At 36.2% G+C, this 230686-nt stretch carries 198 protein-coding genes and 4 pseudogenes (1 of these 202 cut by a window edge); 37 read left to right on the top strand and 165 right to left on the bottom strand.

The genetic code is table 11. The features are described 5' to 3' along the window. On the top strand, window positions 1-739 hold the end of the coding sequence (locus JOC34_RS07465; RefSeq protein WP_205136127.1) for a glycoside hydrolase family 84 protein. The gene continues 1451 nt to the left of window position 1, outside the view; 739 of the gene's 2190 nt are visible here — the last part of the coding sequence; its start codon lies off the left edge, out of view; the stop codon is at window positions 737-739. 93 nt (window positions 740-832) lie between these two features. On the opposite strand, the gene JOC34_RS07460 is transcribed toward JOC34_RS07465, so the two are convergent. The 5 genes from JOC34_RS07460 to JOC34_RS07440 form a co-directional block, all read right to left on the bottom strand. After that, window positions 833-1285, bottom strand: a complete 453-nt coding sequence (locus JOC34_RS07460; protein WP_205136126.1) for a VanZ family protein — start codon at window positions 1283-1285, stop codon at window positions 833-835. Between the two features lie 828 nt (window positions 1286-2113). Continuing rightward, a complete protein-coding gene (gene yidA / locus JOC34_RS07455; protein WP_205136125.1) occupies window positions 2114-2941 on the bottom strand; it encodes a sugar-phosphatase in 828 nt (275 codons plus the stop codon). 236 nt (window positions 2942-3177) lie between these two features. Beyond that, window positions 3178-3576 (bottom strand): hypothetical protein, encoded by a 399-nt coding sequence (locus JOC34_RS07450; RefSeq protein WP_205136124.1) that lies wholly within the window; start codon window positions 3574-3576, stop codon window positions 3178-3180. Between the two features lie 79 nt (window positions 3577-3655). Further along, window positions 3656-3802 carry a hypothetical protein gene (locus JOC34_RS22295; protein WP_476756229.1) on the bottom strand — a complete coding sequence of 49 codons (147 nt, stop codon included), beginning with the start codon at window positions 3800-3802 and terminating at the stop codon, window positions 3656-3658. 41 nt (window positions 3803-3843) lie between these two features. Next, on the bottom strand, window positions 3844-5028 hold the full coding sequence (locus tag JOC34_RS07440) for a DUF4317 domain-containing protein (RefSeq protein ID WP_205136123.1): 1185 nt from the start codon (window positions 5026-5028) through the stop codon (window positions 3844-3846). Window positions 5029-5312: 284 nt separating this feature from the next. On the opposite strand from JOC34_RS07440, the gene JOC34_RS07435 reads away from it, so the two are divergent. Beyond that, on the top strand, window positions 5313-6152 hold the full coding sequence (locus tag JOC34_RS07435) for a hypothetical protein (RefSeq protein ID WP_205136122.1): 840 nt from the start codon (window positions 5313-5315) through the stop codon (window positions 6150-6152). Between the two features lie 88 nt (window positions 6153-6240). On the opposite strand, the gene JOC34_RS07430 is transcribed toward JOC34_RS07435, so the two are convergent. The 4 genes from JOC34_RS07430 to JOC34_RS07415 all read right to left on the bottom strand — a co-directional run bounded on the left by JOC34_RS07430 (window position 6241) and on the right by JOC34_RS07415 (window position 9460). Continuing rightward, window positions 6241-7038, bottom strand: coding sequence for a histidinol-phosphatase HisJ family protein (locus JOC34_RS07430; RefSeq protein WP_205136121.1), 798 nt, complete (start codon window positions 7036-7038; stop codon window positions 6241-6243). A gap of 76 nt (window positions 7039-7114) precedes the next feature. Next, window positions 7115-7378, bottom strand: coding sequence for a hypothetical protein (locus JOC34_RS07425; protein WP_205136120.1), 264 nt, complete (start codon window positions 7376-7378; stop codon window positions 7115-7117). A gap of 52 nt (window positions 7379-7430) precedes the next feature. After that, window positions 7431-7778, bottom strand: coding sequence for a DUF3139 domain-containing protein (locus JOC34_RS07420; protein ID WP_205136119.1), 348 nt, complete (start codon window positions 7776-7778; stop codon window positions 7431-7433). Window positions 7779-7975: 197 nt separating this feature from the next. Then, window positions 7976-9460, bottom strand: a complete 1485-nt coding sequence (locus JOC34_RS07415; protein ID WP_205136118.1) for a xylulokinase — start codon at window positions 9458-9460, stop codon at window positions 7976-7978. A 382-nt stretch (window positions 9461-9842) separates the two neighbouring features. On the opposite strand from JOC34_RS07415, the gene JOC34_RS07410 reads away from it, so the two are divergent. Next, window positions 9843-10820, top strand: coding sequence for an L-lactate dehydrogenase (locus JOC34_RS07410; RefSeq protein WP_205136117.1), 978 nt, complete (start codon window positions 9843-9845; stop codon window positions 10818-10820). A gap of 412 nt (window positions 10821-11232) precedes the next feature. On the opposite strand, the gene JOC34_RS07405 is transcribed toward JOC34_RS07410, so the two are convergent. The 10 genes from JOC34_RS07405 to JOC34_RS07360 all read right to left on the bottom strand — a co-directional run bounded on the left by JOC34_RS07405 (window position 11233) and on the right by JOC34_RS07360 (window position 26394). Beyond that, entirely contained in the window at window positions 11233-12009 is a 777-nt protein-coding gene (locus JOC34_RS07405; protein ID WP_205136116.1) for a 3-hydroxybutyrate dehydrogenase, read from the bottom strand. Between the two features lie 145 nt (window positions 12010-12154). Next, window positions 12155-13615: a CoA-acylating methylmalonate-semialdehyde dehydrogenase gene (locus JOC34_RS07400; protein WP_205136115.1), complete on the bottom strand. Its 1461-nt coding sequence runs from the start codon at window positions 13613-13615 to the stop codon at window positions 12155-12157. Between the two features lie 63 nt (window positions 13616-13678). Beyond that, window positions 13679-15031, bottom strand: coding sequence for a GntP family permease (locus tag JOC34_RS07395; protein ID WP_205136114.1), 1353 nt, complete (start codon window positions 15029-15031; stop codon window positions 13679-13681). A gap of 24 nt (window positions 15032-15055) precedes the next feature. After that, the gene (locus tag JOC34_RS07390) at window positions 15056-16252 is read right to left on the bottom strand and encodes an iron-containing alcohol dehydrogenase (protein WP_205136113.1); all 1197 of its coding nucleotides are present in this window, start codon (window positions 16250-16252) and stop codon (window positions 15056-15058) included. Window positions 16253-16386: 134 nt separating this feature from the next. After that, window positions 16387-18201: a sigma-54-dependent Fis family transcriptional regulator gene (locus JOC34_RS07385; RefSeq protein WP_205136112.1), complete on the bottom strand. Its 1815-nt coding sequence runs from the start codon at window positions 18199-18201 to the stop codon at window positions 16387-16389. A 509-nt stretch (window positions 18202-18710) separates the two neighbouring features. Further along, window positions 18711-19961 carry a nickel pincer cofactor-dependent isomerase, group 22 gene (locus tag JOC34_RS07380; RefSeq protein ID WP_205136111.1) on the bottom strand — a complete coding sequence of 417 codons (1251 nt, stop codon included), beginning with the start codon at window positions 19959-19961 and terminating at the stop codon, window positions 18711-18713. 188 nt (window positions 19962-20149) lie between these two features. Continuing rightward, window positions 20150-21154, bottom strand: coding sequence for a 4-hydroxythreonine-4-phosphate dehydrogenase PdxA (gene pdxA / locus JOC34_RS07375; protein WP_205136110.1), 1005 nt, complete (start codon window positions 21152-21154; stop codon window positions 20150-20152). Window positions 21155-21228: 74 nt separating this feature from the next. Further along, complete coding sequence (locus tag JOC34_RS07370; protein ID WP_205136109.1) at window positions 21229-22545, bottom strand: four-carbon acid sugar kinase family protein; 1317 nt, start codon at window positions 22543-22545, stop codon at window positions 21229-21231. A gap of 317 nt (window positions 22546-22862) precedes the next feature. Further along, window positions 22863-24635 (bottom strand): PrpR N-terminal domain-containing protein, encoded by a 1773-nt coding sequence (locus tag JOC34_RS07365; RefSeq protein ID WP_205136108.1) that lies wholly within the window; start codon window positions 24633-24635, stop codon window positions 22863-22865. 412 nt (window positions 24636-25047) lie between these two features. Continuing rightward, entirely contained in the window at window positions 25048-26394 is a 1347-nt protein-coding gene (locus JOC34_RS07360) for a gluconate:H+ symporter (protein WP_205136107.1), read from the bottom strand. Window positions 26395-27165: 771 nt separating this feature from the next. Between JOC34_RS07360 and JOC34_RS07355 the strand changes: the two genes are divergently transcribed. The 3 genes from JOC34_RS07355 (at window position 27166) to JOC34_RS07345 (ending at window position 28773) form a co-directional block, all read left to right on the top strand. Next, window positions 27166-27645 carry a DUF2975 domain-containing protein gene (locus JOC34_RS07355; RefSeq protein WP_205136106.1) on the top strand — a complete coding sequence of 160 codons (480 nt, stop codon included), beginning with the start codon at window positions 27166-27168 and terminating at the stop codon, window positions 27643-27645. Window positions 27646-27655: 10 nt separating this feature from the next. Further along, the gene (locus JOC34_RS07350; protein WP_205136105.1) at window positions 27656-27877 is read left to right on the top strand and encodes a helix-turn-helix domain-containing protein; all 222 of its coding nucleotides are present in this window, start codon (window positions 27656-27658) and stop codon (window positions 27875-27877) included. A 131-nt stretch (window positions 27878-28008) separates the two neighbouring features. Further along, window positions 28009-28773: a DUF817 domain-containing protein gene (locus tag JOC34_RS07345; protein WP_205136365.1), complete on the top strand. Its 765-nt coding sequence runs from the start codon at window positions 28009-28011 to the stop codon at window positions 28771-28773. 214 nt (window positions 28774-28987) lie between these two features. On the opposite strand, the gene JOC34_RS07340 is transcribed toward JOC34_RS07345, so the two are convergent. The 9 genes and pseudogenes from JOC34_RS07340 to JOC34_RS22195 all read right to left on the bottom strand — a co-directional run bounded on the left by JOC34_RS07340 (window position 28988) and on the right by JOC34_RS22195 (window position 37911). Beyond that, on the bottom strand, window positions 28988-29839 hold the full coding sequence (locus tag JOC34_RS07340; protein ID WP_205136104.1) for a glycerophosphodiester phosphodiesterase: 852 nt from the start codon (window positions 29837-29839) through the stop codon (window positions 28988-28990). 473 nt (window positions 29840-30312) lie between these two features. After that, window positions 30313-31608 (bottom strand): acetamidase/formamidase family protein, encoded by a 1296-nt coding sequence (locus JOC34_RS07335; protein WP_205136103.1) that lies wholly within the window; start codon window positions 31606-31608, stop codon window positions 30313-30315. A gap of 279 nt (window positions 31609-31887) precedes the next feature. Continuing rightward, window positions 31888-32328 (bottom strand): class D sortase, encoded by a 441-nt coding sequence (locus JOC34_RS07330; RefSeq protein ID WP_205136102.1) that lies wholly within the window; start codon window positions 32326-32328, stop codon window positions 31888-31890. Next, window positions 32285-32461, bottom strand: coding sequence for a hypothetical protein (locus JOC34_RS07325; RefSeq protein WP_205136101.1), 177 nt, complete (start codon window positions 32459-32461; stop codon window positions 32285-32287). The genes JOC34_RS07330 and JOC34_RS07325 overlap by 44 nt, the downstream gene beginning before the upstream one ends. A gap of 38 nt (window positions 32462-32499) precedes the next feature. Next, window positions 32500-34239, bottom strand: coding sequence for a glycoside hydrolase family 88 protein (locus JOC34_RS07320; protein WP_205136100.1), 1740 nt, complete (start codon window positions 34237-34239; stop codon window positions 32500-32502). Window positions 34240-34328: 89 nt separating this feature from the next. After that, window positions 34329-34754 carry an LPXTG cell wall anchor domain-containing protein gene (locus JOC34_RS22210; RefSeq protein ID WP_420856119.1) on the bottom strand — a complete coding sequence of 142 codons (426 nt, stop codon included), beginning with the start codon at window positions 34752-34754 and terminating at the stop codon, window positions 34329-34331. A 176-nt stretch (window positions 34755-34930) separates the two neighbouring features. Then, window positions 34931-36262 carry a hypothetical protein gene (locus JOC34_RS22205; RefSeq protein ID WP_420856121.1) on the bottom strand — a complete coding sequence of 444 codons (1332 nt, stop codon included), beginning with the start codon at window positions 36260-36262 and terminating at the stop codon, window positions 34931-34933. Window positions 36263-36293: 31 nt separating this feature from the next. Continuing rightward, window positions 36294-37220 (bottom strand): annotated as a pseudogene (locus JOC34_RS22200) (adhesive domain-containing protein); the annotation flags it as partial. A 565-nt stretch (window positions 37221-37785) separates the two neighbouring features. Then, the gene (locus tag JOC34_RS22195; protein ID WP_420856114.1) at window positions 37786-37911 is read right to left on the bottom strand and encodes a helix-turn-helix domain-containing protein; all 126 of its coding nucleotides are present in this window, start codon (window positions 37909-37911) and stop codon (window positions 37786-37788) included. Between JOC34_RS22195 and JOC34_RS07305 the strand changes: the two genes are divergently transcribed. Next, window positions 37878-38198: a hypothetical protein gene (locus JOC34_RS07305; RefSeq protein WP_205136382.1), complete on the top strand. Its 321-nt coding sequence runs from the start codon at window positions 37878-37880 to the stop codon at window positions 38196-38198. The genes JOC34_RS22195 and JOC34_RS07305 overlap by 34 nt on opposite strands. Before the next feature lie 347 nt (window positions 38199-38545). Here JOC34_RS07305 and JOC34_RS07300 read toward each other — a convergent pair whose 3' ends face one another. After that, entirely contained in the window at window positions 38546-39448 is a 903-nt protein-coding gene (locus tag JOC34_RS07300) for a glycine betaine ABC transporter substrate-binding protein (RefSeq protein ID WP_205136098.1), read from the bottom strand. Between the two features lie 702 nt (window positions 39449-40150). Between JOC34_RS07300 and JOC34_RS07295 the strand changes: the two genes are divergently transcribed. Then, the gene (locus tag JOC34_RS07295) at window positions 40151-40894 is read left to right on the top strand and encodes a sunset domain-containing protein (protein WP_205136097.1); all 744 of its coding nucleotides are present in this window, start codon (window positions 40151-40153) and stop codon (window positions 40892-40894) included. Between the two features lie 385 nt (window positions 40895-41279). Here JOC34_RS07295 and JOC34_RS07290 read toward each other — a convergent pair whose 3' ends face one another. Further along, window positions 41280-41522: a hypothetical protein gene (locus JOC34_RS07290; protein ID WP_205136096.1), complete on the bottom strand. Its 243-nt coding sequence runs from the start codon at window positions 41520-41522 to the stop codon at window positions 41280-41282. Window positions 41523-41784: 262 nt separating this feature from the next. Continuing rightward, window positions 41785-43674 (bottom strand): sigma 54-interacting transcriptional regulator, encoded by a 1890-nt coding sequence (locus tag JOC34_RS07285; protein ID WP_205136095.1) that lies wholly within the window; start codon window positions 43672-43674, stop codon window positions 41785-41787. Window positions 43675-43867: 193 nt separating this feature from the next. Here JOC34_RS07285 and JOC34_RS07280 point away from each other — a divergent pair, with 193 nt between their 5' ends. The 3 genes from JOC34_RS07280 to JOC34_RS07270 all read left to right on the top strand — a co-directional run bounded on the left by JOC34_RS07280 (window position 43868) and on the right by JOC34_RS07270 (window position 47314). Then, window positions 43868-44638, top strand: coding sequence for an enoyl-CoA hydratase/isomerase family protein (locus JOC34_RS07280; RefSeq protein ID WP_205136094.1), 771 nt, complete (start codon window positions 43868-43870; stop codon window positions 44636-44638). Window positions 44639-44722: 84 nt separating this feature from the next. Further along, complete coding sequence (locus tag JOC34_RS07275) at window positions 44723-46003, top strand: SLC13 family permease (protein WP_205136093.1); 1281 nt, start codon at window positions 44723-44725, stop codon at window positions 46001-46003. A gap of 96 nt (window positions 46004-46099) precedes the next feature. Further along, a complete protein-coding gene (locus JOC34_RS07270) occupies window positions 46100-47314 on the top strand; it encodes a CaiB/BaiF CoA transferase family protein (RefSeq protein ID WP_239544202.1) in 1215 nt (404 codons plus the stop codon). Window positions 47315-47663: 349 nt separating this feature from the next. Here JOC34_RS07270 and JOC34_RS07265 read toward each other — a convergent pair whose 3' ends face one another. From JOC34_RS07265 to JOC34_RS07235, 7 genes are all read right to left on the bottom strand, one after another. Beyond that, a complete protein-coding gene (locus JOC34_RS07265) occupies window positions 47664-48854 on the bottom strand; it encodes a YdcF family protein (RefSeq protein ID WP_205136092.1) in 1191 nt (396 codons plus the stop codon). A gap of 255 nt (window positions 48855-49109) precedes the next feature. Further along, the gene (locus JOC34_RS07260) at window positions 49110-50966 is read right to left on the bottom strand and encodes an LTA synthase family protein (protein ID WP_205136091.1); all 1857 of its coding nucleotides are present in this window, start codon (window positions 50964-50966) and stop codon (window positions 49110-49112) included. Between the two features lie 386 nt (window positions 50967-51352). Then, on the bottom strand, window positions 51353-52078 hold the full coding sequence (locus JOC34_RS07255; RefSeq protein ID WP_205136090.1) for a ZIP family metal transporter: 726 nt from the start codon (window positions 52076-52078) through the stop codon (window positions 51353-51355). A 271-nt stretch (window positions 52079-52349) separates the two neighbouring features. After that, a complete protein-coding gene (locus tag JOC34_RS07250; RefSeq protein WP_205136089.1) occupies window positions 52350-53729 on the bottom strand; it encodes an N-acetylmuramoyl-L-alanine amidase family protein in 1380 nt (459 codons plus the stop codon). Window positions 53730-53958: 229 nt separating this feature from the next. Further along, the gene (sstT, locus tag JOC34_RS07245) at window positions 53959-55197 is read right to left on the bottom strand and encodes a serine/threonine transporter SstT (protein WP_205136088.1); all 1239 of its coding nucleotides are present in this window, start codon (window positions 55195-55197) and stop codon (window positions 53959-53961) included. Between the two features lie 91 nt (window positions 55198-55288). Then, a complete protein-coding gene (locus JOC34_RS07240) occupies window positions 55289-55426 on the bottom strand; it encodes a hypothetical protein (RefSeq protein ID WP_205136087.1) in 138 nt (45 codons plus the stop codon). A gap of 472 nt (window positions 55427-55898) precedes the next feature. After that, window positions 55899-57239 (bottom strand): outer membrane protein assembly factor BamB family protein, encoded by a 1341-nt coding sequence (locus JOC34_RS07235; RefSeq protein WP_205136086.1) that lies wholly within the window; start codon window positions 57237-57239, stop codon window positions 55899-55901. Window positions 57240-57551: 312 nt separating this feature from the next. Here JOC34_RS07235 and JOC34_RS07230 point away from each other — a divergent pair, with 312 nt between their 5' ends. Continuing rightward, window positions 57552-57902, top strand: a complete 351-nt coding sequence (locus JOC34_RS07230; RefSeq protein WP_205136085.1) for a YxeA family protein — start codon at window positions 57552-57554, stop codon at window positions 57900-57902. Between the two features lie 63 nt (window positions 57903-57965). After that, window positions 57966-58268: a DUF4870 domain-containing protein gene (locus tag JOC34_RS07225; protein ID WP_205136084.1), complete on the top strand. Its 303-nt coding sequence runs from the start codon at window positions 57966-57968 to the stop codon at window positions 58266-58268. 125 nt (window positions 58269-58393) lie between these two features. Here the strand turns inward: JOC34_RS07225 and JOC34_RS07220 are convergent, their stop codons facing one another. Next, window positions 58394-59800, bottom strand: a complete 1407-nt coding sequence (locus JOC34_RS07220; protein WP_205136083.1) for an aspartate ammonia-lyase — start codon at window positions 59798-59800, stop codon at window positions 58394-58396. 302 nt (window positions 59801-60102) lie between these two features. Between JOC34_RS07220 and JOC34_RS22190 the strand changes: the two genes are divergently transcribed. Further along, window positions 60103-60282: an IS3 family transposase gene (locus JOC34_RS22190; RefSeq protein ID WP_205136082.1), complete on the top strand. Its 180-nt coding sequence runs from the start codon at window positions 60103-60105 to the stop codon at window positions 60280-60282. A gap of 2 nt (window positions 60283-60284) precedes the next feature. Here the strand turns inward: JOC34_RS22190 and bla are convergent, their stop codons facing one another. Continuing rightward, window positions 60285-61220, bottom strand: a complete 936-nt coding sequence (gene bla / locus JOC34_RS07210) for a class A beta-lactamase (protein ID WP_205136081.1) — start codon at window positions 61218-61220, stop codon at window positions 60285-60287. A gap of 361 nt (window positions 61221-61581) precedes the next feature. On the opposite strand from bla, the gene JOC34_RS07205 reads away from it, so the two are divergent. Further along, entirely contained in the window at window positions 61582-63351 is a 1770-nt protein-coding gene (locus JOC34_RS07205) for a BlaR1 family beta-lactam sensor/signal transducer (protein ID WP_205136080.1), read from the top strand. A 77-nt stretch (window positions 63352-63428) separates the two neighbouring features. Beyond that, window positions 63429-63806 carry a penicillinase repressor BlaI gene (gene blaI, locus JOC34_RS07200; protein WP_205136079.1) on the top strand — a complete coding sequence of 126 codons (378 nt, stop codon included), beginning with the start codon at window positions 63429-63431 and terminating at the stop codon, window positions 63804-63806. Between the two features lie 156 nt (window positions 63807-63962). On the opposite strand, the gene JOC34_RS07195 is transcribed toward blaI, so the two are convergent. From JOC34_RS07195 to JOC34_RS07065, 27 genes are all read right to left on the bottom strand, one after another. Then, window positions 63963-65420 (bottom strand): aldehyde dehydrogenase family protein, encoded by a 1458-nt coding sequence (locus JOC34_RS07195; protein ID WP_205136078.1) that lies wholly within the window; start codon window positions 65418-65420, stop codon window positions 63963-63965. A gap of 651 nt (window positions 65421-66071) precedes the next feature. Continuing rightward, the gene (locus JOC34_RS07190; RefSeq protein WP_205136077.1) at window positions 66072-66659 is read right to left on the bottom strand and encodes a nitroreductase family protein; all 588 of its coding nucleotides are present in this window, start codon (window positions 66657-66659) and stop codon (window positions 66072-66074) included. Continuing rightward, window positions 66656-67213 carry a nitroreductase family protein gene (locus JOC34_RS07185; protein WP_205136076.1) on the bottom strand — a complete coding sequence of 186 codons (558 nt, stop codon included), beginning with the start codon at window positions 67211-67213 and terminating at the stop codon, window positions 66656-66658. The genes JOC34_RS07190 and JOC34_RS07185 overlap by 4 nt, the downstream gene beginning before the upstream one ends. A 23-nt stretch (window positions 67214-67236) precedes the next feature. Beyond that, window positions 67237-68151 carry an aminopeptidase gene (locus JOC34_RS07180; RefSeq protein WP_205136075.1) on the bottom strand — a complete coding sequence of 305 codons (915 nt, stop codon included), beginning with the start codon at window positions 68149-68151 and terminating at the stop codon, window positions 67237-67239. 57 nt (window positions 68152-68208) lie between these two features. Beyond that, window positions 68209-68871 carry an AroM family protein gene (locus tag JOC34_RS07175; RefSeq protein WP_205136074.1) on the bottom strand — a complete coding sequence of 221 codons (663 nt, stop codon included), beginning with the start codon at window positions 68869-68871 and terminating at the stop codon, window positions 68209-68211. 1 nt (window position 68872) lies between these two features. Next, the gene (locus JOC34_RS07170) at window positions 68873-69808 is read right to left on the bottom strand and encodes a DUF1177 domain-containing protein (protein ID WP_205136073.1); all 936 of its coding nucleotides are present in this window, start codon (window positions 69806-69808) and stop codon (window positions 68873-68875) included. Next, complete coding sequence (locus JOC34_RS07165; RefSeq protein ID WP_205136072.1) at window positions 69805-70869, bottom strand: DUF917 domain-containing protein; 1065 nt, start codon at window positions 70867-70869, stop codon at window positions 69805-69807. Before JOC34_RS07165 ends, JOC34_RS07170 begins: the two co-directional genes overlap by 4 nt. Window positions 70870-70883: 14 nt before the next feature. After that, complete coding sequence (locus tag JOC34_RS07160) at window positions 70884-72449, bottom strand: OPT/YSL family transporter (RefSeq protein ID WP_205136071.1); 1566 nt, start codon at window positions 72447-72449, stop codon at window positions 70884-70886. A 2-nt stretch (window positions 72450-72451) separates the two neighbouring features. Continuing rightward, window positions 72452-73093, bottom strand: a complete 642-nt coding sequence (locus tag JOC34_RS07155) for an aspartate/glutamate racemase family protein (RefSeq protein WP_205136070.1) — start codon at window positions 73091-73093, stop codon at window positions 72452-72454. Window positions 73094-73273: 180 nt separating this feature from the next. Then, window positions 73274-74836 (bottom strand): PucR family transcriptional regulator, encoded by a 1563-nt coding sequence (locus tag JOC34_RS07150; RefSeq protein WP_205136069.1) that lies wholly within the window; start codon window positions 74834-74836, stop codon window positions 73274-73276. A gap of 949 nt (window positions 74837-75785) precedes the next feature. Further along, a complete protein-coding gene (locus JOC34_RS07145; RefSeq protein ID WP_205136068.1) occupies window positions 75786-76634 on the bottom strand; it encodes a creatininase family protein in 849 nt (282 codons plus the stop codon). Between the two features lie 31 nt (window positions 76635-76665). Beyond that, entirely contained in the window at window positions 76666-78039 is a 1374-nt protein-coding gene (locus JOC34_RS07140; RefSeq protein ID WP_205136067.1) for an MFS transporter, read from the bottom strand. 292 nt (window positions 78040-78331) lie between these two features. Next, a complete protein-coding gene (locus JOC34_RS22090; RefSeq protein ID WP_205136066.1) occupies window positions 78332-79081 on the bottom strand; it encodes a helix-turn-helix domain-containing protein in 750 nt (249 codons plus the stop codon). A 1095-nt stretch (window positions 79082-80176) separates the two neighbouring features. Beyond that, window positions 80177-81112, bottom strand: coding sequence for a sugar-binding transcriptional regulator (locus JOC34_RS07130; protein WP_205136065.1), 936 nt, complete (start codon window positions 81110-81112; stop codon window positions 80177-80179). 441 nt (window positions 81113-81553) lie between these two features. Then, complete coding sequence (locus tag JOC34_RS07125) at window positions 81554-83926, bottom strand: phosphoketolase family protein (protein ID WP_239544168.1); 2373 nt, start codon at window positions 83924-83926, stop codon at window positions 81554-81556. A gap of 47 nt (window positions 83927-83973) precedes the next feature. Next, complete coding sequence (locus JOC34_RS07120; RefSeq protein ID WP_205136064.1) at window positions 83974-84615, bottom strand: L-ribulose-5-phosphate 4-epimerase; 642 nt, start codon at window positions 84613-84615, stop codon at window positions 83974-83976. Then, window positions 84584-85636: a 2-keto-3-deoxygluconate permease gene (locus JOC34_RS07115; RefSeq protein ID WP_205136063.1), complete on the bottom strand. Its 1053-nt coding sequence runs from the start codon at window positions 85634-85636 to the stop codon at window positions 84584-84586. The genes JOC34_RS07120 and JOC34_RS07115 overlap by 32 nt, the downstream gene beginning before the upstream one ends. A gap of 313 nt (window positions 85637-85949) precedes the next feature. Further along, on the bottom strand, window positions 85950-86786 hold the full coding sequence (locus tag JOC34_RS07110; RefSeq protein WP_205136062.1) for an L-ribulose-5-phosphate 3-epimerase: 837 nt from the start codon (window positions 86784-86786) through the stop codon (window positions 85950-85952). Window positions 86787-87026: 240 nt separating this feature from the next. After that, window positions 87027-87995: a sugar kinase gene (locus JOC34_RS07105; protein ID WP_205136061.1), complete on the bottom strand. Its 969-nt coding sequence runs from the start codon at window positions 87993-87995 to the stop codon at window positions 87027-87029. A 148-nt stretch (window positions 87996-88143) separates the two neighbouring features. Continuing rightward, window positions 88144-88797 (bottom strand): orotidine 5'-phosphate decarboxylase / HUMPS family protein, encoded by a 654-nt coding sequence (locus JOC34_RS07100; protein WP_205136060.1) that lies wholly within the window; start codon window positions 88795-88797, stop codon window positions 88144-88146. A 10-nt stretch (window positions 88798-88807) separates the two neighbouring features. Beyond that, window positions 88808-89740, bottom strand: coding sequence for a phosphotriesterase family protein (locus JOC34_RS07095; RefSeq protein ID WP_205136059.1), 933 nt, complete (start codon window positions 89738-89740; stop codon window positions 88808-88810). Window positions 89741-90213: 473 nt separating this feature from the next. Then, entirely contained in the window at window positions 90214-90393 is a 180-nt protein-coding gene (locus JOC34_RS07090; RefSeq protein ID WP_205136058.1) for a hypothetical protein, read from the bottom strand. Window positions 90394-90898: 505 nt separating this feature from the next. Then, window positions 90899-92242 carry a sulfatase family protein gene (locus JOC34_RS07085; RefSeq protein WP_205136057.1) on the bottom strand — a complete coding sequence of 448 codons (1344 nt, stop codon included), beginning with the start codon at window positions 92240-92242 and terminating at the stop codon, window positions 90899-90901. Between the two features lie 16 nt (window positions 92243-92258). After that, complete coding sequence (locus JOC34_RS07080; RefSeq protein ID WP_205136362.1) at window positions 92259-93800, bottom strand: PTS transporter subunit EIIC; 1542 nt, start codon at window positions 93798-93800, stop codon at window positions 92259-92261. Window positions 93801-94355: 555 nt separating this feature from the next. Continuing rightward, window positions 94356-95186 (bottom strand): PRD domain-containing protein, encoded by an 831-nt coding sequence (locus tag JOC34_RS07075; RefSeq protein WP_205136361.1) that lies wholly within the window; start codon window positions 95184-95186, stop codon window positions 94356-94358. Between the two features lie 66 nt (window positions 95187-95252). Next, the gene (locus JOC34_RS07070; RefSeq protein WP_205136056.1) at window positions 95253-95750 is read right to left on the bottom strand and encodes a PTS sugar transporter subunit IIA; all 498 of its coding nucleotides are present in this window, start codon (window positions 95748-95750) and stop codon (window positions 95253-95255) included. Window positions 95751-95957: 207 nt separating this feature from the next. Next, entirely contained in the window at window positions 95958-96842 is an 885-nt protein-coding gene (locus JOC34_RS07065) for a LysR family transcriptional regulator (protein WP_205136055.1), read from the bottom strand. A gap of 145 nt (window positions 96843-96987) precedes the next feature. Here JOC34_RS07065 and JOC34_RS07060 point away from each other — a divergent pair, with 145 nt between their 5' ends. Next, on the top strand, window positions 96988-97797 hold the full coding sequence (locus JOC34_RS07060) for a sulfite exporter TauE/SafE family protein (protein ID WP_205136054.1): 810 nt from the start codon (window positions 96988-96990) through the stop codon (window positions 97795-97797). A gap of 378 nt (window positions 97798-98175) precedes the next feature. On the opposite strand, the gene JOC34_RS07055 is transcribed toward JOC34_RS07060, so the two are convergent. From JOC34_RS07055 to JOC34_RS06975, 17 genes are all read right to left on the bottom strand, one after another. Next, a complete protein-coding gene (locus tag JOC34_RS07055; RefSeq protein WP_205136053.1) occupies window positions 98176-99135 on the bottom strand; it encodes a formylglycine-generating enzyme family protein in 960 nt (319 codons plus the stop codon). A gap of 390 nt (window positions 99136-99525) precedes the next feature. After that, on the bottom strand, window positions 99526-100917 hold the full coding sequence (gene allB, locus JOC34_RS07050; RefSeq protein ID WP_205136052.1) for an allantoinase AllB: 1392 nt from the start codon (window positions 100915-100917) through the stop codon (window positions 99526-99528). Window positions 100918-100962: 45 nt separating this feature from the next. Continuing rightward, complete coding sequence (locus tag JOC34_RS07045; protein ID WP_205136051.1) at window positions 100963-101880, bottom strand: dihydroorotate dehydrogenase; 918 nt, start codon at window positions 101878-101880, stop codon at window positions 100963-100965. Next, window positions 101880-102665, bottom strand: a complete 786-nt coding sequence (locus JOC34_RS07040) for a dihydroorotate dehydrogenase electron transfer subunit (RefSeq protein WP_205136050.1) — start codon at window positions 102663-102665, stop codon at window positions 101880-101882. The genes JOC34_RS07045 and JOC34_RS07040 overlap by 1 nt, the downstream gene beginning before the upstream one ends. Before the next feature lie 5 nt (window positions 102666-102670). Next, window positions 102671-103918: a Zn-dependent hydrolase gene (locus JOC34_RS07035; protein ID WP_205136049.1), complete on the bottom strand. Its 1248-nt coding sequence runs from the start codon at window positions 103916-103918 to the stop codon at window positions 102671-102673. Window positions 103919-104021: 103 nt separating this feature from the next. After that, the gene (locus JOC34_RS07030; protein WP_205136048.1) at window positions 104022-105260 is read right to left on the bottom strand and encodes an MFS transporter; all 1239 of its coding nucleotides are present in this window, start codon (window positions 105258-105260) and stop codon (window positions 104022-104024) included. A 62-nt stretch (window positions 105261-105322) separates the two neighbouring features. Then, complete coding sequence (locus JOC34_RS07025) at window positions 105323-106063, bottom strand: nucleoside phosphorylase (RefSeq protein ID WP_205136047.1); 741 nt, start codon at window positions 106061-106063, stop codon at window positions 105323-105325. Window positions 106064-106260: 197 nt separating this feature from the next. Then, window positions 106261-107850, bottom strand: coding sequence for a PucR family transcriptional regulator (locus tag JOC34_RS07020; RefSeq protein WP_205136046.1), 1590 nt, complete (start codon window positions 107848-107850; stop codon window positions 106261-106263). A 741-nt stretch (window positions 107851-108591) separates the two neighbouring features. After that, window positions 108592-108999: a cytidine deaminase gene (locus tag JOC34_RS07015; RefSeq protein WP_205136045.1), complete on the bottom strand. Its 408-nt coding sequence runs from the start codon at window positions 108997-108999 to the stop codon at window positions 108592-108594. A gap of 168 nt (window positions 109000-109167) precedes the next feature. Beyond that, window positions 109168-110382 (bottom strand): NupC/NupG family nucleoside CNT transporter, encoded by a 1215-nt coding sequence (locus JOC34_RS07010; RefSeq protein WP_205136044.1) that lies wholly within the window; start codon window positions 110380-110382, stop codon window positions 109168-109170. A 60-nt stretch (window positions 110383-110442) separates the two neighbouring features. Next, a complete protein-coding gene (locus JOC34_RS07005; RefSeq protein WP_205136360.1) occupies window positions 110443-111390 on the bottom strand; it encodes a nucleoside hydrolase in 948 nt (315 codons plus the stop codon). 16 nt (window positions 111391-111406) lie between these two features. Beyond that, a complete protein-coding gene (locus JOC34_RS07000; protein ID WP_205136043.1) occupies window positions 111407-112339 on the bottom strand; it encodes a nucleoside hydrolase in 933 nt (310 codons plus the stop codon). Window positions 112340-112344: 5 nt separating this feature from the next. Next, on the bottom strand, window positions 112345-113304 hold the full coding sequence (gene rbsK, locus JOC34_RS06995; RefSeq protein ID WP_205136042.1) for a ribokinase: 960 nt from the start codon (window positions 113302-113304) through the stop codon (window positions 112345-112347). Between the two features lie 60 nt (window positions 113305-113364). Then, window positions 113365-114105, bottom strand: coding sequence for a GntR family transcriptional regulator (locus JOC34_RS06990; protein ID WP_205136041.1), 741 nt, complete (start codon window positions 114103-114105; stop codon window positions 113365-113367). A 98-nt stretch (window positions 114106-114203) separates the two neighbouring features. Continuing rightward, window positions 114204-114890: a deoxyribose-phosphate aldolase gene (gene deoC / locus JOC34_RS06985; protein WP_205136040.1), complete on the bottom strand. Its 687-nt coding sequence runs from the start codon at window positions 114888-114890 to the stop codon at window positions 114204-114206. A gap of 676 nt (window positions 114891-115566) precedes the next feature. Next, window positions 115567-117156, bottom strand: coding sequence for a sodium:solute symporter family transporter (locus JOC34_RS06980; protein WP_205136039.1), 1590 nt, complete (start codon window positions 117154-117156; stop codon window positions 115567-115569). 185 nt (window positions 117157-117341) lie between these two features. After that, a complete protein-coding gene (locus JOC34_RS06975) occupies window positions 117342-119303 on the bottom strand; it encodes an oxidoreductase (protein ID WP_205136038.1) in 1962 nt (653 codons plus the stop codon). 203 nt (window positions 119304-119506) lie between these two features. On the opposite strand from JOC34_RS06975, the gene JOC34_RS06970 reads away from it, so the two are divergent. After that, entirely contained in the window at window positions 119507-120076 is a 570-nt protein-coding gene (locus tag JOC34_RS06970) for a helix-turn-helix domain-containing protein (RefSeq protein WP_205136037.1), read from the top strand. A gap of 44 nt (window positions 120077-120120) precedes the next feature. Here JOC34_RS06970 and JOC34_RS21705 read toward each other — a convergent pair. Next, window positions 120121-120272 (bottom strand): annotated as a pseudogene (locus tag JOC34_RS21705) (IS256 family transposase); the annotation flags it as partial. A 111-nt stretch (window positions 120273-120383) separates the two neighbouring features. Between JOC34_RS21705 and JOC34_RS06965 the strand changes: the two are divergent. Both JOC34_RS06965 and JOC34_RS22185 read left to right on the top strand, forming a co-directional pair. Continuing rightward, window positions 120384-120626 carry a hypothetical protein gene (locus tag JOC34_RS06965; RefSeq protein ID WP_205136036.1) on the top strand — a complete coding sequence of 81 codons (243 nt, stop codon included), beginning with the start codon at window positions 120384-120386 and terminating at the stop codon, window positions 120624-120626. A 644-nt stretch (window positions 120627-121270) separates the two neighbouring features. Next, entirely contained in the window at window positions 121271-121426 is a 156-nt protein-coding gene (locus JOC34_RS22185) for an IS3 family transposase (protein WP_205136359.1), read from the top strand. A 34-nt stretch (window positions 121427-121460) separates the two neighbouring features. Here the strand turns inward: JOC34_RS22185 and JOC34_RS06955 are convergent. The 4 genes and pseudogenes from JOC34_RS06955 to JOC34_RS06940 all read right to left on the bottom strand — a co-directional run. Then, window positions 121461-121755 (bottom strand): annotated as a pseudogene (locus JOC34_RS06955) (transposase); the annotation flags it as partial. A 159-nt stretch (window positions 121756-121914) separates the two neighbouring features. Next, entirely contained in the window at window positions 121915-123510 is a 1596-nt protein-coding gene (locus JOC34_RS06950) for a BCCT family transporter (RefSeq protein WP_205136034.1), read from the bottom strand. 68 nt (window positions 123511-123578) lie between these two features. Continuing rightward, the gene (locus JOC34_RS06945) at window positions 123579-125213 is read right to left on the bottom strand and encodes an amidohydrolase (protein ID WP_205136033.1); all 1635 of its coding nucleotides are present in this window, start codon (window positions 125211-125213) and stop codon (window positions 123579-123581) included. 51 nt (window positions 125214-125264) lie between these two features. Beyond that, on the bottom strand, window positions 125265-126851 hold the full coding sequence (locus tag JOC34_RS06940) for a zinc-binding metallopeptidase family protein (protein ID WP_205136032.1): 1587 nt from the start codon (window positions 126849-126851) through the stop codon (window positions 125265-125267). Window positions 126852-127178: 327 nt separating this feature from the next. Between JOC34_RS06940 and JOC34_RS06935 the strand changes: the two genes are divergently transcribed. Further along, window positions 127179-128567 (top strand): sigma-54 interaction domain-containing protein, encoded by a 1389-nt coding sequence (locus JOC34_RS06935; protein WP_205136031.1) that lies wholly within the window; start codon window positions 127179-127181, stop codon window positions 128565-128567. A 516-nt stretch (window positions 128568-129083) separates the two neighbouring features. On the opposite strand, the gene gabR (JOC34_RS06930) is transcribed toward JOC34_RS06935, so the two are convergent. Further along, on the bottom strand, window positions 129084-130490 hold the full coding sequence (gene gabR / locus JOC34_RS06930; protein ID WP_205136030.1) for a MocR-like transcriptional regulator GabR: 1407 nt from the start codon (window positions 130488-130490) through the stop codon (window positions 129084-129086). Between the two features lie 129 nt (window positions 130491-130619). Here gabR (JOC34_RS06930) and gabT point away from each other — a divergent pair, with 129 nt between their 5' ends. Both gabT and JOC34_RS06920 read left to right on the top strand, forming a co-directional pair. Then, a complete protein-coding gene (gene gabT / locus JOC34_RS06925) occupies window positions 130620-131939 on the top strand; it encodes a 4-aminobutyrate--2-oxoglutarate transaminase (protein WP_205136029.1) in 1320 nt (439 codons plus the stop codon). Between the two features lie 107 nt (window positions 131940-132046). Next, window positions 132047-133438: an NAD-dependent succinate-semialdehyde dehydrogenase gene (locus JOC34_RS06920; protein ID WP_205136028.1), complete on the top strand. Its 1392-nt coding sequence runs from the start codon at window positions 132047-132049 to the stop codon at window positions 133436-133438. 148 nt (window positions 133439-133586) lie between these two features. On the opposite strand, the gene JOC34_RS06915 is transcribed toward JOC34_RS06920, so the two are convergent. The 6 genes from JOC34_RS06915 to JOC34_RS06890 all read right to left on the bottom strand — a co-directional run bounded on the left by JOC34_RS06915 (window position 133587) and on the right by JOC34_RS06890 (window position 140755). Next, complete coding sequence (locus JOC34_RS06915) at window positions 133587-134993, bottom strand: sodium:solute symporter family protein (protein ID WP_205136027.1); 1407 nt, start codon at window positions 134991-134993, stop codon at window positions 133587-133589. Window positions 134994-135369: 376 nt separating this feature from the next. Then, the gene (speB, locus tag JOC34_RS06910; protein ID WP_205136026.1) at window positions 135370-136323 is read right to left on the bottom strand and encodes an agmatinase; all 954 of its coding nucleotides are present in this window, start codon (window positions 136321-136323) and stop codon (window positions 135370-135372) included. A 146-nt stretch (window positions 136324-136469) separates the two neighbouring features. After that, window positions 136470-137879, bottom strand: coding sequence for a sigma 54-interacting transcriptional regulator (locus JOC34_RS06905; RefSeq protein ID WP_205136025.1), 1410 nt, complete (start codon window positions 137877-137879; stop codon window positions 136470-136472). Window positions 137880-138181: 302 nt separating this feature from the next. Beyond that, window positions 138182-139462 (bottom strand): aminotransferase class V-fold PLP-dependent enzyme, encoded by a 1281-nt coding sequence (locus JOC34_RS06900; protein WP_205136024.1) that lies wholly within the window; start codon window positions 139460-139462, stop codon window positions 138182-138184. Between the two features lie 29 nt (window positions 139463-139491). Continuing rightward, a complete protein-coding gene (locus JOC34_RS21980) occupies window positions 139492-139803 on the bottom strand; it encodes a cation:dicarboxylate symporter family transporter (RefSeq protein WP_338062654.1) in 312 nt (103 codons plus the stop codon). Beyond that, window positions 139691-140755 (bottom strand): cation:dicarboxylate symporter family transporter, encoded by a 1065-nt coding sequence (locus tag JOC34_RS06890; RefSeq protein ID WP_205136023.1) that lies wholly within the window; start codon window positions 140753-140755, stop codon window positions 139691-139693. The genes JOC34_RS21980 and JOC34_RS06890 overlap by 113 nt, the downstream gene beginning before the upstream one ends. A gap of 128 nt (window positions 140756-140883) precedes the next feature. Here JOC34_RS06890 and JOC34_RS06885 point away from each other — a divergent pair, with 128 nt between their 5' ends. Beyond that, the gene (locus tag JOC34_RS06885) at window positions 140884-141780 is read left to right on the top strand and encodes a LysR family transcriptional regulator (RefSeq protein ID WP_205136022.1); all 897 of its coding nucleotides are present in this window, start codon (window positions 140884-140886) and stop codon (window positions 141778-141780) included. Window positions 141781-143060: 1280 nt separating this feature from the next. Here the strand turns inward: JOC34_RS06885 and JOC34_RS06880 are convergent. The 5 genes from JOC34_RS06880 to JOC34_RS06860 all read right to left on the bottom strand — a co-directional run bounded on the left by JOC34_RS06880 (window position 143061) and on the right by JOC34_RS06860 (window position 150746). Then, complete coding sequence (locus JOC34_RS06880; protein WP_205136021.1) at window positions 143061-144488, bottom strand: cytosine permease; 1428 nt, start codon at window positions 144486-144488, stop codon at window positions 143061-143063. A 323-nt stretch (window positions 144489-144811) separates the two neighbouring features. After that, window positions 144812-145246, bottom strand: coding sequence for a hydantoinase B/oxoprolinase family protein (locus JOC34_RS22180; protein WP_420856111.1), 435 nt, complete (start codon window positions 145244-145246; stop codon window positions 144812-144814). A 305-nt stretch (window positions 145247-145551) separates the two neighbouring features. Beyond that, complete coding sequence (locus JOC34_RS06870) at window positions 145552-147681, bottom strand: hydantoinase/oxoprolinase family protein (protein ID WP_205136019.1); 2130 nt, start codon at window positions 147679-147681, stop codon at window positions 145552-145554. An 18-nt stretch (window positions 147682-147699) separates the two neighbouring features. Next, on the bottom strand, window positions 147700-149436 hold the full coding sequence (locus JOC34_RS06865; RefSeq protein WP_275577688.1) for a hydantoinase B/oxoprolinase family protein: 1737 nt from the start codon (window positions 149434-149436) through the stop codon (window positions 147700-147702). Between the two features lie 68 nt (window positions 149437-149504). Further along, window positions 149505-150746, bottom strand: coding sequence for a M20 family metallo-hydrolase (locus JOC34_RS06860; protein ID WP_205136017.1), 1242 nt, complete (start codon window positions 150744-150746; stop codon window positions 149505-149507). 297 nt (window positions 150747-151043) lie between these two features. On the opposite strand from JOC34_RS06860, the gene gabR (JOC34_RS06855) reads away from it, so the two are divergent. Next, window positions 151044-152465, top strand: a complete 1422-nt coding sequence (gene gabR / locus JOC34_RS06855; protein WP_205136016.1) for a MocR-like transcriptional regulator GabR — start codon at window positions 151044-151046, stop codon at window positions 152463-152465. Window positions 152466-152813: 348 nt separating this feature from the next. Here the strand turns inward: gabR (JOC34_RS06855) and JOC34_RS06850 are convergent, their stop codons facing one another. From JOC34_RS06850 to JOC34_RS06815, 9 genes are all read right to left on the bottom strand, one after another. Beyond that, on the bottom strand, window positions 152814-153314 hold the full coding sequence (locus tag JOC34_RS06850; protein ID WP_205136015.1) for a hypothetical protein: 501 nt from the start codon (window positions 153312-153314) through the stop codon (window positions 152814-152816). Window positions 153315-153493: 179 nt separating this feature from the next. Continuing rightward, window positions 153494-153721 carry a hypothetical protein gene (locus JOC34_RS06845; RefSeq protein WP_205136014.1) on the bottom strand — a complete coding sequence of 76 codons (228 nt, stop codon included), beginning with the start codon at window positions 153719-153721 and terminating at the stop codon, window positions 153494-153496. Between the two features lie 517 nt (window positions 153722-154238). Beyond that, complete coding sequence (locus tag JOC34_RS06840; protein ID WP_205136013.1) at window positions 154239-155579, bottom strand: M20 family metallopeptidase; 1341 nt, start codon at window positions 155577-155579, stop codon at window positions 154239-154241. Window positions 155580-155747: 168 nt separating this feature from the next. Then, window positions 155748-157154 (bottom strand): MFS transporter, encoded by a 1407-nt coding sequence (locus JOC34_RS06835; protein WP_205136012.1) that lies wholly within the window; start codon window positions 157152-157154, stop codon window positions 155748-155750. Window positions 157155-157439: 285 nt separating this feature from the next. Continuing rightward, the gene (locus tag JOC34_RS21975; RefSeq protein ID WP_275577683.1) at window positions 157440-157589 is read right to left on the bottom strand and encodes a 5-deoxy-glucuronate isomerase; all 150 of its coding nucleotides are present in this window, start codon (window positions 157587-157589) and stop codon (window positions 157440-157442) included. Beyond that, window positions 157528-158241: a 5-deoxy-glucuronate isomerase gene (iolB, locus tag JOC34_RS06830; protein WP_275577682.1), complete on the bottom strand. Its 714-nt coding sequence runs from the start codon at window positions 158239-158241 to the stop codon at window positions 157528-157530. Before iolB ends, JOC34_RS21975 begins: the two co-directional genes overlap by 62 nt. Before the next feature lie 50 nt (window positions 158242-158291). After that, the gene (locus tag JOC34_RS06825; protein ID WP_205136011.1) at window positions 158292-158636 is read right to left on the bottom strand and encodes a cupin domain-containing protein; all 345 of its coding nucleotides are present in this window, start codon (window positions 158634-158636) and stop codon (window positions 158292-158294) included. A 51-nt stretch (window positions 158637-158687) separates the two neighbouring features. Then, window positions 158688-158954, bottom strand: a complete 267-nt coding sequence (locus JOC34_RS06820) for a cupin domain-containing protein (protein WP_205136010.1) — start codon at window positions 158952-158954, stop codon at window positions 158688-158690. A 76-nt stretch (window positions 158955-159030) separates the two neighbouring features. Continuing rightward, entirely contained in the window at window positions 159031-160449 is a 1419-nt protein-coding gene (locus JOC34_RS06815; protein ID WP_205136009.1) for an amidase, read from the bottom strand. Between the two features lie 495 nt (window positions 160450-160944). Between JOC34_RS06815 and JOC34_RS06810 the strand changes: the two genes are divergently transcribed. Further along, window positions 160945-162090, top strand: coding sequence for an ROK family transcriptional regulator (locus tag JOC34_RS06810; protein ID WP_205136008.1), 1146 nt, complete (start codon window positions 160945-160947; stop codon window positions 162088-162090). A 275-nt stretch (window positions 162091-162365) separates the two neighbouring features. Here JOC34_RS06810 and JOC34_RS06805 read toward each other — a convergent pair whose 3' ends face one another. The 20 genes and pseudogenes from JOC34_RS06805 to JOC34_RS06715 form a co-directional block, all read right to left on the bottom strand. After that, window positions 162366-162923 (bottom strand): RNA polymerase sigma factor, encoded by a 558-nt coding sequence (locus JOC34_RS06805; protein ID WP_205136007.1) that lies wholly within the window; start codon window positions 162921-162923, stop codon window positions 162366-162368. A gap of 1551 nt (window positions 162924-164474) precedes the next feature. Next, the gene (locus JOC34_RS06800) at window positions 164475-165080 is read right to left on the bottom strand and encodes a class D sortase (RefSeq protein WP_205136006.1); all 606 of its coding nucleotides are present in this window, start codon (window positions 165078-165080) and stop codon (window positions 164475-164477) included. 60 nt (window positions 165081-165140) lie between these two features. Continuing rightward, window positions 165141-165632 (bottom strand): excalibur calcium-binding domain-containing protein, encoded by a 492-nt coding sequence (locus tag JOC34_RS06795; protein WP_205136005.1) that lies wholly within the window; start codon window positions 165630-165632, stop codon window positions 165141-165143. 352 nt (window positions 165633-165984) lie between these two features. Further along, window positions 165985-166338, bottom strand: a complete 354-nt coding sequence (locus tag JOC34_RS06790; protein ID WP_205136004.1) for a PTS glucitol/sorbitol transporter subunit IIA — start codon at window positions 166336-166338, stop codon at window positions 165985-165987. A 29-nt stretch (window positions 166339-166367) separates the two neighbouring features. After that, window positions 166368-167396: a PTS glucitol/sorbitol transporter subunit IIB gene (gene srlE / locus JOC34_RS06785; RefSeq protein WP_205136003.1), complete on the bottom strand. Its 1029-nt coding sequence runs from the start codon at window positions 167394-167396 to the stop codon at window positions 166368-166370. 9 nt (window positions 167397-167405) lie between these two features. Next, window positions 167406-167957, bottom strand: coding sequence for a PTS glucitol/sorbitol transporter subunit IIC (gene srlA, locus JOC34_RS06780; RefSeq protein WP_205136002.1), 552 nt, complete (start codon window positions 167955-167957; stop codon window positions 167406-167408). Next, window positions 167941-168414, bottom strand: a complete 474-nt coding sequence (locus JOC34_RS06775; protein ID WP_205136001.1) for a transcriptional regulator GutM — start codon at window positions 168412-168414, stop codon at window positions 167941-167943. The genes srlA and JOC34_RS06775 overlap by 17 nt, the downstream gene beginning before the upstream one ends. A gap of 3 nt (window positions 168415-168417) precedes the next feature. Beyond that, window positions 168418-170301 carry a BglG family transcription antiterminator gene (locus JOC34_RS06770; protein ID WP_205136000.1) on the bottom strand — a complete coding sequence of 628 codons (1884 nt, stop codon included), beginning with the start codon at window positions 170299-170301 and terminating at the stop codon, window positions 168418-168420. Between the two features lie 25 nt (window positions 170302-170326). Then, window positions 170327-171124 carry an SDR family oxidoreductase gene (locus JOC34_RS06765; RefSeq protein ID WP_205135999.1) on the bottom strand — a complete coding sequence of 266 codons (798 nt, stop codon included), beginning with the start codon at window positions 171122-171124 and terminating at the stop codon, window positions 170327-170329. Between the two features lie 745 nt (window positions 171125-171869). After that, window positions 171870-172131 (bottom strand): annotated as a pseudogene (locus JOC34_RS21700) (DegT/DnrJ/EryC1/StrS family aminotransferase); the annotation flags it as partial. Window positions 172132-172944: 813 nt separating this feature from the next. Continuing rightward, entirely contained in the window at window positions 172945-174054 is a 1110-nt protein-coding gene (locus tag JOC34_RS06760) for a DgaE family pyridoxal phosphate-dependent ammonia lyase (RefSeq protein ID WP_205135998.1), read from the bottom strand. A 23-nt stretch (window positions 174055-174077) separates the two neighbouring features. Continuing rightward, window positions 174078-174740 carry a DUF4310 family protein gene (locus tag JOC34_RS06755; protein ID WP_205135997.1) on the bottom strand — a complete coding sequence of 221 codons (663 nt, stop codon included), beginning with the start codon at window positions 174738-174740 and terminating at the stop codon, window positions 174078-174080. 1 nt (window position 174741) lies between these two features. Further along, the gene (locus JOC34_RS06750; RefSeq protein WP_205135996.1) at window positions 174742-175524 is read right to left on the bottom strand and encodes a DUF4311 domain-containing protein; all 783 of its coding nucleotides are present in this window, start codon (window positions 175522-175524) and stop codon (window positions 174742-174744) included. Beyond that, entirely contained in the window at window positions 175525-175830 is a 306-nt protein-coding gene (locus JOC34_RS06745; protein WP_205135995.1) for a DUF4312 family protein, read from the bottom strand. Beyond that, window positions 175823-176185 (bottom strand): SFCGS family glycine-rich protein, encoded by a 363-nt coding sequence (locus JOC34_RS06740; RefSeq protein ID WP_205135994.1) that lies wholly within the window; start codon window positions 176183-176185, stop codon window positions 175823-175825. The genes JOC34_RS06745 and JOC34_RS06740 overlap by 8 nt, the downstream gene beginning before the upstream one ends. Window positions 176186-176215: 30 nt before the next feature. Further along, window positions 176216-177346 (bottom strand): amidohydrolase/deacetylase family metallohydrolase, encoded by a 1131-nt coding sequence (locus JOC34_RS06735; RefSeq protein WP_205135993.1) that lies wholly within the window; start codon window positions 177344-177346, stop codon window positions 176216-176218. A 17-nt stretch (window positions 177347-177363) separates the two neighbouring features. Further along, window positions 177364-178104, bottom strand: a complete 741-nt coding sequence (gene dagF, locus JOC34_RS06730; protein ID WP_205136358.1) for a 2-dehydro-3-deoxy-phosphogluconate aldolase — start codon at window positions 178102-178104, stop codon at window positions 177364-177366. A gap of 4 nt (window positions 178105-178108) precedes the next feature. Continuing rightward, window positions 178109-179233, bottom strand: coding sequence for a DgaE family pyridoxal phosphate-dependent ammonia lyase (locus JOC34_RS06725; RefSeq protein ID WP_205135992.1), 1125 nt, complete (start codon window positions 179231-179233; stop codon window positions 178109-178111). 116 nt (window positions 179234-179349) lie between these two features. Further along, window positions 179350-179685: a PRD domain-containing protein gene (locus JOC34_RS06720; RefSeq protein WP_205135991.1), complete on the bottom strand. Its 336-nt coding sequence runs from the start codon at window positions 179683-179685 to the stop codon at window positions 179350-179352. A 118-nt stretch (window positions 179686-179803) separates the two neighbouring features. Continuing rightward, the gene (locus tag JOC34_RS06715; protein WP_205135990.1) at window positions 179804-181657 is read right to left on the bottom strand and encodes a BglG family transcription antiterminator; all 1854 of its coding nucleotides are present in this window, start codon (window positions 181655-181657) and stop codon (window positions 179804-179806) included. Here JOC34_RS06715 and JOC34_RS21695 point away from each other — a divergent pair. Further along, window positions 181657-181986, top strand: coding sequence for a LysR substrate-binding domain-containing protein (locus JOC34_RS21695; RefSeq protein WP_205136357.1), 330 nt, complete (start codon window positions 181657-181659; stop codon window positions 181984-181986). The two genes, JOC34_RS06715 and JOC34_RS21695, sit on opposite strands and share 1 nt — an antisense overlap. Window positions 181987-182489: 503 nt before the next feature. On the opposite strand, the gene JOC34_RS06705 is transcribed toward JOC34_RS21695, so the two are convergent. From JOC34_RS06705 to JOC34_RS06640, 14 genes are all read right to left on the bottom strand, one after another. After that, window positions 182490-183038 (bottom strand): HAD family hydrolase, encoded by a 549-nt coding sequence (locus JOC34_RS06705; RefSeq protein ID WP_205136356.1) that lies wholly within the window; start codon window positions 183036-183038, stop codon window positions 182490-182492. Window positions 183039-183445: 407 nt separating this feature from the next. Next, window positions 183446-186244 carry a sigma 54-interacting transcriptional regulator gene (locus tag JOC34_RS06700; RefSeq protein ID WP_205135989.1) on the bottom strand — a complete coding sequence of 933 codons (2799 nt, stop codon included), beginning with the start codon at window positions 186242-186244 and terminating at the stop codon, window positions 183446-183448. A 64-nt stretch (window positions 186245-186308) separates the two neighbouring features. Next, a complete protein-coding gene (locus JOC34_RS06695) occupies window positions 186309-187385 on the bottom strand; it encodes an SIS domain-containing protein (RefSeq protein ID WP_205135988.1) in 1077 nt (358 codons plus the stop codon). A gap of 40 nt (window positions 187386-187425) precedes the next feature. Then, window positions 187426-188286 (bottom strand): PTS system mannose/fructose/sorbose family transporter subunit IID, encoded by an 861-nt coding sequence (locus JOC34_RS06690; RefSeq protein WP_205135987.1) that lies wholly within the window; start codon window positions 188284-188286, stop codon window positions 187426-187428. Then, window positions 188270-189055: a PTS mannose/fructose/sorbose/N-acetylgalactosamine transporter subunit IIC gene (locus tag JOC34_RS06685; protein WP_338062648.1), complete on the bottom strand. Its 786-nt coding sequence runs from the start codon at window positions 189053-189055 to the stop codon at window positions 188270-188272. The genes JOC34_RS06690 and JOC34_RS06685 overlap by 17 nt, the downstream gene beginning before the upstream one ends. 15 nt (window positions 189056-189070) lie before the next feature. Next, on the bottom strand, window positions 189071-189550 hold the full coding sequence (locus JOC34_RS06680) for a PTS sugar transporter subunit IIB (RefSeq protein WP_205135986.1): 480 nt from the start codon (window positions 189548-189550) through the stop codon (window positions 189071-189073). A gap of 18 nt (window positions 189551-189568) precedes the next feature. Then, complete coding sequence (locus tag JOC34_RS06675) at window positions 189569-189985, bottom strand: PTS sugar transporter subunit IIA (protein ID WP_205135985.1); 417 nt, start codon at window positions 189983-189985, stop codon at window positions 189569-189571. A gap of 877 nt (window positions 189986-190862) precedes the next feature. Next, window positions 190863-191723: a class II fructose-1,6-bisphosphate aldolase gene (gene fba / locus JOC34_RS06670; protein WP_205135984.1), complete on the bottom strand. Its 861-nt coding sequence runs from the start codon at window positions 191721-191723 to the stop codon at window positions 190863-190865. Between the two features lie 39 nt (window positions 191724-191762). Further along, entirely contained in the window at window positions 191763-192272 is a 510-nt protein-coding gene (locus tag JOC34_RS06665; RefSeq protein WP_205135983.1) for a type 1 glutamine amidotransferase domain-containing protein, read from the bottom strand. 91 nt (window positions 192273-192363) lie between these two features. Further along, window positions 192364-193251 (bottom strand): 3-hydroxy-5-phosphonooxypentane-2,4-dione thiolase, encoded by an 888-nt coding sequence (lsrF, locus tag JOC34_RS06660; protein WP_205135982.1) that lies wholly within the window; start codon window positions 193249-193251, stop codon window positions 192364-192366. A 24-nt stretch (window positions 193252-193275) separates the two neighbouring features. Beyond that, on the bottom strand, window positions 193276-194364 hold the full coding sequence (gene lsrB / locus JOC34_RS06655) for an autoinducer 2 ABC transporter substrate-binding protein LsrB (protein ID WP_205135981.1): 1089 nt from the start codon (window positions 194362-194364) through the stop codon (window positions 193276-193278). 6 nt (window positions 194365-194370) lie between these two features. Continuing rightward, a complete protein-coding gene (locus JOC34_RS06650; protein WP_205135980.1) occupies window positions 194371-195372 on the bottom strand; it encodes an ABC transporter permease in 1002 nt (333 codons plus the stop codon). After that, complete coding sequence (locus tag JOC34_RS06645) at window positions 195356-196375, bottom strand: ABC transporter permease (protein WP_205135979.1); 1020 nt, start codon at window positions 196373-196375, stop codon at window positions 195356-195358. The genes JOC34_RS06650 and JOC34_RS06645 overlap by 17 nt, the downstream gene beginning before the upstream one ends. Further along, a complete protein-coding gene (locus JOC34_RS06640; protein WP_205135978.1) occupies window positions 196362-197879 on the bottom strand; it encodes a sugar ABC transporter ATP-binding protein in 1518 nt (505 codons plus the stop codon). The genes JOC34_RS06645 and JOC34_RS06640 overlap by 14 nt, the downstream gene beginning before the upstream one ends. 359 nt (window positions 197880-198238) lie before the next feature. Between JOC34_RS06640 and JOC34_RS06635 the strand changes: the two genes are divergently transcribed. From JOC34_RS06635 to JOC34_RS06625, 3 genes are read left to right on the top strand one after another with little or no spacing between them, the layout of a single operon-like run. Continuing rightward, on the top strand, window positions 198239-199162 hold the full coding sequence (locus JOC34_RS06635) for a sugar-binding transcriptional regulator (protein WP_205135977.1): 924 nt from the start codon (window positions 198239-198241) through the stop codon (window positions 199160-199162). Window positions 199163-199184: 22 nt separating this feature from the next. Continuing rightward, entirely contained in the window at window positions 199185-200744 is a 1560-nt protein-coding gene (gene lsrK, locus JOC34_RS06630) for an autoinducer-2 kinase (protein WP_205136354.1), read from the top strand. Between the two features lie 19 nt (window positions 200745-200763). After that, window positions 200764-201120, top strand: a complete 357-nt coding sequence (locus JOC34_RS06625) for a cupin domain-containing protein (RefSeq protein WP_205135976.1) — start codon at window positions 200764-200766, stop codon at window positions 201118-201120. A gap of 412 nt (window positions 201121-201532) precedes the next feature. Here the strand turns inward: JOC34_RS06625 and JOC34_RS06620 are convergent, their stop codons facing one another. The 11 genes from JOC34_RS06620 to JOC34_RS06570 all read right to left on the bottom strand — a co-directional run bounded on the left by JOC34_RS06620 (window position 201533) and on the right by JOC34_RS06570 (window position 210828). Beyond that, on the bottom strand, window positions 201533-201739 hold the full coding sequence (locus JOC34_RS06620; protein ID WP_205135975.1) for a hypothetical protein: 207 nt from the start codon (window positions 201737-201739) through the stop codon (window positions 201533-201535). Between the two features lie 146 nt (window positions 201740-201885). Then, entirely contained in the window at window positions 201886-203055 is a 1170-nt protein-coding gene (locus JOC34_RS06615) for a serine hydrolase domain-containing protein (protein WP_205135974.1), read from the bottom strand. Window positions 203056-203308: 253 nt separating this feature from the next. Continuing rightward, the gene (locus JOC34_RS06610; RefSeq protein WP_205135973.1) at window positions 203309-204082 is read right to left on the bottom strand and encodes an SDR family NAD(P)-dependent oxidoreductase; all 774 of its coding nucleotides are present in this window, start codon (window positions 204080-204082) and stop codon (window positions 203309-203311) included. Window positions 204083-204100: 18 nt separating this feature from the next. Then, a complete protein-coding gene (locus JOC34_RS06605; RefSeq protein ID WP_205135972.1) occupies window positions 204101-204853 on the bottom strand; it encodes an SDR family NAD(P)-dependent oxidoreductase in 753 nt (250 codons plus the stop codon). 231 nt (window positions 204854-205084) lie between these two features. Then, window positions 205085-206461, bottom strand: a complete 1377-nt coding sequence (locus tag JOC34_RS06600) for an MFS transporter (RefSeq protein WP_205135971.1) — start codon at window positions 206459-206461, stop codon at window positions 205085-205087. Between the two features lie 29 nt (window positions 206462-206490). Continuing rightward, window positions 206491-207336, bottom strand: a complete 846-nt coding sequence (locus JOC34_RS06595; RefSeq protein ID WP_205135970.1) for a polysaccharide deacetylase family protein — start codon at window positions 207334-207336, stop codon at window positions 206491-206493. Between the two features lie 100 nt (window positions 207337-207436). After that, a complete protein-coding gene (locus JOC34_RS06590) occupies window positions 207437-207751 on the bottom strand; it encodes a DMT family transporter (RefSeq protein WP_205135969.1) in 315 nt (104 codons plus the stop codon). After that, entirely contained in the window at window positions 207751-208113 is a 363-nt protein-coding gene (locus JOC34_RS06585; RefSeq protein ID WP_205135968.1) for a DMT family transporter, read from the bottom strand. Before JOC34_RS06585 ends, JOC34_RS06590 begins: the two co-directional genes overlap by 1 nt. Window positions 208114-208154: 41 nt before the next feature. Further along, entirely contained in the window at window positions 208155-208730 is a 576-nt protein-coding gene (locus tag JOC34_RS06580; protein WP_205135967.1) for a TetR/AcrR family transcriptional regulator, read from the bottom strand. Window positions 208731-209141: 411 nt separating this feature from the next. After that, the gene (locus JOC34_RS06575) at window positions 209142-209303 is read right to left on the bottom strand and encodes an integrase (RefSeq protein WP_205135966.1); all 162 of its coding nucleotides are present in this window, start codon (window positions 209301-209303) and stop codon (window positions 209142-209144) included. Window positions 209304-209676: 373 nt separating this feature from the next. Continuing rightward, window positions 209677-210828: a DegT/DnrJ/EryC1/StrS family aminotransferase gene (locus tag JOC34_RS06570; protein ID WP_205135965.1), complete on the bottom strand. Its 1152-nt coding sequence runs from the start codon at window positions 210826-210828 to the stop codon at window positions 209677-209679. Between the two features lie 280 nt (window positions 210829-211108). Here JOC34_RS06570 and JOC34_RS06565 point away from each other — a divergent pair, with 280 nt between their 5' ends. Beyond that, complete coding sequence (locus tag JOC34_RS06565) at window positions 211109-211525, top strand: hypothetical protein (protein WP_205135964.1); 417 nt, start codon at window positions 211109-211111, stop codon at window positions 211523-211525. A 462-nt stretch (window positions 211526-211987) separates the two neighbouring features. Here JOC34_RS06565 and dcuC read toward each other — a convergent pair whose 3' ends face one another. From dcuC to JOC34_RS06525, 8 genes are all read right to left on the bottom strand, one after another. Further along, window positions 211988-213409 (bottom strand): C4-dicarboxylate transporter DcuC, encoded by a 1422-nt coding sequence (dcuC, locus tag JOC34_RS06560; protein ID WP_205135963.1) that lies wholly within the window; start codon window positions 213407-213409, stop codon window positions 211988-211990. A gap of 33 nt (window positions 213410-213442) precedes the next feature. Next, window positions 213443-214363 carry a ribonucleoside hydrolase RihC gene (gene rihC, locus JOC34_RS06555; RefSeq protein WP_205135962.1) on the bottom strand — a complete coding sequence of 307 codons (921 nt, stop codon included), beginning with the start codon at window positions 214361-214363 and terminating at the stop codon, window positions 213443-213445. Between the two features lie 45 nt (window positions 214364-214408). Further along, complete coding sequence (rbsK, locus tag JOC34_RS06550; protein WP_205135961.1) at window positions 214409-215302, bottom strand: ribokinase; 894 nt, start codon at window positions 215300-215302, stop codon at window positions 214409-214411. Continuing rightward, complete coding sequence (locus JOC34_RS06545) at window positions 215299-216294, bottom strand: LacI family DNA-binding transcriptional regulator (RefSeq protein ID WP_205135960.1); 996 nt, start codon at window positions 216292-216294, stop codon at window positions 215299-215301. Before JOC34_RS06545 ends, rbsK (JOC34_RS06550) begins: the two co-directional genes overlap by 4 nt. Before the next feature lie 783 nt (window positions 216295-217077). After that, window positions 217078-218466 (bottom strand): sugar porter family MFS transporter, encoded by a 1389-nt coding sequence (locus tag JOC34_RS06540; protein ID WP_205135959.1) that lies wholly within the window; start codon window positions 218464-218466, stop codon window positions 217078-217080. Between the two features lie 186 nt (window positions 218467-218652). Then, window positions 218653-220077, bottom strand: a complete 1425-nt coding sequence (gene araA, locus JOC34_RS06535; protein ID WP_205135958.1) for an L-arabinose isomerase — start codon at window positions 220075-220077, stop codon at window positions 218653-218655. A gap of 47 nt (window positions 220078-220124) precedes the next feature. Further along, a complete protein-coding gene (locus JOC34_RS06530; RefSeq protein WP_205135957.1) occupies window positions 220125-220820 on the bottom strand; it encodes an L-ribulose-5-phosphate 4-epimerase in 696 nt (231 codons plus the stop codon). A 2-nt stretch (window positions 220821-220822) separates the two neighbouring features. After that, window positions 220823-222448, bottom strand: a complete 1626-nt coding sequence (locus JOC34_RS06525) for an FGGY-family carbohydrate kinase (protein ID WP_205135956.1) — start codon at window positions 222446-222448, stop codon at window positions 220823-220825. A gap of 289 nt (window positions 222449-222737) precedes the next feature. Here JOC34_RS06525 and JOC34_RS06520 point away from each other — a divergent pair, with 289 nt between their 5' ends. After that, window positions 222738-223865 (top strand): GntR family transcriptional regulator, encoded by a 1128-nt coding sequence (locus JOC34_RS06520; protein WP_205135955.1) that lies wholly within the window; start codon window positions 222738-222740, stop codon window positions 223863-223865. A gap of 578 nt (window positions 223866-224443) precedes the next feature. Here the strand turns inward: JOC34_RS06520 and JOC34_RS06515 are convergent. Continuing rightward, window positions 224444-224992 (bottom strand): DUF1643 domain-containing protein, encoded by a 549-nt coding sequence (locus JOC34_RS06515; RefSeq protein WP_205135954.1) that lies wholly within the window; start codon window positions 224990-224992, stop codon window positions 224444-224446. A gap of 549 nt (window positions 224993-225541) precedes the next feature. Between JOC34_RS06515 and JOC34_RS06510 the strand changes: the two genes are divergently transcribed. The 5 genes from JOC34_RS06510 to JOC34_RS21690 all read left to right on the top strand — a co-directional run bounded on the left by JOC34_RS06510 (window position 225542) and on the right by JOC34_RS21690 (window position 229785). Continuing rightward, window positions 225542-227875 (top strand): zinc-ribbon domain-containing protein, encoded by a 2334-nt coding sequence (locus tag JOC34_RS06510; protein WP_205135953.1) that lies wholly within the window; start codon window positions 225542-225544, stop codon window positions 227873-227875. A gap of 516 nt (window positions 227876-228391) precedes the next feature. Next, window positions 228392-228676 carry a transposase gene (locus JOC34_RS06505; protein ID WP_205135952.1) on the top strand — a complete coding sequence of 95 codons (285 nt, stop codon included), beginning with the start codon at window positions 228392-228394 and terminating at the stop codon, window positions 228674-228676. A 74-nt stretch (window positions 228677-228750) separates the two neighbouring features. Next, a complete protein-coding gene (locus tag JOC34_RS06500) occupies window positions 228751-228954 on the top strand; it encodes a hypothetical protein (protein ID WP_239544162.1) in 204 nt (67 codons plus the stop codon). After that, window positions 228918-229520 carry an IS3 family transposase gene (locus JOC34_RS06495; RefSeq protein ID WP_205135950.1) on the top strand — a complete coding sequence of 201 codons (603 nt, stop codon included), beginning with the start codon at window positions 228918-228920 and terminating at the stop codon, window positions 229518-229520. Before JOC34_RS06500 ends, JOC34_RS06495 begins: the two co-directional genes overlap by 37 nt. A 7-nt stretch (window positions 229521-229527) precedes the next feature. Further along, the gene (locus JOC34_RS21690; RefSeq protein WP_338062647.1) at window positions 229528-229785 is read left to right on the top strand and encodes an IS3 family transposase; all 258 of its coding nucleotides are present in this window, start codon (window positions 229528-229530) and stop codon (window positions 229783-229785) included. Window positions 229786-230083: 298 nt separating this feature from the next. Here the strand turns inward: JOC34_RS21690 and JOC34_RS06485 are convergent, their stop codons facing one another. Next, window positions 230084-230569, bottom strand: coding sequence for a hypothetical protein (locus JOC34_RS06485; RefSeq protein WP_205135948.1), 486 nt, complete (start codon window positions 230567-230569; stop codon window positions 230084-230086). Window positions 230570-230686 lie beyond the last annotated feature (117 nt).

Raw genomic sequence — 230686 nt, 5'->3', positions numbered from 1 at the left:
ATTGCATGAACTTGCTAAGCATATGTCTGATGCAGATCCCGATGGTTTAAAACTATCCGAAAGTGAAAATATAAAAGAACTTTTGGATTCAGTAACGGAAAAGCTAAATAACGACGAGTCATTAAAAGATATTTCTCCGGAGGCAATCGCTGAATTCCAAAAAATTGTTGACGCAGCGGATGGATTTCTTACTAAAACAAAGAATCAAAACCTGAAAGAAGAATTGGGGCCATTTGTTAAATCATTGCGTGATATGGTGCTTGCGGATATGGCATTCTTAAAGACAGCTGTTGCAATGGAAGAAGGAAATAAAGAAGAAGCACAGGAATCACTTTCCAAAGCATTATCCCTAAGGAAGCAAAGCTTGGATTATGACCGACCGTTAATTGACGGGACAATGAAAACAAATCCTGCCCAAAAGAGGTTGCAACCATTTACGGATAATCTAGAGGAAAAAGTAATACAAAACGCTGAATCGACTATCCAGTCAATGAATTCATTGGTGGATCTATATGCGGGTAGAGGTAATATAAAAAATCAAGATGATGCGCAGTTACTACAAACACATTTGACTTCCATAGATCACTATGTAAAGACGGATGCATTAGAAAAGGCAGTTAAACACATGAAGGACTTTAAACAATTGGTTAACCACTACCAAGAAAATGATGATATGGATAAAAAAGCTGCAAAAACATTGATACAACATGCCGATAACTTAATTAACAAATGGCAATAAATTCATAGCGGATTCCCTCTGGCAGCTTGTTGGAGGGAGTTCTTTTTTATTTCGGATAACAATCTAGAACAAATAATACGTTTACTGCAGGTCCTACCTCTTCTTTCTTTTTACAATCCTTCCAATCACCATCCAAATACCAAGCCCAATACTGGCTCCAGCGCTATCAATTAATACGTCCCTTACCTCCCCAGATCGTCCAGCAATAAATAACTGGTGAACCTCGTCTGAAATAGCATATAACACACAAATCAGTAAAGCTACGCTAGCAGCCCTCCGATATCCAGCTATATTACTGCTTCTTAACGCATTGAGCACTAGGATACCAAGCAGCAAATAAGCAAAGAAATGGGCGTTTTTTCTAACATAATGATGGAACGCCCCTACATTAAAGTCCTGATCCGGAGCAATGGTTTCGATTGTATGCATAATAACCTCTGATATTCCTGAACTGAGTTCACTAGAGGTTGTAGATGGCTGATGCGATAAATAGAAGATAGTTGCCATCCACATAACTGGTGCTACCCAAGATAGTAATTTATACATGCTTTTACGTTCTCCTTATCTTCACTTGAAAATACACATTCCATCATATCAAATGAATCCATTCCTTCATACCCGGAAATATGTAGTATTTTTTTGCATTTATTCTTTCAGTAACAAATGATAAAGGGGATAATTTTTTTGTGGAATATGGCAGTAGAAAAGGGGAGATTTAGTAAAAGTAAGGAGAATGTTACATTCACTAAAAATAGGATTTCTAGATTTACAAAAATGATGCCTCATAATTTTTATAAGGTTTTTTTCCATGCAAAAAAACACCAACCATTTTATGTGAGGTCGGTGTTTTTATTAAACTGATTTCTGTAATTCTTTACTTATTTCCAAAGCTTGTTTCTTCGCTTGTTTTACATTTATATCATAAACGGTAATTAGCTTATTTTCTAAAATGAAATTCCACTGTCTTGTCATATGATCTCACCTCCCTTAAATAATGGACCAAAAAGAACAAAGCCATCTTATTCGATAGAACAAGGTGGCTGGTTTTTCCTATTAAGCTGCAGCTATAGATTAAAACGAAATTGTTCCCTTGTCGATCCAGTACTTAAATATACCATATATTAAACAACAAGTCAAATCATAATTTTATACTAATGATGTTCACCAAGCATCTATAGAAATATCAAAGTTCTTGCTGGGATATTTTATCTCATAACGCTTGTTTTGATTTGAGCCGCTATTTGTCCTTCGGGTTGAAGATTTTGCACATGGTCATCTCCTCGAATAACATTTTTACTAAAAAAGCGAAGCAACCACAAGATTCTCCCTCAGGTTGTTTCGCTTTTTTCATTTTAACCTTATACATCAATAAACTCACTTCACCAATGCGTCTTCATTTAACACCAATTTTTCAATCGCATAAGCGACGCCATTTTCGTTATTTGACAACGTTTGAAAATCAGCGGCTTCTTTTACAGCGGGAATTGCGTTATCCATTGCCACGCCACAGCCAGCATATTCAATCATGCTCAAATCGTTTCCGCCATCCCCGATACAAATAATTTCTTCTCGCTTAATGGAAAGCTTTTCCGCAAGTTGCTTAACAACACTTCCCTTACTTACGAGTGGATGGAGAATTTCTAGGAAGTATGCCGCACTTTTAACCATCGTATATTTTTCCTTGAATGACTCGGGAATAGCATCAATGATTTTATTTAAACTTACTTCATCATCAATATACATCACTTTAGGCATTTGAATGTCCATTGGTGCTTCCTCAATCGGCTGATAATGAAGTGGTACTTGGTTAGTAAAGGATTCGTAAACTGTATATCTGCTGATTGCCTTGTTTGGCGTATATACATTATTTAAGTCAAAGTAATGCATTGGAGAATTAAGTTCTTGGCTTAATTCGTATAAACCTTCCAAGTCATTGTAAGTTAAGAAGTTTTGTAAAATCACTTCACCCGTATAAGTATTTTGAACAAATGCACCATTATACGTGATGACGAAATCTTCTTCTTCATTTAATCCTAGTTCTTCTACAAATGTTGTGACACCGCCAATTGGCCTTCCAGTAACAAGAACCACTTTGACACCTTTTTCTTGAACAGCTTGAATAGCAGCATTAACTTCTGGAGTGATTTCCCCATGCCCATTGATGAGCGTACCATCGATATCAATTGCGACTAATTTATACACATTCATTCCTCCTGGCTTGTATAATCCGTTTCCGAATAAATTATCTATGTTTATTAAAATAGAGTCCAAATAAAATAAAGGAAGAACTTCTCTTAAAATAAGAGAAGGACTTCCTTTATTCATTATAGGGTAATATCTATGATTTGGCGATTATTCCGATATTTTATTGGCTTCTTTATATTGTTTATCATTATTAATGCAATTATCAATTCTATCCCACATGTACTGTTCTCATCTTATTCAGTCGGAAAATCATCTCTATTCATCTTGTATAAAATTTCTCCTACAACATCTTCAAAGTCACTTGCATGGTTCGTTTGTTTTACGAGTTGCGCATTGTCTTCATCTTTTTTGTTTTCAAATATTACATAATGACTTGCTTCGTCAATTTCAACCCGATAATATCCGAGATTATTCTGAAACCCTGCAGCAGTTTGGTTAATCTCATATGTTTCCTCATTGCCATTTTCATCATTAATCGTCATTATCTTATCCTTTGAAAAATGGATTTCTACTTTTTCACCCGAATTCGAAAGCGCATACCAATCACCGGTATACTTATCTGACGGCTTACAGCTCACTAATAGTATAAGTCCAAATACAATGATCACCAATTTACTGAAGTTGTTTACCATATCTATGTAATTCCCCTCTTAACTACATTTTTAAGACTTTATGTATTTCAGCTGATCTACTTTACGAGTTCACGCTTAACTACAATGCTTTATAAAATACTTCAAACACTTCTTGATTGATTAAATAATCGCTATCTTTTGCCGAGTCTTTAGCAATCTCATAAACATTATCAAAGCCCGTATCAGCCCTTCTTGCATTCCCTGATCGACCTTTTTTCAGTAACATTCACCCCCTTCTTGCATCTGTCGTCGATAAATGATCAACAATCAATCCTCATTCTCTTTCCCTTTCTCAAATAAAGCTTCTGGAATCATTTCAAATCCTTCAATCACCGTGTTTTCTTCCACCTCAATCATAAGGCTGATTTTCCCGTTGAAATGCACTTGGCGTACATATCTTAAGTCTTGTGGACTCACTTTAATATCCGCTACTTTTGTCTTGATTTTGATTGACTTTGATGTATATTTCGGTACAATGCTACTTGCTTTTAACTCGTATTTTTCATCATCAATTACCGTCTTAAATGCATCTTCTACCTTTTCTTTATCGATATCTTGCACGCCACTGCTTGTCAATACTTTTTCTACATCATTGTAGTCAAACTTCGGTATTTCTTCTTCCTCATTTTCTTCTATGGTTCGTTGAATCTCATCGTATACATTAGAAAGTGTGGATGTATTGATTTGGTCTCCTGCTACTTTTTTCACTATTTCCTCAAAAACCACTTTATCATCTTCAGCAGTCATTGTTTCTTCGGCATTTAATACTTCTTCTATGAGGTGATAATCGAGTTCATACGCTTTCCCTGCGGAATAAAGCACATGATTGACATCTGCAGCATGATCCGTGAAACACGGAAATAAAAATCCGGACATCGGTGCTTTCAGATTGATAATTGGATCTACGACAACATGATATTTAAACTCCTTTTCCACATAATCAAACAGTAATTCCTTTTTAGGGTCTTGCGTTTTATTCATGCTGCACAGAATAAATGGATTGGAATAAACCGCATCTCGGGAACTTTCTTCTGCATTGCTACGTTTCATCGGCTTCCTATATTCTCCGCGAATAAAGGTGATAACAATGTCCATTTCATATTGCTTATCTTTAAGCATTTTTTCTACGAGGCGCAGCATCTGTCCATACCATTCTTCTGCATTGTTACTTAGCAGACCTTGGTGTAAAATCAGCTGACTGTTATCTTCTACATCACGCTGGAACTTTAATTCAAATATTTTCTCGTCCAATTGGCCTGTTAGTACTTTTTTAAAATTGGCCATAAATAGTTCTTTTTGCTCCTCTTCAAGTAATTCAAATGGGACACTTTGGTGATGATAGATCTCACTCGATTCCTTCATAATGTACACATTAAAGATGTCATGTATTTCTAATAGATCATTATTAATTTTAAATTGTTTACGAAAATTGGCTATGTCCTTTTTATTCAAGCTTGTTCCACCCCTAAGTCGGTTGTTGATATTTTTCCATGTATAGATTTTTTTACGATTCTACTATTTTATCATATATAAGCATTCCTTGCCCCGCCTGTACAGCAAACATCAGAAGGCCAACTAAAACCACACATGAGATATATCAACGGTTCTAACATATAAAACAAAGTTTGGGTTCTCTTTTCCATCTGTCTAGTCACGGCACACGTGATTCGCTATATAACAAACACTAGAAATTTGATATCATAAAGTGAAGCTTCATTAAAAGGGGATGGTAAATCTTGAACATATTACAGCACTTTATGGGCTTTTTTAACATTATTGTACCTTTATCTATTATTATTGGGATCATAAGCAAGGGATTCATCAAGGTATTTTATCAAACAGAGATGGATAGCATACTGTCTACCAAACAAAATAGAAAAAAGAATGAAATAGTTGGTGTATTAATAACCGCTTTATTATTTTCTGCCATAACAGGATACGGTTTAATAATGGACCTACCCTTTTTTCAACATACCATGTTCAAATTACCATTTGGAAAAACATTAATTTTAGCATCCATATACGGCATTTTATTCCTTATTGGAGGTTTCCTTTTTTATTTCCTTTTGATTACAGGGGCGTTCCCAGGCATACGGAAAATGTCTGTATTCAAAAAGCAAATTATGATGTTGCTTGCGAAGCTTACCTATTTTCTAATTTTTTTACCTGCTTTGTTGATCGCTTTTTCGATCAATTTAAATGTTGATGAATTTTCTATAGAACATATCTTACTGACATTAACTATTTTAACTGTACTTTATGCCCTTATACTTCTTTATTTGACCTATTTAGCCAATATACTATCGCACCAAAGGCTTGCATACAACGTACGTGCCGTTCCACAGTCAGAAGTGAATGATCAACTGAACAAGCTATATTTTGTATATACCTTGGATAAAGAAAGATTTATCCTGTCTGACAAACAGTATACGAATGCATATAACATGTTTACGCCTATCTACATCTACAATCATGCAGCAAATACATTAAACATCATCGACGAAATAAAAGGAAAGATGAATGATGAAAACACGCGACTAAAAACAAAATCGCGAAAACGTTTTTTAGCTAAATGAAGCGTAGATCGACTTCCCATTAGTTGGCTAGTCGATCTCTTACACACTGTACATTATGCATACGACACTTTAGCCATTTAAAATCAATTCAGGTTATTTTAACGCTCTTAGCCGCTCGCCTTTCAAATGTATAAATATATTGAAAACCAGCTTCCCTTGCTATAGAAAGTGCATCTTCCAACATAGATCCTACTGTTTCCGCACGATGAGAATCCGAACCAATCGTCAATATTTCCCCACCAAGTGATCTATACAGTTTTAAAACGTCCATTTTAGGAAAGGCTTCCTTCACTTTTACATTGGGTATGCCAGACGTATTGATCTCCAACCCAATTCCCCGTTCAATTGCCTTTTTCAAAATAAGCTCGATTATTCCCTGGAAATCTGCGAATTTGTAATTCCCAAGCGACTCCATTGCATAGCGTTTCATTAAGTCGAAATGTGCAATGACATCAATATCAGCATTTGATACCAGCTCATACACTGCTTCAAAATATCCTTGGTAAACAGCATGATTTTCTTTACCCGTCATATATTTTCTTAGTTTCTCTTCGTTGATATTATGAACAGAACCAAGAATGAAATCTAAATCCAAGTCTTTTAATGCCTGTTCATATTCCTTTATTAATAAGTAAGGTTCACAGAGTTCGATACCAGCTTTAATTACCAATTTCCCTTTATACGCTTCACGACACGCATTGATTTGTGAAAAGTATCGATCAAAATCCATATGTCCATAAGTAGGAACTTTTGGGTTAACCGAGAAATGCTCAGTAAAACAGATTTCATCTATTCCTTTACGTATGGCTTGTTCACAAACATCATACATGTTTGCCTTGGAATCAAACGAGTTATCTGTATGATGATGATATTCGGTAAGATACATGTTTTACATCTCCTTGTATATTAGACTTGTTTTAAATCTCTTATTCATAATGCTTCAAGATTAGCTGCGGGTTGTATTAACGCTGTTTATTAACGGAAAAGATTTTAATCAAGAATTTAAATACGAATAGAAAGATAAAATAAAAAAATGCAATATTAAATAGGAAACCTAAACCCATAAAGCTAAACCCTGCGTTACCGTAGAGACCTAACCATTCGGCCGGAAATCCGAAAAAATGGGATCCACCCTCCGTTCTAACACCAAAGTCAGGAATGAAAGAGAAACATAGAACTGCTATCACACTTAAAATTAGAATAGATATCTTTGTTATTCTGTTCATATTAACACCCTCTTCTAACTGTTCTTCCCTGAATATCTGTACCTTCACTTAATTATTTTGAATCTATAATATACTTCCCTTTGTTTTTATCTGTAATTTGCTCACCTTCATCATTATATCCTGTTACATCTACATTTGAGTTAGATTCAACATAAATTTCATAAAAATTTTCCGGTTCATCTTTAAAAGTAACCTTTGAATAAAACTCCCCTATTTTCCAATCATATAATAGTTTCTTTTCCTTTATATTAGTTTTAGAATTTTGTTCAACCAAATAATCATCAACTTTTTTAGACACATCTTTTTTTCCATTATAAAAATAAAGAAAAACGATTGAACAAGCTACGAGTACGGTTAAAAGCAAAATAATGAAGACCTTCAATAGTATCTTTCTTGACATATATCGGACTCCTTTTTGTTTAATTCAGAGAAAAGATCCTTTTTCCAGATCAATTGAATAGTTATCAATCCGATAATTAGAAAAGCCTCTTGGTAATCTAATACAATAGACATTGCATATAAATATTTTAAAATACGATCTAGAGGTCACTACTTTCATTTTCTGAATAATCTTATGTTGGTATTTAAACTATCCCCTTAACGATACATGCTTTTTAAACTGGGATACAATTTTAAAAAACGTTCAAAGATCTCGTTATATGTTCTGTGATTATCATAGTTAGGCTGATATACACTTGAAGTTGTTGATCTAATAAAGCGTTCGGCAAAATCCTTGTAATCTATCACCCAACCTAATTTAACGAATGCGGATGCTGAAGCTCCTATCGCAGGCATGAATTCACTTTCAGCAGGAACCCTTATCGTTCTTCCTATACAATCCGCTAAAATCTGGCACCATGTAGCACTTTTCGTTCCCCCGCCAATAAGGGTAATGGTTCCCGAAGCATCAGTGACAAATAGTTCGATTAACTGTTTTAAAGAAAAACAAATTCCCTCGATGACTGCTCTCACAAAATCACTTTTCTCTGTTTTGGGCCCAATACCCCAGAATGCACCTTTTGCCTCGGGATCATTTACAGGGCATCTCTCCCCATTTATATAAGGTAGAAATAGGATCCCATTACTACCTATGGAAGACTTACTTAATAGCGTTTCAAAATCATCAAATGCTTTTTCACCTGCAAATGTATCTACTGCCCAACGATGTACGTTTCCAACATTTAGAAGTGGAGATATGGAAATAATAGTCTCCCCTGGTAAATGCGCTAAATTAAAAACACCATCAAATGAATGATCCGTTTTGACTTCTTCTTGAATCATCGCTGCCCAGCCAGTTGTTCCAATATATAAATAGCTGTCCCCTTGGTTAACTGTCCCAGCTGCCATGGTGGAAGCACCAGCATCCCCAGCTCCACATAAAATAGGCGTATCCTTGGCAAAACCTGTTTCAGCAGAGGCACATGCAGATAGATAGCCAGCGATTGCTTCTGCATTTAGGAGTTTGGGTAGCTTCTTAGTATCAATTCCCAATGCTTCTACAGCGTCCATTTCCCACTGACGTTTTTTCAAGTTCATGATACCTGTTGTAGCCCCAGTGGTAGGATCGGTCACGAAGGCATGCGTCATTTTATAAATAATAAAGTCTTTCGCATTAAATACAAAACACGCTGTATCCTTATATAAATTAGGTTTGTTTTTTTCTAACCATAATAATTTTGCAATAGGGGTTGAAGCCCTAATGTCATTTCCTGTCTTCTCCCCAATCGCAGGAATCTTGCAATTAATGAAAGCTGCTTCTTCATGTGCACGTGTGTCAGAATATAAGATCGCCTTGTTTAATGGAGTCCCTTCATCTTTTGGTATGAAAATAACGTCTTCCATTTGACCGGAAAAGGTAATCATCACGACTTGTTTGGGATCAAAGCCCATTTCCTTCCACCACGTGTTTGAGATTTCTTTAACCCCATTCCACCAGTCCAATGGATCTTGCTCTACTTCATCGTTAGGACCGTTGTATGTTTCCAGCAAAACAGAACAAGCCCCCATCGTATTCGCTTCTTGATCAATCAATACGCCTTTAATCGACGTTGTACCAATATCAAAAACTGCAATATAATCCAATTTTATTCCCCCCTTACTCTTATTTGCAGCATAAAAGTGCAGCATTATGAAAGTTAAATTTACATAACACTGCACTTCCCTTCATCTACTAATCACCCGAAAGAACCTGTAACAATAGCGATTAAACCATTTTTGTTCCTCTTCCATACATTTCCTCTTATAGGCAATCTTACTATTCAAAAAGTGATAAATCAAAGTATCTGTAAGTTATAATCGTTTTGGCCAATTCTTCCACAACGGAAATACTATCATTCATATACAGAGGCTTAAAACACCTATTTTTGTGAAGTGAATATGGAAGTGTTAAAATAAAGATTATATATAAATTTAATTGATGGAATGTTTGCAACCAATAGATGCAGCATAAAACGGAGGTAATGAGATGAAGAAAAATAAATTAGTTATTGTCGGGACTGGTCATGTTGGTTCATATGTACTTGCAGATGCAATGAAAATAAACCTCTTTTCCGATATTGTCTTAATCGATAAAGATGAAAAAGTCGCAACTGGTGAAGCTTTAGACCAAGCACATGCTACCGCCCTAACCTATATGTCCAACACAGCTGTACGTGCAGGCGATTACGCAGAATGTGCTGATGCAGATGTCATTATTTGTGCTGCTGGTCCAAGTATCGTGACATCAGATAATGATAAAACACCGGATCGGGCGTTACTAGCTGAAGAAAATGCTATAATCGTTCGGGAAGTCATGGCCGGTATTACCAAATACACAATGGATGCCATTGTTATTCTCATTACAAACCCACTGGATGCAATGGTTTATATTGCCGAAAATGAGTTTGATTATCCTCAGGGTCGCATTTTTGGAACTGGAACGATGTTAGATTCTGCTCGTTTTCGCCAAATAATTGCTTCCAATTATAATATCGATCCTAAGAGTGTAACTGGATATATGATGGGTGAACATGGGTACACCGCTTTTCCTGTCTTTAGCCGGTTAAATGTACAAGGATTTGGAGAAAGTGAATTAGACAACGTTTTAGTAGGTAAAGAACCATTAAACAGAGAGAGAATGGGCCAACAAGTTGTCCAAGCAGCCTATGATGTCTTGAATGGGAAAGGCTGGACCAACGCTGGCGTAGCACAAGCCGCTGTAACCTTAGCAAAAGCCATTATGCTTGATGAACGCAGTGTATACCCAGTCTGTACAACATTAAGAGGGCAGTACGGATATGATAAGGATGTTGCTTTTAGTATGCCGTGCATCATCGGTCGGAATGGCGTCGAACAGCAATTAGAAATTGAGTTAGATCCGCAAGAAACCGAGTTAATGCACAAATCGGCTAAATATATTCAGAAAACAATGGAAGTAGCTCAAACGGGTAAACATTTTAAGTAGGAATAAGAGTCTGAAGGTTTCACGAAAATTTTACTTTGTGTACTGAATCAAGAGAGAAAACTTATCGCCAAGATCGTATAAAAGAATCTATTGCAGGAGTCCTTCTGGTACTAAATTCGAGGTCTGCACGATGACACCCTCTATCGTATCAGGAGGGCTCCTTTTTTGGATAATTCATTCTACGCCATTTTGCCTCAAATGACGAAAGCACCCTACTTACTTTGAAGCATAAGATCGCTTTTCCCCACGATCATGCAAGTTATTCTATCACCCTGGTCTCGTTCAGATTACACTTTTTCTCGTTTCTACGCTTTTTTTTAGTCTTATACTTCCTAAGCCGATACTCGGTATACACACTATTAGCTTCCAACAGCATCTTAATCGGCGATAAGGTTAGAACTTATAGAAATTACTATTGGGCTGTATATCCGCCATCTATAACAACTGCTTGACCAGTAACCCCTTTAGTCTTATCACTCGCTAAAAACAATGCATAATCAGAGATTTCTTGGATCGATAATAACCTTTTTTGCGGAACTAATGGGAATAGGACTTCTTCAAGAACCTTATCTACGGAAATATTTCTATTTCTGGCTAAATCTTCAAATTGATTTCGAACAAGTGGTGTATCGACATAGCCGGGACAAATAGCATTTACGGTAATACCATGATCCGCTCCCTCCAAAGCAGCCACTTTGGTTAATCCAATAACACCATGTTTAGCACTATTATAGGCTGCTTTTCCTGCAAATCCAATGAGGCCATTAATCGATGACATATTTAAGATACGACCTGTCCCTTGCCTTTTCATAATTGGAAACGCATGTTTTATTGCTATAAACGGTGCCACAAGCATCACTTTAGTGATAAGCTCAAATTTTTCTGTAGGAAAATCCTCCATGGACGAGACGTATTGTAATCCAGCATTATTGAAAAGAATATCAAGTCTTCCATATGTTTCAACCGTATAATCAATTGCTTTCCGCACTTCCTCTTCTTTCGTTACATCACACCCGATACCAATACAATCATACCCGGCTTGCCTTAAATTATTGGTAACTTCTTTTACCTTAGCTTGGTCAATATCCGAAAAAACTACTTTGGCACCATTTTTTACAAACTCCGCACCTATTCCATAACCAATACCGCTTGCTGCACCAGTAATAAACACAACTTTATTTTCTACCATTGTTATAAGCCTCCCGTTATGTAATTCCTATATCTAAATATACTTCTTTTTTCAATTTATAAAAGTGCTTATCATTTAAAAATACCATAAAAGGAATCAGAATATAAACTTCTGATTCCCTTTGACTTCATTTCTAATTAACAGCTTACACCCAACGGGAAGTAAGAACCTTTTGACGCGTATAGAAATTTAAACCATCTTTTCCGTTCGCATGGAGATCTCCATAGAAGGAATTTTTCCACCCTGAGAACGGGAAAAATGCCATGGGCGCTGGTACACCAATATTGACACCAAGCATACCCGCATCGATTGTTTCACGAAACTGACGTACACTTCCACCATCTTTTGTAAAAATACATGCACCGTTTGCAAAGGCTGATTTGTTTGTTAGCTCAACCGCATCATCTAGGTCTTTTACGCGGCTAATCGATAATACAGGTGCAAAGATTTCATCCTGCCAAATTTTCATTTCGCTTGTTACATTATCAAAAATCGTTGGTCCGACAAAATAACCACCATTTTGTTCTATATCATCTTTACGTCCATCACGAACAAGTTTCGCACCTTCGTTTTCACCTGTTTCAATATAATGGAGCGCACGGTCTTTTTGAGTCTCACGGATAACCGGCCCTAAAAATACGCCTTCATCCAAACCATTACCAATTTGTATCTCATTTGCTTTTTGCACGAGCATTTCAGTGAATACGTCAGCAATTGAATCTTCAATCGCAACAACGGAACAAGCCATACAACGCTCGCCAGCTGAACCGAACGCAGCGTTAATAATTTGAGTCACAGCGTTTTCCAAATTTGCATCATTCAATACGATCGAATGGTTTTTCGCTCCTGCAAGTGCTTGTACGCGCTTCAGATTATCTGTACCGCGTTTGTACACGTGCTCAGCAACTGGTTGAGAACCTACAAAAGAAATAGCAGCAACATCTTTATGGTCCAGTAGACCATTGACAACATCATGTGCACCATGAACGATGTTGAACACACCTTTAGGCAATCCAGCTTCTTCTAGCAATTCTGCTAGGCGGTTTGCAAGTATTGGTGTCCGCTCTGATGGTTTAAGAACGAATGTATTTCCTGTTACAATTGCCATCGGGAACATCCATGCCGGAACCATCATCGGGAAGTTAAATGGTGTTATACCACCGACCACTCCGATCGGATAACGATATACACCAGATTCAAGGCCTGAAGCGATGGATGGTAGTTGTTCACCCATCATTAAAGAAGGTGCTCCTGCTGCAAATTCCACATTTTCGATACCGCGAAGCACTTCACCTTGTGCTTCTTTAAGGTTTTTCCCGTTTTCAATTGTTAATAATTCCGCTAGCTCATCCCAATGCTCAACAAGTAATTGCTGATACTTGAACATAATACGCGCACGTTTCGGCACAGGCTCTTCCTTCCATGTTTTAAATGCTTCATTCGCTACTTCTACTGCGTGATCCACATCTTCATCATTTGAGATTGGAACATGCGCAATGACTTCCCCTGTAGCGGGATTGTACACGGCTTCTGTTTTATCCGATCTTGCTTCAATCCATTTGCCACCAATATAGTTTTGAAGTGTTTTTACTTTTGTTTGACTCATAATTAAAACCTCCTATGATTAATTAATACAAGATGACTTGCTAAACCTCTCCACTCTATTCAATTAAAAAATTGAATATAAGAGAACCGCTAAGAACAATACAACTGTTGGAACAACAACACTTAGCTTAAATATAGAACCATAAGCTCTCTTATGTGTTTCTCCAGAAATCGCTCGAATCGTCGTGACAACATATCCGTTATGTGGAAGGGAATCGATACCACCTGATGCTAACGCAGAAACACGATGCATATCGCCAGTTTCTAGTCCTTGTCCCAAATAAATAGGCGCTAAGATAGGTAAAGCAATTCCTAATCCACCAGAAGCAGATCCTGTTATACCACAAACAACTGTTACGCCGATTGCCAGTCCGAGTAGAGGAGGGCCAGGGATGTTTACTACTGCATTTACAACGCTATCAAAAGCTGATATTTGCGCAGCAACGCTCCCAAAGCCAACGACAGCACACGTATTTGCAAGTGCCACTAATGAATTCTGTGTACCGGTTGCAAGCGCCTCCCAAAAATCTTTAAGATATTTATTCATCAATACACATGCAAAGAAAATCCCGGTTGTCAGTGCGATCAACAAGGAAGCAGTAGGATTGATAAAGATGGAAAAGATATTTAACAAAACAATTACTATGACAAGTGGTAAGATTGACAAGATTATATTCGGTAAATCTTTTGCTGTTCCCGAATGTTGACCTTCTTGATCTTCAGCAGCTAAACCTGAAGCTAATTCATCTGCTGTTTCCGGTGAAGTCGTTGGCGGTGAGAACGTTTCCCCTTTTTCAACCGCTTTTCTCACTATCCTACCAAGCCACAATCCCCCAGCAACCATAATAAGTAGTGCGCTAAAAACACCAATAAAGCCTCCTGCTGCAGGTGTGGTACCAAAGAATTCAGTCGGTATAATATTTTGGATTTCAGGAGAACCCGGAGCCGTCATTGTAAAAGAAATGGAACCAAATACCAATGCAGCGGGGATAAATCGATGAGGCAAATTTGCCGCTCGAAACAGTGACCGCGCTATTGGATATACTGCGAAACCAACAACGAATAAGCTTACCCCGCCATAGGTCATTATTGCTGCTGCAGCAACGACTGCAAATACTGCGCGCTTTGTCCCTAAAGTCAGCTTAATCCAGTTTGCAATACTCTCAGCTGATTTGGTTTCATCCATGATTTTTCCAAAAATAGCACCAAATAAAAAGACTAGAAACCAGGATGCAAAATAATCTGTAAAGCCTGTCATGTAATCATCCATCAGCGCGGTCCCCAAGTTCAATCCACTCGTTATAGCAATAACAACAGAAGATATAATCGCACTAATAATAATGTTAATACCTTTCATTGTTAAATATATGAGGATTACCAGTGAAGCAATTAATCCAATCATACCTAATATATTCATGAACTTCCTCCCCTCAGTAATCCCTTACCTCACTTTGCTTTTCAAGGAAAAGTCATACGTATAACAAGTTTGATAAAGCCTTTCAATTTCACTTTGTGTTGGAACTCTTGGACTGTTTGCAGGACTACCACTTGCCAAGGCATCATTAGCCATTTTTCCCCTGGCCGTTATGAATTTTTGTTCATCAATCCCCCATGATTGTAGGTTCGGAATATTCAAATCAGCACAGAGCTGTTTCACAGCCTGAACAGCAGTACTAGCTGCCTTATCGTCTGAATAGCTTTTTGCCTCAGGATAAAATATCCTGCCTAAATCAGCTAAGCGCTCTATAGTTGAATCCATACTAAACTCTAAAACCGCAGGCAACAACATTGCATTGGAATATCCATGCGGAACATGAAACAAGGCGCCAATAGGCCTAGACATCCCATGTACTAAACACACAGAAGAATTTGAAAAAGCAATGCCAGCCTGTAAAGAGCCCAATGACATTGCTTCCCTTGCATCAAGGTTGTCGCCCTCCCTATAAGCTGTCGAGATATTTTCAGTGATCAATTTCATCGCAGAAAGTCCCATTGTATCTGTCATTGGATGTGATCTTTTGGAAATATAGCTCTCAATTGCGTGACTAAGTGCATCAACACCAGTGGCAGCTGTTACGTGTTTGGGCGATGACAAAGAAAGCATTGGATCAACGATGGCAACAACTGGCATAAATGCTGGCTGTTTTATCATCATTTTGACTTCGTTTGACGTATTGGTAATAATTGTTGCATCTGTTGCCTCCGATCCTGTTCCCGCCGTTGTTGGAATGGCAATATGCGGAACTGGCTCTTTGTTGGCTATCTTTTTTCCACCCATATAGTCCCCAATATAACCTCCGTTTGAAGCTAAAACAGCTACAGCTTTTGCTGTATCTATACAACTACCCCCACCTATTGATATAACCATATTACATTGTTCTTTTTTGAATTTTTCTAATGCCTCTGCCACATAGATGTCTGTCGGTTCAGACTCAACACCTAAATAAACCGAACTATCAATATTTTCTTCAGACAAATAGCCTTGGACAGCGTTTACATTTCCGAGTTCATCCATCATCTCATCGCTAATAATGAGGGCTCTTCCCCCCAGTTCAGCTCCTACCTTTCCAACTTCTTTAAATGCGTACCGACCATAATTGATCATTTTTGGCATGTGCATAACCGCATAATTCTTCATTTTATTCACCCCTTTTTTATTGTCACTACTTAATATTGCAAGAAGCATGCCAATATAAAAAGAGCTGCTAAGGTGGTTGTTTAACTTATAAACTGCATTTAACAACACTACACCTGTAGTTATTTAGCTACAGTTTAATACAAGTTATGTTTTTTCAACTTTTGATATAATGTCGTGCGGTGAATACCCAACTCTCGAGCTGCCTTCGATTTATTTCCTTCTGTTTTTTTTAATATTGCTTGAATTATTTCCTTTTCCCTCTCATCATTAAAGCTTTTCCGTCGATTGTTTAGTGTCACCTCTTCTACCCAAGTATTTCCACTGTTTATGTTTGTACCTGTCATAGCATCAGGTAAGTCCTGCGTATCAATGATTTCTCCATCCACTAACACAACGATTTTTTCAATTGTATTAACAAGTTCCCTAACATTTCCATACCAAGGATAATTTTTAAACACAGCCATCGCTTCCAGCGTAATTGACTTGACTGGCTGTCGATATTCGGTACAAATCGTATATAAGTAATGGGAAACGAGTGAAGCTATGTCTTCTTTTCGCTCACGAAGAGGCTTTATCGGTAATTCAATCACATTTATTCGATAAAAAAGATCTTCACGAAAATATCCGGACTTCACCATCTCTTTTAGATTACGATTAGTAGCTGCAATAATTCTGGTATTAATATCGTATTTCTGAGTACCCCCGACCCGTTCAAATTCCTTTTCTTGTAAAACGCGTAATAATTTCGTCTGCATTGTTAGCGGCATTTCTCCAATTTCGTCAAGAAAGAGTGTACCATTTTGAGCCAATTCGAATTTCCCTCGTTTACCACCCTTCCTCGCACCTGTAAAAGCACCTTCTTCATAACCAAATAACTCTGATTCAAATAAATGCTCAGGAATCGCTCCACAGTTTATACTGACAAAAGAACCAGATGATAGGTCACTATGATGATGAATCCCCTGGGCATATATTTCTTTTCCCGTACCGCTTTCTCCAGTAATTAAGATGGTCGCTTTGGTTTTGGCAATTTTTCGCGCCAAGCGCTTTGTCGCAGAAGTGCTTTCACTGACACCAATAATTTGGTCTAATGTGTTTCTTTTGCCTTGTCCTTTGCTTACAGGTAGCGGCTGTTGTTCAGGTTTATTTTCAAGTGTATTTTCCAAAAAGCGTTCATAGATACGATATAATTCTGTAATCCCTTCAAAGATGAGCATACCAATTGCCCCAACCACTTTATCTTCTTTCCAAATTGGAATACGGTGTACAATCATCGCCTGTCCTTGTATATATTGTACAGCTCCTCGCTCTGGTAGCCCCGTTTTAACTGTGTTATTTAAATTTGTATTATCGATGACTTCCTGCACATACTTTCCGATAGCATCTTTTTTATCTATACCTGTAAAGCGGCTGTATGCTTCATTAAACTCTCTAATAATCCCATCTTCATCTACAACAGCAATTCCTTCATAAGCACTTTCTAAAATGACATTAAGCACTTCTGCAGTATGTTCTGTATGAATAAGCTCTTTAATATACCATGAAATCCCTTTCAAAATTTCGCCCTTGGACATAATACCAACTAACCTTCGATCGTTATCCGTTACAAATAAGTACTTACTTTTTAATTGATAAATATCTAGTATGGAATCATTAGCATGAACAACGAAAGGAGTCTCTTTTTGTTCGCAGCATGAAACAGATTTGTCTTTATTTCCATGTAAAATGCTTTTTAATACATTTTTAGATGAAACCACACCCACTGGTTTCACTTCTTCATCAACAATCGGAAGGAAATCTATATCCAATTTTTCTAACAAATGCGCTGCTTCCGCTATTGTTTTATCAGTTGTAATAGAAACAGGCTTAGGGACCATCCAGTTTTCTACTTGAAGCATATTTTCCTTGGCAAAAGGTTTATCTAAACTTAAGATTAAATCCTTCATCATCGGACATCACCCCTGTATTATTATAGAAGCTTGATAAATATATTTGAGACTGATTCAATACTCACTCTACTTTCGGATATAAAAGCGCCCTTTTCTTTGTGATTATCTATTATATCATGTTTTTAAAAATTCAATTTCATTTGGTGTGGGTGTATTTACCTTATTTCATCTTTAACTCCTTTTTCGCCATAATCCGCATATCGTTACTCACAGTTTTTAAAAACCATGAAAAACATTATTATCCTGATGATCGAAAACAAGGTCATCGTAATAGGTAATCCCAACCATTTTTAGAATGAAACATAAATAAGCGTCTTTTATAAAAAGACGCTTCGACACTGCATATTTTATTGGACATCAACGAAACAAATCGGTTATAAACTCTGAACCAAATCCGCCAGCAACATACAACTTGTCTACTATCGTCAAATCAGAAGGAACTACTATTACTGTTGTAATACCTTCCAGCCCTTGATTCCATTTACTATTATTTAAAGCTTTCATACGTGTTACATCGGTAGGAAATAACCATCTACATCAAATTTCATTTCATGCAAATCCTCTAATACTTCAATGTTATCTTTAGCTTTTAACTCATTGAAAATGACTTCAGATACAAATAGCTCCCCGACATGAAGCGTGTTTGGGATCCGTACAATTCTTGCCTCAATAGATGCAACACCCCAATTAGCACGTAGGGCCGCTTCTAATGCTTCTTGATCGTTGTCAAGAACAATTGGAATCTTAGCTCTATCTAAAAACGTACTCGTTACAACGTTTTCATTCATTGTTTTTAAATCAATTTTTTCAAATAAACGCTTCGTTGTTAAATCGGCTAATCCAATTCCTAATGCATTACCGTGGCTAGCCTCACTTAAGTTTGAAGCAATTACATATTTCACACGAGGTTTTTTCGGTTCTTCTACTCCTAATACACGGATCCGACCAATGATATTCGTATCCATACCTGTCCCACTGTAGTTTTTACCAATTTCATCCACTACTAAAATATCCATTTCATCAACTGGAAGACTTGGCATCAAAACAAATGCTTGTTTCAATAATTCTCTTTCGCGTTCTTCAATTTGATCTGGATTGATTGCTTCAATGATTGTTGTTTCTTCATGAGCGTTTTCAACAATTGCTATACCAAACAATGTGTTTGAATTGCGAATGGCTACCTTACCAACTTCAGGCATCATATCACGAATTCCCTTAATACCATGCGTGTGTAAAGCTAATGCTTGTTTATGTTTTCCCATTCCAATGGAAGCCATTTTTAAGACGCCACTTTCAATATCTTTTTTAAAATCGGTATGTGGCTTAACACGGCCCATAACAATGATTCCATCAGCATTATAAGCGTGTTGATCAATATAAACCGGGATACCTGCTGACGTTTTACCAATTTCAACTACATCCATGGAAGAACGGATCTCACACCCTGTAGATTCTTCTGTTACACCTAGTCCATTGAGTACCTCGATTTGCCCTTCAGCAGTAGCACCGCCATGACTTCCCATTGCAGGAATAATAAACGGTATTGCGCCCCTTTTTTTAATTTCATTAGCTACACTTTTGACGATTAAAGGAATATTTGCAATCCCCCTGCTTCCAACAGTGATCGCAATTTCCATGCCAGGCTTTATTTTTTCATCAGCTTTTTCATGAGTAAATTGTTCTGAAATTGTTTCAGCAATATCCTTAATACTTTCTACTTGAAATTTTTGTTTTATTTTAGCGAATTTTGGTAAAGACATTCAATTGCACTCCTTTCATACTAAAAACATTCAATTCCGTTTATCCTTATTTAAGAAACATCCCTTTAAAATGATAACAATATACGGATGTAGTGAGTTCAAAGTAAATTCAAGATAACATCGTTCTTCAACAGAATTTTAATAATAAGGAAAGCAAGAGATCTACGGTACAATCTCTTGCTAAATAATTATGATTCATTCTCAGGAGCTAATTCAATCGCCATGCGAAGAGCTTCTTTTAGCGACAGTTCATCAGCAATATTTTTCCCAGCGATATCAAAAGCCGTCCCATGGTCAACGCTTGTACGGATCGTTGGAAGACCGACTGTAATATTTACTCCAGCCTCTAGACCTAACACTTTAATTGGCCCATGACCTTGATCATGATATTGTGCAACAACAATGTCAAAGTCACCGCGTTTTGCTCTAAAGAATAATGTATCCGCCGGAAGTGGTCCCTGTACATTAATACCTTCTTCCTGCGCCTTTTCTATAGCTGGAATAATTTTTTCTTCCTCTTCACCATTTCCAAAAAGTCCATTTTCCCCAGCATGGGGGTTAATCCCGCAAACTGCGATTCGAGGTGATTTAATTCCTGCTTTTTGTAATGTTTCATGCGCAAGTTTAATAACTGTATATTGACGATCAACATTGATTTTATTAATTGCATCCATAAGTCCAACATGGGTTGTCACATGAATCACTCGGAGTCCAGGAGCAGATAGCATCATTGCGAAATCTTTTGTATTTGTTAATTCCGCTAATATTTCAGTGTGTCCAGGGTAAATGTGACCTGCTTTATGAAGCGCCTCTTTATTTAAAGGTGCTGTACAAATCCCTTGAATTTTACCTTCATTCGCATAAGCAATCGCCTTTTCCAAATAACGAAATGCAGCATTTCCAGCTTCAGGAGAAACTTGTCCCCATGGTAAATCTTCAGAAACTAGATCTAAATCAATAATATCTATTGTGCCATATTGGTGCTTTGCATCTTCAGGTTTTGAAATGCTATTTAATTGAAGTTCAATATTTGTTACACCTAAAGCTCTTTTTATAATTTTAGCATCACCAACCACAAATGGACGGCAAGTTTCATAGATGTCTTTATCATTTAAAGATTTGACGATAATTTCAGGTCCAACTCCTGAGGGATCGCCCATAGTAATTGCAATACTTGGTTTATTCGTAACCATAATTATTCCTCCTATTATCTTATCCTATTTCGTATAAAATGCTTTCCATTTACATTTATATGATTTAAAAATCGTCACTCATTGTTTATATCATGTGCACTAACTTTAGTAATTGTTTGAAGGGCTTTCGAAAGTGCTTGCTCTGTACCAAATGCGCCCGCTTTTGTAACAATTGGAATACCATCAAAAAATCCACCGAATAACCTACCATAAGGAATACCAGCTTCTACTTCACCAATGACACGAATGCCTTCACCATTTAATTCTTTACATGTGGCTCCAGCAATATCTCCACCTGTTAAAACAGCACCACAAATGTCCTTGCTTTCAATTAACCGGCCTGCAATTACACCCATAGATTTAGCAATTGTATGACCTACTTCGAAGTTCGATAAATCAAGTTTAAGTTTAAGTTCCTTCACTCTATTCATTGCCTCTTGCTCACGATTTGTCGTTATTACTAAATCGCCTTTTTCCAGTAATGCTTGACCCGCTTTAACAATACGATCAATCTCAAGTTCTCTCTTATCTTCATAAAAGAATGCTTCAGGAGAGATAACAATTTCCTCTACATTGTTCCCTTTTTTCAAATCTTGAATCTGTCGATGCGTAATCGTATTCACACTACCTGCTACTACTAGTACCGGTGGTCGCTCATCCTCTAGTCTTTCAAGTAATACTTCTTCACGATGAGCAGTGTTTGAAAGATGATAAGCAATCCCAGCTGAACCAACCCACAGGAAATTATCTTGTAAAATTTCAGTAGCTTCGACAATCGTCTTTAGTTCTTCATCAGTAGTTGCATCAATGATAATAATTTTTGATGTTTCACCTGAGGACAACTCAATCATTTTTTCTGATAAATGACTTTTCCCTTTTCGCACATCAGAAATTGAAATTAATGCTACTTCCCGCATACTTTGCTCTTGCAACAATTTCGGAAGATAGCTTTCTTTTACTGGACAGGAGGGATCATTTGCAATTTCTGTTTCTGTTAATAGCACACGATTAACATAGTGTTTTCCATTTACTGTCGTTCGATTGCCTTTTGGAAAAGCCGGTACCACAAATGAAGTTTTATATTTAAATACATCCATTACTGCATCAATTTCTACACCAATATTTCCTCTCATGGTCGAATCTATTTTCTTAAATACTTTTGTAACATCTAATTTGTTCAATTCTGTTGATAGATTAAAAACAATATCATAGGCCTTTCGAGGATTTAGTGCACGACTATCTGAATTTAAAACAGTGGCATCTTCGCTTAAATGAGTTGGTTGTAATTGTGTATCAGAAAAGAGCACGGTCGTGCTTAAACCTTTTTTTGCAAATTGAACACCAGTATCATTTGCACCGGTTAAATCATCTGCTATAACTGCTAGTTTCATCTATTTCTGCCCCCCCTTTCTTCTACAATTTCGGCTTACACGTTTTGCTTATTTGATTCCGACTTATCTTGCCTATTTAATATTGCATTGTATTTTTTGATTTGTTTCTCATTTTAGGTTCTGCAATATACCTATTGTTTTTTTCCTTTGATCTCTATACATTCTTATTATTTCCAAACGCTTATAACGCTTTCAACAATAATAATAAACTAAAACGTTGCATTTAGCAATGTTTTTAAAGTTTAATTATATAATTTAATTAATTGTCTTATTTTGCATCAATAACATCTTGTTTTTTCACATGAAAAAGCAAGCTATTATTTTAGCTTGCGCCACAATGTGGATCGATTTATACCTAAGCGTTTAGCTGCTTTTGATTGATTCATTCCTTCATCTTCAAGAACTTTAGATAGCACTTGTTTTTCAATTTCATCTAATGTACCACTTATATCAATATGTGATAACGCATCATTCCTCTTTTCTTGCTGCTCTAATCTTTTAAAAACAATTTCAACTTCTTCCTTTTCGATATAATAAGATTTTGATTCTAAAAATAATTGTTCGATTACTTGTTTAAGTTGCCCTACATTTCCTGGCCAATCATAGCTGATAATCCTCTCCAAAGCATCCAGCCTAATCCCAACTACTTCATTTCCATATTTCGGATGCAATTCAGAAATAAATACATGGGCTAAATCCTCAATATCTGTTCTGCGTTCCCGAAGTGGTGGTATATGAATTTTCAACTGCGACAATATGTGAAATAACCCGCGATGAAATGTGTCATTTTTAACTTTTTCTTCAATATCATCCTCAGATGATACTAGCCATTGTGGCTTTTTATCATTTCCATTCTTGAGTATATGAAATAACTCCTTTTGCATATAGGAATTCAATTTATCGATATTTTTAAGGAAAATAACACCACTGGCGTATTTTTGAAAAAAGTCTTCATTAATTAAATCTTTCAGTTGTTCTGCACTTATTAAATCACAATGCAATGTAATCAATGGTTCATTCATTGTTTTTCTTTTTAAATAAATGGCGTGGGCAACCAATGCTTTTCCATTTCCCTCTTCCCCTGAAATCCAGACAGGTTCTTCACTTTTACTGTATTGATTTACTTGATTCAACACCTTCTGAATTTGATCACTTTTTCCTGAAATAGGTATACGGGAAGCGGATGTATACAATTCTATTGCGTTCAGGTTAATATTCTCACTTTGTACAATCGATCGGTTAGGATCTGTTTTTTCAAAAAACAATACAATAGCTCCTTCAGTAGGACATGTCATTACTTTCCATAATGAATGATTAATGTAAAGCGTTTTTGCTTGCTTTTCATGTGTTAAAGAAGTTTCTTGTATTAACTTTTTTACATCTGTCGTATTACCTGATTCCATCCAATAAAATTCCTTATTGAAACGTTCATTTCCATAAACCAATTTCTCTTCTTTATTGAAAACCCCTATTGCCTGTTCATTACAATCGAGAATAGATTGAAATAAAGAAATTCCTTTTTGTAGTCCCGAAAATAAGCGATATGATCTTCTTGCTTCTTCTAACGCATCAATAATAGCTTCCTTTCCGGATGTAATCAGAACCCCTGTCAGACCTAATTTTTTAGCTGCTTGAACCGTAATCACATCTCCGATTACCACTTCATAGCCATTTTCTTTTAAATACGTCAATTTCTCTTTAACTTCAATATCCTTTGTAATTGTTAATGTTTTAATGTCTAAATCAAGCAGCTTACATATGGTAGAAGCACCTTGTGTAATATTCGAGAACCCAACGATAGCGGCTTTACCTGAAAATCCTTTTACAAGTGTTAAAATACGTAACACATCATAACCAGACACTTGAATGTCAATCACTGGAATAGATACAGCCTCTTGAATCATTGAAGCTGTACCGCCACGGCTAATGATGACATGATAACCAGCATTTTCAGCATGCTTTGCAATAGCCACTCCTTCATATAAATTACCTAATTCGATTTGTAATTGAATATCTTCCACTTCTTCACTGATTTCTTTCATCATTTCAAACAATCCCTCATAAGGGACAATTACCAATGCTTTTATCATTTTTTCCTTCACCTTCTTTAACAAAAATCGAGATAAACATCCTTATTAAATTTTACTTTTTTAAAGAAATATATCATCCCACCTAGAACTAAGTAAGGGGATTTTTTATCTATTCTTTTTATTGGTTCAAGAAGCATTCTATGCATTTTGCAACACAATACAATTATAAGCCAATTTTCCCCAAAGTAAAAGCAGTTGGTAAAGCGATTTCAAGGTGTGTTTTCATATCTGTAAATATAATAGATATGAAATATCAGATTCTTACCTACTAAAAACCTATGACACTATTGTTGCATCAATATATTGTTTCATTTAATTTATCATATTTAACTTGCAAATGTTGTGGTTCACCTTAATAAATTGTAAGCAATATAAAAAGCGACCATTTTATAAAATGGTCGCTTCTGTTACTTTATAAAACCATATCTAATAATAAAGTACATATCAATCCTGATACAGCGACTATAGTGGATAGTACGGTATATGTCCCAAATGCTTCTTTTAGGGTCATACCTAAAGATTCCTTAACCATCCAGAAGCCAGCATCATTAACATGTGATGCAATTGCACTCCCAGCTCCTGTCGCAAGTGCGACTAACTCTAGGTTAACGTCAGGCATTCCAGCAAGCGACGGAATAACCAATCCTGCAGTTGTTAAAGTTGCAACAGTGCCAGATCCTAAGCATATACGTAATATTGCTGCGACCATCCATGCAAAGAAGATAGGCGACATAGAAGATCCTTCAAAAATATTAGCGACATAATCACCAACGCCACCATCAATAAGTACTTGTTTTAGTGCACCGCCGCCACCAATAATCAAAAGTAGCATCCCCAAGGCATTAATTGCCGAAGAACAAGATTCCATTAATTTATTAATAGGAATCTTCCTCCTCAATCCCATTGTATAGGTTGCCATCAATAAAGAAAGCAACATTGCAGTCGAAGAATTACCAACAAAACGAATAATTCTCACTAACATATTATCCGAAAACCCTAGAGCTGGTTGAATCATATCGACTACAGCACCTAAAGCCATTAACATAACAGGGAATAGTGCAGTAAATATACTAATACCAAAACCAGGTGTTTCCTCTATTTTGAATGTTTTTTGAACACCAAAAGACTCACTACCTTCCCTAGTAAATGCAGTTGGCACAATCTTTTTAGCAAGTTTAGGATACAGAATACCCGCTAAAACAACTGTTGGTGCAGCAACAATAATTCCGTAAATTAAAACCAAACCAATATTTGCACCATATTCTGCAGCCACTACTGTTGGTCCCGGATGCGGAGGTAAGAAAGCATGTGTTGCTAAAGCAGCAGTAACCATAGGTAGTCCTAATTTTACAATAGAAATTTTTAATTCCTTTGCAATCGAGAATATAATTGGAACTAATAAGACAATAGCAACTTCAAGGAATAATGCAATACCAACTATAAATGAGGCAAATAGAACAGCCCATTGAATTCTTTTTTCCCCAAATTTGTCAATTAGGGTAATAGCAATACGATTAGCTCCGCCAGAATCTGCAATTAATCTGCCGAGCATTGCGCCCATCCCGAATATTAATCCAATATGACCAAGGGTCCCGCCTAAACCGCTTTCAATCGAATCAACAATATCTTCCATGGGCATTCCAAGTGCTAAAGCTACAATGAATGAAACAATAATTAATGAAACAAATGTGTTTAATTTAAACTTCATAATTAAAATAAGTAATAGTAGTACCCCTATTGCAACAATGATTAATGGCATATTAACCCTCCTGATTTAAACTTTAGTAGTTTTATAGATGAAGATGTTGTAATTTATTTCTATCATGACGACGTATACAGATTGTTCCTACCTCCTATGTTATACGCTTTCAACAACTGACTACCCGGTTGAATTTGTCACCACAATTGATAGTGCTTACAAAAGGGGTTAAGTATTAAAATTTATTTTAAACTACTTATCCTTTATTCCTGGTTACTCATTTGCAAATTGAAAACGTACTAGAATTTCTATTACCTTAGCAACAATATCACCAATAACTCACATAGATCATTTACAACACACTTTCTATTTGTTGCTTAGAATAGTACAGACTCTATTAAAACTGTTGTTTTTCGCATCAAAAACATTTTATACTCTCCAGATAATCTTGTCAAGAGGATGAATAGAATATTATTGTTTCTTTTTTCAACAGTTACTTCATGAACTTATGGGACAATCTATTTCGCCTCACTCTTTTCTAATGCCCGATTCATGGCAATCAAAATAAAGGGGTCACCAGTGTTGTTCACCTAATGATTATTTCGTCAGCTATGGGAAAATTAAATTGCAGCATGATTTTCTCCTTGCGATTGATAACGAATATATTCTTCCTCGTTTCAAAGTGCTTTCGAATAATGAGTTTTTCAAACTTAAACCTTTAAGGACTTTTATAAAACAATAATAACGCAACGATTATCAATATTAATTTATTGTAAAACGATAAATATCGTGTTAAAATAAAATTTATAATAAATAGGTGAGGTGCGTTTTATGAAAAGAGAAACATTCTTTTTAAAGTTCGTTGTTGTTCTTATGGGACTCCCTATCCTTGCTTTGTGTATATTTTTATTGCCAGGGATAGCTGAATATTTCGCGGAATTAAACCCAAAGTTAGCTTATTTGCAATATCCTTTTTTAATCGGATTATATGTAACAGCGATCGCATTTTTTGCTGCATTGTATCAGACTTTAAAACTTTTAAGCTATATTGATAACAACAAAGCTTTCTCGGAATCATCTGTAAAGTCTTTAAAAAATATCAAAAACTGTGCCATCGTCATCGGTGCCTTGTATGTGGTATTTATGCCGCTCTTATATCTTATAGCAGAGGTAGACGATGCCCCAGGTATTATACTGATAGGGATGGTCATTATTTTTGGTTGCATGGTGATTGCAGTCTTTGCCGCTGTTCTTCAAAAGCTATTAAAAAATGCGATCGATATAAAGTCAGAAAATGAATTAACGGTCTGAGGTGAATAACGTGGCGATTATAATCAATATTGATGTGATGCTGGCTAAACGAAAAATGAGCGTGACAGAACTTTCGGAGAGGGTTGGAATAACAATGGCTAACCTTTCTATATTGAAAAACGGAAAGGCAAAAGCGATTCGATTATCCACTTTAGAGGCGATTTGCAAGGCTTTAGAATGTCAGCCCGGAGATGTTTTAGAATACCGATGTGATGAAAACTCACAAAATTAATACTGAGGAAATATTTAACATTGAAAGTAAAAAAATCCATTATTCAATGAATCAAATGTATAGAAGGGGAGTTATTCATGAATAAAACCATTCAAATTGATTCACAGAAGAAAACGTTGAAGGCACAAATCATGAGGGCACTAAAACGACTCGTTCTTTTTGGTTGGGAGGAGGCCCTATCATGTTTGTTTCCTGTCGTTATTTTTGTTTCTTTAGCTTTCACACAAATCGTGACACTCCCCTTCCTACCACGGTATGACTGGCTACTCATCATCTTTCTTCTGATGCAGTGGTGGATGGTACGTTCTGGACTTGAAACACGTGATGAACTAAAGGTTATCACATTGTTCCACCTTATTGGACTATCACTTGAAATTTTCAAGGTACATATGGGCTCTTGGTCTTATCCAGAGGAAGGATATTTCAAACTTTTTGGAGTGCCTTTATATAGCGGGTTCATGTATGCAAGTGTGGCAAGTTACCTTTGCCAGGCTTGGAGAAGATTAAAGGTTGAACTCGTTAAGTGGCCACCGTTTTGGGTCGTTTTTATGCTTGCAGCTGCGATATATTTAAATTTTTTCACGCATCATTATTGGATTGATGTTCGTTGGTGGTTATCTGGACTTATAATTATTATTTTTTGGAAGTCATGGATCACATACGAGGTTGATGGCACCCGTTTCCGTATGCCACTCGCACTTTCTTTTGTGCTCATTGGATTTTTTATATGGATAGCTGAAAACTTCGCAACGTTCTTTGGCGCTTGGGAATACCCAAACCAAACTGATGCTTGGAGTCTCGTTCATCTAGGAAAGGTGAGTTCCTGGGTCTTATTAGTGATTGTTAGCTTTCTTATAGTAGCGATGTTAAAACAGGTTAAAGTAAAACTTCACTAGATTAGATGATATTTACCCTATTGATACCAAAACAAACACAACAAAGGCCTAACATTAATAAGCGCCTTTTATGAAAAGGCGCTTCGACACTGCATATTTTATTCGATATCAGGGAAACAAATCGGTTATAAATTCTGAACCAGATCCAGCCCCCTCCTATGATGAAACCGGGTTAAATCGCTGAAAAAATAGATTACTAATCTACCATCATTCCTTACTTCTTCACAGGATGCTTATAAACATATTCAGGAAAGTCAGTTATGATACCATCAACACCTAGCTCAAATAAGTTGTCTGCTTGTTCCTGGGTTCGTACAGTATAGGGATACATCTTCAGCCCCTTATCTTGAACTCTCTCAACAAGCTCATGTGTGACGATATTCATATTTGGGTTATAAAAATCGGCATATGCTGCAAACTCTGCTAGCTGTTCATCTGTAACGTCTGCCCACGATGAGTCGGTAAGAACACCATGGGGTATGTTAGGTACAAGTTCCTTTGATTTTTTTACTGATTCATGATTGAATGACTGGATAATAACTTTTTGGTTATTAGGCCTGTGCATATTACGCTCGATTAAGGCATCGATAACCTTTTCCTCCACACCTGGATACAGTTCAGGTGACTTTAATTCTATTAATATCCCGATCTTTCCACGATACCTGTCCAATATTTCCTCAAATGTAGGTATCTGTTCACCGATAAAGTCCTTACCAAACCAAGTCCCCGCATCGAGTTGTCTAAGCTCCTCAAGTGTGTAATCACTAACGGATCCCGTTCCATTTGTAGTACGATCTATTGTTGTGTCATGGATGACTACTAACCTTCCATCCCTTGTCTGTTGTACATCTATTTCAATATAATCCGCCTTCATTTCAAATGCTTTATCAAAGGCAGCTATTGTATTTTCTGGTGCATGACCGGAGGCACCACGATGTGCAATATTAACCATTTTCTGCTGTTGTTTAATTGCCGGTGTTTCACTACTGGATGCGAGTACCGGAATTGTAAACATGGACATTAAAAACATTGTTGTCATAGATAAAATCGTGAATTTACGGAACATAATTTTAACCTCTCCCTTTTCAGTATTTATTTATTATTATAAAGCAAGACTATTAATTGAAGATTAAGGGGAGGTAAAGAATTGTAAATAAAATCAAAAGACTAGTAGTACTAACTCAGATAAAAAATACTTTAGACAATTTCCATCTCAAGTAGTGCACTGCTCAATGTTTTTCCGTGTGTATCCACTTTTATGTTAATCATTTTTATATAAGACTTGCCATTTCAATTTTGTCATTCCATCTTAATTCTAAACAAATATATCCTACTTCTGCTTTATAATGTAAACCTATAACATAATTTTGAGCCATCACCTAATAGGCAATGGCTCATTTTAAAGGACTGTAAGAATCACGAATACATATCTAAATATAATGTTTCCAAACACTTTCTGGATAAATGCGTTCGTGCATTCTTCTCTAAGATTTACCTATCATTCAATCTGTAAGCGTATCTTCTCTAATCCGTCTAATGCTATAACGCATACTGCTCTTTAACTAACTCTATCAAACCCTTATTCTTTAAATACGTTTCAGGAACTAGGAATGTAACTGTTACTACTCCTGGATGACGCCCGATCTCGATGGAGCCATTAATAGTTGCACGGTTCATTACTTCTGGAACAGTAATATCAAAAAAACTCGCAGCTCTTTCCATTCCATTATTCGTTGCTTCATTGAGATCTGCGCCGGATCCGACAAAAGAGATTGGATAAGATTCCTCGATTTCTTTGACGCCCCACTGTTCACCCAATTTAAGTGCTTGTTGTTTTTCTTCTTCACTAAATGGTTTTGCCAAGTGAGGCAAATCTTCATAAACTGGAAGTAGTAACGGCCCATCTATTTGCATATCTTTTAATACGTTGACCTGTAGATTCACAATCCCGGATACATCTGCAGTATGGCCTGCAATCTCTCCATCACCTTGCATTGCGTGCATGTCCCCCAGGTAAACACCGCCACCTTGAACTTTCACAGGACATATCAGAACCGCTCCTGTTCGTACCCGATTGATATCCATGTGGCCATCCGTCCTGTCCCCGAGCTGTTCCTGAGTAATTCCATAATCATGCGGAGCTCCTATCAAAAATTGTCCAAAGTCACCTGCATTATGTGAATCTGGCAATGCCCGAGCAGGGGTTGTACCTAACTGACCTAAAAATGGTCTAAGTCGTGCAATCGTTCCTGGCATCCCATTTGGAGCGAAGGTAACGATTGGATTTTGAATTGAGTTTTCTGGTGTATTCATATATTTCTTTCCATCTTTTGCAACTATTTCGGCTGCTTCTTTATTTAAAGTGAGGCCTACAGATTTTTTATCGTTAAAAGCAATTGTGTAGGCGTGTGTGAAAGCAAACGGGGTAATATCCGCATCACAGTTTTTGCAATGAATGGCCTTTTCGCCGATTCCCTTTATAACCGTTTCCGGGTTCAATGTACCACATTCCGGACACTTAGCAGCTACAAATGGATCTCCGTTGAAACGTCCCTCAACTGGTTTATCATTTCCCGATGCAGTGACCATTGATGTGACTTCTATTGATTTAATGTGAATGGCAATCGCATCTCCGATTTCCGCACCTTCCACATAAACAGGATTAGTAACTTCATGACCACCTTTTAAGGCTGGTGTAATCATTGGCCCCCAACATCCTGGAGCTGTATTGGCCACAATATGCCCGCCATCTTTTACGACATATTCCATTTCCCTCTCCGGATCAAGAATACCGTCTGTAAATGTATTGACATAAACTGTTTGTTTTGTGCTCAAGGTCCCTCTCCCCTTTCTTCTATCTATCTCTATTTAACTCTACTTTGATAGCGTTTTCAAATATTTGATATATAGAGTTGTATTGAGTGAGGACTGAATAGAGATAACAATATAGTTGTTCTGGTTACAAAATTGTCGTGCCTTTATATACATAGCATGCGATAATTCATCCCAAAACTACGTATATCTGATACATCTTGTAAAACCCTAAACGAATATATTATAAATATAAACGAAACAGCGCTATATACGATCGATTAATGTACACAGCACTGTTTATTATTTTGCATAAACGATATATCGATCCGGAGCGTTTCCGATGTATGAAAAAGGATAACAAGTTGATAAAGTTAACACTTCGTCCGGAGCTGTCGGTTGAATGATCGATCTATCATCCGCATCAACAATTTCCGTATCATAAATCTCGTAAACAAATGTTTCGCTTTCCATCTTCACCTGAATTTCATCACCATTTTCCAGCTCTCCAAATTGGCGAAAAACAGTATCCCGGTGACCAGATAACAAAATTTGATCTTTTTGCCCCGGCAATGCAGTACTGGAATAATGCCCAACTCCTTTAGCCAGCTCATCTTCATCGGTACCGGAAATAATCGGTATTTCACGATCAAGGCGCGGGATATACAGAAGGCCAATTGTATCTCCCTCTTTCATCTCACTATATTGGGTTCCTAAATCTATCTTCCTTTTCTGTACCATCATGTTCAGAACTAATCTGCTTTGCTTCCTTTAATGCTTTTTCTTGTTGAAAGTGTGTTAGCACCAGCCTACCTGCACCGAAAACAAGCATGATCATTCCGGCGATAATCAATAGTTTAGAAATCATTTTCAACATAAATATATACCCCTTATTGGATTACTATTCGTGCTATCCTAAACCCCTATAATCGTTTTATCCAGTTCACCCTGTAAGTGCGGAATTCGAAATTGAAGGTATTGGCAATACCCTGATAAATAGTGCTCCACGTCATCAATTCGTACACGGAAGGAATGATGACGAATAAAAAATCCATTTAATATAAGACTTGGATCCTTTGTATACATCGCCATTTCAGGATAGAAAAATCCTACCCGCTGATATTCAGCACGTTTATCAATTGTTTTTTCCAGAAAATCCTCATCAATATATTCTAGTAAGTATAACTTATCAAGTTTCTTTATCTTATCTATTATCTTATAAGCAGCCATCGTCAGTTCTAAAAATGTTGGATAAGTCGTTTCTCGATGATATATGAAGTTGAGCCTATTATTACAATTCTTTAATCCAAAAATAAAATATATATCTTCTGGTATGTAGTCAGTTAACTCATTCGCTGCATAACTTAGCCAATGGTCATGATGTTTCCAATAATCATTAGCTATAAAGTAATCAAATGATTTTTTCACTTCATTCAGCCATAAATCGTTTTTATCTATCTCATACAAGCGTAACAATGAAAAGATGGCTTCCCCTTCATAATAAATGATTCTATAAAGGTCTTTAATTTCGAACGTTGGATAGCTTAAAACATGCACAAAACCACCACTCGGGGTCTTCATTTGAATAATCCCTCGTGCCAGTGCTTGAGCAACCTTAAGGAATTTATCAGACTTTGTCATTTCCATATATTTTGTCATTGCCAAAATAGCAGTTGCACTTGAACCTAATTTGATTTCCTGGTGATTCGCATTATCCACAACAAAGGCTGTTTCCTCATCGGCATCGGCTTTATATACGATCGCTTCACGGATTAAATAGTCTAACCCTTTTTCAACCGTATCGATAATTTGTTTATCCTGTAAAACCTCGTAAGCTTCCGCCATCGAATACAGCGAACTGGAATGACGTAATATGTTGTACGTCCCAATTTTTTTGGCAAATGGGGAGAAATATCCATATTCAAATTGACCATCTGCTTTAACCTGATCAACTAGATAGTAAGCAGAATGCTCTATTAGCAACCTAGCCTCATCTTTGATATTATCTATTTTTCTAATGCCATTTGTAAGTGCTCCATTATATAAATCATAAAATTGTTGATCATCTCTATTTTTAAAGATGCTTATTGTATTAAAGAGGTAGACAGATTTATTTTGATACATTTTTTTCATGAAAGGCAGGCGATTATTATGCTTGTTATTAAAGTTTAAATAGTGATTAATATTTTTTTCATTTAATTGCAGCGATGTATTTTTCCCATCTCTAATCATGGCATTCCCATTTATTTCTTGTTCTAAAAAAGCCATGCGAAATCCTGCATCAAAAGCTATGCCTGAACGAAAGTAATTTTTCCTAGTTTTTGCTATCTCTTTTTGCAAATCTTCAAAAGGCAATTGGCTTACACTGTTTACTACGTCAATTTTAATCCATTGTGGATCGATTTGATTTTTACGAACGAGATCGATTGCTTTTTCTCGAATATTGTTAAATGCCTTTGAATAATTCGTTGCAGCAGTTTTATAAACACGTGCCCGAATAGAGGGATTTCCCACAGATAAAAATAGGATATATCTTGACTCTTCATCTACTTTCACTATTCCCAATGTACCATTTTCTATTTTCTTATTAAACTGTTCTTCAAACCCATCGATCATTTTATGTACGTAACCTAATTGTGTCTTTTCCTCACTCACATCAATCAGCTCTCCTTTAACAATGAAAATAATCAGCCTATATCCATGTTAGAATATAGGCTAATTATTATCCTTTCTATTTGTGTCGCTTAATGTTTCTTAACTATTTTATCTTTCTTTCTACGGGTAAACAGTCCAGCTGCTCCAGCCATCATCGCCAGCAAACCAGCGAATAACCAGTTATACGTTGATGTAGCAGTATCCGGAAGTTTATTCCCTTCTCCGTAACCATCGGTATTACTTCCATCAACAGTATTTGTGTTTCCAGTTAAACCACTGTGTTCAGGGGATCCACCAGCTCCACCACCTGTGCTTCCAATACCTCCAATAATACCAGTATCAGCACCGTTGTCTTCGCTAGATCCGTTATCCTTGTCTGCATCAGCGTCAGCATCGGCGTCGGCATCGCCGTCCCCATCTTCATCTTCGCTTGCTAGAACAGTCACATAAGCTGGATCACTTTCGACAGTTTCACCATCTTCATCTTCTTGAGATTGGGTTACTTCAAGCTCCATTCCTTCTTCTAATGGCGATTCTAATTCAACTGTGAAGTTTCCGTCTGCATCAACTTCTCCTGTACCTAATTCATTTCCTGCTTCGTCTTTAACATGAACAGTCGATCCTGACTCACCTGTTCCTATAACTTCAGTCTCACCATCATATGCATCTTCAACAGTTGGAATATCTAAAATTAAGCCATCATCTCCGTCTCCATCAGCGTCCGAATCGGAGTCAGCGTCGGCATCGGCATCAGCATCGGCATCAGCATCAGCATCGGCGTCAGCGTCAGCATCGGCGTCAGCGTCGGCATCAGCGTCGGCATCAGCGTCGGCGTCGGCATCAGCATCGGCATCAGCATCAGCATCGGCATCGGCGTCAGCATCGGCATCGGCGTCAGCATCGGCGTCAGCGTCAGCATCGGCATCGGCATCAGCGTCAGCATCAGCGTCGGCATCAGCGTCGGCATCAGCGTCGGCATCAGCATCAGCATCAGCATCGGCATCGGCGTCAGCATCGGCGTCAGCGTCAGCATCGGCATCGGCATCAGCATCGGCATCAGCGTCGGCGTCAGCATCAGCGTCAGCGTCAGCATCAGCGTCAGCATCGGCGTCAGCATCGGCGTCAGCATCGGCATCGGCGTCAGCATCAGCATCGGCATCAGCATCGGCGTCAGCATCAGCGTCAGCGTCAGCATCAGCGTCAGCATCGGCGTCAGCATCGGCATCGGCGTCAGCATCGGCGTCAGCATCAGCATCGGCATCAGCATCGGCGTCAGCATCAGCGTCAGCATCGGCATCAGCGTCAGCATCAGCGTCAGCATCGGCGTCGGCATCAGCGTCGGCATCAGCGTCGGCGTCAGCATCAGCGTCAGCATCGGCATCGGCGTCAGCATCGGCATCAGCATCGGCATCAGCGTCGGCGTCAGCATCAGCATCAGCATCGGCATCAGCGTCGGCGTCAGCATCAGCATCAGCGTCGGCGTCAGCATCGGCATCAGCATCGGCGTCAGCGTCAGCATCGGCGTCAGCGTCGGCATCAGCGTCGGCATCAGCGTCGGCATCAGCATCGGCATCAGCATCAGCATCAGCATCGGCATCGGCGTCGGCGTCAGCGTCAGCATCGGCATCGGCATCAGCGTCAGCATCGGCATCAGCGTCGGCGTCAGCGTCAGCGTCAGCGTCAGCGTCAGCGTCAGCATCAGCGTCAGCATCGGCGTCAGCATCGGCATCGGCGTCAGCATCGGCATCGGCGTCAGCATCAGCGTCAGCATCAGCGTCGGCATCGGCATCAGCGTCAGCATCGGCGTCGGCATCAGCGTCGGCATCAGCGTCGGCGTCAGCATCAGCGTCAGCATCGGCATCGGCGTCAGCATCAGCATCGGCATCAGCATCAGCATCGGCATCAGCATCGGCATCAGCATCGGCATCAGCATCAGCGTCGGCGTCAGCATCAGCGTCAGCATCAGCGTCGGCGTCAGCATCAGCATCAGCATCAGCGTCGGCGTCAGCATCTCCGTCGCCATCATCCTGTTCATCAAATTCTACTATTGCAGAATCTTGAAGGCTACTTAACAATTCAGCATCAATCACACCTGTGTTTACTCCGGCACCTTCAATCTCGACCTGGCCTTCAACTTCAGCCGGCTTATCAACCAAAACATTAGCATTTACAGTAGTTTCACCAATCACTTGCAATCCAGCTAAATCATTTGTTAAATCAATTGTTCCATTTGTTAATTGATCTGTAAGATTTGTTAGCTCATTGGTTACATTTCCTACAAGCGGCAATAAAAGATCGTTCGTAAGACTGCCAAGTAAATCTCCTACAATTGGTAAATCGCTTAATATATTTATTTCAAGATTATTAACAGCAGCAGAAACATCATCAAGCGCACTCTGAACAACATCTCTGACAGCTGTTTCTAAATGATTTCCAAGACCGTCTGAGAATTCTACAACGACTGATCCATCATCATTTACGACAACATCAACTTGGTCTTCATACGCTAAAACATCTGCTAAAGCTGTATTTAGATTATTGAGGTTATCAATAGCCGCATTTAATTCGTCCAGTCCATTGATCTCTACAAGTGAAGGAGGAATTATTGCGGGCAACGCAGCATCAATCCCACTTATTAAACCAGTTACTAAGCCACTCAATGTCCCTTGTAGGCCCTCTAAAGCAGTATTCAATGCTGGAAGATCGTCCATCGTCACGGGAAGAATCTCCACACGTACATTCGCCTGTCCATCCGCCTGCATTTTTCCCGCTAAGTCCGGTGCATAGAAAACGGCAACTTTTTCTGGGTTAAGCACACCCGCATCAGCAACACCTTGTCCTGTCATTGACAAAGCTAAATTATAAGGACCGTCACCTTCAACATTTGATACATCTGCCCCGATGCTTACATCTTGTAAAAGTTGTACGTCTGCTAACGATGCAGCTTGAACCACACCTGTTTCAAACCCTGGAATTTGCATATTTTTAGGCATGCTTATCGGAGCAGTAACCAATACTATTGTGGTTGCAACCGCAGCAGTTCTTTTCATATGTACCTTCCGTATTGCATTCATTCGTTTTTTGTAATCAAATTTAGATTTAGCCAAACAATTCCCTCCCACAGTTTTTGTAATTTAGTTAAAGATCATTAACACCTAATTATAAAATTAATTTTTCCAATAACTTTCTATAAATAATATCTACTATAATAGTATTCTTTCATTCTATAAAAATTAGGTACTAATGACACAAAGCATTTTATTGCTAAGCTTCACCTCCTACTAAACGAAGAAATACTAGAATTTACTAGAATATTTCTTTTTTTGTCGAAAATTACACTTTCTTGTAAAATTACATATTAGTCCTAAATTATCATATAGCAAAATTTGCGTCAACTTTTCAACAATTTGATTACATATTAATTACAGTAGAATATGTATTAAGTAAACACTTATTGCTATTTCCAAAGTATTTCTGTGTTTTATAAATGTAAGCCTTTAATAAGCCCACACCCAGATGTTACATGTGGGGTTATTTGACGCTATATTAATGCTTCATCATCTCGATTAAAAATTGATATACTTGCTCCCGATTTTTAATATGAATTCGTTTATACGCCATACTTACATAATCCCCAATTGTCTTTTCTGTTAAATCAAGTATTTTCGCCATCTCTTGGTTCGTTTTCTGTCTCAAGATTAGATATAAAACATTTAAAGGATATTGAAGATAAAAAGGATGAAGAAGACACATCTGTTATTGACAATAAAAATGAACAAGAAACAGCTTCAAAAGAGGTAGATGAAAAACACCCTAAGCAAGATTCCAAAACTGCGGAAAATGGTGATGAACTCAGCAAAGACAAAGACGTAAAAACATTTACGAATAAAAACATAAATGAAATAAAACAACCTTTAACGTCACCGACAGAAAATCAGCAAAAGCTGTATCACCATTAGTCTCATCAGATGGACATAGACTTGGTGAATATGCACTCGTATTTATTCAAGATGGTAAGGAGCAATCTTTAAAAGATAATGTCCTTATACAGGAAGGCGTTAAGGAAGATAAGCAGGAAACGAATATAAAATGGGATAAGAACGAAGGAATATTAATTAAATTAAATCCTATCGAATCCGATGTTCAAACGAATACAGAATACTCTACGACAATTGAGTGGACCTTAACGGATGCACCATGATGTTTCACACATGCGAAATAAGCCCACCTAATTGAGATGGATTTTTAAAAATATAATTATAAGCGTAAATGACTTTCAATTTAATTGTGCGCAATAGAACAACTATTATTCTTTTGGTTGTAAATCTTCAATGGAATCGATGTCCATATAAGACGGTACGGCTAATCCAATCTTGGCACCTTCTATATTTGCTCCCAGGTCTTCCAAATCATCCTCGTACTCAGCATATAATGCGCCATGTGAAGTTGGCATTGATGCCGCTAAAGATGCATCAGCATCACCTGTTGCCATTGACTTAAACATAACTGCCGGGTCAACTGGTGTAAGGGTGACACTAAAACCCTGTTGTTCCAATGCGACTTTTGCTACATTGGATATAAATTCTTCTGCAACCCAAGGAGAAAAAACTAATTCTATTGGCGTACCATCCACAGAATCTACTCCTTCTGTCCATTTTGCAACTGTATCTTGATTTTCATCTACCCACGCTTGAGCTACTTTTTCAACTTCCCCTTCATCCACATTTAACAAGGCTTCTTCCACCTCTGACAGTTTCCATTGCAGGCGATCAAGGACTGTATAAGCCTCAGGCATTTCATCCTTTAAGTCTTTTCTTACAATTGTTGACAAAGTTTCTTCTTCCCCGAAGATACCTTTAGGATCTTCTAGATACTTTATATCCCATTTGGCAAACATATAATGAGGAGACCATGCTGTTACAACAATTGGTTCTTCATTATCGATAGCTTCATCTAATTCGGTTAACATTGCACCTGTTGAAGACAGTTCCTGTTCCCACCCCTCAAGGTTATCGTAAGTAGATATCGCTTTTTCATTTTTTTCCGTTTGTCCGGCCCCAGGCTCAATACCAGTAATTGTATAGTCCATTTCTTCACTAACATTCGTCTCACTTTGCGAATTAGCGTCATTCGATCCACAGCCTGCAGCAATAAGGGATAAAGATAAACCGGCAATTATTCCCAACCTTTGCCATTTGAAGTTAAACATGTTGTATAGCACTCCTTCGTTTTACAAATTGCTATTCCTTCACCTTTCACAAATGGTGTCAATCATTTTTATTAATAACAACATATTAACGATATAGCTTTTATGTGTATGAAGCAAACGTTAAAAATAGTTATTTCTGTACAAATAATACGTACAGTTTTAGATAAATCGCGACTTTTGTGAATAATATGCTCATTTCGTTTGTTTTTCTCTGTATTAAGCGAAATTACGGGTAGGAAAATCTTTGAAAATTAAAATCCCAATATTGGCGCACCTAAACTTGGCAATGTTTCAGATAGGAAATGAAGGTCCGTTAATTTGTATATTTTAGCATGACCCCTCCCCAATATTATTTACGTTTAAATATACCAGCATCACTTTTGCTCAAGCTAGGAAGTGGTATTTTTTATTATAGGAAGCTTCACACCCGTTACTAATTACCTACTATAAATGATTTATCTATAGTCTATCCTGAATATACTAAAAGGTAATACGAAATAGTATAAAAGTAAATAGTATCCATTTTATACCCAGAGAAAAGCTTCAAACTATATTGACTTCACTAGAAACATAGGTATAATGTAATTAACAGTTTTTTGAATTTTTTCACATAGTAACCATACATTCAAATTAATACCGCCGCTTGTATATTTTTTTGTGTATTATGTAGTTCTAAATAACTATGACAAAAGGAGTGTTTTAATGTTGTTACCTATGCTTATCTTTCTTGTGCTGATTGCCGCTATTGGTTATTGGACATTCAAATCAAAAAAGAAAAAGGTACCCAAGAAAGTTAGTATCCCATTTTTGATTATTGCTTTGATTCTTTTAATGTTCAGTGTGAATACGGAGGACTCTTTAGCAGCTACAAACTATAATAAAGAAGTAGAAAAAAATGAACAATTAACAGATGATATTTCTGAACTACAGAAAAGTAATGATGTTCTCCAGGAGAAATTCGATGAATTAGAAACTGCAAGAGATGATACAGACGAAAAAATCAAAATGCTTGAAAAAGAAAATGATAAAACTCAAGAAGAACATGCATCCATACAATCAGAAAATGAAAGCTTATCTGAGGAAAACGATTCCTTAAAGAGCGATAACAAAAAGCTACAAAAAGAACTAGAGAAAAGTGAAAAGAATACGAAGACCAGTAAGGAAAGCAATAATAAAGGCGAGAAGAATACCGAAGCAAACAAAAGCAAAGCAGAGAATAAAGAAAATACAAGTGCCGATAGTTCAGATAATGATTCGAAGGAAAAGAGTGAAGCAGCCCCCGAAGATTCCACACAAGCAACAGGAGATTGTGAGATTAAAGGAAGCGTAAATGGGATCTATCACACGCCAGGTAGTACATATTACAGTCGAACCACGAATGTGGAACAATGGTTTTGTTCCGAAGAAGAAGCAGTGAATGCCGGATATAGAGCACCAGAGCGATAGAAAAATAAAAATAAATCACATCAAATAAAAGTGTTCAATTTCGTTACTCGGATGTAACGGGCTTGAGCACTTCCTATGCGAAAAAGTCCCTTCTCCAAACATCAATCGTTCCCGGATGAGCAATCCATGATTGTAATTGGATTCAAAAATACATAAAGTTTGGCGCTCTATAGAACTTATTTAACGCCTTAATTATAAATCTAATGTTGTCGCGAAGGCAGATTAATTGTGATAAGCAAAAGCACCTCCAAACCAAGAAGGCGCTCTCATTATTTCATACATTTACCTTTTCGGCACTACTGTCAACCGTTCCTGATGCCAGTCAATTCATGTCGTCAAACCTTGGACCGAATAAATTCAAGTCTTTACCTAAATATCAAGCATCCTATGATTCTGTTTCCTTTCGCATCCGTTTAATCAGCCGTTCTTGGATTGCATAATTGAAGTAAGTGGAGAGTACACCATCATGAGGTTTATACTTCTTGTAGGCATACCACTTTGCAAAAAGCCCATTATGGTGAAACTTCTGACAAAGATCATTCTGCCGTAATTTATGTACCTGATATTGCCACTTTCGTTCATTTTGTTTAACCAATTCATCAAAATTTATTCTCGTTTTTACAGCCATTTCTTTTCCATCCCCCTATAAACTTTTATATTCCTCCTATATACCAAAATTGGGTGACCTGACCATTGATGTTATTTTCTTCTTTAGATATATGTTACCAATAGATTTATTGTAGTTCATTATGCCTATTAAAACAATGTACAAATACGAAATAGTGTCAATAATTCGACCGACAAAAGACGACAAATTTTTCATTAGCTTTTTTTGAATGAAACATAAATAAACGCCTTTTATTAAAAGTCGCACCTGCACTGTATACTTTCTATTCATCATTTAACTTCCTCCATAATGTAGCCCTGCTTATACCTAGATCCTTAGCTGCTAAATCTTTCCTTCCATTATGTTTCAACAGGGCAGATTCAATCAATAAATGCTCATGTTCCTTTAAATTTAAGTTTTCCGTTAAAGGACTTTTATGATTAAAGGATTTATTTCTTCCTGGTGACAGGGCTTGTATCATAAAACTATGGATCGTGCTTTCATTTAATTTCTCGTCTGTACAAAACACTTTAAATCTTGCTAAGACATTTTCAAGTTCGCGTATATTCCCTGGGAATGGGTATTTCTGCAAGAGTTCTAGAACGGGTCGAGTAAGTAACGATACTGATTCTTCCAGTTTAGAAAAGCTTTTCTTAGCTATTTCCTCAATATCCTCCTTTCTTTCTCTAAGAGGGGGGATCACTAATTGTAATACACTAATTCTATAGTACAGATCTTCGCGGAATTTGTTGTCCTGAACTGTTTCCATTAAATCCTTATTTGTTGCGGAAATGATTCGGATATCAATTGGAATGACCTCGTTCCCACCAATCCGCATTATTTCTCTTTCTTGAAGTACCCGTAACAATTTCGATTGTAAGTGAAGTGGGACGGAGTCAATTTCATCAAGAAAGATAGTCCCCTTATGGGCTAGTTCAAACAAGCCCTTTTTCCCACCTTTTTTCGCTCCAGTAAATGCGCCTTCTTCATAGCCAAATAGCTCACTATCAAGAAGATTCTCCGGAATAGCCGCGCAATTAATGGCTACAAATGAATTTTCACAACGGTCACTTGCATTATGGATGCTTTGGGCAAATAGTTCCTTACCTGTTCCAGATTCCCCCTGAATCAAAATAGGATCCATCACACGACTAAATTTTTTAGCTGTTTTCTTAACCAATTCAATATTTTTACTAGAACCGATTATTTCTGTAAAATGGTATTGTGCTTTAAACGTGCTTTTATTAATTCTACTTCGAATATTTAATTCTTTTTTCTGAATTTCTTTAACATCGTCAACAACCAAAATGGCTCCAAATTTTTCACTAGCAACATACACTGGTGATAATGTAGCAGCAAATGTTAGATTGTTAACCTTAAAGATAATCGGCTGTTGACCGTCCACTACATGAACTAAATGTTTCTTATCTATCCACTCCTCAATGCTTTTCCCCAAAATAATTTCCTTAGACAAACCAAATAGTTCTTCTCCAATCTTATTTATTGAAGTAATTTGATGAAGCCCATTAATACTTATAATACCGCTCTTATTGACACTAGCAACGGTTTTAAAAAGCGCTGCTTGTTCCATTTCATTACGATAAATCTCAAGAAATTTAACCGCAGTTTTAATTGCTTCACGTAATGAGCCTTCTGAATATAGAAATTCACTCTCTATTCCATAGGCATCCGCTATTTCACAGGCATAGCTTCCTCCAATTATTTTATTTATGTTCTTTCTTTTAATTCCATCGAAGACCTCGCGAATTCCTTTCAAACTCTGGAAGCTATATTGAGAGATGTTTAAGTTCAACTGATTTGAAATATAATCGATACTTTCAAACCTTGCCCTGTAATTGATAATCGCTATATGTTTTTCCGGAGCATTCTTAGTTAAAGATACTAACACATCATTTTCATTTATCTTTACTGGAACAACAATCATATTTAATTTTTTTTCAAGATTTTTTGCACTTTGTTCGCCACTAATAATTATCGTAGCTGGTTCAAACTGAATTTGTTCCAGCTTCAGTTCATCTTCTTCTAATAGTGATTCAATTGGTTGTTCATTAACTTCAAGCTGAACCCATTCCGGGATTTTCAAATTACTCATAGCCTCATTTGCCAGTAAGGAGAATCTCCTTGATCCTGTAATAACAATTTTGAGATACAACTTTATCCTTCCTTTCTTTGTCTTGGATTTCATTGTGCATCATCTATATGTTTCGTTATGAAACATTGTACGCACAAAAACAAAAATGTAAAGCGCTTTCAACGTTAAAAAGATTACCTCATCATCATTTTACTGCCTAAGAAGTTCTTGGCACAATACTTGCAACTAATAATGTGCAAGGGAGGAGATTTAATTGAGTGAACAAACAATATTACTTAATAAAGCAGAAGGTATCGCTACAATTTATTTAAACCGACCAGAGAAGAAGAATGCTATGACATTAGAGATGTGGAAACAAATTCCGAAGATATTAGCTGAACTTGAGAATGATAAAAAAGTAAAATCTGTAATCATTCGCGGGGTTAACAGGCAAGTTTTTTGTGCTGGAGCAGATATAGAGGAGTTTTCTATAGAGCGTGTCAACGCGTCCCGTTCGCAGTATTATGATAATCAACTTACTGCAGCGGGAGATGCGCTTGAGAATTTCCCGAAACCCGTCATCGCAATGATTGAAGGACCATGTATTGGCGGTGGCTCTGAAATTGCACTTGCTTGTGATATTCGCTTCAGTTCAGAATCAGGAATATTTGGTATCACACCTGCAAAGATCGGACTTATATATGGGGTCCCTCAAACAAAACGCCTCATTGATGCAGTTGGTCCTTCCCGTGCAAAGGATATATTGTTTTCCGGACGATTCCTAGATACAGCCGAAGCTTACCAATTCGGACTGATTGATCATGTGTATCCTACAGAATCCATTGTAGAAGAAACTTATAACTATGCTAAATTGCTTGGAATACGATCGCAATCTACCATAAAAGCCGCAAAAGAAATCTCACAGGCAATACTGGCAGGGACAGTCGATAATGAATTCGATCATAATGCAGCTTATTTTTCAAATGATATTCATGAGGGAATTAAAGCTTTTAAAGAAAAGAGAAAACCTCAATTTTCAGAGTAAAATTGTATCCAAGCTTTTTATACAGTATGATCAATCTAACTTTAAAATGAAAGCGCAATCAAATTAATGTAAAGGGGGTAAATTATGGGACTAGAAGCGGTTACTATTATATTACTATTACTAATGTTTGTAGTGAGCACTTTTTTATCGGTTAACATTGGTATTTTAGCTTTTGTTACTGCTTTTGTTTTAATGTCTTTTACAGGAACAGTTACCATTGACGATATTTATGCTAGTTTTCCAGCGGACCTATTTATTTTGTTATTTGGTGTAACATATCTTTTCGCCGTTATTCAAAAAAATGGAACACTAGATCTAATTACCGGATGGGGGCTTGGAATGGTGAAGGGGAATATCGGTTTGATTCCCTGGGTTATATTTTTTCTTGGAATGGTTCTAACTTCTATAGGTACTTCAGCAATTGCTGTCGCGTCTATACTTGCAGGTATTGGCTTTAGAATCGCCTATAAACAAAAGATCAATCCCTTATTAATTGCCATTATGATACAAGCAGGTTGTATGGCAGGTAGTTTCTCACCACTTAATATCTTTGGAATTATCATCAAGGGTGTAATGAATTCAGAAGGGCTTCCTTTCTCGGAAGTAGCTCTTTATATGAACACTTTTGCCTTTTATACTTTCCTAGCTTTAATCGCGTTTGTTTCATTAGGTGGAATTCGACTTTACAAGGAATCGATCCCCCAACCTTTAGGTATTATTAATCAGCCAGTATATGAAGAGTCCAAAAACCAGCCTAAGCCAAAGGTGAATATTTATAACACACTTTCTATCATAGGTATAGTTCTTCTGATAATTTTCGTCATTGGGTTCGATGGCGATATTGGTTTTGCAGCATTATCTTTAGGTCTTCTGCTTGCTTGTTTAACGCCCAAAATACAAGGAGAAATCTTTAAAATCATGCCATGGTCGGCTATCATTATGGTTTCAGGAATAGTCACTTTTATCGGTATAATGGAGCAAGTTGGTGCCATGATTTTAATGCAGAATTTAATCGGTATGATCGGTAACCCGGTGATCGCATCTCTTATAGCTTCATATGTAGGGGGGATTATATCTGCCTTTGCTTCTACAACCGGATTTCTTGCAGCGATTATACCTTTAGGGGTGCCTATCCTTAGTGATCCATCTATATCGACTATGGGTGTTGTGTCCGCTATTTCTATCTCAGCAAGTATCGTAGACCTAAGTCCCTTTTCAACTGTTGGCGCATTGTTCTTATCGAACGTTCAAGGGATGGGAGAGCGTAAATTCTTTATACAGCTACTGGCAACAGCAGGAATTTTTGTTTTAATTGGTCCATTTATCTCATGGTTAATATTCGTCGTCATTGGGGGGGCCTTCTAATAATCACTAATCTCATTTAACAGTGATCTATTGCTATAGTTATAAACTATTTACGTATTATGATTCAATAATAGGTTGATTAAATAAGAAATGGAGATGTTTATTTTGCCTTTAAGTAATATTAAAATTATTGATTTATCACGTTTATTAAGTGGACCATACGCTACAATGATGTTTTCTGATTTAGGGGCTGAAGTTATAAAAGTAGAAACACCTAATGGAGATGACACCCGTCATCTTGGACCGCCTTTTATAAAGGATTGGAGTACTTATTTTTTAAGTATTAACCGCAATAAAAAAAGTATTAGCCTTAATTTAAAAACGAAGGCAGGAAAAGAAATTCTACTAAAATTAATCGAAGATGCGGACGTAGTGATAGAAAACTTTAGACCTGGCACACTTGAAAAGTTAGGCCTGTCTTATGAAGTGATGAAAGAACGGAATCAGGGTATCATTCTAGCTTCCATTTCCGGCTTCGGACAAAAAGGAAAATATGCCCATAAACCTGGCTATGATGTATTAGCGCAAGCAATGGGAGGTCTAATGTCTGTAACAGGAGAAAAAGGGGGCGAACCAGTTAAAGCTGGATACTCTTTTGCAGACCTTGGAACTGGAATGTGGGCTGCATTTGGCATTCTTGTAGCCCTTCAAGAACGTCAACAATCTGGCGAAGGACAGTGGATTGATGCCGCCTTACTCGACACAATAATATCATGGCAAACATATCTAGCAAGTAGCTATTTTGAAACGGGAGAGAATCCTGAACCTCTTGGTACAGAACATCCGAACATCGTACCTTATCAAGTCTTTCAAGCATCTGATGGCAGTTTTGTTGTCGCTATGGCTAATGATAAGATGTGGTTAGCATTTATAGACAAGATTGATGTAGATAGTTTGAAAGATCCAATGTATGAAAAAAATAAAGGTAGGGTGATCCATCGAAAAACGTTAATCCCATTACTTGAGGATATATTCATCCAGCGCACCAGACAGGAATGGGATGATTTCTTCGAAGATATTAAAATTCCTGCTGGACCTGTGAACAAACTGTCTGAAGCCTTGAAGGATCCTCATGTCATCGAACGTGGAATGGTTCAGGAAAAGGAGAGTGCAGAAATTGGCAAATATAAAACACTTGGTCTTCCACTACACTTTTCCAGAACCCCTGGACATATTCGCACCTTTCCGCCAAAATTGGGAGAACACACTGTAAGCATTTTGGAAAGTCTAGGATATATGGAAAATGAGATTAATAAATTCTTAGAACAAGGTGTCGTAAAGTCGAGTCGAGATCACCTTTCTGTTAAGTAACAATAGTTATGATCCCTCTTTAGCATGTTTATTCATGTTAGAGGGGGCAATAGTAAGCGTCTAATAATTTTTATTCGCTCTATAGCACAGATTTTTTATTCCTACCATACGCCGACGCCCCTACAACAGCAATCTCATCATTCCCAAATCTTTACCAACCTTGATATTTCAGGTATGTTAACACTAAATAACGCATGGTCCTTTTCTAAAAAAGTCCTTACATATCCCAGATACATAAATTCATAGTTGTTACAATTTCAAAAAGGTTAAGCATATAAAACAGCTTAACCTCTCATCATAGTCAAAACTTCACTGACTCAAAGATTCCATTTTTATAGTATTATTAGTTCTATCGTTGCATCCCCGGGAACTGCCAAATACCGCTTGCTCGGACCAGGTCACGATAAATAACTAACTCCTCATCCTGTGAAACTTCCTTTACTTCGTCTTCATCGTCAAAATCCATATACACGATATTGTTAATATCACGCTCTGTATCGTCGCCCTGTTTCTCTAACAAATGATTCATCTCATTAAAGACAACTAGCGCTCTTCTCATATGCGATGCACTTGTGATCAGTGTAACGTCCTTTAATTGCTTTTCTTTCACTATATTCATGGAAAAGAGGCCGGTTTCGATTGTGTCTGTTGCCATGTCCTCTTTAATAATACGCTCTTTGGCAATGCCGTTTTCAACGAGCCAGTCAAACATGACATCTGCCTCGGTGATGCCTTTTTTCGGCACACCACCAGTGACAATAATTTTTGAATCTGGATACGCTTCCGCTGCTTCTTTAGCAACTTTTAATCTTTCAATCAGTGTATCCTCCATTTTACCGTCTTCAGAGAGCGCATAGCCAAGTACGATGAAAGCATGGTCTTCCTCTTTCAAATCATCTGGTACTTCAGTCTCCAGCGTAACCCCTTTCATTTCATCCACTAAATCAACGCGATCACGGTATTCCTTTGCTTTAGTTTCGTCAATTTTATCCAATTGATCGAAGTCTGCCTTATAGCGTTGATCATCGCCTTCTACCATAGAATAAATGCCGTGCATCAATGTTGCATCAAAGTGATTTTCATCCTCATTCATCATTTCTTCATATGTGTTTAATGCTTCCGGGACTTCCTTTTGCAAAATCTGTGTGGAGGCTAGCGCATATTTCAAATCTACATCATGAGGTTCAATGACAGCTGCCTGTTTAAATGCCTCTTCAACAACATCATAGTCTCCGTGTAACGTAATTCCCTTGAAAACTTCTTCTTCAGCTACCTTCAAATCCCCTCCATACCAATAAAAATGCATGGCGATATCTTTTAGAGCCTGAATTCGTTCGCTCGTGGGAGAATTATTTTTCACTTTATTAAATAAATCGTCTACATCCTGTTCCTCATCGCTTTCTTCTACACTTTCCGTGTTGTGGTCACCTTTAGATGCTGTTTGTCCGTCTTCACTTGACCCTGGATTAACATTATCGCAAGCTGCAAGGCCTGCCATTAAAAATAAAACAAGCAATAAATGTAAAATTTTAGTCTTCATTATTTTCCCTCCATAAAATCAACTTTTTAAGCAAAGATCTATATTTCTTCATATTCACCTCCATACCTTATTAACCACTGTCTTTTGGCACTAAAAAAGGCAAAGTGAGTACACGGCTTCCGCAAGCCCTTGTTCTCACCATGCCTAATCGTATCAGTCACATGATTTCATTATTAAATTAATGTTAAATTCATACTATCATTAATTTTCTGTTGTGGTCAAGTTTTTTTCTAGTATTTTAAAAACCCAACTCCTCTACTTATTCATTTCTGTATAAAAGTCATCGGATAGCCAGTTATGCCCAAAGAGCGCATCGTATTGAACAATCCGATAGTCGTGAATCATCGCCAACAAATCTTTTGGCAACGCATTGTCGTATACTTTGCCTTCCTCTGTCACCACATAATTTTTACCGATTCGTTTTACGCCTTGTGTTAATAGCTCATCCATTAATCCTTGATACGGTGATACGTAGTAATTCCCTTCTTTCAACAGTACTGGAACAAAGAAAGCGGGAGATAATCCATCAAGTTGAACACCTTTCTCACTTCTGCCATGGTTCATCATCATAAACCATGGCGTTTCATGGAGCTGATCCCCTTTAAATTGATCTTCAGTTCCTCTGAAAACGCTAGGGAAATGATCCCCATAAAATAGAAGATTAACTTCCTTATCGGATTTTTCAAGTTGAGTAACCAATGCTTCAGCCGCTTTATCCGAGGCATGAATTCCCTGCAAATAATTAAATAGCTCTTTCTCTTTGTCTTTTGGATAAACATCCAAGTTGATTTTCGGTTTGTAATCCATGTCAGGAATTTCCGCTTTATAAGGAGAATGGTTTTGCATCGATAAGACATGTATGAGCCCCACATCTTTTTGGTTTGCAACTTCTAAAATATCTTTATTCAAAGCTTCATCCGAAACCCTTTTATGAGTTCCTAATTTATCAGTATGCTTAATGCCATGGTCCAGGTAGTGAAATTCATCAAAACCTATCGCATCATAGATCGTTCTCCTTTTGTAAAGATGTGCAGTATATGGGTGAACGGCAACCTTATCTTTCGTATAGAAATCTAATATAGTATGGTGATTTTTTGATTGTGAATAAAAATCCGAATAAGGAGTTACCACCATTGGTTCACGGAAAACCTCTAAGCTAAAGGATGTTAAAATAGACCACTCTATATTAGCGGTTCCCCCACCTATATATTGACTGTACATTGTCCCGCCAATATTGTTTTTAGCCATCTTAGATATAAACGGAATGGGTGAATCATTTAATAAAAGGTTGGGTAACTGTTCTGGATCCATTAATGATTCGCTTAAATAAAGCAGTGTTTGAGAATCATTGACCGACTTATCTCGTTTTTCGTTAATTTGCCGTGAAATCTTACTATATTTCTCCGAGATTTCTAATACCTTTTCCTTCTTATATCCAGCTGGTTTATCCATATAAGTTGGTTTTACGGTATGCATAAAACTTGGTAAAAAGCCATCTTGACGAGCCCTTTTTAAAGGGTTCCAATTGTGCACATCGGATGCTTCATACTTCAAAACATGCTCATTATAATAGTTTGGCTTTGCAAATATTGCTACTATAATGGTTAATGACACGACAAATAGAACAATCCGTATCCTTCTATCAATACGAAAATTTACTTTCTTTGAAACCTTCTTTATCAAAAATTGTAACGCAACCAAAATGAAGATCGTTACGATTAATAGGAACACTACGGAACCAGGTGAAACGCTTACAAAAGTTAAAAGCTCCTTTGGAGAAGTAACGGTTTGAAGTTCCGAGAATGTAATAAATTCATTTCGTTCTACGACTTTAACATTATTTGCGAAAACCATGCCAAGCATGAGTAAATCTACAATTAAAAGACTTACAATGGAAGATCCTAGAATGGCATATAAAAAAACTGTAATGGCAAATATTAAAGAGACGCCATTATAAAAAGAATCATTGATTGCTTGTGCATGGTCCATTGTGTAATCAACAAACATGCTTTTATCTAACCATTCAACTACTGCTATGGCATTCATTCTAATTATGAAAAATAATAATAAAAAATAAACGATGAATAGCAAACGCTTTTTTGCTTTAGACATGCCAAAACCCCACTCTATCATCAATTTTCATTCTATATAAAGACGATGTTCTAATAGTCTTACTTTATCACAAAGACGGGTAATATTTAAGAAGTTTTAAAGTATCATCATATAATAAAAAAAGACCCGTCAAAGTGTTAAACCTAGAATTGATTATTTCGACAATGGATTTAAGCGTCATTTATCACGAAATCAATTAAAAATCACCTTTAGATGCACCAGCAGAACGGCATGTGAATACCAAATAATCCCCACCTATTTTCTAGTGGGGATTATTTGGCGCTTGCATCGTTTCATAGATAATAATCGGACAACTCGCGACGATGTTTTACGTTTGTATACAAGCACCTCAGCACTCGATATATGCAACAGGATGTAACAGTCTATTATTTAAACCATTCAGTTAAGATGATCATTGTCAGAAAGCCAAAGATAAATGCCAATGTGGACGCTCTTTCATTCCCGTCGCCATGACTTTCCGGAATTAATTCCTTATAAATAACAAAGAGCATGGAACCTGCCGCGAAAGCAAGACCATAAGGAATGATGAATGCAAAGGATTCGCCAAAAAACATCCCTATTAATCCAGCACACAATTCAAAGATTCCTGTTAACACTGCTAACAGAATTGCATAAAGTCGGCTAACATTTTGTGTAACTAAAAATAATGCTACTAAAAATCCTTCTGGAACATTTTGAAGACCGATAGCAAAAGAAACAAGTGGTCCTATATCCTGGACTGCGCTTGTGTTACTTATCCCGACTGACAAACCTTCAGGAAGATTATGTAGTGACATCGCAATTAAAAATAAAATAATAACCTTAGAATTACGTGGTGAACGATTAGCATGGTCTATATCAGTATGCGGAATGAAACTTTCCAACAATGTCAAAACCAACGTACCAATCAAAATCCCAATTACCAAAACAGTAAGATTGGATAGCTTAATAGCAGATGGAATCAATCCATAAGCTGAGGCGGCGACCATGATACCAGCAGTATAGGCTAGCAAACCATCCTTCCCTTTATGGGAAACATTTTTTATTAATAAAATAGGCAATGCTCCTAAGCCTGTACATAAAGAAGAAAAAATTAAAGGCAATAAAGACATAGAAATCCTCCAGCATATTATTAGTTAATCATATGCTTAAATTCTATGAACATTCATTCCTCACTGGAACTTCTTTACAACTTCTACTTATTGAAAGATGTTTATCGCTTTTAACGACGCCAGTAGCACACTGAACCAAAAGGGGGTTTATAGCGACAGGCACTAACTAGATTAACCCCCTTCGCTTCTTTCTTTACTTTTAAAAGGAATACCTTAGGTTGGTCAAAAAGTTAAAATCCAGACAATATGTTGATCGTCCCTAAACTCAAGACTATTTATAATAGTCTTCCAATCCAGCAACAATACCCTTTGCGGCTTTTTCCTGAAAGCTATCGTTTTGGACAATCTTCTGTTCCTCTGGATTACTAATGAAACCAAGTTCAATGAGTAAAGCTGGTTGTTTATTATCTTTTAACACTTGATAATCCGCTTGTTTCGTTCCACGATCAGTAAAGTTTACATAGTTGATCAGTGATTTCTGAACGGAATTGGCAAGCTTCTCATTCTCAACACCATTATAATAAAAGGTATAGATTCCACGTACAGATTGATCTTCAAATGCATTATAGTGCAGACTAATAAATACATCTGTGTCAGTGGAATTACTTATTTGCACCCGTTCGTCCAAGGGAATAAACGTGTCATCCGTCCGAGTTAATGTAACGGTAGCCCCTTTATCATGTAATTGTTGTTCGACTTGTTTCGCTGTAGCTAGTGTTAATGTTTTTTCATATACATTGGATCCAATCGCACCGGTATCTTTACCACCGTGACCAGCGTCAATAACAAAATGATAACCAGACAATGTCTTTTCTCCACCTTTTTTCGTTTGAACATTCTCGTTTTTTTCCTTATCCTTGGTTTCGACAGTCATCTTTTCTTTTTCGTCATCTTTTTTATTTTTTTGACTAGGTTCTGCTTCTGACTTTTTTTCGTCTTCTTTTTGACTAGGTTCTATCACTAATTCTTTTTCGTCTTTTGGAACAGATTCTGTTTCTGACGCCTCTTTTTCAGTCGCTTCTGTTTGTTGTGGATCTGCTTCTTCGTTTACCTCTGACATCATGCTTTTTGTTGATTCACTTTTTTTATCAAGTAAATATAAAGCGATCCACACTTCTTGCCCATTATAAAATGTTTTTCCCCAACCAAATGATTCTTGGAAAATAGTAACTGCCTCGCCATTGTTTAATTTAGTCATGATAGTTGCATTCTCATCAGGGGCATTACGTAATCTTGCGACAGGTACGTTAACCTCGTACAGTTGTCCACTTTCTACAGATTCACCAGACTCCGTATTTATATCCGAAGAAGCAGTAGTTTGAATTTGCTGTTCTTTTGCATCCGGTTGTTCGGCATCTACCTGCTCGGTCTCCGTCTCTGGACCATTCACTGCTGCAAGGTGATGTAATGCGGACCACGCTTCTTTCCCGTTATAAAAAGTTTTTCCCCAACCAAATGATTCTTGAAAAATGGTAACCTCTTCACCGTTTTTCAGTTCAGCCAGAACGGTTGCATTCTCGTCTGGTGCATCCCGTAACGCTACAGTTGCAGAATCAACTTTGTACGGTTTACCACTACCTGCATGAACCGTTGGTAAAAAAATAAATAGGCAAACAAGCATGCCAATGCCTATCATAATACTGTTTTTCATAGTGAATGCCTCCAATTAGTAGTTTGCTATATTGACAGGTTTGCCAATAAATTCTACTAATATACATCCCGATCACAATCACTAGATTGGAAGTTTGAGCGTGTGGGGGAGAAACAATCGTTCATGATTTAAAAAAGGCCATGAAAGCCACTCTTTTGGGTAAGTCAGAAGTACTGACAAATACCTTAAGAAATGATTTTCATGACCAGTTTTACTTTAGCAGGGTCACTTATAATACATGATTGATTTCAATTTTCCCCTCTTTTTTTCTTCTCTCCCTAAATTCAGCAGCAGCTGTGAAGAGTGCGTCCGTTGACGAGTTAAGTGCCGTTTCACAAGAATCTTGTAAAACGCCTACGATAAAGCCTACGCCAACAACCTGCATCGCAATTTCATTTGGAATTCCAAACAGGCTGGCTGCCAAAGGGATGAGCAATAAAGATCCGCCTGCAACACCAGAGGCACCGCAAGCACATACTGCTGACAGCACACTAAGCATGATCGCTGTCGGAATATCCACTGTAATTCCCAATGTATGAACCGCTGCGAGTGTTAAAACGGAAATTGTCACAGCCGCGCCGGCCATGTTAATGGTTCCACCTAGCGGGATGGATACAGAATAAGTATCTTTATTCAAGCCAAGCTTTTCACATAATCTCATATTAACCGGTATGTTCGCAGCAGAACTGCGTGTGAAAAATCCTGTGATTCCACTTTCTCTTAAACATGTAAATACAAGCGGATATGGATTTTGGCGAATACATACATACACGATAATTGGATTGACTACAAGCGCTACAAACAACATACAGCCCACCAAAACGGCAAGTAATTTCCCATAACCAAGCAAAGCGCTCAGCCCACTTGAAGTAATAGCCTCAATCACCAGCCCCATAATACCAAACGGTGCAAGTTTGATTACCCATGTAACGATTTTCGTAACTGCATCTGAAACATTAGAAATCGCTGTTTTCGTCGTATCTGGAGCACTTTTTAACGCTAAACCAAGCAGCACCGCCCAAGCTAATATACCAATATAGTTCGCATCGGCAATGGCCGATACTGGGTTGTCAACAACGCTCATCAGCAATGTTTTAAGAACCTCTACCACACCGCCGGGAGCCGATAAATCTTCTGTTCCCGCTGCAAGTGTCAGGGTCACTGGGAACATAAAACTCGCAATGACAGCTATAAATCCTGCTAAAAAAGTTCCCATCAGATATAGAACAAGAATAGATTTTATATTCGTCTTATGACCACTCTTATGCTGAGCGATGGCAGCCATAACCAGGAAAAACACCAGTACTGGCGCGATTGCTTTCAAAGCCCCAACAAATAAAGAACCCAATATAACGAAAGATTTCGCTACACTTGGAATAGCTATTGCCAAAATAATACCTACAACCAAACCAATACAGATTTGTTTGACCAAACCTAAGCGGTCCCATGTATGCCATAACTTCTTCATAAAATTCCCCCCTTAAAATGCGTGTCCAAAATAGGATAAAAAGGACCGCGTCGGCTACATTCACAACGTCCCGGGACTGCGATTACTCCTCTCAACCAAAAATCATTGCTGCACCGCCGATACTAGCACGTCCTTGAAAATGAAAGGCAATTTTCTGCGTGCGATGTTTTCCTGGGTCGCTTTCCTTATCCTGTTTGTCGAAAGTTCGAATCGGCGCAACTTTGAGCAACAAAAAAGCTTCCCCAACGCTGCTTCATACGCAGAAAAAACAGTTTTTTCCAAGAAACAGAACGTATACAGTTAATATGTAATAGCGCAAAAGCAAGCCAACGAGCTGTGCGTGTTGTGCTAACTTCAACATTACTCACAGAACATGGGCAGATGTAGTAGAAATTCCTATCTCTACATGTCATTTTCACGAGACACTTTGAACACTATTCCATAGCTCATTGAAAAATGACTACAAGAACTTGCTCTCATGATTTACATTTTGTATATTTCTCAATATTATTGTACCCGGGTGCAGTTGTCAACCCAACTTTCACGGAGTTACACCACCTGAATCCTTCATTGAAAAACCATAGCTATTATTATCAATAAAGCGACTATGGTGTGTAGTTTATATGAAGGTTTGATTTATTCCAATGAAAATCGACAAATCATTTCCCGGGAAATGATTTGTCGATTAATGATGTATTGCCTTATTGAATTTCTGTTAAAAATGATTCTCTTTCATCACTACTTTTATCTTCTACATCTGGATTAACAATGAATTCACTGCCATATTTGTTTTCTGGTAAACTAGCAGTGATTTCCCCATCGATCAAAGAGCCATCATTAATTTCACCGGTAATGGGATCAATCGTAAGCAAAAAGTCTTTTAAATCTTCACCGTTTTGGTGATTGATGGTACCGGAAACCGCAACGGTTCCTGTATCAGATACACGCACATCGACATCCATTAAATCATCATTGATTTCAATACCGTCTGCTTCCAGACCATTTTCACCAGTCAGAGCCCAGTCTATTGTTTTCTCTTTCATATTGTATCCAAGTACCGATTGTTCCAGATCGATGAACATCATGTCACCAATGGATTGGATCTCCGGATAATCCTGATTGGTAAGGGAGAAAGTTTTTGGTAAATCCAGCGAATTTAATTCTTCCCCTGTTTCTTGATCAAGCTCCGTGAGCGTGTATTCGCCAACAGTTCCGTTACCGGTAAACATAAGCGCATATAAGGAATCACCAGCTGGAGTTACCGTGAAGTAACCATTGTCATTATTCCAGATTTCCTCACCCGTTTCCTTATCAAGCGCCTTTGTAAAATCATTTGTTTTGTAAATCAACATATCATCCGCCACTACCACATTGGTCATGCCAGCACCCATCATTCCTGTCTCAACGGGATCTGTCGCCCATTGCTCTTTCCCATCACTGTCAATCGCATGGACAACGGTATTGTCATAATCATCATCATTTGTAATATAATAGATCAGTTCTGTATCTTCGTCTGCCTCTATAATCAACCAAACCGGATCCTTCGCTATTTGTTCTATGTCGCGTTTATCCTCATTGATTTTAAAAATACCTTCTTCAAGACCGACATAGTAAAAGCCATTCGCATATGTAGCTGGTGCCTGATTCGTATCTAAATCATCAGGATACTCCAGTTTAACGCCCTCCCCTTTATCATCGACAAGCATTTCACTATCCGCAAGAATCGAATGCGCTCCACTCGTAAAATCAAACACGTCTTCACTGATAAAATAATTGGGGCTAGCTTCCCTATAATCACCATTATCATTCTCTTCATTGGAAAAAAATACGGTTTGATCTAAATCCGCTTCTGTCTCGTTAAAATTAAAATCATGGATATTAATCATTGCTGTTTCCTTTTTATCTTCCTTTTGCTTCTCATCCTTCGCTTTGTCACGCTGCTCTGAATCAGCATTGTCCGCTTCCACTGTTTCATCATCAGAACACCCCACCATAAAAAAAGATAACGCAGTTACCAGGCCAAACAACTTCATCCATTTCATATGCATCTTCCCTTCTGTTTTAGATATATGATTCCATCTATTAATATATCATAATAATTCAACAATAGAATGATCTTCTTTCATTTAGTGGCATGATTAAAAGGTTAAACTAATAACATTGCAAAATTGTAAGATGCTACACGAGATTTGTAAGGAAAATCGATGTACGTTTGCGTGTTTTTCTTTCATAATAAAATTATCGTTAGATCAGAAAGCAGCGTCAGTAAATATCTTTGCCATTTGCCGACCCTTTTGATTCCAAAAATCGTACACTACTGCTCTAGCAATCAATCATAAAAAAAGGATGATATTATGCTAAAAAAACCATTTCTAATCGTATGCATGGTGCTCACTTTAGGTCTATTAACAGCCTGTGGACAACAAATTCAAACAATCGGTTCGAGTAAATATTATGTGGAAATCCAAAATGAAGGGGAAGAATATTCGGAACAAGGTTATACGAGATATAAATATGAACTGAAAGGGTATAACGAAGATGGCGAAGATAAAAAACTTACGTTCACGAGTAATCATCCATTAAGAAAAGACGCCTATTTAGAAGTTTATTATAAAAAGGGCGATGTCATTACCTATAAAGAGATTGAACGTGATGACATACCCCAAAAGCCACAACAGTTGTTGGAGAACGACAACGATGCTTAAGGTAGGTAGCGGGCATTTGGCCTATTAAAAAATTATTATTTTATGCATCAAGGAGGTAATCATATGAAAGCAGATAAGCTTTTATCGTCATTATGCTATTTTAGTGTCTTTTTTGCGCCATTTTTATTCCCAATCATTATGTACTTTTTGGCATCTGGGGATGTGAAACACCACGCAGGTAAATCATTATGGACACACTTCGTCCCCTACCTTTCTTGCTTCATTGGATTGGGCACAGGAATCTTATTAGCAGATACCGGTAACCAAACCATAAGACTGATCATCATGTGTATTTTTATAGCGATTGGGGTCTACTATATTATCTTGAACTTTGTAAGAGGAATAAGCGTATTAATAAAGAATTGAACCGAGAAAAGGTATGCCTCGTTTATGATTTTAGAACACATTCTTTTCTATGCTTAATCGAGGAGGAGGGAATGATTAATTCCCGTCCCCTCACACTCAGAAAGCAAATGAACCGCCCCCGTACTTCAAAGAAATTGACTACCGGCGATACCCGGGGTGGTCATTTCAGCAGGATCCAAAATTGTATTTAATTCTTCCTCTGTCAACAGCTGATGCGCTTTGCAAATTTCAATGATGGTAAGTCCGGTTTCTCTAGCCTGTTTAACTACTCTTGCAGCCGTTTCATATCCTAAGTGAGGATTTAAAGCGGTGATGATACCATAGCTTTCTTCCACGTATTCACGGCATCTCTGCACATTGGCTTCCATTCCGCTAATAGCGTAACGTGTAAATACATCCAGGCCATTTTTCATTATTTTTAACGACTGAAGCAAGTTGAAGACAATGACTGGTTCCATCACATTTAACTCAAATTGTCCTGCTTCAGACGCCATACAGATAGACTGATCATTACCCACAACCTGGAACGCAACTTGATTGACTACCTCAACCATGACGGGGTTCACTTTACCCGGCATAATAGACGATCCAGGCTGTCTCACCGGGAGGCTGATTTCCTGCAGACCGGTCATCGGACCTGAAGCCATTAATCTAAGATCATTGCATATTTTTGACAAATTGATTGTCGACACTTTCAACGCCCCTGATAAAGTCGTGTATGCATCAGTATTCTGCGTTCCATCCACAAGACTTTTGGCCAGACGCAACTTCATTCCGAGTTGTGACGCAAGCTGTACCACAACCTTTTCGATATATTCAGGTTTGGCGTTGAGCCCTGTCCCTACAGCCGTGGCACCTAAATTAATGGTCAACATTTCCTGTGCGGCCTCTGTGACCCTTTTAATATCTCTGGCGACCATCTCGGAATAAGCTCCGAATTCCTGTCCTAATCGGATGGGGACTGCATCTTGAAGATGGGTCCGCCCCATTTTTAATACATCGTGGAATTCATTTTCCTTGTTCATGAATTCTTTTTTCAAAGCGGTCATGGTTTCTGTCAATTCCCCTGCCATTCGGAAAGAAGCAATTTTTAAAGCTGTCGGAATCGTGTCATTTGTGGACTGAGACATGTTCACGTGTGTATTGGGAGAACAATAATTGTAATCACCTTTTTCCCTTCCCAACATCTCTAAAGCCCGGTTGGCTAGGACTTCATTCATATTCATATTAATGGAAGTACCTGCGCCACCTTGAATGGAATCCACGATGAAGTCCTGTAAATGTTCCCCCTGGATTACTTCATCCGCAGCTTTCACAATAGCCTTGCCAATTGGTTCAGCTAACATATCTGTTTGCATGTTGGCTAAAGCTGCTGCCTTTTTCACCTCTGCTAGGGCAAAGATCAACTCTTTATGCACAGGTATTCCGGTAATCGGAAAGTTTTCTTGGGCACGTACTGTTTGTACACCATAATAAGCGTTTGCAGGAACCTCTTTCGTTCCCAAACTGTCATTTTCTATCCTAGTATGCATATGATAATACTCCTTTTTTTACGAGACTCATTTATTCATAAGACTTTGCTGGAAATTTGCTCTCCTGAAAGCCCAAAAAGTAAAATGATATATATGTATTAGACATTGAAAAACTAACGAAAAAGCATTATAAAATCAACAGACACAGAAAAATCCCGCATAAAAGAATCATGCAGGACCTTTTCAAACAACGGCTTTAACCTGTTGATCTTGCGTCATACTTCATTATAACATTGATTGTTTGTTTTTCCAGGTGTTTTAAAGCGTGTTCTGTAAAGTATCCCTTGCATACAAATGCTTCCATGGAGAATCGCTTTAGCTTATTAAAACAAGAAATGTATGATGGCGAAGCATTCGTAAGTTACGAGAGGTTAAAAAAACGAATGGAAGCATATATTTACTCGTATAACCATGAACGGACAAAAGAAACCCTCAGAAGGCGACTTAACGCCCTCCTTAGAGTTTTTCAATTTACGCCATGATATTATGATGCATGCTCAACACCCAAGATATCAATGACTTCTTTTGTTGCTTCTTCAATTAGTTCATCATTGGTCTCCGCATCCTTTTGATCATGACTAGAAAGAATGGCTAAAACAATCGGTTCTCCTTCTGGTGGCCAAATAATAGCAATGTCATTTCGTGTTCCATAAGAAGCTGAACCCGATTTATCTGCCACCTCCCAATCATCTGGTACGCCAGCGCGAATTAATGTATCTCCAGTTGCGTTTCCTTTCAACCAATCGGTTAAAAGTTCGCGTTTCTCTACTGGGAGCGCGTCGCCTAACGTGAAGGCTTGAAGGCTAGTGGTAAGCGCTCTAGGTGTGCTCGTATCATGGGTTTCTCCTGGTTCAACATCGTTTAACTCTGGCTCAAAACGCACTGGATTCGTAACATCATCACCAATTTCTCTTAACGCTTTTTTTAGTTCACTAGGTCCACCAATGTACGCCATGATGAGATTATCTGCAGTATTGTCACTGTATCGAAGAGAAGCTTCGCTAAGTTCTTCCAGGGTCATCCCTGTATCAACATGTTTTTCGGTAACCGGGTTGTAATTAACAAGATCATCATTAGTATAGGTGATTCTTTCGCTAAGGTCCGCTATGGCATTTTGTTGTAACAATGCTCCTACAGTAAATACTTTATGAGTAGATGCATATGCAAAGCGCTCATCTGGACGATAAGTTACCGTTTGGTTTGTATTCGTGTCTAATGCAAAAATACCAAGCCTCGCATCATATTTATCCTCTAGCTTATCAAAAACCTCCTCCACTGCAGTTATTTCATCTTGTTCTTTAGCCTGGGAAGCATTGTCGTTCTTCTCAGAACAACCTATCAGCATGACAAAAGAGAGCAGAAGTACAGACACAACTTTCTTCCATTTAAATGTATGACGAATCGTGTTTTGTAAGATCATTTAAAATCCAACCTTTTTATTTAAATTTTTATCATTCTTGCCCAAGTTCAATAGAAATACCTTGGCAATATTTCGCGCTTATAAAGATCATTAAACCAGCATAAACTGCCACCCCTTTACAACACCTTAGACTACACATGTAATACTGTACTACAAGTGTAGTCCTGGTGTCAAACTTCTTTTTAGATATGCTTTTTCATCATTTCGTTTGCAAATAAGCCGATGAATTCTTTCGACACAGCAGATTAACCCGTGATAAACTACTAAAAGATAGACTTTGCTAGATACGTTAAATGGAAAAATAATTGATTGCTGAAGAAATAATTACCATGATGGTATTTTAGAAATGGGGGCGAATAACATGTTTTTTACTCATTTTCTCGTCTGTCTGCTCGTTTCCGCTTTTACTTTTGGAGGCATTATATTAACCAAGAAAATATTTCACAAGCAATTATCAGCAAAATGGCAGTATAATCTATGGTTTCTTTTGTTCATTGCGTTGACGTTTCCATTGATACCAAACCATTTATTTCATTTCGGAGACGCCTTTACATTTAATATGAATCAAAGTAATGAAACTGGTCAAGCTACTGCTTCTACTGGTGATCGTTCCCTACAAGGGGGAAATTGGATGCAGGATTTTACAGATTCAGTAAACCGTTTCGACTTTGCGCCCCTGAGTAAACTTTTAGCCACCATATGGATAATCGGTATGGTCGTGATGACTGTCCTGACCGTACACGCTTGGTTAAAAGTAAAGAAAATAAAAAGTACGACATCACCTATCGAAAATAAAGCAGTCTTAAGCCTATTTAACCGTTGCAAGCAACGTCTCCATATATCGAGACATTTAAGCCTAGGAGAATCACCATGCATCAAAACGCCACTAACGTTTGGTCTATTTAAAACCTATATTGTGCTTCCCAGTGATTTCGAAGAATGGTTGTCACTGGAAGAGATTGAGTACATCCTTTTACACGAACTAAATCATTATAAATACAAAGACATCGCAACAAATTACCTGATTGTCTTATATCAAATGCTCTATTGGTTTAACCCTTTGGTTTGGATTGCCTTTAGAGAAATGAGACTGGATCGTGAAATCGCCTGTGATACTGCAGTCTTAAAAGCTTTGGATAAGAACTGTTATACAGCATATGGAAACACCATTATCCATTTCGTTGACAACACGTCCCGGTCAACGTATTTCCACTTGGTGAATCCATTAAGTGGTGCCAAGCAGCAAATAAAAAAGCGAATAGAAAGTATTGCATCTTTTACGCCTGAATCAAAACTGCTGAAATGGAAAAGCAGGCTTATCTTTATGATTGTAGGTGTATTCGTTGCCATCCAGTTTCCGATTATTTCGGTCATGGCATACGATGATGACCAATATACATTTGAAAATGAAAATGCAGTATATGAAGATTTGAGCAAGTACTTTTCCGGCTATGAAGGTAGTTTTGTACTATATGATTTGCAAGCTGATCAATACAGTATCTATAATAAAGATAAAAGCACGACAAGAATTTCGCCGGATTCTACTTATAAGATTTACAGTGCATTGTTTGCATTAGAATCAAATGTCATCACAAGTCAAGCGTCCACCATAAAATGGAATGGTAAACAATACCCTTATGATGCGTGGAATAAGGACCAGAATTTATCGGACGCGATGAGGAATTCAGTAACCTGGTATTTTCAGGAATTGGATAAAAGCGTTCAAAGTGATCATATCCAAGCCTACCTCAAACAAATAGGCTATGGTAATTACAATATATCTGGTGGATTATCACAATATTGGTTGGAATCATCATTAAAGATTTCTCCGGTAGAGCAAGTGAAATCCCTCAAAGCCTTGTATACCAACGATTTTAAATTTGAAGATAAACATATCCAAACTGTAAAAGATATGATTAAATTAGAGGAAAAAGACGATGCCATGCTATCTGGGAAAACCGGCACAGGGAATGTTAATGGGAAAAATAGGAATGGTTGGTTTATTGGGTATGTAGAATCCAATGATGACACCTATTTCTTCGCGACGAACATTCAACAAGGTAATAATCCTTATGGAAGTAAAGCAGCCGAAATAACAAAGTCCATTTTGCGGGATAAAGGCATCTATTAATTTTCCATAACAAGTACCGTATTTCGAATAAAATATACTGTGATCCATGTATTGCGATAGGAAGGAGGTGGGACTGTATGCCAAAAAGCTTACCTAATATATCAGAAGCAGAATGGGAAGTGATGAATGTACTTTGGAAAAGCGCTCCACAAACGGCCAGCGATGTCATTTCCTCATTGAAACAAACGAACTGGAAGCCCAAGACGGTCCGCACGCTGTTAGATCGTCTTGTACAAAAAGAGGTAGTCGGTGTGAATAAAGATCAGAAAGTCTATACTTTTTTCCCACTTTATTCCCAGGAGGATTATCAGCACGCCGAGACAAAATCCTTTATTAAACGGATTTATGGTGGTACTTTACAGTCGATGCTCGTTCAATTCATCCAAGATGATTCTTTATCTGAAGCGGATATTAAAGAATTACGTAACATTTTAGATAAAAAACCAAAAAAGTGAAATGGCTAGCCATTTCACTTTTTGCTTATTAACTGAAGCCGTTAAGCATCTTATGCAATGATAGATTCTATTGCTATCCGCATCTTATTCCGTTCGAAAATCATCTTTGTTCATCTAATATAAAATTTCTTCTCCAGTAAAAAAACTACTCCAGCATTAAAACGGAAACTCTCGGTATTCTTCTTGCACGGATACCCACTTGGTTGTCGTAAATTCCTCAACGATCCATGGATGACTAAATCGTCCAAGGCCACTCGCCTTATTGCCCCCAAACGCAACATGTGCTTCGTTGTTTACGGTTTGGTCATTCACGTGGGTCATACCCGCATCTACTTGCAACGCGAAGCGCTGTCCTTTCTCGAGATCACTGGTAAAGACTGTAGAGGATAAGCCATATTCCGTATCATTCGCGAAGGCAAGTGCTTCGTCATCACTTTTCGCCCGAATAATCGTAGCAATTGGGCCAAAAATTTCAGACTGTGCCAGCTTAGAATCATTTGGCACATCCGCAAAAACGATAGGAGAAATCACATTACCACTTCTATCCCCGTCCAATACAACACGCAAACCATCTTTCTTCGCTTCTGCTGCAATACCCATAATCTTATCCGCCTGTTCCTTATTGATAATCGGACCAACTACTGTTTCAGGATTTTTCGGATCACCTGCTTGAAGTCCCTTTGCCTTCGCGACGAATTGCTCTACAAAATCATCATAAACATCCTGATGCACAATAATGCGGTTTGTTGCCATGCAAATTTGCCCATTGTGCACGAATTTGCCAAATATAGCCGCATCGACTGCGCGATCCACTACGGCATCACCTAGAACAACAAATGGTGCATTTCCGCCTAATTCCAGTGCAACCTTCTTCAAGTTCTCTCCTGCAACTTTACCGATATGGCGGCCAACAGGCGTAGAACCAGTAAAGCTAATCAAGCGAGGTACCGGGTTATCAATCATGCCATCGCCTACTTCATTAATATCCGTTAAAATGGACTGAAATACACCCTTAGGAAGTCCAGCATGTGCAAATGCCTTTGCAATAATCTGCCCACCGGACAACCCTACTTGTACATCCGGTTTATGCACAACTGCATTCCCCAATGCAATCGCAGGCGCAATCGTACGCATGCTCAAGTTCATCGGAAAATTAAATGGTGAAATACAGGAAATAACGCCTAGCGGCAGACGATGCACCTTGTTCACCTTACCCTCAATGCCAGAGGAGAGCACTTTGACCTTGTACAGCTCATCCGCTGAATTAATGGCTTCCTTCAGCTCTGCAAGTGATAAATCAATTTCCAAATTCGCCTTCAGGATGGTACTACCACTCTCCCGATTCATCAGTTGAACGATATCTTCACGATTTTCATTCAGGTAATCATGTGCTCCTTGAAGTACGCGTCTTCTTTCTTCTACAGAAGATTGAGCCCATTCTTTCTGTGCTTTTTCAGCTACCTGGAACGCATCCTCCAGTTGACCAGCCGTTGCCAAATTCACGGATGTAACAACCGAATTATCATACGGATCACGGATATCATAAAGATTACCGCTTTCACCATCGACCCATTCTCCATTCATATAGCTCTTATTAATCTCTTCTATACGCATTTTATAGAACCTCCATCATTATTTATACTTAAAATTGACTTCATGGTCTGTAATTGCTTCGAATCTTAAACGCTTGATTCATCAGAAAAATTCTCTAATTTATTAAATGAGAATTGCCCATTTTTGTAATACGCAACTAGATAGGGTAGGTATAAACAGCTTTAAAGCAGATTTTTACCCTACAATACTATTGTAGCAATTTGCAAAGGATCTATCGAAGGAATCGCTTGTGTGAAATTTCACGTAGGATAGGCAGCAACAAATACTAATGGAATTTTTTATTACATTTGTGTGTGCCTAAAAAAGGATTCGTACCTATCGATACAAATCCTTTAACTACTTGTACTATTTATTTAAAACCTCATATTAATAACTCTTTCCTGTTCTCCCACGCTCATATTCGATCCACTCGGCAAGCATAAACCTTACTCAAACAAATAGTTCGAAACACTGTTCCCTTCTTCATGGCGTAATACTTAAACACTAACAAAGGCTGCAAATGCTGAGTTTCCACACGTGACACGCTTCGATATTCTCTTCTATCAATCTATCAATAATGTCGTGGTTCGCTCCCCCTCCCGATTTATCAGTTGAACTATTCCTTCTATCACTAAAACTAATTCTAAAAACAAAAAATAAGCACGTAGTAATTTACTCGTTGCTTATTTTTGTATCTAGATAATAGGCATTATTATATTCATCAGCATGTGTAATCCATTTAGGATCCATCTTATATTTATACGATACATTTTCTTTTGGGTATCCTATTGGAAGTAAGCCAATCGGGTTTACATAGCTTGGTATATTAAAAAATCGCTTAATTAATTTCTCTTTAATTCCTCCAACCCAACAACTACCAATTCCATATTCTGTCGCAGTGAGAATCATATTCTGAACAGCATTCGCTGTATCGATCAGTGTCCACTTATCCCCTAGTTCAGCATATCTTGATTTAGTTCGTTTCGTATTAATACATATAATAATAATTTTTGGCGCTAAACCAATCCACTTTTGATGTGGCGCCCATTCAGAATAAAAACCGCTAAAAGTAGCTGAAACAACCTTCTCTTTTCTTTCTTCATCTGAAACAACAATAAATTCCCATGGTTGCATGTTACCACTAGATGGCGCTTGGGTTCCCGCTTTTAAAATTTCATATATTATTTCTTCAGGTATTTCCTTTTTTAAAAAGGCCCTTGTGCTTACTCGATTGTAAATGGCATCTATCGGCTTACTCATGCCCATCTATCCTTATTAACAATATCACCAATAGATAAACGTGGACCTTTTACCGTTGTCTCAATTGTATATCCAGCAGCAATAATCGCAGTTGGTTCTACATACCATGGTAATTTCAGCTCTTTTTTTAATACGTCGACATCAAATTCACGAACGACTGTTGTTGCAATATTTAAAGAACCCCCAATCAATCTGGCATTTTGCAAAGCACCCTCAGCCTCTCTTTCAGCAATAACTGAACCAATTTCACCAACACGCGCAATGGCCCTCCGCTTTTCGATTAACACAATACCGAGAAATGGTACGTTTTCTAACCATTCTTGATTTTTAGATGCCTTAATCATATACGGGTTTAACGTACACTTGACAATTTTTTTTCTTAATTGGCTAGCTTCGATGACGAGTAATTCTCGTGCTTGATTACCTACTGAACTATGTCCCAATGAAAATGCCTTGTAGAGCTTTTCTAAATCCTCTTTCTCAACAAGACGATCCGCATATCTCCGGACATTTGTTATATCTTCCATTAATTCAATTAGTAAATTAGTATTCAAGTAAAATGCCTCCCCATGTAGGATTACTTCGTCCAATAAATCTCAGGAGATTTTGTTACACAATCAATATGAACATTCGTCTTAACCACACCTCCAAATGTATGGTTTGATCCGAATGCAACATGAATGGTATCATGTGCTTTTTCATCCTCTAAAATATTGCCTGTAATTCGGGCTGCGTAATTCGTTCCAATACCTAACTCCGCTAAAATTCTGCCGTCATCAGGACCTAATATACTTAATAATTGTTCTCCTTGCTTACCAGTAGCAGAAATTAAGCGACCTGATTGAATTTCTAAAACAACGGGAGTATTGACTAGTCCTATTCCAGCGATTGATCCATTAATCTCAATTTTTCCTTCTGCTTTATATTCTATCGGGGCAATATATGCCTCTCCAGAAGGTAAATTACCTGAATCACCTTGTTTTTCAAATACACCTGTACTTGGAATTCCCTCACGATTTCCAATTGGAATGACTAATTCCAAATCATCCCCAGTTTTAATCATTACTTTTTCATGATTTGATAGCTTCGTAGTCATTTCTAATGTCGCAGTTTCTACTATCGAATAATCAGCATTGATTGCTCCATTTAAAAACATATCTTCCGTAATTCCTGGCATTGTAATAACACTTACACCATGTTGATTTGCTTCACGACGAGCCACTGTATGAGTTAATGAGTGTTTTGTTAAACAAAATACTAACGGATATTTCGTCATAGCGCTCGCAATCTCTCCATCCGGTTCTTCACCAGACTTTTTTCGGTCTATCATAACTTTTAATTCAGTTTTCCAACCTAATTCATTCAAAGTACGGTAGAAATCAGTTCCTAATTTCTCTGTTGAACGGTCCGTAATAACTAAAACAGCGACATCCGTATCAAAACTAAAATTTTTATCCATAATAGATTTAACAATTTCTTTTATTTGACTCATTTTATCCTCCTTATTAATAATAACTACCTTCCCATTAATGAAAAGGTAGTCATTTATTCAGACTAGATATTCCTTAGCAATTCGAGAAACAAGTGATCGAGATAATATAGTCGGTAATCCACTTGCGTTTGCCACTTCGGCCTTTTGTGTTTCATTATACCCCATACAATCTAAAACAATTACTTCTGCACCTAGGCTTTTCATATTCATTCCCGCTGTTTTAAAGTCACTTTTTGTATAAGGCGATGCTACTTCAATTACAATATTAATATCTAACCCTGACCATTTCTCAAGTAAACTATCTTTTTGCTCTTTAAGTGGAATAATTAATCCCAGTATTCCTTTTGATAAAATAGCTTCAATAACCTTTACCAAAATTCGATCAGGATAAAGTATTGGTTTTGTTGTTAAAATGGAAGGAAAATCACCCGTACATAATATTACAGTCATATCTGTTTTTTTTTCTAGTTCTGTTAATTCCATTTGTAATAATGGCAGTAATTTTGATTTACTTATTTTTGCAGATTGTTTAGTTTTTAGACGAGTAATATAAGTAATATCACCCTTTGCAGGTTCCATATCTTTTATTTCTTGTCCTGACAAGGAATCTAAAGCTCCACGTTCAACAATTTCGATTGAATCACCTAATATCGTACGAAATGTGGGGGTTACATCTGTTCTAGGGGATTGACCGATTGTTAAAATACCTAACTTTTTCACTTTAAGCTTTCCCTAACGTTTGTAAATGTTTCATTGAACCATAAAGGTTTTGCATATGTTCAAATTCTGGTGCATCGTAGAAGTCAATTTTACCAGCGCCAAATTCCTTCGCCACTTCAATGCTAAATCTAACAGCTTGAGCAATATCTACCTCATGGCTTGCTCCAGTCCCACTTCCTGGAACAGCGCTTTTTGTTGTAATTGCAATTCCTACTACTGGTGCATTAGTTGCAACTGCAGGTTGTAGAATACTATTAATGTGATATAAATCATTACCATATGGTGTGATATCTTGCGTCGATACCGCAAATGTTACAGGTAATTCTCCAGTTGTCATTTCCTTAATCCGAATTAAGTCGTTAGAGAATTTTAATATATAACCTTCCTTAACCGTTTGAGATATTGCAATACCTCGGTGGTTAAACACTTTATTTCCTTTTGTCGTATCAATGGAAATAATCGCATCCATTTCTGGAAACACTTCATATTGGTTCATTGTTAGAATATCAACAGGTGATCCCATAAATTCAACGGGTTCATGTGGTTCAGTCGGTGCAACTGGACAAATATGTGTTGTTACATACACATCCCCGGCTAAACGATCTCCACGTTCACTCATTTCTGCTAACTTTACAGCCGTTGATACAGCTGCAGCTGCCCCGTCACCATCGGAAACAAATCCAATTCGTTGTGGACGTGCACCAATTCCGCCAAGACGTCCGACAACACCTAATGAAGGTGCGTCACCTCCAGACTGCTTGCCATTTGTTCCTTTAATTAAAATTTTAACGAAGTCTGTAGACCCCTTACTTCCTTTTACTGTTTCAAAGGAAGCTTCGACAAATTCATAGTCTGCAAATATATTAATAATGGTTCCCCCGTTTACAGTAGGGTGATCTAATATATCTAGTACTTCCAGCGTTTGTTTTAAAGTCATCTTTTAACGTCCTTTCTAATAATCTTTTTATTTATGATTGGTTCAATTACTTGCAATAGCTTTTTATTAGACATTGTTGAACTTAACGTTAATTCTGATTTAGGGACTGAAATGACTGCAATTTTTTGGCCTTTTTCAATTTCAGCACTTACTATCGGCATCCCTGTCCTCGCATCAAATGTCATGATTAAATCTGGAAATGTCCCAAGACGTTGTTCATTCATTTCAGCGGTCATGTATTCATTCCAAAAGGTCAGTTCCAAATCATCAATGATAACTTCACCTACATCAAAACCACCTGTTTCTTCTAAACTAAATTCTGTTACTTCACCCGTATGGACAATTTCACCATTCAGATATTTAACAACCGCCTTTATTCGCTCAGATCCTTCTAGTGAACTTAATAAAATTTCACCTAATTCAATCGCTTGTGTAATACCACCTATTGCAGCATGTTTTTTAACATATTTTACGTTAATTGGATTACGACAAACACCGATCATCCCACCAGCTTTCACCGATAACTCACGCATTGTGTCAGAAACATTTCTAAGCGATCCCGTCACTATTCCGGAGACTGCCTTTTCATCTTTTCCACCCGCAAATGCTTGAATGGAATGATAGTCTTCTACCTCGGAAAGATTTAACGCTCCCATTGAACCAGTTGGGTGTGCTCTTCCGTTACATGGAGCATCTAAAAATGGAAGATTTAATGCCGCTGCTTGTAACCAACCATTAGTGGTTGTCGCAGCACCATTTTCGTTTGTCATAAGTGCCTTAATTGGCTGTTTATATTCACCTTGCATACGTTGTACCGTATCAATTAATTGATTTTCACTCAAATACATTTCTTTTGCAGATGGGGCGCCTACTAATGAAACGCAAACAACCGAATCATTTTCTTCTAATTCTTCAGCTGTGATAAGTTGTGGAGCACCATATTGGAAAGCTTGTTCAACCTTCTCAAGCCCCTCACTGATCATACCACCGCCCCCACCACCCAGTATGCATCCTCCATAAACCGCATGTTTACCATCTTCAATACTTAAATTCTTTGTCAAAGATAACCCACCTTTTATTTAGCTTTCCAAATCGATGTGAAGAAACTATATAGTGCATCCCCAGCAATGAATCCCGCTGCTGTTGTGTACATGGTATTTTCTGCCTCTGGACCTTTTAATTTCAAAATAGTAACCCGGATAATAATACCGGCTATAACTGCCCAGCCAGCAATTGGATTAACAATTAATAAACCAGTAGCTAACATAATTCCCATCTGCTTACTTGAACCACCAATTAATTGAATTAATGCACCTGGTATAGCCCATAAAAATAACAACATTGCTACATTACCAGACAAGCCAGATTCAATCGTAGTTGCATAAACATGGTTTACTGGTGGAACTAAATTCTGTGAAAAAAAGGAATCATAAAACAGTGTTACCATAATTATTGCTATGATAAAGCCTATTGCCGCACTCTTTAACTGCTGGCGGCGCCCGTACAGTTCCTGTGCTTTTGTCATACCTGCTCTTAATATTGCACCTGTTTTAAAGTCGTATCCTAAGTCAGCAAACGCTGGGCCTGTTGCAGCAGTATAGCCAGTTAAGATCGCTAAAGCAACTGGAGGGAAACCGAATAACAAACCAATAATTAAAGAAATTAATGTAACTGCAAAAGCTGGAAACCATCCTGAATGCATTGCCGCAATCCCGACAATGATTTCACTGATTAACGCAGCCGCTGCTGCAAATAAAATAAATAAGATTAATTGTGGAATTGACATCGCTGCATACAACCCTGCTAAAATCGCAACTAAAATGGCACCACCAACATATAATAAATATCCTAAGCTAAATCCTTTTTTAACATCTTCTTCCGTGCGGGTATTATTATTATTATTATTATCGTCATTCGCATTTCCTTTTTTCTTAGGGCGCCTAATCATCATAATAAACTGTACTAGGGCAATCATTCCTGCACCAATCATCATTCCATGGGGAACATAATACGCATCTAAATCTATACCAAATAATGGCGCAGAATAACCTCTTAACAACAAACCGATTCCAAACATCGTTAATGCCCAGATGTTTCCAATAAATGCAACTCCAAATGCTGACATCGAAATACCTAAATGTGAACCAAGTACTCCACCAGCAATACCCAAGCCTAAAAACTTCGCCTTGGAACCACCTTCATCACCTGCTTTCAAGGCTTCCGCAGTTGCAACACCTGGTGGCCAAACTTCATCAGCACTAAATATTTTAGAATCAAATACTCGATATAATATAAAAACATCAATGCAAAGGGCCACACCTGCTCCAATTAGCATTGGAATAATAAGTTCAGGCATTCCAAGTACAAAGGGTAATCCTATCGGAATTAATAAACTATTAGCTGCACCGAAAGTTGCTGCAGATATTGACGTTTGAATTAAATTTTGATTTTCTAATGAACGATACTTATAAAACATTTGCATTGGAATTCGAGCAATTAACATTGCAATTAACGCACCGATAATAGATGTATTAGGTGTTATCCCTAATGATGTAATAAGTTGCATTCCAATAATTGCACCCAAAACTGAAATTAAAGCCGAAAATAATATAAACGTAAAATCGAAAGTTTTCTTTTGCAAAGCTAAACCTCCTTATTAATTAATTTAAAAGCAATAGCTTGTGCCTCAACTAAATCTATTACTGGTATATTAATGTATTTATTTAAATAATGTTTAAGACTAATTGTCGAAAAACCAGTACATGCAAACAAAATAACATCTGCCCCACCACTTACCATACCTTTTATAGTTGTAAGTAGTTTTTCTTTAGCATCCTCGGCAAATAAATCGGTCGTTTTTCGCAATGAATGTTCATATGCATATGAATGATACTTTTCACCTAATATTCTCGTTATTGATAAAGGTGCTTCTTCAGTAATACCAATAATTCCAACATTATTTCCAACCATACTCGCTGCATAAGCACCAGATTCTCCAGCTCCGAATACCGGTAATTGTATATTTTTTCTTACTAGGTTTAACGCTGGATCTGCAGCACAACTAATTGTGAGGGCTGTGTATTTCCTTTGAGATTCCATTTCTTTTGCAAGTTTTATGATTTTAGATTCCGCGATAGATTCTGTTTTTTCATCGTAAATTCCGTTCCATTGACCAGGTATACATCTTGTCTCACTTGCAATGTTTAAGTGAGTTTTCATAAGTAAACTATGTTCATTTAAAACATCATTATCCTCCGTTGTTAATACTCTAATTATCCCCAACATATTACACCCTCCTCATTTAACATAGAATAGTCTGAATTTTTTATGCAAAAAAAAAAATAAAAAAAACAGAAAGAGAAAATCCCTTTCTATAAATATAATAGCTAGCTATAGCAATGTATATAACCAACATGAGTATATTTAGGCCCATTAATATCGGAATATTGCTCACATTGGTAAATTTTATTTTAAATCATTTATTTTTAAACAAAATTGTAAAATAAAAACTGTTTCAGCATCATCTAAATCAATTTCACAGAGCTCTCTAATCTTTTTCAAACGGTAGGTAACCGTTCGTCTATTTAAATAAAGTTTTTCAGCAGTCCGTGATGCATTCCCATTCTCTTTTAAATACATCATTAACGTATCAATTAACTCCGGATCGACTTCTATTAATGGCCATAGAATACTATCGACATAATCAATAACTTGTCGATCATTACTCAGCCTTAATAAAAATTCATAAATACCAAGTTTGTTAAATGAAAATACTTGCAACTCAGGATGTAATTGCTTACCTATATCAACTATTTTAGCTACATAATCTAATTTTTCATTTACCTCCGATAAATTAAAAAAGGGTGTGCTTATTGCGATTAAACAATTGTTAATGGCCGATTTTTTTAAGCGTCGATTTAAGAATTTCCTGATCGACGCAGTACTTGATATACGTTTACTTGTAAAAGCAAGCAGCATATACAGTTTATTATTTTGTTCAAATACAAATGACTTTGTTAAATCCTCAAGGGGGTGGACTAATTTTTCCAGTTGATTAAAAACTAATAAATTATAGTCAATTAAAGGCTTTTCTTCTAATCTCGTAGAAGTTACTGATAATCGCACATGAAGTAGTACTTTATAAATAGTATCTGTTTTTTTCTGTTTCAATTCGCTTAATTCCAACTTTTGAGATAGCTGTTTATTTTGCAAACTAATCAGCTCACTCATTAAACTAATATGAACTTTGTCGGCTACTTTAGAGATAAATGGTTGTATTAATATTTTTCTTTCCTTCTCTTTTTTATAAACAAAATGTAATAATCCGTATCGTTTTCCTTTCGAAAATAAAGGAACGATAATGCGTTTTAACTTCTCTATTCTTAAAAAGCCTTCTTTTATATATATAGGAAATTCCCTTTTTATCTTTTCTATATATTTATGTGAATCTTCGTAAGCGGGCTTAGAGAATAACGATTTGTTATTACGCCATTGGTCATTTATTTGATAATTACCGCAGTACATTAACTCCCCATGAAAATTTTCTATATAAGTTACTAAACCAAAAGATTCAAAGATATCATCAAAGACCTCAATAACGCTCTCATATGATTTATCCTCCATTTTTTCCATTAATAAAGCATCTTCTGATAAATTTAATCTTTGATATAATGGGGTTAATATTTTTATATAAGGTACCTCACTCGGTAATTCTATAATGGGGAAATTATGTTTTTCAGCTAGCCTAATTGCTTCTTCAGGTAGTTTATCTATAAATCTACCTAACTTAACAATTAAACCTGCTGCTTTCTTTTTTATCAAGATTTTAATTAATTCCAGCTGGGCTTCTGTATCGTCTTTTACTGTGTAGAATGTGGTAATTATTAATGTATCTTTAGCGACCCACTCTTCTACTTGAGGAACTTCCATAACCTCAACAGCCGTTACGGTATGATTTATTCCATTTATACCATATGCAAGCTTTGCGCCATGGGGTTCAACAAGTTTTAATACTTCACTAATATCCATATTATTTCCCCACCTTTATTCAATACCTTTATATCCGATGTTGATAGCTTCGTATTATAACATAATTAGTTTCTTCTAGATTAGTAGGGCTAGTAGTGCCTATGTCAAGATTTTATCGGTGCCTCTTTAACACCAATCTTTCCATCATTTTGCTTTTGTACACTTTTGTCTGGTGCAGCGGGGCATCCGTCGCTGGCCAAGCAGTAAGAGCAAATAATGTGGATATTTATACCGATGCTTCAGACTCAAACCCGTTTATAGTTTAATTCTATAGTTTTTGTGTATAAATCCGGATAAATATAAACTATCTTCCTCGTACATGTACCAAGTCTGTAAAATTGTGTGCACCATTCCGCGTGTTGTTAATCATTATCGAGTTATCAACTGGCATGTAGTATTCTATCAATCGCTTCTCTATCGTCGTTAAATTATTCTGTTTTTATTCGTCCTATTTATTACCTAATAGGTTATTAAACATGTAATTATTGTACGTCCCCCTATCAAATACAGTTTCCTTAACAGTCCTATTATACTATTAAATATTTTTATTGTTAATTATTCGATACTTTAGTATGATAGATGGAATTAGTATGTTTGACTTATATATTGATCGATAAAATCGATCAATATATAAGTCAAAAACTCACATCTAGAGTTGAAATGTGAGTTAGAAGGGCAAGCACCGAATAAAACTGATTGGTTCTTGTAAATCTCCACATTATCTTTTCCAAATAAGCTTAGTTTGGTCAAATTACTCTGAGGCGCCTGGCTTACTTCCCTAATCATTTTATACTACTCTTGAATTGGGATCGAGAAACATGCCTCTTTATAAATTGACTGAATGTTATTCAGAGTTACATTAAGTGTCATACTCATAAGAACCATCATCAAAAAAGCTGCCATCACAGCACTCACGCTGTAAAGACAACTTCATTTTATCCTATCTTACTCAATTCAACCAATCCCCATATTTTTCAAGACTGTTTTTCTGTGTAAAGTCATCCACTTCCCGAATTGATTTGACAACACGATTCATATCGAGTTTTTCAACAATCTCTTGAATCGCCGCAATCCCTGACTTTGCATACGTTGCACGTTCCTCTGGTGTTTTCAGTAATGGTGTGTACATATGGTCAGATGGTTTGTCAAAATAATAACCAACTGCACCAGATTGATAGGCTAATTTTCCAAGCGGGTTTGCTGGATGGGTCCTATTTGCTTCCATCACTTTATTAGGATCATAGCTCACGGAGGTGGATTCCGGGACATTTAAGGGAACATCCTCTATTCTTCCTAAAATGTCATAAGCACCGATTGCCATATCATTAAATTTTTCCATTGAATGAAATGAAAGATCGTTTAAGGATTCTATTGCTTTAATAATATCCATATACAAAATTGGCGTTTTTGTTTCATCAAAAAAGTCCCGCACCATTCCACTCACCGTTATATATGCTGGCCCGTGAAATGTAATATAAATTTGCCGCTTAAAACCTTGTTTTAATAAGGATTTGGCAATTTTGTCTAAATAATTCATACCATCTTTAACACTCATTTGTACAGTTCCCCTACCCACTGGTGTAGCCCCAGCGAAGAAGTATGGAAGATTATGAAGGACTAATCCATCCGTTACTTCCGCCATTTTCAAAGCGATCGCCTCTGCTAAAACTGTTTCAGAATCGAGTGGAAGTGCACCGTGTGTTTCTGTCACTCCTACTGGAACAAAAATGATATCATTACTATCTAAATAGTCTTCTACTTCCCCATTTGTAAGTTTTGTTAAAAATCGTGTCCGCATCGTAATTCCTCCTGTTAATCTTATATGTTATTTAAGCTTGTGCTCTCTTTTCCTCCAATTTCTCATACATCTCGGATGTTTTATGCTTATCTAAATGAAAGATAATACCTACGCCGATTAACATGAGTAGAAAGGCAATAATCGGTAAACCAGTATATAATTTCAAAATACCTTCAGCAACTTCCCTTGTTTGCGAAGCAGCACCAGAAACAAATCCAACCCAGCCTAAAGCGTAACTGCCGATTCCTGAACCAATCCCCATTCCTAATTTTCTTGAAAAAGAATAAATAGAATACAATGTACCATCATACCGCTTCCCTGTTTTCAACTCTGTAAAATCCAAACAGTCTGTTACAAGAGCCCAGACAATCATAATAAATACTGATAAGCCAATTACAGCAATGTTATATATCCCAATAAATAGGTATACGTTTTCAATCGTAAATAAGGTTATGAATATCGTTGCAATAAAGCTAAATCCAGAACTTGCAATGACCAGATTGCGCTTACCAAATACTTCTACTAACTTCGGAACACTGAAAAAGAGTAAAATAGTGATCGCTATATTAACAAATGAATTAATTGTAAATGCACTTGGCATATGATAAAATTCTGCAAACACTACCGCTGCTAATTGGTTCACACCATTAATAATAATGAGCGATCCAATGGAAGCGATCATCATACCGATTAGAGGCCGATTGGTAAATGCTGCTTTTAAAGCGTCCTTAAACTTATAATCCGACTTTTTTCCAATAGGCTGTTCATCACGGACACGTTCTGTTGTTAATTTGACCAAACCTGTATAAGACAGGAGCGATAAGATACTAAATACAATGGCAACATGAAAGAATCCTTCAGGAATAACGTTTCCTGCCTTATCATAAATAAACATAGGAACCACAGATAAAGCACCCAATCCGACAACCAATCCACCGATCGCACGTGCCCGTGATAATTTTGTACGCTCAACAGGATCTTGGGTAATCACGGCAGCAAGTGAACCATAAGGAATTGAGTCTGCAGTGTAAGCAATACCGTAAAATAGATAAACAGCTACGACCCAAATATGAATGGCAGTAGATGAAAAGCTCGATACATCAGCAAAAGATAATAAGAGCGATGCCGCTAGAAACCATTTAGCAATACTAATATAAGGTAAAAACCTGTTACCACTTTTTCCAATCCGATAACGGTCTGGTATGGATCCCATAACAATGTCCGTGAACGCATCAAAAACGCGCGCAACTAAAAATAACGTCCCCATGAAGTAAGGACTTACACCTAATACATACGTTGCAAATATGAGAAAAAAGCTCCCAATATATAAATTAACAAAGCTCCCTCCAACATCGCCTAACATATAACCGAATTGGTCTCGAATCCCAAATTTTCTCTGTTCCATTTTAAATCACTCCAATTTATTTAAACTTATCGTGTAAAAGGTTATAAACAATTGAATATGTATTCGCTTTCAAAATGCATTTAATTTGTTGAGAAAACAAATTAAATAACAACATTTCAATTTCTCAACTAGCAAGTCCCTTATGTTATAAGGGACATTCAGCCATTCATATTCCCTACTTTTCATTATATAGGAAAACCCTTTCATTCAATTGTTTTATTGTTGCATGTTTTTACACTAAAATTGCATCGTTTTTATAAATGGAGGTCAGAGAAAGTACAACTTTGGCATTCTAAGATTGAGACTTACTTTTCCTGTACACTTTTGGCGAAATACCAGCTACTTCTTTAAAGACTTTCGAAAAATATTGAGAGTTATTAAACCCTACCATGATGGCTATATCTGTTAAGGAAAGATTGGAATAACTTAACAGTTTTTTAGCTTCTGCCACTCGTTTTCTATTACGATAAAGGCTAACAGTGATTCCTTTTTCATTTTTAAATGCGCGCATTAAATGGGACGGATGCACATGCAGCTTCCGAGAGATTTCTTCTACTGTATAATTTTCCGAAAAGTTAATTTCAATGAACACCTCCACCTTTTCTACAATGGTGGAGCTTTCGGGCTTGTGAAAACGAAGCGTTGGATCACTATATTCATCAACCATCAGCGTATGAATGTGGTGCAGATCAGAAATTGTATCGGTATGTTCGATCATAATGGAATACTTTTCAGAAATATAATGAGATTTGGCAGCATTTAATCCGCCTTTTTCAGCACTATAACTGTAAAGGGTATTATGTGACAAAAGAAAGTTTTTAAGAGAACGTAATTTATTGCCTGGCGTCCGCTTGAAAATATCCAGTGAATCTTCTTTTAAAAAGTGATTCATGGTCATTTTATAATTTTCTAGCTTTTCCCTATCACAATTTTGAATAGCACAAAGGAAATCCTCTCTAAATTGATGACTTTCCTCCAGCAGTTCCTGTTTTGTAATTCCAGTATGATTATTAATTAGCCTGTTATGGTTATCATCTTTCACCTAGTATCACCTTTATTAAAATTATTATATAGATCATTTTAATTCTTTATATCATAACATGATAAATATAAACTTTAGCTGATGTTGTATACTCAACTAACTGTTATCGAAAGTAGAATATCATTTCAATCCATGCCCACAGTTTCAAGCGTGACCTATCTATTATCCTGAATTATGACAGTTGGAAATGCCATTCACAAAAAATAGTCGAAAAATGCTACTGAATTTTTGGTAGCTGTTACTGAAGGAAAAAAAGGAAAAGATATACTCAAATATAAAATAGATGAACCCATTTTCGATCCATACAGCACATTGCCCTTCCTCCATAAAAGTAGAAGTTAGCAATGCCATCTTCAATAGGGACTTCGAGCATGTTCTTTCTGCAGATCGGGTTCCTTTACATGTCTTATTCTCATACCAATCATCTTCACAATACCATACAAGATAACAAACAAAAGTATCCCCGCTGCATCCGCCAGCAAGTCAATTGCCTCTGCACCCCTGCTAAAGAATGACTGTATTATTTCTGTCACCATACCAACATTGAAGATAAGGCTAGCAGAATAATATACAACGAGTGAAGAGTATCTACTATGTCCAGAAAAAGATAGAACATTTACAACCGATTTAAAAAGTAGGTTGTTGCTTTGTATGAGGGTAAGAAAATCCACAAGAAATTTTTGTGAATATGAATTGACTGCTTCTGCCTTAGACAAATGGATTGCGCAATTTCAACAGTCTGGTTATCTGGTTCTTTCAAAGAGAAAGACAATCGAAGTCCTGAAGAACAAGAGTTATCTGAGATAGGAAAGAGAAACAGTCAACTTGAAATGGAAGTTGACTGTTTCTCTTTACAAGTATAAATGCGGCTAAGCATATAAAATGCTAGACCTTACTAAAAGGCAAGCCGCACTGATCAGGGAAATATAGAAGTAATTGAAAAAAACGGCATATCTATTCGGTATCAGCAATGTGCGAAGTCCTTGGCCTAGAGAGCAAATCATAAAATTTAATATTGCAATTTATGTTCGAAATTATTTGACGTCTCCACCATGGTTTAGTTTTAACATGTTTTTAGACTGCGCTCAGCAATTCCTATTGAAGCAACTTATTTGCTAGTAAACGATTAATTATAAGGCAATTAACATATCCTCCATTAATCGCAGCTATTACAGCCTTATATTTAATTGAATTCGTAGCGACTCCAATGGACCATTCTAAATTTTTTAATAAATCGAGTGGGGCGCCAATGGTATGGTAATCCTGTTCTTTTATAATGTTCCCGTCAATATCAATCATATGTCCGAGTACATGCCCCACGGCTCCGGCCTTTGCGTATTTTTCTCTTTGTTGTTCGTCTATATATCCAGATCTCTGCATACTTGAATTCTCTTCATCTAAACTACCAATCCCGTGTATCGCAATATTACATTGGTTTATTAAACTAAAGGTTTGTTTAATTTGTGGTTGCTCAAGCAGTGCTTTCTTAATATTCTCATCACTTACAACAGCAGGAGAATTAATATACTTATATTTTGCATGTAAAGTATTGGCGAGTTTAATTGCTAGCACAGGGCCATCAACATTGGAATCACCACTACCCAATGCTCCTACAAGTTGAACAACTTCTATGTTCTCCAGTTCATTTTCAGGCATGGCATCTACAACATGTTTTATGTGCTTTCCAAAAGAAATACCAACGACCATTCCGTTTTTTAGTAAAGCCATTACAAAACTAGCAGCAACAGTCCCAACTTGCGACAGCGTAATTGTTTCATCCTCGTCTTCTATGTTAACAACTAAAGCATCCTTTAATTTAAATCTTTCTTTTATTTTAGTTGAGAGGTTATAATCAATAGTGTAAGGTGTATTAATATAAATTTTAACAATTCCTTTATTCTTAGACTCATTGATCAGGCGAGAAACTGTAGTTCGTGATATTCCTAGTATATTAGCAATAGATTGCTGGCTATATCCTTGTTTGAAATATAATTCAGCGACTCTTATAATTCGGTATTCTTTATCGTCCATGATATCATCCTCACTCCTTTCTATATATATTTTTACCAATAAAACTACATTGAATTCAACAGTTGCTATGGCATTGATTGTAAAACTAATTATGACATAAAATGAACATGCCATGAGATACTACTAGATATTCTTCATTTATAAGTACTGAGTAAAGATAGGATATCAGATATGACTGCTCCTTCTTTCAAAATTAATCTAGTGTTCATAGAAGGATGCTATGTATATATTATTTTCACCATATGTTTTTCCAAGTCTCTCAAAATCATAGTAACATGCTTAACATATATTGATCTAGAGGTAATTCTCGATTCTTCCATCTATATCTTGGTTTCATACACGTCTAATTCTCTAAAAAATTTTTAGATCCTAAATTAGATTATAACCAATAAACTCACATTTTAGCTAGATGAAATTTGTGAGCTTATTGGTAAAATAACGCTAATTATTTAGTTTAGCCCACATCCAATTTTCCACTTCCGGAATATCAGAGCCATTTACTCCTATATATTCATGATGGTAACATAATGTTCGATTCATTTTTTGTACGAAATCGGAAGCTTTTTGTCCATAAACCAGTTCTGCTACCTCTTTTGCCATATGAAAGCGATCCATTTGACTAAAAACGCGCATATCGAATGGAGTGGTAATACCTCCTTCTTCACGATAACCATGAATGTATAAGTTTCTGTTTGAGCGACGGTAAAATATATCGCGAATTAATCCTTCGTACGCGTGGAAAGCAAATATAATCGGTTTATCTGTTGTGAAAATAGAATCAAACTCTTTATCAGTAATTCCCCTAGGGTCTACTTTAGGATGGCGTAATTTAAATAAATCAACAACATTTACAAAACGAATTTTTAGCCCTGGAAAAGTTTTATTTAAGATACTAATCGTGGCGAGTGCTTCCAAGTTGGGCTCTGTACCTGACGCAGCGATTACTACATCTGGTTCTTCATCATTTTTTACCGTCGAAGCCCAATCGATTATTTTAAATCCCTTTTCAACAAGCTCTTCAGCTTCATCTACAGAATAAAACTGTGGTCTCACCTGTTTAGAAGCGACCGCTAAATTAATTAGGTGCTCAGACTTAAACATTTTATCCATTACTGCTAATAACGTATTCGTATCAGCAGGTAGATAGGCTCGGATATATTCTGGCGATTTCTCTGCTAAATGGGTGATTAATCCAGGATCTTGGTGAGTGTAACCATTGTGATCTTGTTGAAATACTGTTGATGAAGCAATTAAGTTCAATGATTGAACGGGCTTTCTCCATTTGAAGTCGTCTGTTTTCTTAATCCATTTAAAGTGCTGTGTTAACATCGAGTCTGTTATTCTAAAGAATGATTCATAACTAGCATAGAAACCATATCTTCCAGTTAATACATATCCTTCTAAAAAGCCTTGAGCTTGATGTTCAGATAGTTGACTGTCTATTACTCGCCCAACCGGTGATACAAACTCATCAGTATTAGAATCTACCGGCTCTAACCATTGACGATCCGTTGCTTCAAATATTTTTTGCAAGCGATTCGATGCTGTCTCATCCGGACCAAAAACTCTAAAAGTGTCTAGGTTTTCTTTAATAATATCACGGGTGAATTTTCCAAATTCAATCATATCTTGTGCATTTATTAAACCTGGTTTTTCAATATCTAAAGTATAATTTTTCCAACTGGGTATTTTTATTGATGGAACATCTTTTCCACCATTTGTTACTGGATTTAATGACATAAGTTTATCATGTTTAGGTGCAATTTCTTGTAATTCATCCACAAGTTTACCCTCTTCAGTAAACAATTCCTCGGGGCGGTATGACTTTAACCACTTTTCTAGTACTTTTACGTCCTTCATATTATATTGAGTAACTGGTATTGGAATTTGATGTGATCTGAAACTTCCCTCAATTTTCTTTCCATCATATTCTTTAGGTCCAGTCCAACCTTTTAGTGTTCTTAATAAAATTACTGGCCATTTTTCGAGTTTAGCTTCTTTTGCGCTCTTTTGACGAGCTTTTTCCTGAATGCTTTTTATCTTTTTTATAGCATAATCAAACTTTTCTGCTGCAAACCTGTGCATTTCCATCGGCTCTTCGCCTTCAATAAAAATCGGATCCCAGCCCATTCCTTTAAAATAGTTTGTTAAATCTTCATCGGATTTACGTGCTAAAATTGTTGGATTGGATATTTTAGCTCCATTTAAATTAATTATCGGCAATACTGCTCCATCATTAACTGGATTGATAAAGACATTTGCAAACCATCCGGCTGCAAGAGGCCCTGTTTCGGTTTCTCCATCTCCTATAAATGGAACCGCTATTAAATTGGGATTATCTAATATTGCTCCTGTAGCATGTGCCAATGAATAACCCAATTCTCCGCCTTCATGAATCGAACCAGGAGTTTCAGGTGCTGCGTGTGAACCAATTCCGCCAGGAAATGAAAACTGTTGAAAAAATTTCTTCATACCTTCCTCATCCTGAGTAATATCAGGATATAGTTCTGTGTAGCTTCCATCTAGATATGAAAAAGTGTTCATGACTGGACCTCCATGTCCAGATCCTACTATATAAAACATATTTAAATCATGCTTATTAATGAGGCGATTTAAATGAGCATAAACAAAATTTCCTGCTGGAATAGTACCCCAATGACCGATTGGTTTACGTTTAATATCTTCAGCAACTATATCGCGCCGAAGTAATGGATTATTCTTCATAAACGTTTGTCCAACAGAAATATAATTAGCAGCTCGCCACCAACCATCAACTTTTTTCAAATACTCCTCTGAGTTAAAATCTATTGTCATAAATAAACTCCTTTCATCTGGTATAGAACTTTTATTATTTAACAAAACTACTGACCATATGTTTTTTTATAAATATCAAATCCTTTTTCTATTACGTCACTCGGTAATGGTTTTATATTTCCTCGTAGTAAACTTAGATGAACTACTTGCGCAGTTTCTTCTAAAACAACAGCATACTTTACAGCACTCAATGCGTCCTTCGCTACAGTAAAAATCCCATGACTACGTAATAGTATGGCCGGTGAATCACCTATTTTCTCAACGATTTGTTGACCTATCTCTTCCTCGCCAATATAGGCAAAATCTGATACTGGAATTTCTTTACCGAATACCGCTGCAGATGTGGTTGTATAAATAGGTAATGGTTCACCTCTTACTGCAAAACTCGTAGCATAAGGAGAATGAGTATGCACAATGCCATTTACATCTTTTTTATATTTATAAACATATAAATGGGAGGCTGTATCTACTGATGGCTTTAAAGTTCCTTCTATAACTTCTCCTTCTAAATTTACGACAACCATTTTGTCAGGAGTTAGTTCATCGAATAACACTCCACTAGGTTTTATAACGATAAGCCCTGTTTGTGGATCACGCGCACTAACATTACCACTTGTCCACATAACTAATTGATTTTTCACTAATTGTTTATTTAATTCACAAACTTCCTTTTTTAATTTCTCGAGCACCTAGATCACCCTCCATTTCATTTTTATTATTATTTATTAAATCTTTAGGGTCACCCCCCTTTACTAACTTTCCTTTTTTCTCCAATCGCTTAGCTAAAAAGGTGATAAAAATAGGTAATAATACTAGTGATGTCACCACGCAAGCAGCTATTTGAACAGTTGCAATTTCTACTTGAGCAGCAAAAGCTGGGTTCGCAGCTGCTAATACTGCAGGAGTGGCAATTGCGTTACCTGCTGTCGAACCTTCAGATGCTCCAACTATTGGATTCCAACCGATTTTTGAATAAACAAAATATGCTAGGCCACCTGTTATAAATACAGTCATGACACCTAATAATATTCCAACAAGTCCACCGTCTATAATAGATGAGAGATCAATCCCCATACCAATTGCAAAAGAGAAAAATGGAATAATCATATCGCTCCCTTTTGAAAGGAAAGTACGCATCTCTTCATCTAGATTACCAAGTATTGCACCAACTAGGATTGGAATAAGAACTGATAAGAAGTCTGTAAATCCGAATATCCCATCCACAAATCCCATAAAACCAAATATAGAAAGGGCTATCATCGATAAAAATGGTCCATCATTGAGAGCTAAAATCGGATATGCAGCTAAATCTTCTTCACTTCCGAATTCACCTGAAATAGCTAAATACATGCCACCCGATGAATTTGACATTGCCGCAATTATTGCAATTGGGGCTAAACCTAGAAACAACGAATTTTCATCCATAAAAATAAAGGCAATCATTGATATAACAGCTGCTACGCCCCATTTTAGTAATAGTAAAGTTGTTCCCTTTTTGACAGCTCTTCCAATTTTAGTTATTTTAAGTTGTGCACCGATACAAACAAGAAATAGGGCTATTAATACTAATGTTCCATCAACAAATAATGCTTCAGAAAAACCACCGATCCTTAGGAAACTCGGAAAAAAAGTATTAAGAACCATGGCCGTGAATAACGGAACAACTACCATACCCCCCGGTATTTTTTCGATTGTCTTTTTAATTTCCATAGCAACTTACTCTCCTTTTAAGCAAGTTTGTATTATTTTAAAATCCAATTTAATCGCATTATGGATGTTAAATTTACTTCCAGCTCATACTACAATAGACTATTTATTCGCTAAACTATTAAGTCAAAAGTATATATTTTCCTGAAAGTAAACTTTATAAACAAACTTCGCATAAATATAGTTATTGGGAACACCTGACGTGAACAAGCACCCTCTTTCTTCTTTTTTTGCTAAGAGTAATGCGCGATACGGAGACCATCGAATGACTTTAATTTACTTTTCTGTAATGTTCAGTTCACTGCTTAGTTAACTGTTACTTTTGAAATCTCATTTTATTTTCAAGAAAGTTAAGTGTTTCTTCTAAAATTTTCAGTGAGTTCTTATCCCCATCATTCCACATTTCCACCGTGTAGTTCCCACGGTATCCTTGTTTACGAAGCAAGTCCCCTGCTAATTCAAAATCCACCTCTCCATCACCAAATGGAACTCTTCTGAACTCATCTCTTCGAGTATCCTTAAGGTGAATACATAATGTACGACCTACAATATTCTTAAGTTCCTCTGTTAAAGACAATCCGTTCGCAACTAGATTCCCAATATCAGGGTATAACTGAAGCCATGGTGATTTTACATCCTCTATAATATTTATAGAGTCCTTTATAGATAAAATATCTTTGCCATCCATATTTTCAAGTCCCAACATAACCCCATTCCATGCTGCGTAGTCACTAACCTCCTTAAGTCCTTCTATAAATCGGTCCCTCTCATTCCCATCTCGAGAATCTGAAAAGAATGTATAATAACCAGCTAGTTGAATAACAGGAATATTAAGGTCAAAAGCGAATGTAATTGCTTTTTGTATAATTTCTTTGCCTCTACTTCTTATGTTAGGGTCTTTGCTTCCGAGAGGAAATGAACGGTTCGCACTTAAAACAATAGAATAGATATACAGCTCTTTTTCACTCATATAAACTTTTAATTTTTCTCTCTCACACTTAGACATTTCTAATCTTGACAATCTATCTGAGGAGTCATCAATAGAAATTTCCAAGTAATCAAATCTTGTTTCCTCAACTGCTTTCAATAGTTGGTATAAATCAGTATCATCAGAAAGGGCTTTTTCATAAACACCAATTTTTATATTTGTCATGAACTTTTCTCAACGCCTTCCCCAAGATTGCGGAGTTGCTTCAATAATTGTTCCCCCACCAATCCTTTTGAAATCCTTACACATTCCAATAGCTTTATCTACACTAGTTAAATGATGGTTTCACCCTCGCCCTGTGAGTTTGTTAATAAGTGCTCATGTCCCATTATGAATGCCATCTCTTTGTAACAATATCTCCCAAAAAAGTACATACTTTAACCTTCTAATATTTTTCCTGTTATTTTATCGAACAATGTCATCTGGTTTTTTTTCACCTAGTAACTGATTTAATTCTTCCACATTTGTATTTACTATTTCACCATATTGACTTAATGCTAAAGCTGAAGTGACCATTCCATATTTCAACCCTTTGGCAAAATCTCCTTGTAACCAACCATGTAAAACGCCAGCAGCAAGCCCGTCGCCAGCTCCAATTCTATCAATAATAACTACATCACGGGCTTGCTCTGAGTAAATTTTCCCGTTTTCCAAGCCCATCGCTCCCTCAGAACCTCTAGACATAACCACTTTATTGGCATTCGATAAGATTTGAAGCTCTTTTATAATTTCTTCATCCGTTCCACTGCAATTAAATACAGTTTGTGCATCTCTCTTATTACAAAATAGAATTTCTACATTTTGGATCATTGGTAGTAAAGTGTTGCATGCTTTTTCCTTGGACGACCACAGATTATTACGATAATTAACATCAAAACTCACTTTAACATCATTTCTATGAGCTTTTTCAATGGCTTCTCTAGCAATCTGTAATGTGTTTTCTGATAACGGAACTGTTATACCAGTTAAATGTATAATTTTAGAGTCTAATAAGTATTCCCAATTAACTTGTTCAGAAGTTATTTTTGTAAAACAAGTGTTTTCTCTATCAAAAATAACCTTTGTTGACCTAGGTTGCTTTGCATATTCTACGAACAATGTAGCAACTCTTGAACCTTGTGACCAGTATATTCCTTCCACATTAATTCCGTGGGAGCGATATTCATTTCTAATACGTTTTCCAACAGGTGTTTCAGGCAAAGAACTTATCCAGCTTGTTTTCCAACCTAATCGAGATAATCCTCCAACCACATTCGCTTCAGCTCCAGAAATACCAACTTGAAATTCACTAGCAGTGTTTAAACGACGTCCTTCTCCAACGGATAAACGGATGCTTCCTTCACCAATAGTAGTAACATCAAATCGCTTTTCCAACATCTCGGCCTCCTTTTCTTGGCATATTTTCACTTTAATAATCATTTATTCATAATTTAACCTTGTAATGAAAACGCTTTAAAAGTAAATAACAGTAACGCCTTTTCATAGATTCCTAATTGCATTGTTTGCATCAGTAGTACTTTCATCATCCAAACACACGAATGATTTCTTCTTTATACTCTTTCGCCGCCTGAAAAGGATCAGAGGAATTAGCGATTCTCCTTCCGGCAATAAAGCAATAAACCGGAACATCTTTAAATAGTTTAATTTCGTCAACAGATAATCCTCCGGTTATACTCAATTGAAACCCTATATCTGCTAAATTCTTTAGTTCGTTGATGACTTCTGGGCTCCACTTTACTTCTTTCTCTACCACCTCATTAGAACGATGATAAATTAACTGAGTAATCCCCAAAGATCGCCAGTATTCGGTTTGTTCGCTTGTAAAGGATTGATTTATTTCTATCTGAACATCTTTGTTTCCATGCAATTTTAATTCCTTAACTACTGCTTCAATCGTTTCATTTGAAGCGTCACTCATGACCGTTACCCAATCAGCGCCGGATTCGAAGGCCAATTTCGCCAATTTCCCTCCGGCTTTAATAATGCGAATATCCGCTAACACGATATGGTCTGGGAATAGACTTTTCATAATATGAACCGCATTGATTCCATTTTCTACAGCCAGAATCGTGCCCACTTCCATCACATCGACTTGTAATTGGGCTTTTTGAGCAGCAGCTAAAGAACTCGACAAATCATGATTATCTAAAGCTAATTGTAATTTTGGTCTGCTCATTTTGGCACCTCTATTTTTTCATTTGATAAACTCTTGCAGGGTTATGAATCATAAACTTATCAAGCACTTCTTGACTAAGTCCTTCATCAAGTAACCTTGGTAAGAAACGTTCTTTAATCCAGTTAAATCCTGGCCCATATCCATATACTTTATGGTGGGATCTTCTTCCCATATCATTGGAAAGCATAATCTGATCTTCGTAACCGTCTTCAACTAATTGTTTTAATAAATCAACACGTAATTGGTCTGGATAATATTTAGCTTTACCTGGTCCATCATAAATAAGATTAGCACCTTTTTCTAGCAATTTACGGTGATACCATAGGTCAGGGAATCTATCAATATGAGCAAGAATCATGCGACTTAGATCAAAGTTTTCCTCTTCTAGTATTTCTAAAATCTCAATGCCCATTGTTCCCGAAGTAGTATGAGAATGCATGCAAGCACCTGTTTCAGTAGCAACTCTTGCACCAGCTCTCATTACCTTTTCTTCGTTTGGAGTAATATGATTGTATGATGCACCACATTTAACCCAACCTGCTTTAATTGACGTTCCATCCATTCCTTTTGTTACATCGTTGTACATCCTGTCGGCAATATCATCAATGGTTAGGTGGTCTTCTTTTTCTGTCATACCACTATCTTGGTTCATGTACCCAGTACAAGCAACCACATTTACACCAGTCTCTTTCGAAGCGAGATACATTCCGGGTGTGTCGCGCCCCCAAGATTCTGGCGTTGCTTCGATAATAGCTCCACCACCAATTTCTTTAAATTCTTCCAACATTTGTATTGCTTTAGGGAAATCGTCTAAAATGTGATCCTTATTGTCTTTTTCTCCTCCACCATAAGGTTTCGTTAGGATATGCTCATGAGCCATTGTAAATCCCAAATCTTTTGCGTCAATATCACCTAATACTGTTCTTATTTTTCCTTTTGCCATTAGATAATCCCTCCTGTTTTTTTTGAACATATGTGCATCTTAGTGGACATATGTTAACAATATATTCACTATAACATAAAAACAGCGTTTACAAAACACTTTTTTCAAAAAAGTTATATTTTTTCTAAGATTAAATGTTATGGATGTTTAATCTTTAGAAATTTATTATTCCTAAGCATCTGGATCTGGCTATTGTTCTTTGTATAGCTTTTCCAAAAGATGTGTGGTGGTAAACAGTTGTCATTTATGATCATTCTCGAATGATCTCTGCCACTTTTTACCTTCAGCTCGCTTCCTTTAGATTCCACGTCGCCATGGACACTCTTGCGTTAAGCTAGTTCTTACTTCTACCTTCACAGTTCGGGACTCACGACGCCCATGCTAGGCACAACAATGAGACAAACCGTGCCAATTATTTTGGCACGGTTTTCTCTTATGTTTCAATATTTGAAGTTTGCTATTCAGATAGTTTTTTATCCCAAAATGAATTGAAATTGTTTTAATACTTTATCTATGTCCTGTCTTGAAACTTGGTAGTGAGTCACCATACGTACCTTTTTCAAACCAATTTTCTTTACGTAAACGTCATTTGCCTTCAGTTTTTCTATTAATTGGTCAGCATTCCATCCTTCTTTTACAACTTCAATAGACATAATATTACTCTGACACTGTTCTGAGTTCATCTTAATACCGGGAATTCTATTTAGACCATTATAAAGTTAGTTCGCCAACTGGTTGTCTCTGTTCATTTTGTTAGTCATTAAAACAGGTACTGTTCGAGCTTTAACTTGGGAAAGCGTGGCTAATTCCGCTACTACTTCAAGATTGAATAGATGAGATCCCTGTCCATGATTGTTTCTTGCCCTCTATTTATCATTCCCATTACTGCAATTTGGTTTGCCAACGTTCTTGAAATAACCAATATCGCACCTCTTAACCATAAAATCTGCATAAAAATGATTAAAATAAATACTTTGATCACTTACCAAGTGTAGCTGATCTAACCATAAAAGGATAACTAACTAAAGCACATTTTCAGCTAAAAAAGGAGTAAAGAAGGTATCTTTATTATAGAATAAATCTTAGAAAAACCGTACGGAAATGTATATGCTGCACGGTTACTGATAAACACATCGTATCGTCTCACTAGTCCCTTCACTACTTATTTTTCATTGCTTCATATGTGTTTCCTTTACGTGTTTCTTCTGCCCATTTTTTGGATTCAATGCCTGGTATCTTATCTTCACCTAGTAACGGATCTTCCGTATTTTTCATCCAGTTACTTACTTTTTCCCGTAATTGTTTTGCCATTTCTTGATAGGCAGGATGATCAATAACATTATTATACTCCATGGGATCTTTCTTCAAATCGTACAGTTCTTCAGGTTGGTTTGGAACGTAAAAGTCTTCTCTCACGTCTGGTCCGGATAAACTTCTATGGATGTCTACTGGCATATAGACGGCTGGACCCTCTTCAAAGTTTTTTACATACTTGTAATCATTTGTTCGAATCCCCCGCATCGGATGATATTTATCATGCCAAGTTAGTTCACAAAAGAATTCATCACGAATCACAGTAGACTCACCTCGCAATAATGATGCAAAACTTTTCCCATCTATGCCCTCCGGGATAGGAGTATTTGTTAACTCTAAAATCGTTGGCATCATATCAATGTTACATAACATATCATTGATGATACGACCACTTCCCAATAATTTAGGACTATAGAACATAAGTGCTGTTTCCAGACCCGCATCCTTCAATGATCCCTTCGCTCTTGGAAAGGCAATTCCGTGATCCGTAGTAAACACAACGATTGTATTATCTTCTAGTCCTGTTTCTTTCAGCGTCTTTATAATTCTACCTACAGCTTTATCAAGCACTTTTACAGACCCATGAAATTGGGAGAGATCTTTACGAATGTTTGGTGTATCAGGTAGATATTCTAATACGTCAATATCATTTATGTCATCTGCATAGGGTTCATACTCGTCAAATGATCGATGGGTTTCCCAAAAACCAACGTTAACAAAGAAGGGTTGATGATCATCACTATCAGCTTTTTCATTTAAAAATTCAATTGTTTTATCTGCTACTTGTGGAGCACGTGACCCCTCTACCGGTTCATATCGTTGATAGCCTAATTTATTTGTTGAGCTATATAGACCAAGTGCTTCTTCACCAATTGTCTCATGGCTAAAACCAATTAAAGTAGTTTCATATCCATTTTTGCCCAATTCACCTGGCATTGTTTTGGTTCCTTCACTTATATGAAAATTAAGATGTGCTAGGCCAATCAAACCATTATTATGCGGGTAAGCACCAGTTAAGATACTCCCGCGGCTTGGACTACATTGTGGTGCAGGGCAGAAATACTGGTCAAACTTAACCCCATGTTCAGCTAACTTATCTAACTCAGGTGAATCTACTTCATGCCCATATGCCCCTAAATATCTTCCTGTATCATGCGTAATCATAAAAATAATATTTGGTTTCTTCATATCTAGTCTCCTCCTATTATTCATGTGATTCTAATTCCTCTTCTATTTCTGTTTTAATAATCGTTACATGTGGACCATAAATCACTTGAACGCCTCTACCTTTGACAAATACACCTTTAGCTCCAGATTTCGTTAAGCCATCTTTGGAAACAACTTCACCATTTTTAACGGTAACACGTAAGCGAGTCGCACAATTATCTACATCCTGAATGTTTGCTTTACCGCCGAGCGCAGTAATAATGGCATCTGCCCTATCTGAACCAGCGACATTAACTTCTTCCACAGTCTCTTCTTCACGGCCAGGTGTTTTAAAATTAAACTTTTTTATTAAAAATCTAAACACGACATAGTATGCTACGAAAAACGCAATTCCAACTAACGGAACTAAAATCCAATTTGTCTTATCATTTCCTTGCATAATTCCAAACAATGTAAAGTCTATCAGCCCTGCTGAGAATGTCATTCCAATTGTTATATTTAGGATATGGGCGATCATATATGAAATACCCCAGAATACAGCATGAACAAAAAATAGAAGTGGCGCAACAAATAAGAAAGTAAATTCAAGTGGTTCGGTAATTCCAGTTAAAAATGATGTCAATGCACCAGTAAATAAAAGCCCGCCTACGACTTTCTTATTTTCAGGTTTTGCAGTATGATACATCGCAAGTGCTGCTCCTAATAAACCAAACATCATTGGAAAGTATTTACCGCTCATAAATCTTGATGTGCCAACATAGTAATGTTCTACATTGGGGTCAGAGAGTTGGGCAAAGAAAATATTTTGGGCGCCTTGAATAACATCTCCGCCAACGGTCATAACACCGCCCAATCCGGTCTGCCAAAATGGTAAGTAAAAAACATGATGTAAACCAAGTGGTCCTAGTAACTTTACGATAAAGCCAAATAGGAATGTACCAAAATAGCCTGTTTTGTCTACTAAATCAGCCATACTAGCAATTCCTGACTGAATCGGTGGCCATATAACAAACATGGCCATTCCCAGAAAAATGGAAACTGCTGCAGTTATAATCGGGATAAAACGTGATCCACTAAAAAATCCTAAAAACTGCGGTAATTGTACTTTTCCAAACTTATTGTGTAAAAACGCTGTTAATAAACCCGCAAGAACCCCACCAAATACCCCGGATTCTAACGTTTGAATTCCTACCGCCATCCCTTGACCAGCTGACGATATATCTTCTGTAGCAAGCTTACCCGTAATTTCAAGCATTGCATTAATGGAAGCATTCATTACAAAATACGATAGTACGGCAGCTAATCCAGCGACACCTTTATCGGATCTAGCTAAACCGACAGCAATACCTATCGCAAATATGATTGGAAGGTTTGAGAAAACGATTTGGCCTGCTGATGACATGATGACAAACAAAGCCTGTAACCAGCTAACATCAAGGAATGGGTAATTTTCGACCGTTGCCGGATTTGAAAAAGCACCTCCGATTCCTAGTAATAGACCTGCTGCTGGAAGCACAGCAATGGGTAACATAATGGATTTCCCGAATGTCTGAAACTTACTGAACATTTTATCGAACATTTTGCTTTTCTCCTTTTCGTTTTGAGATGTATTTTTTGGGGACGGTTGATTGATTTCTTGTTCAAGCTGCTTATAAACTTGAAAAGAAGCCTTTTTGCCTAATATCAGTTCTACTTCATCTGACTGGTTCACTACACCATAGACAGATTCCGATCGTTTTAGTGAGTCAATATCTACCACATCGTTATCCGCTACTTTTATCGATATTCTTGAACCGTCAAGTGAAACGTCGCGGATATTCTTTATCCCGCCAACCCCGTCAATCATTTGTTTTGATAAGTCTTGGTGCAACTGAATCATCCCCTTTCCTTTAGAAAACAAAAAAGACCTAAAATGACTAAAGTAGTATAATATCCTTAGCGATTTTAGGTCTTGCCCATTACAGTCACAATCCCACGATATTTAATTGTAAAAACATAAATAACCTAAAAGGAACAAAGACATTATGATCGGCCTCATTCATTTTAGGTCTTGCCTGCTTTACCAGTAACAATCCTTCTTCTATTTAACTTTTTGCTATTATAGTAAGCGTTTTTACAATGGATGTCAAATACCTTATTTTTTATCTTCAATTAATCTTTGAATGTGTAAAGCAATATAGGCTACTTCAGAATCTGGAAAGTTCATATCATATTCCGCTTGAACGAACTGCGCAGCATGATGTGCACATAAGAAAGCCTTGTCATGTTTTCGCTTTATCATTATCATCATTTCCTCATCAAGTTGATGAAACGGCTCATCACTATAAAAACGGTTAATGGCAAATTCAAGGTGTGTAATCAACCGTTGGTAAGATAAACTTTTTTTATCTATTTCTATTTCCAGGTAACTGGAGATAATATCTACCATATCTAGTACAATAACCGTTTTATTAATTGTTTCCTCCACATTTGTGGACTGCATTTTTGCCGTATGAATATGAACAGCTATATGTGCGGCTTCGTCAATAGAAAGTTCAATTCCCATTTTTTCCTTCACGCGATAAATAGCCCATAATCCAATTTGAAATTCATCATCATATAATAATCTAATTTCATTCGTTAATTTATTTTTGACAACAATTCCTTTTTCAGTTCTTTCAATTGCAAAAGATAAATGATCCGTTAAGGAAATGTGGATATGGTGATTAAGGTCAACTCCCAGTTTTTCTTCCGCATAACTAATAATTTCTTCTCCTAGTAATATATGCGCTTCAGGTACGTTTTTTAATAGCTCTTCAAATTTTTTATTTCCCTCTTTTAAAATGAATACCTTTTCAACTTTACTTTCACTAATGATATCATTCTTGCCCTTCTGAAAAGCAATGCCTGGGCCCAATATAATTTTTTCAGTATCGCCGGCTTTAATGACGACAGCATTATTATTTAGAACACGATTTATTCTCATCATCCTTCCAACCTCCTTTGCAAATAAACTACTTGAAATAATAATGATTATTTTAAGATTAAAAAGTTAATCCACATCATAGCTAACAACTTCTGTTTTACCGGAAACCGCTTGGATCTCTTTCTCCGTTTTCAGGTTTCTAACATGGGTACTATCTGTAATAATAACAGGAGAAATGACACTTTTCACTTTCTTTTTAACCTCCTGGTAATCAAACGTTATTAATAAGTCACCCGCTTGTACATGATCACCTGCTTGTACATGTCTCTCAAAATGTTCCCCTTTTAATTCAACAGTTTCCAAGCCAACATGAATAAGTATTTCTACTCCGCCTTTTGATTTTATTCCAACGGCATGTTTGGTAGGGAACACTTGAATAATTTCTCCTTCGACCGGTGAAACCACATTGCCATCAAGTGGGTCAATTGCTATCCCATCTCCTAACATTTTTTCGGCAAACATGGGATCAGGTACCTTTTCGATAGAAATTACTTTACCTGATAATGGAGAGACCCACGTTTCGCCCGTATTTTTGTCTTCTTTGCCAAATAATTTCTTGAACATTTACTTATCCCCTTCTTCTCAAAAATAAAAAGACCTGCCCCCAGATAAATGCCGTTTATCTGAAAGTAGGTCTTGCCTGGGTTTCCCAGTCACAATCCTCATTATTTATTTTTTAAAGACTCTAAATTAGATAGTACCTCATCATCTCAAATTTGTAAATGAAAAAAACTTCAATCGTGGAATCTTCCATCGCATTCGTCATAATTGCTATTTACTTCTCATAAAAGCTACAAAATGGGTTAAAACTTCCTTACTGAAGCGTTGTGGTTTTCTCACCATCCACAAATCACGGGTGATGCTAAGATCAGCAATGCTAACCTTCGTTAATATTCCGTATTGAAGCTCCCTTTCAACTGTTAGCTTAGGTAAAATGCTTATACCTAAATTGGCCTCAACAGCACTTTTAATGGATTGTATACTACCAAGTTCCATGGATGTTTTAATTTTTTCCGACACTCCCATTTCTTTCAATGCATTTTCAACGATCAACCGTGTACCCGATTCTGCTTCTCTCCATATCATTCTTTCTCCCATTAGTTTGTTAACTGTTACCGCTTCTTTATCTTGCCAAGGGTGGTTTGAAGGCAATACAACCAATAATTCATCTTCAGCAAATCGTTCAACAAGCAATTCACTATTATTGACAGCACTTTCAACTAACGCGATGTCTATTTCCTTACTATCTAATTTCGACAAGATGTTAGGCGTATTTTCGATCGTCAAATTAAATTTATATTTAGGAAAGTTTTCCTGAAAGTCCCTCATTAATTTAGGTAACAAATAGTCGCCAATAGTATAACTTGCTCCTACATATAAAACGACTTCCCCATTCCCAGTTACCTCTTTAATTGCTTCTTGCGATTGTCCAAAGGTTTCGATAATGTTTCTTGCAAACGGATATAATGTCTTTCCCGCTTTTGTTGGAATGAGCTTTCCATCTGTACGTTCGAATAACAAAACATCATATCGTGCTTCCAACTGATGAATTTGCTTCGTAACGGCTGGCTGTGTGACATATCCTAGCCGCGCTGCCTTACTAATACTACCTTCATCTATTACGCGACAAAACATTCGTAAACTTTCTATATTCAAAGCGATATTCACTTCCTTATTTTTTTTCATGTATATGAAACGAAGTCATTACTTTTAATTATACCCTATAATAAAATAGACTTTTACTTTTCCGTTCTTTCTTGATAGTTTTAAATATATACACCATCATGAAGGAGACAGCGTAATGGACATCACTATCATATTTTTCCTTTTAATTATAGGAATTATTGCAGGCGGATATGGAACAATTGTCGGGGCAGGAGGTGGCTTCATCTTTGTGCCGGCTCTTCTATTGCTTTTAAAAGTGGAACCTGCAGTTGCAGCTGGATCAGGTTTGGTCATCGTGTTAATTAATTCTTTGTCAGGTGTTGTCGGATACACAAAACAAAACAAAATTAATTACCGCGTAGGAATACTCATTGGAATTGGGGCTTTACCCGGTTCTTTTTTAGGCGTTTGGTTATTACAAGTTTATGCTTCCGATTATTTTTATATCGTTTTTGCAACGGTTCTGATGCTTTTGGGCATTTTTCTATTTGCAAAAAATCTGCCTTTTAGCCAACGAATAAAAGAAACAGAAAATCAAATAGGCGCAACACATTCAGATCTTATATATGACGATCATGAAGACAAAATACGTATTAAAGCACAGTGGCTCATTCCACTCGGTTTTCTGATGGGGGTGTTATCTAGTTACCTTGGTATTGGCGGAGGATGGCTACTCGTCCCCATTCTCATCTATTTGTTCAAAATGCCTACCCATTTTGCAACAGCAACTTCTATTTTTTCCCTATGCATATACTCTTCCTTTGGTGTTATATCGCAAATTTTCTACAGTAACATCGATTGGACACTTGTAGCATGGGGTGGAGTTGGTATTATTATTGGTTCTCAACTTGGTGTCTTGCTAGCACAAAAGATTCCCGGAAAAATCATTATGCAAATGCTTTCATTCTTATTAATCATCATAGGATTTCGCATGTACTTTGGTTGAAACTTCGTCGCTCTTTTTTTATGAATTTAAGCCCAGGTGAGTCAGAAACCAAGTGTTATTAAGGACAACAAACATTACTAAATTAACTCTTTGGATCTTGTTCTATCAAGAAACTAATTCAAGCAATAAAAAACTCCATCGGTACCAACCCCGAAAGTCAGAATAGAAAATCTAACTTTCGGGGCTGTTTTAATGACCAAATGTAGTAAGTGAAGCATTTAAAATACAGCTTGTCACCTAGTATTTGTATGAGGATCCTGGATGTTCATCGCTGACGGAAAAAACAATCTGCCCAGTTCTACCCCATTTAAAAATTGGGTAAGATCTTATAAAGTGAGGTCATGAAGGGGGTGAAACGAGAGCCTGAGTAATAAACTGTCAAGCGTTTTTTGCACATCTAAATCCAAGATTCCCGGTTGAACTGTCCGGCGTATTGGAACTACGTGCAGCAACGCGATATCGATTACAGTAAGATTTGTGACAAAGATAGGATCCCCCACGCATTACTTTAGAATCCCCCTTATCGGGGCCCTTCGGATTTACTTGTACTGATTTATGATGTGAATTAGTAAACCAATCCGAACACCACTCCCAGATATTCCCGGAAACATTGTATAATCCATAATTATTTGGAGGAAAGGATTTTGCAGGTGCAGTTCCAACATATCCGTCTTCTTTTGTATTTTTCTTAGGAAATTCACCTTGCCATATATTACAAAGATGTATTCCATTAGGAGTTAAATCGTTACCCCATGGGTAAATATTCTGTATTAAACCACCTCTTGCGGCATATTCCCATTCAGCTTCTGTTGGTAGTCGTTTCCCAGCCCAATTTGAAAAAGCTATTGCATCATTCCACGATACATGTATTACTGGATGATCCATTCTATTTACAATACTGGACCCTTCCCCTTCTGGTTGATACCAGTTAACACTTTTAACTGCATACCACCAGGGGGTTCCCGGCAGTTGTTGGATAATACTGGACTTATTAAGGGGTAAAAAATGTTCAAAAACAAACGACCAACCAAATGCCTCAGCCTCGGTTATATAACCAGTATCATTAACAAATTGTTTGAATTCCTCGTTTGTTACGGCATAACTATCCATTTGGAATGGATTAATTCTCACATTACGTCTTGGTCCTTCACCATCTAATGGGAATCCTTCATCACTATCTGTCCCCATAATAAAATCTCCACCAGTCAAAAATACCATTTTATCCTCAAATTTAATTGAATCAACTGCAGTAACTTCTTTTACCCTAGAAGATGATGTTTGATTTATTAAGGATCTACTAACACTGCAACAATTACTTTTTTTATCTGAGTACATCATGACACTCCTATTCAACTATTATTAATATATCCAAAAAACATTTGAATTAGTTCGATTATTACAAGGACATATATATATAGCCTATTATACTGTCTATACTTTCTAATTGAAACGATAATAAAACGCTGCTTTGCTAAATCAAGACAAACCACCGATCTGTTAGCATTTTTTGATGATCCCATTTTATGAAGCTTTTCCCATAAGCGTCTGAAACATTAAAATCAGCCTGATTAGATGGTAGATCTGATGCTAAATATCCTACATCTTTCCAACCATAGGTGTCATTATCGCTTCAGGTGTAATTTCCTTTACACCTATGCCATATTACCCGTTTTCTATTGCAAAATATCTTAGATAATGCCGATATATTCTTAATCTGATAATCTTGTTTTATTTAGGAGTAATTAAACTTCCAATTGGTTCAGCATAAATTTGTCCATCTTTCATCACTATTGTACCTCTTACTATGGTCATAACAGGCATCCCTTTTATTTGTACCCCGTCATAAGCTGTTACTTTGCTTTTGCTATGCAGTTTTTCCTTTTTAATGATTGCTTGCTTGTTCATATCTACTATTGTTAGGTCAGCATCGGAGCCAACCTGAAGTGCTCCTTTTTGTGGATAAACCCCAAATTGCTTAGCTGGATTAGTTGAAAGCAACGAAACAAGTTTTTGAAATGTAATCTTTTTATCTGATACAGCATTTAGCATTAAAGGTGCAAGCGTCTCAACGCCGCACATGCCTGCAGGAACATTCCATAAATCCCCTTCTTTTTCCTCCGGCGTGTGTGGTGCGTGATCCGAACAGACAAAAGAAAGTGTGCCTTCCTTGATCCCTTCCCACAATCTATCTTGATCTTTTTTATATTTCACAAGCGGATATACTTTCATTGCAGGGCCTATTTTATCGTAATCTTCATTTGTTAAAAATAAATAATGTGGACAGGTTTCGGCCGTAATTGGATAGCCTTCTTCTTGTGCACGTTTAATTAAGTCAACACCTTCTGCTGTACTGACATGAAGTATGTGCAACCTTAATCCGGTCTTTTTCGCCATTGCAATTCCAGTTTGGATTGTTAATTCCTCAGCTAAATTAGGTCTAGACGCTAAAATAGTCTCATAATCACTTTTACCTTTTTTCTTCACTTTTGTAGTTAAATAGTTTATTAAATCACTATTCTCCGCATGAATAGCAAATGTTTTCCCTGTTTTCGCTACTTCTTCCATCATCTGATAAACTTCTCCATCATTACTAGGTGGAATAACATCCTTCATTCCCTTTACATAGTTGTAAATTAAACCATATGTATTTTTATTAACTGCATAGCCCCAAAAATATTTAAAACCGATAACACCTAATTCATTCAAATCTTGAAGTTCATTTATATTTAAATCACCTAAACAAATTCCCCATAATCCAAAATCGACATGGGCTTTCTTCTTTAAATTTTCTACTTGTTTATTAAAGTTTTCTGCGTTATTTATAGGTGGATTTGTATTTGGCATTTCAAACAACGTTGTAATGCCACCCGCTGCAGCTGCTTGGGTTGAATGATAAAAATCCTCTTTATAAGTTGCCCCGCCGTCTCTCGAGTGAACGTGCGTATCAATTAATCCAGGTAATATATATAAACCTTTAGCATCTGTTATTTCTTTTGCTTCTCCATCTAGTTTATCAGCTGATATAGAAGCAATTTTCCCCGCTTTAATGTATATATTTGCTTGATAAATAGCCTCTTCCGTTACAATCTCTCCATTTTCAATTACATGATCCCATTTCATTGGACAGTCCCCCTTATGTAATACCCATTTAGAAACTACTGTTCTTTAAACAGGTATATCGGTCTTACCGACCAGATCATTTATGTCTTCAATCTGATAAGTAGTCATATATCTCTTTATTCCTTCCAATATCTCCATCATAGACAATGGGTTAATGAAGTTCGCTGTTCCGACTTGTATGGCATTCGCACCGGCTAATATCATTTCAATAGCATCCTCCCAATTCATGACACCACCACATCCGATGATCGGAATTTCCGTTACTTTTCGTACCTGGTGGATCAACCGAACGATAATGGGTTTGATAGCTGGACCGGAAATACCACCTAAGACATTCCCTATTTTTGGCTTCCGTGTATGAATATCAATTGCCATTGCCAACATGGTATTGGCAACATTTAATCCATCTGCCCCTCCATTCTCACATGCAAGCGCAATTTCCTGAATGCTAGTTACATTTGGTGTAAGTTTAGCAATAATAGATTGATTTGTTACTGCTTTTACTTTTTTGATAAGCTGATAGGATAATTCGGCATCCATCCCAAACGCTTTGCCATCACCTTCTAGATTAGGACATGAGATGTTCAATTCGATGCCGGATACACATTTTTCTTTACTTATGATCTCTGACATCTCAGCAAACTCGTCCACAGAATCTGCTGAGATGCTAGCAATAAGTGGCGTATTATATTGTTCATATTGAGGCAAAATGTTTTTCAGATAATAAGGTAAACCCTTACTTTGAATACCAATTGAATTCAGCATGCCACCAGTTACTTCGCATACTCTTGGAGTAGCATTTCCTCCTCGCGGGTACTTTGTTATACTTTTAGGAACAATCGCACCTAATTGATTAAAATCAAATAATGATTCCATTTCAAAACCAAATGCGCCTGATGCTGGCATGATAGGGTTCTTTAATTTTAGTTCACCGATTTTAACATCCAGTTTCAAGCTCTCCATTATCCTAATACCACCTTCTCCAAGTTAAACACTGGCCCTTCTTTGCACACCCGGACAGAATTAATGCCATTTTCCTCTTTAATATCACATACACAGGCATAACAAACTCCCATCGCACATCCCATGTGTTCTTCTAAAGCAATTTGGCCTGGAAGACCATGATTCTTTGAGATTTTTTGTAATAACTTCGATAGACGTTTTGATCCACAAGTAAACGTAGCCTTAATATCATTTTCAATCAAGAGTTGTTCAATTAATCGATGTACGTTGCTTACATCACTCGTCCCATCTTCTTCAGTGACTTTAATCACTTGTACCCCAAGTCCTTGCAGCATCTCCGCAGCAAGTAGGTCATTATTGGTTCTAGCACTTAGTATGGCAATACATTTCACATGCTTCTCCACTGCTTCTTGGGCAAGTGCCGCCAATGTCGCAATTCCTACGCCCCTTGCAAGTAACAATACTGTGTCCCATGTTTTACCCAGTGTGAATCCCTCTCCCAATGGCCCAAGCATATCAACCTTTTCTCCAGCAACAACATCGGTTAATTTAAATGTACCTTGACCTTTCATAAGATATAGAAATTCAATGGTCTTTTCTGCTTTATTCATGCGATAAATACTGAAAGGGCGTCTTAAAAAAGGTGAATCAGCTTCAGCACATTTTATATTAAAAAATTGGCCCGGTTTGACTGGCTCCAAAATTGAAGATGCTTCCAATTTCATATGCCAATATCGTTCACTGACTTGAACATTTGACAGTACTTCTAATTTATTTACTTTCATGACGTTCACCTCACCAATTTTTGGCTCACTTTAGCATGTTTTAAAATTTCCTCTTTTAGTAAGAAAGCACCCATAGCTATGTGTTCAAGTGACGTATACTCTTCTGGATTATGACTTAAACCATTGCGTGATGGAATGAAAAATAATACGGATGGACTCAACTGCGCCATATTCATTACATCATGCCCAGCTCCGCTCGGCATCAGTGTATAGGTATTTCCATACTGCTCGCAGGTTTCTTTTATGCTATCAATCATGTTTTCATCCATTTTTACTGGTGCCTCATCATTTAATTTTATAATGCTCATTTTTAATTCACGTTGTTTTTCAATGCGCTGCATCGCATGATATAGTTCTTTTATGACAACTTCTCTTGATTCTATTGAAATACCTCGAATGTCGATCCCCATTTCTACCATTCCTGGAACAATATTCATTGCACCCGGATTTACATCACATACACCAACTGTTGCAACTGTCCCTCTTGATGCTTCCGATTGCGCTGCTTCTTCCAGTGTAAGTGCAATTTCAGCTGCACCTAAGAAAGCATCTTTACGGTAATTCATAGGAGTGGAACCTGAATGTGATGCCTGCCCTTGTATTTGTAATTTAAATCTGGTAGGTCCAGCAATTCCAGTTACAATACCAATTTGTTTTCCTTCCTTTTCTAAAACAGGACCTTGTTCAATATGAAGTTCCAAAAACACTTTAAATACTTCTTTACTACGTTCCGCTTCCTTTATTTCATTCACGTTTAATCCATATTTAGAAAATTCACGTTGGATGGATATACCCTGTTTATCTTTTAGATTAGTAATGTCTTCTTTCTTCAAAAGTCCAGCCATCGCCTTGCTTCCAAGCGTTGAAAACCCAAATCGCGCGGACTCTTCACATGCAAATACAATCATTTCTATTGGGTGTTCCGTCCGTATATTATCATCATTTAAACTACGAATTACTTCTAATGCCGCTACAACGCCCACAGTACCATCATACTTCCCAGCTTCATATACGCTATCAATATGGGATCCGCAAGCAACTGCTGGAAGTGCAGAGTTCGTTCCTTTTCGTCGTGCAATTACATTCCCTACAGTATCTACATTGACCTCCATTCCTTCCTTTTCACAAAGGTCAATTATATATTGTGTCGCTTGTCGTTCTTCATCTGTATAAGCTAGTCGATTTATGCCTTGACCTTGTTTACTAAACGTATTAAGCTTTCCCAGTGTATGTTCTAAACGTTTGAAGTTCATGATACACACCAACTTTCCTTTATTATCCCATCCTGATGATATTACAAGTCGGTTAACCTTCTTTATATCTAAACATACAAAATAGCCCTCCTTGACATATGTTTTATTCTTCCGCTATTTCACCATGTTTCATACCTTTTAATGGGTTTCCTTTTAACGTCATAATGATGACTAACGAGATTATATATAGTATAGACAGAAAAGTCATCGCAGCTGTAATACTGTACTTATCAAGTAAAAAGCCAATAACAATAGGTGATAATCCACCTAGCGCTCTTCCAGTATTAAAAATCGTATTGTTCGCAGTACTCCTGACTTCCGTTGGGTAAAAACTACTGATAAGAGCACCATAACCCGCATTCATACCATTAGCAAAAAATCCTACAATAGCCCCACCAATCAAGATAGCAATTGCACTTTGGGCAAATACATACAAAAATACTGATGCGGCCGAGGCAATAAGAAAAATACCATATGATGTTTTGGCACCAAATCTGTCCAATATTTGGCCAAACAACAACATACCAGCGCACATTCCAATGATCGTGCTAATCATCCAAAGAGAAGAACCCGATACACTTAAACCAAGTCGGTCTTGCAAGATCGAGGGAAGCCAGTTCATCAATCCAAAATAACCTGCCACTTGTACAGTTGACATAATTGTAAGTGCTATCGTTACATAGGTAGTCTTGCGTGAATTGAATAGCTGAGCAAGAGAACTTTTCCTTTTTTCGTTCTTTTTAATTTTCTTTTGTGCCTGTTTCCATTCCTCTGTTTCGTCCAAATTTCTTCGAACAAAGAATGCCAATAAAACTGGTACAATTCCAGCAAAAAATAATGCTCTCCAACCAAATATAGGTATGATGATAGCCGCTAGAACGGCAGCAAGAACAGCCCCCATTTGTCCGCCAATTGTCACCCACGAAGTCATCCTACCACGTTTTTCTTTTGAAAAGACTTCAGCAACTAAAGCCATTCCAATTCCAAATTCCCCACCGCCACCAACGCCTGCCAAAAACCGTAAGAAATAGATGACATAGATATTGTTTGCAAATCCAATTAATACAGTCGCGATAGAAAAAAGGAATATCGTGTAAGTGAACACACGTATTCTTCCATATTTATCTGCAAGAATCCCGAATGTAACACCCCCGACAAGCATTCCTATATTAGTGATGGAAGCTATTAAGCCCCCAGCGGCTGATGAAATACCAAACTCTGTAATAATCGTACTTAAAACAAATGATAGAAACATAATATCCATACCTTCTAACCCCAAACCAAGCATAGAGGAGGCTAGTACTTTCTTTTTGTAGCTATTCTTTTCCAATGTGTGCGCCATGTCATAATCCCCTTTATTTAATAATGAGTGACAATCAAAATTTATCTGCATCTAATATTTTTTTAAGCTTGGCAGGCGTTTAGTACCATCTCAGCTGCCCTTTGATGAAGTTCTTTATAATCTTCATCAGAAACCCATTGTTCATTTATACGATTTACATGCACAACGAGACAGTTAGCAGCCGGTATTTGATATAAAGATGCAAGCAAGAACAATACTGCTGTCTCCATTTCACAATTGATAACATGTCTTTCTTTCCAGTAAGTCATAAATGCGTTATCTGGTTGAGGGCCGTTTTTCATCCCATGTTCACGTCCCTGACCAAGATAATAACTTTGTGTTGTCATTCCAATTCCAGTATGAACTCGAAATCCACTGGTCTCCGCTTGGGTTTTAATTTTATACAGTAAATTCGGATCAGCTGCTGCTGGGTATACATCACTTACATACTGCGCTAGCATACCCGGATCACGAACCATCGCGTGATTTAGCATCAACTCACCTGGTGCCAACTCCTCTTTCCATGCACCGCAACCGCCTAACCGAACCAGTTGCTTTGCACCACTCTGGATTAATTCTATAATTGCAATTTCAGTGGAACCAACCCCAATACCGGTTGAGCAAATAGATACTTTTCTATTATTCCATAAGCCAGAAACCAAAATAAACTCACGGTTCTCTACAATTAACTTTGTGTTATCCCAATTACTAGAAATCAATTCAACTCTTGCGGGATCACCAACTAATAACGTAATTTCTCCCAAATCAGATGATTTTATCTTTTTTAAATGAATATTATCCATGACACTTGTATCTCCCTCTAGATAGCAGTTTTTATTGTATCGGCTAATCTATACCTCACCAATGTAAGCGATTAATTAACATTATACCTTCCATTTTTGTAATTGAAATATACACAACCAACAAAAAAGAAGCGTTATATTTGTCTATGTCAACAAATATAACGCTTACCATAGAACGTGAAACCTCCAAGCAATATTTATCTTTTATTATAAAAAAGTAATTCATATATCTTTAAGCCAAAATAGAGATTCATTTTCCCTTCAGAACGCTTCATATCAAATCCTGTTATTTCTTCTATTTTTTTGATTCGGTATTTCAATGTATTTACATGAATGTACATATTATTAGCAGTATCTTTCAAAATCTCGTCATGATAAAAGTACGTTTTTAATGTTTTTAAAAGTTCATGATTTTTATCTTGTTCAACTAATTGTCCAATTGTTTCTTGATAAAAATCAAAAAGCTCTTCCTGATCTTTTAACTGATTAATTAAACGAAACAAGCCTAGGTCATCATAATATGTGATTCCTTTAGCGTCTTTGATTGAATCGCTTAAATATAATGCTTGATCAGCTTGAATATAGCTCTTTTGAATACCTGCTGGTCCTGTTCCTACTCTACCAATACCTAGATATAATTTGATCATAGAACCGATATACTGTGTAAGTCGATCGTAAAATTCATGATAAATTTGCGCCATATCTTGATGTACAGACAAAATAATACAAATGTTACCGCTTATATGACCTACCAATACACCAGGTATTACATTTTGAATGATTGAATTAATCTGATCATGATTTAAAGTTATATTATGTTTTGTTTTAGCGTTTTCACTTCTTGTAGTGAATAATAAACACACATATTTATCCTGTTTGTTTATTCCATATTTCTCTCCCCACTCAATAACGTTTTTTTCTTTTATATTTTCACTAAATAATAATTCTCGTATAAATTCATTTTTATATTGTTGTTCAACATCATATTTTACTTTTAACCGCAAGAATTCCAATGATAATAAACTCGAAGCTTTTTCAATAATAGCAAGATCTGTAGCTAAATGTTCGTTATTCACTTCCCAACATGTAATGTTCCCATAATATTTCCTGTCAACCATAATAGGCGCTACAATACACGATAAAATTTCTTCACCATACTTACGACTATATTGAATTGGCCTTTGAATGATGGTCAGATCATCTATTTGATCTTTGTCCAAAGGTGAAAGCGACTTTTCAGATGTTGGAACTTTAATAAATGAAAGTTCACTTTCAATCGTAATCATATTTCTTGTAAGGTAACTAACATGTTCAACAAGTTCATCAACACCTTGACTATTTAATGAGATTTCATCCAATATTTTTGTTGCTTGTTCAACATCCTCTTGCAACACTACTTTTTCATTAAATATATGGTTCATGACCGGTGAGAGAATATCTAGATATTTAACATCATCTGGGATTTTAATAATTGGAAACCCTAATTTATTTGCACTATTTATTATTCCCTTTGGAATTGTTTTGATGAATTGAGATGGTTTGATAGCAAGACCCGATGCTCCCGCATTATGCAAATTCTGGACTAGCATATTTTGGGCATCTAAATCATCTTTAATAGCAAAGAGAGATGTTAAAATCAGTTCTCTCCCTTTTAACCATTGAACAATTTCAGGTACTTCCATAACCGTAATATTTTCAATAACTCTTGCCATACCCTTTTGCCCGGCTACTACTTCACACGCACTAAATTTGCCCAACTTCATTGCATTACTTAAAGAAATACTCATCCCCTTACCTCCCTAGATTCCAAAGTAGAACCTTCATATTTTCAATAGCCAAATATATTACGCTTCTAAACCTTTGTTAGATTATTAACCCTACTATAAATCATTGGAATGATTATAGGTAAAGTCATTCAATATCTTTAACCGTCAATTTGGAAAGTTGCTTAAAAAGATATTGGATGTTGCCAGTATTTTTATATGAAAATTACAGCAACTTCTAATAAATTTTATAGAATCAAATAAACTAACAAGCTATTTCTAAACAAGTATAGCTCATTTAGAAATGGTTTGTTAATATGATATCCTTGAAATTACTGTTCAGTATAGTCCACATCAACAAAGGTAGTTGTAACATTAACAATACTCATATCATCATTTGTCAAAAGCAGGAATAGTATGCCCCCCAAAGACCACATTCAAAAACAGTCCAATCAACCGATTGGACTGTTTTTACTTTCACTACCTATATAATCAAACACTGTTCTCCTCTCCACCTGTAACTAAGAACAAGCCCTCCAACAAATCGCCTATCCTTTTCCGATTACCTTTTACCCCATAGCATCATTTAGAATATTGATTAGATCCTTGTTGAAACATTGTATTTCATTTTGCCATTTGAATGATCTTATCGTGCGCAGGTTATAGATCACCCACATCATATTGGCTTAAAAATTCTCTCACAGCATCGACATAAGATAAACGAACACCTAACTAATTGAGATTTTTTTAATGTTAGAATAGAAACTAATTTTCTTTCTTATCTAAATCGCTTAGTTTAAAAGAAAATGGAAGTAATTCTTCCATTGTAATTGTTTTTGTGTCCGCATTAAGATTAGATAAATGTATATTCACTGACCCATCAAAAAACTCACTCATCACTTGACGACAAGATCCACAAGGTGGTACTGGTCTTTTTGTATCAGCAGCAACAGCGATTTCCTTGAATTCAGTATCTCCAGCAGAAATAGCTTTAAATATTGCTACCCGTTCTGCACAACAACTGACAGAATATGCAGCATTTTCAATATTACACCCTTTATATACCTTTCCAGACTTTGTCAATAATGCTGCACCTACACGAAATTTTGAATATGGAACATGCGCATTTTCTCTTATTTGTTTAGCCTCTTCTATAAGTTGATCTTTCATCATTTTATGTCCTCCTCATATCTCTAACTGTAAAGACTAATGACCCTAAAGCATCCTTTTCCTATTTTCCCAGTTTCCTATAAACAAGTGTGAAGATTTTAAGCTAATATATGGAAAAAGGCGTGATTATTTTAAATTAAAAATACAACCTATAAACCTAATATCATCAAGTTACAACAACATGCCAGCAATTGCCGCACTCAATAAGTTCGCTAGTGTTCCACCGATAATAGCCAAAAGTCCATATTTAGCTAATTCACCTTTTCGGGATGGTGCTAGTTCACCTATACCGCCGATAAACATGGCAAGTGCGCCCAAGTTCGCGAATCCACATAATGCAAAACTGATCACTGCAATAGTTTTGTCTGAAAAAGTATCCATTTCAGCTGAAAATGAACTATAGGCAACAAATTCATTGAGGACGAATTTTTGTCCTATAAATGAACCAGCTCGTACAGCCTCTTCCCATGGTATCCCGATCACAAATGCTAACGGCGCAAAAACAAAGCCAAGAATCATTTCAAGTGTGATCGCTTCAAAGCCAAACAAATTTCCAGCCCAACCAAGACCAAGATTTATCAATGCGATAAGTGAGATAAATGCTAATAGTATTGCACCAATACTCAATGCTAAATTAAGACCTACCGTTGCCCCTTTGGCTGCTGCGTCAATAACATTAGCTGTTTCAGTATCTTTTACAAAACTAATCTTTTCCTCTTCAGCTGATACTTCTGTTTCCGGTATAATAATTTTTGCCATTAAGATTCCAGCAGGTGCTGCCATAAATGCCGCTGCAAGTAAATACTCTAAAGGAACGCCCAAAAGTGAATATCCAACTAAAACAGAACCTGAAACAGAAGCTGCACCACCTGTCATGACTACAAACAGCTCGGACTTTGTCATTTTCTCCAAAAAAGGCTTGATAATTAATGGAGCCTCTGTTAAACCAACAAATATATTAGCTGCGGCAGAAATTGATTCAGATTTTGATGTTTGCAAAATCTTTGACAAAAATCCACCAATTATTTTAGTAATGAACTGCATTACCCCAATATAGAATAAAACTGATACCAGGGATGAGAAGAAAATAATTACCGTTAACACTTGGAATGCAAAAACGAACCCCATTCCTTCTGCTTCAAACAGACCGCCAAATATGAAGTTAATACCTTCATTAGATGTATCTATAATACTTTGGATCACACCAGTAACTGCTTCAAATATCTTTTGACCAGTTTCCCATTTTAATACGATAAATCCGAAGAGAATCTGGATGAATAAAGCGCCGCCAATTGTTCGATAATTAATTGACTTCTTATCCTTTGAGAGTAAAAATGCCAAGAATAATATTGTTATTATTCCAAAAATTCCCCATAAATATTGCATAAACACCCTCCTTAATGAGGGTGTTTGAAAAATAACTCTATTCTTCAAACACCACTCTGATTATTTAACAGAATCTAGCACGTGTAAAAGTATCTCTTTATACTTCGCCCGATCAACCACTTCACAAACACGGACATTCGGTTGTTTTCCACTACGGTTATTAATATCAACCATACTGTATCCTCTTGTCAGCTCTCCCTTTGTTTCAATATCTACATAATACATATTGGATGTCGTCATAATTTCTTCATTAGCTGCAATAGCAACTAAAATCGTATCTGGGTGTGTTGTTCCATTAAGTCTATGCACTTTTTCGTTAAATTTCTTAACCACTTGGTTAATTTTTATAAAGAATTCTGATCCACTCGTAGCCAATTTATTGATTTCTTTATGATCCTCATTATCCATAAGCGAATATTTTGTACATATGTCCCAACCAACCATCGTAATAGGAATACCTGAATGTAAGATAATTTTTGCTGCTTCAGGATCTACCCAAAAATTATACTCAGCTGCTGCTGTAATATTTCCTAATGTGTTATTCGTCCCGCCCATGATATAAATATGTGGAATATCTTTTACGATTGTTGGATCTTTTTTAATAGCCATGGCAATATTCGTCATTGGTGCAATAGCCAATAATGATATTTCTCCTGGATTTCCCTTAACTTTCTCAATGATAAAGTCAATTGCATGCTTTTTCTCAGGTTGTTGCTTCGCTTTTTCAAAAAACGCATCACCCATACCATCTTGACCATGAACATCTTCAACCGTTCGATGTTCATCATTTACAGCCGCTAATATCGGACCTTCTAATCCTTTAAATACAGGTACATAATAATCTGGGTTTGCGACTTGAATGGTGTATAGTGCATTTTCTACCTGTTGATCAAATGCCACATTTCCGCCAGTAATCGTCACACCTTCAACCTTAAAATAATGAAGCGCTGTCAATAACGCAATAGTATCATCGCCTGCTGTATCTGTATCTATAATTATTCGACGCATCATGTCCACCTCATTTTTATTGTCTGGATAATTCTGTAATATACTCAAAAAATTGATCTCGATCTACTTCATACACCAAGTTAACAGGTCTTCCATCTTCTGAAACCTCAGTTCTCCCTTGACTTGCTCCTTCTGTATGAACAATACTTTTCACTACCTTTTGTTTTACGAGTGCTTGTTTACCAATAGTTGCTGTTGTAAGTACATCCCACAGGAAATAGGATGAGTTCGTCTGAAAGTGCACAAGTGGTGGTACCATCGCGTAACATTGTCCCAGAAAATCAATCCCAATATTGGCTCTTTTTTTCGCCCACATATTTCTTACATCTACCGTTAGAGGAACCATATTTGTACTTTCTAAGGCAATTAAATCGATTTCAATATTACTATCCCATACTCTCTTAACTGCATCGGGGTCCCAGAAAGCGTTCCATTCCGCGGTACCGTTATGTTCTGGCTCTTCAACATTTCCTGTTTCCAAGAATGTGCCACCCATCCAGACTAACTTTTCAATATTACTCTCGATATCTGGCGCCTCATCTAATGCACGTGCTAAATCTGTTAGTGGTCCAATAAATAATAAAGTAACAGTTTCTTTGCTCTTACGAATCGTCTCTACCATATGTTGATGGGCTGGGAGCTCTGCAACTTTCGTTTTTATAGAACCCGACTCATTCAATAGTGGTAACGCATCAATAAAAAATGCATGCATCCGCCAATCTTTCGGAAATGGATGTTTTCCACGCGAATCGGAAGCTGCTACTTCTATTTCTTCTTTCCCGAATCTATCAATAATTTTTCTACTTGCATATAGTGCAGGCTCTAAATAGCAATCAGCTGGAATTACACCAACACCAAGTAGATCAACATCATCCATCTGTAATAAAAGAAATAGAGAAGTTAAATCATCTACCCCTCCATCATGATTTAAATAAACCTTTTTTTTCACTGTTATTAGCCTCCTGATGTGCAATAATTTGTCTGCTGAAATTGATTTAATTGATCTTTAGTAGGTAATCCTGGAATAACTTCTTCCTTTGTGACACAGTATGCACCAGTTAAACTAGCAAATTGAACAGCATCCAATATAGACTTTTCTTCTGACAATGCTACTGCTAATGCTCCAGTGAATGCATCTCCTGCACCAGTAGTATCCACCACATCAACCTTCACAGATTGAATATTTCTAGTTTCATCAGCTGTAACAATTAATGAACCTTTTTCACCTCTTGTGACGATGACTACTTCCGGCCCTTTCTCTAGCAAATTGCGCGCTAATTGTACGCATTCTTGCTCAGTAATATTAGCATTTGGATGTTGACCATTAAGTAACAATAGCTCAGACTCATTTGGATTGATGATTGTTGCTAAAGATAATAATTCCACTGCCTCGATATTAGCGGGGGCTGGATTTAAAATAACCAACTTTCCTAACCGTTTGGCAATTCCCATACCACATTTTACAGTTTCAATTGGCGTTTCTAGTTGAAATACAACAATATCCGAATCAGCTATTACATGTTCTAAAGCTTCTAGATGTGCTGGAGCTAGCTTATTATTTGCACCTAAATCAACAATGATACAGTTGTCATTATCATCATTTAGTAAAATAATACCGACACCAGTACTCACATTATCCATTCGAATAATATGTGACGTATTAATGCCTGCTTCAGCCATCATTGTTAGACCATCATCACCGTACTTATCACTTCCTAAACTACCTACAAAAGTGACGTCCCCACCCAGTTTCGCTGCGGATACGGCTTGATTTGCACCTTTCCCACCATAACCTTCTGAAAAGTCGCTACCAATTAGTGTTTCGCCCCATGCAGGAATCCTTCCTGTTCTACAAGTTAAACCGACATTATAACTTCCTATAGAAAGAATCTTTTTTTGTTTCTTTGCAACCATTATTCTTTACCCCCTCATTTGCAAGCGCTATCAATGATTCAATAAAAAGAGATTACCTTTTTATCTAGTTAATATTGAAGTAATCTCATATTTATCTGTTCTTAACAATACTACTGAACATTCTAGTGGTACTTTTTCATTACTAAATGTAATTTGATCAAGATATAAAACAGGATCTTTTTCTGCAAGATCTAGTAGTTTTGCTTGATTCTCTTCTAAAATTTTCGCTGAAAAGTTCCTAATGCCAAAATTAATAGTCGCTTCAGTGTGTTTTTCAATGGCTTTAAACAAACTAATGACTTCAAAATTTTCAAGTTCAATACCTGGACAACGATTTAGTGAAATCCAGTTTTCAAGTAAAGTTGCTGGTTGATTTTGAATAAACCTTACCCTTTTTAAATACAGAACTTTGTCAGACTCATCTAATGCTAACTTTTTCTTTATATCTGGACTTGGTTGAATCACTTTTTTCTCTAGAACCTTCGTTATAAACTTAATCCCTCTTGTCTCCATAGATTCCGCAAAGGAAATTAATTCTTGAGCAAAGGGATATGATAATTTATCTTTTTCTACAAATGTCCCTTTGCCCTGAACTTGAATTAATAGCTCTTGCTTAATCAACGTGGCAATTGCATTACGTAAAGTACCTCTACTAATATTAATTTGTTTTGCCAAATCTTCTTCTGCGGGTAATTTATGGCCCTTTTCCCAATTTCCAGTCCTTATATTTTCAAGCATCCAATCAGCCACTTGCTGATAAAGTGGCTTCGGACTATTCTCTTTTATAAAAGGTAATTCCATCGTACAACTTCCTTTCCTAACTTCACTTATCAGGCTATTATACCATCTTTTATTATGCACTGTAGTTGCATAAGGGAAGTCAGAAAAATCAATGCGTTTTAATAGTCACTTAACGCCTCACCAGTACCGCCAACAATTTGTGCACCAGCACTTGTACCTAATAATACAGCACCTGCATTTAAAATTTCATTTGCTTTGTCAATATCTCTAATTCCACCTGATGCTTTAACAAGCACTTTATCCCCAGCAATTTTCTTTAATAATTGGATATCTTCAATAGTGGCATGTCCACCTTTACCCCACCCACTAGAATTTTTAAGGTACGTAACACCTGCACTTAATGCAAGTTCAGCTGCTTTAACTTTCTCATCTTGAGTTAACATGCCAAATTCAAGCATTATTTTAGTTACGTTACCATCAGCCGCTTTAACAATCGCCGCTATTTCATCATGATACTCTTGGTGCATTCCGCTTTTCAAAAAGCCAATATTAGCCATAAAGTCAACCTGCTCAGCACCTAAAGCAATCACATTTTCCATCTCATAAACTTTAGATTTCGTTGTAGCACCACCCATTGGATATCCTAGTGCTGTACATATTTTCACATCTGAACCTGCAAGGTGTTTCTTCGCATCTTCTATCCAACATGGCTGAATCATTACGCCATCAAAGCCATATTCTAAACAATCATTCGTTAAACCTTTAATATCTTCTTTTGTAACATCTGGGTTAACATTCGTATGCTGTATTTTCTTTGCAATTTCTGAAGCTGTAAAATTAGTCATTATTTTTCCTCCTTTTATTATACGTATATATACGTCTATATGACTAATATAAATGTATTGATCATTTTTGTCAATCGGAAATGTGAATTAGTTTATTGAATAATTGAATGAATAATTGAATGAATCATTTATAATTTCCATTTTAAAGTTACAAATATTGTGAAATTATTGCAGAAAACCCTGTGCTACAATTTCCCTGAGCCATCGTGAATTGCCTCCCGTGTGTTTTACTAATTTTGGTCGACTTTAATACTCACGGTTTCACGGCGGCTTACTATTTTATTTAACTGTTGCATTTGATTTTACAATGAACCAAATTCATTTGATTTATGATAGCTCCGAACCATGGAAAAGCTCAATGATCGTGTTATCAATGCGCTTTTCTCCTTGGACATGCTTCCATACTTATGTATTTGATAAAATTCCAAATTATAATAGCTCTAGTTCTTTCAAAAATATGCGAAATCTATAAAATAAAATCTCTATTTGCTCCAACAATTAATAACCACAACTTTTCTCAAATACCCTTAATCTCTCACGGATAAATTAAAAGCCAACTAACATATCGATTTTTTCCAATCTATCCTAAGAGATAGAGCTGTGAGTAAGATCAATCTTTGATCTTACTCACAGCTCTTTAACAAACCTATTTAAAAATGTTCCTACAGTTAAGCTTTCATTCCATATACAAAGGTAAGTAGTAAAAAACAAATGTAATAATGATTAAAGTAACCCCACTTCCAATCAATATTTTCGGATATCTCTTTGTTATAGACATATCTTTCTCATTATCAAAATCCTCAGGACGTTTCAATAACTCTTTTCTAAATAACACCTCTTTTTCCGTAACTGTGCCTAATCGTGATCCAACGACTAATGATATAATCGACAGAACAACCCCTATAATTGCCGGGTTTAAATACACTGGTAATGAGACCCCTACTTTTTGAATCAACTCACCCGCAATAACACCTAAAAACCCCATGACTATTGACCAGAATGCTCCTTCACTATTTATGCGTTTAGAATAAATGCTTGTAAATGCCACCGGTCCCCACGAAGCAGCAAATAGTGTTGCTGCAAAATAACCTACCCACATAATTGCTGGTGGTTGCCATAAAGTGATAATAAATATAACAATACTGGCTCCAATCATAGATAGCCTGCTAAATTTCAAGGCCGATTTATCACTCTTTTTCTTAAATGATAAATCATGTGCAACACTATTTCCTATCAGTTGCAAGAATGTAGAACACGATGACAGTGCCGCAGCCATAATTCCTGTTAAAGCCAAAACGCCTATCGATGTAGGCAAAATATTGATTGCAGACCATATAAACACTTGTTCTGTTGGATTAATATCTGGATTTATTGAGGATACTGCTGCCATACCGATGTGTAAAAAAAGGTAAATAAATAATAAAGCAATCATAGCAAACACTCCTGACCGTATTGCCACATGCTCGTTTTTAGCCATAAGATAGCGACTAGTTTGCCAGGGGCTTACAGATACAACCGTACCCCAAACTAATCCCATAATAATTGCCCATCCTAACGCTTCCATTGGTGTTCCCATTGAAGCATTCTTCCCGGTGAGGCCATGCCAGCTTAAAATATCTGGTCTTGAATTTAAAGTAGATGTATTAATAAGTGCCTCTGGCCAACCGCCAGAAGCGTAAATAATATAGGGTACAGCAACAAATACTGCAACTAAAAATATGATAAACATGAGAGTATCGTTGACAAGCACTCCTTTAGCTCCAGATAAAAATGTAAAAGATGTATATGCTATCCACATAATTACTAAGGCAACAGTGTATGGTACATCTAAAATAGAACTTAACAGAAGCGCCCCCCCCTGAGTAACAGCTACAAGATATGCTGCAATTCCGATAATAGTAGTAATTCCGGCAGCTCTACGCACCTTTGTGGAATTAAACCTCCTTCCAAAATATTCGGGTACTGTCAGAGACTCACTTCTTCGCAAATACCTTCCGAATAAAACTACTCCTAAAATATATCCGCTACCATTAAAAATTGTTAAAATTAACAACAAAATGGGGTATCCCTCATAAGAAAAACCCGCTTCCCCCATAAACGAAACAGTACTTAAAAATGATGCAACTAATGATCCTGTAATTAATAATGTTGAAGCGTTTCGACCTGACACAAAATAATCCTCGACATTTGATATTTTCTTAGACAAAAATATCCCAATAACAATATATACTAAAAACGAGAATAGAACTCCTATTGCATATACCACCTATATAACCTCCTCTTTTTCGGAGTGTGTTTTTAAAGTAGTCTCTTTCCTCTGGGTACTCTGTATTGCAAACTTTACCACAACCCCCATTATTATCAGTGCACCGCCATAACATATAGTGAAAATAAACTCTCCCATTATACGCTCCCCCATTTCAAAGTAGAATAAAGATATTAAGAACATCTTTAAACTTTTAATCCTGTTTTAAAAGCTTCTTCTACTGCTTCATCAAGTGACCTAGGACTGTAAGCATCTCCTATTCGATATATTTTCTTCCCTGTTCCTTTTAAGCTACGATAAAGTTGTAACGATTCTGAAGCATCCGTACCGATTGCAAGAACAATTGCTTGAGGACTACGTTTTTCACTTCTTCCACTAAATATATTTTTTATAGTAATTTCATTTTCTTCTATCTCTTTCAATTTGAAATGTGGCGTTAATTTAACGTTTGCTTCATCCAATCTTTTTAATGTTCTATTTCGTATATATTGTTGTAACGATTCTCCAATGCCATAAGATGCTGAGATTATTTCAACCTCTTTTTCATTTAGTGCTAATCGCTCCGCTGCTTTAACACCTATCCAGTCCCCTTTCCAGTCAAGAACAACAACAGACTTTTCTCTCACATTCACCCCACCAAGAATATCCCATGCAGTATAAACACCATATGAAGTTTTTCCAATATCAAATGGAACATACGGCTTTGCCCCTGTAGCTAATATTACTGAATCAACAGGTTTGCTTTCAACTTCCCTCTTTTGAAAGCGCTTACCTTTATGCGTTGGAATATCTAACCTTTCTATTTCATTTAGCAGATAGTTATACCAATTAGTCACCTGCTCACTATTCAATGCACCAGACATTATATTTAATTGTCCGCCTAAGGAATTCCTTTTTTCATAAAGCTCAACAATATGTCCTCTTTGCTTAGCAGTTATTGCTGCCGTCATACCAGCAGGTCCACCACCAACCACTATAACATGTTGCTGTTTTTCCGCTTTTAGTATATTTTGATAATGATTCTCTTGTCCAGTTCTTGGATTCACTGTACAACGTATAGGAAGATGTTCTTGATACCTGCCAATACATCCTTGATTACAAGCAATACAAGGGATAACTTGTTTTTCTATATTCTGGAAAACTTTATTAGGCATATGGGGATCGGCAATCAGCGCACGTGTCATGCCAATTACGTTACCAGAACCCTTTTGCAGCATCTCTTCAGCAATTTTCGGTGTATACATTCTTGAAGTAATTATTAACGGCGTATGTGCTATAATTTCTCTTACTTCTTGCGTCCTTGCAAATAACTCCTGTGCAGATTCAGAAGATGGCGGAACAATGAAAGAACTACCTTTCTGGGTGGCAGAGGAACCCACAACCAAACTCCAGTAATCTAAAATCCCCAAAGCCTGTAGATGCTTTATAATTTGCAGTGTTTCATCAATTGACGTTCCTTTATCGTCCATCGATTCCAGTGAAATACGCATACCCAGCACCATGTCATCTCCGACAGCTTCTCTAACACGTTTAATAACTTCTCTTGAAAATCTTAACCTATTTTCGAAGGAACCTCCCCACTTATCCTGTCTGATATTCATTTCCTCACTCCAGAACTGTTCAAATAGGTATGCGTGAGATCCAACGAATTCTAGTCCATCTAATCCAGCTTTTTGTAAATGTACTGCTGACGTTACAAATCCCTCAATAATCTCTTCTATTTCTTCCTCTTCCAGTTCTCTTGGTACAATCTGAAACCGTTCTGTCGGAATCGCAGATGGTGCTACTACTGACGTGTTGTTGTCACTTAAATAAGCCTCCCTGCCGTTATGGATCAACTGTGCAAAAATCCTTGAACCATGATCGTGTACTTTTTTCGTTAAAAGTGTATGAATGTCAATAATTTTGGGATCAGATGCATCAATAGCATATGGCGTATTCAGTCCCGTTTTATGTACCCCATGTGCCTCCATCACTATTAGACCAACCCCACCTTTTGCTCTTTCTACATGGTAAGCACTAAAATCTTCTGTAGGCAGATGATTTTCAACCAATGTAGTCTGGTGACCACTTGTCATTATTCGATTTCTTAACTTCACATTGCCAATCATAAAACTTGAGAATAATGTTGGGTATTTCATTTCCATTCATTCTCCTTCCTTCGTTATAATTAAGTATAACTTAATTAACTCAGACTTAATTATAATCGTTCTAATCCACTTAGTCAAATTATTTTTAATATTAATTTATTTAGATGACCTTGACCGTTTAATGATACTATTGCGGTAACAGCACTTTATAATCTGACTAATTCTACAAGTGGCTAATAAAATGAAATAGGAGTGGAAGTATGGACGAGCATTCAAAATCAATTGGAGAGAGGTTACGTTCTATTCGTTTACAGAAAGGAGTAACGATTAACAAAATTGCTAAAGAAACTAGTCTGACACCTAGTTTTATCAGCCAGTTCGAGCGAGGATTAACAAATGCATCGGTTGCTTCCATGCAAAAAATAACGCAGGCATTAGATACGCCAATGGGGTCACTGTTTGGGAATGGAGATGATGAAATCACAAATAATGAAATTACATATATAAAAAGGGGTGAACGGCGCAAGTTAGCATTTCCGGAACCAGAGAACACTGTTGATCAATTATTGACCGGTCCCAGTGGTCACTTACAAGTGATCTATTCTACGATTGAACCAGGTGGCGGCAGTGGCAAACCCTACGCTCATGACAGTGATGAAGAATGTGTTGTCATCTTATCTGGAACAATGAAGATGAGTATTGATGGTGAAGAATTTATTCTTCATGAAGGGGATTCTATTACTTTTTGCAGCAGAAAAGCACACGGTTGGAAAAATATCGGCGCAACTACAGTAGAAGCAATGTGGATTACAACACCGCCAACATTTTAATGCTATCGAAAAGGGCTTGTCAGATAAAATGTGTAAGTTAAAACTTATTCAATGTATTTGAAAGCCCTCTTTTTTAAATTTTCATGAAGAAGTAGTTGGTTCATAATCATTGCCCAGTTTTGGATATGGCCACCTCCCATTTTGTTTCGAGTTCTTTTACTCGCAAATGTAACACCTTTAATAGAGCGGTCACGTTGATATGCTCCCTTTAAGGTAGACAGATTAAAAATAAAAGTCTATTTTATCTTAGGGGAGTTTTTTTATATCCAATAGATCTCATTCAAGAGAATTTAAATATGAAGTAATAATGGTCTACAAAAATGAAGAGTATACACTAAAGGAATTATGTTCACAATATCAAATTAATGATACACCCTTTCATAGATGGATCGAGACATTTAAAAAGGAAGGAATAAGTGGGTTAGAGGAATCAAAATCATGGGAAAGGTATTCTAAAGAATCAAAGAAAGCAGCTGTACTTAATTATTTATCGGGAGAATATTCCTATAAAGAAGTTGTTCGAAAGTATCATATTTCAAGTGATTCCTAACTCAATAGATGGATAAATAAGTATAATGGTCATATAGAATTAAAAGATACGGGAAAAGCGAGAACACGTTCTATGACTAATGGGAGAAAAACCACTTGAGGAGAAAGAATTGAGATAGCTGTTTACTGCTTGGAGAACAGAAAAGATTATCAAGGAACCGGATGAGATAGGTCCTCTTCTACACGTGAACTACAAAACCGGAAAATTATGAAGGAAATGATAACGCTTCATGAGAAAGTGGAAGGTATTTATGGATACCGTCAAATGAAGACAAACATGAATCGTATATTTAAAAAGAAACTTCAACAAAAACTCAATCATAAAAAACTTATAGATTGATGAAAATCGCTGAATTACAATCTGTCATACGCAAAAAGAACAAATGTTCTAAACGTTCTATTACCAACATGTTGCGGAGAATATCTTATATCGTAATTTCAAAGCAGACATCGAAACAATAATCGGTTTGTTTTTTAAATATTGGCCCTGGCAACAGCCACATTGAACGATGAAGAACGTCTACTTATTCATCGTGATCAGGGTTTTCAATATACTTCCCATGGATTTAAACGTCGGATAGATAAGAAAGAGATGACACACAGTATGTCTCGAGTCGGAAAGCGCATTGATAACGGACCAATTGAATCTTTTTAAGGAACTCTCAATGCGAAAAATATTATTTACATAAGTACGGGACATTTCAGGAACTATCTAAAGCTATAGACGAATACATTCATTTTTATAATCTCGATAAATTAAACGACCACAGCCCCATGGGATACAGGACTATGGCCGCCTAAATCATTTTTATTGTCTACTTGACAGGGGGCAGTTCACATCCGAATCGCTTAGTTTGGTCACCAAGCGGGAATAAGTTGCTTTCGGATGGGATATGATCTGGAACAAAAAATCCGCAATTCATTTTGAATACAAAGTTTTCATTTAGACGCTTAATTAAATCCTTGGTCGCGGGGATGTGCTCAACAATTCGAACAAAATAGGAAATAATCATCGCAGCATAATTCAGTTCAACTTGCGCGTCAAGTCGTTTTCTTTTGTTGATTTCATGGTATATTGCATCCAGATCAATAGTGGAAATAAGCGCTTCATATCGATGGGTAGGTTCCATTTCGTATAATTCCTAGATGTCAAATATTTCCTTAGATATAAAAAGGTTTCCTCTTGATCTTTAAAAACTCAATCAGAGAAAACCCTTTCTTTTTCGTCTTCAAACTCATTAAAATATTCACACTCTAACTGTTTGATTTAATAAAACTTTTGATACTGCTTACTTGGAGCCTTCTGATATTTCTACTTCTATTTCCTTTTCTGTTTCTGATTTTGAATCATTTTGGTTGTACTTAGAAACTAATGAAGGAATACTTTCTTGTTTTAAATTCTCTTTTTCAATGTATTCCTCTCTCAGTGATTTAAAGAAGGAAACACACATAGCTAAAATCACGATCGAAAATGGCAATCCTGCAACAGCTGATACAGTTTGTAAAGGAATTAAACCACCACTTAAAAGTAAGGAAATAGCTACCCCTGCAATAACGATTCCCCATAATATTTTACTTTTATTTGTGGGGGCCATCGTCTCTTCGCTATACATGCCTAATACATATACAGTCGAATCGGCAGATGTTACGAAAAAGATAATCAAAGAAACTAGGGTCATCCCTATAAGAAGGGGGCTGAAAGGAAATAGTTCAAGGAAATAGAATAAAGCAGTATCCATATCTTCTAATATCCGATTTGCTAACTCATTATTACCTAGGTTTAAAATATTAAAAAGTGCACTTCCACCAAGTGTAGAATACCAAATCATCGTAGCTAATGAAGGAATAAGCACTGCACCGAAAATAAATTCCCTGATTGTTCTTCCTTTCGATATCCTTGCTATAAAGATACCAACAAACACACCAAAACTTATCGCCCAGCCCCAATAAAAGAAGTCCCAACCTGCTTGCCATGTGTAATCATTAAGAAAAGGCTCCAAATGAAAACTCATATCTATGAAGTTTTTTATATATCCACCTGTTGTACTTACAAAAATTTCGAGAATATTTCTTGTAGGTCCTAATATGAATATTAAGAGCATAATTGATAAAGCAAGCACAATGTTAATATTAGACAACCACTTTATACCTCGTTCAATCCCCGTACTAGCAGAAAGGATGAACAGGGCCGTTAAAAATAAAATGAGAAAAATTTGATTAATAGGGGTATTACTTATTCCCCATGCATATTCAAATCCTGCTCCCATTTGTTTAACTCCCAGTCCAAGTGAAGTTGTTATTCCACTTATGATAGCAAAAATTGCTATCATATTAACAACCTTTCCTATCGGACCAAAAGCCTTTTCACCTAACAAAGGTTTTAAAGTATGATTTATTAAAGGTGGAGTACCTTTTCTATACTGGAAATATGCCATCATTAATCCTATGATTGCGTATGTCGCCCAACTATGCAATCCCCAATGAAAAAATGTATACTGCATAGCAGTTTTAGCTGATTCCATTGTTTCACCTTCACCAAAGGGTGGTTCAATATACATCAATACTGGTTCAGCAACTCCCCAAAAGAAAAGACTAATAGCAAGACCAGTGCTATACAACATGGCTATCCAGGAAAACCTACTAAATTCTGGTCTATCAGTGTCTTTACCTAACCTGATTTTCCCATATTTTGAAAAAGCAACATATAAACAAATCGCTACAAAAGTAAAGGATATGAGCATATAATACCAGCCAAAGTTTTCACTTATAAAGGTATAAAGTATATATTCTGACATCACCCCAAGAGTACCTGGTGCTATAATACCAAAACTTACAAATAAAGCGACGACAATCAGCGCTCCTATTACTACTATGTTTTTCTTCATTAAGGTCTCCTTTTCATCACAACTTAGAAATAGTTACCAGATAAACTAATTAAAGCCATTTGTAAAAATTAAATGGTTACGCTAGAAACAGAAAATACATTCTTACCATCAATCCATGTTTCTGTTACTTTTATATTTTTAATATCCTCATCTTTCACAGTAAAAGGGTCAATATCCAGAATGACAAAGTCAGCGAACTTATCTACTTCAATAGAACCAATGCAATGCTCTTTGTGCATAGCCTTTGCAGCTTCAATCGTATATCCTTTCAATGCCTCTTCGATTGTGATTTTATGTTCTTCACCAATAATATTTCCTTGTGCGGTGTCTCGAGTTACTGCTGCATAAATTGCTTCAAATGCATTTGGAAATGCCACCGGCGTATCAGATGACAAGACAATTGGAAGCCCATATTGCTTGAACCATCCATATGGTGAATAGTTTTCTCCTGGATCACCAATTGATTTTAAAACACTGTTACCATATAAATAGACATGCTGCGGTTGTGGTACAGGGTAAATATTTAACTCGGCCATACGTTTCACTTGGTCTTTAGTAGGTAGTCCACAATGTTCAACTCGATGTCTCATGTCAACCCTAAACCTTTTTTTCTGAGCCTCTTCCACTCCCTGAATTACCAGTTCAATAGCTCCATCCCCCTGGGCATGGGTAAGCGTTTGTAAACCGTATTCATGCGCGTCGATAAGTATTTGCTTAAACTCCTCAGGTTTGTGAAATAAATAGCCTTCTTTATTTGTATCACTATAAGCCTTATTTAAATAGGCCGTTCCTGAGATAAGTGAACCATCAGCATATAACTTTAAAGATCCCATTGTAAGCGTATCATTACCGAATCTCGAAGAAATGCCCATTTCCTTTATAGTTTCCAAATAATTCGATAGATAGGATAACTCGATTCGCAATTTCAATAAGCCACTATCTCGCGCCTCAAGATATGATTCCATTTCCTGCCGGGTAACTTGCACATCATTAACACTTGTAAAACCTGCAGATATTAATAAGTTTTGTCCAATCTCAATGTTTCGTTGTAGATTATCTGTTCTATCAGGCATATGAATATTCGGGCCATGCTCTCCTGGTCTTACTCCTTTATCTCCTGCTAAGTAATCATTCGCACTATCAAATAATGGACCATTTGGAAAACCATTTTTATCTCTTCCAAAAGATCCTCCAATTGGATCCTTTGTTTCGGGTGTTATTCCGCTACGTTCAAGCAGACAATTATTAATAACATTACAATGACCACTACTATTCATAATTTGCACAGGGCGGGTATTTGAAACTTGATCTAATTCTTCTGCAGTTGGATATCTTCTCTCTTTTAATTTACGTTGATCAAAGCCAAATCCCCGGATCGGAACATCCTCAGGTAGTTGCTCAGAAAACTCTTTAAGCTGCTTCACGATATCATCAATACTTTTTACATTCGGATAACTAAGATCAGCCCATGTATGACACATTCCTAACATCATTACATGTACATGGGGATCTACAAAACCAGGCATGAGACATTGACCCTCAAGATCAATTTCCTTGCTTTTTCCATTTGCAAATTCTCTACATTGTTCGAGAGAACCTTTAAATTCAATTTTTTTACCTATTACTACAATAGCTTCTACTATTTTTTCTTCTGTCATTGTTAAGATAGTACCATTTTTAAAAATAATAGTATTGTTATTCAAAATAATACACTCCGTTTCTATTTTAAAAGTTTGATAGAAATAACTTCTTTATTATTCATCAGATTGAACAGGAATTACCCATTGATCCTTACCGCGTTCAGTCGTTACATATTCCGGCCAACGAAAGTTAATTGGTGGTTCGTAATCACACAGTGGTGGTAACCAATTTTCTCCACTTTTGCCTCCTCCAGTGCGATGGTTAAACTCCTCTTTGGCTGCTTCTAGTAATCCCGGTTCCTTTAGCAGGTCAATGATCGTCATCCCAATCGTTTTTGATGCTGAATAAATCATTGGATCAATACATTCACGTATTCCACCAAGCGCATTCATTACCCAATCAGGATATTGAAAACCTGCTTTAGGCGACTTCAATGCAGGTCTTCCAATATATAATCTAACCGTAGGAGCATGCCAACAATATTCCGTATAATCGTCAGATGTAAAGTGCTCTTGCCAGGAAGGTAATGTTTTTCGCATTTCCTTTTCGGCTTCCTTTGGCTCTATTAATGTTTCTATTTCTTCTAAAAATGGTTTAGACATCGGTTCTAAACCTAATTTTTTTTGTATTTCTTGTGCAATGTCTATCGCCTTTTCTCCAAACCTTGGTGCTCCCGCTATCTCCAAATTTCGATACGTCAAGTCAGCCATTGTATGATTAGCAAGCCCTGGCCTTGATTTCGTTATCCAATCACGTTTCCAATTACAATTAGCTGCTTTAGCAGCACTTTCGGCATTCTGATCAAGCACCTTCATTACAGTCTCAGCCATGTCTATATCCGGAACCCGAATAAAGTAATAGATCTGACCCATTTTTGCTGGATTATTATCAGCCGTAGCCTGTCCAATATTTAAAATGGTTTCATTTACGGACCACCCCATATTATAGGAAAGCATATGCTCCTTATACATTTTGGATAAGGTGTACATCGTAATAACTGCATCAGTTGCACCTGGACTACGTGCTGCTGCATGCGATGCGGGAATAGGTGAATTCCCAGAAGAAGTATTCCAGCTTCCAGATTCGCCACATGTAAACGTGTACATCGCAGAATAAGCAACTGCACAATGCGTGTCCCATCTTGTGGTATTACTTAAAGGCAACATGTAAAAGGGATGAAAACTAATTGCTGCATCCAGATTATCGTAGTATCCTTTGCTGGCATGTATTGGTTTGGAACCTCTCAACTTTTCAGCTGGTTCTCCAAAAAATTTCAATGTTCCTTTTATATCATTCTTCTCCATTACTTCTTTTGCCGCAAGAAATCCACCTAACGAACCTATTCCGAGGGCTGAATGCGGATCAGTATGACCGCCTGCATATTTGCTTAAGCCTTCACGAGGCATCTCAACAGTATCAGCAGCCTGACAGTTATCGGGAACTGCATCATATTCCGCATAACCACCAATCGTTGGCCCATCCCCATTTTTCCAAGTCGCACAAAAAGCTGTTGGCATGTCTCCACTGGCTTCTTCTACAGAAAACCCCTCTTTTCTTAATCTTTGAACATACCATTTTGATGATTTATACTCTCTCCATGCAGTCTCCGCATAGTTCCATATTTCTTGATTCCAATCAGATAAATCATCTTTACTTTGATTAACCCAATCGGCAATAGATTGTTTTTCTTTTTCCACCATGATTAATCCACTCCTTCCTCTACTTCGGGTTATATTTGCAACAAAGTACTTCTCATATTACTGCGCTTTTGAGCTTTAATACTTCCCCACATCCAAGCTTCGTGGTCGTTTATAATTTAATGCAAGTTATATGCCAATGTCCTTCGTGAGGCAGTTCAAAACGTTTTCTATAAAGCATGTGAAAACAATTTATTCAAACTTGTATAAACAATCGTATGATTACACTAATAATCGAGTACCAATAAGCTTATACATATATGTATAAGCTTATTCATTTCTGTATAACTAATTTTATTATGATAAACTATAAAAAAGGGGGTAGTGAAAATGAAATTTATAGATTTGGGAGATTGGGAGCAAATCATAAATACAGTTTATACTGATGTTATTATCACAAATACGCAAGGTATTATTGTATATGCGAACGATTCATCTGAGTATTGGTTTGACATGAAGAAGGAAAAAATGATTGGAGAATCAGTATACGACCTTGAAGAGCAAAAGGTATTTAGTCCATCTATTGCAAGAAGGGTTATAGAAACAGGGAAAAAACAAACTTTAGTCCAAGAAACACGAGCTGGTAAAATACTACTTGTTACAGGAAACTTTATTATTGGGCAAAATCAAAACGTCAAACACATCGTTTGTTATGCCCAAGATATAACCGAGTTGGAAAAGCTAAAAGCCTATGTGAAAAAGGTAGAAGAAGAATTACGAAATACAAAACAAGAATTAAGGGATTTCCAACATGCCAAGGATAAACAATCGGTCATCATTGCAAGAAGCGAATCAATGAAACTCATTTTATCTTCCCTTAATAAGGTAGCCACAACAGAAGCCTCCGTTTTATTTACGGGAGAATCAGGTGTTGGTAAAAGTTTTTTAGCCGAATATCTGCATGAACAAAGTGGTAGAAAAGGAAAGTTAATTAAAATTAATTGTGGTAGTATTCCAGAAGCATTACTCGAATCTGAGTTATTTGGATATAGGTCCGGTGCTTTTACTGGGGCGAATCCAAAAGGTAAAAAGGGATTAATTGAGGAAGCACAAAATGGAACATTATTTTTAGATGAGATTGGAGAACTCCCCTTCAATCTTCAAGCAAAACTATTAGCCTTGATTCAGGATAAAAAGTTTTATAGTGTAGGGGACACAAAGTTAAAATCTGTCAATTTCCGATTAATTACAGCTACTAACGCAAATATTGAAGATATGATGGTAGAAGGAAAGTTCAGGGAGGATCTTTATTTCCGTCTCTCCGTCATTCATATCCCCATTCCACCTTTACGAGAACGTGAAGAGGATTTAATTGCAATGATTATGGATCTTATGAAGAAGTTTAATCACCAATATAAACAAAACAAAGAGCTATCACATGAAACAATTGATTGTCTTCTCAATTATCAATGGCCTGGTAATGTTCGAGAACTGGCAAATATTATTGAGAGACTTATTTTAACTGTGGACAATAATCTTATTATTCCGGAACATTTACCTGCAAAAATTTCAATAACTACTCCTAGCTTTCCTATGGTTAATGTTAATAGGAGAACACTTCCGGAAGCATTAAGAATGACAGAGATTTATGTGCTCACGGAAGCTTACCAACATTGCAAAAGCACCACTAAAATGGCTAAATATTTGGGTGTCAGTCAGCCAACTATAGTTAGAAAGTTAAAGAAATATTCAGGGCTGATTAAAAAAGAGGATAATTAATAATTTAAAACGGTTCTATTAATAGATTAAATATATCTCTTTCAGTTGAGTATTAAAGCATATTGAAAACCTTTCAGTTTATTTCATAAAATTAAAGTGCATCTTAAACGAAAAACGGCGAAATAAGGGCGACAGAACAACTAAAAACACCAATTTCTGAGGTTATGGGATTACATTTAGACCTAGCGCCTTTCCATTATTATAATGTTCTTGGATTCGATGTGGATCCGATTGACTACACCAATCATGGAGATGATTCGATCGTGTTGATAGGAAAAACCGTTTAATACGGACAGTGCCCATCCACTAAAGATCTAAGAGCATATTTCCAGGTGCATTATCTATACTTTACATTCCTAAAGTCATCGCCTATCGGCAAGTGTGTACTCATTTAGTAAGTCCCTAAAACCTAACTCGGCATCATCAGCCCTTCATAGCTCATGCCAGCCTTTACTCACTTAAGCAGCTTTAACTAAGTTAATTAATTCATTTGACCCAACGAAGAAGCAATAAATATCAAATAATTCGATACAGCTTATCCAAAGCCTCAGGGATTTCACTTTCATGAATATTCGCAAACCCAATGACAAGTTCAATCCATTCATTTGCTTGGTTTTGATTTTTCAGCATAAAGCGACGCAAGGTATATATTTCTAGCCTTTCTTCTTTAGCACAGGCTTCGACTTCATCATACGTTTTATTAGATTTGAATTGAACTAGTAAATGAAGACCCGCTGGTATGTCCTGAATACACACCTGGTGGTTAAATTTCGTACGCAACTGTTCAATAAGAACTCTACGTTTCATTTCATAATGATGATTCATTCGTTTGATATGTCTTGAATACCCCCCATTTTCAATGAAATAATGCAATGTGTAAAGACCGAGCGAGTTGCTGAATTGCATCAAATCTGAATGGTGCTTGCGGTATTCTCTAAGTAAATCAGGGGGTAAAACCATATAGCTGATCCGGGTGCCAGGCAATAATGTTTTGGAAAAAGTGCCAGTGTAAATGACACTATGATTACGATCGAGACTCTGTAAGGAAGGAATATTATTTGTTTCATACTTGAACTCACTGTCATAATCATCTTCTATAATATATCTATTATCAGCCTCTGCTGCCCAATTTAATAGCTCGATCCTTCTTGTGATCGGCATAATTTTACCAGTAGGAAATTGGTGTGATGGTGTAACAAATATAAAATTTGCATGTGACGATTCAACTTCCTTAATGTCGATACCTTTATCATCAAGCTGTATCGGGTTAACAGAAAATCCCATCTTGTTTAGTAATCTATAAAACCGAAAATAACCTGGATCCTCAATAGCAATGATGCTCTTTTTATTTTGGATTCCCATTATTTGTTGGATCAGTAATTGTGTACCTGCACCGATTACGATTTGTTCCGGTTCACAAACAACTCCACGCGTTAAGGCAATCATCCGACTAATGGTATTTCTTGTAAGATAAGGGCCTTGAGGATGTCCAAGCTCGGAAAGCTCCTTTTTTTGTTTATCAACCGCCTTGTTCTCACACTTCATCCATTCTTTAAAGGGAAACAATGAAATATCCGCTGACATATGAGACAAAGAGAGCCAGTCTTCCTCACTAGCATCATCCTCTTTTAAATCAGCCGGTAATTTATTTATGCCCTCTTCTTGATCGGAAAACTTAGTAATATTTTCAATAAAATATCCTTTTCGCTCAATCGTGTAAATATAACCTTCTGCAAGTAGCTGCTCATACGCATTCGCAATTGTATTGACGCTTACCTTTAATTCATCTGCCAATTGACGTTTCGAAGGTAGCTTTTCACGAGCCTTTAATTTTCCTTTCAAGACCTTTTCCTTAATCCCATCATAAATTTGCTGATACTTGAAATTTACTTCATTGCTGTCGCCTAAGGCCAAATAATCCATTTGATTCACCTCATCTGGTACCAATTTATTTTATTATCTGGTGCTTTTCATTATACCAGATAATTGCCATACTATTAACATAATTAAATTGAAAAATAGTTCTTCCAGTTAAAAATTTAAATTAAGGAGATGAATATAATGACGACATCACTTATTACAAGCACTGAATTACAAAACAAAAGAGAAAAGTTTATTCCAAGGGGCGTCAGCAATGGGAATTTGAATATTGCCCACAAAGCATCTGGAGCAACTGTTAAAGATATCGACGGAAATGAATGGATTGACTTTGCGGGTGCAATTGGAACACTTAATGTAGGACACAGCCATCCAAAAGTAACTGAAGCTGTCAATCATCAAACAGAAAAGTTTTTACACACTGGATTTAATGTGTTGATGTATAAAGGCTACATCGAACTTGCTGAAAAGTTATGTGAAATTACACCAGGCAACTTTGATAAACAAGCCCTTTTACTAAATTCTGGAGCCGAGGCAGTTGAAAATGCAGTCAAAGTCTCGCGCCGTTATACCAATAGACAAGCAGTTGTTTCGTTTACTCGCGGATTTCACGGAAGGACTAACATGACAATGGGTATGACAAGCAAAGTAAAACCATATAAATTTGGGTTTGGTCCATTTACACCAGAAGTATACCAAGCACCATATCCTTACACTTACCATAAGCAAGAAGGAATGTCCGAAGAGGCTTATATCGATCAGGTAATTGAAGAATTTAAGGATTTTTTCATTTCCACCGTTGCTCCGGAAAACGTTGCCTGTGTTGTTATGGAACCAGTTCAAGGTGAAGGCGGATTTGTTATTCCACCGAAAAAATTTGTTCAGGCTGTCAGTGCATTTTGTAAAGAGCATGGTATTGTGTTTGTTGCTGATGAAATTCAAACGGGTTTCGGACGCACAGGAACATTATTTGCTATGGAACAATTTGACGTAGTACCAGATCTTGTGACCGTATCAAAATCATTAGCTGCTGGCTTGCCGTTAAGCGGTGTTGTAGGAAAAAAGGAAATCATGGATGCTGCAAATCCTGGAGAGCTAGGAGGAACCTATGCAGGTAGTCCTGTCGCTTGTGCTGCTGCATTAGCTGTTATCGATATTATTGAAGAGGAAAACCTGCTACAAAAGTCGGAGATTAAGGGAAAAAAAATAGAAACGAAATTACATGACTTGGCAGGAAAATATGCATTTGTGGGTGAAATTCGCCGCCTCGGATCCATGGTTGCCGTTGAAATTGTCCAAGATCGCATCAGTAAAAAACCAGATAAAGTAAAAACAGGTGGCATCATTAAATACGCCAATGAAAATGGATTACTACTTCTTTCCGCTGGTATTAAAAGCAACGTTGTCCGTTTTTTAGCACCACTAGTTATTACAGATGAAGAACTGGAGAAAGGATTAGCTATTCTTGAAAATGCCTTTGCTAATTTTTCATAACAACATTTCTGAAATGTGGTAGATAAATAATTGATGGAGTGCTGATAGACAATTTGATACCAGTTTTCTGAAAATACTAAGAAAAATAATGAAAGGGGCTTATGTACATGACAAATTATTTTAATGTAAATAATCCTGCAACAGGAGAATTGATCCAGAAAGTAAAAATTAATACGGAAGATGAAATCAATCTGTCCCTTAAGAATGGACATGAAAGTTTTAAAGAATGGTCAAAAATTAATGCGCATGAACGATCCCGATTAATTCAAAAATGGTCAAAAAAAGTAAATGAGAACAAAGAAGAATTAGCAGAAATTATGACTAAAGAAAATGGTAAACCATTAAGTGAATCATTGGGTGAAATTGATTATTCATTGGCCTATCTCGATTGGTATGCTGAAGAGGCCAAACGGATTTACGGACGGACCATTCCAGCTAATACGGAATCAAAACGAATTGTTGTTACAAAAGAGCCGATTGGGCTCGTTGCAGCTATCACACCATGGAATTTTCCAGCTGCAATGATGGCGAGAAAAGCGGCTCCAGCTTTAGCAGCTGGGTGTACATTTATTGTTAAACCCGCATCCGAAACACCATTGACAGGCATGAAATTCATTGATTTGGCCCATGAAGCAGGTATCCCAAAAGATGCTATTCAATACGTAAATGGGAGAGGAAGTGTTGTTGGCGACCTATTCACCGATAGTGACTATGTACGCAAGATCACGTTTACAGGTTCAACACCTGTTGGGAAAAACTTGATCAAAAACAGTGCTGATACAATTAAACATGTGACAATGGAACTAGGCGGACATGCACCACTAATTATCGCCGAGGATGCGGATCTTGATTATGCAGCTAAGCAAACTGTCGGTACTAAATTTAGAAATGCAGGGCAAACTTGTGTCTGTGCCAACCGAATTCTTGTCCATGAAAACATCATCGATGAGTTTACGGATAAATTTGTTGCTGAAGTAAAGAAACTTAAGATTGGAAATGGACTGGAAGATGGAATAGATGTCGGGCCGATTATCAACAAGAAAGGCTATGACAAAATCGTTGATCAAATCAACAATGCGAAAAAAAACGGAGCAGAAGTTATGGTTGGTGATAAATATGATGCCGATAAAGAAAATGGCTATTTCTTCATTCATCCAACCGTTTTAAAAAATGTGAACACAGATATGACAATTATGCATGAAGAAACATTCGGTCCAGTTGCTCCGATCACAAGCTTCAAAACTATTGAAAAAGCTGTCGAACTAGCAAATAGCACTCCATATGGTCTCGCAGCCTATTTCTTTACAAATGACTACCGCACTGGAAACTACCTACACGATCATTTACAATTTGGAATCGTCGGCTGGAATGATGGTGGTCCATCAGCCGCCCATGCACCATTTGGCGGAATGAAAGAAAGTGGTCTTGGACGCGAAGGTGGTATTGAAGGAATTGAACCGTATTTAGAAACAAAATATATGTCTATTGGTGGTTTTTAATTATTCACCTTAAACCATCTTCCGAAACTTTATAAAAGAGGACAAATCCAGTAAATAGGATTTGTCCCTTTTTTCCTCGATGATAACTATGATCGGCTTAAATAACATGGAATGTTGCTAAATATGTCTATTTAATCTTGATATACTATCACACATCCATTGTTCTACTTTCTTGTACTTTGGTTTTGTTAGATCTATCAGTCAGAGAAACAACGATCATAACAAATATATTGACAACGATTCCATATAAGATCGGGTTACTTGAAGAGAGTCCCTCAATGGCTAAGCCACCCAATATAACCAATGCACTGGACAAGATAGCATAAAACGCAGCTTTCGCTGTAGCCCTTTTCCAGAATAAACCAAAGATGATCGGAATAAAGATAGAACCTGCCAATAAGGCGTAGGCCACATCAATAGCGACTAGAAGCTCCTGAATCCATAGAGCAATAACAATAGCGATGATTCCAATAACCAAAGTTGTCATTCGTGAGAGACGCAAAAATTGTTTGTCAGTGATATCTCTAAAAAAGTGATCCTTAAGAATATCTTTTGTAATTAATGTTGAAGAGGCCAATAATGTTCCAGATGCGGTCGACATGATTGCTGCAGCCACAGCTGCAAAAACGATACCAAGAAGACCTGAAGGCAATGTTTCAAAAGCCATACTTGTAAATACGTTTTGTGTATTTTCGATATTTGGAAGGATTACAAGCGCGCACATTCCGATTATAATCATAGCTAAGGAATAAAAGAAACTGTAGACGCCGACCAATATACCACCTGTTTGTGCGGTCTTGACATTTTTAGCTGTAAAATAACGCTGCCAAATATCTTGACCCACCATCATACCAAGTGTAAATGTCAATAAGTATTGAAAAATTTCATGAAAACCTATAGCAGAAAAATCAAAGTAGGAACTTGGCAACTGTGCTGTTAGTGCACCAAACCCGCCTGCTTTTGACAAACTAATTGGTAGCATGATTAAAAATATACCAACTGTCATAATTAAAAATTGAATAATATCTGTCATTGATACAGACCACATGCCTCCAAGAATAGTGTAGAAAAACACAATCCCACCACCGATTAACATAGAAAAAATCAGATTCCAGTCAAATACAGCGCTTAAAAGCGAACCAATTGCAATTACTTGTGTAACACTTACCATTAAAGCATAAATTGATGCGATGACCGCTCCTATCAATTTTGATTCGACATTAAATAGCTTTCCCAATAATTCACTTATAGTCATTAGTTTAAATCCTGTGACTTTTTTAAGTAGTAAAAGACCAAAAAGAGTTATCCCCAGGCCCATAGAAAACACAAACCAAACCCCCGAGAATCCAATCTCATAACCTAGCTGAGCTGAGCCAATCGTCGAAGAGCCGCCAAGAAAAACAGCCGTCAGACAACCAAATAGCATAAAGACTCCAAGATTCCGTCCCGCCAGAATATAGATTTCTGACGTTTTTGCCTTTCTTGAACCAATAACACCGACAACAACTAGTACTGCAAAATAAATAATGATAATAAACATATCAAGTGATGTCATTTTCCCCCCGCCTTTCATTGAATATCCTTTAATATACGAGCGGTCGAATAGTTAAAAATCGAATTGATAGTAAAGCGTTTTTATTTCTCATGTCCAACCTTGTTTCATGATTAAAAAACTTTATTATCCTTTATTGCTTACTGTCTAAGCTGAAGCATTCTTCACATCTAAAAATAATTCGATAGACTTTAATACGTCTTTTGATTTATCAATGTTTTTCCGATTGCATCTACTGCTTGTTTTGTTTGCTAAGCGTCATTTCTTTGATGGCGTCATCCTTTGATGTACTTATAACCATATATGTAGTTAAAATTTTCTGTCTTGAAGTAAGTAAGGGAACTCCGCAAACGAAGGTTCCCACCTCATAATATCCTTTCTATTTACTTACTTGCTTTGCCCGTTTTTTCATAGCGATCAAAGTGATCATTTCAAAAATAACTGAAGATGCTGCAACAGCAGTTATCTCACCACTGTCATAGCTCGGTAAAACTTCAACCAAATCAAAGCCTTTAATATCAAGGCCATCTAATCCTCTAACATATTCAAGTCCTTCATAACTTGTAGGACCACCAACTTCTGGAGTCCCTGTTCCTGGTGCATAAGCAGGGTCAAGAAAATCAATGTCATAAGTAACAAATACCGGTCTATCGTCTGTACGTGTATGGATTCGTTCCATTACCTTTTCATAGCCGATTTCTCTGACTTCTTTCATTGGGATAACCTCATACCCAAGGTCTCTGGCATCCTCAATATCCTCCGGTCCATAAAGTGGCCCACGCATACCAACCTGAATAGAGTGGTCGACATCAATTAACCCTTCTTCAACTGCACGGCGAAATGGTGTTCCATGTACATATTTTTCTCCAAAATAGTTATCCCATGTATCGCCATGTGAATCAAAATGAACAAGTGCGATCGGTCCGTATTTTTTCGCAAACGCTCGCAAATGACCTAATGTAATAGAATGGTCACCACCCATCATAACCGGAATAATTTCTTTATCTAGAACCGGTTCAAGCGCGTTGACAATATTATCGTAAGTTCTGTGAATGTTACCTGGAATTACATCAACATCCCCGTAATCCACTCCTGAACAATAATCAAAAATATTAATACCCTGATCGGGGTTATATGGGCGAAGCAATACGGAAAAATCCCGAATATGTTGCGGCCCATATCGTTGCCCTGTCCGGTTAGATGCAGCCGTGTCAAAAGGAACTCCCATAACCACAAAATCGACATTGGCTGTTGTCTCAACGTGTTCCAACCTCATAAATGTACGTGGACCCGTAAACCGCGGTGATTTTGATGAATCTTTTGGTTGATACATAGTTATCCTCCTCAAATAATTATTCAGGAAAATATAATGCAACTTTCATGCCAACCTTTAATTGCTGATTTCACCCCAGATTAACTAAAGGTTAATTCAATTTCGAATTAAAACAAACTATATCAATTCAAAATGAATCAATTGATTCATTTTGAATTGATATTATATTTTTTCAAGCGACGAACTACTGTCGACTGGCTCACTCCAAGATAACCGGCCATTTCATAAGTTGTTTTATATTGTCTATAGGCACGTTTTAACCAGCCTTTTTCCACTTCCTGCAAAACTTCCTGCAATGAAAGCCCCTGCTGTTCAAAGTTTTCCAGTGACCATTCTTCTGTATGTAATTCTAACGCATCCATCTCCTTAGCAAATGGCAGACTTGATGGATAAATCATAGTTGTAGCAGTTGTCACAACTAAACGTTCTATCATGTTTTCAAGCTCACGGACATTACCAGGCCATTCATAGTGATGAAAAGCATCAATCGTAGTAGAATTGAAAACTTTATTTGTTTCGTACTTTTGGTTAAAAAACGATAAATAATACTGGGCTAGTTGATTAATATCGTCTTTTCTATCGCGCAATGGTGGAATCGTAATCGGAATGACATTCAGTCTGTAAAACAAATCTTTTCTGAATTTACCTTGAGCCACCATTTCCTCCAAGTTTTGATTAGTTGCAGCAACTAGCCTAAAATTTACGTTTTTAACTTCATGACTCCCAATTCGGGAAACCTTTTTTTCTTGTAAAACTTTTAAAAGCTTTACTTGAATCGCCAAAGGAAGTTCAGCAATTTCATCAAGGAATAAGGTCCCTTGATCAGCCAGTTCGACCATTCCAGCCTTGCCTCTTTTATCCGCACCTGTAAAAGCACCAGATTCATAACCAAATATTTCAGATTCAAATAAGGTATCAGGAATTGCCCCACAGTTGACTTCTATAAATGGTTCCTCCTTCCGTTCACTTCCATCATGTAACTTTCGTGCAAATACGTTTTTGCCAACCCCGGATTCACCAAGCAACACAACCGTTGCATCAGATACGGCGACACGTTGTACCAACTGGTTGATTTCTTTCATTGCTTTACTATTCATCACTACACGGGCTGTCATCATGTCTTTTTCTCTCAATTCTTCAATTTCGTATTCATATCGTAACATTTTCGTCCGAAGTTGTTCATAATCCTCTTTCAACTGCTGAATTTCCGTTAAATCATGGGAAAAGCTGATAATCCTAACGATTATTCCTTTTTCATCAAATACTGGAATACCAGTAGCCATAATAATCTTGTTAGTGGGCGTTTTCTGCATGACTTGAACTTCTTTTTTCTCCTTTAGAACTTTCAATGTTACAGAGGGATAAAATATATGATCTCTCTCCAATTGGGAAACTGTAGTACCAACCAAATCACTCCGTTCTCTTCCGTATATAATAGAACAGTTAGAACTGACTCTTAACACCTCTCCCTTTCCATCCGTTACAACAATATTATCGTTAGAGGCATTAAGAATCCCATCTAATTCAATTTTTAATAGCTCTAATTCTGATTTCACTATCATCACCTTCATATGTTTCTATTTTAAACAGTATTGAAGATACTTTATCACATTTATTGGTCGAATACTAAATACTTCGATTTCTTAATGAAGTATTTAGTGAGAAGAGTAATATTGGCTTTTTATTTATCATTAATAAAAGCTACCTCGATCCCCCCCGCCCTGCTATTATTGCGCATCAACGCATACCACAAGTTTAGTTGGTTATAAAAAATTGATTCATTAATTTAAATAAGGTGCCATTCCTCCGATGTTCTACCAGTTGGAGGAATGGTACCTTTTTTGATGTTAAACAGTATTTAAACATTTCCCTCTGCAATCAATCGTGTTACTTCAAGGAATTTATCAACATCCTCAGGTGTATGACAGTGAATAGGTGACACTCGAACAATAGCATTTAGATTTACGGCTTCTAGAATTCTTTTCGAATAATGGCTGCTGGATTCTCTAGCATAAACTAAAATATTATTTTCCCCATATTTTTGTACAACATCTGCACAAGAAATATTATCAAAAGTCAATGCTAATATAAGGTCTTGATTCACACCATTAACTTCTTCAAAATGAACAGTGACATTTGAAATATCTTTAGTTCCATTCATCTCAGAAGTTCCGTTAACCAATCGATTGAGAATTGCCTGTTCTTGTAAGTGAATTCGATTTATTCCTTCAACAATTAATTTTCTACGATCATCCGTTGGATTGAAATAATGTCCGATTTCACAAATATAATCGATTACTTTAGTGAAACTAGCAAAATCGGCAGGTGTTGGACTACCTACATTCCAATTGTCTTTGTCTGTTGCCAATAAACGGTGATGTGGAAGGGAGGCTATGCGATCGGAAAGATACGCAAAACCAACACCACGGTTACCAAACATTTTATATGGTGCAATATTTAGTGCATCTATTTTCCAATCATCAACATCTATTACCCCGTGGGGTGCCCCTTGTACACCATCAACCATGATAATTGTTTGCGAGTTTTTTTGTTTTATCTCTGCTGCATATTTTTGAATGTCATGCATTGCCCCAGTAATGTTTGAAGTGAGTATGACAGATACTAATACTGTTTGATCATCGACTAATTCTAGTATGTTACTAATTGGAATATTACCTGATGTCGGATCTGCTTTTGCAACACGCAGTTCATGATTGTATTGTTCAGCTGCGAATTGACATGCATCATAAGAAGAAGGATGCTCAATTGCTGTTGTTACAATATTTCCATGTTGAGAGGCTGCTGCAACTGTAGTTACCATTTCAAACATTAACTTTGAAGCCGTAAGTGACGTAGCAACAGATCCGGCTTTCGCATTTAAAAAGAGCCTAATATCTTTTGTTCCCTGTTCAATTACTTTCCGGATGCCTAATGCAATATCATGTGTACGTTCGGGACAGTCTGGTAGTGCACTCAAACGGGATTGAGCTTCTACAACAGATTTTAATCGTAGCGCACCACCAGCGTTTTCAAAGAAAATACGATTGTTTTCATATGGATCTTGATCCAAGTATAAAAAACTTGATGTAATAAACTCTTGTAATTGTTTTGGAAAGAATTCTGTATTACGGTCTGACATAAAAAACACAACCTTTTCTTTAAGTATTATTAAAAGACATCTTTAATTTCTGTGTTCAATTTAATATTCTTAGTATTGAATATTTTATCATCTAAATCATTCGTTCTCTTTGCAACAATTGTTGTACCATTTAAATCTCCTGCGATATTAACCGTTGTATGCCCTGTATCAATTACTGGCCAAATTGCTGCTAATATCGGGATGATTAATAAAGGCATACCTAGAGCCTCAAAAAGCACAATGGACATGACTATGCCAGCTCCTCGAACCCCAGCTGCTCCAATGGATAAAACTAAACCTAATAAAACAAATTTCAAAATTAACCCCAATGTAATATCTATCCCATATAAATTTGCTGCAAAAACAGAAATGACACCAATCGCTACCGCGAAACCATCCATAATTGACTGTTGCGCCAAACGGAATGGTAAAACCTGCTGTTTTCTCAGAAATACCTAAGTTCTTTTTAGAAACTTGGAGGGATATTGGAATTGTTGCTGAACTAGTTGAAGTAGTAAATGCAAATAACATAGATGGATAAATATTTTTATAAAATTGTATCGGATTTAATCCCGTTGTTAGTTTTAATAAGATAGGATAAACCAACAGTAGTATAATTGCTAATGCAATAGAATCAGCAATTACAAAATTGAAAACAGCAGTTAGCATATCCGATCCAAATGTGCCAATTAGGTTTGCCAGTAATGCCAGGATTCCATATGGTGCTAACTTGATGATATATTCTGTTAGTTTCAACATAATATTGGCAGATTCGTTAATGATATTTGTGGTCATTGGGACTTTTTCTACTCCAAGGGATATCATAACGAGACCAATAATTACTGTGAATATAATAATTGGGAGCATATCCATATTACCTAAGGCCTCGAATATATTGCTGGGCACCCACGAGAGAAAATGATCCACAAAATTAAATTCTTCAGATTCAACGGTTTCACCATGATCTAAAATGGATTCCATACCTTTACCAGGTTTAAGAATAAGTGCAATGATTACACCTATAGTTGATGCAATTAGGCTAGTAATAACTAGATAAAATAAAAAGCCTCCTCCAACTTTACCAACAGATTTGGCGTCCTTCATCTTTAATATACCAGCCAAAATAGAAGTAATTACCAATGGAATAATTAACATTTGTAGTAAACGGATGAATAGTGTCCCAAATGGCTCAAGGTATTTTGCGTTATCACCTAAAATAATTCCTAAAATGATACCAAGCAATCCCCCGATAGCAATTTGTGTGTATAACGGTAGTTTTAACCAACGCTTCATTTCATTTTTCCCCTCCCCTTTATTGTAATCGCTTCCATTAATAAGAATTGTACCAAATGCATTAATTATAGTAAAATTAAATTTATAACTACTAATTATCGAAAAAATGGATATTTAAGGTGGATTTTATGAATCATAATCAAATCGAAGCTTTTTTAACAACTATTAGACTTGGAAGCCTTTCAAAAGCAGCTAATTACTTGTACGTATCTCAATCAACTATTAGCCAGCGCTTGCATTCTATAGAAGAGGAGTATGGATTGGTATTACTGAATCGAGATAGGGGAGTAAAAGGTATATCTTTAACGAATGAGGGAGAGAGGTTTTATCAGATCGCATTAGAATATGAATCATTATTGTTCGAAGCGAAAAATGTAAAAAAGAGAAGTGGAGAAATAACAATTACTATTGGCGCTGTTGATAGTGTCCATAATTATATTTTTAAAAACATGTACAAAATAATTACACAAGAAATCCCGAATATTCGATTGGCAATTCGTACATACCAATCGAATGAAATATATTCCTTAATAGAACAAAGAAAAATTGATATTGGTTTATCATTGCAAGAAAGGGTATTACGTAACATTAGTGTGAAACAATTATTTTCAGAACAGATGGTTCTTATTAAAGATAGAAAAAGAAAACAGCAGAAGGGAGTTATCACCAATGATAAACTTCCTGCAGAAAATCAACTTTATATTAACTGGGGAAAAGAGTATCAAATTTGGCATGAAAAACATTGGGGTTCACCAACAAACACATATATTCAGATTGATACTGCGAAGATGCTGCATGACCTTTTAATTGATTCTAATTTGTGGGCGATTGTTCCTGTTTCTATTGCTAGAAACTTTTATGAGAAAGACTTAGTTGATATATTCATACCAAAGGATCCACCACCAAATAGAGTATGCTATCTTGTTGAAAAAGAAGGGTTTAATAAATATTCACAAGAGGTAAATGATATTTTTTCCCGCTCCATGCCAAAAATTGAGGAAATTGTTAGACCATGGGAAGATTGAGGTAACTAATGAATAATTTGTTTTCGATAAAAACGGGGAAGAGCTAAAAATTGAAAGGTTAAGCGTTTTATAAGCGTTAAAAAAATTAGTTCCTAAATTAGAATGTGTACATAACTTATTTGAATATTTTTAAGCATTGTTGTTAGTGAAGTACATTTAATGCACCAAATGTTATCGCCAGGAATGGAAAATGGTGTCCTTAATCCGTATGCCATGAAAGCATCTGACTTTAGATCTGGGTCAGCAATGCAGGGTAACATATAACCAATTGCAGCTACATCATACGCGGTCCCGTTTTTAATAAGTATAGAGTGAGAAAAGTAATTAATGAATTTAGGTCCCACTTGCCAATTATTTCAAGTCCAAAAACACCTGTATTTTAATGCTACAGGTGTTTTTAAAAGGAAGTCGTGTTCTTTGTCTCAGTGAAGGTCGTGAAAAGAAAGAAATCACCATGGATGAGCTTAAAGAAAACAAGTTCTTACACGACCTAAACAAACTGAAAACTCTTCCGTGTAAAAAGGTAATTCAAGTTAGTTGACAAAGTGGGAGAACGGATTGGAAGATTAAAAGAACGCTATTCTGCCATCCCCAAATATTATGAAGTCCAATTAGAGTTAGATGAAAATGAAAAAAGATTACAGTGATAACGTATGAGAAAAAGCCAACGCGTTCAGAACGTTCTGTATTAACAGGATGTTATGTGATAGAAACAAGTGATGAAGCATTAACTGCCAATGAAATAGGCAATTATATATCACATTAACGAAAATTGAGGAGGCATTTTTAGGGCGTTAAAAACGGGTTTGGGAATAAGACCTGTCTACCATCAATTAACTGGTCGAACAAGGGAAGGGGGCACCTATTTATTTCCGTATTTGCGTATCATCTTTTAATAAGCATGGAATATCAATTAAGAGAACAAGGCGCCCATCGCAACTGGTCAACCATAAAAAAACAACTTTCTACTCATCAACGAATTACAGTCATCGTTACAGATGAAGAAGATCAAATTCACCATATTAGAATATCAGGAATAACGGAGAACAGCCATAAAGAGGTATACGAACTCCTAAAGATAACAGATCCATTGAAAAGGGAAGCAGAATTATCAGAAAAAGGTTGTAGTGACCAAATAAAAAATAGAAATCCCGGTATGACAGGATTTCTCGGCATTCTAATCGATAGTCGGGCTAGTATTCACGTTAAATTTCTTATTACCATATCTCCGCTCTATATCTTATAGCGCTTTCATTTCTTGCTAAAAACAACTTTTAAATTTATAAAACCGCGCCTTTTTCTGAATCCATTGATGAACTATCGTTTTTTTCAGTCAGCATAACTGGATATTTCTTTTTGAATATTTTACCGACTAGATAATATAAACATGCTGCTAAGATTGTTGCGACAAAAAAAGATATATCTTGGAAAAGTAAACCCATCAAACTTGTTACTACATAAATAACCAAACCCAAAATGTTTACTCCTTTAAAGTAACGGTATTTTCCTTCAGAATTATAAATCTCATTTAGGTTTAAAGTCCTTCTTTTAAATACATAATAATCCACTCCTACAATGGCCATCGCTGGTCCCGTTGTAGCACTAAATAAAGAGAGAATCGTATTTGCACTCCCTCCTATTGCCAATGGTATAACCAAAAATGACAAAGCAGCAAAAACAAAAAGCGCTAACTTATAACTAACTTTCTTTGGTAGGAGAGCTGAGACAGCATATGCTGAAGGCATCAAATTAGCAGGAGCATTCGTAGCCATTTGTGCCAACACAATAAATAATTGCAGAACTATAGCCAAGAATATTGATCTCTCTTGAACTAATTCAGAAATAACAACTAAAGCATCCATACGTCCAGATAAAGCAATGGTGACTGCCCCTACAACAGCTACAAATGTATAAGCTGGTACAAGACCAATTAAAGCCGCTATACTATATTTATAATTGCCTTGAAACCATTTATTGCTATTGTTAACGTTTTTGCACTCATTAGTAAAATCATTCATACCTAAAGTAACACTAGTAAAGCCTCCTGCTGCTGCTGCAAAACCAAAAAGCCACATTGTTATTGGAGCATTTTCACCTTTCAATTTCCCCATGCTAAAAATCTCAACAAAAGATACATCGTAAGCGGATAGAACTACATAAAGCATATAAATACTAACTGCAACTAATATTGGAGCAATAAAGAAAAGCACTTTTTCGATGATCTTCAGTTTTTTCAGGGTAATGGCAACTGTGACAACAACATTCAAAATCAGACTTAGAATTAAATTTTCAAAACCAAAAGCCATTTTAAAAATTTCATTTAAAGCAACAGCTCCTATATACGCAGCTAAACCAAAGAAAAACAAACTCGGTAATATCCGCACCAGATTGATAATCTTACCACCTAAATATCCATAAGTAGCTGAAACCGAAACTGCAAAACTTATTCCATACTTTACTCCAATATCTTGAGCAATAAAAGAAAGGAATCCTAGTAAAGTGGAACCAATCACTAGCACTAAAATAAATTGCCCGATAGTAAAATAATTAACCATTGGAGAAAGACTAACAAAACATGATAATTGTACTGCCATACCAAACCAAACCACCCCATATCCTGATGGTTTAATTGTTTTTTCGTCTTCTGTTTTAGGTTTCAAGTCTGAATTATAAAGATTGTGTTCTGATGAAGGTTTAAAGTTTTCCATCAATATCCACCTTTCATATTTGGTGTTTTTGAATACTACCAAAACATAAGTTATTAGTCATTAACTCAGCTTCTGCATTGTAAGTAAAGTAAATTTTCCTTTAGCTCTTTTACTTACATTTTCAATTTTACCAATACGATGCTGAATGCTTTTTGTAACATTTCCCTATATTGATTAATTAAACTTTCTAATATACCGCCGTCGTAAAGTCCATAAGCACCCCATATTGAAGTATTAAATCAAACTTCTTTATTTCCCCCCTTTGATATTTTTCATAAACTGTTTTGATATTTTCCGCCCATTTTTTAGAATATAGCGTCTAACTAATTTTTGTTATTATATGCTTTATGTTTATCCCGACCTCCAACTAGAAAAAACCCCATATTAAAATAGCAATCTATAGCTTGTTCAGGTACAAGATTAGACCAAAGTTCAAAAATAGCATTCATAATTTTTTCATAGGCATCAGAACAAAAGCCACTAAAAGCGATTGGATATAAAGCAGCATTAACGACGGAGCTTTCGGGGAGTCTTGTTTCTAACACACTATAACAGACTGAATTTAGTGTAATCCTCGAAAAAGGCGCCTTAGTTCCTCCCACCATAGTAGAAAAAGATGTACCTGAACTTACGTTTAAAAAACAGCCGATATAAGAATAAGAACCACTAAGATCATATAGTATTTTATCTCCCTGGATTGTCATCTTAATCTTTATAGGAATTAATTCCTCTCCTTGTGTAATGTGCCCGCTTGTCAAGACACAAAAATTAACTTTTTAAGATAAAGATCCTCCTCTCTAAAAAGGGCTAATTACTCGGCATTTTAAGACTGCATTCTTCCAAGTCTTAACCCACGCTTCGGATAGAGTGCTTATAAAGCCATGTATATCAGTAGTTTCATTTTTTAATTTAGTCACCACAATTGAAAATAAAAGTCCTTTATTATAAACGTTTATATGGTATTACCACATTGTAGTTATTAAAAATACAAAAAAACGGGCTAGATAATTTCCTAGTTTTTTAATTTAAGGGAATATTTTTTGAATTGCTCTACTAGTTAGTACTATACATTGCCAAGCATTTTTGCTTTATGGGTATTAAATGTTTTTTCTGTTTTCTTATTACTGTTTATCTTTAATAGATAGTTTTTATACTTTGTTATCGTAGCGGAGCTATTTGGAAAAATAACTAAATTTGTATTTAAACCTTCAATAATGGCTGGCCCATAAACAATATTACCAGGTCTTAGTTTTTCACCATTATAAATAGGTGTTTTAATAATTCCTAAATCTCTGAAATACACATCTCTGTCTTCCTTTTTTGCTCCTTTGGAAGGAGTGTTTGTTTCTATTGGTTCCGCTTCTATTTTAATTTCAGGGATAAGACCTTTGGCTTGAACTTTCCATATTGTAAATTCAACATGTTGTTCTGAATCTCTTGATCCCCTCGCTTTTTCATGTGTATCATGGAACTTTTCTTTCGTTTTCTGTAAAGCTTCTTCATCCCCAAAATGATCTGTATCAAGAGTAAATGAAAGATCTTTTTCCTGGAATGGATATCTAGACTCTACAGAGAATTCGAACACCTGGTTTTCAGACGGAATGCCTGCTTTATTTAAAAAATCTACAGCTTCATTTTTTAATTCTAAAAGACATTTATTTACTTCTTCATAATTAAAGTCACTTGTCGTCGTAAAATAACTACGTTCAAAATCTTTTACTAAAACTGCTATAACACCACCATAAGCACTTAAGGTTGAAGAAGCTTCTGGAATAATTACATTTTCTATTCCTAACTCTTCTACGATTGGAACTATATGCATACCAATTGCTCCTCCGCCTCCAACCATAGTGTATTCAGTAGGATCAATCCCTTCCCATATAGTTATATCTCTGACGGCTTCTGTCATTATAGAAGTTGCAGTATTCCATATAGTGAGAGCAGCCTCCACTAAATCTAAATTTAAAGGTTCCCCTACACTTTTCATAATTGCTTCTTCCGCAGCCTTTGTATTTAAGGTCATGAGTCCTCCTAGGAAATAATTAGGATCAAGATATCCCAATACTAAAGCCGCATCAGTTACTGTTGCTCTTTTTCCTCCTCTCATGTAACAAGCGGGACCCGGTTCAGATCCAGCCCCTTCAGGCCCAATACGTATTAAACCACCAGCATCAACCCAGGCTATGCTTCCGCCTCCCGCACCAATTGTTTTAACATCCACTTTAGGAATGCTTAAGCGCTCATCAGCTATTTCAACATTATTTGTAACTGCTATTTTATGATCAGTTACTCTACTTAAATCAAAACTTGTTCCTCCCATATCACAAGTGATAACATTGCCATCTCCTAGCTCTTTATCCGCATAAAACTTACCTGCAACAGGTGCAAGTGCCGGACCTGAATCTAAACTATATAGAGGTTTTTCCATCATCTCTTCTGGTAATGTTAGTCCTCCTGAAGAGGTGAATAGATAAGGATCCTTTTTATAATTTACTTTATCTAAACTATCCTTAAATCTACCTAAATAATTATGAATTAAAGGTCCTAAAGAAGCATTAATAGCTGTACTCACAGTACGGCCATACTCTCGTATACGAGGGTTTACTAAATGGCTTAATGTATATCTTGCTTCAGGCCATTCTTCTTTTATTATTTCTGCAATACGTTTTTCATGTGCTGGATTTGCGAAAGACCACAATAAAGAGACTGCAATAATTTCCACGTTTTTTTCTTTAAACTTATTAATTGCTTCCCGTACATCTGATTCATTTAATTCAACAATAATTTTTCCCTCATGATTTATTCTCTCTTCTACTGAATACGTTAAATGACGAGGTACATATGGTTCAGGGTTATCAAAATACCATTTATAAGGATGATCTTTTCCGGCTTCTCTAAATACCAATACATCTCTATGTCCTTTAGTACATAGCAAGCCCACTTTAGCAGTATTACCTGTGATAATAGCATTGGTAGTAATGGTTGATCCATGACAAAAGAAATTACATCTATCCATGAAAGAAGGCAAATCTAAATTATAGTGCTTTGCCGCTAACTGTAATCCATTCATAATTCCTTCTATATGATTATTTGGGGTTGTTGATGATTTAAATAGATTAACATTCCCTATTTCATCTGTTACCACGATATCTGTAAACGTTCCTCCAATATCAGTTGCTATTCTAAGATTCATTAGTAGTTTCCCCACTTTCTAAATTTTTCTTAATTCTTTTGTTTTGTCATAATTGACGTAAATTTGCTTTTCAATTGGATCCATTTCTAACACAACACCATAAATATCTCTTGCTTTTTTATTAGAGATCCATTTTTCTATAACTTTTTCTTTTACCTTTTCAGGATCACGTTTTAATGGATCACCATAGCCGCCACCTGAGCTTATTTTCGAAACTAATGCTTCTTTTGGCTTTAGTTTAAGTTGATGGAACATCGGGAGTTCTTGTAAAGAAGATTCTCCTTCATCTAAATTATAAATAGCGGCGTAAGATGGTGTTCCATTATAACCTCCCTCAGCTCCTTTAGGAGGATTAAATTTCCCATCAGATAAATATATAAATGTGATTTCATCTTCAGTAGGTGTTATAACAGCCTTAGTAGCTGGCGCCCCATCCCATTCTCCGGCACCACCTGTATCAGAAATCAGTTCTTGTTCTAAATATAAAATAGGGTATTTTTGTTCTAACTGCTCTATCGAACTCCAACCACTCATTCCTCCTGAACTGCAATGGTATTTTACATAACCATCGTGACCCTTAACACCCATACCACCAGTATGTCCATTTGTCAGTTGTGTCACAAAATCACGTCCATATCTAGCATCATGTCCAGAAATAACTGCTGTATGAGCTGGATGCGATAATGCTCCTTCTGCCATACCTTTATCTTCTGTTATCCCATTTAATGCAGATTGAACAGCTAATACGGCTCTATCCGCCACATTTGTAGTAGCAACCGAAGAAGAATAAGGTAAAGTCGCCTTTCCAACTACTCCTTTTTCTCTCATCTTAACTTTAATTTGGCTTAATGCCCCCTCACATAGAGGTAGATCCATACCTAAAAAGTTAAGAAAACCTGATCTTCCTGAAGCTATTACTGTAGCTTCGCATAGATTTAAACCGCAGGGCACTGGATCTCCACTCTCAGTGTAATCCACTATCACTTGACCCTCTTCTGAGTCTATCGTAACTTTCACTTTAACCGGTATACCCTCAGGGACCATATCAGGGATCGGGTCATGCACTGATTCATTTGACCATGTACCAGATGGTAACTTTCTTATTTCCTCTATCATTCTTTTCTTTCCATATTCCTGCCATTGTCCGCAAAATTCTTTGACAGTTTCCTTTCCATACTTTTCTATAACCTTTTTCAATTCTCTTTCGCCTATTCTCGCTGCCCCGATCATAGCTAAATAGTCTCCATACCAAACATCTGAAACCCTAATTCTTGTTTTGGCCATTCGAATAATATCTTCAATATCTTTATAATCTTCCTGTATCTTTACACAAGGGAATACAGGGGCCCCTTCTTCATATATATCTCTTGCTTTATAATTGTAAGTAGTTGGAATACTGTTTCCAACATCAGCTTGATGGCCTCGTATTGTACAATAAAACATTAATTCTTCTTCATAAAAAACAGGAATACATATCGTGTAATCAGCCGTATGGGTGTTGCCATGATAAGGTGAATTATTTAAATAGGCATCTCCTTCTTTAAAGTTTTCACCATGATATTGAATAAAAGATTTTGTAGTTACACTCATGTTTGTAACATGCACCGGCAATCCATCAGGCAAGGAAATTACGTCCCCTATACCATCACAAACAGCTGTAGAAAAGTCACGGGAGCCACTCATAATACTAGAGCGCGCACTACTTTGTAGCACATATGTCATATGTTTGGCTATCCCTGCAATTCGACTAGACATGATTGCTAATTGTTCAGATGAAATTATAGTTTTATCCATTAAACATTCTTCCTTTCATTTATAATTAATTAAAAAGTCACTTTACTCTCTGCTTTTGCTATTTTTTTAACCACATAAATTAATACTTCTGCACTCTTCTCTATATCTTCCCACTCTGTTTTTTCTGCGGGACTATGACTTATTCCATTAATGCTTGGAACAAAAATCATAGTTGTTGGGCATATATTATTCATATAGGTAGAAATATGTCCTGCTCCGCTAACCATTTCTTTACTAGGATACTCATAATAATCAACTGCATTCCTTACCGCTTCATTAAGCTCCGACGAAAATATCGTTGAGTTTAATTCCCAGTCTATTTCAAATGATATTTTTACTTTAGAATCCACAGCTATTTCTCTCAGTTTTTCTTTTAATTCTTTAACGGCATCAATTCTTAATTCATCATTAATTTCTCTAATATCTAATGTGAGTTTTGTTAGTCCTGGTACCGCGTTAATATTATTTGGTTCATTAATGATTTGACCTACAGTTATAATGCCATGCTCACTTATTTCTGAAGCAAATTCTTCAGCAAATGTTATCATTTTTGCTGCCGTGGTTAGTGTGTCTTGTCTTGCATACATCGGAGTGGGGCCCGAATTGTCTGTCCTTCCCTCAAGAGTGACTGTAAGCCACGTAAGTCCTAAAATTCCCTCTACCACGCCAATAGGTGTTTTCTTTAGATCGAGAATTGGCCCCTGTTCTTGATGGAGTTCAATAAAAGCTTCGGCTTTATCCAAACGATTTTCTCTAGCACCTAAATAACCAATTTTCTCAAGCTCTTCCTTAAAGCTCTTACCATCACTATCTCGCTCTTTATATACTGACTCTATATCAAAATCACCAGATAAAACTCCACTTCCTGACATTAATGGTTTGAAACGAAAACCTTCTTCATTAGTAAAATTGCCCACGATAATTGGCTTTTCGGGTATAAGTGATTTTTCTTTAAAAACTCTTATAATTTCTAAAGGAATTAATATCCCAAGTATGCCGTCATATATGCCAGAGTTTTCTAGTGAGTCCAGATGAGAACCTAATACTAGTGGATTTGCATCTGGGTTTTTCCCTTCCATTCTTCCATAAATATTCCCAACATCATCGATGCTAACTAATAAATCAAGTTCTTTCATCCACGAAACTAATAGGTCTCTAGCTTGTTTATCTGCTTCAGACAAGGCTAAACGACTAATACCACCATCAAGTGTACCGCCAACCTTAGCCATTAAATTTAATTTCTTAATAACATTGTTAATGTCAACTACCAAACAACTTCCTCCTCCTTAAATCCATTATGATATCGCTTACATACAGAATGCTTAGATAAAATAATACACCTTTGTGATATAATATAAAGTACCAAAACGAATAAATAGATGGTATCAGATTGGTGATCGCTATTTTATTAATGAATTTTATAACGCGTCTTTTATCCCACATCACTATAACATGCAGTTTATAGAGTAGTCATTAACTACATGTCGTAGAGCTGTTTTCAAATTTTGGCATAAAATCCATTTGTATCACTGAATATTCTAATACGTGAAAAGAGGGGGGGGAAATAAATGATTAATATTTATTTAGATAAAAGCAAGGGATCAGATTATCTTTATAAGCAAATTTATAATCACCTTAAACAAAGTATCTTAGAAAAAAAACTTTCCTTTGGAGATAAACTACCTCCAAAAAGGCGACTTTCAGCTCAGTTAAATATAAGTGTTAATTCTGTTACTAATGCCTACAATCAACTCTATGCCGAGGGGTATATTTATTCTATAGAAAAAAGAGGATATTTTGTTGAAGATATTGCATTTCTTGATAATAATATTAAAAAAAGTAATATACCTAAACATCTTAAGGAAGACCTAACTCCTAAAGATGATTGGCTCACATTGTCGCACATAAAATCGAACAATTCTAAATTCCCTTTTCTACAATGGATAAAATATCAACAAAAAGCAATTAGAGAACATGGCACTGAACTAGCTGATATTTCTCATCCTCAAGGACCGTATGTTGTAAGAAAAAAAGTTGCTAGTATGATCGCATTAACCCGTGGTGTAAAATGTGAACCAGAACAAATTGTTTTTGGTTCAAGTACTCAAACTTTAGTTACCCAATTATCTATAATAGCTATGAATCTGTCTGCTACTAAAGTGGCTGTTGAAAATCCTGGTTATCCTAGAATATTCAAATTGCTAAAGAATTTGAATATGAATATAATTCCTCTAGATATAGATAACCAAGGTGTTGTTATTGATGAAGTCAAGGAAGCAGACCCTAATTTTTTATTTATTACTCCATCTCATCAGTTTCCTACTGGGACAATAATGCCTATATCAAGAAGGATTCAATTATTAAATTGGGTTACTAATATAGATGAAAATCATTATATTGTCGAAGATGATTATGATAGTGAATTCATATATAACTCAGATAACATCCCTTCTTTATATAGCTTAAGTGATAATGAAAAAGTAATTTATTTAGGAAGCTTTTCGAAAACACTCCTTCCAAGTTTTCGAATTAGCTATATGGTTTTACCACCTATTTTGTTAGAAAAATATAAACATTTTTTTTCTGATTGGACACAAGAATGTAATTTATTACAGTTATATACGCTATATCACTTCATCGAAAGTGGTGAATATCAAAAACATATAAAAAGGATGAGTAAATATTACAATTATAAAAGAGTGCGAATGATAAATGCTCTTAGCTCTTTTTTTAAAGAGAAAGTATTTATACATGATATACCTGCAGGTTTACACTTCTTAGCAACTTTTCACACTGATAAAACTTATAAAACAGTGAAACAAAAAGCAAAGGAAGAAAAACTAGAAATCTACACTCTAGAACACTACTTAATTAGCAAGAGTAAAGATTTTGAAAAAGGGAAAATCCAACTTATTATTGGATTTTCTAGTATAAAGGAGGGTGTTATACCCCAAACACTAGAACGTCTATATAATGTACTTTATAAATAAAATTTAAATAGACTATAATTAATCACAAACCACCCTATAAGGGCACATTAATTGCTACGGCTAAAGGCATGATTTCGCAACCATTTGTTATCCATTAATTGTTTACTTCGTCTATGATTAATGCCAACAAAATGTACCACCAAATGAAACTTTTTACCAGTTTTAATAAAACACTTTTATGGAATGGAATAGAATCAAATCCGCAACGAAGCAGCCTGCCATTGACTGTATCGCTCGATTTTTTTGCAGATGCTTGGAGGGGTAGGCGCCGTACCAACAAATGCCTAGAAACGGATTGTCTGTGTTATCATATTTATTGCGGGTGAGCCGTTCAAGCTTCAATTTTAGTCAACCTGCATACAATCCAAACAGAAAAAAATCAAAGTTTTCCTGGAAAAATTGATGCGCGCCAGTAGTTGTTGTTCTTTTGTTTTGTTTCGTCTTGTTTTGTTTAAATAATGCGCTCGCATTGCCGTTCGGTTTGCCGCCCACATTACAGTCCATACTGTGGTTCGTATTATCGTCCGTACTTCCGACGCCATCGCCCACACCATTACTTTCGTCAAAAACATCCAAAGAAATAATCTCATAAATCGCAGCACGATTGCCATCCTGTGACCGATAACGAATATATCCTTTCTCCTGCAGTTCCACCCTTGCTCGCTTCAATGCACTCTCAGATAGTGAAGTCTTTACACCTAAAACATATACCGCCACCGTGAATTCCTCTAGCCACCCCGCCCGATTGTTAATATGCATCAGCGCGTACCACAAGTTGATTGCCGAAGCAGAAAGCGGATTGGTTTCCAATCGATTATAAAAAGCATTCATTTCTTTAATGTAATTCATCTCTACCCCAGCCTTTATTAGAAAATATCTATCTTTATTTCTATAATCGAAAGGTATTCAAAAAAGGTGGCATCAATTTGAAATAAAAAAATAAGCGCCCTATTTTAAAAGACGCCTTCATACTTCATGACATGTGAACCATCCCGGTAAGATATTCCCTTTTCATATCCAACGTTATTCTACCTATTCAATAATTGCTCCCTAGCCTCGTTTGGATTAAACTTTTTCTCTTCCAATTCTATTAATGCCACGACTTCTAACAAAGCATCGATTGCATCATTCTTCGTATACACTTCATCATCCATCGTACTGCAGATAGTCTGGATGATCTTACTCTTCATATCCGTTAAAATCCATTTTGAGTGCAGATCATTTAAAATGATTTGCTTAGTTGGTTCCATTTCCATGTAATTTCCCCCCAAGAGCTATTTTTCTAATAGTTTACTATGACTCTAGTGTACTAAAAAAATAATGAACAGTTGTACGCGTAAAGGTACGGATTATATGGCTTAGTAAATAATTTTTTTTGACAATGACAATTATCATTAATCAGATTCAACGTAAATAAGCTATTTCTGCATAAGGTCAATCACAAAAGCCACTACCTGAAGATAGTGGCTTCAGCTATTTAGTTGATCAAAAACGACTAGGATTATAAGAACACTACCGTTTAGCAACATCAACATCAGGAAACAAGGATTTCTACGCTCTATTCTTACCAAAATGTCAAAGTCTCTATTGAAATTACAAAAGGAAGAAATTAAAAAAGTGGCACCTTCATCAACTGGATGATAGGTACCATCTTTTTAAGACTTTTTACAATTTAGGTCTTGATAACTGGCTAGCTGGGGATCATTTTACGCTTGCAAACATGTGGAGCTTCTCTCAAATTTCCAGTTATCTTTATTTTGTTTATACATGTTTCTATTTATTACACCAATCTAAACACGTAGCTGCTATTATTTTAGTGAAGGTGATAATATCGTCTACATTACAATGTTCATTCGTCTTGTGAGCTAAATTTTGGTTACCTGGTCCAAAATTAACAGTGGGTATATTACCTAATTTGTCTAACCAACCAGTATCTGTATGGAATCCAGACCCCATTGTTTTCATTGACGGATTAAGGTTGTTTGCAGATTTTTTAAAGACATCTATAAAAGGATGGTCTTCTGACACCTCTGCATTATTTGACTCTGATACCCAATTAATTTTGGGCGGGTGTTCCCTAAGCCAGTCATCGGATTCAGCTACTCTTTGAATAAATGTCTCAAATTCTCTTTTAACCTTGTCACCCAAACCATTTTCATTTGATTCTTGAGGTAGTACTTGAATATTGAAAGACAATTTGCAGTAGTCAGGGTAGCTAGAAAGCTGGTGTCCTCCCTCAATCATTGCAATTTTAATTTGATTAGATTCTGTCATTAAGGGATGATTCTTGTCCGGTCTAGTAGACCATTCCTTATTTAATTCATCAATCGCGTTCATAACATACCGGCCTTTGTCAATAGCATCCACAGCTCCGCCATTTGACCAGTGCGGCTGTGTGACTTCTAAATGGCCAGTTCGTCCCTCAATAATTAACTCTCCTTTAAGAATCCCTCGACACAAAAGGCTCAAATCCAAATCTGTAGGTTCCCCCATGATTCCCGCATCTATATTAATATCATTTTTTTTTATATAATCTGCAGTTGCGAGAAACCCTGTCCCACCTGCCTCTTCACCAACTGAACTAGAAAACCAAAGGTCTCCATTTAGTTCTATTCCTGTCTCAACGATTGACTCCAAAGCCATAAGCATAGCTCCAAGCCCGCTCAACATGTCTACTGAACCTCGGCCATAAAGTATATTATCTTGAACCACCGCATCAAAAGGACCATATTTCCATTCAGAAACATTATCAGCAGCAACAACATCGGCATGTCCAGTTAATATGAATGAACGTCCCTTATCCGTATTGGCTCCTGGTAAATGAGCAAGAATATTAGGGCGATCCTCCCATGGTAGCTTATCTGTTAAGCCAGTAGTAAATCCCGGCATATCACGGTATTCTTCCAATTCTTCGAGTTGCACGTCGAACTCGCTAATGCTAACACTTTTTAATTCCTTCAACCTTTTTTTGATAATCTTTTGAACATTGCTTTCATCAAATTCATCACTATATGCAGGATTAACTGGATGGGTTCTTATAAGTGTTCCAATAAATTCAATAATTTCATCTCTTTTTTCATCGATTCTGGCGAATAATCGTTCCTTTTCAGACATTTTATTAATCCATCCTCTCTAATAAACACTTGTTTTCTTAAAATATCAACTGTTAGGAATAAATTGTTAATTATTCCAAGAAAATGTCCACTCTCTCTATTTAGTTGAAATATCTTCCGAATACTCTTGTTTTCTAGGAATTACTTAAGCATCAGTTATACCGTTTTTTTAATGCTTTGTTTTTCGCTTTTCATTTAAATCAATGGCTAACTGGTTTGTGCGCTTTTTATTCAAAGGATAAACAAAAGCTAAAAGTATAACCATGATTATGAGGCCTACGGCAGGAACCAGTGTTGCTAACATACGAATTCCATCCAAAGTATCTCGTGTTTGGCTCTCAAGATTACCATTATACCCGACTATACCTATCAAAACTCCTCCTAACCCAGTAGCAATTCCTTGCCCTATTCTACGTGCAGCCGAATAGAAGGAATAAATAGTTCCATCTTCCCTGAGTCCGGTTAAATATTCATGATAATCAATAACATCCGTAACAAAAGCCCACATTAGTAATTGGAATACAGCCATTCCTATTAAACCGAACGTTAAAATGATGGTGAACGGTATTACTCCTAACTTAGGCAGAAGGTATAAAGTCAAATACGCAAGAGCTCCAACTGATAGACTAAATGCAGTAATTTCTTTTTTACCATATTTTTTTACTAATGGTTGTATCATCGGCATAATAGCGATAACTGATAGTGCTTGAATGGCTCCAACAACACTAAGAGCAGCAGTACTTTCAAAATAATTTTTATACAAATATACGTTTATGGTACCAAAAAACATTAAAACTGATAAAAAAACTAAAGTAAAGGCGAATACAGTTAACAATGGTCTATTTGTTAATACACTCTTCAATGTCCTCTTTATATCTTTTTCTTGATTCTTCGGAGCCGAGATACGTTCGGTCGACATATTATAACATGCCATATAGCTAGCAAAAGCCAAAATACCGAAAAGAAGAGCGGTCATAAAAAAACGGTTAGCATCAGCATGATTATCAACAAATAGTAATATTGGCCCAAGTACCGTGACTACAAGATTGGCAATTGTAAGTCCCAAGCTTCTATATGTGGATAATGATGTCCGTTGAATAGGGTCAGATGTAATCACAGATGCCATTGCTCCGTATGGAATACTAATTGTACTAAATAGTGCCATAAATAGGAAGTAACTGACAAATGCATAAGCCAAATAAAAACCATCGGACATTCCTGGAATGTGTACAAATAATAATATTCCACTAATAATTAACGGAAAAGACATTCTAAATATCCACGGTTTAAATTGACCATTTTTACTAGGCTTTCTAGTGTCAACAAACCGTCCCCATAAAAGATCTGTAAAGGCTTCCCAAATCTTCGCAAGCATAAATAAAACCCCTACAAAACCTGCGTTAAGACCGTACACATCGGTATAGAACACCATAAGATATGTGGAAACCAGCATAAAGAAAAGACTATCTGCCACATCTCCAAACATATATCCAATTTTATCTCTTATACCAAATGGCCGTAGTTTACTGTTCATCAATGCCAAATTCACTTGTTCTTGCTTCAGGTTTTTACTCATGTGCACTTTTTCTCCTTCGTTTAAGCCATAAGTATCAATTTCTTAAAGTTCACCCATATAAGGAGAGATCATTAATTATGAGTGTCTTACCCATCTCGGACCATGTCTTCCCTGGGTAAATTTCAGACAGGAGCAGGTACCTTCTGTTAACAAGGAATGACATACATATTCTAGTAAATTCATGACACTCTCTCCTTCAGTATTTTAAAGATTCAATATTGTTATCGCTATCACAATACAACAAACCATTAAATTTAAATCATGTTAAAACTTCTTTCTGAAAAGTTAAGACTTTAGCCATTTATGATTTGGTTCATCTTTTGGAGACAGTAACCGGTATGAAGGTCCAGCCAAAAACCATAAATAATACAATTTATAGCCTCCAGCAGCACACAATTGGATGATAACCTTCACTGATAGCAAAACTATCACCATTCCTAACTGTATATGCTTCATCCGTTATTCCATCATTAGTATAGCGTAATTGTACTCCAAACCCTTGCTCAGGTTCAATTTGATAATGATATATTTCTTCCAGATCAACTTCCTCAGGGTAGTTGTCTCGATCATGTTTATGAGGGGGATAACTCGACCACTCACCAGAAGAATTAAACGTTTCCCCAACTATAATTCGTTGTACACGATTTTTCATACTATCCGGAATAATGTCATGAACTTCTCTGTTCCAATTTCCTCCACCCCTTTGATTAACCACAATATCATCTGGTTGCACAATGAATGGCTTAAATTTCTCTTCTGCCTTCGCCTTACATACCGCAATACAAACATCACTATCAGCAATCACCTTATATTCCGTTTGACATGGTATATATACTACAGTTGCTTTACCTTCAAACACTTTATTCCTTTCCCCTAACTCACTCCAATGATTACCACCACAAGACACTGAAGCTTTTCCTGTTAAAATAACTAATACGGCTTCATATTCAGTAGTTAGTCCTTTATATTCTTCATCTTCTTTTAATAGAAGTTTACTTAAAGCCAGATAATTTAATGAACTAAATTCATCATCAATGATATCCTGATAACCTTTAACCTGATCCGCTTTAAAATGTGAAGATGACATAAAAATCCCTCCTGACATTCGTTTTCTTAGCATGATAATGCGATTTACCATTAAACATGGGCGGAACACACTACGTGCTGTAATACATCTTCACCCGTATTTTTAATTGAATGGTTGGTTTCCGGTGGAACAACAACAACGCTTCCCGCCCTCACAGAAATTTCTTGCTCATTTAGCGTGACAACTCCTGTTCCTCGTAGAAAATAAAATATTTCCTCAAGATTCTCATGTTTATGTGCAGCTACGCCTCCACCAGTGAAGTAAGTACCGTGATCACAGCTATTAAAATCTATTTCATTTAATTCATCTCCTTTAATAAAGTTTCTTGGAACCCTACTAACTTCGTCTTCATGAAAAGCATTTTGTAATTTAACCATTTTTATATTTGCACCCATTTGGATAAGCTCCTTTTTATAAAATTAATTTGAATTCGATCGTAAGATATCTTACTTTACGCCGTAATAGACGACCACTAGATCGACATTTCCTGTATTTGTGAATGTATATGCTGAATTTTTAGGGACAAATATGCTTGTCTCTTGTTCAAAGTTATAACCATACTTTTCAACATACATCACACCATATCCGGATTCGATAAAGTAAAATAAATCATTTTCATTATTGATTTTTACAGATTCCTCGGGTTTTAATTGAATCTTTTCAACGAACATTTTTCCTTTTGCATTTTTTTCGACTAAAATTGTTTTCTCCATGTCTGATGTCCTCCAGTAAAAGATGTAATTGTTTTTTATGCATTATTCTCTTTAGAAAGTGAAGATGGGCCAAACATTATACCAATTGCGTGATAAGTGATGGCGTTTTGTCTTTCCAAGGGCTTGCGATTTCTAGTTGGCGTGCTAATTTTAATAATGTGGCTTCATCGCCAAATTGAGCAGCAAATTGCATACCGATAGGAAGTCCCGTCTCACTCCATCCTAATGGCAAAGATATTGCAGGTAACCCTGTTAGATTAAATAGACTTGTGGTATTATCCCTCATCATGATTTTAATATCTTTATTATCTTGATTGTTGATACCGTTTTTTGCTGGGACATTAATCATTGTTGGTAACAGTAATGCGTCATATTCTTCAAAGAAATGTGCAACCTTTCTTGAAATTAAATTTTGAATATCAACTGCTTCTGACAATTCTAAACCTGATAAACGTAGTCCAGCTTGGTAAAGTGTCCAGATATGTGGTTCAATGTTATCTTCAGATGGTATCCGATCTAAGTTTTTAGTAGCTTTTTGGATTGCTAGCGCAACATTTGAAATATGGAAGCGGCTCATAGCAATCCCTTGTAGTTCCGTGTCCACTACTGGCGCAGCTTCTATCAATTCATGACCTAGCTCTTCGCATCGCTTTGCAGTCTGATAGAGTACCTTTTTATTATCTTCATCTGCAGATGTACCAGCAAAAGAGTGATCCATCCATGCTATTTTTAATTTTTTTGGCGGCGTTTCTATTTGTTCAGAAAATGATACACTTGGTCGTTCAATAGCGGCATAACAACCAATGTCAGGGCCATTAGAGATATCTAAAAGGGCGGCGGTATCGCGAACACTTTTAGTTAGACCAAACTGCATTGCGGTACCGAAAATTGATTCCCCTTTGTCGGGACCATTTGGAATTCTACCACGTGTCGGCTTCAGACCAACTAATCCATTAATCGAGGCTGGAGTTCTGATAGATCCGCCGCCATCACCACCATGCGCAATTGGAACAATCCCGGAAGCGACTGCTGCGGCAGAGCCGCCACTTGATCCTCCAACACTATATTCCGTATTCCATGGATTACGTGTCGTACCATAGAGAATAGATTCCGTTGTGTTAGCGGAAGAAAACTCTGGAACCGTTGTTGTTCCCAATAGATTTACTCCACCTTGTCTGAAGCGTTTCATCAATTCTGTATCATGATCAGATGTTAGTCCTTTTAAGAAACGGCTTCCGTTATTAGCTGGAATTCCCTCCGCCATCGTTGGAGTATCCTTTAACAGAAAAGGCACACCTTTGAAAGGTCCATCTGGAAAATTAAAATTCTTGCCTAACTTTTCATCTATTACATGTGCAATTGCATTAACTTCTGGATTTATGACATTAATCGCATTTAAAGCGGTTTCATTTATTTCCTGTGATGTGACTTCTTTATTTTTTACAAGCTCACCAAGACCAATTCCATCATATATTACATACTCACTTAGTTTCATACTTTTCGCCTCCAAATTTTATAAATCATTCTTTTAAGCTGATTAACTTCTTGGGTATGAAGAAAAGAGAAAATGCTTTACTTAAGAAACAAAATAGATTCCGAATAGTTTTGGATAATCACCTGCCATTTTAGAAATATTATTTAACAGAACATCTACAGAAGTATGTCTAGGAAGTAGTAATGATCGTCATTACTTCAGTATAGTTATTAAACTTAAAGTAATAATTATAAGGTTTATATAAATATTTTTCTGTATTACATATGAAAAATAGATTTTACATGGGTGGTTACTAAACTTAGTTTAATAACTATACTTTAAAATTTACCACCTATTTCGATAATTGTCAATCTTTATTTTAGAAAAGCAGAAACATTTAATGGTTTGAGTGAAAATTAGATGGTGTTATAATGTTATTGTTAAACTTAATTTAATAATTGGTGTTTGTTCATCACATGTATATAAAATTATCCGGAGATTTGGAGTGGAAGTAAATTGACTGTAAATTTAAAGTATGATCAAAAAAACGTGAGAGAGTATCATTATTTCCTATTGTTAAATTTAATTCAAAAACACAAACAAATATCGAGATCTCAACTGGCCTCCTTAACAATGATTAGTAATACAACAGTTGGGAAAATCGTAAAACAATTAATTGAAGATAAATTAATTGTTGAGGTTGGACAAAGAGAAGGAGACGTTGGGAGAAGGGCAACTATTTTAGAGATAAATCCCAAAGGTGCCTATATAATAGGCGTTGATATCGATTTAAATACCATAAAAATTGCATATGTTACATTGGATGGCATGGTGATAAAAAAGCAGAATTTTAATTTCGATGTACAACAACCTGCAGAATTTGTACTCGATAAGATTGCCACAGGAATTACTTCTTTAGTTAGTGATATGAGTGTCGCAGATGCTGAAAAAATATTGGCGGTGGGCATTAGTATACCTGGTTTAGTCTCCTGGCCAGATGGCAAGATTCTAACTGTTCCCCAGTTCAGTTGGAACAACATTCCAATAAAAGAGTATCTAAAAAAAGAATTGGGATTTCATGTCTATGTAGATAACCATGTTAGGGCTGAACTACTTGCTGAAAGTTTATTTGGAAGCATGGTGGAGTACAGTGATGCTGTCTGTTTATATATTGGTAGTGGTGTAGGCAGTGCGATTATGGTAAATAATGAAATACTTCGGGGACAACGTAACACATTAGGGGAAATTGGACATATGACTCTTGATCCAAATGGAGCCTTGTGTGATTGTGGTAGGCTTGGTTGTTTGCAAACGTTTTTATGTTCATCAGAAATTGAAAAACAGACAATGCGATCAATTGATGAAGTTTCCTGGGCATATGAAGAAGGGAAAGACTGGGCAGTTAAGATTATTGGTAGGGCGAAAAGTTATTTAGGTTTAGCTATTTCTAATATTATTTGTATGTATAATCCGAGCGCTGTTCTATTGGCGGGGCCGATGATTGAACAATTCCCTATATTAGTGGAGGATCTTGGAGACTTATCTAACGACCTTGTTTGGACTCCATTAAGAGACTCTTTTCAATTAGTTTTACCTGATATCGGAAAAGATAGCGGTGTAGTCGGCGCAAGTGCACTTGTATTGAATGAATTTTTGAGATGATCGATTGTTTATTTTTGAGTGGATGTCTGACCCGCCACTCCCCTTCTTAGCCTTGTATCCATTTTGATGAATCTGCCTGGATTAGTCCGATGCAGTTCTACATTCGGATCAACCAGAAATCGCAATTAGAATACGATGTCACGACTTTAACAGTCCTTTAGAAGAAATGATTGAAGAAAGAATTATAGATAAGAGAATAGCGTGGTAAAAACCTAAAAACCTGTAGCATATTCATTTCACGAATAACTACAGGTCTTTCTATTGTTTCATCCAGGTTATAGATGTAATCTTTCTTCCTCCACTCTATCTCGCAGCTTCCTTCTCGCCTCTCTGCCCCAGCTTTTCACCGCATCGACAGAAACGCCTTCCTGTGTGGCAATTTCCTTCAGTTTCATCCCTTCAATAATGGAATGCTGCACCCATTTCCATTGATTAGTCGACAGCTGTGCTCTGATTTTCCCCCAGAATTCCGAATCCTTTAAGATCACTTCTGATCCTTTTAATAGCGGATAGGATGCTTGTCCTTTGCTATAGGTGTGCCCCTCATCGAGCACGGTTCGGTGTGCCTGTATGCAAAGTGCTTCTTTTTCCTGTACCCTCGTATGTTTACGCATGAGATCAATCATACGATTACGGATCATATAATTAAAGTAAGTTGAAAGTGGTCCTTTATCGGGTTGATAGCTTTCGTAGGCATTCCACATAGCCACCATGCCTTCCTGATAAAATTCCCGGTGCGGATCTCTCACATTCATTCTGTGAATATAGTAATGAATCCTGCGCTCATTTTGTTTGAATATCTCTTCAAAAGTAATCTTGCCTGTCTTTTCCATCCCAAATGATTCCCCTTTGCTCAAATTTTTCTAAAATCGTATCTCTACTATTATTATCGATACAAATTCTGCAAAGGTGGCATAAAAGATTAAAAAGATTTAGATGAAGTATCTGGTTGGGTTAATAATAATCAAGTAACTTAATTACAGAACTTACGTTCCAACATGTAAAGTGAAATATTTTCATCAATTTTGAATTTACTAAAGACTATTCTTTTCTGCAAGAAGTGTCACAAGGTTGCAAACACATACAGCCGATAATACGAAAGAGAAAATGAGAACGCTTGAGCAAGAAAACGAAGAATTCCAGGATGAATACACATCCATACAAAGGAAACCTTGGCCGAGGAAATCACTTCTTTAAAGGCAGATAACAAAGCTAAAAAAACAGGTGGAAAGTCACAAGGACAAGCCAATAAGTATTAATGAAGAAAAAGACACAAAGGATGAAAGTGACAACAGCTAGGAGAATAAACGTAGTAAAATAATAAGAGGTCAACAAATAACAAATCTGAGGAAACGCCTACTAGCAACTCAAGTAATACTGCCGAAGCATCTGAAGCATGTGATATTAAAAGAGGCTAAATGGCATTTACCATACCCCTGGCAGTACATATTACAGTCGAACACAAATATCGTTGAATGGTTTTGTTCCACTGAGGAAGCTGAAGCTGTTAACGCAGGTTATAGAGCACCCAAAAAGTAGTAGATTGATAGTATGATCAAACACCAGTATGGTTCTAAATAAATTCTATTTCCCACTTATAAATATCAATCTATACATGTCCACTCATGAAAATTAAAGTTCCCCGGCGAAAAGCTTATAATACTTTGACATGATGAAATTATACCTACCCTTTCCTAGTATTTCATCTTTATAACCGAGCAACATTTTTAGTTCGTATAAGTGTTTTAGCGTGTGGTGCTTCACGACATATATTGTTTTACGGATAACATGAATTGGGTTATCCAAACTTGAACAATATTCAATTATCAACGAACGAGAATGTTTTAGAGACTTTTGCTTGTCTATATTTATACTATAGCATGTTTTGCTACGCAAAAGCGAAAATTCATCCCATCTCTAAAGACAGTGCCATCGCACCGTAATGGGCTTTCTTTTCGCGAAATCTGTAATAATAGATATTGTTCTACCTGCTCTAGCTCTAATCTTTTTTGAATTCTTACCTAATGATGCTTAATTGGATGAAATATTTTATTATTATATAGATATCTATGTGTCACCAAGTTTCTGAATGTAATTATAGAAGAAGTTGGAAGAATGAATAGATAAACTTCAATCCCTCACACTAATGTGGAGGATTTTTGGATTAGGGACTTGGATCAGTAAATGAATTTGCATTCCGTCTGAAGAAAGAAAGGTAACTAATTGAATGACAATTTTTTAGTTTTTTTGATAAGGCGATATGTTAGATAGACAAAAGAAGCTATGAATGCTATAAACCCAAAGAATGTAGATTAGATTATACCTATACCTTTATAAAATTAGCTCTTTAAAACAATTAATGTTGTGGTTTCATATCTCTCCATTTACTCGATCAAAGTAGCCTCCACAATATAACGATCGGGTGCAAACCCGATATAATCAAATGGATAACATGTCGTCAGCGTCAATGTTGGGTCCTCTTTTTCGACAATAACCGTCCGATCATCTGCATTGGTAATCCATGTCTTATTGATTTCATATTCAAATGTTTCACCGTCGTAATGGACTTCAAGTGTATCTCCATGACCTAGCTCATCTAGCCCGGTAAAGACAGTGTCACGATGACCGGAGAGCACCGTATGACCACCTTTGCGATTCGGAACCGTCGTCCACTTACTCACATACACCCCAACTCCTTGATCAAGGGTACGCTCATCCGCTCCCCAGTACGTTGTAAAACGCTTATCGATAGCGGGAATATCCAGAGTTGCTACCTCTGAGCCGGTTTCTATATCAAAATTAAGGGTCAATGGATCGACTGTCTCTTCACTTTTTTCAGGAATATGCCTTTCAACTGTATCAACGGCTGCAGATTCTACCTTCTCTGGTATTTCCTGAACCGACTGTATCGCCTGAAAATAATTCCAACCATTGTAAGCAACAACAATGAAACCACTCACAAACAAGAGCAGCGATAATTTACGAATCATTGGACTTTCCTCCTAAAAAAACTTGAGAAAGGCAGACGATTGAATCGCCTGCCTTAAAGTTTATTGACGCTTACGCAAACCAAGTGCGCCAAGTGCCATAGCTCCTAAACCACCCATGATACCAAGCGGTAACACTGTTGCTGTATCCGGGAGCTCGCCCCCCTCTTCATCCGATGATGTTGATTCATCTGACGTTGAAGCATCATCGGATGACGTAGTTTCTTCTTCAGATGAGGTAGCATCTGATGAGGAAGTAGATTCATCAGTAGCCGCGTCCTCAGATGATCCTTCTGATTCGCTGGCATTTTCAGATGCATCATCGTTATTGCTGGAAGCAGCCTCCCCTTGAGGTAGGTTCTCACAAGCAATTCCGTCATTATCCCGATCTAATCCATCCGGATCACTTGGATCGGCATCGAGATGTGCTTGAGCTTCTGGTTGTGTGTCAAAATCACTGCAGTTCAAATTATCCGCAGCAAAGACTGATTGAGCTGTGCCGAACATAAAAAGAACCGAAAGCAAAACTGCCAATGTTAAACGTGTCCCTTTCATTTTGTTTCCCTCCTTTAGATATGTATTTAAAAAAGTAGTAGTTACACGACAATTCTACTATTCCAAAGTCTACTATCTAATGTAACTATTACAATTATTGTAACATATTGGTAATAGTTTTGTAAATTTTGTATTTTTCAAAAAAAGGGTAACTACTCTCTTTCACTACTACAATCAAAAGAAAGATAGGGTAAGGTTGCGATACTCCCAAAGTTTGCTAGGAAATGCTTTATATTCAGCACATTTAAATGGTCCTTTCTTTGCTTCGTAAAAATTATCTAAAAAACCAAAACAAGACCTTCACAAGCAATTAAGCATTGGCTGTGAAGGTCTCTCATATTCAAACTATCTATTATTTTTCAATCGTAATTTTACTACCGGGCTTTACATCAACAATCTCTTTATCTTCTAAATAAAGAGAACCGGGTTGTCCTGCTGTAGTGCTTCCGTCGAATTTTAACGTAATATGTCCTAAGTCATTTAGATTCTTTCTTACAGCATCACCAACACTTGTAATACGATAAGAAACATCATCTAATTTCAATGTATGTTCTTTTGTGATATCTTCATCAACGAGTACCAAATCAATAACATAGCAGAAGTCTGCTAGTTCTGTTGGTGCATTGTCTCCAAATAAAATCATCATTTTTTCTGCTTCAAATGCTTTCGCTTCATTTCCGATACTTTTAATTGTTGTTTGATACATGTTTGAACACTCCTATATTAGTCATTAAGTTATTTATATAATCCAAAGCTTGCCAGCCATGCGACAAATACCCTTGGTACACCATTTAAGAATCTAGAATACAAGACGGACGGTACACCGACCTCGATGGTTTTTGTTTCTGCTTCTGCTAATCCTAAACCAACAGGGATAAAGTCAGCAGCGTTTTGTGTGTTGATTGCAAATAATGCAGGTAATGCTAGATTAGGCGGGATATTCCCTTTTCCAATTTCTACACCAATTAATGTTCCTAGTACTTGTCCGATAACTCCTCCAGGTCCGAGTAATGGACTCAAGAACGGCAAGGAACAAATAAGTCCGATAAGCATAAGTCCCCAGATGTTACCTGCTAACGGAGACATAATATTAGCGAACAAATCACCAATTCCAGAACCTTGAATGATACCGATTAACAAGGCAACAAATCCCATGAAAGGAATAACAGTGTGTAACATGGTTTCTACTGCGTCTCGTGCAGCTTGATAAAAAGTATTAATGACCTTTCCTGCGCCTAAACCAATCTTTGTAAGCAAGCTCTTGTTCTCTTGTGCCGCCCTTGTCTCCATAATTTTCTTATCTTTAGAGTATGTTGCTTGTTGCTCGCTTTCTTTTTCTGATTCATCGGGCGAAACTTCCTGAGCAGCAAATGTTGCATCTTCAGCATCCGCCTCTTCTTCAACAACACTTACTTGATCTACATCTACATTCGACACATAGATATCTTCGGTAATATATTGTCTTAATGGACCGCTTTTTCCTGTCGCCATAATATTAATTGTCGGGATACCTTTTTGTGGATAAATACCACAGCGTAATGTACCACCACAATCAATGACTGCAGCCATGATCTCATCTTCTGGTACCGATGTTTCAAATCCATTTACTGCAGAAGCGCCAGTAATTTCGCAAATTTTATCTACAATGTCAGGCTTATGACCACCTGTCACATACATTACTTTATCTTTTTTGCCATTAACCCCGATTACTAGCGGGCCACCGAAGCCACCAGAACCTTTGACAATTTCTACTTTTTTACTCATGTCTTACACCTACCCATCTATGTGAACTTTTTTACTTAATTTTACTTTTTGTTGTTTTTCTACAATACTTGTTGTAAAGTCAGTAACCCAACCACCGATAAAGTTCATCACCAAACCGACTAATAAATAACGTATTGCTAAATCTGTCATTGGTAATCCTAGTTGCTGAATTCCGCTTGCAACACCCAAGAAGATAAACAACTCTGCCGGGTTAATATGGGGGAAAATCCCATTACTTGTATGTGCAAATTGTGCTGCAGAAGCAAAATAACTTGGTTTATATTTTTCCGGCATAAATCTACCTAGTGAATGCACCATTGGGTTTGCTAGCATAAAGGAACCTAAAAATGGTAACACCATATATCTTAGCAAAGGATTTCCTGCTGACTTTTGAGCAATTTTATTAATACGTTTTTCTCCAATTAACTGGATGAGCGTATTCATAGCGATAAGTAACATTAGAACTAATGGGACAATAGAACCCATCCAGTCAATAAATGTATCTGCTCCTGTTTGGAATAGGTTAATAAACCCTTCCGCAATTTTAACTATGAAGTCCATGTTTCTTTACCCCTTTCTTTGTAAACATATTATTTACTTTGTTCACAACTTTCATCATCGGCGAAGGGATCTTTTCAATCTCTCCACCTGCTTGTACAACGTTAAAAGTATGCTGGGCATCGACAATCGCTCTCGTCAGCAACTTATTGTAACTTGCAATATCTTCTTTTCGAAGCTTATTAATCTTCATTCCTTCCAATCCCTTTAAATGCTTGAATCGAGAGAACACGGTTACACCTTGCATATAGCGTGCTTCCTCAATTTCGTTCTTATTATTTAATTGAAACAATACAAGTGTCCCTGATCGGATAATAGCTGGACGTCTTCCAATCGCTACTCTACCGTTTTCTCGAAGTTCAGTATAATGCTTTGTGAAATGTTTAATTTGCACAAATCCTAATAGGTATTGGACGACAAAACCAACTGCTAAAATAATAATCAGCATAATAAAAAACATACGCTATTTCCTCATTTCTTTATTTAAAATATGCGCAAACGATGCGTAATTCGTATCTTTCGTCACCTTATTGAGCAGATAGCTATTCGTAGTAATCGCTAATACTTCCTCATATAGTCTAATAAGGGCCGCCTCATTACCTGCCTGATCAGGTGTAGCTAATAAGATAACGATTTTAACATCCTGATAATCATCTAATGGCGTATTTATCAAAGCAATTTTGACAAATATCCCGTGTTGATTGTGGCTCACATGTGGAAAACCTAGTTTCCCTGTCACAGTCGATTTAGCATGTTCTCGTGCGATAATTCTTTCTGTAAATGTGTTATCTACCTTTCCTTCTCGAGCCAATTCCTCAGATAGAAAGCGTATCACTTCCTGATAATCACTAGATTGATCGATATGATAAAAGTCTTTCTCCTCAGTAAAATCAACAATGACACTTTGATTGAACAGTTTTTTATTCCTAACATCTTTGTAAACCAAGAATTGCTCAATTTTTAATTTCATTAATTGCGTATCCAAGATATTCTCAATATAGATCACTTTATTAAACAAACGACTTGTCCAAATCGTAGATATAATTAAATCAAAATGTTTAATTTCGTCATTTTCAAGTGCATCTTCATTAAAAACTACAATTTCTATATGGTTGCCGAAGATTCTTTGTAAATTAACCTTTAAAAGTTTCGACGTACTTAACCCTCCATTGGTAATAATCGCAACCGACTGAATTTCTCGAATTTGCTGTTCCAATTGCTCCAAGTAAACGCTGAAATATAACGATAGAAAATCTAGCTCATTAATCGGAACATCCATATTAATTTCTTTTTTAATATTTTCTGCTAATACACTGGATAATTCATAAGCAAACGGAAAACGTTGTTGTACATTGTCAACCAAGGTATTATTTACTTTGACATCAAAAAGCAATCGATTGATTAAATACTTGATATGCAGTTGGATGTCTTTACTGAACATTGCTTCATCAATCTTAATGGTGTAATAATAATTGATATCCTCAATCGTTTGTTTAATAATCCGCTCCAACATGGAATGTTCACGTTCATTTATCATTTCATCGATAATCGAAGCTCTGCGCCCGAGTAATTGAAGTACAATAAGAAAGATTTCCTGATTTGAATTTTTGATGGGATAATTATGCGCTATTTCTTCCTTTAACGGTTGAAAGCTTTTAAAATCCGCTGATTCAAACACTTGGCGATCAATATCTAATTCTTCCTCTATCAAGTGTCCATCATTTAATCTGGAAAGGGTCACCTGCACAGCCAATCGGAGTCTTGAAAAAGAAGATTCATCTAAAGTAAATTTCTTTTTCAAATTTGATAAATGTTGCTCGATTTTCTCTGGAATGAATACTGATTGATAATGTGTAGGAAACTGTTCAATAATTACTTTACGAATAGTGAATTCATTTCCTTCTAAACGCAACCCAACATTTTGAGTTCCTTTAATATTCAGTGGATAAGATTGTAATTTAACCTTCAAATCCCTCACAATGTTATTCACAACACTTTTGCTTAAATAGAGTGCTTCAGCAATATCATCAATTGTACGCTGCTTGTGTTCCAACAAGTGATGAAAGACGGCATCTGGCCTATCTTTCAATTCCTCCTCATTACTATTCATTTCTTGTCGCAAGACCGATAATCTATCTAAAAATCGTTCTTCATCATAGATGAGGATAGATAGGATATGATACTCTTTTATAATGTTGGAAGTGCCTTCAAAATAATCATTGATTTGGCCTACATAGTTGGATAAAGTCCTTTGCGATATCTTCATTAGATGGGAAAGTTTTTCAGCTGAAACATTTTCCGACATAAGTACTTCTACAATTTCCAAATGCTTTTTATTTAGCTCCATAACTTCCCCCCTATTCTAATGAGGTTTAACCTCTTGATTTTCCACCAGAGATGTTGATTGTTGTGCCTGTGATATAACTTGATTTCTCAGAGCTAAGATAACACACTAATTCAGCAACCTCCGTTAATTGACCGACGCGTCGAATTGGGATTGATTTCGAATAATCACCATTTAATTGGTCTACAGTTGTGTTTCGCGTATATGCTAATGCTTCTTCATATTGCGGCGTTCTTAGCCCTGTTTCTTCTAGGATCCCTGGTGCAATGGCGACCACACGAATATTATGCTTTCCTAATTCCTTTGCCCAGCTTCTTGTAAAGCCAATTAATGCTGCTTTGGTTGCGGAATAAATACTTTGGCCCTCTGAGCCTTCTTGTCCAGCTTCACTAGAGATATTGATGATAACACCTTTTTTCGCTTTAACAAAATAACGAGATACCTCTTGGCTAAAAAGAACGGGTCCTTTTAAGTTAACGCCAAGCATAAGGTCTAAATCCTTCATATTAATTTCATATTCCGGCTTCTCACCTTTTGCATCTACTAAGAGTCTTGGTAAGTTAATCCCTGCATTATTCACCAATACATCAATTTTTTTTTCTTCTTCTAAAATAGATGCTACTGTACTGCGAACCGCTCCCTCATCTGTAACATCGGTTTCTTTAAAGTGATAACGCGGATGATTAACCGGATTGTCACGTAAGTCTGTGTTATACACAATCGCATTATTATCCAAAAGCGTATGGACAATTTGTCTGCCAATACCAGATGAACCACCTGTTACAATGACTACTTTATTATCTATATCTAACCAATTATTTGTCATTATTATGCCTCCAATTTCTCTTCTTCTATTGCTATTATATTTCTTAACGCTTTCAAAATTAATTTGTAGTTTTATGCAGATTTATGAAAAAGGAAAAATAATGATAGTGAAAATGGAGAATCTATGAGTATATTGCGGTGCTTTCCAGGAAAGTAGGTCTTACTCTTATTATCCGAATGTATCAATTGCGTGGACAAGGGTATATATATCAGCCATGCTAGAATTGGCCGATTTTAACTTTGAAAGCTGATCGAAGCTTGATTTTTTTGGGTTGTTTCTGGAGATATGTGGGTTGGAGATGTTGATGCTTTTGAATCCTTTTACTTTATCAGGGACCCTGCCTGTTAGTTGGTTTTATTTGCGTATTAAGTGTCTTGAGAAATACATGATCCTTAAGAGACCCCTGACAAATAATATATCTAATACACGCTTATCTATGCAAGTAAAGTCGTGGGGAGGAATATCTGCAAGCTGTAATGTGCCCCCTTGTCATGACACAAAAAGATTTTTTTTAGATAAAGTCTCCTCAAACTTCTAAAATTTTGGTTGCAATACGCTCTACTTTTATGTTGCATCAAACAAGCATAAATAAGCTCTACACTAGCCATTTAAAACACCTGCAGCACATTCAACACTTGAATACACTACAGGCCTTCTATGTTCTATCATTTTATTTAAAATAGAAAACCGGACATTCAATTTAAACCGATCGGAATAGTTTAAGGTTGGTTTCCCTATTCATTACTACAAAAGTTAAGGAAGAACAGAAAACGATGTCCTCAGCGCCAACTTCCAATAGTCTCAATGCAAATGAATTGTCGCAGTCCCGGAGGTAACTACTGCTGCCCCATTGATAGCATTATAGTCCGCTAGTTCTTTCTCTAGCCGTCTATATTATTGCCGAGTGGGGCGATCCAGTTTAGATCAAATGCTTCTTGTATATATTTTTGCTCGTTCCCGCTCATGTGTGGGGAGGAGAGGAAGATTCTCTTGTTTTTATTTGTCATAACTATTCATTCCTTCTTTATGTAATTCTTTTGCGATCCATATCAGTATTCTAATTTTTAAAATCAAATGAATGCATTAATGTCTTTGTTATCCGTACAGTTTAATTTCCCGTTACTAATTACCCATTATACATGATTTATCCTGATATTTAAAAAAACATTCAAATAAATTTCCCACTATTTTTTACAAATAACTCTTAATAAAAAACAAAATCATCATACTCTCATAGGACACTCTCTCATTCACATATCTTTAAAAATAGAATTAAGGAATGTGAGTTCATTCATTACAACCATTGAATTGAACCAATGTAACACCTTTTTGATTCATTAAAGTGCAAAAAGTCAAGCAAAGGGGGATGGCTTCAAGTTATAGTCACTCAAGGAACACTGTTAGAGAAGTTATTCGGTGGATGGAGAAGAAAGTCATATAGTTGCCTTTTGAAAAGGACATGACAGATTTGGATTCACAAACGATTCTATTTCATTCTCCACTTGGAGGTTTTGTTTGATATAGCTGAATATAAATATCAACTTGCAGAAGTAGAGAATACAGTGCCACGCGATTATGATAGATTATTTGGCAACTGCTTTCGGAAGATAACTAAATAGAGCATTCCTTTACAAGAATGCTCTATTGAAAGTATTACTTTACGAATGAAATAACTTAAAACAAAATGGGAAGGTGGCCATACCTAAAACTAGTCAATGATTATAAACCAACTACTTTTCCTTGAAAATCTTAAAAAGTGGAATTTAAAATACATTGAGTAACTTTTAACTTCACACCTTATGTGACAAGCCTAATTTATGTTATTTAGTCGCTCCTTCAACTATATTTTTAATTCTAAATGCTATCTCTTTTTCCTGTCCTTTTCTTAAGTCACGTGGATCAATATCAAGAATACCTTCTTTTTGCTTTTGGCTCCTTAATACAATAGAAGGATCACTTTCCAACAAAGCTTGCTGCAAACCTATAGCAGATAGGTTTGCTTCATCTTCAATTACCTCTATACGTCCTCGATATATCTCTCGCCCAGCCTCATCTTGAATAATGATATACCTAATACCTGAAATGACACCCAATATCCCCTTAATTATATTTAACTTGTTGATTTGTTCTACCTCGGTCATCACTCTATTAGGGTATTCTAATAATGCAGCTACTAAACCTGCCATTCCTTCTTTGCCAATTTTCATTGCTCGGGCAATTCCATTATATTGTGCGCGACATGCTTCCATGTGAAATGATTTACCACAAACAAAACCAGAGGTTGGTCCAGCCAAGGCCTTTGCGCCACTATAGATTACAATATCAACACCCATAGAAATATATTTTTTAAAATCATATTCAGCTGCTGCATCAACGATCAAAGGTAATCCATATTTATGTGCAACATCAAGTATTTGTTCAATAGGGGCCATATTATAATTTGCGATAGAATGAGACTTCACATAAATAAGTGCTGCTGTTTGTGGTGTAATTGATGATTCAATATCAAGTACATTTAAAGCTTTTTTCGTACCAACCTCCACTGGAATTCCACCACCGAGTTTTATCATTTGTCGAATATCTGCACCAAAATTAATGATATGCCCTTTTGGGATTAAAATTTCATTCTTTAATCCATTCGAATCCGGCATACGTGCAACTAGATCATTCTTACCTTCCGTAATAATAGCTGCAGTTGCAATCGAAATTCCCGCTGCCGCCCCCACCGTTGGACAACCATCTTCAGATCCTGTTACATCTGCAACAACACGTCCCACAGCAATCATCATTTCGTTTATATGGAAATAACTTTTTAAAGCATGACTAACTGTTTCTGCTACTTCGTCACTGACTCCTGAAACACCTAATTTAGTCATCTTTCCGGAAGCATTGATTACCTTTTGTAATTTTAGTTTTTTATTAATATCCATTTTTCACATCTCATTTCATCAAGCTAAGCAATTGGGAAGAAAAAGCCTAAAAACATTGCACCAAGAATAGCACCACCAATAATTGGCTTATCCATAGCATAAAATATTAATGCTCCTAATATAGAGCCAATCCCAACTGGAATTGAAGCTGCACATGCACTGATAATAATAAGCGGTCCGAAAAAGCGCCCAGATTGATTTCCAGCACCCATCAAAATATCTGCTCCGTATGTTGATCCACCCTGACCTACAGTAAATTTACGTACGGTTACAATAATAAAACCTATTAATAATCCCAATAGTGCACCTGTAATCAACGCAACAGGAAAACTAGTTAATGGAAGTGTGAACCCAGTAGCTAGAATAAGAGCTGGCACACCAATCCCGATTCCAGTCATCATAGATCCACCAACATCCAGTATTCCTACAAGTGAACCTTCTAAAATCCTAGCGAAAAGAAAACTTGCTCCAAACGCAGCGGCGGCGCCATATCCCCCGCCTTCCATTCCTACCTTCAACATAGCCAAAATTGAAATTTCATTAAAAACGCCTGTTCCATGCACATAATACATATGTGTCCCAGAAAAAATTCCTGAAGCAAGAAGTGCTGTTAATATTGGAAATGACCAATCAGCATACCAAAAATCATTTTTAAGTAATTTTTCATTGTTTATTTGATTTTCCAAGTTACTTCACCTCATATCCAAATATTTCATGTATCCCAATTAACCAATTTGGAACTGTCATATTTAATGATTCGATCATTTCAATATCAAAGCCGCGAAAGAATCCACTTAAAATAAAAAGTAATACAACGGCAGTAAATATGATCTTAGACATCTTAGACCATCCAGTATCATCGACCCCTTTACCAATTAAAATCCCTAGTACGATTCCTGGAACCGCATTCCCCATTACAAGATGTGCTAGCCCGCCAAATAATGTCCCATATATTCCAGTTCTTCTGCCACCGTCTATTGCTGCCAACAAGAAAATTGCTGGCATGACAGGATTTAAAAACCAATCAGCTGCAGGTATCAATACTTCATTAGCAACATCTTGTAAAGACTTTGGTATTGATGCTGCTGTTACATTGAGAAATGCAACTACGAAAGCGCCTACAATACTACCAGTAATTGCCATCTTCCTAGGGTTATGCAATGTTGTTTCCGGATCTTTCCCTTTAAGAAGTAATATTGCGGCTGCCCAGTTCGGAATAATCCGGTGACCAACATCCCCAGTCAAGGCACCGCCTGCAACGGCATTCGCCCATGCATTAAAGAAAACACCAAGACCAAACGAGAAGTGACTTGCTGGATCACCTTGACAAGCGTTTAACTCTCCAAGTGTACGAAATGCGCCCATACCTTGTGTTTTTGGAATATGATACATCCTAGCTGCACCAGCTCCAATACCAAATCCAACTAGTCCGCCAATGATGAGTGATTTTATTAGAACCCAAATAGTCATTTATACATTCCACCCTCCTCTGTTTTCCCTGCATAATTCCAGTAAAAATAGAGAAACCGTTATCTTTAACTCAACACTTACATTTATTTTTTCCCTTTTAAAGAAAAAGAAAAGAAACTTCTCTATATATTTCTCTTCCTCACTATTGGATATCTCTACATCCAATGGCTCTACTCGAATAATCATATGATCATGGTATTTTCTCATTACTTCTGATTGAATTTTTGCAAGTGCTTGACTAACAGCTTTCTTCTTTGAAGAACCTTTGCCATGCACATATATATAATCTGTTATCTTTTTATTCACTTTTTTTAGCCTCTTTATTATAAGCTTCGACCAATGCTTTACCTAATTCAGCTGAATCCATAAAACCAAAACCAAGCGCCTTTTTCCCGTTTTCAATTGCTGTAATTCCCTCCTGAATCGACCGCATGCCATACTTCGCAGGATACTGATGTTTAGTTTGTGCCGCAATTGCACCGGCACCACCACTCCCACAAAAAGAGATTCCGAAGGCTGCATCATGTTCCTTCATTACATCTCCTAATTTAATATCTGCACCTACACCTGGTACTAGGATCACATTTGCTCCTGCTTCCTCCGCGCCTCTTGCTACATTTTGTCCCTTTCCTAATCGATCGGCAATTACAACTGTAATCATTTCCATATCCCCCATATTTTTATTGTGAACCTATTCATTTGTTGATAATTTCTTCCAAACTATTTTCCCATTACGAATCGTTATTTCTGGATCCATTAATTGTGAGGTCTTTTTTGCGTATCCTTCTGCATCTTTTAAAATGGCCTCTTGTTGTATTATTCGGAAGATAGACACATCACCCCTTGTACCAAATGTAAAAGATCCTTGATCTTTTAAGTTCAGTACGTTCTTTGGCAATGCAGTTACACTTTTAACTACATCATGCAACGTGTATCCTAATTGCAAGAGTTTAGTCATTGTCACCATTAAGCTCCCTACTGAATCATTTATATTTTGAATGTGTATATCTGTACTGGTAGTAAATGTGTATGGATAGCGTTCTTTAAATTTCTCCAATGTATTGTAACTAAAGCTTGCCGAACCATGGCCAATATCAAAAAGAACTCCACGATCTAATGCATCCTTTGCCTCTTGAATAAGGTCTTCATTTTCATCTAAAATACCGTATTTTTTTCCATGAAAAGCGTGTGTGACGATATCTCCTTTTTTTAGGATTGGAAAAACATCTGGTAAATAAGGAGGTGGATTCCCAATATGGACCATCAAAGGAATGTTAATTTGATCAGCTATTTCTCTTGCGTGTAATAATGGTAAGATACCTTGTTTTCCAACAACCGAACGACTCAACCTTAGCTTAATCCCAACCAATGAAGGATTATCAGAAAAAATTTGTGTTGCCTCATACATGGACATCAAATCGTCAGGGTTCTCTAACTCATGTACTCCTTCAACAAGCCCTTTTCGAGAAATATTTAAAAAAGCTAGCACTTCAGTCTCATTTTTATTAATAATATTTTCCCTAAAAGTGGAAAAGTCATCTACTCCAGAACTACCTGCATCTACTATAGTAGTTACCCCTTGCGTAATACCTACCTCATCTGCATTTACACCTAAAATGGTGTGATTTTCAAATACATGTACATGAATATCTATAAAGCCCGGTGCTACAAATGCTCCTTTTAAATCTATTATTTCGGCTAAATCGGTATTGATTTGCAAAGGATCTACAAATCTTCCTTCCTGAATTCCAATCACACCATTTTTTTGTTCAGGATGATCAGGGTCTATAATAACTCCATTAATCAACAATTGATTTTTCATACCTATCACCTCCTTTTTCATGAAATTTGTTCCATAACTTTCATAGCTTTGTTCACATCTTCTATTCTTGTAAGTTTTGTTTCCTTATCGATTATTGAACTATAAATATGTGGAATTATCTTTGGTACACCAGCATTTAACGTTACTTTTATTATTACTTCAAGGTTATCCAAATCAATACCACCAGTTGGTTCAAGTATAAAATCTTGTTCCGCACATTTTAAGGCAACCACACGATATTCCTTTATATTTTCCAAACCTTTTATTGGATAGTATTTCAACGAACTTCCACCAGCATCTTTAATCATTCCTATTGCTGTTTCCACAGGCACGATAGCTGGCGCTAATTTACTGGAAAGTGCCCCAGTATTAATTCTGACAAACCCTTCCTTACCACTTGGCGACACTAGGGAGTTAATAAAAGTACTTTGCTGACCTACTAAAGATCTTGTAGCCCCGACATCTGTAAAAACCTGATTAATATGTTGGGGTTGTATTAACCCTGCAATTCTTGCAACCATCTTCGATTGAAATGGATCCCCAGATCCTAGCCCAATAGATATACGATTCCCTGTTACTTCTGCGTATTCCTTCATACTTGAAACAGCTTCTTCATCTGATTTATAGTCTTTCGATAATAAACCTATCAAAACATTACCCTCTGTTACTTTACAAATATCAGCTGCATTTTCCATAGAACCAGCTAATACATTTAGACAAACTTTATCTTTATAAAATTGAGGCGACTTTTTTAACATTTGTTTACTCGACATTGTCATCACCTTCTTCCTTTATAATAGCAATAATTCTCTCTGCAATAATGTCCTCTTGACCAGCTAATAATGGGCGTGGATCAACAAATAGTATACCTACATTCGCATAATGGGCACGTAGATAAATCCCAGGTTTACCAGATTCAAGACGATGTAATAATTGCTCTGCAGTCACATTAGCTTGTTTTTGAACTTCTATTCGTGCACGATAAATACGGCGCCCCGCTTCATCTTGATGGATGGTACCTGTTAAACCTTCTACTTCATTCAATCTTTTACAAAATGCCTTCATACGATTAAATTGCTCATCAGCACGAGTATCTCTAAACGGATATTGATTTAATGCAACGATGAGTCCGGCTATCGATTCCTTTCCAACTTTCATCGCCCTACCGATTCCTTTATACTGCTCGCGGCATGCCTCCATTAATTGCCTTTTCCCAGAAATAAAACCAGAAGTTGGCCCCCCCAACGCCTTCCCACCGCTATAAATCACAACATCTGCGCCCATTTCAATATATTTTTGAAAATCACTTTCTGCTGCTCCGTCAATCATCAATGGTATATGATGTTTCTGTGCAATTTTTATCATACTTTCTATCGACTGCATCCCTTTTTGAACAGCATGGTGTGATTTTATATAAATGAGTGCTGCTGTCTTATCTGTTATCGCTTCTCCAATATGATCAATTTCTACTTTGTTAACACTTCCAACCTCAATGACCTGGCCACCGCCCATACGAATCATTTGATCGATATTGCCACCAAAATTAATATTTTGACCTTTTTGGATAATAATCTCATTTTTCAATCCACCTGAGTTTGGCATCCTTTCAATTAAGCTTATATTTTTTCCAGCAATAACTGCTGCAGTTGAAATCACAATTCCAGTTGCTGCTCCATTTGTAGGGCAACCATCCTCTGCGCCTGTATGGTGGGCAATTACTTTTCCTGCGTATTCAATTAATTCATCCATGTCCACATAAGATTGTGCAGCTGCTTTTAGCGCATTGGCAACCTCCTCAGTAACAGCTGAAGCGCCCAATGCTGTCATTTTTCCGCTTGCATTAATAATTCTTTTTAAACCGAATTGATCAAAAAAGCTATTTGTCATTTTTTTTGCTCCTAATAATAAGGATGAAATTCCAAAAAGTCACGACTCCCAACCGCCCCTTGTTCCTAGAAATTCCAACCTAAGTTTTTTCTACCCTGTCCATTTATACATGGATTTTATTTTGCTGCTTCAAAATGAATAGATAATAAATAGATTTCTTCCTCTTCCAAACCCATTACTAAATCTTTGATCTTTTTTGCAATATAAAGAGAGTCATTTGATATTCCGGAAAATATAGCCCGATCAAATGGAATCAACTTTTCACCTGTTAAAGATCGCTGAACCATTGCTGAAATATGTGAAAGCAATGACAATTGTTGAGCATTCGTCAAAAAAACATTTCTTTCTCTACATAGCATTTGTGCGAGTAAAAATGCTTGCTCACACCTTTTTTTATCTCCACTCTCTTTCAGTAATCGTTTCTTTTCTTCATAAAAGTTGTTGGTATTCATTGTATTTAAAAACTACCTTTCTTTGCCGTATCGTTTAGCTTTAAATGCTTAAAGACTTATAAGAATACGTTTTAACATTCCGGTGGAGGTGTTATTTATATAACCATTTTATACTTTTTTACCTAAAATATTGTAATAACGCTCTTTGTTCTGCTTCGTTAATATTAATGCTATAACTGTGTAAAATTTCATTTACTTTACTTAACAGTTCCTCATTCTGATGATCATTTGTTTGATAAATAAATTGGTCATATTGTTTATGAAAATAATAACGATGGATCATAAGAAAAAGATGGATGCAAAGCCCCCTTTTTCGTTCCTCTAAAATTTCATTAGCTAATGTTTCAAAAAAATCAAAGGATATTTCAAATCCTTTAATAATTATTTCTTGACTACTTATTTCACCATTCAATTCAATAGAATCGTGATCATCCCTTATTGTAAAATACTCACCTACTGGTTCCCGATGATAAAGATTATTTACTTTTCCTTTAATGGATTGGATATTTTCTTCTGTTGGTACAGGTTCTACAACAATAACTGGAAGAGTAGATTTAATGGGAAACATACTAATTATTAAATCAATATCTTTATTTTTACTAATTTCATCAACTTCCATTACTGAACAATAAGTGGTAATGATAATATTCTTAATTTCTCGCTCGACCCTATTTTTAATCAAACGAGCAACTCCTCTACCTGTCGAACATACATAAAGCGCTCTAATTGACGGCTTTTTATTTAATACATTTTCATACGAATCAAGAAAGTGTAGCGCAATAAACGAAATAAAGGAGTCTTGGATTATATCAGGAATATTCCCGTAATTTATAACATTCGAAAATATACTTTTGAAACCCCCTTTAACAGAAGAAAACAACGAAGCATTCTTTTGTTTAATTTCATTAATAAAAGGATTTATTTCCGTGACATATGCTGCCCCCTTTTCAAACCGTAAGGAAAGATGTGCTAACAAATTATTATATAATCTCGTATCTTTATAATAAGGCACCCGTTCTTGTTTACTTACATACTGGATAAATTTTTCCGTAACACTAAGCAGATTCATTCTATTATCTTCTAAAAAAAAATTTCGATGAATATACCAAAATTCATCCCCCAATACTGGAAAGGTGTATTCTTCACATACTTCCACCATTATTTTAATTAAAAACTTAGATGATGGTGAGGATTTACTTTGATCCGATTTCAATAACCTATAGTTTCCAATTGTGAAATCGCATTCCATTCTCACTAGGAAAATAGTAAGTCGTATAAATGTGGCTAATATCTCTAATTGCGAAATGCTTTCTTTATTTTCATTCTTCAGTATCAAACGAAAATGTTTTATTACGGTCACAAATTTCATGTGAATCTCAGGAGTAAATCCATAGTTCAATTCAACCATTGTATCAGCTGATTTTATCTGCGAAATAATATTATATACATCAAAATCATTTAAATTTCTCTGGATAATATGCTCAAATAATAGACGTATATTCAGCTCTCGCCCAACCAATTTATAACCAATACGTGATTTTCTCACTAAAGTAATTTTCCATGGCTGAATGTATTGTTCTAGAAAGTTTAAATCACTCATGACCGTGTTCCTGCTAACTTGTAAATAGATAGAAAGTTGTGATGCAGTGATATAGTCTTTCAGTGAAAAAAAAATATATAATATTTTTTCGATTCGTGCGTTTTGATCAGAATATACAGGTTGCCTTTTCTTATCCATTAACGCTTGATAGAGCTTCAATCGTTCATTCTCACTAGATTCGATCCAATAACCTTTATTCGGTTGTGCGCACAACTCGATGTCATATTTCCGAAACCATTTACGAACATTCTCTAAATCATTTTTTATCGTCCTTGTACTAACATCTAGATATTTTGATAAATCCTTTGTCCGCATCGTTTTGTCCGTTTCAAGTAATTTTGTAACAATTTGGATCTCTCTTATCGTTAACAATTATATTCACCACTTCTTTAGTTTGGATATCCATAATTAAATTATACCTCGATTACGAAAGCGGTTACAGACCAATTTCGCTCACTATTATTAGTGAATATTTTGACAACCTATTATATGCTTGTGATTTGGTAGAGAAAGGTTTAGGAATTACTGTAGTACCGGAAAATTTCGTAAAGAACTTGAAGGGAAGAAAGTATGTTATTAAGCGCATTCACGATCCCAATGTAATGCGAACTGTCTATTTAGTTTATGATAAAACCAGATACAATCCTCCAATTGTATTAAGATCTATAGAACTGATTAAAGAGTACTTTAAAAGTCCTTAAAAATGATTGGCTATTTAGTTATTTCATTAGTATCTCTTTTATTGACAGGGTATTCTAGCAAAAAAACCACCTCAGTCAATGATTAAGACAGAGATGGTTTTTTTCCTGCGTGTATTTGTTCTTCATCTGCTCGTATTTTCTCCCTATTTGCTCACATATTCCTTCAGGCGTTAAAATAAGAGTACTGCATTCACTTCCATTGTTTTTCTACTTTTAAAGTCATTTTCAGTTTCCCCGGCTCCTCATCATAAAATCTTATACTATGTTCAGAAGCTAGTTCTAATGCATCGCTTACAAAAGATTTATAATCTATAATAGTAAATTCCTCATAAACGGTGGTCTGACTGTTAGGTCCCCTTACCCTTCCCACGATTATCAGTTCGATGTACTCCCCTTATCTGTGGTTAATTTGAGTGTATCATAACATGCCATTTGTTTGTGTCTCGCTTAATTATACAATCGGCGAACTATAAAATTGGGATGAACTTTTAATTATTTTTACTCTAAGTAAGTGTATTATTTAACGTTGCAATTGCTTCAGGTATTGCCTTAACGTCCCAAACTGGTATTATCCAGGGAGGAGCTATCACTTTTGTATCCCAGTCCTTTCGGAATGAGACAAGTGGATTCTGGAGCCAGATGGCATGAATCCCACTTCGATTAGCCCCTATAACATCCGTATCCCACGTGTTTCCCACCATTACCGCTTCATTAGCTTTAATATTTAAAACATTTAAGGTCTTTTCGTAAACTACTCGATCTGGTTTTTCCGGTTTACTATCATCTAACTCAGAATTTGTTGCAAAAATATAGTCAAACTGGTCGATAACACCCAACCTTCTTAACATTCTTCCAACTGCTTCGCTGTCGCTATTTGCAGTATTGCTCAGAACCGCCTGTCCCAGCCCCATATAGCTGATCTTTTGGATAGTTTCATTTACACCATCACGTAATTTAATATCTGTGTATTCATCAAGAGGTTTTAAATCCATACCTCCCGTAGGTGGTGTACTAATTGTTTCACCCAAATCCCAAATAACGTATGAAATCATGAGATTCCACTCCTCCCTAAATTTAGCCTTTCTTAAAATATCGTTGTTTTTATTTTTTATTTTTTCCATTGACTTGAAAGCTATCTTAGTAGTATAAGGTATTTATTCACATGTGAGGATAAACTGGGAACCTAGCCATTTATTCGAACAGTCTTTTGCAACCAATTTACAAAAGCTAGGAGGGTTGTGTCTGTATGATCACCCCCCCTGAAACTTGAAGAACAAGAACTTCAAGTTCTATGCGCCTAGATACGTTCCGGAATAGCGTGATATTGATCGATTAAATATTAAAGTTCCAAACTTACTTTGGTGGTTACCCCAACTTTCGCTAGGGTTATTCTCTATCAGTGAGCCACCATATACAATGGCTCCTAAACAGATAATTTAGCAATTTTACATTGAATAGTTTAAAAAGAATCTTCCTTCTTATTCTGATTGGTTTCAAAAGTTAAAATGTCATATATATAGGCTAACTCAGAAGTTGGGATTTCTACCCCATAAATTTTCTCAATATTATTAAGACCTTTCTTTATCATTGAAATTTCCTTTTCATTTATTTTAATAAAATCCTCTAAATCCAAATAAGTTTCAATTGGCTCTTTACGTATCAAGCGTTCAATCAAGCAACTAATGTGAATGTAAAGAGATATCTTTTTATCATTAGATAATAATGTATTTAGCAGAATCTCTAAGCTGGAGATACTGTCATTTACATGCTCAATTACCCTGTTCGTATCCAATATCGTTAATGATCCAATAACCTGTTTTAGTGAAAAGTTTTTTACAATATTATTATTAATATTTTCCACTTCACTTCTGCTGCCTTCTTTCCCCAATGCTTCAGATAGCAATTGTTCTCCTTTACCTGATATCAGCTCTTCTAACGAAATGTATTGATATTTATCTATTTCCGGATCAGCAGTACCAATTATAGCCAGTACATCATACATTTTAAAGACGGCATCTTCTAATCCATTTTCCTTGATTTGTCTAAAATCCTTTGCAATAACATTTATTTCTAAGTCACTAGGTATACTTTTAACTAAAAGTTGCTGAATTTGCATCGCTGTTCCCATACCGGTAAAACATGCTGTCACTATAGCCTTTTTTTTATTTGATTCGGGATAAATTAGCTTATATTCTGTCAACATACTGGTTTCAACCTTTTTTAAAATATCCCCTAAAGGTATATTCTGCTTTATTTTTTCGCCCACTACTATAGCCATTTGAGTAGTAACATTATTAACTATTGAAAGCGGAACCTTAACATTCTTTTTAAATAGCTTATTAATATCCTTTAATGAACCCATATCTACCAAAATCATTAAACCTTCTGGAATCTCATTCTGTTCAATATACTCAAGGACATTAGCTGTGATCTTCTCCGGCGTAGTATTCAAAGGCATATCAAATGCTTCAAAAATATTGCTACCAAGCATTCGGTTTGCTACGTTAGCTATACTACTGGCGGTTGCATATCCATGTGCTAAAATCACAGCTTTAATATTATAATTCCCATGATATGTTGCCTTACTTTCAAGATAGAGGTCTAATATTATTTGTTCTGTTTCAGTGATTGCAACATCAATTTTATTTTCAATTAATTTACTTAACTTTGTTCCTAGACGATGGGCACTCTTGTATTGGTATTTGACATATTCATAAAGCTTGTTCAATAACTCTTTTTGTTCCGACTGGATCTTTCTCTGATTTCCTTTTAAAAACAAGTAGCAACTAATAGCGTATATAGTACTACCATTAAAACGTATGTTGTAGGAGGTCTCTATAATTTGAAAGATTTCATACATCTTTATTGTTATAAATTCCATTATTGGGGATATATTACTTTTACTTCCTTCATTAAATATAATGTTGTCAAAAAACATTTCAATTTCTTTAAAGACATTCTGTTCAAACATATCCTTATTTAAAATGCCACTCATATATCCACTAAATTCATTTAAAATGCTACTGTACACTTGGTAATATTGATCGGTAGAATTATTATCTAAAAGAAAGCTCTTATAGTCCGTATCCTTTTTGATAAATAATTTATTTTCTACTTGAAATTGTATATTTGTCAATTTATCTACGCTTTCGAGAATATTTTCAGGAAAATCATGTAACGTTACCTGTACTGTTTTACTGTCTCTATTTTTAAAATAGGATGTGGCTACTAGATACTTTACTAAATTCAGCAGCTCTCCTACATTACCCTTATAAGTATAATTAAGAAGTAATCTTCTGCTACTAGGAGAAACCTCAATATCTTTGTTTATTTCTTTAGCCTCATCAATTAAAAAGTTTATGACGAACTGTTCCTTTTCATAATTTGAACGATTTGATAATGCAGGAATACTTACTTTAATCGGGATTCTGCGAATAAAAGTTTCAAGAAATTGGGTTGAAATATCTTCTGTAGTAGCAAGTATCAATCTTACGGAAACTTTTCTCCCTTTGCTTGTTTCACCAACACGATATATGTTACCACTGTCTAAATACGTAAATAACTTTTCTTGTCCTTCTGCACTCAAACGATGAACCTCATCAAGAAAGAGAATACCTTTATCTGCCTCTTCAAACAAACCCTTCTTGTCAAAGTCTGCCCCAGTGAATGCCCCTTTGACATATCCAAATAAATTACTGGATAGCAATTCAGGATTATTCGCATACTGTGAACAATTCAAAGTGACAAAAGGGGCGTGCTTCTCTATAAGCTGATTTTCGATACAGAATTGATACATTAGTTTGGCCATAAAACTTTTTCCGACACCTGTAGGACCATTTAAGAAAATGGGGATCCCCCCATTGGGGTAGAATAAAGCAGTTTTAATCTGCTCAATAACCTTTTCTAGTGAGCCTTCTGCACCAATTAGAGTGCTGAATGGATCTGTTAATTCTGGTGCGTTAAGTTTGAACTCTGGTAAAGAGTTTCTTAATTCCTCAACACTTTCGAATGTTACCGTTGTTTTTCCTGGTTCGTCAAAAATAAAGCGATCCATGTTAATAAAATAGACTGGTCTACTATTAATTTTCATTACTTTTTCAGTCTCAACTAATTGATTTAGATATAGACTTGCTGTATTTCGTTTTATATTAAAATTTTTAGCTATGTTGCTTGCAGTAAAGTTTGCAATATTATCCATGTCATCAAATGAAAAGGTTAAACTTTTTATATATTGATATATATCACCCTTTGTACTCATATCATTGTTCACCTCTCATTTTGATTATATAAGAAACGAAGGCATAACCCTCCGTTTCTTAATTTTATTCTACTTTACTTTGCATTACCTCTTTAAAGTTTGTATAAACAGGTATGGATAAATCTATCCCTTTAGCTTTACTGATTAAAAATGAAAATAATTGATATGGGATTACAAGTAATAAAGGAGATAGAAGTTCATCAACAACAATTTCCAAGGATAATTCGTGCTTACTGCCCGTTTTTTTATTAGTTGTAATCGTAAATATATTATCACAGTGTCTGCTTACAAACATTTCTAGCTTTCTTGAACGTTCATATGGCTTTGCGTTAACCACTTCTGTAAAAAATAATGTGCTATTTTTATGGAGCTCAAAGATAGGACCGTGCATATACGCCTCTATTTCCAATCCCTGACTTGGAACACGTACTGTTTCAGTAAATTTAGTTTCCGCTTCTCTTACGGTACCGACATTTGGACCATAACCTAATGGTGAGATTCGCTCCGATGCGTCCAAACGGGCTTTATTATTATGATAAAATTGAATCGTTTTCTTAATTATACTTGGTATTTTAGATACCATTTTTGTAAGCTTAGTATATTCATCTCCTATTTGATTTTCAAATAACAGATCTTTTGACCTAGCAGTTTCTATACCCATGATCATTAAGGTTAATATGGTTGCCGTTACACCCTTAGTAGAATAACCAACCGTTTCAACACCGCACCCGATATCCACTATATTATCGTTTAATTTAGTGATTGGGCTGTCCATTATAGAAGTCAAAATAACTAATGGTACTTTACTAACTTTATTAACCCTTTCAACCGCGTCAATGGTTGATGTACTTGTTCCCCTTTGGGATACAGCGATGATTAAGTCAATATCTTCTGATATATTCTCATACTCATAAAAATTATATGGTTCTTTTATTTCTATACTTACTTTAGAAACTTTTTCGATATACATTTTAGCGCATAATACAGAGTTATAAGAAGAACCTGTTGCTAACACTAACCATCTTTTCGTCTTTGTCTTTTTTACAATACTAGTGAAGTTATTAAGATTAGTGTTTTTATTAATTAATATATCTTCCAAAACGCGCTGCTGTTGATTTATATAATCCAACATAGTATTCATTAATAAAACCCTCCATTTTTTGTTCTAAGAGTATGCCAAATCACGAAGATTCCACACCCAAAATTCCTATCCATGCAGATAGTATTCCTATAATAAATATCCCAATTAGAATGGTTGTTGTTTTGGCCCCTTTTCCCAACAGCCAAAATATCAACCAGAATATCCCAAGCGGTAATAACCCGGGCATGATTTGGTTTAGGACATCCTGTACAGCCGTAGCCCCTTCTCCGCTTCCTATTTTTAGAGGTACATACGTATTTATCATGGAAGCGCTCATGCCACCAATAACTAATAAACCCAGTATTGATGCACCATAAGTTAATTTATCCATAGCACCGCTGGAAGCAAGTTTACTTAAAAATCCAGTCCCCACTTTATACCCAATATGCATGTAAAAATATGATAATATAAAGGTTGGTATATTAAACATTAAGAAAAACAATATTGGCCCTAAAATATTCCCTTGTAGTGCCATAGAAGTTCCGATTCCGGTTGCAATTAATCGGATTGTACCCCAATATAATGAATCACCTATGCCTGCTAATGGCCCCATTAATGAAGCTTTAACACTAAGAATGGAGCTAGTATCAAAATCTTCATTCTGCGCATTCTCTTTTTCCATGGCGGCTGAAACTCCGATAATAAACTGTGATATATAAGGTGTAGCATTAAAAAATTCCAAGTGACGCTGTATTGCCTCTGTTCTTTCAGTATCCTTTTTATATAATTTTTTTAAAACGGGAGCCATTGTAAAGGCATATCCTAAACCTTGTTGGCGTTCATAGTTAAATGAAGCCTCCAAAGTCAAGGAACGTAAAAACAATTTATTTAAAAGTGTCTTAGAAATATCTTTGTCATTATTCATCTCATTTTTCTCAACATTATTAGAAGTCATCGTCATCAGCAATACCTCCTTGTTCTCCCGGTTGAATTGGTACTTGTTTATTACGATTATCTAGATCAACCATGATAATAGCAATCATTGCACCAATAATTGCTATTCCGACAACCGGTAGCGATAAATATGATACTAGGACAAAACCAATAAAGAAATATGGTACTACACGCTTATTGATTAACATGCGACCAAGTAAAGCAAATCCTAATGCCGGCAATATTTTTGTTGCTACTTCTAATCCTGTTTGTACAAAATCCGGGATTTTATCCAGGATATTTGTTATGGCTGTGCTACCTACTGAAAAAGAAACGCCTACAATTAATGCCAAAATAAATATTTGAATTAACCCAGCGAGTATATGCATCGATGCCACACCTTTAAAGGATCCTTTAACAGCATAATTATCGGCTTTGTGTAAGAACATCGGTGATATTAGGATAAAATGGATATTTTTAAAAATAAGCGCTACAGATGCAATGGGAAAAGCCAATAACAGCGCTGTTTCAGCACCGTTTCCAGATGTAATCGCAAATGCTGTTCCCAAGACACCACCTGACAGAATCTCGGGTGGTATGGCTGCACCAACCGCAAACAATCCGATAAAGGCTAGTTCAAGTGTTGCGCCAATAATAACACCCTGTGTAACATCACCCAGAATAAGACCGACTATTGTTCCTGTTAAGATTGGACGGTTAAACATATTTCGACCCGCAAATAAATCAAACACGCCCATCAAAAAAGTCGCAACGAATAATAGTAGTGCTATCTCCACAAAGCTTACCTCCCACTATTTTTTATTAAGGATTTTACTAACATTTATTTTTTTATCACTCGGTACCGGACGAATTTCTAACTCAATATCCTTACTAATGAGTTTTTGTAGTAATTCTTGATCTTTATCAGTTACGTTTATCAATTTAGAAATACTATGCGTATCATCATTTTTCTTTGTACCGCCTAGATTAATTTGAGTTATACCATCGCATTTACTTCCCAGTCTGTAAGCATCTTCAATTGACTCTACGACAATAAATAATTTATATTTATCCGTTACACCACTTTTAATAGCCTGGATCGAATCCTCAATATTCTTAATTACTAATTTTACTTCTTGCGGTTTAGCCATTTTAAGGGTGGTTTTACGAAGATCATTTACCGGAACATCATTATTAGCAATTAGAATGCAATCAACATCTAAGTTTTTGGTCCAGGAGATAGCTACTTGTCCATGTAACAATCTGTGATCAACTCTCATCAATTTAATCATCTTAATACCTCCATTAAGTTAGAAATGTTCATCTTCCTTATTTTCCTCTAATAAATCATTACAAAGCTGAATATTTTCTTTTACGTTAGATACAATTTTTCTAATGTAGTCAGTATTAACGTCTTTATCCGACATGCATAATAATTCTAAAGCCATACCAAGATTTAATCCTGAAATAAGCATAAATTCTGCATCATTTAGATACTGCATAAATTCGTTATTTACACTACCTCCGAATATATCCGTTACTACAACCCAGGTTCCCCCCTTCTTCATTTTATCAATGATATCTTCTACATCCTTCGGAAGATCACTATCATTGTTTATATATGCAGATATTACACTTAGATTATTGGTGACACCCAAAATAATTTCTGCCGCGTTCTTGACCCCTTCCGCTAATCTTCCATGACTAGCGAATACAAAATTTATCATTTTAGACCTCCTTTTAATCTATTGCTTTTTTAATATGCAAAATCCATGCCAAATTAGTGTCATTTTTTATATTGCTGAATAGATACTGTTTTCAAATATCGTTTTGTGCTTCCTTGCCCCTATTGACACTAGTAATATGGATTTTATTTATGACAAGTTATACTGTCAAAAAAATGACTAATTAACAAAAATCGATGTTTACAACAGTCAATGTGCATGGTTTGAAATTTTAAGTAGAAACTTATCGTGTGTCAAATGTATAAAGACACGGAATAATATCCCCCTTTGCATTTAATAAGGCTTAGTTTACGTCACTTATAAATATACATTTTAAAAGGTATTTACCTTGTTTTTTGTCATGCCATCAAATCTTTATTAGCTAGACTAGCTTAGTTCTTAAACAATTCATTACCAAAACAAAAAGCCATTCTTCCAATGACAATCTAGTTTGTCAGGACGAACGACTTTTATGTAAAGAAAAACTTAAATATATTATAAAGTTAGAACAGGTTATATGTTTTTTACCTTACTTCTCATCTTGGTATGGAAATCTGGAAACTTGAGGACTGTAGCAGTGGTTCCTCTATATCAATAGAAAGTAATCACTGTTTAACAGTAAAATTTAACTTTCTCTCCACAATTCTTTTTCAACGAGTCGTACTATATTTCCTCCATACTTTTCATGTTTTCCTTTAAGCAAAATACCTTGTTCATTAACTATAATTAGGCCAAGGTTTATGCATTGTAAAGAAGCTATAAAAAATAAATTCCTCCAGATTTAGTCCAATCTACAGGAATTTATTTATGTGATTATAATTAACCTATAAGAGTAACAATAGAGTCGATAAAGTCAAAAATATTTTCTAGTAAAAGAGTGTCATTTTGCCTTTCCACTAGATCCAAACATTTTTATTTTTTCAATAACTGTTTGCTTTACCGCTTCTTTTCCATCCTTTAAATAGTCCATTGTATTATAAAGTTCACTATCTTCATCTAGAACTTTCCTTATCGCTTTTGTAAATGCAACGTGGTTATCCGCATTTACATTAATTTTTGCGGTTCCCGATTGGATGGCTTCTTGTATTTGCCTTTCACTTAAACCTGATGCACCATGAAGAACCAACGGGATTTTAAGTGATGAACTAATGTCTCTCATTTTTTCAAAGTCAATTTTGGGTTTACCTTTATATAATCCATGAGCAGACCCTAATGCAGGTGCGAGGGTATCAATATTTGTATTATTTTTTATCTCAATACATTCATTTAAATCTGTGTAAACGGGCCCTTCCGATATTACGCTCCCTTCCTCGCCACCTATACTACCGATTTCTGCTTCGACTGATACATCTAGTACATGGGCATATTCTACAACTTGTTTTGTTATTTTTATATTTTCTTCAAGAGGCAGAGTTGAAGCATCAATCATAACTGATGAAAAACCTGCATCAATCGCAGCGATACAACTTTCAACACTAGAACCATGATCTAAATGCAACGCTACTGGGACAGTAATATTCAGCTCTTGCATTAGTGATAATGCAGTATTCTTTACGACTGAATATCCTTGAAAATAATTAACTGCATCTTCTGTTACCCCCAAAATAACGGGTGAATTCATTTCCTCTGCACCACATAACACGGCTTGTGTCCATTCGATATTATGAATATCAAAGTGTCCTATAGCATATTGACCTTTTAAAGCTTCTCTAAGCATTTCTGTAACTGGAACAAACCCCATAAAATCCCCCTCTCATGTGTATGACATAAAAAATTGTCTTTATATCAGTTGGTCTAAAATTCCCTTTATGAATGCAGGCTCGTCTATAGGTGTTCTTGATGTAATAATGTTATCACTGTGAACTACTTCTTGATCCACATAATGTGCACCAGCGTTAATAACATCATCACGAATTCCTTTAAAACAGGTCAATGTTTTTCCTTCTATAATATCGGCGCTAATCAACACTTGCGGACCATGACATATTCCGGCAATTAATTTTGATTGTTTATTCAATTTTTTAACAAACTCAACAGTTGTATCTTTAACTCGCAGACCCTCTGGAGCTGCACCACCAGGTATAACTACAGCATCAAAATTTTCTTTTATTGCATCTTGACTTGACAACTCAGTATAGTAAGATACTTCTTTATTTTTCCCCTCACATAATAGGCCCTTCTCATTCCCTACAATAACAACCTCATGTCCTTCTCCTTTCAAAGCATTATATGGATTTTTCATTTCAGAATCCTCAAATTGACCATCTAATAGAAATGCGACTTTAGCCATAATACATCTCCTTTGTAAAGTTAACGTTTAAAATAAAGCTCCTACTAACTAGAAGCTTTATTCCAACAAAAAGCTTCTTTCGTGTAACATTCTACTTTTCTGGGTTTGCTAAGTGAAGATAAAATTCATAAGCTTCTTTATCAGACATTCCTTCATGAACGACTTTATTAACTGCCTGAATCATAGCTTTAGGATTTTCCGATTGGAAAATATTGCGTCCCATATCAACACCAGCTGCACCACTCCGAATCGAATTAGAAGCTAATGTTAACGCATCTTTTTCTGGAACTTTCTTTCCACCAGCTACAACTAAAGGTACCGGAGTGGTTGATGCTACTTTTTCAAAGTCATCACAGTAATAAGTTTTTACAATCTGTACACCAAACTCGGCAAGCATTCTTGTAGCAAGTAAGAAAAATCTTGTTGTACGTTCCATTTCTTTACCAACCGCTACAACGCCCATGGTTGGAATAGAGTATCGAGAACCCAAATTGACAGCCTGATTCAAGGCTTCAATTGTTTCTTTTTGTCCGTCCGCACCAATGAACGTTTGAACTGCCACTGCACTTGCATTCATTTTAATAGCATCTTCCATACTAACAACAAGAGATTCTTTACTTAAATCATCTTGTAATACACTAGATCCAGATGAAACACGCAAAGCAATTGATTTATTATAGTTAGCTGGCGCACTAGTTCTAATAGCACCACGCGTTCCCATTAAGCAATCAGCATGTTCTGCTAAATCAGGAATTAACAAATCTAGTCTTTCAAGTCCGGATGTTGGCCCCATAAAGTAGCCATGATCAAAAGCCAACATAACTGTTTTCCCGGTATCCGGTCTAAAAATCCTTGATAATCTATCTTTCATTCCCCAGTCTAAATTTGCAGCGCCTTTCACATGAAAATTACCACTACTTGAAAATTCTACATCCTGAGCAAATTGTTTTGCATCTTTCATTCCTTCAATGTCAGCCATCTAAATCTCTCCTTTTATGATATTTTAAAAGTCGTAATCATCAGTATTTTCTTTTGTGAATACAATTCTTTCTGGTAATACAATGATACCAGAATCATCAGATGTATAATCATAGCCTTGAATAGTATTAGGTTCAACTTCAATCTCACCAAGTGTAGGAACATCCAGAGTATCTCCAACTTCAAGTTCGTTACCTTGAGCAAGATGATATGCTATATAAACTGCAAGAGCACCTTGTTCTTGGACATCCCATAAACCATGGTTTTTAATCGTTCCATTTTCTATGAAACCCCTCATAGAGTTTGGTGATGCAAACCCTGTTATTATCAAATCAGCTGCGTCCAAGTTTTTGTTTTCAGCTGCTTGTGCCATTGCAGGAAGTGCCGTTGAATCTGGGGCAATGACAGCATCCAAATCAGGGTAGGATTCAATGATACTTTCTCCAGTTTGTAGTGATTTCTGTTCATCACCTTCTCCATACTGCTTTGTAACAATTTCCCACTCTGGAAATTTCTCTTCAATATACTTCTCAGCAGAATCTACCCAAGCATTTTGATCCGGAACAGTGGGACTCGAGTAAAACCACGCAACTTCATTTTTATCATCTGGATCTTCCATCTGTTCAGCTGCCATATCCACTAGCATTTTCCCGAGAATTTCTGGTGTCCCTTGGTTTATATAATATGACCTATATTCAGGCTCAACGTCAGAATCCCACGTTACCACTTTAACACCTGCATCAAGTGCTTTTTTCAAAGCTTGATTCAAACCATCGGAAGAAACGGATGAAATTGCAATCGCATCAGCGCCGCTACTGATTGCACTATTGATAACCTGAACTTGATTTGCAACAGTACCTTCTGGCGAACCATCATATTTAACCTTAAATCCTATTTCATCAGCCATCTTTTGAGCACCATCATTACCAGATTCAAAAAAAGCATTTCCTGTCATCTTCGGAATGAAGACGACTTCAATATCACTAGCCCCTTCTTCCTCACTACCATTGCCATTCTTACCTGAACTTGACTCATCTTCTCCACCACACGCAACCAATAATGAAAACATCAGAAACACTCCAATAATTAATAGAAGAAACCTAGCTTTTTTCATTTTATTTCACCCCTTGTAGGATTTAAGTCTTACAATTCTTTTTACATTGCTTTTAAATTCGTCGGACACACTCAATATTGCAACCGAAATAATTAATAACAACCCTGTTGCCAAACCAATGTACTGTGTTGATAAACCTCCCATTTGCATTCCTATTTGAAGAAAACCAACAATAATACTCGCTAATGCTGTTCCAATAACACCCCCCTTACCACCCGTTATTAGTGTTCCACCTAAAACAACTACGGTTAAGATTGGCATTAAATATTCCCCACCGAAATCTGCTCTAGCACTCCCTAAATAAGATGTGAGCATTATCCCGGCAAACCCAGCACTCAATCCTGATAGGACATACGTGCTCAAGATAACAAGCTTTGTATTAATTCCTGCGTATTCTGCAGCTTCTTGATTTATTCCTGTAAGAAATATATAACGCCCATATTTGGATAAATGGAGCAATATATATGCAATGATCAGTAACACAACAAACAAAATAACCGAGTTGGGAATGCCCATCACTGAACCATAAGCAATTGTACTAAAACTTTGTGAAAATCCTGAAATCCCTTCAGAAGCACTCACTCCTGATAATCCAACTATCACGACTGCAATACCGCTATACAACAGCATGCCACCCAAAGTAATAACCATAGCTTGAACACGTCCATAGGCTATTAAAATACCATTTAGTAGTCCACATAGTCCGGCAACTACTAGAGCAAGTAAAATTGACAGCCATATATTAATACCGACAACTTGAGATAATATGCCCACAACCACCGATGTTAAACCTATAATGGATCCACCCGATATATCAATTCCACCAGTAATCATAACGAATGTTACGAAAAAACCGATAACTGCAATACCAATAAAATCATTAAAGCTACCCAGTAAAATAGATACATTCCAAAACCTTGGATTAATCAATCCAAATATAATCACTTCTGAAACTAAAACCAGAACTAAGGCAAGGTTCCATTTCGGAATTTTACTTAGCATGTGCATGGGTCACCACCTCCTCTGGCTTTAAAACTCTAGCTCGTAATCTTTCCTTCTTGATATTTTTATTAGAACGTCTTGCCATTAAAGCATCTGCAACAACAATTGTGATGAGTAGAGATCCTGATATCGCGTCATTCCAAAAAGCCGGTATTTTCATATATACAAGAGCAGAGTTAATAGATATCATAATAACTGCACCAATTGACGCACCAACTACTGTTCCAACACCTCCACTTAAGGAAACACCGCCTAAAACCGCGGAAGCTATTACCGTCATTTCAATACCCATCCCGGCTGTAGTTGATATAAATCCTATTTGACTGGCAAATATGAGACCAGCAATTGCAGCACAAATGCCTGAAATAACAAATGAATAGATTTTATAGCGTTGAACAGGAACTCCTAGCAAGATCGCACCATCTGTATTATCACCAATCGCGGAGAAATAACGCCCTTTTTCACTCTTAGAAAGGTACATTTGAACAAGTATAACGCCGATAGCAACAATAATAATCAATAGATTGAGACCAAATATTTTAACTTGAGAAATTTGTTTAAAAGTAGTGGGTAAGTTTTCAACCCATTGACCCTTCGTATAAATCACTTGTATTACCCTGGTGATTTCTAGCATCCCAAGTGTCATTATAAAAGAGGATATATTCAGTTTTGCAACACCTATACCATTAATAAACCCAATTAGAGCACCTATTAAAACAGCAACTAGAATGGCCACGATTATACTACCGCCATTTTTTAGAATTAAACCGCTTACAGCAGCACTTAATCCCAAGGTTCCACCAACAGAAATGTCTATATTCCCAGTTAAAAGCACGAAAGTTAGGCCAATTGCTAATACAATATATAACAAACTACTTTTCAATGAGTTTTGCAGGTTGTTGATTGATAAAAATTCAGAATTAACCATACCAACAATCACAAATATGATAACTAGAAACAAAAATGTTCTAAATTCCCTTTTTTTTGTTATCGCTTTAAGCTTTGACATGAGAATCACTTCTTTCATAGGTTCCAAAAGCTGCCTTCATAACATTGGTGGCATTTATTTCTTCTGGCCCTAAATGAGCATTGCAAACACCTCGGTAGATACCGTAAATTCGATTACTAATCAACTCAATTTCTTCAAGATCTGAGGATATCAGTAATATTGAGAAGCCTATATTCTTTAAGTCCGTAATAATAGAGTAAATATCACTTCTGGCTGCCGCGTCAATTCCTCGTGTAGGTTCATCCATGATAATCAAGTGAGGATTTGTCGATAAGATTCTAGAAATAACAACTTTTTGCTGATTACCACCGGATAAAGACTTAATTTCCTGTTCTGTATCAGCTAGCTTAATGCGTAATCTTTCAACATATTTCTTAGTAACTATTTTTTCTTCTTTCCGATTTACAAAGAAGCCTTGATTCTTTAAAATCTGTGCCGTTAAATTATTTTTAACCGATCCGATTGAAAAAATTCCATGTAAAAAACGATCCTCAGGAATATATGAAAGCCCATTACCCACTGTCTCATTAATACCCATATGTGTAATATCTTTATCACCAAGCTTTACTTTTCCGGAATGACTTGATGTAATCCCGTAAATAGCTTCGGCAATCTCTGTTCTCCCAGCTCCTACAAGTCCTGCCAGACCAACTACTTCTCCTTGATAAACTTCAAAGTTAATATCTCGGAAACCGTCACCTGTAAGGTTTTCAACTTTCAGTACCGGTGGCTTACCAGTATGATCAACATAGTTTTTTTCGTAGGTAGAACTATAACCTGTATCGCTACCATCAGGCAGTAAGCCTTGAATTAACATATCTTTGGTAACATCTTCTATTTCCTCTTTTAAAGTGACTTTCCCATCTCTTAAAATAACAGCGTGAGTAGAGATTTCAAAGACTTCATCAAGCCTGTGCGTAATGTAAAATATGCCTACACCTTCCTTCTTTAATTTTTCAATAACGGTAAACAAAGATTTTGTTTCAGAAAAAGTCAAGGCTGAGGTCGGTTCATCCAAAACAAGAATTTTTGCCTGTCTTACTAATCCTTTTATAATCTCAAGTTGCTGTTGCTCAGCGATCGTAAGACTAGCTGCCATTCTGCTTAAATCAATTTCCCAATCTAACTCAGAGCAAATCCGCTTGGCTTCTTCTCGAATTACATGTTTAGGTTTGTCATATCCAAAATTAATATTTTGTTCTACAGTCATATTTGGAAATAATAGCGGTTCTTGTGGCACAAGATATATTCCTATCTCAAGTGCTATTGATGGCGTATGGTTTTGCATTTCTTTACCTTTAATTTTTACAAACCCATTATCAACTGAATACACGCCTGTCAAAATCTTCATCAAAGTGCTTTTACCTGCCCCATTACCGCCAATGATGGATATAACTTCGTATTTGTTCAGATCTAGGGAAACACCTTTTAATACTTTGTTTTGATTAAAACTCTTAAAAACGTTTTCTAAACTAACGAGATTTTCTGTGTTCTTCACTTTCATTGTGAAATCACCTCTCAGTAACATATATTTAAGTGATTATTTTTAGACAAAATTACATCGATTGAAAACGCTTACTTCATCCATATCCTAACTATAACTTAAAACATTTTATTAATCAAGCATAATTTGTTTTAAACTATTGATATTTTCTAATATTTTAAGGTTAGCAGATATCCCACCTTAAAACCTAATAAAACAGTACTTAAATTGTTTTATGACTTTAAAAAAATATTTTAAAACTCTAATATAGGATATATTATTCTATTTAAAATATCTTTTAAATAAAACAATTGTTTATTCTCAAATCTTTTGTTATGATTATCATTGTAAAGAATAATTTTAGGAACTGAGGGACAAATATGGATTACGAAAAAGACACTACAGTGAAAATAGCTTGGAAATACTATAATGAAGGATCGACCCAAACGGAAATAGCTAAAGAGCTAAATATTTCCAGAATGAAGGTGGTTAAATACCTAGAAAAAGCTAAAAGCGAAAATATTATAGAGTTTAAGATTAACATCGAAGACTTAACCACTAAAAGCTTTCAAAACAAACTAATTGAAATGTTTAAATTAAAAGACGTTTACATCATTCCTTCTTCTAACAATTATATGTACAGTCTCACAACAGCAGCTGCTCAATATATTGAAGATAGAATAACGGCCGATACAATGATCAACATAGGCTATGGCGAAACTGTTTCAAGAACCTTAGGCAGATTAAACATCTCTACAAAATATAATGTGTCATTCGTTTCCCTATCTGGCGGAGTTAAATTTTATATGCCAACTGCAATTGACCATCAGTCAGATTACTATACAAACCCTAATTACAGTCACTTTATCCTCCCTTCCCCTTTGAGGGTTTCATCAGAAGCGCTTGCTTCACAAATTAAAAAGGAAAAACCCGTCATTGACATTTTCAATTTAATTCCCCACTCTAATATGACTATCATTGGTGTAGGAGCATTGAATGAACGGGCTACTTTAATTAAGGAAGGATTGTTAACAAGGGGGGATATGGAAATTCTGAAGTCAAAAGGAGCTGTAGGTGATTTATTAAGTCAATTTTATGACATTAATGGCAATTTAATTGAACTTGATTTGCATAAAGAACTCATTAGCACAGACATTAATCTATTAAAATCACTTAATCATGTAGTCGCAGTTGCTGGAGGTGACGATAAAAGAGAGGCATTAGTTGGTGCCTTAAAAGGGGGCTATATCGATGTTCTAATTACTGACGAAATTGCTGCTAATAGTCTACTGAATCAATATTAATTCAGAAAGGATGATTTTAATGATTAAATACTTGATGGCAATTGATGCTGGTACTGGAAGTGTTCGGGCAATTTTATTTAACACTTCAGGGAGTGAAATTGCCTCTTCTAGTTCCGAGTGGACACATAAAGAAGATAGCCGTTATCCTGGGGCAATGGATTTTGATATTGATATAAATTTAGAAATTATTATAAATCTAATTAAAAAGACAATTATAAAAAGTAAAGTTGATTCTAAAGATATTCTAGCTATATCTACCACAAGTATGAGAGAGGCGATTGTACTTTACGATAAAAACGGCAAAGAAGTTTGGGCCTGTTCAAACGTAGATTCTAGATCTGATGATGAAGTATCTAATTTATATCAAACACAGCCAAACCTAGAAAATGAAATTTACCAAGTTTCTGGTCAGACATTTTCATTAGGGGCAATCCCTAGAATTTTGTGGGTGAAGAATAACATGCCTGAAACTTATGATCGCGTTGAATACGTTTCAATGCTTAATGACTGGATCACTTATAAGTTGTCCAATATAATTTCTGTCGAGCCTTCCAATGGATGTACAACCGGACTATTTAATCTCAAGAATCGTGAATGGGATTTGGAATCAGCCAGAAAATCAGGGCTAAGACAAGATATTTATCCGGCCACATATGAAAGCGGTACCATTATTGGCGACGTGACTGAAGATATTGCAAAAAAAACCGGCTTGAGTACAGATACATTAGTCGTTGCCGGTGGAGGTGATGCTCAATTAGGCTGTATCGGAATGGGGATAGTCAATGATGGTGATGCAGCGGTCTTAGGCGGAAGCTTTTGGCAATATGAGTACACTACGAATGAAATAAAAATGGATGAAGGTGCTCGTGTTCGTGTTAATTGTCATGCTGTGCCACAAACATGGCAATATGAAGCAATTGCTTTTTATCCAGGTCTAGTAATGCGATGGTTCAGAGACAGTTTTTGTGAACTAGAAAAGCATTTAGAAAAGTCAACTGGAAAAAGTGTTTATGAACAAATGGAAGCGAGAGCATTATTGGTACCTCCTGGAAGTAACGGTTTAATTGGAACTTTTTCAGATCAAATGAACTATATTAATTGGAAGCATGCGGCACCTAGTTTTATAGACTTTAAAATAGATTCTGAGCAATTTAACAAAGTAACTTTTTATCGTTCAATCATGGAAAATGCAGCATACACTACAAGAGGAAATATTGAACTAGTAAATGAAATTACTAACACATCACCGACATCCATTGTTTTTGGTGGCGGGGCTTCAAAAAGTGATCTTTGGTGCCAAATTGTATCAGATGTCTTGAATAAACCCGTAAAAGTTCCCGTGGTAAAGGAATCCACTGCATTAGGTGCAGCAATATGTGCTGGGATTGGAGCAAAAGTCTATAAGGATTTCAATGATGCCATATCCAAAGTTGTTCGTTTTGAAAAAGATTTTAAACCAATAGAAGAAAATCGTTCAGATTACGACAAATACTATAATAAATGGAAAAATATTTATCAAGAACAATTAAGTATTTCCGACAATGGTCTCACAGAACATATGTGGATTGCACCAGGATTATAACTAAAAAGGAGTGGTTTAAATGGTTGTTATTAATGAAGCAGACAAAGAATATCGCTTTGGTGATAGTGGTCCCAAGTACCTCCAAAAAGGACCGAGAATGAATTTTGGAATCGTCGTTTTAAAACCAGGTCAAGACTTTACTGCACATTATCATAATATAATGGAAGAGAATTTCTATATCCTTGAAGGCGAGATTGAAATTCATATTGCCAATGAAATATTTCATTGCAAAAAAGGCGATTTCATACATGTTGAACCTAAAAAGGTACATTATCTAATTAATAAAGGGGAAGTTAACTTTAAAGCAGCTTTCATGCTTTCTCCTTACCAAGAGCAAGATAAGGTAGAAGTAGATTATAAACCTTATGAAAAATGATAATTGTTGTATTGACTGTATGATTAAAAATTCTTATCTTGAATAAACTATTTAAAAACAAATTTCAATATAGGAGTGTAAACTGAACCGTTTAAGTGAGAGAGCGTACAGCTCTTACTTCGCAGTCCAGTTTACACTCCCTTATCTGTTAATATTCAAGGTGAATAATAGGTTTTATTACACCTCTGACGGTCTTAATGTATAGAAAACATGGTTCTTCTATGTCGAAATTTGCTTAACGTATGTTTTGCGCTAAATGTAGGTGATATCCCATGAAGAATTTAGATATTCATCATCTGATAAAGAAGATTTTAAATCCTCTAAGGCGGATTCCTTTAAGTCATCAAGTTCGGCGAAAGAATAGGTTACTTCTTCGAGTTTAATGTAACTATCTCCCACAACGTTACTAATATCATTCGCCAACGCGTGGTCTCTCTGTTGTTTGTTCTTTTACATCAATATGAGCAATACCTTTTTTATCGAAATACATTCCTCCAATTTCATCGAACTTTTTAAGGGTTCCAAAACTTTCTTTAATTTCGGCGATATTATTTGTAGTTGCATTACTATGTACTTTTATATTGCCATAAACACTAACTAACGTAGGACACTTTAGCAAACTCGCCGTTTCCCAATTATCAGGAAACGGCTAAACAAAGTATTTATAAAGCTGTGTCAAAATAGAAAAAAACTTATTTTTTCAAGTTTGGTAATTTAACTAGAAGTCAATTTATATCAATATATCGTACGCTCATTCTTTAGGTATTATTTAATGTTTTCGATTAATTCTTCTAAAAAGAGCATGTCATCAATAGGTTGTGTTCCAAGAGGTTTTGGACGTGCAGATGAAATAGCAATAACAACATTTTCATGAGGGTCTATATGAATAACTTGACCATGAATACCTATAGCTTGAAATGCTTTTCTCTGTTTAGATTTTTCAGTCCAAGCAGGCCACCACATTAAACCATAATTTACTGATTCTCCATTTTTTAAAATAGTTGGTTGGCTAGCCAAATCGAACCAGTATTCTGGTAATATAGATTCCCCTTCTATTTTTCCTTTATCTAAAAAGAATTGACCAAATCGTGCGTAGTCTCTTAGTACAGCTGAAAAACCACTACCGCCTATTTCATTACCATCTATGGAGTCAAGCCACCATTCTGCTTTGCCTTCCATGCCATATGGTTCCCATAATTTTTCAGATAGGTAGTCAGATAACTTCTTTTTTGTAGCACCAATAACTATCTCACTAGCTATTGTAGTCTCACCTGTCGAATAATTATGAACAGCACCAGGCTCTCCTACTCTAGGTAATTTTCTTAAAACCTCAATTAATGATCCCGGTTTTTGTGATGTTTGTGCCTCTAAAAAATTACGTCGATCTGATTTTGGATTTGTGTAAGTCTCATCCCATTTTACACCAGAATTCATTCCAAGTATTTGACGAACAGTTGTGTCTTCATAGGCGCTACCTTTAAGTTCTGGTACGTATTTTACTGTTAAATCATCTATACTACTTATATATCCATCTTTAATTGCAATTCCTACTAAGGTTGATGTAATAGACTTAGCAACAGACATTGACATCCACCTTGTATCAGGTCCATTACCGTGTAGGTAATTTTCATAAACTAGCTTTCCATTTTTAAGCACTACAATACCTGTAATCGAATTAAGAGCTAAATAATCATATATGTCATAAAATTGGTCAGCAATCTTTACAGAAAAATCCTGAATTTGCGATTTAAATGAATGCAAAGATAAAGATGACTTTTTAAGAGGTTTAGGCTTAGAAGAAGCAGGGATTGTGCGTGTTGGAAAAAGACGCTCTATATTACGAAATGTATTAATTGCTGTGTCAGGAAACATATTACCATCATAAATATTATTTATTGTTCCTATTTTTTCGTTTGAATGCCTATAAAAATTCATTTCAAATATCATTCCTTTCGTTTTTATGAAGTATAGAATATAAAAATATTATTAAATAATTAACTTTTTAAAAGGCTTATTTTATCCGTCTTTCATCTATTATTGGACGAATTGTTCTGTTGTTATCAATTGTTTTAACTCAACTTTGACGTAAATATCAATTGCTTTATCTGAATTAAAATACAGAAGCAATATAATAAATTTTGTGATGAAAATATTTTAACTTTACAAAAACATAGAACTAAAATAAACATTACTCTTTAATTTCCCATACAGGTGGTCCAGCGGACAATCCTCCATCAACCACAAATTCAGATCCAGTAATATACGATGACATATCAGAAGCTAAATATAAAACTAAATTAGCGACATCTGTAGGTGTTCCTAATTTATTAAGAGGCACACTACTAGCTTGGTTATCTAGTTTAGTATTAGATAATTCTGATGCATAGTCTATCATTTGAGTTTTTACGAAACCTGGATAAATAGAATTTACTCGAACGTTTGGAGCAAATTCTGTAGCAGCATGCTTTGTTAAAGATCTAATAGCTCCTTTAGAAGCACCATATAATGAGTGATTAGGTGCTCCGTTAATTGCTGCTGTAGAAGAAGCGTTTATTATAGACCCTTTTTTATTTTTAATCATGTGAGGGACAACATGTTTCATGCCAAGAAAAGTTCCTGTAACATTGATATTCATCAATTTATTCCACTCGTCTAAGCTTATTTCAAATAAGGGTTTTAAAGTAAAGATGCCTGCATTATTAAACAAAATATTAATAAATTTATATCTATCGATAGATTTATTAACAGCTCTTATCCAATCTTCTTCACTGCTAACATCATGTTTAATAAATATAGCTTCCCCACCTTTACCTTTGATTTCTTGTAAGGTTTTATCACCATCTTCTTCATTTATATCAGTTATAACTACTTTAGCCTTTTTTTTCGCAAGTAATAAAGCAGTTGCTTTACCTATTCCTTTTCCACCACCAGTTATAAGTGCAACTTCGTTTTCTAAATTCATTATATTCTCCCTTCACTTTTAATGAGTTGTCCAGCCACCATCTATTATCAATTCTGTTCCTGTAATAAAAGAAGACTCGTCAGATGCTAAAAATAAAACTCCATTAGCAACATCTTCTGGTTTTCCTAGCCTTGGCCAAGGAGTGACTGATTGCATCCACTCAACAATATTAGGATCAAGAAATAAAGATTCGGTCATAGGAGTTTGAATTAATCCAGGATGTACACTATTTACTCTTATATGATGTTTTGCGAATTCCATTGCCGCAGTTTTACTTAGACTACGAATAGCTCCTTTAGAAGCGTGATAAGCGGAATAACCTTTTACTCCAATTATGCCGTATACTGATGAAAGATTAATAATAGATCCTCCACCAGATTTTTTCATCTCTGGAGCTGTATATTTTATACCTATAAAAACACTATTAGAGTTAACTTTTTGGACTTTTTCCCAACCTTCTATTGTTTCTTCTTCTATGGTTTTGGTAGAGCCAATTCCGGCATTATTTACTAATATATCTATTTTGCCAAAATGCTCTTTTGTTTCATTAATAATGTGTTTCCAATCTTTTTCTGAGGTAACATCATGTTTTAAACTTAATACGGACTTTTTATCACCTCTAATATTATTAGCTACATTTTGTAGTTCTTCTTCTAAAATGTCTGTCATTACTACTTTTGCGCCATTTTCAGAGAACATTTTTGCTTCTGCAGCGCCTTGTCCATTTGCTGCTCCTGTAATTATTGCTACTTTATCTTTTAATCTTTCCATGATATATGTTCATCCTTTTATATTTTAAAATTTAAAAAAACAAGAATATTATACTCCTTTTTACTTTTAAAAATTTGCGTGATATGTTTTTATGAAAAATATATTACAGAATAAAAAAGGAGGTTTTTAAAATAATGTAATATTTATTTGTATAGATTATATGGCATATACATTGCATAAAATTGCTCTCAAACATAATACTTATATTTATTTTTGATACTTTTTAATCAGCTATGAAGACTTTTTTTCTTCAGCAATTCTAGTCAATTCTACTCCAGTGGTCTTTTCTCCTCCTATTAAAATTACTAATCCTGAAGCAAAAACAATGATAGAAAGTGCTATTAAAGTTCCAATTCCTCCTACTAAGCTTAATAAGCCTACTATAATGAAAGGGGTAACAATCCCTGTAAGATTACCACCTGAGTCAGTAACTACTACACCTGTAGCTCTAATTCGTGTTGGAAATATTTCTGCCATATATCCATATGCAATAGACTGAGCAGCAATACAGAAAGAAATAAAAAACGCTCCTAAAAACACTAATAATGTACTATGAGTAAACGTAATTAAAATTAAGCCAACTGCAAAAATTACTGTTATAATAAACATAGAAACTTTTCTTTCTAAAGAATCTACAAACCAAAAAGCAAGAATCGCCCCCACAGGAGTTCCCAAGTACCCTAAAGCAGCGAACAAGTTACCGTCAACTAGACCTGCACCAGCATTGCTTATGATAGTAGGTCCATAGGTTAAATATCCATTTGTTGCTACTAACCAAAGACACCAAAATAACAGTGTGATTATAACCCTTTTTACGTAAGGAGGCTTGAATAAAGTTTTCAATTCATTACCTTCATTTTCTTGTTCAATTGGTACATTATATACTTCGGGTAACTTTTCCCCTGTTTTTTCTTCACAAAATCTCTCTATCTCATCTATTTGTTTTTTTGCTTCCTCTATTTTGTTATTAGCAACTAGCCATCTAGGAGATTCAGGAAGATGGTTTTTTCTCAAAAATATTAATAATATTGCAACAATTCCCCCTATAGCTGTTATAATTCTCCAGCCATATTGAAAGTCGATTAATGCTAATGATATAAAAGGAGTGAGTGTTAAACCTCCAGCTCCCCAAAAATACATCATTTGAAGATATTTACCTCGCTTTTTAGCTGGAGAAAATTCTGCAGTAATTGTAGATGCTAGAGCAATTTCTGCACCAGAACCAGCTCCTACTAAAAATCTAAAAAACGTAAGAGACCACATATCCCAAGATAAAGCTGTCATTAAACTACCGAATGCTACAACAATAACAGTTATTAACAAAGCCTGCCTTCTTCCTACTCGATCACCATATACTGCTAAAAAATAACCCCCTAATGGATAACCTAATAAGTAAAAAGAAATAGGTATGGCCGTTTGAGTGGAAGTTAAATTAAATTCTTCAGCTATTGTAGGGATTATGAATCCTTGAATGCTTAAATCATAAAACATAAAAAAGTAAGATAATCCTATAAGCATAAAGGTGATTCCACGCAGTCCTGTTCTAGGTAATCTGTCAATACGAGCATTTAAATCTGCAATTTCTTGTTTTCTATCTATTTCTAACACTCCCTTCATAATTATGAACGTTGTTTCTATTAATTACTATGAAACGAATTATATATTTCTTCTAATGTTGTGAACCATGCTCCTTTATTTTTGGCATAATTGATAAATTCTTCTAATATCTGGATCATATGAGCCCTTCCGCTCGTTTGCGGGTGAACTGTTAAAACAAAGCAAGCTCCATCTTCTTGCAAGGCATAATCAAATGAAGAAATCCATCGGTTTAACACGCTAGAAGTTGAAATGAGTCCTTCGCTAATTCCTGGGATGTACTCTTGTGTAGGGAAATCATCTAGAAACCATGAAACAGGAATTTCCAAAATATTACTAGGTTCTTTAAACACACTACCTTTATCACGATTAACCTCTATCGGACGGATGTAATAAGGATGGAAATCATTCCCCATTAAGCTACTATCGTATTTAAAGTTATATTCTTCTAAGATTCTTAAAGTGTTCGGGCTAAAATCCCAACTTGGAGAACGATATCCTGTGGGATTTATTCCTATTTTTTCTAAGGATTCTAAGCCTTTTTCCATCACTCTTTTTTCTTCTTCATAGCTCATTGGGGTAAGATCTTCATGAAGGTAGCCATGATGACATACTTCATGATTATTTGAAATGATTTCTTTACAGATGTCTGTATGAGTATCTACAGTGTGACCTGGTATAGCCCAAGTCCCTCTAATACCATATTTCTTAAATAATTTTAATATGCGAGGAACACCAACTTCTGCTCCAAACTCACCTCTTGACATAAATGCCGGAGAAGTTTTTTGGAAGGTCCCCATCCAAACCGACGTTGCATCAAAATCACATCCAATATTTACTGCAATATTCTTTCCTTCAGGTAATCTTATTTTTCCGGACTTTTGCATTTTACTTCCTCCTCGTATTATTATTAATATCATTTTTTTAACTACACCTGTTTAATCGCTTTCATTTTAACTCAAATCACTAATATAAAAATAAACTGATTTAAGAAACAATCTTTAATCCTGTGACACCAACAATAATTGCCAATAGACTAAGAATCCGAAAAAAATTTTTTGATTCATCGAAAAATGCCATATTCATAACGACAGCTCCGGCTGTTCCAAAACCAATAAATACAGCATAAGATATACTCACCGATAAATATTTAAAAGAAAAATATAAGAAAGCAAAAGATACCAAAATTCCGCCATAGTAAATAATCCAAGTAAGTAAATTTCGCTTTTTATTATATAAATTTAATCCATATACCCCAATCAATTCTGAAACTGTAGCTAAAAAAACCAATAACCACCCCATTAATTAACTCCCATCCATTTACGGGATTTTCTATCATCTTTTTTAGAATTATGATCTGATAGATTAAGCCCTATTACACCAATTAAAATAATTCCTATAAAAAGTAATTTAATTAACGTAATATCTACATGAAACAAATAAGTATCCATTAATACAGTTCCAATAGTTCCAGCAGCAGCAAAAACAGCATACACTGTTCCAGTAGGTAGACCTTGACAGGCCTTTGCCAGACATTGCAAATCAAAATATATCAATATAAGAATAAATATCCAATGCCACCAAGTATGAGCTATATTAAATCCATAAAGCCAAATTAATTCAAATAAACTAGTTAGAAATACATATATCCATGCTCGATTCAAATAACCCCCCCTAATTACTTAGATGTCGCTAAGTTATAATATTATGATTGAGTTAAACTTCTAAAAGCAAAGTCAAACACTTCTGATTTTTTTAGTTCAATAATTTTTTCATCTTGTTCATTATAAAGAAAAGATTTCTCTGCAGAAGCTTCAATCAAACCTATTAAAATAGCTGCATATCTTTTAGGATTAATTGTAGATCTTATTTCCACTTTATCTTGTGCATTAGAAAGAATTCCACCAATAGCTTCATAATACTTTTCATAGATATTTTCCCAGTGTACAAGATATTCACTTGATGCCAGCCCAGAATATATTAGTGCATAAATATCCTTATATTCTTCTGTTAAGTTAAATATCACTTCTATTATTTTTTTTAGTTTTATATCAAAAGTATCAGAAATATTAACGTGGTTTTTTAATTCTTCTAATATTTTTTCTACCATTATTATTGCAATTTCAGGCATTACGGATAGCTTTGAAGGAAAATATAAATAAAAAGTTCCTTGTGCAATTCCTGCATACTTAACAATATCTGATATTGTAGTGTGTTCAATTCCTTTTTCTTTAAAAGCCTTTATAGCTGATAAAGTAATACTTGTTTTTTTATCTTCCAATAAAATTCCTCTTTTCTTAATTTAAATATTAGGATTATTTTTTATACTATAACATGAAATTTAGTAAAAATGAATGATATTCATTCATTTTTTATTATTATTTTTTATTTACTTTAAGAAAACGTTTCATAACGGTTAAGAATCCTCTTTTAAAATTTTTTTAAAGAAGTTCAATTGATTACAGCCATCGAATTGATCCAGGGGTATCACCAACATTTAACGAAAAACATACGTTAAGCAAACTTCAACATGGAAGAACCATGTTTTCTTTCGATAGGCATAAAGAATCTTACCACCTTCACGTGCTTCTGTTGCATACTTATGGTGCAATAAAGTCTAAGTGACATTCTTTTTCTGTAATTCCTTATACATTTTTCCCCAATCAACTGGGAAGTACCCTTTTTCAATAGCCTATTTCTCCGGAAAGTGAAACGCTTCTAACCATTGATTGGTCATCGTATCGTTCAATTTTTGCACACCACGTTTTGTTGCACGTTGAACGACTTCAGAAACCCTGTTTCTTGAATGAACAGTAAGTACTAGAACTGATCGTTCATTGACTGATTCCTTCAAATTGCAGTTCTAGGACCTTACGACAATTAATCATTAAAAAACCTCCTGTACAATAGTGTCATGCTTAATTGCATGCAGTTATTATTATACAAGAGGTTGTTCTTGTTTATATTATTGGCTCTCCCGTCCGCAAATAGTGGCTCTATCTTCCGCAATGACTGGCTCAAAACTCCGCACAAGTGCCTCTATTCATCCGCAATATTCACCTTCTAGTTCTTTCAGTTATAAAGCTAACTCATGATCTAGATTTGTGAATTGCTTCCATCTTTATAATTTGATTGCCAGATCATCTATGCTCTCTCCAATCTCCCATTTAATTGTAAAAAAAGGATTCGTACCTATAATACGATACAAACCCTTTTAACTACTTGTACTATTTATTTAAAACCTCATTAATAATACCAATAACTCTCTCTTGCTCTTCCACACTCATATTCGATCCACTCGGCAAACACAATCCATATTCAAACAAATAGTCCGAAACACTGTTCCCTTCTTCATGGGCATAATACTTCACACCATCAAACAACGGCTGCAAATGCATTGGCTTCCACACGGGACGAGCTTCGATATTCTCTTCTGCCAATCTATCAATAATGTCGTGATTCGAAACACCCGCGACCTCAGGGTCAATCGTCAAAGCAGTCAACCAGCGATTTGACATAGTATCTGCAAGCTCCGGTTGAAACTTAATCCCTGGGACATAAGCAAACGCCTGATAATATCTTTCAAATACGGCTTTCCGTTGTCCGACACGCTCGTCCAACACTTCCAACTGTCCGCGGCCAATCCCAGCTACAATGTTACTCATGCGGTAATTATAGCCGATTTCACTATGTTGGTAATGGACAGCTTGGTCACGCGCTTGTGTTGCAAGAAATCTGGATTTAGCTAATGCTTCCTCATCATCAGATATGAGCGCGCCGCCCCCGGATGACGTAATAATCTTGTTTCCGTTAAATGAAAAAATTCCAAACTTGCCAAACGTACCGCTTTTTTGGCCTTTATATGTACTACCTAGTGATTCCGCTGCATCCTCTATAACCGGCACACCATAACTATCACAAATTGCTACAAGCTCATCCATTTTGGCGCTTTGTCCGTATAAATTCACGATAATAACAGTCTTTGGCAAACTCCCATCAGCCTGTGCCTCTGCAAGCCCCCGTTCCAATGCAACTGGTGACATATTCCACGTATCCATTTCCGAATCGATTAACACAGGTGTAGCACCTTGATACAAAATTGGATTTGCGCTCGCCACAAACGTTAAGGAAGAACAGAAAACGGTGTCCTCAGCGCTAACTTCCAATAGTCTCAATGCCAAATGAATCGCAGCTGTCCCAGAGGTAACAACTGCTGCCCCATTGATAGCATTATAGTCTGCTAGTTCTTTCTCTAATCCATCTACATTATTACCAAGCGGAGCAATCCAGTTTAGATCGAATGCTTCTTGTATATATTTTTGCTCGTTCCCGCTCATGTGTGGGGAGGAAAGGAAAATTCGCTTGTTTTTATCAGTCATGATTAAATCATTCCTTCTTTATGTATTTATTGCGGTCCAAATAAGTATTTTAATTTTTAAAATAAAATGGATAAATTAATGTCTCGTTCATGTGATCTATTTTTCTATTACTAATTACCCATTATACATGATTTATCCCGATATTGAAAAATTATTCTAACCAATTACCCAATGCTTTTTGCTAATTACTTCTAATTAGAAACAACAAAACCCCCTTTCTCTCATAGGACATTCTTTCATTCACATATCTTTAAAGACAGAATGAAAGGATGTGAGTCAAATGAACCAGGGTAAAATGGAACAGATCGCTGTAAAAGACATCATTGTACGTCATAAATATTTGCCCACGAAAGAAACCGCTGCTCGAAGGTACAGCATCTTTTTGAAAAGTGAAGGGCCGCAAATACATGTATACCGAAATCAGTATGGTGAATTATTATTAGCCAAAGGAATAGAGGCATATAACGCTTTAATGGTGATTGACCCAAATAAACGGGTATCCACATTCGTTGTAAGCGAAAAGGTCACTGAAATAGATTGGACATTCCAACTGCTTCATTACTTTTTCAGTGAAAATGCATACTTCATGCTAAAATATGAATATATTATGCTGTTACTGAACGAAACAAAAAGGGGCGTTAAGAAGATTTGCGACAGAGTTGGTTGTACCGTGAGGATATACTCAAATATAAAATAGATGAACGAGTTCCTGATCAATACAAAGCATTGCCCTCTTTCACAAAAGACGGAAGTTAGTAAATGATATATGCAGGAATCTAAATTTGTACGTTGATCATTGAATTACAAAGCGGCATTTGAAACAGGCAATTGCTTAACACAAGAAAAGCTAAAATCTTTCAAAAGTATATTGATCCATGTCACTCTATTGATGTAAGCTCTCCTGATGCCTTGATATAGATTGTTCATAGACATAAAACAAGCTTTAAATAGTTGGTCCATAGAAGCCTTCATTTCAAATTGGACTTCAGTCTTAAACTCAATATCAATGTATACTTTATTTATTATACCATCTACTTGCATCAATTTCATAATTGCACTTTTCAAAAACACACAAGAAACTACCTTTTAATTAGGAAAAGCCCATGCATAACACCGATGCATAGGCCTCTACTATCTTCATTATAATCCCGATTAAAATTTATAAGAAAACAATCATTGATAACACAAACATAAATATTACACCTGATATCATTGGAACTGAAGTTCTCTTAATAATATTTAGTGGGTCAACTTTTAGCGTACCAGCTATGATCAATACTACTGCTGCAACTGGAGAAACGGATCTAAATAAGTTTCCAGCAAGTCCCATCGGTACACTAACTGCAATTGGGCTAATTCCAGCTGCATCGGCTAAAGGAACTATTAGTGGGATCATCGCAAAGAATAAAGCAATACCACTACCACTAAGGATAACAATTAATGCGGTAAATCCAACCAAAATCAATGGTAGAATAACGTCAAAGCCTTGTCCTTGTATGTTTTCCATTGATTGTTGCAATGTGCTGATAAGACCGATTGATTGTAGTCCTGCAACAAATACGGAAGCGGCTACTAATAGAGCTACAACGGATATCATATTTCCCATACCTGAGAAGAATTTTTCCGTATTCGCTAAAACGTCCTTGCTTCCTTTATGACGAATAAGCTCACAAATAATAGCCAATATAAAGGAAACTAGTACAGCAATCTCTACACTTATTGAAACACTTGTATGAGTTGTGATTTCTAATATAAATGAAGCTAACAGAATAATGATTGGGAATACTGGTAAGATAGCATAAACTGTTTTAAATAGTTTACTACCTTTAATTTCTTTGAATTCTTCTAATTCAACTTCTTCATTTGATTCTACATTTGCAATTTTTTTATCCATTCTCTTTTGCCAAAAATAATGAACTAACGCAATAAAAGCTAATGTTGGTAAAGAAATAATAGCGTGATAACTAAATACATATTGGGTAACTGTTAAATCACTAAAAGCTGCATGCTTTGCCAACTCTTCTGCAACAGCCACATTGTCACTTCCAAGTGGTGTGGGTACAATGGTTGCAGAAGTAGCTATAACTGCGGCTATACTTAAAGTAGACATCCCTGCTTTTTTTAATACAGGATATAATGTTGCCAAAAGCAAAATAGCTAAAGTAGAAGCACTTGGGATAACTAGTGCTAATACATTTCCTATTAAAAATATAATAGGTACTAACACATAGACAGACTTAATTTTGCTAATCGGTTTTGTTAACATTTGGACGGTTAAATCATTCGCTCCAATAAACGACATATAAGCTGTGTATCCACCAAGTATTAAAATGATTAAACCAGCTGAAGTTAAAGTCGACTTAAATTGTTGCACGATGACTTGCAATGGATCCAAGAGTATAGACCCTGTCGGTTCAAAGTCTTTAAGTACAATATCGTTACCCATAAAGAGACTAATGAATAGTAAAACAATCCCCATAAGGAATAAAGCCATCTTAATATCCATCTTTTTTATAAGCATATAAACAATTACCGCAACAGCTAATAATGCTGAACCGTACATGATGATGTTATCTAACATAGGTGATCCCCCCCTTTAAATGGTCAAACGCATTTATTTACATTTTTTTATGCTTTCCATAAACCATTTCTTAAATTCAGCACCATTTATATCTAAACAAACTTTTGCATTGCTTTCCTGGTTCAAATAGCCTTTTAAATCAACAACAGTTGTACCTTTGGTTAGTTCTCCATTCAGCTCTATATCCACAAAGGTATCAACCGTTTCAAATAAATCTGGTTTTAAAAGATAGGCTATGGCACAGCTATCATACATTTTTAGACCTTTGTTAAAACTGCCGCCTCTATACTTTTTAAATAAATGATAAATCATATTACCTGTGTCATTCATATCTTTTAATAATTCACTATCCTCTGGATAAACTAATGCTTTTAGACCTACATCAAGTCCCGCCATCACTATTGGTAAACCACTTAAGAATACGATTTTCGCTGCTTCTGGATCCGCATATATGTTAAACTCAGCCATAACAGAAACGTTTCCACGACCTGTTGATCCACCCATTAAAACAATTTCATTTATATTCTCTTTCACTTCAGGATATAGTTTTAAAAGCAATGCTATATTTGTTAAAGGACCAATTGGAACAAGAGTAATCTTCTCATTGCTATTCATAATTTCTTTATACATAGCATTCACAGCATGCTCGTCCAATAACAAGCTATTATCAGGTTCTTCAAAGATATAACCATCCATTCCTGTTTCACCATGAACATTGCTTGCATCCACTGGTTCTGCTATTAGAGGTTTTTCGGCTCCCTTAGCAACAGGAACTTCTTTATCAAAAAATTGAAGAAGACGAAGCGTATTATAAGTTACTTTTTCAAGATTTACGTTACCGTTAACTGTCGTGATCAATCGAACATCTAATTCATCACTAAACAAAGCTATAGCTAATGCAACTGCGTCATCAATTCCTGGATCAGTGTCGATTATGATAGATTTTTTAGTCATTTCATTTCCTCCTGAAAATTTCGAATTTATTTATTGAATATCGTTTTAAGCTTTTACTTTTTCTATAAATCTTGTAACATCTTTTCTCATTGGCATACCTCCCTGTGCTCCAAGTCTCCCTATTGATAAGGCTGCAGCGGCATTTGCAAAATGCACAGACTCATCAATCGATTTCGTTCTACCAAGTTCTGTTGCTAGTGCCCCGTTAAATGTGTCACCGGCTCCAGTTGTATCTTTTACATGTACTTGATATGCTGGAATGGTTTCAAGTACACCAGAAGATGCTACAAACTGAACTCCTTGTTCTCCTTTGGTGACAATCATTTTGTTTTTAATTGATTCAAATAATGGCATGTTAGTCATTGATAAAAACTCAACCTCATTCGGCGTTAAGTAAGTTACCTTTTTTAATATATCTTCTGGTATTTCATGAAAAGGAGCTGGGTTGATGATGACTGGAATCTGATGTTTGTACGCAAAATCAACTGTAAATTGCACTGTCTCCATTGGTATTTCAAATTGTAAAAGTATCACATCACTAGCTAAAAGCAACTCGTGAGAGTCATTTACTATTTCAGGTGTCAATTTAGCATTAGCGCCTGAAGATACAAGAATTCGGTTATCATTCTCTGATAAAATAATCGTAGCAATTCCAGTTGATATGTTAGGAATCACTTGAATACCTTCTTGATCTATACCTTCTGATTGAAAGTGAGTTAAAAGACTTCTGCCGAAAGTATCGTCACCGACAGCACCAATTATTGATACATTTGCACCTAGCCTAGCAGCTGCAATTGCTTGATTAGCTCCCTTTCCTCCCGGATAAGTTTTAAAGCTTTCCCCTAAAACGGTTTCTCCTTGTTTAGGCATTTTTTTCGTTGTGGTAACCATGTCCATGTTAATACTGCCAACAACACAGACACGAGGATGTTTATTCATTCCTTCAACCTCTTTTCCCGCGTGGATTCCCGTATAATTAGTTGAACTTGATGTTCTTCTGATTGAATTACTGTTCCTGGTTTTTCAATTTTCTCAAGAAGTATTTCAGCCGCTCTTTTCCCAATATGATAAATTGGCTGCGCCATAGTTGTTAAAGCCGGAGATGTCGTTTCACCTAACTTGATACCATCAAAACTTATAACCGATAATTCATCTGGTACCTTGATTTTTAATGAGGCAGCAGCCTTTAACACACCCACTGCCATTAAGTCATTTGCTACAAAAATCCCATCTATATTAGGGTTATCCTTCAATAATGTTTTCGTTACTTTATAGGCTTCATCAATTGAATAGTTTCCTGCGCGGATGAAACTATTTGAAAACCACTTCTCTTCTTGTACTTCATTTAAGTAACCTTCCATTCGGCTTCTAGCACTACTTGCACTATCGGGCCCAGCAATATGGGCAATGCGCTTACAACCTAGCTCTTTCATATATCCAACCGCTTGTCTTGCACCTTCCCGATTGTTTACGGTAACAGAAATTAAATCAGACCTTGTTTTTCTATCAAGAGATATAATTGGAACTTTAGTATCTTTAATTTGACTTGCCGTCATCGTATTTGATACTAGAATCATTCCATCAATTGATTTTTGTAAAAGGGCATTCATATAAGCCATTTCTTTTTTATTATCATTATCTGTATTACATAAAATGAATGTATACCCATGTTTATTAGTAATGTCCTCTACTGCTCTAGCTAGTTCTGGAAAAAATGGATTCATAATATCAGGAACAAATAAAGCAATCATTTTCGATTTACCTTTAAAAAGACTACGTGCAACATCATTTGGCCGATAATCTAATTCCTCTATTACTTCTTCCACTTTTTGCTTTGTCTTTACATTTACATATCCACTTTCATTAATAACTCGTGAAACTGTAGCGACAGAAACCTTTGCCAACTTGGCAACATCCCTTATTGTTGACATAAGAAAAACCACCTTCGCGTTTATGTAACGGGTTACATAACACTAAAAAAATAAAATAGTTCACATATTGTTCTTAAAAACAAGGTCAATATGTAACCCATTACATATATGATAAAACGATTTCATTTTAATGTCAATAGTTAATTTAAAAGATATTAAATACGAAGTACGAGTCTGATACTTAAAAATAAAGTGTTTTTGAACTCTCTTCCCCTAGTCCATTACCTAAGTAACAACAACATCGATCACATCTATTTCCACTGTTAATTTTCTGCGATTATCAGATTATTAAAGTACGATTTCTTCATAATGTTTACTGTCTAGAAGAAACGGATGCTCGTATCCTCGTTCTAGTAAAATACTTTGCGGATGACTGGAGATAGTTCCCGATTTTTACTTCACTCCCCAGTAAAATCAAACGGAGTACCACTTACATCTACATTTCCAGGGTAACCTTCTCCCCATCTGGTCTTAGATAATGGAGTGCCACTCCTACTTCATCTTCCTTTTAAAAATGTGGCCTCCCAAACGACACGATTAAATCATTTGTACCGTGCCCACCATAAATATGATTGTTTTAGTTTGATTAACCAGTTCAAATTGTGCAACCTTTATCCTTCCGCCCACTCGACCACAATGGCCCAGAGGTATAAAGTATCATTTATACTAGATATCACCGATAAATAAGATTCAATTTTAAAAATGGTCGGAGTATGAATCCAACTCCGACCGAATATAGATCTCTTGTTTTTTATATTTCTCCCACTAACCTCAAAGTTCTATTTACGCACTATTACGCTTCGCTTGTTTTCTTTCTCCGATTTTCTCAATTTCTTCTAAAGTATATCCACGTGTTTCCGGAACTCGAACTTGGACGAAGAGAACTCCAAGTAAACAAATCACTCCAAAGATCGCGAAGACAGCTTCTTGAGGCATGGAAGCTGTCATAATTGGAAACATCAATCCAACTAAGAAAGAACCGAGCCAGTTAAATGATGATGCCAATCCTGATGCACGTCCCCGAATCATCAATGGGAATATTTCTCCTACAATAACCCATGTTAAAGGAGCCCATGTGAAGGAATAAAATGCTACATAAATACTTAGGAATACAACAATCATCATCGGATTTGTATTTGGAATCACAGCATTCAAAATTGCCGGAAAGATAAAAGACAGCCCCATAACTGTTCCACCCAATGTTAAGAGTGTACGACGCTTAAATTTATCAGCAATCACCAAGAATAGTAATGAACCTAAAACGAGAATAATTCCCTGAATAATTGGCCACATCAAAGCTGAACTCGCAGCACTTCCCGTTGCTTCTTCTACAATTAAAGGGATGTAATAAAATATTGCGTTCGCACCTTGGAATTGTTGAAATGCAGCAATACCCACTCCGGCGAAGAGTAAGTAACGATATTTACCGCTAAACATTGTACCCAATGAGGTCTGTTGGCTTGCCAGTCTTTCTCGTTCGGCCATCTCCTGAATTTGTTTTATTTCAGTTTCGATTTTATCTTTAGGACGAATATAGCTCAGCACTGTACGTGCCTCAGCAAGTTTATTATTTTTAATTAAAAAGCGTGGTGATTCAGGTAATTTTAATACACCAATAAATAAAATCACAGCAGGTACTGCTGCCATAGCGAGCATGGAACGCCATGCTATAGTTGTTGATAGCCCACTCAAGAAATAATCAACAATATATGAAAGTAGCATTCCAGAAACAATCATTGTTTGATTGATGCCTGACAACCGTCCTCGTAAATGCGCTGGAGCCATTTCCGACATATAAGCGGGAACCAATGCAGATGCAGCACCAACCGCCATACCTAAGAAAATACGAACAGCAATTAAATAGTAATGCCCATCAGGAGGTGCTATCCCAGACAGAAGAGAGCCAATAACAAATACGACAGCAGAGATTAAGATCATCTTGCGTCTTCCTAAACGATCTGAAAGCTGGCCAGCCATAGCTCCTCCAAAAATCGCACCAAGCATAATCGAAGAGGTAATCCAGCCAATTACTACAGCACTTTCAAGTCCCCAATCTTGTTGTAGAAAAGGTAAAGCCCCTGTCATAACACCTATATCATATCCAAATAATATCCCACCAAAAGCCCCAAAGAAATATATAAACCGACTTGAAACTTTCTTTTCTTTAACCATTTAAAGTCCCCTCCCTCAAGGGTTTAAAACTCATTTTATAAGTATAATGTTATTTCATTTCCATCTATTAAACGCTTTCAAATTGCATGAATTAGAAGATTGCGTTTACAAATAATAAAACCTAATATACAATTTTTACGTATTTTTACCTCCAAGAAAGCAGAATTCCCTTAGAGGATCAATACATTACTTAATTACTACATATTCCAGACCAACAAGTTTTGCATAAGATATAATTTGATCCGTTGTTAATTTCAGTGAAACAACCGTGTGGTGTCCACCGCCATTTTCAATCCAAGCTTTAACACCATCTTGGAAATTAGGTAATACTTCCCAAAGGACACGTGCTACTGGTAGATTTGGAGCTTCTGTTGTTGGTTCAAATGCAGAAACCTCATTGATTAATAGTTTGAAATGTGTTCCAAAGTCAGCCATGGAAACAACTACACCGTCCCCTGCTTTACCATCAAATACTAAACGCGCAGGGTCTTCTCTGTCACCAATCCCCAAAGGTGAGACAACAATTTTTGGTTTGTTTTTTGCTAAAGTCGGGTCAACTTCTAGCATATGTGACTGCAGAATAGCTTCTTGCCCTTCTGCTAATTCATACGTGTAATCTTCCATAAATCCTGTCGATTTGTTATGGCTCATTACTTTTAACAATCGATCGAGTGCTGCTGTTTTCCAGTCACCTTCACCAGCAAAGCCATATCCCTGTGCCATTAATCGCTGAACTGCAAGACCAGGAAGCTGCTTCATCCCATATAGATCTTCAAAGTTAGAAGTAAAAGCAGTGTAACCTCCATCATCTAGGAAACGCTTAATCGCAATCTCATAGCTAGCTTGTACTCTTACACTAGACTCCCAATCTTCCTTACTATACGCCCCATAATCAAAATCATAGAGTTCTTCATACTTTGCTAATAGAGCATCAATTTCTCCTTCCTTAACAGCATCGACATATTGAACCAAGTCTCCAATCGCAAAATAGTCAACAGTCCAACCAAATTGAATTTGTGCTTCAATCTTATCGCCATCGGTAACGGCAACATTACGCATGTTATCACCGAAACGAGCAACCTTGATATTGAAACTTTCGTTATAAGCTACTGCCACATCCATCCAGTCTGCGATTCCCTGTTTCACTTCTGGTCGGTCCCAGTAGCCAACAACAACTTTATTCTGTTTATTTAAACGAGCATTGATAAATCCATACTCACGATCCCCATGAGCAGATTGGTTCAAATTCATAAAGTCCATGTCAATCGTTTTCCATGGAATACTTTCATTAAATTGCGTCGCTAAATGAAGCAATGGTTTTTGCAATAATTTCGTACCACGAATCCACATTTTTGCAGGTGAGAATGTATGCATCCATGTAATAACACCAGCAACTTCATCACGATAGTTAACTTCCTTCATGATATTTGTAATTTTTTCTGTATTTACTGCTAATTCTTGTAACTTTATTGGATAAGGCAGAACACCGCTTTCATTTAATGCATCCGTTATCTTTTGTGCATTTGCTTTAACCTCTTGCAGCGCCTCTTCACCATATAATTGTTGTGAACCTACTACAAACCAAAATTCTCTTTTCATTAATGTTGGCATAATGATCCTCTTTTCTTTGTTTAATATTTCTTCTTTGTAAAGCGTTGTTATTCTTGACCGTAGTACGCATCTTTTCCATGTTTTCTTAGATAATGTTTATCTAAAATACGTTGTGGCAATTCTTCAGCAAAACTATTTAACTGTCTTGTAAATAGATTCATCTTTGAAACTTCCTCAAGTACGACACTATTCATTACCGCTGACTGAACATTTTCCCCCCAAGTAAATGGAGCATGTCCATGAAGTAAAACACCAGGAACTGCGAATATATCTAGCCCGCGTTCTTCAAATGTTTCAATAATAACTTTTCCCGTTTCCACTTCATAGCCTCGGTCAATCTCTTCTTGTGTTAAAAAGCGGGCACATGGGACAGAACCATAAAATGTGTCTGCATGCGTCGTTCCCATTGCCGGAACATCAAGACCTGCTTGTGCCCAAATCGTCGCCCAGGTGGAATGTGTATGAACAATGCCACCAATTTCAGGATAATGTTTATAAAGAACAGCGTGTGTTGCTGTATCTGACGATGGATTTAGATCACCTTCCACAACATTCCCATCTAAATCAACAACTACCATGTCACTTGCTTTCATCGTGTCGTAGTCAACACCACTCGGTTTAATAACAAATAAACCACTTTCACGATCAAAGGCACTTACATTACCCCATGTATATTTCACAAGACCATGTTTAGGTAAGTCTAAATTCGCTTGAAACACTTCTTCTTTTAACTTTTCTAGCATCTTCATTCCTCCTGTTCACTTAAAATCAAATGATTTACAGCGGTCTCTTCAATGACTAAACCTTTTTTATAACGTTCGATAAATGCTTCAAATCCTTCAACGTCAAGTCGATCAGGATAAATTTCTTTACCGTTAACATCTTTAAATACTATTTTATCGAGGTAATCTTCTAAACTCTCATTTTCACTTTTTCCCCTCATATAAGAAGCAAGTATAGCCATTCCCCATGCTCCTCCTTCACCAGCTGTTTCCATTACAGAAACTGGAACATTCATTGCAGCTGCAACAATTTTTTGCCCAACAACAGGCGTTTTAAATAAGCCACCATGTGCTAAGATTCCGTCAATCGAAACATTTTCTTCTTTTGTTAAAATATCCATTCCTATTTTCAAGGCACCGAAGGCTGAGAATAGATGAGTTCGCATGAAATTTGCTAAATTAAAATTACTTTCCGGTGAGCGAACAAATAATGGTCGACCTTCTTCTAAGCCGGTTATATTTTCACCTGAGTAATACCCGTAACTGAGCAACCCACCGGCATCTGCGTCCGCTTCCAACGCTTTATTCAACAGCACTTCAAATAATTTATCTGTATCCACCTCTTGTCCCATTGCTTCCAAAAATTCGCGGAATAAGCCGATCCAAGCGTTAAGGTCACTTGAACAGTTGTTAACATGAACCATTGCCACCGGACTACCGTTTGGTGTAGTAACTAAGTCAATTTCTCGATGGACCTTTGAAAGTTCTTTCTCTAACACAATCATTGAAAAAACAGAAGTTCCTACTGAAACGTTTCCTGTACGCTTTCTCACGCTATTTGTTGCAACCATCCCTGTCCCTGCATCACCCTCCGGTGGACAAATCGGAACACCGGGTTGTAAGTTTCGTGAGCGGTCGAGAATCTTTGCTCCTACTTCAGTTAATTCTCCTGCTTGTTCACCAGCGAGAGAAACCTGCGGTAAGACATCTTTTAATGTCCATGGTAAGTCTTTATCCGCAATTAACTCGTCAAATTGCGTAACCATTGTTTCGTTATAATCTTTTGTTGCCTCATCGATTGGGAACATCCCTGAAGCATCTCCAATACCAAGAGTCTTTTCGCCAGAAAATAACCAATGCATAAATCCAGCTAAAGTTGTAATATAGTCAACTCGATTCAAATGTCTTTCTTCATTTAAGATTGCTTGGTATAGATGCGCAATGCTCCACCTTTCAGGGATATTGAATTGGAATAACTCCGTTAGTTCCTTCGCTGCGATACTGGTTGTTGTATTACGCCACGTACGAAACGGAACAAGAAGCTCACCCGTTTTGTCAAAAGCCATATATCCATGCATCATGGCAGAAAATCCAATAGAGCCGATTGTGCGAATCGTAATTCCAAAATCTCGTTCAACTTGTAATTTCATTTCACTGTAAGCTGCTTGTAAACCAGTAACAATATCTACCAAGTTGTACGTCCAAAATCCATCTTCTAAACGATTCTCCCACTCATAGCTCCCAGTTGCTATTGTTTGAAATTGATTATCAATCAATGCTGCTTTGATACGAGTGGATCCGAATTCGATACCAAGTGATGTCTCTCCCTTAGCAATCGCTTTCTGAATCTTTACTTGGGCTGTTTTCACTTTTAACCCCTTCCTGAAAGCCATTTCAAAAAATAAAAGAAGGCGCTTTCCTTTTTATTAAAATTTTATATTTTGTATTTTCATTTACAAATTCACTATAAATGCTGTACGTACCTTTGTCAATGTTTTATATTTTAGTACATACATATTTGCAGGAATCCTATTTAAATTGACAGCTACAAATTAAATTCTTTTAATTGCTTCAAAACTGTGCCAATATATGTATATGCACAGACGGCTTATATAAAAAAGCTAATTTGAAACGTGAACAGAAAAGGTAGTGAATGACATGAAACCAAAATATCAGTATCAAGTCATTATTGATGATATAAGAAGTAAAATCCTTTCAGGGGAGTACAGCGTATTAGAGAAGATACCAACTGAATCCGCTTTGCAAGAATTGTATAATGTAAGCAGACACACTGTAAGAAAGGCTATTTTAAAGCTATCGAATGAGGGTTTTTTAAGAAGCGAGAAAGGTTCTGGCACATACGTTAGTGACGATTATCAATCGAAATCTAGTGGAAAGTCCAATAATAGAACAATTGGGGTAATCACAACCTATATTTCTGATTATATTTTCCCGTCGATCATTCGTGGTATTGAAGGGAAACTAAATGAGCAAAATTACTCTTTACTATTAGCCAGTACAAATAATGATGTCGAACAAGAAAAAAAGGCATTAGAAATGATGCTCTCCTATGGCGTTGATGGTTTAATTATCGAACCAACAAAAAGCAATTTATTCAATCCCAATATTGCCTACTATCTTTCATTTAAAGAACAGGATATTCCCTTTATCATGATTAACGCTTATTATGAAGAACTCGACGTCCCTTATCTTAGTCTCGATGACGTGCAGTCTAGCTACCTCGCAACGAGTGAATTGATTTCTAAAGGACATAAACAAATTGGAGTTATTTCGAAAAAAGACGATTTACAAGGAAAGTTTCGGATGAAGGGATATATCAAAGCGCTTGGTGAAGCTAAATTACCATTCCAACCTGAATTTGTTTTTTCATATGATACAGAATCAAAACCAGATTTATACACTAATTTGATGGATTTTGTAGCAGAAAATAGAGGTATATTGACTTCAATTGTTTGTTATAACGATGAGGTAGGACTGGTCGTTGCAAATATATGCAGACAACTAGGTATTTCTATTCCAGAAGAATTATCCATTATTGGCCAAGATAATTCTTTTATTGCTAAAAATGCCCACATCAAACTAACAACTTTAACACACCCGCAAGAACAAATGGGCCGCGACGCAGCGGAATGGATTATAAAGAAATTGCAAGGTAACCAGAATCTGCTAAATGAATATTATTATCTACCAACACTTGTTGAAGGTGAAACAATAAAAAATTTAAAAAATGATCAAGAGGATTTGGCACCGATACAAGCGAAGTAATTAGGGGGCAGCCGCATTTGCCTTGCTCGTATGGATATTAAATACAATTATTAAAAATTAAGGTATATTTATTTACAAAAAATACTCCTATTGTAGAAGTAAGACCTTACTTGTTCCCAAATCCTCTACAAAGGAGTATCAAATGTTAAATAAAAGTATAGGCCAGAAACAGTTTCGACGCATAGGAAAAGACTACCTTGGTCAAATCATAGTATTCGCGTATAAACAAGATTTGTCAAAAAATCCATTAATGGAAGTGTTGAAAGAGCTAAAATTGACAGCTTGAAAAATGGATCTCAACTATTACACTACCCACGTGTCTTTTTTAGGGTTTGTAAACAAAAATCCCAAGAGTCATGTAACAGTAGTATATTTCAACCTTATCAAAAAAACGGTGATATTTTAAAACCTACATTCCCAGAGATAAGTTTTATTACTATTCAAGGGTGGCGTTGTAATAAAATTTAAATTTGCTACCCGCATCATTTCGAACAATGATGCTGCCATCTATATTAAAGCTGTCTTTTCTTTTTCCTCTTGTAGCAACTCCCTTTCATGAAATATACAAAATAACCATCCTATTTTGCTTCTATGCCCGGATACTTTATTAACTTCATATCATTAAAGCCCGCGATACCAAGTGGATATTTTGGTCGACCTTTATTTGTGATACCAAAGCACATTAACTCATGTCCTTTTAGGATCTTAAGTACCTCTTTGTCCCTACCATGGATGCCACCGTCGTTTCCCCAAGCAACAATTGTTAAATCAGCTAACTCAACTGCATCTAAAATAAATTGATTATTCCCTTTACCAACAATATCTATTTTATGCATTGAGGTCTTTAGCTCCTTGGAACGTATCGTACGATAAGCAAATAGATTAACAAACTCTATAGCCCCATAATCTCTATCCATTAAATAGTTAATCACCCGTACTGCGGTAGGTCCTTGCTTCAGATGATCATTGGGATTGGGGTTTATCATTATCATTGTGGCCTTAGGCTTTTTATCATTCCAAATCCTTTTAACGCTAAATCGATATGCTTCACTCTTATCAAAAATTGCTTCCGTTTTAATTTCTGCATTTTTTATTATGTAATCTGTCCCAAATGACTTTTCGTCCACTAAAATTCTCCTTTTTCTACCCTAGCAATATTTTATGTGTTTTTAAAATAGATTTGATGGATTGTTATCCTTTTGTCCCTCCCTAAGCACCATGATACGAATATTGTTTGCTATCATCTTATTTGTTTGACACATCAAGGTAATAAAGTAACCCATTTTTAACTTCTATCGACATATTGTTGATGTATAATATACTAAACTTAAATCAACATATCCCAGTCACAGTTTTAGACAGAAGCGGATTTCTATCTTTACCGGGACCAATTACCGTATTTGGTCCTCTTCTCATTCCACCATAGGGTCTGTAAATAGTGACAATAAGCCTTAAAACCTAGCTCCAATTCGAATCAAAAAAAAGAGCTATCCAAAAAGCTGATCAATTACCGAAACGAGTTAAAGCATTAACCGAAAATTTTGCTAATTAACGAAGATTTTATAAGTATCTACAACAGAGGATAAATATAATATGCTGATGGATAAAGTACAACGTTTCTGATGCGTATCACACATTGAATGCAGGAAACCTATGTCACAACTAGGAGATATATAATGCGGAAGTTGTTAAAGGAATATCATCCAGAACTATTAAACGAATATGATTACAATAAAAACGAAAAAAATTTACTCGAAACTCTGACGACAGGCTCTGGTCGGAAAGTTTGGTGGATTTGTAAAGAAGGTCATCCATCATATAAAGCTTCATGTCCTAATAGGGTTAATAATAATAGCGGTTGTCCATATTGCTCCAATTCAAAGGTATATGAGGGAAATTCATTAGCTACCCTTTCACCAGACATTGCAGCTGAGTGGAATTATGAAAAAAATGGAAATTTGACACCTAATGATGTTACTAATGGTTCCGGCAAAAAGGTTTGGTGGTCATGTAAATATGGGCACCAATGGAAAGCTATTATAAACCCTCGTACTAAACGCGGCGTTGGGTGTCCTGAATGCTTTAAAAGAACGAATACATCTTTTTCTGAGCAAAGCATTCTTTATTATCTTCAACAAGTATTTCCTAATGTCAAAAACCGAAAAAAAGTACGTATCCATGGGGAGATATTTGAGGCTGATGTTTATATAATGGATTCAAATATAGCTATAGAATACGATGGTGGAAGAACACACAAAAATAAGTTTTATAAAGATCTAAAAAAACGAATATCTTTTCAAAACGCAGGAATCAGAATTATCAACGTTCGTGAAGGTGAATTACCTTCTTTAACTAAAAATCACAAAGATGAACTAATTATTGAAAACGGTAGAAAAATAAACGATAAAAATAGGACTCAAATGATTAAAAGATTGATGGCACTCCTAAATATAAATTACTCATTAGAAATCGACGTAGCTAAAAACCGAGGTCAGATTTTAGAGATGTACCATCGCGCTAGAGCAAAAAATAACATTCTGCAAAAATCCCCAAAAATAGCAGCACAATGGCATCCCACTAAAAATGGAAATTTAAGACCCGAATACTTTCCTTTCGGATCTAAAGAAAAAGTTTGGTGGTTAGGAACATGCGGTCATGAATGGAAAGCTGTTATTTATACACGAACAAAGATGAGGTATGGGTGCCCGTTTTGCCGAAATCTCTACGTAGATGAAACTAATTCATTAGAAAGTTTAAATCCAGAAATGCTTAAGTTTTGGGATTTTGATAAAAATAGTAACGATGAAATGTATCCTTGTCAAGTTGTACCTAGTTCACCTAAAGAAGTTTGGTGGATATGTTCCAAGGGACATTCTTTTAAAAGCGGAATAAGGGTAAGATTAGCAAGTAAACATGAAGGTTGCCCTTATTGCATTGGTCGAAAAGTTAGTATAGAAAATTCATTAGGCACCAAGCGCCCGTGGATATTTCAATACTGGGATTCTGAAAAAAATCAAAAAACTCCTTGTGAATTCACTGCAAAGTCTGAGTCAAATGTATTTTGGAGATGTAAAAAATGTAATCACACATGGCAAGAACGAATTGATTATATCGAAAGAAAGAAATCTTATAAATGCCCTAATTGTGAAATTAAAAATATCAAACCTAAAATACCCTGTGATGGGGATCCGGATAGGTTTTTAAAAGATTATCCAACTTTTTTTAACGAGTGGCAATTCAAGAAAAATAGACATTTAGATATTGATACGCTATTATGTGGCAGTAAAGAAAGTGCTTGGTGGAGATGTAACGAAGGACATGAATGGTATAAACAAATCGACCGACGAACAAAACGATTTAAAGACTGCCCAAGATGTTATTCGAAAACAACCATAAAAAATCCAATTTCAAGGAATCAAAGGCTAATGCAATATTGGGATTTTGATTCAAATGTTTATGACCCTAGTGATATAGGAATTTATTCTTCTCTAAAGCTACATTGGAATTGTGAAAAAAACCATCGGTGGATACAGTCACTTGAAATCAAAGTTACGTGTTTAGAGTGCAGTGAAATTAATTTAAGGCAGAAAAACAAAAAACTATTACGGTTACATGCGGATATATTTCAAGAATGGGACTTTAAAAAGAATAAAAATATAGATTTAGAACTATTAAAAATGGGGACCCATAAAAAATATTTTTGGAAATGTAAAAAGATTCCAGAACATATATGGGAAAGCACTATTTATAATCGAATTGGTCTAAATAAAAATGGTTGCCCCTATTGCGCTGGCAAAAAACAGGGTTCTGAAAATCTACTTCAAAATTCGCGACATGATCTTTTAAAGTACTGGGATTTCGAAAAAAATAAGGATACACCATTAGATGTTCTTGTTGGCTCTGGAAAAAGAAGATTTTGGAGATGTCCTAATTGTCAATATTCATGGGAAAACCGAATTGATAGTGTAACAAAGAGAAAATATATTTGTCCGTCTTGCAAAAGTAAATAAACAGGTTTATTGGCATAGAGGATTACAGCAATCTAGTGGTCCTTATCAACTGTGAGCAATGCTGCAAATGTCTTTGATTACTGCCAGCATCTGTTACCAGTATTTGACAAGCAATTTATCAAGTGATGCTAGCCACTTACCACACAGTAAAAAGGGCACTCTACTTTGCCCGAATTAGTGCAATTTCGGTAGTCTGCCACCATCGACTTAACTTTTGTTCGTGTGGTGCAATTATCGCAGGTGCGGCATTAATAATGCCTAAGAGGCACATCTGCTCAAACATGATAACACGGACAAGTCGTTTTCGCCGAAATCGGCGCTACAGTCAATGACAGGCAGCACCGCTGTGGCTCTATTTTCCGCAATCGGTGGCTAAAATCTATGTATAAATGGCTAAAATCATCCGCAATATTCACGTAGTTTTAAGAATAATCCAAACAATTAATAACAATAGTCCAAATCGGTACCGACCCCTGAAAGTTAGAGTAAAAAATTCTAACCTTCAGGGGTGTTTTCATGGCCAAATATAGTGAAGCATTTAAAATAAAACTTGTCACCGAGTATTTACATGGGGGTCTTGGATATACATTGTTGGCGAAAAAATATCATATGCCTAGTGATACACCATTAAAAAACTGGGTGAAATCCTATAAGGAACAGGGCATGAAGGGGTTGAAGCGAAGAAAAACGAAAGAGGCGTATACTGTTCAATTTAAATTAGATGCGGTACAATTTATGTTAGAAACAGGTGCTTCTTATTTAAAACTGCTGTTCAATTTCATTTGTACAACCCTTCCTTAATTGAACGTTGGTTGAAAGCATTTCATGAACAAGGAATAGAGGGCCTGAAACCAAAATCAAAGGGGCGACCTTCTATGTCTAAGAAACCCAATAAACCAAAGAAAAAAGAAGAGACAAAGTTAACACGCGAAGAAGAATTAGAACGCGAGAATGAATTATTGCGACTGGAAAATGCATACCTAAAAAAGTTGAGAGCTTTTCGGGAGAATCCAAATGCCTTCCACGAAAAGCATAAGCAAAAGTGGCATTCGAGCTCAAAGAAGGAGGATTTCGATTAAAAGATGTTCTCCTCGTTGTGGGCATTCCGGAAGCAACCTATCACTATCATGTGAAGCAATTTGGCAGAGAAAATCCGGACACAGCATTAAAAAACATCATTACAGATCTATTTAAAAAGTTCCATGAGCGTTATGGCTATAAACGGATCACGAGGGAATTAAAGAACCTAGGATATGATATCAACCATAAAAATGTGTATCGGATTATGCGGGAACTGGGATTAAAATGTGTGAAATTCATGCGAAAATCTCGTAAATATAATTCCTATAAGGGGAACGTTGGGAAAGTAGCAAAAAACCGATTATCCCGCCGTTTTAGCACACCTATCCCGCTTCAAAAGTTAGTAACCGACATTACAGAATTCAAATGTCTAGGCGAAAAGAAGTTATATTTAAATCCCATTCTTGACCTTTATAATGGTGAAATTATTGCTTATGAAATCAAGGAACGTCCAAACATCAGATCTTGTCATGAAACCTTTAAAAGAAACCATAGAGATAATAAAGAATCGTGCGACCTATCGCACCACCATCCATTCAGACCAAGGCTGGCACTATCAGCATAATCAATGGGTGAAGACATTAAAACAAAATAAAGTATTCCAGAGCATGTCACGTAAAGCAACCTGTGCAGACAATGCTTCGATGGAGAATTTCTTTGGCATTTTAAAGCAAGAAATGTATTATGGGGAAGCATTAGTAAGCTATGAAGAATTAAAAAGACGGATTGAAAAATATATCCACTGGTACAACCATGAACGATCAAAAGAAAAATTGGCTGGATTAAGTCCAGTAGCATACCGAACTCAATCCAGCCAATCAGCTTCATAATATAAACTCTAATTTTTGGGGGTAACCACCATCTAAAAAATAGGTATGGACTATTTTACACTTACACATCTCTAATCATATTCCTGGAATGACCATTACTTGAAGCTATCCCCTTTGCGTGACTTCTTTTGTATGAAGCCTTAATATTTCCTAATATCTAATCACAAAAGCCTCCTGTGTAATGAATTTTCACTCAAGTGCTTCTTCAGTATACAGGAGGGTGGATCAGCTATGTCTGAAATCGATCAAGATTATGATTATGACAGAGTCAAAAAGATGGCACAACGATTTAACATGTTTAACTAATCTTTTTTAGTTCGTTTTTTATTTCTTTATCTTTAATTATTATATTATCATAATGCTCGTCAATTAATTCAATAACTTTTAAAAGATTTCTTTTTAGAATATTATCAAACATTTCTATCATCTTCATCTCATTTGTTATCGCCACTGGACCTTTGTATTCTTTTATATTCTGAATGATTTCATTCAGTTGTTCGAAGGTTTGGCTAATTACTCCAAGATCATTAAACAGCACAGGATCGTTTTTAATTTTTTTAGGAAGGCTAAACATTACTTTGTTGAAAAAACCTGTTTGAAAAAAAGGTATTATGTCAGCTAGGTAATAATCTTCTCCCCGCTGTATTATTTTTAATTCCTTTTGTACTTGATCTAACCATCGTTTTGCTAGTGAATAATTTGAGGTTATTTCTTCCCTCACCGTATACCATATAACATTATTTTGTTTCTTTTTATCTCTCCAACTAAAAAACCACGTTATCAAAAATGTTAAAGCCGCACCTACTATGAACTGCCCCCTGTCAAGTAGACAGTGGAAATAATAAAATAATTTAGGCGGCCATAGTCCTATATTCTATAGGGCTGTGGCCATTTAATTTGT

Origin of the sequence: Virgibacillus halotolerans (genome assembly GCF_016908515.1) — a bacterium.
Classification (GTDB): domain Bacteria; phylum Bacillota; class Bacilli; order Bacillales; family Amphibacillaceae; genus Virgibacillus_M; species Virgibacillus_M halotolerans.
The sequence above is the reverse complement of the archived record's forward strand: the minus strand, read 5'-3'. Positions and strand labels throughout refer to the sequence as shown.

Excerpts from the sequence above, each read along its gene's own strand:
- JOC34_RS07460 (WP_205136126.1), bottom strand. The coding sequence starts at position 1,285 with ATGTATAAATTACTATCTTGGGTAGCACCAGTTATGTGGATGGCAACT.
- JOC34_RS07450 (WP_205136124.1), bottom strand. The coding sequence starts at position 3,576 with ATGGTAAACAACTTCAGTAAATTGGTGATCATTGTATTTGGACTTATA.
- JOC34_RS22295 (WP_476756229.1), bottom strand. The coding sequence starts at position 3,802 with ATGTTACTGAAAAAAGGTCGATCAGGGAATGCAAGAAGGGCTGATACG.
- JOC34_RS07430 (WP_205136121.1), bottom strand. The coding sequence starts at position 7,038 with ATGTATCTTACCGAATATCATCATCATACAGATAACTCGTTTGATTCC.
- JOC34_RS07425 (WP_205136120.1), bottom strand. The coding sequence starts at position 7,378 with ATGAACAGAATAACAAAGATATCTATTCTAATTTTAAGTGTGATAGCA.
- JOC34_RS07420 (WP_205136119.1), bottom strand. The coding sequence starts at position 7,778 with ATGTCAAGAAAGATACTATTGAAGGTCTTCATTATTTTGCTTTTAACC.
- JOC34_RS07410 (WP_205136117.1), top strand. The coding sequence starts at position 9,843 with ATGAAGAAAAATAAATTAGTTATTGTCGGGACTGGTCATGTTGGTTCA.
- JOC34_RS07405 (WP_205136116.1), bottom strand. The coding sequence starts at position 12,009 with ATGGTAGAAAATAAAGTTGTGTTTATTACTGGTGCAGCAAGCGGTATT.
- JOC34_RS07400 (WP_205136115.1), bottom strand. The coding sequence starts at position 13,615 with ATGAGTCAAACAAAAGTAAAAACACTTCAAAACTATATTGGTGGCAAA.
- JOC34_RS07395 (WP_205136114.1), bottom strand. The coding sequence starts at position 15,031 with ATGAATATATTAGGTATGATTGGATTAATTGCTTCACTGGTAATCCTC.
- JOC34_RS07390 (WP_205136113.1), bottom strand. The coding sequence starts at position 16,252 with ATGAAGAATTATGCGGTTATGCACATGCCAAAAATGATCAATTATGGT.
- JOC34_RS07385 (WP_205136112.1), bottom strand. The coding sequence starts at position 18,201 with ATGATGAAGGATTTAATCTTAAGTTTAGATAAACCTTTTGCCAAGGAA.
- JOC34_RS07380 (WP_205136111.1), bottom strand. The coding sequence starts at position 19,961 with ATGTCTTTACCAAAATTCGCTAAAATAAAACAAAAATTTCAAGTAGAA.
- pdxA (WP_205136110.1), bottom strand. The coding sequence starts at position 21,154 with ATGGTTACGAATAAACCAAGTATTGCAATTACTATGGGCGATCCCTCA.
- JOC34_RS07370 (WP_205136109.1), bottom strand. The coding sequence starts at position 22,545 with ATGAAACTAGCAGTTATAGCAGATGATTTAACCGGTGCAAATGATACT.
- JOC34_RS07365 (WP_205136108.1), bottom strand. The coding sequence starts at position 24,635 with ATGATAAAAGCATTGGTAATTGTCCCTTATGAGGGATTGTTTGAAATG.
- JOC34_RS07360 (WP_205136107.1), bottom strand. The coding sequence starts at position 26,394 with ATGCCATTAATCATTGTTGCAATAGGGGTACTACTATTACTTATTTTA.
- JOC34_RS07355 (WP_205136106.1), top strand. The coding sequence starts at position 27,166 with ATGAAAAGAGAAACATTCTTTTTAAAGTTCGTTGTTGTTCTTATGGGA.
- JOC34_RS07345 (WP_205136365.1), top strand. The coding sequence starts at position 28,009 with ATGAGGGCACTAAAACGACTCGTTCTTTTTGGTTGGGAGGAGGCCCTA.
- JOC34_RS07340 (WP_205136104.1), bottom strand. The coding sequence starts at position 29,839 with ATGTTCCGTAAATTCACGATTTTATCTATGACAACAATGTTTTTAATG.
- JOC34_RS07330 (WP_205136102.1), bottom strand. The coding sequence starts at position 32,328 with ATGATGGTACAGAAAAGGAAGATAGATTTAGGAACCCAATATAGTGAG.
- JOC34_RS07325 (WP_205136101.1), bottom strand. The coding sequence starts at position 32,461 with ATGTTGAAAATGATTTCTAAACTATTGATTATCGCCGGAATGATCATG.
- JOC34_RS22210 (WP_420856119.1), bottom strand. The coding sequence starts at position 34,754 with ATGGAGCTTGAAGTAACCCAATCTCAAGAAGATGAAGATGGTGAAACT.
- JOC34_RS22205 (WP_420856121.1), bottom strand. The coding sequence starts at position 36,262 with ATGGCGACGGAGATGCTGACGCCGACGCTGATGCTGATGCTGATGCTG.
- JOC34_RS22195 (WP_420856114.1), bottom strand. The coding sequence starts at position 37,911 with ATGGCGAAAATACTTGATTTAACAGAAAAGACAATTGGGGATTATGTA.
- JOC34_RS07300 (WP_205136098.1), bottom strand. The coding sequence starts at position 39,448 with ATGTTTAACTTCAAATGGCAAAGGTTGGGAATAATTGCCGGTTTATCT.
- JOC34_RS07295 (WP_205136097.1), top strand. The coding sequence starts at position 40,151 with ATGTTGTTACCTATGCTTATCTTTCTTGTGCTGATTGCCGCTATTGGT.
- JOC34_RS07290 (WP_205136096.1), bottom strand. The coding sequence starts at position 41,522 with ATGGCTGTAAAAACGAGAATAAATTTTGATGAATTGGTTAAACAAAAT.
- JOC34_RS07275 (WP_205136093.1), top strand. The coding sequence starts at position 44,723 with ATGGGACTAGAAGCGGTTACTATTATATTACTATTACTAATGTTTGTA.
- JOC34_RS07270 (WP_239544202.1), top strand. The coding sequence starts at position 46,100 with ATGTTTATTTTGCCTTTAAGTAATATTAAAATTATTGATTTATCACGT.
- JOC34_RS07265 (WP_205136092.1), bottom strand. The coding sequence starts at position 48,854 with ATGAAGACTAAAATTTTACATTTATTGCTTGTTTTATTTTTAATGGCA.
- JOC34_RS07260 (WP_205136091.1), bottom strand. The coding sequence starts at position 50,966 with ATGTCTAAAGCAAAAAAGCGTTTGCTATTCATCGTTTATTTTTTATTA.
- JOC34_RS07255 (WP_205136090.1), bottom strand. The coding sequence starts at position 52,078 with ATGTCTTTATTGCCTTTAATTTTTTCTTCTTTATGTACAGGCTTAGGA.
- JOC34_RS07250 (WP_205136089.1), bottom strand. The coding sequence starts at position 53,729 with ATGAAAAACAGTATTATGATAGGCATTGGCATGCTTGTTTGCCTATTT.
- sstT (WP_205136088.1), bottom strand. The coding sequence starts at position 55,197 with ATGAAGAAGTTATGGCATACATGGGACCGCTTAGGTTTGGTCAAACAA.
- JOC34_RS07235 (WP_205136086.1), bottom strand. The coding sequence starts at position 57,239 with ATGAAATGGATGAAGTTGTTTGGCCTGGTAACTGCGTTATCTTTTTTT.
- JOC34_RS07230 (WP_205136085.1), top strand. The coding sequence starts at position 57,552 with ATGCTAAAAAAACCATTTCTAATCGTATGCATGGTGCTCACTTTAGGT.
- JOC34_RS07225 (WP_205136084.1), top strand. The coding sequence starts at position 57,966 with ATGAAAGCAGATAAGCTTTTATCGTCATTATGCTATTTTAGTGTCTTT.
- JOC34_RS07220 (WP_205136083.1), bottom strand. The coding sequence starts at position 59,800 with ATGCATACTAGGATAGAAAATGACAGTTTGGGAACGAAAGAGGTTCCT.
- JOC34_RS22190 (WP_205136082.1), top strand. The coding sequence starts at position 60,103 with ATGGAGAATCGCTTTAGCTTATTAAAACAAGAAATGTATGATGGCGAA.
- bla (WP_205136081.1), bottom strand. The coding sequence starts at position 61,220 with ATGATCTTACAAAACACGATTCGTCATACATTTAAATGGAAGAAAGTT.
- JOC34_RS07205 (WP_205136080.1), top strand. The coding sequence starts at position 61,582 with ATGTTTTTTACTCATTTTCTCGTCTGTCTGCTCGTTTCCGCTTTTACT.
- blaI (WP_205136079.1), top strand. The coding sequence starts at position 63,429 with ATGCCAAAAAGCTTACCTAATATATCAGAAGCAGAATGGGAAGTGATG.
- JOC34_RS07195 (WP_205136078.1), bottom strand. The coding sequence starts at position 65,420 with ATGCGTATAGAAGAGATTAATAAGAGCTATATGAATGGAGAATGGGTC.
- JOC34_RS07190 (WP_205136077.1), bottom strand. The coding sequence starts at position 66,659 with ATGAGTAAGCCGATAGATGCCATTTACAATCGAGTAAGCACAAGGGCC.
- JOC34_RS07180 (WP_205136075.1), bottom strand. The coding sequence starts at position 68,151 with ATGAGTCAAATAAAAGAAATTGTTAAATCTATTATGGATAAAAATTTT.
- JOC34_RS07170 (WP_205136073.1), bottom strand. The coding sequence starts at position 69,808 with ATGACTTTAAAACAAACGCTGGAAGTACTAGATATATTAGATCACCCT.
- JOC34_RS07155 (WP_205136070.1), bottom strand. The coding sequence starts at position 73,093 with ATGTTGGGGATAATTAGAGTATTAACAACGGAGGATAATGATGTTTTA.
- JOC34_RS07150 (WP_205136069.1), bottom strand. The coding sequence starts at position 74,836 with ATGGATATTAGTGAAGTATTAAAACTTGTTGAACCCCATGGCGCAAAG.
- JOC34_RS07145 (WP_205136068.1), bottom strand. The coding sequence starts at position 76,634 with ATGCGGACACGATTTTTAACAAAACTTACAAATGGGGAAGTAGAAGAC.
- JOC34_RS07140 (WP_205136067.1), bottom strand. The coding sequence starts at position 78,039 with ATGGAACAGAGAAAATTTGGGATTCGAGACCAATTCGGTTATATGTTA.
- JOC34_RS07130 (WP_205136065.1), bottom strand. The coding sequence starts at position 81,112 with ATGGACGATAAAGAATACCGAATTATAAGAGTCGCTGAATTATATTTC.
- JOC34_RS07125 (WP_239544168.1), bottom strand. The coding sequence starts at position 83,926 with ATGACAATAGATTTTAACTCAGAGGAGTATTTGAAAAAAGTTGATGGT.
- JOC34_RS07115 (WP_205136063.1), bottom strand. The coding sequence starts at position 85,636 with ATGGAAATTAAAAAGACAATCGAAAAAATACCGGGGGGTATGGTAGTT.
- JOC34_RS07110 (WP_205136062.1), bottom strand. The coding sequence starts at position 86,786 with ATGACAAATATAAAAATTGGTGTTTATGAAAAAGCCCTTTCTGATGAT.
- JOC34_RS07100 (WP_205136060.1), bottom strand. The coding sequence starts at position 88,797 with ATGAGCAGACCAAAATTACAATTAGCTTTAGATAATCATGATTTGTCG.
- JOC34_RS07095 (WP_205136059.1), bottom strand. The coding sequence starts at position 89,740 with ATGGCAAAAGGAAAAATAAGAACAGTATTAGGTGATATTGACGCAAAA.
- JOC34_RS07090 (WP_205136058.1), bottom strand. The coding sequence starts at position 90,393 with ATGTCTATTGAAGTTGTAAAAGAAGGATGGAATGCTGACCAATTAATA.
- JOC34_RS07085 (WP_205136057.1), bottom strand. The coding sequence starts at position 92,242 with ATGAAGAAACCAAATATTATTTTTATGATTACGCATGATACAGGAAGA.
- JOC34_RS07080 (WP_205136362.1), bottom strand. The coding sequence starts at position 93,800 with ATGTTCGATAAAATGTTCAGTAAGTTTCAGACATTCGGGAAATCCATT.
- JOC34_RS07075 (WP_205136361.1), bottom strand. The coding sequence starts at position 95,186 with ATGAGAATAAATCGTGTTCTAAATAATAATGCTGTCGTCATTAAAGCC.
- JOC34_RS07070 (WP_205136056.1), bottom strand. The coding sequence starts at position 95,750 with ATGTTCAAGAAATTATTTGGCAAAGAAGACAAAAATACGGGCGAAACG.
- JOC34_RS07060 (WP_205136054.1), top strand. The coding sequence starts at position 96,988 with ATGGACATCACTATCATATTTTTCCTTTTAATTATAGGAATTATTGCA.
- JOC34_RS07055 (WP_205136053.1), bottom strand. The coding sequence starts at position 99,135 with ATGATGTACTCAGATAAAAAAAGTAATTGTTGCAGTGTTAGTAGATCC.
- allB (WP_205136052.1), bottom strand. The coding sequence starts at position 100,917 with ATGAAATGGGATCATGTAATTGAAAATGGAGAGATTGTAACGGAAGAG.
- JOC34_RS07045 (WP_205136051.1), bottom strand. The coding sequence starts at position 101,880 with ATGGAGAGCTTGAAACTGGATGTTAAAATCGGTGAACTAAAATTAAAG.
- JOC34_RS07040 (WP_205136050.1), bottom strand. The coding sequence starts at position 102,665 with ATGAAAGTAAATAAATTAGAAGTACTGTCAAATGTTCAAGTCAGTGAA.
- JOC34_RS07035 (WP_205136049.1), bottom strand. The coding sequence starts at position 103,918 with ATGAACTTCAAACGTTTAGAACATACACTGGGAAAGCTTAATACGTTT.
- JOC34_RS07030 (WP_205136048.1), bottom strand. The coding sequence starts at position 105,260 with ATGGCGCACACATTGGAAAAGAATAGCTACAAAAAGAAAGTACTAGCC.
- JOC34_RS07025 (WP_205136047.1), bottom strand. The coding sequence starts at position 106,063 with ATGGATAATATTCATTTAAAAAAGATAAAATCATCTGATTTGGGAGAA.
- JOC34_RS07020 (WP_205136046.1), bottom strand. The coding sequence starts at position 107,850 with ATGAGTATTTCTTTAAGTAATGCAATGAAGTTGGGCAAATTTAGTGCG.
- JOC34_RS07015 (WP_205136045.1), bottom strand. The coding sequence starts at position 108,999 with ATGATGAAAGATCAACTTATAGAAGAGGCTAAACAAATAAGAGAAAAT.
- JOC34_RS07010 (WP_205136044.1), bottom strand. The coding sequence starts at position 110,382 with ATGCAATATTTATGGGGAATTTTTGGAATAATAACAATATTATTCTTG.
- JOC34_RS07005 (WP_205136360.1), bottom strand. The coding sequence starts at position 111,390 with ATGCGTCGAATAATTATAGATACAGATACAGCAGGCGATGATACTATT.
- rbsK (WP_205136042.1), bottom strand. The coding sequence starts at position 113,304 with ATGGTTGCAAAGAAACAAAAAAAGATTCTTTCTATAGGAAGTTATAAT.
- JOC34_RS06990 (WP_205136041.1), bottom strand. The coding sequence starts at position 114,105 with ATGGAATTACCTTTTATAAAAGAGAATAGTCCGAAGCCACTTTATCAG.
- deoC (WP_205136040.1), bottom strand. The coding sequence starts at position 114,890 with ATGACTAATTTTACAGCTTCAGAAATTGCAAAGAAAATACAGCATACG.
- JOC34_RS06975 (WP_205136038.1), bottom strand. The coding sequence starts at position 119,303 with ATGGAAATGAAATACCCAACATTATTCTCAAGTTTTATGATTGGCAAT.
- JOC34_RS06970 (WP_205136037.1), top strand. The coding sequence starts at position 119,507 with ATGGACGAGCATTCAAAATCAATTGGAGAGAGGTTACGTTCTATTCGT.
- JOC34_RS06965 (WP_205136036.1), top strand. The coding sequence starts at position 120,384 with ATGGTCTACAAAAATGAAGAGTATACACTAAAGGAATTATGTTCACAA.
- JOC34_RS06950 (WP_205136034.1), bottom strand. The coding sequence starts at position 123,510 with ATGAAGAAAAACATAGTAGTAATAGGAGCGCTGATTGTCGTCGCTTTA.
- JOC34_RS06940 (WP_205136032.1), bottom strand. The coding sequence starts at position 126,851 with ATGGTGGAAAAAGAAAAACAATCTATTGCCGATTGGGTTAATCAAAGT.
- JOC34_RS06935 (WP_205136031.1), top strand. The coding sequence starts at position 127,179 with ATGAAATTTATAGATTTGGGAGATTGGGAGCAAATCATAAATACAGTT.
- gabR (WP_205136030.1), bottom strand. The coding sequence starts at position 130,490 with ATGGATTATTTGGCCTTAGGCGACAGCAATGAAGTAAATTTCAAGTAT.
- gabT (WP_205136029.1), top strand. The coding sequence starts at position 130,620 with ATGAATATAATGACGACATCACTTATTACAAGCACTGAATTACAAAAC.
- JOC34_RS06920 (WP_205136028.1), top strand. The coding sequence starts at position 132,047 with ATGACAAATTATTTTAATGTAAATAATCCTGCAACAGGAGAATTGATC.
- JOC34_RS06915 (WP_205136027.1), bottom strand. The coding sequence starts at position 134,993 with ATGACATCACTTGATATGTTTATTATCATTATTTATTTTGCAGTACTA.
- speB (WP_205136026.1), bottom strand. The coding sequence starts at position 136,323 with ATGTATCAACCAAAAGATTCATCAAAATCACCGCGGTTTACGGGTCCA.
- JOC34_RS06900 (WP_205136024.1), bottom strand. The coding sequence starts at position 139,462 with ATGTCAGACCGTAATACAGAATTCTTTCCAAAACAATTACAAGAGTTT.
- JOC34_RS06890 (WP_205136023.1), bottom strand. The coding sequence starts at position 140,755 with ATGAAGCGTTGGTTAAAACTACCGTTATACACACAAATTGCTATCGGG.
- JOC34_RS06885 (WP_205136022.1), top strand. The coding sequence starts at position 140,884 with ATGAATCATAATCAAATCGAAGCTTTTTTAACAACTATTAGACTTGGA.
- JOC34_RS06880 (WP_205136021.1), bottom strand. The coding sequence starts at position 144,488 with ATGGAAAACTTTAAACCTTCATCAGAACACAATCTTTATAATTCAGAC.
- JOC34_RS06870 (WP_205136019.1), bottom strand. The coding sequence starts at position 147,681 with ATGAATCTTAGAATAGCAACTGATATTGGAGGAACGTTTACAGATATC.
- JOC34_RS06865 (WP_275577688.1), bottom strand. The coding sequence starts at position 149,436 with ATGTCTAGTCGAATTGCAGGGATAGCCAAACATATGACATATGTGCTA.
- gabR (WP_205136016.1), top strand. The coding sequence starts at position 151,044 with ATGATTAATATTTATTTAGATAAAAGCAAGGGATCAGATTATCTTTAT.
- JOC34_RS06850 (WP_205136015.1), bottom strand. The coding sequence starts at position 153,314 with ATGAATTACATTAAAGAAATGAATGCTTTTTATAATCGATTGGAAACC.
- JOC34_RS06845 (WP_205136014.1), bottom strand. The coding sequence starts at position 153,721 with ATGGAAATGGAACCAACTAAGCAAATCATTTTAAATGATCTGCACTCA.
- JOC34_RS06840 (WP_205136013.1), bottom strand. The coding sequence starts at position 155,579 with ATGTCTGAAAAGGAACGATTATTCGCCAGAATCGATGAAAAAAGAGAT.
- JOC34_RS06835 (WP_205136012.1), bottom strand. The coding sequence starts at position 157,154 with ATGAGTAAAAACCTGAAGCAAGAACAAGTGAATTTGGCATTGATGAAC.
- JOC34_RS21975 (WP_275577683.1), bottom strand. The coding sequence starts at position 157,589 with ATGGTGATAGTTTTGCTATCAGTGAAGGTTATCATCCAATTGTGTGCT.
- iolB (WP_275577682.1), bottom strand. The coding sequence starts at position 158,241 with ATGTCATCTTCACATTTTAAAGCGGATCAGGTTAAAGGTTATCAGGAT.
- JOC34_RS06825 (WP_205136011.1), bottom strand. The coding sequence starts at position 158,636 with ATGGGTGCAAATATAAAAATGGTTAAATTACAAAATGCTTTTCATGAA.
- JOC34_RS06820 (WP_205136010.1), bottom strand. The coding sequence starts at position 158,954 with ATGGAGAAAACAATTTTAGTCGAAAAAAATGCAAAAGGAAAAATGTTC.
- JOC34_RS06815 (WP_205136009.1), bottom strand. The coding sequence starts at position 160,449 with ATGAAACTAAGTGAGTATGTAATATATGATGGAATTGGTCTTGGTGAG.
- JOC34_RS06805 (WP_205136007.1), bottom strand. The coding sequence starts at position 162,923 with ATGGAAAAGACAGGCAAGATTACTTTTGAAGAGATATTCAAACAAAAT.
- JOC34_RS06800 (WP_205136006.1), bottom strand. The coding sequence starts at position 165,080 with ATGATTCGTAAATTATCGCTGCTCTTGTTTGTGAGTGGTTTCATTGTT.
- JOC34_RS06795 (WP_205136005.1), bottom strand. The coding sequence starts at position 165,632 with ATGAAAGGGACACGTTTAACATTGGCAGTTTTGCTTTCGGTTCTTTTT.
- JOC34_RS06790 (WP_205136004.1), bottom strand. The coding sequence starts at position 166,338 with ATGTATCAAACAACAATTAAAAGTATCGGAAATGAAGCGAAAGCATTT.
- srlE (WP_205136003.1), bottom strand. The coding sequence starts at position 167,396 with ATGAGTAAAAAAGTAGAAATTGTCAAAGGTTCTGGTGGCTTCGGTGGC.
- srlA (WP_205136002.1), bottom strand. The coding sequence starts at position 167,957 with ATGGACTTCATAGTTAAAATTGCGGAAGGGTTTATTAACCTATTCCAA.
- JOC34_RS06775 (WP_205136001.1), bottom strand. The coding sequence starts at position 168,414 with ATGTTTTTTATTATGCTGATTATTATTTTAGCAGTTGGTTTTGTCGTC.
- JOC34_RS06770 (WP_205136000.1), bottom strand. The coding sequence starts at position 170,301 with ATGGAGCTAAATAAAAAGCATTTGGAAATTGTAGAAGTACTTATGTCG.
- JOC34_RS06765 (WP_205135999.1), bottom strand. The coding sequence starts at position 171,124 with ATGACAAATAATTGGTTAGATATAGATAATAAAGTAGTCATTGTAACA.
- JOC34_RS06760 (WP_205135998.1), bottom strand. The coding sequence starts at position 174,054 with ATGGATATTAATAAAAAACTAAAATTACAAAAGGTAATCAATGCTTCC.
- JOC34_RS06750 (WP_205135996.1), bottom strand. The coding sequence starts at position 175,524 with ATGACTATTTGGGTTCTAATAAAATCACTCATCATTGGCGGACTAGTT.
- JOC34_RS06740 (WP_205135994.1), bottom strand. The coding sequence starts at position 176,185 with ATGATTACAGTTGTAATTGCCGATCGATTAGGAAAGGGACAAAATGTA.
- JOC34_RS06735 (WP_205135993.1), bottom strand. The coding sequence starts at position 177,346 with ATGAAAAATCAATTGTTGATTAATGGAGTTATTATAGACCCTGATCAT.
- dagF (WP_205136358.1), bottom strand. The coding sequence starts at position 178,104 with ATGTTAAAAAAGTCGCCTCAATTTTATAAAGATAAAGTTTGTCTAAAT.
- JOC34_RS06725 (WP_205135992.1), bottom strand. The coding sequence starts at position 179,233 with ATGACAAATAGCTTTTTTGATCAATTCGGTTTAAAAAGAATTATTAAT.
- JOC34_RS06720 (WP_205135991.1), bottom strand. The coding sequence starts at position 179,685 with ATGAATACCAACAACTTTTATGAAGAAAAGAAACGATTACTGAAAGAG.
- JOC34_RS06705 (WP_205136356.1), bottom strand. The coding sequence starts at position 183,038 with ATGATTTCATACGTTATTTGGGATTTGGGTGAAACAATTAGTACACCA.
- JOC34_RS06700 (WP_205135989.1), bottom strand. The coding sequence starts at position 186,244 with ATGAGTACAAAGGGTGATATATATCAATATATAAAAAGTTTAACCTTT.
- JOC34_RS06695 (WP_205135988.1), bottom strand. The coding sequence starts at position 187,385 with ATGAATACTATGTTGGATTATATAAATCAACAGCAGCGCGTTTTGGAA.
- JOC34_RS06690 (WP_205135987.1), bottom strand. The coding sequence starts at position 188,286 with ATGACGATGACTTCTAATAATGTTGAGAAAAATGAGATGAATAATGAC.
- JOC34_RS06680 (WP_205135986.1), bottom strand. The coding sequence starts at position 189,550 with ATGATTAAATTGATGAGAGTTGATCACAGATTGTTACATGGACAAGTA.
- JOC34_RS06675 (WP_205135985.1), bottom strand. The coding sequence starts at position 189,985 with ATGATAAATTTTGTATTCGCTAGTCATGGAAGATTAGCGGAAGGGGTC.
- fba (WP_205135984.1), bottom strand. The coding sequence starts at position 191,723 with ATGGGGTTTGTTCCAGTTACAGAAATGCTTAGAGAAGCTTTAAAAGGT.
- JOC34_RS06665 (WP_205135983.1), bottom strand. The coding sequence starts at position 192,272 with ATGGCTAAAGTCGCATTTCTATTAGATGGTCAATTTGAGGATTCTGAA.
- lsrF (WP_205135982.1), bottom strand. The coding sequence starts at position 193,251 with ATGGCTGACATTGAAGGAATGAAAGATGCAAAACAATTTGCTCAGGAT.
- lsrB (WP_205135981.1), bottom strand. The coding sequence starts at position 194,364 with ATGAAAAAAGCTAGGTTTCTTCTATTAATTATTGGAGTGTTTCTGATG.
- JOC34_RS06650 (WP_205135980.1), bottom strand. The coding sequence starts at position 195,372 with ATGCACATGCTAAGTAAAATTCCGAAATGGAACCTTGCCTTAGTTCTG.
- JOC34_RS06645 (WP_205135979.1), bottom strand. The coding sequence starts at position 196,375 with ATGTCAAAGCTTAAAGCGATAACAAAAAAAAGGGAATTTAGAACATTT.
- JOC34_RS06640 (WP_205135978.1), bottom strand. The coding sequence starts at position 197,879 with ATGAAAGTGAAGAACACAGAAAATCTCGTTAGTTTAGAAAACGTTTTT.
- JOC34_RS06635 (WP_205135977.1), top strand. The coding sequence starts at position 198,239 with ATGGATTACGAAAAAGACACTACAGTGAAAATAGCTTGGAAATACTAT.
- JOC34_RS06625 (WP_205135976.1), top strand. The coding sequence starts at position 200,764 with ATGGTTGTTATTAATGAAGCAGACAAAGAATATCGCTTTGGTGATAGT.
- JOC34_RS06615 (WP_205135974.1), bottom strand. The coding sequence starts at position 203,055 with ATGAATTTTTATAGGCATTCAAACGAAAAAATAGGAACAATAAATAAT.
- JOC34_RS06610 (WP_205135973.1), bottom strand. The coding sequence starts at position 204,082 with ATGAATTTAGAAAACGAAGTTGCACTTATAACTGGTGGTGGAAAAGGA.
- JOC34_RS06605 (WP_205135972.1), bottom strand. The coding sequence starts at position 204,853 with ATGGAAAGATTAAAAGATAAAGTAGCAATAATTACAGGAGCAGCAAAT.
- JOC34_RS06595 (WP_205135970.1), bottom strand. The coding sequence starts at position 207,336 with ATGCAAAAGTCCGGAAAAATAAGATTACCTGAAGGAAAGAATATTGCA.
- JOC34_RS06590 (WP_205135969.1), bottom strand. The coding sequence starts at position 207,751 with ATGGGGTGGTTATTGGTTTTTTTAGCTACAGTTTCAGAATTGATTGGG.
- JOC34_RS06570 (WP_205135965.1), bottom strand. The coding sequence starts at position 210,828 with ATGACTGATAAAAACAAGCGAATTTTCCTTTCCTCCCCACACATGAGC.
- JOC34_RS06565 (WP_205135964.1), top strand. The coding sequence starts at position 211,109 with ATGAACCAGGGTAAAATGGAACAGATCGCTGTAAAAGACATCATTGTA.
- dcuC (WP_205135963.1), bottom strand. The coding sequence starts at position 213,409 with ATGTTAGATAACATCATCATGTACGGTTCAGCATTATTAGCTGTTGCG.
- rihC (WP_205135962.1), bottom strand. The coding sequence starts at position 214,363 with ATGACTAAAAAATCTATCATAATCGACACTGATCCAGGAATTGATGAC.
- rbsK (WP_205135961.1), bottom strand. The coding sequence starts at position 215,302 with ATGAATAAACATCCTCGTGTCTGTGTTGTTGGCAGTATTAACATGGAC.
- JOC34_RS06545 (WP_205135960.1), bottom strand. The coding sequence starts at position 216,294 with ATGTCAACAATAAGGGATGTTGCCAAGTTGGCAAAGGTTTCTGTCGCT.
- JOC34_RS06540 (WP_205135959.1), bottom strand. The coding sequence starts at position 218,466 with ATGGTTAAAGAAAAGAAAGTTTCAAGTCGGTTTATATATTTCTTTGGG.
- araA (WP_205135958.1), bottom strand. The coding sequence starts at position 220,077 with ATGCCAACATTAATGAAAAGAGAATTTTGGTTTGTAGTAGGTTCACAA.
- JOC34_RS06530 (WP_205135957.1), bottom strand. The coding sequence starts at position 220,820 with ATGCTAGAAAAGTTAAAAGAAGAAGTGTTTCAAGCGAATTTAGACTTA.
- JOC34_RS06520 (WP_205135955.1), top strand. The coding sequence starts at position 222,738 with ATGAAACCAAAATATCAGTATCAAGTCATTATTGATGATATAAGAAGT.
- JOC34_RS06510 (WP_205135953.1), top strand. The coding sequence starts at position 225,542 with ATGCGGAAGTTGTTAAAGGAATATCATCCAGAACTATTAAACGAATAT.
- JOC34_RS06505 (WP_205135952.1), top strand. The coding sequence starts at position 228,392 with ATGGCCAAATATAGTGAAGCATTTAAAATAAAACTTGTCACCGAGTAT.
- JOC34_RS06500 (WP_239544162.1), top strand. The coding sequence starts at position 228,751 with ATGTCTAAGAAACCCAATAAACCAAAGAAAAAAGAAGAGACAAAGTTA.